Origin of the sequence: Corynebacterium poyangense (genome assembly GCF_014522205.1) — a bacterium.
In the GTDB taxonomy this organism is placed as follows: Bacteria; Actinomycetota; Actinomycetes; order Mycobacteriales; family Mycobacteriaceae; genus Corynebacterium; species Corynebacterium poyangense.
Map to the genome: position 1 here is coordinate 171,982 of NZ_CP046884.1, position 230,686 is coordinate 402,667.

At 53.0% G+C, this 230,686-nt stretch carries 210 protein-coding genes, 7 tRNA genes, 1 other RNA gene and 1 pseudogene (2 of these 219 running past the window's edge); 128 read left to right on the forward strand and 91 right to left on the reverse strand.

Annotated elements, in window-relative coordinates; genetic code table 11:
- Positions 1 to 573, reverse strand: partial view of a M13 family metallopeptidase gene (locus GP475_RS00815; RefSeq protein ID WP_187974791.1) — the 5' end (the start) only. It extends 1,356 nt beyond the left edge of the window; 573 of the gene's 1,929 nt are visible here — the first part of the coding sequence; its start codon is at positions 571 to 573; its stop codon lies off the left edge, out of view.
- Positions 574 to 843: 270 nt separating this feature from the next.
- Here GP475_RS00815 and GP475_RS00820 point away from each other — a divergent pair, with 270 nt between their 5' ends.
- Positions 844 to 2,103 carry an HNH endonuclease signature motif containing protein gene (locus tag GP475_RS00820; RefSeq protein ID WP_187974792.1) on the forward strand — a complete coding sequence of 420 codons (1,260 nt, stop codon included), beginning with the start codon at positions 844 to 846 and terminating at the stop codon, positions 2,101 to 2,103.
- A 617-nt stretch (positions 2,104 to 2,720) separates the two neighbouring features.
- Entirely contained in the window at positions 2,721 to 4,322 is a 1,602-nt protein-coding gene (locus tag GP475_RS00825) for an inorganic phosphate transporter (RefSeq protein ID WP_187974793.1), read from the forward strand.
- A gap of 23 nt (positions 4,323 to 4,345) precedes the next feature.
- On the opposite strand, the gene GP475_RS00830 is transcribed toward GP475_RS00825, so the two are convergent.
- Complete coding sequence (locus tag GP475_RS00830; RefSeq protein ID WP_187974794.1) at positions 4,346 to 4,963, reverse strand: hypothetical protein; 618 nt, start codon at positions 4,961 to 4,963, stop codon at positions 4,346 to 4,348.
- A 50-nt stretch (positions 4,964 to 5,013) separates the two neighbouring features.
- Between GP475_RS00830 and GP475_RS00835 the strand changes: the two genes are divergently transcribed.
- On the forward strand, positions 5,014 to 5,277 hold the full coding sequence (locus GP475_RS00835; protein WP_187974795.1) for a hypothetical protein: 264 nt from the start codon (positions 5,014 to 5,016) through the stop codon (positions 5,275 to 5,277).
- Between the two features lie 40 nt (positions 5,278 to 5,317).
- Here GP475_RS00835 and GP475_RS00840 read toward each other — a convergent pair whose 3' ends face one another.
- Positions 5,318 to 5,701 carry a hypothetical protein gene (locus GP475_RS00840; RefSeq protein WP_187974796.1) on the reverse strand — a complete coding sequence of 128 codons (384 nt, stop codon included), beginning with the start codon at positions 5,699 to 5,701 and terminating at the stop codon, positions 5,318 to 5,320.
- Positions 5,702 to 5,806: 105 nt separating this feature from the next.
- Here GP475_RS00840 and GP475_RS00845 point away from each other — a divergent pair, with 105 nt between their 5' ends.
- The 4 genes from GP475_RS00845 (at position 5,807) to GP475_RS00860 (ending at position 13,658) form a co-directional block, all read left to right on the forward strand.
- On the forward strand, positions 5,807 to 6,439 hold the full coding sequence (locus GP475_RS00845) for a hypothetical protein (protein WP_187974797.1): 633 nt from the start codon (positions 5,807 to 5,809) through the stop codon (positions 6,437 to 6,439).
- A gap of 75 nt (positions 6,440 to 6,514) precedes the next feature.
- Positions 6,515 to 7,447, forward strand: coding sequence for a PrsW family intramembrane metalloprotease (locus GP475_RS00850; protein WP_187974798.1), 933 nt, complete (start codon positions 6,515 to 6,517; stop codon positions 7,445 to 7,447).
- 107 nt (positions 7,448 to 7,554) lie between these two features.
- Positions 7,555 to 12,123, forward strand: coding sequence for a glutamate synthase large subunit (gene gltB / locus GP475_RS00855; protein ID WP_187974799.1), 4,569 nt, complete (start codon positions 7,555 to 7,557; stop codon positions 12,121 to 12,123).
- Complete coding sequence (locus GP475_RS00860; protein ID WP_187974800.1) at positions 12,123 to 13,658, forward strand: glutamate synthase subunit beta; 1,536 nt, start codon at positions 12,123 to 12,125, stop codon at positions 13,656 to 13,658. The genes gltB and GP475_RS00860 overlap by 1 nt, the downstream gene beginning before the upstream one ends.
- A 48-nt stretch (positions 13,659 to 13,706) precedes the next feature.
- Here GP475_RS00860 and GP475_RS00865 read toward each other — a convergent pair whose 3' ends face one another.
- The 4 genes from GP475_RS00865 to GP475_RS00880 form a co-directional block, all read right to left on the reverse strand.
- The gene (locus tag GP475_RS00865; RefSeq protein ID WP_262485210.1) at positions 13,707 to 17,045 is read right to left on the reverse strand and encodes an arabinosyltransferase domain-containing protein; all 3,339 of its coding nucleotides are present in this window, start codon (positions 17,043 to 17,045) and stop codon (positions 13,707 to 13,709) included.
- A 29-nt stretch (positions 17,046 to 17,074) separates the two neighbouring features.
- Positions 17,075 to 19,117 (reverse strand): galactan 5-O-arabinofuranosyltransferase, encoded by a 2,043-nt coding sequence (locus tag GP475_RS00870; protein WP_187974802.1) that lies wholly within the window; start codon positions 19,115 to 19,117, stop codon positions 17,075 to 17,077.
- Positions 19,118 to 19,203: 86 nt separating this feature from the next.
- On the reverse strand, positions 19,204 to 19,965 hold the full coding sequence (locus GP475_RS00875; RefSeq protein WP_187974803.1) for a decaprenylphospho-beta-D-erythro-pentofuranosid-2-ulose 2-reductase: 762 nt from the start codon (positions 19,963 to 19,965) through the stop codon (positions 19,204 to 19,206).
- Between the two features lie 78 nt (positions 19,966 to 20,043).
- A complete protein-coding gene (locus GP475_RS00880; protein ID WP_187974804.1) occupies positions 20,044 to 21,459 on the reverse strand; it encodes an FAD-binding oxidoreductase in 1,416 nt (471 codons plus the stop codon).
- Positions 21,460 to 22,047: 588 nt separating this feature from the next.
- Here GP475_RS00880 and GP475_RS00885 point away from each other — a divergent pair.
- Complete coding sequence (locus GP475_RS00885; RefSeq protein WP_187974805.1) at positions 22,048 to 22,191, forward strand: hypothetical protein; 144 nt, start codon at positions 22,048 to 22,050, stop codon at positions 22,189 to 22,191.
- 416 nt (positions 22,192 to 22,607) lie between these two features.
- Positions 22,608 to 23,867 (forward strand): MFS transporter, encoded by a 1,260-nt coding sequence (locus GP475_RS00890; protein ID WP_187974806.1) that lies wholly within the window; start codon positions 22,608 to 22,610, stop codon positions 23,865 to 23,867.
- Positions 23,868 to 24,286: 419 nt separating this feature from the next.
- On the opposite strand, the gene GP475_RS00895 is transcribed toward GP475_RS00890, so the two are convergent.
- Positions 24,287 to 24,517, reverse strand: a complete 231-nt coding sequence (locus GP475_RS00895) for a hypothetical protein (RefSeq protein ID WP_187974807.1) — start codon at positions 24,515 to 24,517, stop codon at positions 24,287 to 24,289.
- Between the two features lie 31 nt (positions 24,518 to 24,548).
- Between GP475_RS00895 and GP475_RS00900 the strand changes: the two genes are divergently transcribed.
- The 3 genes from GP475_RS00900 (at position 24,549) to GP475_RS00910 (ending at position 26,498) form a co-directional block, all read left to right on the forward strand.
- Positions 24,549 to 25,091 carry a hypothetical protein gene (locus GP475_RS00900; protein ID WP_187974808.1) on the forward strand — a complete coding sequence of 181 codons (543 nt, stop codon included), beginning with the start codon at positions 24,549 to 24,551 and terminating at the stop codon, positions 25,089 to 25,091.
- Positions 25,092 to 25,107: 16 nt separating this feature from the next.
- A complete protein-coding gene (locus tag GP475_RS00905) occupies positions 25,108 to 26,013 on the forward strand; it encodes a hypothetical protein (RefSeq protein WP_187974809.1) in 906 nt (301 codons plus the stop codon).
- Between the two features lie 107 nt (positions 26,014 to 26,120).
- Complete coding sequence (locus GP475_RS00910) at positions 26,121 to 26,498, forward strand: GtrA family protein (RefSeq protein WP_187975730.1); 378 nt, start codon at positions 26,121 to 26,123, stop codon at positions 26,496 to 26,498.
- 65 nt (positions 26,499 to 26,563) lie between these two features.
- Here the strand turns inward: GP475_RS00910 and glfT1 are convergent, their stop codons facing one another.
- Genes glfT1 through wzm form a run of 4 tightly spaced genes read right to left on the reverse strand, consistent with a single transcriptional unit; the run spans position 26,564 to position 30,159 of the window.
- Positions 26,564 to 27,499, reverse strand: a complete 936-nt coding sequence (gene glfT1, locus GP475_RS00915; RefSeq protein ID WP_394367396.1) for a galactofuranosyltransferase GlfT1 — start codon at positions 27,497 to 27,499, stop codon at positions 26,564 to 26,566.
- A gap of 10 nt (positions 27,500 to 27,509) precedes the next feature.
- On the reverse strand, positions 27,510 to 28,304 hold the full coding sequence (wzt, locus tag GP475_RS00920) for a galactan export ABC transporter ATP-binding subunit Wzt/RfbE (RefSeq protein WP_187974811.1): 795 nt from the start codon (positions 28,302 to 28,304) through the stop codon (positions 27,510 to 27,512).
- A 58-nt stretch (positions 28,305 to 28,362) separates the two neighbouring features.
- Positions 28,363 to 29,301: a hypothetical protein gene (locus tag GP475_RS00925; protein WP_187974812.1), complete on the reverse strand. Its 939-nt coding sequence runs from the start codon at positions 29,299 to 29,301 to the stop codon at positions 28,363 to 28,365.
- A gap of 9 nt (positions 29,302 to 29,310) precedes the next feature.
- On the reverse strand, positions 29,311 to 30,159 hold the full coding sequence (gene wzm / locus GP475_RS00930; protein ID WP_187975731.1) for a galactan export ABC transporter permease subunit Wzm/RfbD: 849 nt from the start codon (positions 30,157 to 30,159) through the stop codon (positions 29,311 to 29,313).
- 206 nt (positions 30,160 to 30,365) lie between these two features.
- On the opposite strand from wzm, the gene GP475_RS00935 reads away from it, so the two are divergent.
- The gene (locus tag GP475_RS00935) at positions 30,366 to 31,604 is read left to right on the forward strand and encodes an aminotransferase class V-fold PLP-dependent enzyme (protein WP_187974813.1); all 1,239 of its coding nucleotides are present in this window, start codon (positions 30,366 to 30,368) and stop codon (positions 31,602 to 31,604) included.
- On the opposite strand, the gene GP475_RS00940 is transcribed toward GP475_RS00935, so the two are convergent.
- The gene (locus GP475_RS00940; RefSeq protein ID WP_187975732.1) at positions 31,601 to 32,557 is read right to left on the reverse strand and encodes an NAD(P)H-quinone oxidoreductase; all 957 of its coding nucleotides are present in this window, start codon (positions 32,555 to 32,557) and stop codon (positions 31,601 to 31,603) included. The two genes, GP475_RS00935 and GP475_RS00940, sit on opposite strands and share 4 nt — an antisense overlap.
- A gap of 78 nt (positions 32,558 to 32,635) precedes the next feature.
- Complete coding sequence (locus GP475_RS00945) at positions 32,636 to 33,022, reverse strand: phage holin family protein (protein WP_187974814.1); 387 nt, start codon at positions 33,020 to 33,022, stop codon at positions 32,636 to 32,638.
- A gap of 138 nt (positions 33,023 to 33,160) precedes the next feature.
- On the opposite strand from GP475_RS00945, the gene GP475_RS00950 reads away from it, so the two are divergent.
- Positions 33,161 to 33,248: transfer RNA gene (locus tag GP475_RS00950), tRNA-Ser, on the forward strand.
- A 53-nt stretch (positions 33,249 to 33,301) separates the two neighbouring features.
- Here the strand turns inward: GP475_RS00950 and hisC (GP475_RS00955) are convergent.
- Together hisC (GP475_RS00955) and hutG are read right to left on the reverse strand one after the other, a co-directional pair.
- Positions 33,302 to 34,333: a histidinol-phosphate transaminase gene (gene hisC / locus GP475_RS00955; RefSeq protein WP_187974815.1), complete on the reverse strand. Its 1,032-nt coding sequence runs from the start codon at positions 34,331 to 34,333 to the stop codon at positions 33,302 to 33,304.
- Between the two features lie 59 nt (positions 34,334 to 34,392).
- A complete protein-coding gene (hutG, locus tag GP475_RS00960; protein ID WP_187974816.1) occupies positions 34,393 to 35,292 on the reverse strand; it encodes a formimidoylglutamase in 900 nt (299 codons plus the stop codon).
- Between the two features lie 89 nt (positions 35,293 to 35,381).
- Here hutG and GP475_RS00965 point away from each other — a divergent pair, with 89 nt between their 5' ends.
- The 5 genes from GP475_RS00965 (at position 35,382) to hutH (ending at position 42,573) form a co-directional block, all read left to right on the forward strand.
- Complete coding sequence (locus GP475_RS00965; protein ID WP_187974817.1) at positions 35,382 to 36,149, forward strand: IclR family transcriptional regulator; 768 nt, start codon at positions 35,382 to 35,384, stop codon at positions 36,147 to 36,149.
- 125 nt (positions 36,150 to 36,274) lie between these two features.
- Positions 36,275 to 37,966 (forward strand): urocanate hydratase, encoded by a 1,692-nt coding sequence (locus GP475_RS00970; RefSeq protein WP_187974818.1) that lies wholly within the window; start codon positions 36,275 to 36,277, stop codon positions 37,964 to 37,966.
- 257 nt (positions 37,967 to 38,223) lie between these two features.
- Positions 38,224 to 39,669, forward strand: a complete 1,446-nt coding sequence (locus GP475_RS00975) for a purine-cytosine permease family protein (RefSeq protein WP_187974819.1) — start codon at positions 38,224 to 38,226, stop codon at positions 39,667 to 39,669.
- Positions 39,670 to 39,802: 133 nt separating this feature from the next.
- Positions 39,803 to 40,999, forward strand: coding sequence for an imidazolonepropionase (hutI, locus tag GP475_RS00980; RefSeq protein WP_187974820.1), 1,197 nt, complete (start codon positions 39,803 to 39,805; stop codon positions 40,997 to 40,999).
- Positions 41,000 to 41,022: 23 nt separating this feature from the next.
- A complete protein-coding gene (gene hutH, locus GP475_RS00985; RefSeq protein ID WP_394367397.1) occupies positions 41,023 to 42,573 on the forward strand; it encodes a histidine ammonia-lyase in 1,551 nt (516 codons plus the stop codon).
- Here the strand turns inward: hutH and GP475_RS00990 are convergent.
- Genes GP475_RS00990 through GP475_RS01000 form a run of 3 tightly spaced genes read right to left on the reverse strand, consistent with a single transcriptional unit; the run spans position 42,560 to position 45,794 of the window.
- Complete coding sequence (locus tag GP475_RS00990) at positions 42,560 to 43,645, reverse strand: ThiF family adenylyltransferase (protein ID WP_187974822.1); 1,086 nt, start codon at positions 43,643 to 43,645, stop codon at positions 42,560 to 42,562. The two genes, hutH and GP475_RS00990, sit on opposite strands and share 14 nt — an antisense overlap.
- Entirely contained in the window at positions 43,642 to 44,580 is a 939-nt protein-coding gene (locus GP475_RS00995; RefSeq protein ID WP_262485211.1) for a molybdenum cofactor biosynthesis protein MoaE, read from the reverse strand. The genes GP475_RS00990 and GP475_RS00995 overlap by 4 nt, the downstream gene beginning before the upstream one ends.
- A complete protein-coding gene (locus GP475_RS01000; RefSeq protein ID WP_187974823.1) occupies positions 44,577 to 45,794 on the reverse strand; it encodes a molybdopterin molybdotransferase MoeA in 1,218 nt (405 codons plus the stop codon). Before GP475_RS01000 ends, GP475_RS00995 begins: the two co-directional genes overlap by 4 nt.
- 27 nt (positions 45,795 to 45,821) lie before the next feature.
- On the opposite strand from GP475_RS01000, the gene GP475_RS01005 reads away from it, so the two are divergent.
- Positions 45,822 to 46,082, forward strand: coding sequence for a MoaD/ThiS family protein (locus GP475_RS01005; protein WP_187974824.1), 261 nt, complete (start codon positions 45,822 to 45,824; stop codon positions 46,080 to 46,082).
- Here GP475_RS01005 and hisC (GP475_RS01010) read toward each other — a convergent pair.
- Positions 46,079 to 47,107: a histidinol-phosphate transaminase gene (gene hisC, locus GP475_RS01010; RefSeq protein ID WP_187974825.1), complete on the reverse strand. Its 1,029-nt coding sequence runs from the start codon at positions 47,105 to 47,107 to the stop codon at positions 46,079 to 46,081. The two genes, GP475_RS01005 and hisC (GP475_RS01010), sit on opposite strands and share 4 nt — an antisense overlap.
- A 31-nt stretch (positions 47,108 to 47,138) precedes the next feature.
- Positions 47,139 to 47,279: a hypothetical protein gene (locus GP475_RS01015; RefSeq protein WP_187974826.1), complete on the reverse strand. Its 141-nt coding sequence runs from the start codon at positions 47,277 to 47,279 to the stop codon at positions 47,139 to 47,141.
- A gap of 188 nt (positions 47,280 to 47,467) precedes the next feature.
- On the opposite strand from GP475_RS01015, the gene GP475_RS01020 reads away from it, so the two are divergent.
- From GP475_RS01020 to GP475_RS01040, 5 genes are all read left to right on the forward strand, one after another.
- Positions 47,468 to 47,556: transfer RNA gene (locus GP475_RS01020), tRNA-Ser, on the forward strand.
- A 222-nt stretch (positions 47,557 to 47,778) separates the two neighbouring features.
- A tRNA-Arg gene (locus GP475_RS01025) sits at positions 47,779 to 47,851 on the forward strand.
- Between the two features lie 207 nt (positions 47,852 to 48,058).
- A complete protein-coding gene (locus GP475_RS01030; RefSeq protein WP_187974827.1) occupies positions 48,059 to 49,585 on the forward strand; it encodes a hypothetical protein in 1,527 nt (508 codons plus the stop codon).
- Positions 49,585 to 50,454 carry a DNA adenine methylase gene (locus GP475_RS01035; protein WP_187974828.1) on the forward strand — a complete coding sequence of 290 codons (870 nt, stop codon included), beginning with the start codon at positions 49,585 to 49,587 and terminating at the stop codon, positions 50,452 to 50,454. Before GP475_RS01030 ends, GP475_RS01035 begins: the two co-directional genes overlap by 1 nt.
- Positions 50,455 to 50,967: 513 nt before the next feature.
- Entirely contained in the window at positions 50,968 to 51,264 is a 297-nt protein-coding gene (locus GP475_RS01040; protein ID WP_187974829.1) for a hypothetical protein, read from the forward strand.
- Between the two features lie 292 nt (positions 51,265 to 51,556).
- Here the strand turns inward: GP475_RS01040 and GP475_RS01045 are convergent, their stop codons facing one another.
- The gene (locus GP475_RS01045) at positions 51,557 to 52,519 is read right to left on the reverse strand and encodes a DUF3800 domain-containing protein (protein WP_224400203.1); all 963 of its coding nucleotides are present in this window, start codon (positions 52,517 to 52,519) and stop codon (positions 51,557 to 51,559) included.
- A gap of 422 nt (positions 52,520 to 52,941) precedes the next feature.
- On the opposite strand from GP475_RS01045, the gene GP475_RS01050 reads away from it, so the two are divergent.
- The 6 genes from GP475_RS01050 (at position 52,942) to GP475_RS01075 (ending at position 59,040) form a co-directional block, all read left to right on the forward strand.
- On the forward strand, positions 52,942 to 53,361 hold the full coding sequence (locus GP475_RS01050) for a hypothetical protein (protein ID WP_187974830.1): 420 nt from the start codon (positions 52,942 to 52,944) through the stop codon (positions 53,359 to 53,361).
- Positions 53,362 to 54,054: 693 nt separating this feature from the next.
- Positions 54,055 to 55,425, forward strand: a complete 1,371-nt coding sequence (locus GP475_RS01055; protein WP_187974831.1) for an anaerobic C4-dicarboxylate transporter — start codon at positions 54,055 to 54,057, stop codon at positions 55,423 to 55,425.
- Positions 55,426 to 55,598: 173 nt separating this feature from the next.
- Positions 55,599 to 56,174, forward strand: coding sequence for a GIY-YIG nuclease family protein (locus GP475_RS01060; RefSeq protein ID WP_187974832.1), 576 nt, complete (start codon positions 55,599 to 55,601; stop codon positions 56,172 to 56,174).
- A 149-nt stretch (positions 56,175 to 56,323) separates the two neighbouring features.
- Positions 56,324 to 57,598 (forward strand): hypothetical protein, encoded by a 1,275-nt coding sequence (locus tag GP475_RS01065; RefSeq protein WP_187974833.1) that lies wholly within the window; start codon positions 56,324 to 56,326, stop codon positions 57,596 to 57,598.
- A gap of 300 nt (positions 57,599 to 57,898) precedes the next feature.
- Positions 57,899 to 58,549, forward strand: coding sequence for a Panacea domain-containing protein (locus GP475_RS01070; RefSeq protein WP_187974834.1), 651 nt, complete (start codon positions 57,899 to 57,901; stop codon positions 58,547 to 58,549).
- A gap of 116 nt (positions 58,550 to 58,665) precedes the next feature.
- Positions 58,666 to 59,040 carry a hypothetical protein gene (locus GP475_RS01075; RefSeq protein ID WP_187974835.1) on the forward strand — a complete coding sequence of 125 codons (375 nt, stop codon included), beginning with the start codon at positions 58,666 to 58,668 and terminating at the stop codon, positions 59,038 to 59,040.
- A gap of 296 nt (positions 59,041 to 59,336) precedes the next feature.
- Here GP475_RS01075 and GP475_RS01080 read toward each other — a convergent pair whose 3' ends face one another.
- Complete coding sequence (locus GP475_RS01080) at positions 59,337 to 59,630, reverse strand: hypothetical protein (protein ID WP_187974836.1); 294 nt, start codon at positions 59,628 to 59,630, stop codon at positions 59,337 to 59,339.
- A 907-nt stretch (positions 59,631 to 60,537) separates the two neighbouring features.
- On the opposite strand from GP475_RS01080, the gene GP475_RS01085 reads away from it, so the two are divergent.
- The gene (locus tag GP475_RS01085) at positions 60,538 to 60,804 is read left to right on the forward strand and encodes a DUF4357 domain-containing protein (protein ID WP_187974837.1); all 267 of its coding nucleotides are present in this window, start codon (positions 60,538 to 60,540) and stop codon (positions 60,802 to 60,804) included.
- Between the two features lie 340 nt (positions 60,805 to 61,144).
- On the opposite strand, the gene GP475_RS01090 is transcribed toward GP475_RS01085, so the two are convergent.
- Both GP475_RS01090 and GP475_RS01095 read right to left on the reverse strand, forming a co-directional pair.
- A complete protein-coding gene (locus GP475_RS01090; protein WP_187974838.1) occupies positions 61,145 to 61,777 on the reverse strand; it encodes a GNAT family N-acetyltransferase in 633 nt (210 codons plus the stop codon).
- A 3-nt stretch (positions 61,778 to 61,780) separates the two neighbouring features.
- Positions 61,781 to 62,812, reverse strand: coding sequence for a prephenate dehydrogenase (locus GP475_RS01095; protein WP_262485212.1), 1,032 nt, complete (start codon positions 62,810 to 62,812; stop codon positions 61,781 to 61,783).
- A 38-nt stretch (positions 62,813 to 62,850) separates the two neighbouring features.
- Here GP475_RS01095 and GP475_RS01100 point away from each other — a divergent pair, with 38 nt between their 5' ends.
- The 6 genes from GP475_RS01100 to GP475_RS01125 all read left to right on the forward strand — a co-directional run bounded on the left by GP475_RS01100 (position 62,851) and on the right by GP475_RS01125 (position 66,273).
- The gene (locus tag GP475_RS01100) at positions 62,851 to 63,417 is read left to right on the forward strand and encodes a tRNA adenosine deaminase-associated protein (protein WP_187974840.1); all 567 of its coding nucleotides are present in this window, start codon (positions 62,851 to 62,853) and stop codon (positions 63,415 to 63,417) included.
- Positions 63,411 to 63,929: a nucleoside deaminase gene (locus tag GP475_RS01105; protein WP_394367398.1), complete on the forward strand. Its 519-nt coding sequence runs from the start codon at positions 63,411 to 63,413 to the stop codon at positions 63,927 to 63,929. Before GP475_RS01100 ends, GP475_RS01105 begins: the two co-directional genes overlap by 7 nt.
- A 36-nt stretch (positions 63,930 to 63,965) precedes the next feature.
- A complete protein-coding gene (locus tag GP475_RS01110) occupies positions 63,966 to 64,169 on the forward strand; it encodes a CsbD family protein (RefSeq protein ID WP_187974841.1) in 204 nt (67 codons plus the stop codon).
- A 55-nt stretch (positions 64,170 to 64,224) separates the two neighbouring features.
- Positions 64,225 to 64,312: transfer RNA gene (locus GP475_RS01115), tRNA-Ser, on the forward strand.
- Between the two features lie 80 nt (positions 64,313 to 64,392).
- The gene (locus tag GP475_RS01120) at positions 64,393 to 65,454 is read left to right on the forward strand and encodes a S66 family peptidase (protein ID WP_187974842.1); all 1,062 of its coding nucleotides are present in this window, start codon (positions 64,393 to 64,395) and stop codon (positions 65,452 to 65,454) included.
- A 63-nt stretch (positions 65,455 to 65,517) separates the two neighbouring features.
- Positions 65,518 to 66,273, forward strand: coding sequence for an SDR family oxidoreductase (locus tag GP475_RS01125; RefSeq protein ID WP_187974843.1), 756 nt, complete (start codon positions 65,518 to 65,520; stop codon positions 66,271 to 66,273).
- 2 nt (positions 66,274 to 66,275) lie between these two features.
- On the opposite strand, the gene GP475_RS01130 is transcribed toward GP475_RS01125, so the two are convergent.
- Entirely contained in the window at positions 66,276 to 68,702 is a 2,427-nt protein-coding gene (locus tag GP475_RS01130; RefSeq protein ID WP_187974844.1) for an MMPL family transporter, read from the reverse strand.
- A 135-nt stretch (positions 68,703 to 68,837) separates the two neighbouring features.
- Here GP475_RS01130 and tgt point away from each other — a divergent pair, with 135 nt between their 5' ends.
- From tgt to GP475_RS01145, 3 genes are all read left to right on the forward strand, one after another.
- Positions 68,838 to 70,046 carry a tRNA guanosine(34) transglycosylase Tgt gene (tgt, locus tag GP475_RS01135; protein WP_187975735.1) on the forward strand — a complete coding sequence of 403 codons (1,209 nt, stop codon included), beginning with the start codon at positions 68,838 to 68,840 and terminating at the stop codon, positions 70,044 to 70,046.
- Positions 70,047 to 70,052: 6 nt separating this feature from the next.
- Entirely contained in the window at positions 70,053 to 71,609 is a 1,557-nt protein-coding gene (locus GP475_RS01140; RefSeq protein ID WP_262485213.1) for an MFS transporter, read from the forward strand.
- A 99-nt stretch (positions 71,610 to 71,708) separates the two neighbouring features.
- Positions 71,709 to 71,930 (forward strand): hypothetical protein, encoded by a 222-nt coding sequence (locus tag GP475_RS01145; protein WP_187974845.1) that lies wholly within the window; start codon positions 71,709 to 71,711, stop codon positions 71,928 to 71,930.
- Between the two features lie 55 nt (positions 71,931 to 71,985).
- Here the strand turns inward: GP475_RS01145 and GP475_RS01150 are convergent, their stop codons facing one another.
- Complete coding sequence (locus tag GP475_RS01150) at positions 71,986 to 72,657, reverse strand: queuosine precursor transporter (protein WP_262485214.1); 672 nt, start codon at positions 72,655 to 72,657, stop codon at positions 71,986 to 71,988.
- Positions 72,658 to 72,719: 62 nt separating this feature from the next.
- On the opposite strand from GP475_RS01150, the gene gluQRS reads away from it, so the two are divergent.
- Positions 72,720 to 73,697 carry a tRNA glutamyl-Q(34) synthetase GluQRS gene (gene gluQRS / locus GP475_RS01155; RefSeq protein WP_187974847.1) on the forward strand — a complete coding sequence of 326 codons (978 nt, stop codon included), beginning with the start codon at positions 72,720 to 72,722 and terminating at the stop codon, positions 73,695 to 73,697.
- Between the two features lie 576 nt (positions 73,698 to 74,273).
- On the opposite strand, the gene GP475_RS01160 is transcribed toward gluQRS, so the two are convergent.
- The 3 genes from GP475_RS01160 to GP475_RS01170 are packed head-to-tail and all read right to left on the reverse strand — an operon-like array spanning position 74,274 to position 77,558.
- On the reverse strand, positions 74,274 to 76,871 hold the full coding sequence (locus tag GP475_RS01160; protein WP_187975946.1) for an alpha-(1->3)-arabinofuranosyltransferase domain-containing protein: 2,598 nt from the start codon (positions 76,869 to 76,871) through the stop codon (positions 74,274 to 74,276).
- The gene (locus GP475_RS01165) at positions 76,843 to 77,040 is read right to left on the reverse strand and encodes a DUF2613 domain-containing protein (RefSeq protein WP_187974848.1); all 198 of its coding nucleotides are present in this window, start codon (positions 77,038 to 77,040) and stop codon (positions 76,843 to 76,845) included. The genes GP475_RS01160 and GP475_RS01165 overlap by 29 nt, the downstream gene beginning before the upstream one ends.
- 35 nt (positions 77,041 to 77,075) lie before the next feature.
- Positions 77,076 to 77,558, reverse strand: a complete 483-nt coding sequence (locus tag GP475_RS01170) for a universal stress protein (protein WP_187975737.1) — start codon at positions 77,556 to 77,558, stop codon at positions 77,076 to 77,078.
- Between the two features lie 52 nt (positions 77,559 to 77,610).
- On the opposite strand from GP475_RS01170, the gene GP475_RS01175 reads away from it, so the two are divergent.
- On the forward strand, positions 77,611 to 79,287 hold the full coding sequence (locus tag GP475_RS01175; protein WP_394367421.1) for a VanW family protein: 1,677 nt from the start codon (positions 77,611 to 77,613) through the stop codon (positions 79,285 to 79,287).
- A gap of 10 nt (positions 79,288 to 79,297) precedes the next feature.
- Positions 79,298 to 79,435, forward strand: coding sequence for a hypothetical protein (locus tag GP475_RS01180; RefSeq protein WP_187974849.1), 138 nt, complete (start codon positions 79,298 to 79,300; stop codon positions 79,433 to 79,435).
- A 2-nt stretch (positions 79,436 to 79,437) separates the two neighbouring features.
- Here the strand turns inward: GP475_RS01180 and GP475_RS01185 are convergent, their stop codons facing one another.
- Entirely contained in the window at positions 79,438 to 81,180 is a 1,743-nt protein-coding gene (locus GP475_RS01185; protein ID WP_187974850.1) for an ATP-binding cassette domain-containing protein, read from the reverse strand.
- Positions 81,167 to 82,267 carry a radical SAM protein gene (locus GP475_RS01190; RefSeq protein ID WP_187974851.1) on the reverse strand — a complete coding sequence of 367 codons (1,101 nt, stop codon included), beginning with the start codon at positions 82,265 to 82,267 and terminating at the stop codon, positions 81,167 to 81,169. The genes GP475_RS01185 and GP475_RS01190 overlap by 14 nt, the downstream gene beginning before the upstream one ends.
- A gap of 548 nt (positions 82,268 to 82,815) precedes the next feature.
- Between GP475_RS01190 and GP475_RS01195 the strand changes: the two genes are divergently transcribed.
- From GP475_RS01195 to GP475_RS01215, 5 genes and pseudogenes are all read left to right on the forward strand, one after another.
- Positions 82,816 to 83,841 carry a nucleoside hydrolase gene (locus GP475_RS01195; protein ID WP_187974852.1) on the forward strand — a complete coding sequence of 342 codons (1,026 nt, stop codon included), beginning with the start codon at positions 82,816 to 82,818 and terminating at the stop codon, positions 83,839 to 83,841.
- 69 nt (positions 83,842 to 83,910) lie between these two features.
- Positions 83,911 to 84,678, forward strand: coding sequence for an ECF transporter S component (locus tag GP475_RS01200; RefSeq protein ID WP_187974853.1), 768 nt, complete (start codon positions 83,911 to 83,913; stop codon positions 84,676 to 84,678).
- A complete protein-coding gene (locus GP475_RS01205) occupies positions 84,678 to 85,412 on the forward strand; it encodes an energy-coupling factor transporter transmembrane component T family protein (protein WP_187974854.1) in 735 nt (244 codons plus the stop codon). The genes GP475_RS01200 and GP475_RS01205 overlap by 1 nt, the downstream gene beginning before the upstream one ends.
- Complete coding sequence (locus GP475_RS01210; protein ID WP_187974855.1) at positions 85,406 to 86,629, forward strand: ATP-binding cassette domain-containing protein; 1,224 nt, start codon at positions 85,406 to 85,408, stop codon at positions 86,627 to 86,629. Before GP475_RS01205 ends, GP475_RS01210 begins: the two co-directional genes overlap by 7 nt.
- A 14-nt stretch (positions 86,630 to 86,643) precedes the next feature.
- A pseudogene (locus tag GP475_RS01215) lies at positions 86,644 to 87,868 on the forward strand (MFS transporter).
- A gap of 24 nt (positions 87,869 to 87,892) precedes the next feature.
- Here GP475_RS01215 and GP475_RS01220 read toward each other — a convergent pair.
- Positions 87,893 to 88,243 carry a hypothetical protein gene (locus GP475_RS01220; RefSeq protein WP_187974856.1) on the reverse strand — a complete coding sequence of 117 codons (351 nt, stop codon included), beginning with the start codon at positions 88,241 to 88,243 and terminating at the stop codon, positions 87,893 to 87,895.
- Between the two features lie 15 nt (positions 88,244 to 88,258).
- Positions 88,259 to 88,747, reverse strand: a complete 489-nt coding sequence (locus GP475_RS01225; protein WP_394367422.1) for an L-tyrosine/L-tryptophan isonitrile synthase family protein — start codon at positions 88,745 to 88,747, stop codon at positions 88,259 to 88,261.
- A gap of 203 nt (positions 88,748 to 88,950) precedes the next feature.
- On the opposite strand from GP475_RS01225, the gene GP475_RS01230 reads away from it, so the two are divergent.
- Positions 88,951 to 89,472, forward strand: coding sequence for a DNA translocase FtsK 4TM domain-containing protein (locus GP475_RS01230; RefSeq protein WP_187974858.1), 522 nt, complete (start codon positions 88,951 to 88,953; stop codon positions 89,470 to 89,472).
- Between the two features lie 149 nt (positions 89,473 to 89,621).
- Here the strand turns inward: GP475_RS01230 and GP475_RS01235 are convergent, their stop codons facing one another.
- Positions 89,622 to 90,065 (reverse strand): cytochrome P450, encoded by a 444-nt coding sequence (locus GP475_RS01235; protein WP_223144672.1) that lies wholly within the window; start codon positions 90,063 to 90,065, stop codon positions 89,622 to 89,624.
- A gap of 89 nt (positions 90,066 to 90,154) precedes the next feature.
- The gene (locus tag GP475_RS01240; RefSeq protein ID WP_187974860.1) at positions 90,155 to 90,529 is read right to left on the reverse strand and encodes a cytochrome P450 family protein; all 375 of its coding nucleotides are present in this window, start codon (positions 90,527 to 90,529) and stop codon (positions 90,155 to 90,157) included.
- A gap of 370 nt (positions 90,530 to 90,899) precedes the next feature.
- Here GP475_RS01240 and GP475_RS01245 point away from each other — a divergent pair, with 370 nt between their 5' ends.
- Genes GP475_RS01245 through GP475_RS01255 form a run of 3 tightly spaced genes read left to right on the forward strand, consistent with a single transcriptional unit; the run spans position 90,900 to position 93,804 of the window.
- Entirely contained in the window at positions 90,900 to 91,949 is a 1,050-nt protein-coding gene (locus GP475_RS01245) for an ABC transporter substrate-binding protein (protein WP_187974861.1), read from the forward strand.
- The gene (locus GP475_RS01250) at positions 91,949 to 93,025 is read left to right on the forward strand and encodes a FecCD family ABC transporter permease (protein WP_187974862.1); all 1,077 of its coding nucleotides are present in this window, start codon (positions 91,949 to 91,951) and stop codon (positions 93,023 to 93,025) included. The genes GP475_RS01245 and GP475_RS01250 overlap by 1 nt, the downstream gene beginning before the upstream one ends.
- Complete coding sequence (locus tag GP475_RS01255; protein ID WP_187974863.1) at positions 93,022 to 93,804, forward strand: ABC transporter ATP-binding protein; 783 nt, start codon at positions 93,022 to 93,024, stop codon at positions 93,802 to 93,804. The genes GP475_RS01250 and GP475_RS01255 overlap by 4 nt, the downstream gene beginning before the upstream one ends.
- Before the next feature lie 18 nt (positions 93,805 to 93,822).
- Here GP475_RS01255 and GP475_RS01260 read toward each other — a convergent pair whose 3' ends face one another.
- On the reverse strand, positions 93,823 to 96,834 hold the full coding sequence (locus GP475_RS01260) for an FAD/NAD(P)-binding protein (protein ID WP_187974864.1): 3,012 nt from the start codon (positions 96,832 to 96,834) through the stop codon (positions 93,823 to 93,825).
- Positions 96,834 to 97,850 carry a pyridoxal-phosphate dependent enzyme gene (locus tag GP475_RS01265; RefSeq protein ID WP_224400224.1) on the reverse strand — a complete coding sequence of 339 codons (1,017 nt, stop codon included), beginning with the start codon at positions 97,848 to 97,850 and terminating at the stop codon, positions 96,834 to 96,836. The genes GP475_RS01260 and GP475_RS01265 overlap by 1 nt, the downstream gene beginning before the upstream one ends.
- 246 nt (positions 97,851 to 98,096) lie before the next feature.
- Between GP475_RS01265 and GP475_RS01270 the strand changes: the two genes are divergently transcribed.
- Entirely contained in the window at positions 98,097 to 98,600 is a 504-nt protein-coding gene (locus GP475_RS01270) for a hypothetical protein (RefSeq protein ID WP_187974865.1), read from the forward strand.
- A 64-nt stretch (positions 98,601 to 98,664) separates the two neighbouring features.
- Here GP475_RS01270 and GP475_RS01275 read toward each other — a convergent pair.
- Positions 98,665 to 98,753, reverse strand: a tRNA-Ser gene (locus GP475_RS01275).
- A gap of 199 nt (positions 98,754 to 98,952) precedes the next feature.
- Between GP475_RS01275 and ffs the strand changes: the two genes are divergently transcribed.
- The 8 genes from ffs to recR all read left to right on the forward strand — a co-directional run bounded on the left by ffs (position 98,953) and on the right by recR (position 105,530).
- An RNA gene (gene ffs, locus GP475_RS01280) (signal recognition particle sRNA small type) lies at positions 98,953 to 99,049 on the forward strand.
- Between the two features lie 65 nt (positions 99,050 to 99,114).
- The gene (locus GP475_RS01285; protein WP_187974866.1) at positions 99,115 to 100,386 is read left to right on the forward strand and encodes an aminotransferase class I/II-fold pyridoxal phosphate-dependent enzyme; all 1,272 of its coding nucleotides are present in this window, start codon (positions 99,115 to 99,117) and stop codon (positions 100,384 to 100,386) included.
- 8 nt (positions 100,387 to 100,394) lie between these two features.
- Positions 100,395 to 100,994 carry a suppressor of fused domain protein gene (locus GP475_RS01290; protein WP_187974867.1) on the forward strand — a complete coding sequence of 200 codons (600 nt, stop codon included), beginning with the start codon at positions 100,395 to 100,397 and terminating at the stop codon, positions 100,992 to 100,994.
- Positions 100,991 to 101,581, forward strand: coding sequence for a DUF421 domain-containing protein (locus tag GP475_RS01295; protein ID WP_187974868.1), 591 nt, complete (start codon positions 100,991 to 100,993; stop codon positions 101,579 to 101,581). The genes GP475_RS01290 and GP475_RS01295 overlap by 4 nt, the downstream gene beginning before the upstream one ends.
- Positions 101,582 to 101,601: 20 nt before the next feature.
- Positions 101,602 to 103,761 carry a DNA polymerase III subunits gamma/tau gene (locus GP475_RS01300; protein WP_187974869.1) on the forward strand — a complete coding sequence of 720 codons (2,160 nt, stop codon included), beginning with the start codon at positions 101,602 to 101,604 and terminating at the stop codon, positions 103,759 to 103,761.
- Positions 103,762 to 103,948: 187 nt separating this feature from the next.
- Positions 103,949 to 104,356, forward strand: coding sequence for an NUDIX hydrolase (locus GP475_RS01305; RefSeq protein ID WP_187974870.1), 408 nt, complete (start codon positions 103,949 to 103,951; stop codon positions 104,354 to 104,356).
- A gap of 73 nt (positions 104,357 to 104,429) precedes the next feature.
- A complete protein-coding gene (locus GP475_RS01310; protein WP_187974871.1) occupies positions 104,430 to 104,759 on the forward strand; it encodes a YbaB/EbfC family nucleoid-associated protein in 330 nt (109 codons plus the stop codon).
- 114 nt (positions 104,760 to 104,873) lie between these two features.
- Positions 104,874 to 105,530: a recombination mediator RecR gene (gene recR, locus GP475_RS01315; RefSeq protein WP_187974872.1), complete on the forward strand. Its 657-nt coding sequence runs from the start codon at positions 104,874 to 104,876 to the stop codon at positions 105,528 to 105,530.
- Between the two features lie 19 nt (positions 105,531 to 105,549).
- On the opposite strand, the gene GP475_RS01320 is transcribed toward recR, so the two are convergent.
- From GP475_RS01320 to GP475_RS01330, 3 genes are read right to left on the reverse strand one after another with little or no spacing between them, the layout of a single operon-like run.
- On the reverse strand, positions 105,550 to 106,302 hold the full coding sequence (locus GP475_RS01320) for a type 1 glutamine amidotransferase (RefSeq protein WP_187974873.1): 753 nt from the start codon (positions 106,300 to 106,302) through the stop codon (positions 105,550 to 105,552).
- Positions 106,295 to 107,602, reverse strand: a complete 1,308-nt coding sequence (locus GP475_RS01325) for a Mur ligase family protein (protein WP_187974874.1) — start codon at positions 107,600 to 107,602, stop codon at positions 106,295 to 106,297. The genes GP475_RS01320 and GP475_RS01325 overlap by 8 nt, the downstream gene beginning before the upstream one ends.
- A gap of 10 nt (positions 107,603 to 107,612) precedes the next feature.
- Positions 107,613 to 108,641 (reverse strand): DNA polymerase III subunit epsilon, encoded by a 1,029-nt coding sequence (locus GP475_RS01330; protein ID WP_187974875.1) that lies wholly within the window; start codon positions 108,639 to 108,641, stop codon positions 107,613 to 107,615.
- A 118-nt stretch (positions 108,642 to 108,759) separates the two neighbouring features.
- Here GP475_RS01330 and GP475_RS01335 point away from each other — a divergent pair, with 118 nt between their 5' ends.
- The 5 genes from GP475_RS01335 to GP475_RS01355 all read left to right on the forward strand — a co-directional run bounded on the left by GP475_RS01335 (position 108,760) and on the right by GP475_RS01355 (position 117,389).
- Positions 108,760 to 110,079 carry an LGFP repeat-containing protein gene (locus tag GP475_RS01335; protein WP_187974876.1) on the forward strand — a complete coding sequence of 440 codons (1,320 nt, stop codon included), beginning with the start codon at positions 108,760 to 108,762 and terminating at the stop codon, positions 110,077 to 110,079.
- On the forward strand, positions 110,079 to 110,939 hold the full coding sequence (locus GP475_RS01340; RefSeq protein WP_187974877.1) for a hypothetical protein: 861 nt from the start codon (positions 110,079 to 110,081) through the stop codon (positions 110,937 to 110,939). The genes GP475_RS01335 and GP475_RS01340 overlap by 1 nt, the downstream gene beginning before the upstream one ends.
- Before the next feature lie 12 nt (positions 110,940 to 110,951).
- Positions 110,952 to 114,833: an HNH endonuclease gene (locus GP475_RS01345; RefSeq protein ID WP_187974878.1), complete on the forward strand. Its 3,882-nt coding sequence runs from the start codon at positions 110,952 to 110,954 to the stop codon at positions 114,831 to 114,833.
- An 80-nt stretch (positions 114,834 to 114,913) separates the two neighbouring features.
- The gene (locus GP475_RS01350; RefSeq protein WP_187974879.1) at positions 114,914 to 116,110 is read left to right on the forward strand and encodes an SMI1/KNR4 family protein; all 1,197 of its coding nucleotides are present in this window, start codon (positions 114,914 to 114,916) and stop codon (positions 116,108 to 116,110) included.
- Between the two features lie 58 nt (positions 116,111 to 116,168).
- A complete protein-coding gene (locus tag GP475_RS01355; protein WP_187974880.1) occupies positions 116,169 to 117,389 on the forward strand; it encodes an SMI1/KNR4 family protein in 1,221 nt (406 codons plus the stop codon).
- Positions 117,390 to 117,448: 59 nt separating this feature from the next.
- Here GP475_RS01355 and leuA read toward each other — a convergent pair whose 3' ends face one another.
- Both leuA and GP475_RS01365 read right to left on the reverse strand, forming a co-directional pair.
- Positions 117,449 to 119,266 (reverse strand): 2-isopropylmalate synthase, encoded by a 1,818-nt coding sequence (gene leuA / locus GP475_RS01360; RefSeq protein WP_187974881.1) that lies wholly within the window; start codon positions 119,264 to 119,266, stop codon positions 117,449 to 117,451.
- A gap of 200 nt (positions 119,267 to 119,466) precedes the next feature.
- On the reverse strand, positions 119,467 to 120,309 hold the full coding sequence (locus tag GP475_RS01365; RefSeq protein WP_187974882.1) for a DMT family transporter: 843 nt from the start codon (positions 120,307 to 120,309) through the stop codon (positions 119,467 to 119,469).
- Between the two features lie 168 nt (positions 120,310 to 120,477).
- Between GP475_RS01365 and GP475_RS01370 the strand changes: the two genes are divergently transcribed.
- Entirely contained in the window at positions 120,478 to 121,743 is a 1,266-nt protein-coding gene (locus tag GP475_RS01370; RefSeq protein WP_187974883.1) for an aspartate kinase, read from the forward strand.
- Positions 121,744 to 121,817: 74 nt separating this feature from the next.
- A complete protein-coding gene (locus tag GP475_RS01375; protein ID WP_187974884.1) occupies positions 121,818 to 122,852 on the forward strand; it encodes an aspartate-semialdehyde dehydrogenase in 1,035 nt (344 codons plus the stop codon).
- A 33-nt stretch (positions 122,853 to 122,885) separates the two neighbouring features.
- Here GP475_RS01375 and GP475_RS01380 read toward each other — a convergent pair whose 3' ends face one another.
- Positions 122,886 to 124,184 carry a YkvI family membrane protein gene (locus GP475_RS01380; protein ID WP_187974885.1) on the reverse strand — a complete coding sequence of 433 codons (1,299 nt, stop codon included), beginning with the start codon at positions 124,182 to 124,184 and terminating at the stop codon, positions 122,886 to 122,888.
- Between the two features lie 153 nt (positions 124,185 to 124,337).
- Entirely contained in the window at positions 124,338 to 124,907 is a 570-nt protein-coding gene (locus GP475_RS01385; RefSeq protein ID WP_187974886.1) for an RNA polymerase sigma factor, read from the reverse strand.
- A gap of 180 nt (positions 124,908 to 125,087) precedes the next feature.
- On the opposite strand from GP475_RS01385, the gene GP475_RS01390 reads away from it, so the two are divergent.
- The gene (locus GP475_RS01390) at positions 125,088 to 126,656 is read left to right on the forward strand and encodes a catalase (RefSeq protein WP_187974887.1); all 1,569 of its coding nucleotides are present in this window, start codon (positions 125,088 to 125,090) and stop codon (positions 126,654 to 126,656) included.
- Positions 126,657 to 126,719: 63 nt separating this feature from the next.
- Here GP475_RS01390 and GP475_RS01395 read toward each other — a convergent pair whose 3' ends face one another.
- From GP475_RS01395 to GP475_RS01420, 6 genes are read right to left on the reverse strand one after another with little or no spacing between them, the layout of a single operon-like run.
- Positions 126,720 to 127,097 (reverse strand): Na+/H+ antiporter subunit G, encoded by a 378-nt coding sequence (locus GP475_RS01395; protein ID WP_187974888.1) that lies wholly within the window; start codon positions 127,095 to 127,097, stop codon positions 126,720 to 126,722.
- Positions 127,098 to 127,099: 2 nt separating this feature from the next.
- Complete coding sequence (locus GP475_RS01400) at positions 127,100 to 127,372, reverse strand: cation:proton antiporter (protein ID WP_187974889.1); 273 nt, start codon at positions 127,370 to 127,372, stop codon at positions 127,100 to 127,102.
- Positions 127,372 to 127,812 carry a monovalent cation/H+ antiporter subunit E gene (locus GP475_RS01405; RefSeq protein ID WP_187974890.1) on the reverse strand — a complete coding sequence of 147 codons (441 nt, stop codon included), beginning with the start codon at positions 127,810 to 127,812 and terminating at the stop codon, positions 127,372 to 127,374. Before GP475_RS01405 ends, GP475_RS01400 begins: the two co-directional genes overlap by 1 nt.
- A 4-nt stretch (positions 127,813 to 127,816) precedes the next feature.
- A complete protein-coding gene (locus GP475_RS01410; RefSeq protein ID WP_187974891.1) occupies positions 127,817 to 129,340 on the reverse strand; it encodes a monovalent cation/H+ antiporter subunit D family protein in 1,524 nt (507 codons plus the stop codon).
- Positions 129,340 to 129,756, reverse strand: coding sequence for a cation:proton antiporter subunit C (locus GP475_RS01415; RefSeq protein ID WP_187974892.1), 417 nt, complete (start codon positions 129,754 to 129,756; stop codon positions 129,340 to 129,342). The genes GP475_RS01410 and GP475_RS01415 overlap by 1 nt, the downstream gene beginning before the upstream one ends.
- A complete protein-coding gene (locus GP475_RS01420) occupies positions 129,753 to 132,650 on the reverse strand; it encodes a DUF4040 family protein (RefSeq protein WP_187974893.1) in 2,898 nt (965 codons plus the stop codon). Before GP475_RS01420 ends, GP475_RS01415 begins: the two co-directional genes overlap by 4 nt.
- A gap of 125 nt (positions 132,651 to 132,775) precedes the next feature.
- On the opposite strand from GP475_RS01420, the gene GP475_RS01425 reads away from it, so the two are divergent.
- A complete protein-coding gene (locus GP475_RS01425; RefSeq protein WP_187974894.1) occupies positions 132,776 to 134,275 on the forward strand; it encodes a hypothetical protein in 1,500 nt (499 codons plus the stop codon).
- Positions 134,276 to 134,341: 66 nt separating this feature from the next.
- On the opposite strand, the gene GP475_RS01430 is transcribed toward GP475_RS01425, so the two are convergent.
- From GP475_RS01430 to GP475_RS01440, 3 genes are all read right to left on the reverse strand, one after another.
- A complete protein-coding gene (locus tag GP475_RS01430) occupies positions 134,342 to 134,731 on the reverse strand; it encodes a hypothetical protein (RefSeq protein WP_187974895.1) in 390 nt (129 codons plus the stop codon).
- 87 nt (positions 134,732 to 134,818) lie between these two features.
- Positions 134,819 to 134,895: transfer RNA gene (locus tag GP475_RS01435), tRNA-Pro, on the reverse strand.
- A gap of 52 nt (positions 134,896 to 134,947) precedes the next feature.
- Complete coding sequence (locus GP475_RS01440) at positions 134,948 to 135,910, reverse strand: metallophosphoesterase (RefSeq protein ID WP_187974896.1); 963 nt, start codon at positions 135,908 to 135,910, stop codon at positions 134,948 to 134,950.
- A 77-nt stretch (positions 135,911 to 135,987) separates the two neighbouring features.
- Between GP475_RS01440 and GP475_RS01445 the strand changes: the two genes are divergently transcribed.
- Complete coding sequence (locus GP475_RS01445) at positions 135,988 to 136,446, forward strand: GatB/YqeY domain-containing protein (RefSeq protein WP_187974897.1); 459 nt, start codon at positions 135,988 to 135,990, stop codon at positions 136,444 to 136,446.
- 12 nt (positions 136,447 to 136,458) lie between these two features.
- On the opposite strand, the gene GP475_RS01450 is transcribed toward GP475_RS01445, so the two are convergent.
- Positions 136,459 to 138,819: a transglycosylase domain-containing protein gene (locus GP475_RS01450; RefSeq protein WP_262485215.1), complete on the reverse strand. Its 2,361-nt coding sequence runs from the start codon at positions 138,817 to 138,819 to the stop codon at positions 136,459 to 136,461.
- A 149-nt stretch (positions 138,820 to 138,968) separates the two neighbouring features.
- On the opposite strand from GP475_RS01450, the gene GP475_RS01455 reads away from it, so the two are divergent.
- The 4 genes from GP475_RS01455 (at position 138,969) to GP475_RS01470 (ending at position 140,808) form a co-directional block, all read left to right on the forward strand.
- The gene (locus tag GP475_RS01455; RefSeq protein ID WP_187974898.1) at positions 138,969 to 139,277 is read left to right on the forward strand and encodes a WhiB family transcriptional regulator; all 309 of its coding nucleotides are present in this window, start codon (positions 138,969 to 138,971) and stop codon (positions 139,275 to 139,277) included.
- A gap of 10 nt (positions 139,278 to 139,287) precedes the next feature.
- Positions 139,288 to 139,443 carry a DUF4177 domain-containing protein gene (locus GP475_RS01460; RefSeq protein WP_187974899.1) on the forward strand — a complete coding sequence of 52 codons (156 nt, stop codon included), beginning with the start codon at positions 139,288 to 139,290 and terminating at the stop codon, positions 139,441 to 139,443.
- A 1-nt stretch (position 139,444) separates the two neighbouring features.
- Complete coding sequence (locus GP475_RS01465) at positions 139,445 to 139,912, forward strand: RidA family protein (RefSeq protein WP_224400253.1); 468 nt, start codon at positions 139,445 to 139,447, stop codon at positions 139,910 to 139,912.
- A gap of 71 nt (positions 139,913 to 139,983) precedes the next feature.
- The gene (locus tag GP475_RS01470) at positions 139,984 to 140,808 is read left to right on the forward strand and encodes an MBL fold metallo-hydrolase (protein WP_187974900.1); all 825 of its coding nucleotides are present in this window, start codon (positions 139,984 to 139,986) and stop codon (positions 140,806 to 140,808) included.
- Between the two features lie 110 nt (positions 140,809 to 140,918).
- Here the strand turns inward: GP475_RS01470 and glxR are convergent, their stop codons facing one another.
- The gene (glxR, locus tag GP475_RS01475; protein ID WP_187974901.1) at positions 140,919 to 141,602 is read right to left on the reverse strand and encodes a CRP-like cAMP-activated global transcriptional regulator GlxR; all 684 of its coding nucleotides are present in this window, start codon (positions 141,600 to 141,602) and stop codon (positions 140,919 to 140,921) included.
- Positions 141,603 to 141,933: 331 nt separating this feature from the next.
- Between glxR and nth the strand changes: the two genes are divergently transcribed.
- The 4 genes from nth to GP475_RS01495 are packed head-to-tail and all read left to right on the forward strand — an operon-like array spanning position 141,934 to position 145,347.
- Entirely contained in the window at positions 141,934 to 142,788 is an 855-nt protein-coding gene (gene nth, locus GP475_RS01480) for an endonuclease III (protein WP_187974902.1), read from the forward strand.
- Complete coding sequence (locus GP475_RS01485; protein WP_187974903.1) at positions 142,789 to 143,385, forward strand: TlpA family protein disulfide reductase; 597 nt, start codon at positions 142,789 to 142,791, stop codon at positions 143,383 to 143,385.
- A gap of 10 nt (positions 143,386 to 143,395) precedes the next feature.
- Positions 143,396 to 144,148, forward strand: coding sequence for an NUDIX hydrolase (locus GP475_RS01490; RefSeq protein ID WP_224400255.1), 753 nt, complete (start codon positions 143,396 to 143,398; stop codon positions 144,146 to 144,148).
- Positions 144,145 to 145,347 carry a MarP family serine protease gene (locus GP475_RS01495; RefSeq protein WP_187974904.1) on the forward strand — a complete coding sequence of 401 codons (1,203 nt, stop codon included), beginning with the start codon at positions 144,145 to 144,147 and terminating at the stop codon, positions 145,345 to 145,347. Before GP475_RS01490 ends, GP475_RS01495 begins: the two co-directional genes overlap by 4 nt.
- A gap of 110 nt (positions 145,348 to 145,457) precedes the next feature.
- On the opposite strand, the gene GP475_RS01500 is transcribed toward GP475_RS01495, so the two are convergent.
- The 4 genes from GP475_RS01500 to GP475_RS01515 form a co-directional block, all read right to left on the reverse strand.
- Positions 145,458 to 146,183 (reverse strand): trypsin-like serine protease, encoded by a 726-nt coding sequence (locus tag GP475_RS01500; protein WP_187974905.1) that lies wholly within the window; start codon positions 146,181 to 146,183, stop codon positions 145,458 to 145,460.
- Between the two features lie 160 nt (positions 146,184 to 146,343).
- On the reverse strand, positions 146,344 to 147,156 hold the full coding sequence (locus GP475_RS01505) for an alpha/beta fold hydrolase (protein ID WP_187974906.1): 813 nt from the start codon (positions 147,154 to 147,156) through the stop codon (positions 146,344 to 146,346).
- Positions 147,157 to 147,203: 47 nt separating this feature from the next.
- Positions 147,204 to 147,710 carry a phage holin family protein gene (locus tag GP475_RS01510; protein ID WP_187974907.1) on the reverse strand — a complete coding sequence of 169 codons (507 nt, stop codon included), beginning with the start codon at positions 147,708 to 147,710 and terminating at the stop codon, positions 147,204 to 147,206.
- Between the two features lie 236 nt (positions 147,711 to 147,946).
- Positions 147,947 to 148,735, reverse strand: coding sequence for an HAD family hydrolase (locus GP475_RS01515; RefSeq protein WP_187974908.1), 789 nt, complete (start codon positions 148,733 to 148,735; stop codon positions 147,947 to 147,949).
- A 398-nt stretch (positions 148,736 to 149,133) separates the two neighbouring features.
- Here GP475_RS01515 and ssd point away from each other — a divergent pair, with 398 nt between their 5' ends.
- From ssd to GP475_RS01550, 7 genes are read left to right on the forward strand one after another with little or no spacing between them, the layout of a single operon-like run.
- Positions 149,134 to 150,228 carry a septum site-determining protein Ssd gene (gene ssd, locus GP475_RS01520; RefSeq protein ID WP_187974909.1) on the forward strand — a complete coding sequence of 365 codons (1,095 nt, stop codon included), beginning with the start codon at positions 149,134 to 149,136 and terminating at the stop codon, positions 150,226 to 150,228.
- Positions 150,225 to 151,373: a TadA family conjugal transfer-associated ATPase gene (locus GP475_RS01525; RefSeq protein WP_187974910.1), complete on the forward strand. Its 1,149-nt coding sequence runs from the start codon at positions 150,225 to 150,227 to the stop codon at positions 151,371 to 151,373. Before ssd ends, GP475_RS01525 begins: the two co-directional genes overlap by 4 nt.
- A complete protein-coding gene (locus GP475_RS01530) occupies positions 151,370 to 152,185 on the forward strand; it encodes a type II secretion system F family protein (RefSeq protein ID WP_187974911.1) in 816 nt (271 codons plus the stop codon). The genes GP475_RS01525 and GP475_RS01530 overlap by 4 nt, the downstream gene beginning before the upstream one ends.
- On the forward strand, positions 152,182 to 152,784 hold the full coding sequence (locus tag GP475_RS01535; protein WP_262485216.1) for a type II secretion system F family protein: 603 nt from the start codon (positions 152,182 to 152,184) through the stop codon (positions 152,782 to 152,784). Before GP475_RS01530 ends, GP475_RS01535 begins: the two co-directional genes overlap by 4 nt.
- Before the next feature lie 53 nt (positions 152,785 to 152,837).
- Positions 152,838 to 153,041: a DUF4244 domain-containing protein gene (locus GP475_RS01540; RefSeq protein ID WP_394367399.1), complete on the forward strand. Its 204-nt coding sequence runs from the start codon at positions 152,838 to 152,840 to the stop codon at positions 153,039 to 153,041.
- Complete coding sequence (locus GP475_RS01545; RefSeq protein WP_187974912.1) at positions 153,041 to 153,382, forward strand: hypothetical protein; 342 nt, start codon at positions 153,041 to 153,043, stop codon at positions 153,380 to 153,382. The genes GP475_RS01540 and GP475_RS01545 overlap by 1 nt, the downstream gene beginning before the upstream one ends.
- The gene (locus GP475_RS01550; RefSeq protein WP_187974913.1) at positions 153,379 to 153,702 is read left to right on the forward strand and encodes an Rv3654c family TadE-like protein; all 324 of its coding nucleotides are present in this window, start codon (positions 153,379 to 153,381) and stop codon (positions 153,700 to 153,702) included. Before GP475_RS01545 ends, GP475_RS01550 begins: the two co-directional genes overlap by 4 nt.
- Here the strand turns inward: GP475_RS01550 and GP475_RS01555 are convergent.
- Positions 153,699 to 156,104, reverse strand: coding sequence for a DEAD/DEAH box helicase (locus tag GP475_RS01555; RefSeq protein ID WP_262485217.1), 2,406 nt, complete (start codon positions 156,102 to 156,104; stop codon positions 153,699 to 153,701). The two genes, GP475_RS01550 and GP475_RS01555, sit on opposite strands and share 4 nt — an antisense overlap.
- 115 nt (positions 156,105 to 156,219) lie before the next feature.
- On the opposite strand from GP475_RS01555, the gene GP475_RS01560 reads away from it, so the two are divergent.
- The 3 genes from GP475_RS01560 to GP475_RS01570 all read left to right on the forward strand — a co-directional run bounded on the left by GP475_RS01560 (position 156,220) and on the right by GP475_RS01570 (position 160,832).
- Positions 156,220 to 156,429 (forward strand): cold-shock protein, encoded by a 210-nt coding sequence (locus GP475_RS01560; protein ID WP_187974914.1) that lies wholly within the window; start codon positions 156,220 to 156,222, stop codon positions 156,427 to 156,429.
- A gap of 75 nt (positions 156,430 to 156,504) precedes the next feature.
- Positions 156,505 to 159,420 (forward strand): type I DNA topoisomerase, encoded by a 2,916-nt coding sequence (topA, locus tag GP475_RS01565; protein WP_187974915.1) that lies wholly within the window; start codon positions 156,505 to 156,507, stop codon positions 159,418 to 159,420.
- Positions 159,421 to 159,482: 62 nt separating this feature from the next.
- Positions 159,483 to 160,832, forward strand: coding sequence for a GntP family transporter (locus GP475_RS01570; protein ID WP_187974916.1), 1,350 nt, complete (start codon positions 159,483 to 159,485; stop codon positions 160,830 to 160,832).
- On the opposite strand, the gene GP475_RS01575 is transcribed toward GP475_RS01570, so the two are convergent.
- On the reverse strand, positions 160,829 to 162,355 hold the full coding sequence (locus GP475_RS01575; RefSeq protein ID WP_187974917.1) for an adenylate/guanylate cyclase domain-containing protein: 1,527 nt from the start codon (positions 162,353 to 162,355) through the stop codon (positions 160,829 to 160,831). The two genes, GP475_RS01570 and GP475_RS01575, sit on opposite strands and share 4 nt — an antisense overlap.
- Positions 162,356 to 162,411: 56 nt before the next feature.
- Between GP475_RS01575 and GP475_RS01580 the strand changes: the two genes are divergently transcribed.
- From GP475_RS01580 to GP475_RS01590, 3 genes are all read left to right on the forward strand, one after another.
- On the forward strand, positions 162,412 to 163,629 hold the full coding sequence (locus tag GP475_RS01580) for a DNA polymerase III subunit delta' (RefSeq protein ID WP_224400262.1): 1,218 nt from the start codon (positions 162,412 to 162,414) through the stop codon (positions 163,627 to 163,629).
- A 71-nt stretch (positions 163,630 to 163,700) separates the two neighbouring features.
- A tRNA-Thr gene (locus GP475_RS01585) sits at positions 163,701 to 163,776 on the forward strand.
- A 255-nt stretch (positions 163,777 to 164,031) separates the two neighbouring features.
- Entirely contained in the window at positions 164,032 to 164,400 is a 369-nt protein-coding gene (locus GP475_RS01590; RefSeq protein WP_187974918.1) for a PH domain-containing protein, read from the forward strand.
- A 1,751-nt stretch (positions 164,401 to 166,151) separates the two neighbouring features.
- Here GP475_RS01590 and GP475_RS01595 read toward each other — a convergent pair.
- The 4 genes from GP475_RS01595 to GP475_RS01610 all read right to left on the reverse strand — a co-directional run bounded on the left by GP475_RS01595 (position 166,152) and on the right by GP475_RS01610 (position 169,893).
- Positions 166,152 to 166,556, reverse strand: coding sequence for a cyclophilin-like fold protein (locus GP475_RS01595; RefSeq protein WP_187974919.1), 405 nt, complete (start codon positions 166,554 to 166,556; stop codon positions 166,152 to 166,154).
- Between the two features lie 107 nt (positions 166,557 to 166,663).
- Entirely contained in the window at positions 166,664 to 167,638 is a 975-nt protein-coding gene (locus GP475_RS01600) for an alpha/beta hydrolase (protein ID WP_187974920.1), read from the reverse strand.
- Between the two features lie 23 nt (positions 167,639 to 167,661).
- The gene (locus tag GP475_RS01605; RefSeq protein WP_187974921.1) at positions 167,662 to 168,681 is read right to left on the reverse strand and encodes an aldo/keto reductase; all 1,020 of its coding nucleotides are present in this window, start codon (positions 168,679 to 168,681) and stop codon (positions 167,662 to 167,664) included.
- Between the two features lie 465 nt (positions 168,682 to 169,146).
- The gene (locus GP475_RS01610; RefSeq protein ID WP_187974922.1) at positions 169,147 to 169,893 is read right to left on the reverse strand and encodes a carboxymuconolactone decarboxylase family protein; all 747 of its coding nucleotides are present in this window, start codon (positions 169,891 to 169,893) and stop codon (positions 169,147 to 169,149) included.
- Positions 169,894 to 169,999: 106 nt separating this feature from the next.
- On the opposite strand from GP475_RS01610, the gene GP475_RS01615 reads away from it, so the two are divergent.
- Positions 170,000 to 170,449: a MerR family transcriptional regulator gene (locus GP475_RS01615; RefSeq protein ID WP_187974923.1), complete on the forward strand. Its 450-nt coding sequence runs from the start codon at positions 170,000 to 170,002 to the stop codon at positions 170,447 to 170,449.
- A gap of 209 nt (positions 170,450 to 170,658) precedes the next feature.
- Here GP475_RS01615 and GP475_RS01620 read toward each other — a convergent pair whose 3' ends face one another.
- Positions 170,659 to 171,312, reverse strand: coding sequence for a DJ-1/PfpI family protein (locus tag GP475_RS01620; protein WP_187974924.1), 654 nt, complete (start codon positions 171,310 to 171,312; stop codon positions 170,659 to 170,661).
- 163 nt (positions 171,313 to 171,475) lie between these two features.
- Between GP475_RS01620 and GP475_RS01625 the strand changes: the two genes are divergently transcribed.
- Positions 171,476 to 172,654, forward strand: a complete 1,179-nt coding sequence (locus GP475_RS01625) for a winged helix DNA-binding domain-containing protein (RefSeq protein ID WP_187974925.1) — start codon at positions 171,476 to 171,478, stop codon at positions 172,652 to 172,654.
- Positions 172,655 to 172,892: 238 nt separating this feature from the next.
- A complete protein-coding gene (locus GP475_RS01630) occupies positions 172,893 to 173,489 on the forward strand; it encodes an Ltp family lipoprotein (RefSeq protein ID WP_187974926.1) in 597 nt (198 codons plus the stop codon).
- Positions 173,490 to 173,564: 75 nt separating this feature from the next.
- Here GP475_RS01630 and GP475_RS01635 read toward each other — a convergent pair whose 3' ends face one another.
- The 6 genes from GP475_RS01635 to GP475_RS01660 form a co-directional block, all read right to left on the reverse strand.
- Complete coding sequence (locus GP475_RS01635; protein WP_187974927.1) at positions 173,565 to 175,520, reverse strand: beta-galactosidase; 1,956 nt, start codon at positions 175,518 to 175,520, stop codon at positions 173,565 to 173,567.
- Complete coding sequence (gene melB, locus GP475_RS01640; protein WP_187974928.1) at positions 175,520 to 176,890, reverse strand: melibiose:sodium transporter MelB; 1,371 nt, start codon at positions 176,888 to 176,890, stop codon at positions 175,520 to 175,522. The genes GP475_RS01635 and melB overlap by 1 nt, the downstream gene beginning before the upstream one ends.
- A gap of 180 nt (positions 176,891 to 177,070) precedes the next feature.
- On the reverse strand, positions 177,071 to 178,402 hold the full coding sequence (locus GP475_RS01645) for a CotH kinase family protein (protein ID WP_187974929.1): 1,332 nt from the start codon (positions 178,400 to 178,402) through the stop codon (positions 177,071 to 177,073).
- A gap of 5 nt (positions 178,403 to 178,407) precedes the next feature.
- Entirely contained in the window at positions 178,408 to 178,710 is a 303-nt protein-coding gene (locus GP475_RS01650) for a hypothetical protein (protein WP_187974930.1), read from the reverse strand.
- 12 nt (positions 178,711 to 178,722) lie between these two features.
- On the reverse strand, positions 178,723 to 179,409 hold the full coding sequence (locus tag GP475_RS01655) for a DUF4956 domain-containing protein (RefSeq protein WP_187974931.1): 687 nt from the start codon (positions 179,407 to 179,409) through the stop codon (positions 178,723 to 178,725).
- A gap of 17 nt (positions 179,410 to 179,426) precedes the next feature.
- A complete protein-coding gene (locus tag GP475_RS01660) occupies positions 179,427 to 180,233 on the reverse strand; it encodes a polyphosphate polymerase domain-containing protein (RefSeq protein WP_187974932.1) in 807 nt (268 codons plus the stop codon).
- A 1,034-nt stretch (positions 180,234 to 181,267) separates the two neighbouring features.
- On the opposite strand from GP475_RS01660, the gene GP475_RS01665 reads away from it, so the two are divergent.
- The 10 genes from GP475_RS01665 to GP475_RS01710 all read left to right on the forward strand — a co-directional run bounded on the left by GP475_RS01665 (position 181,268) and on the right by GP475_RS01710 (position 194,076).
- Positions 181,268 to 184,573: a DUF6923 family protein gene (locus GP475_RS01665; RefSeq protein WP_187974933.1), complete on the forward strand. Its 3,306-nt coding sequence runs from the start codon at positions 181,268 to 181,270 to the stop codon at positions 184,571 to 184,573.
- Positions 184,574 to 184,693: 120 nt separating this feature from the next.
- Complete coding sequence (locus tag GP475_RS01670) at positions 184,694 to 186,217, forward strand: SpaH/EbpB family LPXTG-anchored major pilin (RefSeq protein ID WP_187974934.1); 1,524 nt, start codon at positions 184,694 to 184,696, stop codon at positions 186,215 to 186,217.
- A gap of 91 nt (positions 186,218 to 186,308) precedes the next feature.
- A complete protein-coding gene (locus GP475_RS01675) occupies positions 186,309 to 187,214 on the forward strand; it encodes a class C sortase (RefSeq protein WP_187974935.1) in 906 nt (301 codons plus the stop codon).
- Positions 187,215 to 187,226: 12 nt separating this feature from the next.
- Positions 187,227 to 188,135, forward strand: a complete 909-nt coding sequence (locus GP475_RS01680; RefSeq protein ID WP_187974936.1) for a class C sortase — start codon at positions 187,227 to 187,229, stop codon at positions 188,133 to 188,135.
- Between the two features lie 143 nt (positions 188,136 to 188,278).
- Positions 188,279 to 189,790, forward strand: coding sequence for a sodium:solute symporter (locus tag GP475_RS01685; protein ID WP_187974937.1), 1,512 nt, complete (start codon positions 188,279 to 188,281; stop codon positions 189,788 to 189,790).
- A gap of 74 nt (positions 189,791 to 189,864) precedes the next feature.
- Positions 189,865 to 190,425, forward strand: coding sequence for a nucleosidase (locus GP475_RS01690; RefSeq protein WP_187974938.1), 561 nt, complete (start codon positions 189,865 to 189,867; stop codon positions 190,423 to 190,425).
- Positions 190,422 to 191,042 (forward strand): DNA-3-methyladenine glycosylase I, encoded by a 621-nt coding sequence (locus GP475_RS01695; RefSeq protein ID WP_187974939.1) that lies wholly within the window; start codon positions 190,422 to 190,424, stop codon positions 191,040 to 191,042. The genes GP475_RS01690 and GP475_RS01695 overlap by 4 nt, the downstream gene beginning before the upstream one ends.
- 38 nt (positions 191,043 to 191,080) lie before the next feature.
- Entirely contained in the window at positions 191,081 to 192,271 is a 1,191-nt protein-coding gene (locus GP475_RS01700) for a Gfo/Idh/MocA family protein (RefSeq protein WP_223144673.1), read from the forward strand.
- 75 nt (positions 192,272 to 192,346) lie between these two features.
- On the forward strand, positions 192,347 to 193,441 hold the full coding sequence (locus GP475_RS01705) for an S-(hydroxymethyl)mycothiol dehydrogenase (RefSeq protein WP_187974940.1): 1,095 nt from the start codon (positions 192,347 to 192,349) through the stop codon (positions 193,439 to 193,441).
- Between the two features lie 2 nt (positions 193,442 to 193,443).
- The gene (locus GP475_RS01710) at positions 193,444 to 194,076 is read left to right on the forward strand and encodes an MBL fold metallo-hydrolase (protein WP_187974941.1); all 633 of its coding nucleotides are present in this window, start codon (positions 193,444 to 193,446) and stop codon (positions 194,074 to 194,076) included.
- Positions 194,077 to 194,131: 55 nt separating this feature from the next.
- Here the strand turns inward: GP475_RS01710 and GP475_RS01715 are convergent, their stop codons facing one another.
- The 9 genes from GP475_RS01715 to GP475_RS01755 all read right to left on the reverse strand — a co-directional run bounded on the left by GP475_RS01715 (position 194,132) and on the right by GP475_RS01755 (position 203,385).
- Positions 194,132 to 195,061 (reverse strand): DsbA family protein, encoded by a 930-nt coding sequence (locus tag GP475_RS01715; protein ID WP_187974942.1) that lies wholly within the window; start codon positions 195,059 to 195,061, stop codon positions 194,132 to 194,134.
- 6 nt (positions 195,062 to 195,067) lie between these two features.
- Positions 195,068 to 195,970: a glucose-1-phosphate thymidylyltransferase RfbA gene (gene rfbA / locus GP475_RS01720; RefSeq protein ID WP_187974943.1), complete on the reverse strand. Its 903-nt coding sequence runs from the start codon at positions 195,968 to 195,970 to the stop codon at positions 195,068 to 195,070.
- A gap of 3 nt (positions 195,971 to 195,973) precedes the next feature.
- Entirely contained in the window at positions 195,974 to 197,392 is a 1,419-nt protein-coding gene (gene rfbD / locus GP475_RS01725; protein WP_394367400.1) for a dTDP-4-dehydrorhamnose reductase, read from the reverse strand.
- Positions 197,393 to 198,391, reverse strand: a complete 999-nt coding sequence (gene rfbB / locus GP475_RS01730; protein ID WP_187974945.1) for a dTDP-glucose 4,6-dehydratase — start codon at positions 198,389 to 198,391, stop codon at positions 197,393 to 197,395.
- A 2-nt stretch (positions 198,392 to 198,393) separates the two neighbouring features.
- Positions 198,394 to 198,768, reverse strand: coding sequence for a DUF2304 domain-containing protein (locus GP475_RS01735; protein ID WP_187974946.1), 375 nt, complete (start codon positions 198,766 to 198,768; stop codon positions 198,394 to 198,396).
- Positions 198,765 to 199,481, reverse strand: coding sequence for a glycosyltransferase family 2 protein (locus tag GP475_RS01740; RefSeq protein ID WP_187974947.1), 717 nt, complete (start codon positions 199,479 to 199,481; stop codon positions 198,765 to 198,767). The genes GP475_RS01735 and GP475_RS01740 overlap by 4 nt, the downstream gene beginning before the upstream one ends.
- 58 nt (positions 199,482 to 199,539) lie before the next feature.
- Complete coding sequence (locus tag GP475_RS01745; RefSeq protein WP_187974948.1) at positions 199,540 to 200,739, reverse strand: MATE family efflux transporter; 1,200 nt, start codon at positions 200,737 to 200,739, stop codon at positions 199,540 to 199,542.
- A gap of 7 nt (positions 200,740 to 200,746) precedes the next feature.
- Positions 200,747 to 202,162: a M1 family metallopeptidase gene (locus GP475_RS01750; RefSeq protein WP_187974949.1), complete on the reverse strand. Its 1,416-nt coding sequence runs from the start codon at positions 202,160 to 202,162 to the stop codon at positions 200,747 to 200,749.
- 122 nt (positions 202,163 to 202,284) lie between these two features.
- Entirely contained in the window at positions 202,285 to 203,385 is a 1,101-nt protein-coding gene (locus GP475_RS01755) for an alpha/beta hydrolase (RefSeq protein ID WP_187974950.1), read from the reverse strand.
- A gap of 402 nt (positions 203,386 to 203,787) precedes the next feature.
- Here GP475_RS01755 and lpdA point away from each other — a divergent pair, with 402 nt between their 5' ends.
- Positions 203,788 to 205,197 (forward strand): dihydrolipoyl dehydrogenase, encoded by a 1,410-nt coding sequence (lpdA, locus tag GP475_RS01760; RefSeq protein WP_187974951.1) that lies wholly within the window; start codon positions 203,788 to 203,790, stop codon positions 205,195 to 205,197.
- A 45-nt stretch (positions 205,198 to 205,242) separates the two neighbouring features.
- Here the strand turns inward: lpdA and ramB are convergent, their stop codons facing one another.
- Complete coding sequence (ramB, locus tag GP475_RS01765; RefSeq protein WP_187974952.1) at positions 205,243 to 206,646, reverse strand: acetate metabolism transcriptional regulator RamB; 1,404 nt, start codon at positions 206,644 to 206,646, stop codon at positions 205,243 to 205,245.
- A 370-nt stretch (positions 206,647 to 207,016) separates the two neighbouring features.
- Between ramB and GP475_RS01770 the strand changes: the two genes are divergently transcribed.
- The 8 genes from GP475_RS01770 (at position 207,017) to GP475_RS01805 (ending at position 213,780) form a co-directional block, all read left to right on the forward strand.
- Positions 207,017 to 207,775, forward strand: a complete 759-nt coding sequence (locus tag GP475_RS01770; protein ID WP_187974953.1) for a succinate dehydrogenase cytochrome b subunit — start codon at positions 207,017 to 207,019, stop codon at positions 207,773 to 207,775.
- 24 nt (positions 207,776 to 207,799) lie between these two features.
- Entirely contained in the window at positions 207,800 to 209,812 is a 2,013-nt protein-coding gene (locus tag GP475_RS01775) for a fumarate reductase/succinate dehydrogenase flavoprotein subunit (protein ID WP_187974954.1), read from the forward strand.
- The gene (locus GP475_RS01780; RefSeq protein WP_187974955.1) at positions 209,812 to 210,561 is read left to right on the forward strand and encodes a succinate dehydrogenase/fumarate reductase iron-sulfur subunit; all 750 of its coding nucleotides are present in this window, start codon (positions 209,812 to 209,814) and stop codon (positions 210,559 to 210,561) included. Before GP475_RS01775 ends, GP475_RS01780 begins: the two co-directional genes overlap by 1 nt.
- A 60-nt stretch (positions 210,562 to 210,621) precedes the next feature.
- On the forward strand, positions 210,622 to 210,969 hold the full coding sequence (locus GP475_RS01785) for a hypothetical protein (protein WP_187974956.1): 348 nt from the start codon (positions 210,622 to 210,624) through the stop codon (positions 210,967 to 210,969).
- Between the two features lie 102 nt (positions 210,970 to 211,071).
- Positions 211,072 to 212,385: a DUF445 domain-containing protein gene (locus tag GP475_RS01790; protein WP_187974957.1), complete on the forward strand. Its 1,314-nt coding sequence runs from the start codon at positions 211,072 to 211,074 to the stop codon at positions 212,383 to 212,385.
- Between the two features lie 17 nt (positions 212,386 to 212,402).
- Entirely contained in the window at positions 212,403 to 212,867 is a 465-nt protein-coding gene (locus GP475_RS01795) for a CGLAU_01105 family protein (protein WP_187974958.1), read from the forward strand.
- A gap of 5 nt (positions 212,868 to 212,872) precedes the next feature.
- A complete protein-coding gene (locus GP475_RS01800; RefSeq protein WP_224400332.1) occupies positions 212,873 to 213,187 on the forward strand; it encodes a DUF2516 family protein in 315 nt (104 codons plus the stop codon).
- Between the two features lie 2 nt (positions 213,188 to 213,189).
- Positions 213,190 to 213,780 carry a hypothetical protein gene (locus GP475_RS01805; RefSeq protein WP_187974959.1) on the forward strand — a complete coding sequence of 197 codons (591 nt, stop codon included), beginning with the start codon at positions 213,190 to 213,192 and terminating at the stop codon, positions 213,778 to 213,780.
- Here the strand turns inward: GP475_RS01805 and GP475_RS01810 are convergent.
- From GP475_RS01810 to GP475_RS01820, 3 genes are read right to left on the reverse strand one after another with little or no spacing between them, the layout of a single operon-like run.
- The gene (locus tag GP475_RS01810) at positions 213,746 to 214,552 is read right to left on the reverse strand and encodes an LmeA family phospholipid-binding protein (RefSeq protein ID WP_187974960.1); all 807 of its coding nucleotides are present in this window, start codon (positions 214,550 to 214,552) and stop codon (positions 213,746 to 213,748) included. The genes GP475_RS01805 and GP475_RS01810 overlap by 35 nt on opposite strands.
- Positions 214,553 to 214,579: 27 nt before the next feature.
- Positions 214,580 to 215,413, reverse strand: coding sequence for a class I SAM-dependent methyltransferase (locus GP475_RS01815; protein ID WP_187974961.1), 834 nt, complete (start codon positions 215,411 to 215,413; stop codon positions 214,580 to 214,582).
- 14 nt (positions 215,414 to 215,427) lie between these two features.
- The gene (locus tag GP475_RS01820) at positions 215,428 to 215,931 is read right to left on the reverse strand and encodes a DUF2505 domain-containing protein (RefSeq protein ID WP_187974962.1); all 504 of its coding nucleotides are present in this window, start codon (positions 215,929 to 215,931) and stop codon (positions 215,428 to 215,430) included.
- A gap of 24 nt (positions 215,932 to 215,955) precedes the next feature.
- Between GP475_RS01820 and GP475_RS01825 the strand changes: the two genes are divergently transcribed.
- Entirely contained in the window at positions 215,956 to 217,074 is a 1,119-nt protein-coding gene (locus GP475_RS01825) for a UDP-N-acetylmuramate dehydrogenase (protein ID WP_262485218.1), read from the forward strand.
- Between the two features lie 10 nt (positions 217,075 to 217,084).
- Here GP475_RS01825 and GP475_RS01830 read toward each other — a convergent pair whose 3' ends face one another.
- On the reverse strand, positions 217,085 to 218,791 hold the full coding sequence (locus GP475_RS01830) for a long-chain-fatty-acid--CoA ligase (protein ID WP_187974964.1): 1,707 nt from the start codon (positions 218,789 to 218,791) through the stop codon (positions 217,085 to 217,087).
- 59 nt (positions 218,792 to 218,850) lie between these two features.
- Positions 218,851 to 219,630 (reverse strand): SDR family NAD(P)-dependent oxidoreductase, encoded by a 780-nt coding sequence (locus GP475_RS01835; RefSeq protein WP_187974965.1) that lies wholly within the window; start codon positions 219,628 to 219,630, stop codon positions 218,851 to 218,853.
- A gap of 57 nt (positions 219,631 to 219,687) precedes the next feature.
- On the opposite strand from GP475_RS01835, the gene mshA reads away from it, so the two are divergent.
- The 4 genes from mshA to GP475_RS01855 are packed head-to-tail and all read left to right on the forward strand — an operon-like array spanning position 219,688 to position 223,695.
- Positions 219,688 to 220,953 carry a D-inositol-3-phosphate glycosyltransferase gene (gene mshA, locus GP475_RS01840; RefSeq protein ID WP_187974966.1) on the forward strand — a complete coding sequence of 422 codons (1,266 nt, stop codon included), beginning with the start codon at positions 219,688 to 219,690 and terminating at the stop codon, positions 220,951 to 220,953.
- Positions 220,954 to 221,007: 54 nt separating this feature from the next.
- Positions 221,008 to 221,754, forward strand: a complete 747-nt coding sequence (locus tag GP475_RS01845; protein ID WP_187974967.1) for a phosphoglyceromutase — start codon at positions 221,008 to 221,010, stop codon at positions 221,752 to 221,754.
- 10 nt (positions 221,755 to 221,764) lie between these two features.
- The gene (locus GP475_RS01850; protein ID WP_187974968.1) at positions 221,765 to 223,006 is read left to right on the forward strand and encodes a sensor histidine kinase; all 1,242 of its coding nucleotides are present in this window, start codon (positions 221,765 to 221,767) and stop codon (positions 223,004 to 223,006) included.
- Positions 223,003 to 223,695: a response regulator transcription factor gene (locus tag GP475_RS01855; protein WP_187974969.1), complete on the forward strand. Its 693-nt coding sequence runs from the start codon at positions 223,003 to 223,005 to the stop codon at positions 223,693 to 223,695. The genes GP475_RS01850 and GP475_RS01855 overlap by 4 nt, the downstream gene beginning before the upstream one ends.
- An 8-nt stretch (positions 223,696 to 223,703) precedes the next feature.
- On the opposite strand, the gene GP475_RS01860 is transcribed toward GP475_RS01855, so the two are convergent.
- Positions 223,704 to 224,609, reverse strand: coding sequence for a hypothetical protein (locus GP475_RS01860; protein WP_187974970.1), 906 nt, complete (start codon positions 224,607 to 224,609; stop codon positions 223,704 to 223,706).
- A gap of 33 nt (positions 224,610 to 224,642) precedes the next feature.
- On the opposite strand from GP475_RS01860, the gene GP475_RS01865 reads away from it, so the two are divergent.
- From GP475_RS01865 to GP475_RS01890, 6 genes are all read left to right on the forward strand, one after another.
- A complete protein-coding gene (locus GP475_RS01865; protein ID WP_187974971.1) occupies positions 224,643 to 225,593 on the forward strand; it encodes a Ppx/GppA phosphatase family protein in 951 nt (316 codons plus the stop codon).
- On the forward strand, positions 225,586 to 226,470 hold the full coding sequence (locus tag GP475_RS01870) for a hypothetical protein (protein WP_187974972.1): 885 nt from the start codon (positions 225,586 to 225,588) through the stop codon (positions 226,468 to 226,470). The genes GP475_RS01865 and GP475_RS01870 overlap by 8 nt, the downstream gene beginning before the upstream one ends.
- Positions 226,471 to 226,538: 68 nt before the next feature.
- Positions 226,539 to 227,351 (forward strand): pyrroline-5-carboxylate reductase, encoded by an 813-nt coding sequence (gene proC, locus GP475_RS01875; RefSeq protein WP_187974973.1) that lies wholly within the window; start codon positions 226,539 to 226,541, stop codon positions 227,349 to 227,351.
- Positions 227,352 to 227,547: 196 nt separating this feature from the next.
- Entirely contained in the window at positions 227,548 to 227,739 is a 192-nt protein-coding gene (locus GP475_RS01880) for a helix-turn-helix domain-containing protein (RefSeq protein ID WP_187974974.1), read from the forward strand.
- 247 nt (positions 227,740 to 227,986) lie between these two features.
- Positions 227,987 to 228,088, forward strand: coding sequence for a 30S ribosomal protein bS22 (locus GP475_RS01885; RefSeq protein ID WP_003855542.1), 102 nt, complete (start codon positions 227,987 to 227,989; stop codon positions 228,086 to 228,088).
- Positions 228,089 to 228,214: 126 nt separating this feature from the next.
- Entirely contained in the window at positions 228,215 to 228,391 is a 177-nt protein-coding gene (locus tag GP475_RS01890) for a hypothetical protein (RefSeq protein ID WP_187974975.1), read from the forward strand.
- Positions 228,392 to 228,412: 21 nt separating this feature from the next.
- On the opposite strand, the gene GP475_RS01895 is transcribed toward GP475_RS01890, so the two are convergent.
- Entirely contained in the window at positions 228,413 to 229,477 is a 1,065-nt protein-coding gene (locus GP475_RS01895; protein ID WP_187974976.1) for an HAD-IB family hydrolase, read from the reverse strand.
- Positions 229,478 to 229,624: 147 nt separating this feature from the next.
- On the opposite strand from GP475_RS01895, the gene GP475_RS01900 reads away from it, so the two are divergent.
- Both GP475_RS01900 and GP475_RS01905 read left to right on the forward strand, forming a co-directional pair.
- Positions 229,625 to 229,912, forward strand: a complete 288-nt coding sequence (locus GP475_RS01900) for a glutaredoxin family protein (protein WP_187974977.1) — start codon at positions 229,625 to 229,627, stop codon at positions 229,910 to 229,912.
- Positions 229,913 to 229,999: 87 nt separating this feature from the next.
- Positions 230,000 to 230,686, forward strand: partial view of a glutamyl-tRNA reductase gene (locus tag GP475_RS01905; RefSeq protein ID WP_187974978.1) — the start only. The gene runs 756 nt beyond the window's last position; 687 of the gene's 1,443 nt are visible here — the first part of the coding sequence; it begins with the start codon at positions 230,000 to 230,002; the stop codon falls past the right edge of the window.

A 230,686-nucleotide genomic window follows, 5' to 3' on the forward strand; every position in this document is an offset into this window, starting at 1 on the left:
ATCGCGCGTGGAAACTACATCCCAGTGATAGGACGCGATTTCCTTTTCTAAAGAGAAAATTCGATCCGCCGCAGTTTTCGCATCCAAGCCAAAGAGTTCCTCTTCGCTTAAGAACTCCAGCATATGTCCGATGTGCTGATGGTATTTCTCCAAGGTCTCGGCATGTGCCTCTTCGCGGTAATAGGCTTCGTCTGGAAGCCCTAGTCCGCTCTGAATCAAGTAGGCAATGGCGTTTTCACCAATAGAGTCTTTTTCAATCCAAAAGGTCAGAGGAGATGGTATTCCTGCTCTGTCTAAGCGCCCCAGATTTTCAGCAAATTCATCGATGTTTTTGCAGGTGAGAAGCTCAAGATCTGGGCGTAATGGGGCCATCCCAGCGGCATCAATAGCCTCGGTGTCCATGAAACCGGAATAGAAGATTCCGGCTCTGCCCTGGTCTTTCTTTACTAGTTCATGCACATCTTGTTCAGCCTGGTCGCGAAGTTGATGGAAAGTGCCATCGACAGCCCGATCATCCGGAATGGTGTGTGACTTCAGCCAAGGGCCATTGACGTAGTAATAAAGATCCTTCATAGCGACTACTTTAAACATCTCAGTGGACATGGGCAGATAGTGCAGCTCAGACTGTATATTTGGACCTTCTATAGAAGTAGAAAAAGTGTGCTAAATTGTGCGATGATGGAAGTTTAATGTGCAGGAAAAAGCGGGTAGAGATGGTTGTGAAAAATTTTTCTCGAAAAGGCTTGCTAAATAGTGTGTGTTTGTTTTAGGATGAGAACAATTCACCAAGGAGTGCGGTAGGGAGGGTGCCTATTGCGGACGGTAAGGGGGTGAGAGGTGAATATGTCTGAAAAGTCAGATATTAAGGAATGTGTGGAAACACTCCGATCTTGTTTGGATCAGATTTTCCATGTATTTTCTCCGCCTACATCGGAAGCTTTCCAGCGAAATGCTGAGGATATCCGAGTCTTAGAGCATATTCTCAACTTCAAAGCGGATGTGGACAACGCTATAACTAAGTCGGCAATTCTTGCCGAAGCTGGCGATCGGGTGGGATCACGCACTGTAATAGATTATTTCGTGGAAGAACTGGGTTTGTCTCGTCGAACCGCTCAGCGACGTATTGATAATGCGCTTCTGGCATATCCGGATCATAACGGTCAGCCGGACGAGCCCTCTCCGACAGATCAGCAATCACCTAAGGAGACGCAGCCGCCAAGACCCCAGCCTTCTAGAGCATCGACAAATGATGAGGGTAAAAAGCGACACCGCATTTCAGAGGAAAAGCAAAGCATCATCGCGTCGGAATTACGCCATCTGAGCAAAGCTGCTCAAGACTGTAGGCAAGAGATCTATCACGACGCTATGAAAGAGGCTCGGCTTCGCGCTCCACAGGATTTGCAGCGATGGGTCCGACGTCGGGTTGAGCTGGCAAATCAGAAGGTTGATCACAATCATGCACATCGTGATACGGAGCGACGCTTCCTTATGATTCATGATCCTGACCATGATGGCGGAGCAAGAATTAGTGGCTATTTACCACGAGCGCAATTGGCATTACTTCAAGCCCTTATAGCCCCGGCGAAAAATCTTGGGCATTTGCTTCCCGAATCTGAAGCGGCAAAAGATAGTAGAACCATTTCTCAACGTAGGTTCGATGCCCTCTTCTATATTCTTCAGCATAAGGCGAGCGCTCGTGATTCTAGTAGGGGAGTAGGAAGTGTCATTATCTCGCTGACAGCTTCAGATATTGTTCATCTTTCTCAAGGTCAAGGGATGACTGAACAACGTTTTCCCACCAACACTAACGTCGTGTTAACAGGGTTGGATCTTCTTAAACTTGGACAACACCGCTATCACTACATCGTGCTACATGATGAAGACACTGGTAATCCTTTGTATTTAGGAAGAACTAGCCGGCTAGCAAATCTTTACCAACGTATCGCTCTTTTTGCGCGGGACTTGGTTTGTCAACATCCCGGCTGTGATCAAGCATTTGCGCATTGCCAAGCTCATCACCTTCAACCTTGGAATAAAGGTGGAGAAACGGGATATCTCCAATCTCATTACTGTCTGCCATCATCACCACCGAAACAACAATGATCGAAAAGATCATTACCGTAATCGAGGTTTTTATGATCGAAACAGAGAGTCGGGAGAGTTTGGTTACCGTCCGGCGGCTTCACCGGCCTGGCCGAAACCAAAGCTCAAGACAAATGACTCCATGAGAGCAAAACAATCAGCGAAGCAAAGATTGCTAGCTCAATACCGGCGAAGTCAGTCACAGCATTCCCCGCCCCAACCGGAACAGAGAACTATGTTTGAGTCTGCTTTCTTTTAAAGCCGTACCCAAGAAACACTGTCAATTCAAGCTGCCAGGTTAGACAGCTAGGCAACAAAGAATTGTGCCTGCCCGCTGGCATTAAGGAAACTGTGCTACGGAAAGCTTTTTAAGGTCCCGTCTGTCCGGAGACGGCGCTGAACATGTCTCGGGTAGGGGGCCGAGGGGACTTTTTTGACAGTCGAACTTTAAGAAGGAATCTTATTAGAAAACTTTAAATTTCCTCGGACTAAGAAGATAGCAATGTTTCCTGATTGTTTACCTTGAAGGCTCGTAGATGTTACCTGTTTGTCATGTTGAAACGTGAAAGTACTGTCGGATCTTGGCTGTTTGAGATACCGACATCTGCTCGCGTTTTAATGAAAGGACCCGATCAACCGTGGTGCAGAAAACTCTCGTGCCGTCGAAAGCCCCTGGCGGTCTTGGAGATATATTGTGGCATCTAACCTTCGGTAGCATCCTCGCCGTTACTCTCATCAGCTTTATTTTCTGGTCGCGTGGGTATGTCGGGAACGGAACGGGAGGAGCAATCCTCATCGTCACCATCCTGTTCGCCATGTTCATGGCTTTCAACATTGGTGGAAACGATGTCGCAAACTCCTTTGGAACATCAGTGGGTGCCGGTACGTTAAGCATGAAGCAAGCCCTACTGGTGGCGGCTGTCTTCGAAGTCGGCGGCGCGGTGCTGGCGGGAGGCGAAGTAACCGAAACTGTGCGATCCGGGATCGTTGACTTAAACTCCATCCACCTGCAACCAATGGACTTCGCTTTTATCATGATGTCCTCCCTCTTAGGCGCAGCCATTTGGTTACTCGTAGCTACTCGAATGGGATGGCCAGTATCGACAACTCATTCCATCATCGGTGGCATTGTTGGCGCAGCGCTCACCATTGGCTTCATGGATGGAACTGGTGGTTGGAGCATGATCCAATGGGGAGAAATTGGTCGGATCGTCATTTCCTGGGTGCTGTCTCCGCTCCTGGGCGGTATCGTGGCATATCTGCTATTTAGCATGGTCAAGCGCTATATCCTCGTCTATAACGAACAAGCAGATGTTGCTCTTCGAGAGTTGAAAACAAAACGTGCGCGGCTGAAAGAAGAACAAAAGTCCAGTTTTGAGCGCCTCACGGAATTGCAGCAAATCTCATATACCAATGCTATGGCGCGAGATTCTGTGACTGTTGCTCAGGGAGAATATTCCCGCGAAGATCTTGAATCTGACTATTATCGCCAGCTCCATGATCTCAACGCTGAGGCTGAGAAAGTTAATGCCACGAGGGCTTTAGAGACGTGGGTTCCGCTGCTAGCAGCTCTCGGCGCAATCATCATCGGTTCGATGATGCTGTTCAAAGGACTAAAAAACCTGCACTTAGCGCACGATAATGTGGGGAACATGATCATCCTAGGGATGATCGGCGCAGCAGTGTGGATGGCTGTTTTCATCTTCGCTAAAACTTTGCGTCGCCACGCCTTAGAGCGTTCGACGTTCCTACTCTTTTCGTGGATGCAGGTTTTTACCGCTTCCGCCTTCGCCTTCTCACACGGCTCCAATGACATCGCCAACGCTATTGGTCCTTTCGCCGCTATCCTCGATGTCCTGAAAACCGGCGAAATCGGCGAAAAGGCAACTGTCCCCCCGGCAGTCATGCTTGCTATGGGCTTAGCCTTGGTGTGCGGACTCTGGTTTATTGGCCGTTACGTCATCCAGACTGTCGGGTCTGGATTAACTGAGATGCACCCAGCATCCGGATTCAGCGCGGAGCTTGCTGCTGCCGGCGTTGTCATGGGTGCATCGGTTCTTGGTTTGCCCGTTTCCTCTACTCACATCCTCATCGGAGCTGTATTAGGTGTCGGTATCGTGAACAAAGCCGCCAACTGGGGATTGATGAAACCAATCGCCTTGGCGTGGATCATCACTCTCCCAGCGGCGGCAGTCGTCTCCGCAATCGGAGTCGTTGCTCTCCGGGCAATTTTTGGTTAGCTTCCCCCCCCCACACCCCTAGGCTAAAACGAATTATTCGTTGGGTTTCCGGAAGCGCTTCCAGGAGCGCTTCCGGGGGCAGAGTTAGGGTTTGCCTTAAAGCCCTGGTCGGCGGCATTCCCGGCATTCCCAGCATTCCCGGTTCCTCCCTGAGGGTAGGCGCCACCCAGGCCATTATTCTGCGGGAAATCAGTGTAAAAACCTTGGTCGTGAGAAGTCTGCTGACCTGCCTGGCCTGAGCTCGGAGCATCCATCCCGGCGTACCACTGCCGGGTAGAGGTAAGAAGCGCTAAAATCATCGCGACTAAGCACCCCAGCAAGTACAGCACCATAAGGATCACGCCCAAACCCGATGCGAAGGGGAAGTACAGCTCACTGAATCCTTCCATTGCTGCCCCGAAGACAAAGAGAAGCATGGTGAACTGAAGAAATGCGACGATGATCGGTGATCCCGGGCTGCGCTGAGAGCCAAGGAAGAATAAAGAAATCGCCGGGATGACTGCGTGAACGACGGCAAATAATGGAGCCAAGGAGAAAAAGAGGTACTCCATCCCGCTCAGTATGCAGAAGACCATGACTAATAGACCAAGACCCGACAGTCCGGTCAACAGCCATATCAAATTTTTGGCTGGTTTAGGCATGGTTTTAGTCTCTGGGAAGAAGGGGAGGGCTGGTTTCTCGCTCGAATTGGATGGGAATTGGTGCTGAGATTGAGCTGTCGTCGGAGCATAAAAATCCTGGTTGGCAAATTGATTGTGGGGGACACTCCCCCCTCCCTGAACGCCGTGCGCTGGAGGGAAGGAAGGCTGGGGGTTCCCGGGTATTGTCCATTCGCCATCCCGGGGGCGGAGAAATTGTGGCTGGGATTTGTCTGGGAGTTATCTGGGAAAGCCGGACTGCCCTGCAATGGAGCGGACGGGGATCCGGGAGAACTCTCATTGAGGTCTTCCGGTAAGGCGTGATGTTTTCCGCTATCGTGAGGGGCTGATGAGTCGTTAAGCGGGAAGCCCTGTGTTCTTCCCCTGGTCAGCTGCATCCTCATGATGAGGCCGCGGGCTTGCTCCCACAGTGCCTTCTGCAGGCTGTTGAGCGGTAGGGAATTGATCGGGGAAAGAACCGGTTTGAGCCAGGCAACGCAATGCATTGATATCTATTGTTTCTGCCTTCTCATCATGCAGCCGGGCGTCGTACTTCTGACGGCGCTGCTGGTCTCCCAAAATCGTGAGAGCAGTTTGGAGCTCCTGATACTGCGGAGACCCGAACGGAACATTGTCTTCCTGCATCCGCTGAAGACGTGCATGAAGCTCTTCCTGCAATTCAGGGGTGCTGGAATCTTCATTGAGCTGCAGAGTTTGATAGAAGTTGTAATGAGTTGCCACGAGCAATCCTCCTAAAGACAAATCAAATGTGGTGTATAGGATAGCGCAGGGTATTCGCAGCTTCCTCCGAGTGTTGTGGCAGTTTCCCCAGTTAAGCTGTTTTTTGTGATCCCGAAGAATCAATGTGCTCCAGCGGCTCGGCCTCAGCCACGAGCTATTCAGTTAGCGCTTCTGGCTTTGTTCACCGCAGCTGTGCTTCCCTTTGTGCTAGCTGCTGTAGTGCGAGTAGCGGGGGCTTCTCCAGCTCGACATCCGGTGCCGCTTGACCTGGGTAATGATGAGTGGACGGTGTCTGTGCCGACCTCTGTGAGCTGTCTATCTAAGGATTCCTCTCAACCGGATGTGCGGACGTGGGAGTGCGGTAGTACCAATGTGACAAGTTCAGTTGCTGAGAATCCAGAGAACTCTGATCGGACGTTGCGCCGCGCGCTTCGGGCTGCCACAAATCGGAATGTGAGCGAGCCGAGTGTATCGGAGGTTTATTCCAGTGGAAATGTCAGCCTGTTAGCTCCGTCTCAATCCGGGGCGGTGGCCATGCAGCTGAAAGTGGAGGCATCGGGGGAATCGGAGGTTAACCGGAGTGAGACTGAAAACCCGGCCAAGGTTTTGAATGTCGTGCTGTATAAGACGGGGAATCCTGAAGAAATGAAGACATTGGCGGGCGCTATCTGGCAGGCTCTCAGCGGCGCGGCGCCCGATGAATCGGTGAATGATGTTATTAATCAAGCTTTTAGTTGACCCGACGCCCACCGGCGTCCGTAGTTTTCGTGTTCCGTGTTCGTTATTTCTCCCTCACTTTCCCCGAGTACCGTCATGAAGAGATTCTTATTTTTAGCGATTATCGGCGGCATGGCCGGTGTTTTCTTCCAACTCGGCATGGAGTCATTCCTCACCTGGCAAGCCGTGTTCTTTAGTATCCCCTTTGCGATCCTACAAATAGGATTGCTGTGGTTGCTATGGCAATGCACCCCATTGAAGAAGGTCGACTACCTGTGGGCTGGCTTGCTTTGGGGTGGCGGATTAGCCATTGCGCTGGCTCCAGTTTTAGCTAAGCCTATTCAGCAGATAGTGGAAAGCCTTGATTGGCCATTCCTCCTTGCGCCACTAGCTGGGACATGGCCGGAGGAGTTACTCAAAGCCATGGGCGTTGTCATCATCCTTGGGTGTTGTTCGCGCGGGAAACCGTGGTGGGGGTTAATTATCGGTGCCTCTATTGGGATGGGTTTTGAAGCAGTAGAAAATATTTACTACGCAATCCAGGGGGCTTTAGATCATCCAGATGCCGATGCCACCGGTATGGTTTCTACCTGGCTAGGTCGGATGATTATGGGCCCTTACCTCCATGTATGTTGCACCGCTTTGTCCGGTTGGGGCATTGGGCAGGCTTTCTTCCGGACAGATCTCACTAAGCGCGGCAGGTGGGCTATCGCCCTAGGGTGGTTCTTTATTGCGTGTGCCATTCACTTCGTCTGGAATTGGGATGGTGGTTCCTTCGCCTCGCTCAGGCTCGTCCTTGATGCCGTGGTGATGTACGGCCTTACAGGTTATGTGTTCTTGAGCCAAATTCGGAAGGTATCTCGGCACAGGGTTATCCGGCAAGCTATTGCTCAGCGCCCGGATTCCGCCCGCTCATTCTCCGCCCAAACCAGGCCACCAGCACCAGTGTCCCTGGGCTCCTTAACTACTGCTTCCCCTTCCTCATCCATGTCTGAGGTGTCTAGTGATATATCATCAACATCTTCCTAACACCCCCGTTACCCCTGTTCAACGGGTGTCAGTTTGCGAGAAACCCACTTTATAGGGTTTTCTATAGGTTGACCGGAAGTGGAAAACCGGAAGAGGTGACCGAACTGATGACTCGCAGCGTCCGCACTGGGCTTTATGACCCGCGTTATGAAAGTGATGCGTGTGGCGTCGCTTTTGTGGCAGACATCCACGGCCGACCTTCTCGACGCATTGTCGACCAAGGTATCCAGGCCTTAATCAATATTGACCACCGTGGCGCCGCTGGAGCAGAACCCACCACTGGTGATGGCGCCGGTATCTTACTCCAAATCCCGGATTCTTTTTATCGTCAGCACCTGGATTTACCTCCTGCTGGTTCTTATGCCACCGGTATAGCTTTCTTGCCGCGTCGACGCATGGCCATGCTTGACGCCCGCCGCCAATTTGAAGACATCGTCAAAGAAGAAGGAGCAGAGATCCTCGGTTGGCGTGAGGTGCCTGTTGACCCTTCCGGACTGGGCTCCATGGCCCGCGACGCTATGCCTACTTTTGCTCAGGTGTTCTTAAGCGCCCCCGGCAAAAGCGGCATTGACCTGGACCGGGTAATGTTTTTTATCCGCAAGCGTTGTTCTCATGAGCTGGGTTATACCGATGGGGAACCCACCATCTATTTCCCTTCCCTATCTTCTCGAACCATTGTCTATAAGGGGATGCTCACCACCCCGCAGTTGGCGGAATTCTACAAAGATCTCACACACCCGGACTTCACCTCTGCCATAGCTTTGGTGCACTCTCGTTTTTCCACCAACACGTTCCCATCATGGCCCCTTGCTCATCCTTATCGCCTCGTTGCACACAACGGTGAAATCAATACCGTCAAGGGAAATGAAAACTGGATGCGTGCTCGCGAAGGGGTCATGCGTTCTGAGCAATTGGGTTCTTTGGACCGAGTCCTTCCCATCTGCGATCCTCATGGCAGTGATACCGCGCGTTTTGATGAAGCCCTTGAGTTGCTTCATTTAGGTGGGCGTTCGCTCCCCCACGCCATAGCAATGATGGTGCCTCAGGCATGGGAGCATAACCCTGCTATAGATAATGAGTTACGGGATTTCTATGAATACCACTCTTGTTTCATGGAGCCCTGGGACGGGCCAGCGGCAATCGCTTTTACCGACGGAACCCTCATCGGTGCAATACTAGACCGCAACGGGCTGCGGCCCGGTCGGGTGTGGATCACAGATGAAGGTACCGTGGTCATGGCTTCAGAAGCCGGGGTACTGGATGTTGATCCCGCTCATGTAGTGAAAAGAACTCGGGTTCAACCAGGGAAGATGTTCTTGGTAGATACCGCCCAGGGCCGCATCATCCCCGACGCGGAAATCAAGCGGGAGTTAGCTCAGTCCCAACCTTATGGCCAGTGGATTAGAGAAAACTTTGTGCCGCTCGATGGGTTACCCCAAACTCGTTATCACTGGATGCCACATGAGCGAGCAGTCTTACGCCAACGAGTCTTCGGCGTCACGGAAGAAGACGTCGACCTTATTATCCGACCCATGGCTTTAGACGGAGCCGAGGCCATTGGCTCGATGGGGTCAGATACGCCCATTGCGGCGTTGTCGCAGCGTCCCCGGATGTTGTTTGATTTCTTCTCTCAACGGTTTGCCCAGGTCACTAACCCGCCGCTGGATTCAATCAGGGAAAAACCAGTGACCAGTATGTTTACCTTATTAGGGGCACAGTCCGACGTCCTTAACCCGACGGCTGAGGCGGCTCGGAGAATCCGACTGGACTCTCCGGTGATTGATAATCACGCTCTCGCGACGTTGATCCACGCTAATGACCAAGAAGAGTGGGGATCATTCTCCGCCAAGGTGATCAATGGGCTCTACCCGGTGGCCCACCATGGTGCGGGAATGAAAGATGCCATTGCCAGGGTCCGGCGGGAAGTATCCCAAGCTATTGCCGAAGGCCACAGCCTCATTGTGATTTCTGATCGCGAGTCTGATGAGCGTTTTGCCCCCATCCCCTCGCTGCTTCTCACCTCAGCGGTCCACCAACATTTGGTGGCTGAGCGTACTCGTACCCGCGCGTCCCTGATTATTGAGGCCGGGGATGCTCGTGAGGTTCATCATCTGGCCATGCTCATTAGTTTCGGCGCGGACGCCATCAACCCATATATGGCCTTTGAAACCATTGATGAGCTGCGGATGAAGGGTCAGCTCGGAGATTTAAGCCTGGATGAGGCGTGTTCCAATTACGTCTCCGCGGCCACCAGTGGCGTGTTGAAGGTGATGTCCAAGATGGGTATTGCTACGGTCGCCAGTTACCGAGGCGCCCAGCTCGCCGACGTCACAGGCTTGCATCAACAGCTTCTGGATGACTATTTCGGCGGCGTGAATTCCCCGATTAGCGGGGTAGGGTTGGCCGAAATCGCTGAGGATGTGGAGGCCCGCCACCGCAGCGCTTTCCTACCACGTCCGGAAGAAAACGCTCACCGAGAGTTGGATTTAGGTGGAGAATATAAGTGGCGCCGGGAGGGGGAGTACCACCTCTTTAACCCGGAGACTATTTTCCGTCTCCAACATGCCACCCGTACCGGCCAATACGCCGTGTTCCGGGATTACACCCGCGCCGTGGATGATCAGTCTAAACGTCTTGCCACTCTCCGCGGCTTATTTGAACTTACCCCAGATCGTGATCCCGTCCCCCTTGACGAAGTAGAGCCGGTTAGCGAGATCGTGAAACGTTTCTCCACCGGAGCTATGAGCTATGGCTCAATCTCGGCTGAAGCCCACGAGGTCCTTGCTATTGCCATGAACCGACTGGGAGGCATGTCGAACTCCGGCGAGGGCGGCGAAGACGCGCAACGCTTCACCCCGGAAGCCAACGGGGACTGGCGACGCTCAGCTATCAAGCAGGTCGCCTCTGGGCGGTTTGGTGTTACCAGTCATTACCTCAACAACTGCACGGATATTCAAATCAAGATGGCTCAGGGTGCTAAGCCTGGGGAGGGCGGACAGCTACCGCCTAATAAGGTGTATCCGTGGATTGCTGAGGTGCGGATTACCACGCCTGGGGTAGGACTAATTTCACCACCGCCGCACCATGATATTTATTCCATCGAGGATCTAGCGCAGCTCATTTATGACCTGAAAAACGCTAATCCTGAGGCACGTATTCACGTCAAACTGGTGGCTGAACAAGGGGTTGGAACTGTTGCTGCCGGGGTGTCAAAAGCTCATGCGGATGTAGTGTTAATTTCTGGTCATGATGGAGGCACCGGAGCATCCCCGCTGACCTCCCTCAAACATGCTGGTGGCCCGTGGGAGTTAGGCCTTGCTGAAACCCAGCAAACCCTGCTTCTTAATGGGCTGCGGGACCGGATCCGAGTGCAATGCGATGGCCAGCTCAAAACTGGCCGCGACGTCATTATCGCTGCCCTTCTCGGGGCGGAGGAATTCGGGTTCGCCACGGCACCGCTGGTGGTAGAAGGCTGCATCATGATGCGGGTATGTCACTTGGATACCTGCCCGGTTGGTATCGCCACCCAAAATCCTGACCTGCGTCGACGCTTTAATGGTCGGGCTGACCACGTGGTGAATTTCTTTACTTTCATCGCTGAGGAAGTTCGCGAATATCTGGCTCAGCTCGGGTTCCGGAGTATTGATGAGGCAGTCGGGCAATGCCAGGTGCTAGGCATGACGAAAGAATTAGAGCACCACGCCCGGGCTGCCAAATTGGATTTGAGCCCTATATTCCACCGTCCGGAGACCCGCTTCCCGGCTCAGGCGTCGCGCTGTACCAAGGAGCAAAAGCACGGTTTGGAGTTCGCGCTGGATCACCAGATCATCGCGGATACTCAGCTGACTATCGATGCTGCCGCAGCCGCGAGCTCCAAGAATGCTCCAGCGTGGATGTCGGCGGGGCAGGCCCCCACTGTTAATCTCAGCTATCCCATCAGTAACGTCAACCGTTCGGTGGGCACCATGACTGGTTCGCGGATTACCCGGGCCGCGGGTGCCGAGGGGCTACCTGATGGCAGCATTAACCTCACCTTCCAAGGTTCTGCTGGCAACTCCTTTGGGGCGTTTATCCCAGCCGGCATGACCATGACGTTGGTTGGAGACGCTAATGACTTCCTCGGGAAGGGGCTATCTGGCGGGCGCATTGTAGTTCGACCTAACCCCGAAGCCCCAGCGCAAATTCATAACCTCCCCGATATCATCGCCGGCAACGTCGTTGGATTCGGGGCGACGAGCGGGGAAATCTTCCTCCGCGGCGTTGTGGGTGAACGCTTCTGTGTTCGCAACTCTGGCGCCACCGTGGTTGCCGAGGGTATTGGCAACCACGGATGCGAATACATGACCGGTGGACGAGTTGTGATTCTCGGTGAAATCGGAGAGAACTTCGCTGCCGGAATGTCCGGTGGCATCGCCTATATTCCAGCTGAGCTGGATGTGGACAGATTGGTAAATCCAGGCCTGGTGGACGTCGAAGCAATATCCGAGGAAGAGGAGCAGTGGCTAGCTGACATTATTGAGCGGCACCGCACCCTGACGGAATCCACGACGCCCTACCAGGCGAAAGATCTGGTGCGGGTAATGCCGCGCGACTACAAGCGAGTATTAGAGGTGATGGCTCGCGCCGAAGAATCGGGTGAGGACGTCAACGCTGCGATCATGGAGGCTGCGAAATAATGGCTGACCCAAGAGGATTTTTACAGCACCCGCGACGGGAGCCGGAGCATCGGCCCGTGCCCTTAAGACTCATGGACTGGAAAGAGGTCTATGAACCATCGTCGCCAGAACAGATCCAAGAACAAGCAACTCGGTGTATGGATTGCGGTGTACCGTTTTGCCATCAGGGTTGCCCGCTCGGAAATATCATTCCGGAATGGAATGACCTGGTCCGGCAGGATCGCTGGCGGGAGGCTTTTGATCGCTTGCACGCTACCAATAATTTCCCGGACTTTACCGGTAGGCTCTGCCCAGCGCCCTGCGAAGGTGCATGTGTCTTAGCTATTAATAGTGATGCGGTAGCTATTAAAAACGTTGAGCAAGCCATTGCGGATTATGGCTTTGATCAGGATTGGGTTCAACCTATTAGCCCTAGTTTCGACACTGGCCAAAAGGTCGCTGTGGTTGGTTCTGGTCCGGCAGGGTTGGCAGCGGCTCAACAATTAACCCGAGCCGGACATAAGGTCACGGTGTATGAGCGGGATGACCGGTTCGGCGGGTTGATGCGCTATGGGGTTCCGGAATACAAGATGGAAAAGCGTCATATTGATCGACGTCTTGAACAAATGGAACAAGAGGGAACTGAGTTTCGACCCAACACTGCTCCCACCGCTCGAGACCTCCGGGCTTTTGATGTGGTAGTGCTTGCTACCGGGACTCCAGTTCCTCGTGATCTTCCTGTTGAGGGTAGAGAGCTAGAGGGCGTCTACTTCGCGATGGAGTATCTCACTGAGCAAAACCGCGTGTGCGAAGGTGATGCAGAAGAACCGACGATCACCGCTAAGGGCAAGAAAGTAGTGATTATTGGTGGTGGTGACACCGGTACAGATTGCTTTGGCACCGCGCTGCGTCAGGGTGCTGCCAGTGTCACCCAGCTTGATATCCGCCCCCGAGCGCCACGAACCCGCGCGGCGTCTACCCCCTGGCCTATGTATCCGCTGGTTCACCGAGTCGCTACGGCCCACGAAGAAGGCGAATATGTGGTGACTGGTTCTGAGGTTGAAGCAGAGATCCCCGGAATCACTCTCCGACATAGCGGACAGTCCCTTGGTGAGCGGATCTACAACGCCAACACGGTCTCTTTCTTCGGGGACCAAGGTCGCGTGACAGGACTGTGCGGCAATGAGGTCAAAGTAGTTGATGGTCGCCGCGTTCCCATGGAAGACACCGATTTTGAAATCGACGCCGACCTGGTGCTCATCGCCCTCGGCTTCACCGGTGCTGAACGTGGAGGCCTCATCCACGAGTTAGGTGTGAAGTTCGACGAACGCGGTCGCATGATGCGCGATGACCACTACCGCGCCAGCATCTCTCCCCGCTTCCCCGGCTTCGACACTCCCGTCTACGTGGCCGGCGATAACGGGCGCGGACAGTCCCTCATCGTGTGGGCCATAGCAGAAGGACGAGCCTGCGCCGCCGCCGTGGATGCTGACCTGATGGGAGAAACAGCCTTACCGGCTAATCTCAGCCCATCCTCCCAGCCGCTCGGCGCCTAACTACCGCATAATGCTGCGGGCATCTCCCTCCGGGGGATGCCCGCTTTTTTATCGGGCCGCCAACTTATAATCCGGGGCGTTAAGCTTCATCTTTCCGGGATTCCACCATCCGGCACGTCGAATGACCTCATGATCAATCTCTGCGGTATCAGGGGTTTTCCCTTGGGAATCAGTCCTTAAGGAATAGATTTCGAGGGAACCCCAGTCGCGTTGCCAATCCCCCTTCAAATAGGCGGGTTTTTCCCAGGAGGTCAGCACGGATTCCACCGATCCCATTGCGCCGCCGCCGTTATAGTCCTGGAAGGGGCTAAGCCATACCTTGCCGTCGTAGTCCGGGGAAATCCGATACTCGGGAAGTTCCGCCACTCCAGCAAAATGGTCATAACTGCGTTGACACGGGAACTGCAGTCCTACCGACCAGTCCAAGAGCCCGGCTTTCTCGGAGCCAATATAGTCATTGAGATTTTCTAAGTGAGGAACCCGAGGTGGAGTAATAGCCACCCACTGCTCTGGGTCTAATGAGGAGTCTTCGACCTTAAGCCGAACGACGTTCGTTCCCTCGGGGAGTCGATCCAAGGGGAAGCGTACATTGCGCCACGACGGGGTGGGGCCGGCGTCGAGCATTTCCACCTGACCGGAGTCGTGGATATGTCCGTCACTGTCGCGAGTGGCATACTGGAGGAAGAATTTCTGCCCACCTTGTTTAATGCCATTAATGTCATGGTGCTGGGTACGCCCGGCAATAGAAACCACTACCAGCGGAGTGTCCTCACTAGCTTGAGGAAGCGCATACCATTCGCTGGTGAGCTTAGCGGCTTGCTGGGGTTCGTCCTCGGGGACATAAGATCCCAACACAGGCACCTTGGTGTAATCAATGTCAAAGGGCAGAGTGGCTTTGGAACCATTAACCCCTTCATGCTTCCGGAACCCGCCGGTTGTGCTGCTTTGTTGCTGCTCATCGGTGGATTCACTGGTGGTGTCTCCGGTGGTGCTATTTTCACCAATTGAGCCGACGCTGCTGGTGTCGGCATTATCTGGTTCCAAATCTTTGGGCACCCCGTTGGGGCTAAATCCATAGGAATCCTTAGTCTCTAAGGATTGTCCCAAGGGCGTACCGTTAACCGGGGTTAAGAAAGAATCATTGGTGTTGGTTTCTACCAAAACGTCTTGAGCCATACCGCAGGTTTCGCCTTTAAGGGTGCGTAAATTTCCCAGCCCCACGGAATAATTGGGGTATTGGCTAATAAAGCCTTTAGCGAAGCTAGCGCAGGAAAACAGCACAATAAAACATCCCAGTACGGCAAAGGGTGCTCGGCTAAAGCGGGCGTAGCGAGAGAACGTTACTGGCCGTGGTTGGCCACCTTCAGCAATGCGGTGGCGCTCCACAAATAGTTGCACCACGCCAACTGAGATGACGACGAGTGAAATGAATAAGACAATGTCGGCGGCTTGGACACCGTGATATTGGATAGTCCGATCCCACCAGGGGATGCCGTAGTGCGCAACATACCACCAACCATTGGTGCCGCCCAGGGCCTGAGCGAAAAGGAAAATAAAGGCGCCGATGGTGAGGGTTCGGGCCCATACCGCTTTCATCACGATGCGGCCTAACACCACTGCGGCTACTCCCGCTAGAACCGCACCCACTCCGGCGTAGATACCGAAGTGGTGAGTCCACTTGGTGGGGGTGAACGACAATAAGGCGGTTCCGAGGAAATAGATGATGAGTCCGCGCTGGATAGGGCCTTGGGCCACACCGGGGATCCGCCCGCGGTGGCGAAGTAACCACGCCGTGATCAGAATGACGGCGGTGACCATCAGCAACATGGGGACGCGTCGGGCTACTGAACCATCGGCAAGTTGTTCAAAGAGCGTGGTGTAGCGTAGACCTTCATCGTGCCACCGCAAGGAGGGGCCAACTTCGGAGCGAACCCGGATGGATTCCAACACGGAACCAAGGGGTTGATCCCCAAATACCGCAATCAGCACCGAGGTTCCGGCCGCTAAGAAGGGGGCTATGAGAAGCACAGTGCCCCGCCACCCCGGGACCCCAAGGAGAGAAATCCGTCGCCGCAACACGGTAATGAGGGACGGCAGATAAACCAGCAAGATACCCGGACCGAACATACCGGTTGGGCCACCGGCCAAGGTGAGGGTAGCGAAAATAGTGCCTACTGCGGCGGGGAGGAGGCGATTGGTAGCGATGGCTCGCTCAAAAGATGACCAGGTGAGCATCAACATGGCGGCGATATACGGTTCTGGGCGGGTGCCGTTGTCATAGGGCAACCAAAACGCCAGGAATACGCCGGCAGCGGACCAGTGGACGACGCGGCGGCCATCGACCCGGGGGCCCATGCGTGGAATGAGTTCCCGGCTGGCGATGAACCAGATGATCAAGGCGAAAATAAGCGCCGGGAGACGCATCCACACGGAGTTAGGGGATACTTGGGCGAAGAGCGCCAGGAGGTCATAGTAGGGAGAACCAAAAGGCGACTCGGGGACACCGTACCAGCGATAGTAGTTAGCCATGTATCCGGCGTTATGAGAAACCCGGGCCATGGTGAGCAAGAAACCGTCATCGGAGGTGTTGGCGCCGAAGATGTGCCACCACCCTAATACCAGGACAACAACGGCGTCGACCAGCCGGAAGCGACGCCAGTTTTGAGGAATACCGCGGAAGGGTTTGCCGTCTAGCCGGTCGAGACGATGCAGACCCCATAGGGATAGCAGGAGGAGAATAACTCCGCCCCACATGGCGGCTGCCTTGAGCAGGGTGGGGGATGAGGTGAAGCGGGAATTGATGTCCACGGTGACGGATAAGCCAGAGTTCTTGAGAGTTCCGGCGGTGGCGTCGTCGGACTTTAACTCCGTGAAAATCCCAGACACCTGGGGGCGGACGTCGCGCTCCACGGAGGCTTCGGCCAAGTCCTCGTGTCCCGGGGCGGTGATGGTGGCAGAGGTTTCCGACTCGCTGGAGGAGATGATTAAGACGGCATCGCGAGGAAGGGCGCGAACTTGATCGGGCCGGAGCTGAAGCACCACGGATTCTTCAGAAACCACATCCACGGATCCGTCGATACTGCGTACGAAGAGTCCGCGGCTGGTTGCTTCCTCCGAGTTTTCCGGCAGCGTGCCTAACACCAGGTTTTGACCATCGCGCAAGTCATCAAAGGACGACACGGGGATGGTGGCGTTGATTTCTTGCGGGGCATAAGAAACCAGCGGGGCAACCACACTATCTAGTTTCTGCTGCGGCCAACGCAAAGTGGATTGGGTTTGGTTAACCGGCAAAAACGGGATGGCGATAAACAACAAGAATCCGGCGAGCCCTGATAGCAGCGTTAATAGACGAAGCCATCGGGAGGCAATACTTTTTGGCGTCCTCACGGGCAATGAGTCTAATTGCCGGGTAGTTCTCACTTGCGGACCACCACCACGAAGGGGCCAATTTCTTTGATTTCCCATGAACCACCGCTAAAGGAGTGAGGGTTAAAACGCACCGCGGTAAATCGGACATTGGGGTTATTGGGGTAAATATCCTCAGAAATATGAGTCTTCCAACCGTCCTGATCATTTTCCAGCGAACCGCGGAAGATAAAAACCTCCGGAGCTCGCCACGGCGCGCTATCCAGCGCAGTCTTAAAGCTTTCCGGATCAGCTAGATCCTTCCAGGAACGCTCCGCCCAGTTTTCAATTTGCGTATTTCGGCGGGAAAACTCACCCAGCGGGTTGGCATAGTGGCTGGTTGCAGCCTGGAAACCGTAGTAGGGGAAGAGCGAGAGGAAATTGCGTTCATCAGTGAGCACAACGGTGTTGTCTGGATCTTTGCCCGCGCTAATAAGGAAATCATTGATTTGGCCGTAGTATTGGCCGGCGTCGCCGCTAAAGCGGTCTGCTCGCTCCCCATAACCATCGGTATCGGTATAAGCGTGATCAATGGAGCTCTGGTTGCGCTCAGGAATGGATTGGGCGTACTTTACGCCCCCAAAAATGAGGACCACCATCATGATGAGAGTGATGGTGCGGGATAGCTTCGGTGTCATCCGGTCTGGGTAAAGCCGTTCAATGCCCACCAACCGGAATTCTGCTATCGCTAACACGCCGGCGGTAGCAAGCTGAAGCACAATGACGGTGTCAATGCGGAAACCTAAGAGAGTGCTTCCCGCCAGGGTCATCACCATGGAGGCCACCGCCCACAGATAGAACACGATGAGTCCAAGGCCGAGAGCGCGAACATCATGATCGAGGGCGCGAGCTACTAGATAGATAAGGCCGATAAAACAGAGCAAGCCCAGCATGGAGGGGGCGAGGAAAGGAATCGGGATTTCGGTTCCTGCTTGGGGAAGGTAGTGGTTGGCAGTGGAGTGGGCGTGGGCATCACCGCGGAGGAGGGCCAGGAGGTATGGTCCCCAAACCGTTGCTGCGATGAGCATGGAACCCACCCCAATGATGAGGAGACGGAGTAGGGGCCACCAGGAACGGGTTTCAAGCAATGCGGCGGCGGCCGCACAAGCTACTACGGAAAGCGCAATTAACGCGGTGAAAAGGGTGTACATGGTGGCGGAAATACCCAGATAAATGAGGACCGCCAGGATGCACCACCGAGATCCTAAAAGGGCTCGGCGCGCCAGCACTGTCGCTGCTGGTGCACCGAGGGCAACAATTGCCGCATAGGGTTCTTCCGCTGCCATCACCAGCACGACACAGGTATTCACTAAAGCAATGGCGGTGGCAACGGTTAAAGAGCCAGTAATTCTTTGCCAAACTGGAACTAAGATACTTGCGGCAATCCCCAGGGAGACTAATGCCCAGGGTTGGTAGACTTCCCAACCCGGCATACCGAGTAAGTTCGCTAGCCGACCACCCAGCCAAAACCACCCGCTGGGATAAAAGCTGGGGAGGTCAACATAGTTCATATCCTTCAGCGCTAGAGTTTCTGCCATTCTGGTTAAGAATTGGGTGCGGAAACCCTGATCTACTTGAAGTCCCTCTAAATAAAGACGGGTAGCGCTGAGCGGGATACCGGTGCTACTAAAGACTAACCCTGCTGGGGCTATATAGCAGGCTACGTGGGTGAGCCATATGCGCCAGCGCGGCCGATGTAGTTCCAGCAGCGGGGTGGAGGTTTCCCCCATTTTTTTCCGGCGGGCAGCATCTGCGGATTGCTCATCCCATAGCCACCACAGCAATAACCCGCCCACAACCAGTAATAATCCAATAGTGCAGGCGGTAGCGAGGGCGCGCAGCACCATGGACGTGGAAAATGCTGGAAGATCTACGCGCTTGAGGACGGCCCAGCAACCAAGAACGAAACCCCCGCCGCCAAGACCTGCCCCGAGGATCCCGAGCAATGTTGCGCGTTGGGAGGGAAGATCAGTGGCATAGGATTCATTGACCGGGGGGTCAAAAAGATCCGGATCCGCGGGAACGGACCCGGAACTAGATTCGATGGTTGTCATGCGTCCTAGTGTGACACATGAGATTAAGAAACCGAATTAGGTTGGGGCGAAGTTCCCCTCCTTAAGAACGCGATGAGGCGGAAATCTTAGAATGGCAGGCGCCGGAAAATAGGCTTGGGAATGAACTGAAATGCCGTGGTCACCCACTTAAAGAGAGGGTGAACAAAGATTTCTTCTTTACCATCCAACACGGCCTTTACAGTGTCTTTCGCCACTCGTTCAGGATCAACAGTCAAGGGTGCCTCTGCCAAACCCTCGGTCATCTTGGTGCGCACCTGCCCTGGTCTAACAACAAGGACGTTTGCACCGCTTCCGCGAAGAGCTTCACCTAATTGGGTATAGAACCCATCCAGGCCAGCTTTGGAGGCGCCATAGACAAAATTCGAGCGGCGAACCTTCATTCCCGCCACCGACGACATAGCGACAATGGTGCCGTGCCCTTGAGCTCGGAATTTCTGCCCCAATAAGACCCCTACCGAAAGTGGCCCGGTGTAATTCAGTTGAGCTGACGCCACCGCTTTTTCCTGATCTTGCCATAGTTCTTCCTGGTCACCCAGGCTGCCAAAGGCAACGATGGCAATATCTACATCACCGTGTTCCCAGGCTTGATCAATAACCTGAGGATGAGATTCCATATCCGTGGCATCAAAATCAATGACCTCCACGGAGCTGGCTCCGGCCTTGGTGAGTTGCTCAACGGCGCCGGCTAGGCGGGGAGAATTTTCCCGCGCAGCCAAGAGCACTCGGGCGGGGCCGCGTCGCAAAAACTCTTCAACAATGGCTAACCCAATCTCGGAGGTCCCGCCAAGGAGCAAAATATTTTGCGCCTGACCCACAGCGTTCAGCATGAGTAGTGTCCTTTCTTTAGCAACTTCTGGAGAAACTTCTAGGTTCCAATAATGTTCGACGTAGGGCTGTTCGCAGTTTTAGTGCAATTCGAGACGTCGGGACATATCGGAGGCAAAGACCCCATGGGGATCAATGCTATTGCGAGTTTTCAGCCAGCCGTCCATTCCTGGGTACATTGCATGGAACATCTCAGCAGAGGTTCGGGATTCTTTGGCCAGGTACAACCGGCCGCCAAATTCCAGGACTCGCCGGTCAAGGTCATCGAGGAATTCACCAAGACCTGGGCGGATGGGGAAATCGACGCACACATTCCAGCCCGGCATGGGGTAGGACAAGGGTGCTTTATTGCCGGGTCCGAAGAGCTTGAAAACGTTGAGTGCTGAGTAGTGGCCTGAAGCCTGCATATCCCGAATAATCTCTTTAAAGGGTTCTACTGCTTCGGTGGGAACCACGAATTGGTACTGCAAAAAGCCCTTTTTGCCGTAGCCGCGGTTCCACTCGCCAATCAAGTCCAGCGGCTGATAGAACTGAGTTAAGTTCTTGATCTTATTGCGCGCCGGTGCGCCCATCAGGTAGTACGCTTCCCCGACGGCCATGAGAGAGAGCTTGTTCATGGTCCAGGATGGGAAAATATCCGGCACCGTCATGAGTTGCGGGGCATTAAACTTCAGCGGGTCTTTAGCCAGCTTAGGAGCATATTTCTTGAGCTGCTGCAGGGTAGCAAGGGAGCCACGAGAGATGGTGGCGCGCCCGAGTTTCGGCGCCGGGGAGATGACGTCGAACCACGCAGAGGAGTAGGTGTAATTCACCTCAGAACCATCAGAGTGCACAGCGATGGTTTCATCAAGAGTGTCGGTACGATCTGTGTCCGAGATGAAGTACGCGGTTTCCGTCTTGGTCATCCGGATAGTGGCTCTCAGGATAATTCCGGTGAGGCCCATTCCACCGACGGTGGCCCAAAAAAGCTCGCCGTTGGGATCATCGCTGCTCCCTTCCGGAGTGAGATGTAGAACCCGACCATCCGCCACGAGGAGCTCCATGGAGACCACGTGGTTGCCAAAAGACCCAGCTGAATGATGGTTTTTGCCGTGAATATCCGGCCCGATGGCTCCACCTATGGTCACCTGCCTTGTGCCCGGCAAAACGGGAACCCACAACCCATACGGGAGAGCTGCTTTCATGAGTTGATCAAGAGTGACTCCACCATCCACGTCAACCAGGGCGCTATCCGGGTCAATGGAGTGGATTTTGTTCAGTGCGGTCATGTCTATGACCAACCCGCCACCATTTTGAGCCGGGTCGCCATAGGAGCGTCCCATTCCTCGGGGAATGACTCCCCGACGCAGGTGCTCGGGTTTGTCGCTGTTTTTATCAGCAACGTGGGTGACTGCAGCGATGATGGTTTCCACATCCGGGGTGGACAAAACATGCGCTGTTGAGGGGGCAGTCCGCCCCCAGCCGGTCAGAGACTGTTCTGTGGTATGCAGTTCCATCTTCCGATTTTCTCTAGACTCTTAAGTTACGTTCTTTTACCCTACCCGGAGAATCTGACTGTTCTCTGTGGGACTAGCGTGATTTCCATGACTAGCTCCGGGTCTGGTCAGGTTTGTCGGCGGTCAGTGCGGATGACTTAAACCGATAGGTGTCTAGGCCTTTCGCAGCTCTGAGGGTGAAGAAGAGTGTAAAAAATATGCCCGCTAACTGGGATGTGAAACGAATTAGGGGTGTAGAGCGATAAGCGACCGCAGTGCATAATATGCGGATATACTTTTGATGGAAAATAAAAAACTATTGATTAAGAACAGCGGAAACGTCAGGCGGTTGGGCGTTACTACCCCTAAAATGGTGTAGTAGTACAAGCCCGTGATTTTACTAAAATGCATGCTCTCAGCGTTACATTTTGCAGCTAGCGATGAAAAATAGGGATTATCTGCAATAAATGATTTTAGATAGATAATATGCAAAATTGGTGAAAGGGGTTTTCTCTGGGCAAATAGCGCGCTAGGGTTCAAGTTGCTACGGAAAAGTTCTACACAGCTTCTCCTCGCAGTGCAGTTAGAAATCTCCGAAAGGAAACTCTCATGATTGATTCCATCCACAACCTTTTCAACGCTGGTCTCGATGGTGCTGGCTCCGTTTTCCAGGCAATCATCGGCGGCATTGCTAGCCTGGGTGGCGCTCTGGGCACCTCCATCAAGGGGGTCGTTGACGCTATCTTCGGCTAAACTCACGTTCCTCGGTGGCGCCAACAGGCCACTGTTGTGAGAATCCACAAGTCCTGCTGTGATCTCTACAGATCCAGCGGGGCTTCATTTTTTTGTCAAGAGTCTCAAGACTCCGTGGAGGACAGATGCTCAAGGGGTTGGCATCAGATAGGGGGCGGTGGGCGCAAAGAATCCCACGAATCATCAGCATAAGATGCTCTCGACAATAGATGTTCCTGTGTGCATTGAAAGCGTACTTGATAGAAAATTTGTCGGCCATGAGATGCCTCAAGAGCGGTTCTAGCACAATACAGTTTCCACAAGTACGCCTATAGTTGGCGCCTTCGTTAAAAACCGACGAGCGCATTTATGATTTGATAACCAGATAAAAATCTCGGTAATTCTATGGGCATTGTGGAAAGGTCGTTTTAGCCCCAATGAAAGTGTCGTATCTTCGTCGATACCGCCTTGCCTATTATTTGAAGTCCACTGCCCTTACGATGCCGGTACTGCCGATTTGGTGCAGTGAACAGGCGGGAGTGGGAGTATCGATTTACCTTGCAGGTATGGCAATTCAAGGAATAGCATCCTTGGCTATTGACTTTCCGCTGTCAATATGGAGTGACAAGACCCAACCGCGGATTCCTTATGCACTAGGACTGGGGATCTTTGCTTTAGCGTTTATTGCCACAGTCATCGGTGGTTTAGGTGGATTCGTGGGTTATCTTGTCTCAATCTGTCTTGCAGGTGCTTTGATGTCAGGATCTGACACTGCCCTGTTGATGAATATTACGAAAGAGCATTTCCAAGCTGAGATCTATGAGCTAAATCGTCGCTTTTATCTCTTGACTAGTGGTTTATTTCTAGTGGGAGTAGGTCTGTATTTAGTATCGCCCAAGCTATTGTTTGGTGTTCAGGCATTTGTTCTAGTTGTCGCCGCTTGCCTCATCGCGACGATCCACACTGCTGATCATAAGCATCTAGAAACCGGCATGTCTCAAAGAGCTACTTCCGAAAGCGATTGGCGGATTAGACCGACGCTTGTTTGGACTGTAGTTGTTATGGCCATTTGTTTGGCTGGGGGAGAATTCGAGGCTGCCAATCAATTACTTAACCGCAGTCTCCAAATTTTGGTCGCTGTTGTAAGCCTTCCGGAGATCAACAGTCTATGGACTGTGGCTGGTGTACTTGTCCTCACGAATATGTTATCTTCGCTGGGTTTAGGTGCTCGCGCTCGGCAATTGAGCGAGAAGCATGGGCTACGTGCCACGCTTGGCGTTATTACGACGGGGACAGTATCTGCTCTTATTTTTATTAACAGTGGCCTGCTCCCCGTGATCGTGCTGGGGGCTGTCCTCATGGGAATGACGAAAGGCATTTACCGACCGCTTTTTACTACGCTTGCTGTGCAAACTTTACCTTCCGCACGCTGGAAAGCCCGGTGGTTGTCAGTAACAGGCATGTTGTCTAGCCTGGCTTCTTCTCTCATAAATGTGGCGATTGTGCTTGGTGATCCTCCTGAGTCGGAGATCATCTGGCATATGGTGATTCAGATGCTGTGTGTTGTGGTACCCACGGTGGTTGTAATAAGCACATGGCAGCGGTTAGAGGTGCCTTTGGCTCATACAACAGGCACAAGCAACACTTCCCGACGCGTTACACAACTCGGAGAGGATCGTCCTGCCTGGTTCGAATAGAGGTAGTTCTTCCGCTCACCAGGGTTTTTCTACGATAATGGGATCTTCCTCCGGGATCCGCATACCCACCGCTGATGACAATAAACGTAGTGAATTCATAGTTATTGGCGGAACCGTACTAACAAATATGGGCCTAAAGCGCGTTCGGATAACTCAACGATCAGCCCTGTGGCTGAACGTGCACCGCAGTGGTTCTTGACCCATAGTCTGCTCTATGCGCAGGTGGCTAAGCGAGTGCTGGCCAAAGTGATAGGCATCGTGATGACTACATTGAGAGACGAGGAGTCGTTAGCTTCAAGCCTGGGAATGAGGTACAGAAGTCTTTGTGGTGCGTCGAGTAAATCTTCTGCACATATATCACTGAGGCGTCGGAACACCTATCCTTCCCCCACCCCTCTAGCTGAAAACGGCAGATTGACCTAGAGATCCATCAATTCGCGAATCCGCTCCGGTAGCTGGTCTTGTTGGCAAATCTGCTCTCCTTCGTAGTCGCGAAGAATTTGATACACCTCGCCCCGTGAAACGCTATCTAATAGTGGCAACTCTTGGGCCATAAGCCGGGTCATGAAATCATTGAGCGGAAGGTCAGTTCGTTGTGCCGCGATATGTTCTTCGGGCGCAGTGTCCTTCTTCTTAAAGAGACCAAACATGCTTGCCACCCTACCTTCTAAGATATGATGCATGACCTTGCAGTACCCCGTCATCGCTGTTGTTGATCAGGAACCGTTCGCTGAGTCTCAAGAGACTACGGTGATTTGGCATGTTCAAACAGCTCCGGATGTTGCAGAAAGCTCTGGAAAACTCTCTGGGGCCTGGGTAGTGAGCCCGAAGCAGGGCGACGTCCCTGTCGATCAGCTCCAGAACCTGCTGCACAACACCTATCACGTGGATGCCCACAATCCTCACTTGGAGAGCTTCGTTGCCGCCCTGAATGATGAGGTTTCTCGAATTAAGGCTTTTCAGCCATCGTCGGATTCCGGAAAGAAAAGTTCGCTCACAGTTCCTTGTCTTATGGTTCCGGCTGCTCCGGATCTCACTGAGATTGCCGAGGCTTATCATGGTGAGACGCAGGGGCGTCGCGCCTGGACAGTGGCCATGGCTTTGGGGGAATTAATCAGCGCCTGGCATGAGATTGAGCGGGCGCGCCGGGGTCGGAAATATCTTCGAGAGGGTTTTGGCGCAGAGATTCGTCCTTTCCCTCTTCCTGAAGCTTCCACCAAATAAAGCTACGCTGGGGGGTATGTCTTCCAGTTCCGGTCGAGCCGCCATCTTGCCTTTTCCCCGGCAGGGTCGGGTTCAGGGATGCCCTCCTAAGGTGCTGCCACCGGAACGCACTGTGGTGCTCCAGGTTTGTCTGCGCGGTGAGGGGGTGTATCGGATCCTCGGCGTGAAATCCAGTCTTAGTTTGGCGGAACTGGGTGAAGTTCTCGCTATTGCTCTCGGGGTTGATGAGGTATCCGCCCCCCATACTCTCCGTGATCCGGTGTCCCCCCAGCCACTCTGTCCGCAACATCCGGTTTCTCAGCAACTCTTTTATCCGGGGGACAGGCTCCTTTATCAGTGGGGTTTGTGGTGTTTTGAACTAAATGTGGTGGATAGCCATCCTCGGGACACAGCTACCCCAGAGCGTCTATGCATTGGTGGTGCCGGGGAATTCATTGGCCGGAATTTTAACCTGGCGCATATAAATTCCCGGCTTAGTGGGGAAAGTCACTCCGCCAAAGTTCTGGCTACTGCTCACCCTGATCTCCAAGACTGGGTAATCAGGGCCGGAAGCGCTAATTTCATTCCGCTGTTACAGGCCTTGGATCTTTCACGTCCCACCACCTTAAGCACTAGAACTCAGCGGGCGTTGGAGTTATTACCCCTGGAAACTTCGGCTTTATCCAGGGATTCTTGGTGGGCAACACTGATCTCCTTGAGTTGTTTATGTGGGCGACGTGAGCAGGCACGGATTACCGAGGAATTGATGGACTCGCTGGGGTGGTCTAGTGGTGGAGCGCCGCTTTGTGCTGAAGATATTGCCCACCAATGTCGGGATTCTTTGGCGGTGCTGTACCAGTTGGGGGCCTATTGCCCAGCAGGAGAGGCCAGATTATCTCCGGTTGAGCGATTAGAAATTTACCGATTCCTCCTAGCAGGGTAGTAGGCTGTGGGATCGTGTCTGATCTATCCGGAAATTCTGCAGCAATAAGTGCCCAGCCTCTTCCTACTCCGCCGAGTGCTCAGGAGCACGGGTTTGGGGTACAAGCTATGCGTTTCCTGGTATCGGGAGTTATTGCTGCTGTCGTAGATCTTGGATTAACCTGGACGCTGCGATTAGGTTTGGGTTTCGATGTAGTTCCCTCCCGATCTACTGGTTTTATTTTCGGAACACTGACCGCCTATCTCATTAATCGACGCTGGACCTTCCGTGCCGAACCATCATGGCGTCGTTTCCTCGCCGTAGCGGTGCTCTACGGAATCACTTTTGGTATCAATGTCGGTGGTCAGAAACTTGGCGAACATCTCTTCCTGTCCTGGGGGTGGGCGCCTGTTTTTGCCTTAGTGGTGGCCTTTGTTATTAGCCAGGGTATTGCCACGGTCATCAACTTCATTGTTCAGCGAACCGTGATTTTTAAGGTCTCCTAATAAACGTTCGTACTTCTCGGTCGTAAAGCAGCTTCCTGGTCCGGTTAGGTGATGCGCCGATTAGGCTAGTCGCCAGGTTTCGGGAAACGTTCTTTCCGGCCCATACGATGAAGCCTAAGCCATTCTCGGAAACCGGCGGGATCTTTACGATTGATCAGGAAGAACCAGGCAAAGCGAGCATATTCCTGTGGGAGGAGACGTCGCATCCCCGGTTGATTCATAAGGTACCCCCGGTTGCGGTAGGTGAAAAATCTCTTTCCCTCATGCTCGGGGTATTGGGTGTGCATTCGGCCACCAAGGATGGGTTTGAATTCCTCAGACCCGTCGGGGTGGAGGTAGGCGGTGGTTAGGCAAGTACCAAAGCGCTGCCCGGAGCGTACCAGCCTGCGGTGATATTCCACCTCATCACCGCGGATAAAGAGCCTTAAGTCTGGAACTCCAATTCGGTCAATGGTATCGGTGGAAAAAAGCGCTCCATTGAAAAGGGATGCTATACCCTCAAGGAGATCATCGGAGAGGTTATCTGGGTCCAGTAATTCCTCGCGGTAGCGTCGCCACTGCACACCGCGTCGTAGCGGAAAGGCCAGTTTAGTTGGATCAGCCAAGTCACATACCACGGGTGACACCGCATCTAAACCGTGGCGTTGAGCGCATTCCATCAATGTGGCGAGGACGTGTGTGTCTTCGGGGTGCCCGTCATCATCAGCACACCACACGGCATCAGCACCTAGGGCTAGGGCGGTGAGAAAACCGTAGGCAAAACCCCCGCCCCCGCCTAAATTGTGGCGCGAAGGAAGATACACTCCGCGGTCTCCGGCAATTTCGGCAAGGAGTTCTCGCACGGCGGTTTCATGACCGTTGTCAACAACAATGATGTGCTGGGGCGCTAGGGTTTGGTGAGCAACTTGGGTTAAGGATGCGCGAAGCAGATCGGCTCGATGATGAGTAACGATGACTGCAGCAATATTTTGGGCACCGGATAGAGAACCAGGGGTGGACATAGGTGTCATTTTAACGACGGTTCTCGGCGATATCGGACATGAGTCGACGAACGTGCTCACCAGCGGCTTTGCCCTCATAGGCTTCTACTACGTCATCGACATAACCGGCTTTCCGGATTTCTCCATGGTCGATCCACAACCCCGTGGTACATAGCTGGGCCAAAAAGTCATTGGAGTGGGAAGCGAAAACGAGGATGCCGGAGCGTTGCACCATGTCTTGGAGCCGAGTGCGGGCCTTAGCCATAAAAGCAGCATCGACGGCGCCGATGCCTTCATCGAGCAGGAGGATCTCCGGCTCGATGGAGGTCACGACTCCCAGGGCAAGTCGGATTCTCATACCTGTGGAGTAGGTGCGCAGCGGCATAGCCAGATAATCACCCAATTCAGAAAATTCGGCGATCTCGTCCATCTTCTTTTTCATTTGACGTCGAGTCTGACCTAAGAACAACCCCCGAATGATGATGTTCTCATAACCGGAAATCTCTGGGTCCATGCCCACTCCGAGGTCAAAGACGGGGGCCACTCGGCCGCGAATATCGGCCGAGCCGCGCGTCGGTTCATAAATCCCGGATAAAAGCCTTAAGAGCGTGGATTTGCCGGCACCGTTATGGCCCACCAAACCAACTCGGTCTCCTTCTCGGAGATGTAGGTTGATATTCTTCAAGGCTTCTACCACGACGACGTTATTGGAGTTTCGGCCAATAGCGCCGCCGGCGGCCCCGAGAAAGGCTTTTTTCATCGAGCGGGACTTGGCGTCAAAGATCGGGAAGTCCACGCAGGCGTTGTAGGTATCGACGGAAACCACGTGCTGTCCTCTGCTAGTTGGGGAAAGTTAATGATAACGGGATAGAGAGATACCGCAGCTACTGGGAAGCTTCCTTAATCCAGCGAGCTAAGGCATCGACGGTGGCATTATCACCGGGTCCTGGTTTTAAGAAGTAATTAGCGTGGGCGCCGCCTCCATTATTCATAGCTGTGCTTGCAGAGTTAAGTCCGCCGTCGCAGGCGAAATCCTGAGCTAAGCAATAATTGACTCGATGGGATGGGTCAGTGGCCGCTAAGGTGCGAGAGTTGACGGGTAAATCCCCGAGCACCCCATGCCCGGTTCCTGGCTGACCTATAAGCGAGGGATCACCAGGGGCCAGAAGAGGGTTGCCAAGATAAACAGCACCGCGTAATCGGCCCCCAGTATTATTCTGAACCTCTTTTTCAGTTGCTTCTAAAATCACCGCACCTTGGGAATAACCCAGGAAAATATACTGCGGGTGGCATCCCAACGCTGCGTCATTAGCCGCCACGACCCGTGGTACGCCAGTCACCCCGCGGTAGACAGAATCACTCAGGCCATTAATGGCAGTAGCCGCAATTTCTTGGGGCGGGGTATGAGAGAGCAACGTGGCGACGCGTCGGAGCGTTTCTTGCGGAGTCACATCCTCATCCACCTCGGCGATGCGGGGAATATACAGTGAGGCCGGATAAACTTCCGCATCCAGGGGAAGAACTTGCACATTCTTCATCACCCCAGGGTGTCTTGCCTCTACCGCCTGCAGTAGGGCGCGGAGGTTTTCTTCCTCATAACCGTTGCTCACCCAAGGGGAGTCAGGATGATAACGAGTAGGTTCGAGGTTTTCGTTCTGCTCTGAGCCACGAGCTGCGATGATGGTAACCGCAGGGCATTGCTCAGGGGCGCGGCTGGGGGACATGCTTTCAGCGACAGCCGGGCTTGATGCCAGTCCCACCCAGCAGCTGAGAAATGTGCCAGCCGCGGCGGCGAGGGTCAAGAGTTTGTGGGGAGTTGCCATCAAGTTCTCCTAGACCCAGTAGCTAACCCGGAACCGCCACTGGCGCATAGCGAGCAGCGCAATGATGAGGCCGACGACGGTGCAGGCGATGACTACCCACCAGTGATAAGCGGCGACGGGTTGGCCGATCATGGGAGCTCGGACTACTTCAAGGTAGTGGAATAGAGGATTGAGCTCAGCGATTTTCGCGCGTGAGGACACCCCGCCGCCTTGTTGGTGGAGGGTGCTGGTCATCCACACGATCGGGGTGACGTAGAACAGAAGTTGGGTTAGCGAATCAAGGAGAGGGGAGACATCGCGGTAACGGGTGGCGATGATGCCGAAGAACATTGAGACCCAGACTCCGTTAATGATGAGGAGAGCTAGCCCTGGGACAGCGAGCAGGATCTCCCAGCCGAGGTTTCGCGGGAAGATGATGAGCAGTAATACCCAAATAACTAGATTGTGGAGCAGGAATAAGGTTTGGCGCCACACCAGGCGGTAGACGTGGACGGATAGTGCCGATGGGAGTTGTTTAATGAGACCCTCATTGTCGATGAAGATATCTGATCCCTCTTTAATACAGCCAGAGATAAAGCCCCACATGATTAGTCCCACGGTGACGTGGGGGAGGAATTCTGATACTGAGATGCCGAAGAGTAAAGAATAAAGCAGTCCTAGGGCAAGAGCCATGACACCGGTGGCGATGGTGATCCAGAGGGGACCTAAGACTGATCGACGGTATCGTTGCTTGATGTCTTGGATACCCAGTTGCCACCACAATTCCCGTTGATGAAACCCGCGGACCAGATCCTGCCAGGCGGTGGCAAAAGTCTGTGAGCGCGATGGCGGAATGACCCGGTCATCCGTTGTTGTCATCCGGGATAAATCATCGGCCAACTCAGAGGTATGCAGAGCTGCTACATCATTTTCTTTATCCTGCACGAAATTTACCCTAGCGTGTCCGGGTAGCCCCGTTCACCTTGGCTCTCGCATTCTGAGCTTAAACAGGGCATAATTCAGGGGAGACTAAGCCGGGTAATCCACCGATCGTGAATGGACATTAAGTGAAGGAGGCAACCTACATGAGTTATGACGTTGCTCGTGTACGCGGGTTGTACGTCTCTATTACAGCAGGTTGGACCTATCTTAATGCTCATCAGCGTCCGCAGATTCCTGAGCGAGTAAGTAGTGCCGTGGCTCGAGCGTTTAGAACGGCTCCTCAAGTGACGGAAAATAGTGGGGGATATGGGTCACATTCGCGCCATTCCCAGCCTGGGCACATTGATGCCTTGCGTTCTTTGCACGCTGCTCGGATGGCGATAGCGGATTTATGCGGAGCCACTGCAGACCGGGTCTTGCTGGGAACTGGCTTAGCGGAACTGTATCGCCAATTAGCTGCTGCCATGCAACCGCTGCTAGGGAACTCCTCGTCAGTGGTGCTGAGTCAGTTGGATCCGCCGGAGCTTAATGCGGCTTTTACGCAAAATTCGGTCGCTGAGGTTCGTTGCGCCCAACCTGATCTGGGCACCGGGGAGTTACCAGCCTGGCAGTATCGAACAGTGGTTGATGGCAGTACCCGATTGGTGTCAGTAGGTGCGGCTCACTCCTCTTTAGGTCCAGTGGCTCCAGTTCGACGAATTGCGGAAATCACCCATCAACGTTCCCGCGCCTGGGTCCTCGTCGACGCCACGGCCTACGCTATGTATCGCCCTATCTCGCCGGATTACTGGGACGCTGACATTATTGCCATTGATGTGGCGAAATTAGGTGGACCAGAAGTCGCAGCCCTGGTATTCCGAGATACCGCGATGCTAAAACGGCTACGAGCACTCAACCCTCATTGCCCGGAGGACTCCACCGCAAAATTGGAATACCCGGTATCGGCAGGTTTAGCCGGCGGGGTGCCTGCGTTAGTAGATCATTTAGCTAATTTGGTGGATTCCCCCGGAACCCGACGCACTCGACTACTGCACTCTATGCGGGCTTTGGCCCGCTATGCCGAGGACTTGGGCTATTACCTGCTGCGTTCCTTAGAATCGCTTCCGGCGGTCCATATTTTAGGGGTATCCGGTGAAGCCGCCGGCGGCGGAGTTCATGACCGTATCCCCTGTGCCAGCTTCTTAGTCCACGGGGTTCCCGCGGCGACTGTCTATCAGCGTTTAATTGACAACGGTTTGGTATCTACAGTGGCGCAACCTACCGAACTCATGGAGAGTATGGGTGCCGTTGACGCCGGCGGGGCCGTGACTGTGTCGCTGTCTCCCTTTTCCACCACTCACGATATTGATCAGCTCATCCGGGCTATGGCTTCGCTGGCTTAAACCTCAAGGACGAGTTTTCCGCTCACCTCCCCGGAATCGAGAAGTTCGTGAGCCCGAGCAGCTTCAGCAAGCGGCAGCGTGGCATGGATGTGGTTTTTGATACTGCCATTCGCTAGGAGCGGCCACACATGCTCAAGAGTAGATGCGACGATGGCGGCTTTATCTTTCCGAGGTCGTGACCTTAAGGTAGTTCCTCGAATGGTCAGCCGTTTCATCATCAACAAACCCAGGTTGACTTCTGCTTTACGGCCACCCTGGACAGCAATAGTAATCAGATTCCCCTCTGGTGCGAGAGCCCGGATATTGCCTTCCAGATAAGGGCCACCTACGACATCCAAAATGGTGTCAACAGAGTTCTTGAGCTCCTTAGACCAGTCATCCTGACGGTAATTGAAGAGCATATCCGCGCCGAGTTTCCGGCAATACTCTAGCTTTTCAGCACTGCCTGCGGTGACTGCTACCTCGCAGCCCTGGGCTTTGGCTAATTGGATAGCGAATGAGCCGATCCCGCCTGCCCCGCCGTGAATAAGGACTCGCTGCCCGGCGGATATTTTGGCTATTTGCCCTAGGTTATTCCACACCGTGCACGCTACTTCTACCACGGCGGCGGCTTCGGTGAGGGAATAACCATCGGGAATGGGAAGCAACTGCCCCTCCGGAACCGCTGCATATTCGGCATAAGCGCCGCCGGCTAGCAAACAGCATACTTCTTCACCGGTGGTGCGCTGGGTGTCGCCGGGATCAGCGATAACTCCGGCGCATTCTAAGCCAATGATGTCGGATTCACCGGGGGGTGGTGGATAGTTTCCTGCTGCCTGGTTGAGATCAGCCCGGTTTACCCCGGCAGCGTGGATCTTGACGAGGACTTCTCCTGGTTTAAGCTGCGGTACGTCGACCTTCTGAAGTTCTAATGCCCGGTTGTTGTGGGGATCGGTTTGCACGATGGCGTGCATTGATGAGGAATTATTCTGCTGAATCATGCTAACCCAGGGTAGCGTCCCGTGGCGTTATGCGCTTGGAATGGTTTCCGGTTAAATCCTCAGTGGCCGGATAAAAATCTGGCAAATAGAACTGACGATGCTGAGGACGGCTAGGCCTATTGCGGCGGAGAGCCAGGATTGCACCACCAGAACAATCCCCACCTGTTCCAGGGCGTAATAGCTCAGCCCCAGCAGAGCTAGGCTCAAAAGCACGGAGAATAGTCCCAAGGTGAGGATGCGAAGAGGTAGGCTTGCGCGTCGGACTATTGTGGCGAGCACGGAATTAATGAGGGTCCAAACGGCTGCGGCTACCAGTAGCGTGGTCCACGGGTTGTGGTATTGACTGCGAAGACTAATCCCTGGAACGTACGCCAGCACCACATACATGCCGATGGCAATGACGAGCGTATGAAGTAGGAAGTTCCATAAGAATCTCACCCTAAAGATTCTACTGTTTTTGGTTCGACGTCTAATCAGCTTGGAATAACCACTCTGCGCCGGTTATTTCCGCTTTGGTGCATGGTCCGCTAAAGTAGGGACGTCTCATGGTTCGGGGATTACCGGGCAGTGAGTAAGGGAGGCGTGGCAGAGCGGCCGAATGCACTGGTCTTGAAAACCAGCGATGGGAAACCATCCGCGGGTTCAAATCCCGCCGCCTCCGCCAAAGTCACCAGTCAACACGGTAATTAGTTGAGTGGTGACTCTTTTTTGTAAGAGCTAGAGGGACAGCCGTTTCCACGCCTCTAAAAAGGCGGTGGTTTCTTCCTCATTGGTGATGCTAATTCTTAACCCCTCGGGGAATGGGCGCAGGATAATTCCTTCTTCAGCCATAGCGTTAGCTATTTTCTTCGCGCGTGAGGGATCATCCATGGGCAACCAAATAAAATTTCCTTGAGAGGGTTGGGCTCCAACAGCGACTGCGGCTCGATCCCGTTGTTGGATAGTTTCCGCGGTTGCGGACAAGATTTCTGCCTTGTGTTCGAGGCAAAATTTGGCTGCGGCCTGGGCAATAGTGCTCACCGAAAACACCGGGGCAACCTTATAAATCGCTTCAATAATGCGTGGATTACCGAAGGCATACCCTACTCTCAACCCAGCAAGCCCCCATGCCTTAGAGAACGTACGCAAACCAATGAGGTTCTCGTAATTCTTGATCTCTTCTACCGCATTGGGGGTATCCTCTGCCTGGTTGTACTCAAAATAGGCTTCATCCAAGGCAACGACAATATCCTTAGGGACTTTTCCCATAAACTCAGCGAACTGAGCTTGGGTGATGGTTGTTCCGGAAGGGTTATTGGGGTTGCACACAAAAATCAACCGTGTGCGATCAGTGACGGCGTTGGCCATGGCATCAAGGTCTAAGGACTGATCGGGTTGAAGGGGTACCGCGACGTCTACTGCACCATGGACCCGGGCGAAAAGGGGATAGGCTTCAAAGCTGCGCCAGGGGAAGATGACTTCATCGCCATCTGTGCAGGTGACTTGAACTAACTGTTGGCATAATGCCGAAGATCCCGTACCGACCGCGATCTGGTTGACGTCAAGCCCCAAGTGCTGCGCTAAGGCCTTCTTCAAGGCAACAGCATCATTATCGGGATAGCGGTGTGGATTCTTAAGCTCCCCCATAATCATGGTGCTGAGTTCCGGGAGCGGGAAACGAGCGAGTTCATTGGATGAGAGCTTCACTGCTTCCGGTGCATCTTCCCCCGGTAGGTAGAGGGGAAGCTGAGCGATGTCTGGTCTGATCATGACCACAGTCTATATTTGATCTAGATCACATTTTTGCTCATATCTGCAGGAAACATGGATTATTGCACCGGTAGAGAATTGACCACCTCCCAGAGCAGCCTGGCAGCTACCTTGGCAGTACGATCATCAATATCAAAGCGGGGATTAAGTTCCACTACATCAACCAGACGCAGCTTTCCACTGGCCGCCACAGAGGTAATGATGTGGCGGACCTTGTGCAGGTCAAGCCCGATTGTGGCTGGGGCGCTTACCCCGGGAGCAACAGCAGCGGAAAGAACATCCAAGTCAATGGACAAATGCAGGGAATCAACGTCGTTAATTCGTTCGCGGAGAATATCTGTTATTTCTTTCAGGCTTGAATTATTAAGGTGGTCCTCTTCCCAATAGCTTGCGCCTAGAGAGTCTGCGATGGCAAATAACTCTGAGGTGTTATTGGGCCGAGAAATTCCGAGGACGGTGTAGTCTGCGCCGCAATGAAATTCCTGGCAGATCTGATAAAAGGGTGTTCCCGAGGTAGCTTCCTGGGCCTGGCGTAGATCAAAATGAGCATCCACGTTTATGATCCCCACCGGGTGTTGTGAGGGAAGTCCTCTTCTTAATCCGCAGTGAGAGCCATAGGCAGTTTCGTGGCCTCCGCCAAGAACCAACGTGAGGGGATGGTGGTGAACTGTGGAAGCTACCAGCGTGGCTAGTCTCGTCTGTCCAGCTTCAAGATCTTGATCTGACACCACGACGTCGCCATAATCCTTCAAGGATCGAGGCGTGCCATGGACTGCCAAGGCCCCCAAAGCCGCACGGAGTTTATCGGGGGCGCAGGCTGCTCCTGGACGGCCTAAGTTACGTCGAACCCCTTCGTCGCTGGCGAAACCGATGACAGCAAGCTCTCCGGTTTCCTTGACCAAGTGGTGCCACCGCTGCCCATCATTGCGCCCATCCCAGGCCTGTGAAGGTTGATACATGTGGCAATAATAAATGAAAATCCAGGTCATCCGGCATGAGCTAGGTCAAGACTTGTCTGAAACTCCGGAACTCTGATTAATCTGAGGTTATGACCCAGAACACTTCACGCAGTAGCAAGGTGCCAGCTGCACAGCATACTTTGGCAATCTTAAAGCTGCTCACTGCGGTAGATGCGCCCATGTCTGCTGCGCGTATTGTTCAGGAAACTAGGATTCCGCGATCTACGGTTTATCATCTTCTGGCAGTGATGGAAGAAGCTGGATTTGTGGTTCATCTTCACCAAGAAAAGGCCTATGGTTTAGGGCTAGCAGCGTATGAGATGGCGAACGCTTATTCTCGGCAGCAACCTTTAGCGCGGGTGGGGCTGCGTTTTGCTCGGCAATTGGCATTGCAGGTGCAAGGTAGTGCACATATTAGTTGTTTATCCGGATCGGAAGTGCTGTATTTGCTTGAGGAACGCGCACCAAACGGGGTGCGATTACTCACCGATGCAGGCGTTCGTCTCGAAGCGCTGCGGACAGCGAGCGGCAAAGCCATGCTTGCTTTTCGAAGCTCCGCTGAGATCAAGGCGGCAGTCGGGGTGTGTGGGGTTGGAGGGCAGAAATATCGGGATGTGGAGCGCGAGTTAGAAGAAATTCGGGATCGCGGGTGGGCGACGGAATACGCGCAGGTCAGCCCCGGCCAGGAATCAATCGCGGTTCCTATTTTCGATCATCTTGGCCGGGCTGCCTCTGCCTTAGCAGTGACCTTTTCAATCGGATCATTAGATAGGCGGAACATTGCGGAATTGATAGAGGAGGTGAGGGAATCAGCCGCAAAAATAGCGATTGCGGTGTATCGTACTAGGCCAAAATAACTGCTATCACCTGCGAAGTCTTGGATACCGGATAGCTAGTCAACTAAAACTCTCCACTGCCTCTAGTGATCTGAAATACATTAAAGACTGATAGCTCCGATGCTCAAAGAAAGGTAGCGGTGATCATGTCAACTTCCCATCCCCGAGTCATCAAGGCTCCCCGCGGAACTCAGCTCACGGCTAAATCATGGCAAACCGAAGCGCCTATGCGAATGCTCATGAATAACTTGGACCCTGAGGTGGCTGAACGTCCAGAGGATCTTATTGTCTATGGTGGGACCGGGCAAGCAGCTCGCAACTGGGAAGCATTCGACGCCATTATTGACGTGCTTAAAAGCCTCGAAGAAGATGAAACTTTGCTTGTTCAATCAGGCAAGCCGGTGGGGGTTTTCCGCACGAATGTTTGGGCGCCTCGGGTTCTTATTGCTAATTCAAACCTCGTGGGCGATTGGGCAAATTGGCCAGAATTTCGGAAGCTCCAGGCTGAAGGTTTAATGATGTACGGCCAAATGACTGCCGGTTCGTGGATCTACATTGCTACTCAAGGAATTTTGCAAGGCACCTTTGAAACTTTTGCTGCTATTGCGAAGAAAAAGTTCGACGGCTCTTTGCGCGGAACTATCACCTTGACCGGGGGATGTGGCGGTATGGGTGGTGCTCAACCTTTAGCTGTGACACTTAATGGTGGGGTGTGTGTAATTGTGGACGCGGATCGGAGTCGACTGGAACGGCGAAAAGCAAAGCGCTACCTTGACGTCATAGCTGAATCCGTTGATGATGCCGTTACTCAAGCACGAGAAGCACAGTCTGCTAGCAGGGCTTTGTCTATTGGGGTGGAAGCCAATGCCGCTGATGTATTCCCAGACATGCTTGCGCGGCATCGTTCCGGAGAGATCCGGATAGACATTGTGACTGACCAAACAAGTGCCCATGATCCTTTGTCCTATCTGCCGCGGGATGTGCTTTTTGAGGACTGGCACCGTGAAGCAGAAGAGGATCCAACTACTTTCACTAAAAAGTCACGTGAGTCAATGGCTATTCAAGTTCAGGCCATGGTGGAATTTATGGATGAAGGGGCAGAGGTCTTTGATTACGGAAACTCTATTCGGGATGAGGCGCGGTTAGCGGGCTATAGCCGAGCTTTTGACTTCCCCGGTTTTGTTCCGGCCTATATCCGGCCGCTGTTCTGCGAGGGGAATGGACCGTTCCGTTGGGTGGCTCTATCCGGTGACCCGGAAGATATCCGGATCACGGATCAGGCGCTTAAGGAATTATTCCCCGATAACGAACACCTTCATCGTTGGTTGGACGCCGCAGAAGAATTTGTTGAATTTGAAGGTTTGCCGGCGCGGATTTGTTGGCTCGGTTATGGTGAACGCCATAAAGCCGGGTTGCTATTTAATCAATTAGTCCGGGAGGGCAAGCTCAAGGCCCCGATTGTTATTGGGCGCGATCATCTAGATTCTGGATCCGTTGCGTCGCCTTACCGAGAAACTGAGTCCATGCTCGACGGATCCGACGCTATCGCTGATTGGCCGCTCCTGAACGCCTTAACGTCGACGTCGTCGGGAGCTACCTGGGTATCAATTCACCATGGTGGCGGTGTGGGCATGGGTCGCTCTATTCACGCCGGTCAGGTCATAGTAGCTGATGGGACGGAGTTGGCTGCGCAAAAACTGGAGCGGGTTTTGAGTAACGACCCTGGGATGGGGGTTATTCGACATGTTGATGCTGGTTATGAGCGTGCGAATGAGGTCGCCAAGGAACGCGGTGTGCGAATTCCGATGCCGTTTACGTCACGGGAGTCCGGGGAGTAGGAAATAGCAAGGAAGACTATCGGTCACCGACTTAAGGGTGATTGCTTTGCTCGCGAGGAGATCTTCCTTCCCTGCAGACGACGTCTGAGAAAAACTATTGACACTCAATGGGAAATGAGCGAAATTTTTTGTGATGCAGATGCGATTAATGCCGAAGAAGAAATAACAGGCATTAGTTAGCTGAGTGCGGCCTGGGCTATCACAGGTTCTTGGCTTGTGGTAACTGCCCCACCTTATAGAACAGAAGGAGAACAGCGATGACTGACTCATTGCGGGAGAACTCACCAGGAGTAATCCGGGTAGAGCGCCGGTCTGTTGGTTTTATTCCTCAACAAGAGCGGTACGGTAACGCCTGGAATCAATTTACTCTGTGGTTCGGGGCAAATCTGCAAATCACCACGGTGGTCACTGGGGCACTCGCCTATGTGTTAGGTGGAGATGTCTTTTGGTCACTTATCGGACTATTCATCGGTCAAGTAGCTGGTGGCGTGGTGATGGCACTGCATTCCGCTCAAGGGCCTCGGCTCGGTCTTCCCCAGATGATCTCTTCCAGAGCACAATTTGGGGTCTATGGCGCAGCAATACCGCTGATCCTCATCATCTTCATGTACCTTGGTTTCGCCGCTTCAGGGACAGTGCTCGCCGGGCAAGCAATCACCAACCTTTATCACGGCTCTACCTGGAGCGGGATCCTTATTTTTGGTGCAGCCAGTGCAGTTTTCGCCATCATCGGCTACAACATCATCCACCGACTAAGCCGCTGGGTCAGCGTAATAAGCATCATCGCATTTGCCTACTTATTCTTTCGTTTCTTCATCATCGCCGATGTTGGGGACCTACTTAGCATCAAAGAATTTACCTGGCCATCATTCTTACTAGCTATGGCGTTATCTGCGTCATGGCAAATAGCCTATGGTCCCTATGTTGCTGATTACAGCCGCTATCTTCCAGAAAATACGAAATCAAATTCTGTTTTTATTTTAACCTTAGCCGGAACAGTAATCAGCTCAACAATAGCTATGAGCTTTGGTGTTTTTATTGCCGCCTGGGCGGGCGATGCATTTAAAGGTGATGAGGTTGGCACCGTAGTTCGTCTCGGTACAGGAGGTGTGGTCGCCGGTCTGATATATCTTTCTATCGCAATCGGAAAACTATCTATCAATGTTTTAAATACGTACGGTGGATTTATGTCCATGATGACCACATATAGTGGTTTTCGCGGGAAAGCTGAGATACCTCAGAGCCTTCGCATCATATCGATATTAATCATGACTACTATTAGTTGTTTAATTGCGCTATTGGGACGAGATGAATTTCTTCCAGCTTTTAGCTCTTTCCTTCTTTTCCTACTAACATTCTTTATCCCTTGGTCGGCTATTAATCTAGCTGACTTTTATTGGATATCTAAAGAAAAATATGATGTCCCCGCCTTAGCTGATCCAGATGGACGTTATGGGCGGTGGAATGTTTCGGCACTTATTGCTTTTATCGGCGGCATCCTCATCCAGCTTCCTTTTGTTGCTACCCACTTTTACACCGGACCGCTAGTGGCAAAGCTAGGTGGGGCGGATATTTCGTGGATTGTCGGACTGGTTGCCACTACTGTTCTCTATCTAGCACTTCGCCCCTTAGACCGTCGCACTTTTCCAGACCACACCATTCTTCCTGAAGAAAATCCAGTCAGGCACGTTGACGGAAGCTAACTATGGGTGAGGATCTGAGGAAAACACCCGTGCTTGATGGTTCAGCAGTAACCGGGGTCAGTAATGAGAAGCCATTGACCTCAGTGACACCGGGTGCAGGTACGTTGCGAGGCTTGTCGAACAGGAAAGAATCATGAATAATTCTCATTCCCACGCAAAGATTTTTTATGGCATATCGGAACTTCATACTGTTTCTCACCAGGGAGTCATCAACGATGCTGCCATCGTTATCGACGATGGCATAGTGCAATGGGTGGGGGAACAGCGCTTAGCTCCAGACGTCGACAATAGTGTGAATCTCCAGGGCAAAGCGGTTCTCCCAGGATGGGTGGACAGCCACACCCATATGGTTTTTGCGGGGGACCGTTCTGCGGAATTTGAAGCTCGTATGGCGGGGGAAGATTATGTTGCCGGTGGAATTGCTCTCACTATGGAAGCGACTCGACACACCGGCGAACAAGAACATATCCGGCTCCTTGAGGAACGTGTTCAGGCGGCCTATGAAGGCGGAACCACGACTCTGGAAACGAAAACAGGATATGGGTTGGATGTTGCTTCCGAGGAATTAGCTGCGCGAATTGCTGGTCAATACGTTGATGACGTGACATTTTTGGGTGCTCATTTAGTACCGCCAGGCATGGACAGTGAGGACTACACCGATCTGGTGTGCGGGCCGATGTTAGAGGCGGTGAGCCCTTATGTGCAATGGATCGACGTGTTTTGCGAGCGCGGAGCGTTTAGCGAGGAGCAGTCGCGTCGAGTGTTGCAGGCCGGGCTGGAACGCGGTTTGCAACCTCGGGTACATGGCAATCAATTAGGCCTTGGGCCGGGAGTAAAGGTGGCGGTTGATCTTGGGGCAGCAAGCGTCGACCATGTCAATTACGTCTCCGATGAGGATATTGCGCTTTTGGCTGCCTCAGACACCGTAGCCACAGTTCTTCCAGCATGTGATTTATCCACCCGGCAAACCCTAGCACCGGCACGAAAATTGCTTGATGCCGGGATCAACCTCGCAATTGCCACCAACCTTAACCCCGGCACCTCGTACACCTCCTCAATGAATTTTTGTATCAGCACAGCAGTACTGCAGATGCGGTTGAGTTTGGCAGAAGCTATCCATGCTGGGACAGCGGGTGGGGCTCGGGCATTGAATCGACACGACGTGGGCGAAGGCAAAGATTCTCAAGGAAGACCAGCTAAAGGTTGTTTAACCCCTGGTTCTGCGGCGGATTTCCAGGTCTTGAACAGCGCTCACGCCATTGATTTGGCGTATCGGCCAGGAATGCCCATGACCTACCAAGTTTATCGAGCCGGTCACCAAGTGAACTAACACCAGATATCAACGTGGAAAGGATGAATATGGCTGAAAACCTTGTCACCGTGGGCATTCACGCACTCAGCGTGAGCGAGGTTGTCAACGTGGCGCGTCATGGCTGGAAAATTGAATTAGCGGAGGACAGCCTCAAGGTCATGTCTGAAACCAGGGCCCGAATTGATGAGCTAGCAGGCCACAATGACCCGGTCTACGGGGTTTCGACGGGTTTCGGAGCTTTAGCCAGAAAACATATCCCGGAAGAAAAGCGCACTCATCTGCAGTGCAGTCTAGTTCGAAGCCACGCAGCCGGATCGGGTCCGGAGGTCGAAACAGAGGTTATTCGGGCGTTAATGTTGCTGCGGCTCTCAACGTTGGCTACCGGACGAACCGGAGTGCGTGTTGAGGTAGCGGATAGTTATCTACGGTTGCTCAACGCCGGGCTCACCCCATGTGTCCATGAATACGGATCATTGGGATGCTCAGGGGATTTGGCACCATTGTCTCATTGCGCCTTGGCCCTCATGGGGGAGGGGAATGTTCGGAATCGCGAGGGGCATCTTCTTCCCGCGGCGGAGGCATTAGAACACGCCGGGATTTCCCCAGTTATTCTGCGGGAGAAAGAGGGGCTGGCGCTGATCAACGGGACCGACGGGATGTTAGGCCAACTCTGTTTAGCGCTGACTGACTTACAAGAGCTAGCAAAACTTGCCGATCTGGCTGCCGCCATGTCGGTTCAAGGTCTACGCGGAACCACTGGTGTTTTTGAACCTCACCTTCAGGCCTTACGTCCACAGCCAGGTCAAGCGCTATCCGCCGCAAATATCTTGGCGCTATGTCAAGAATCAGAGATCCTGGATTCTGCCTTTGAGGAATTTAAAGTTTCCCATGTTCAGGATGCATATTCTATCCGTTGTGCACCCCAAGTGGCGGGCGGATTCCGAGACACGTTAGCCCATGCGGAGAAGGTTGCAGACAATGAATTAGCAGCCGCTATAGATAATCCAGTGGTGACCCCGGAGGGCGATGTTCGTTCCAACGGGAATTTTCATGGCGCCCCCATCGCGTATGTCTTAGATTTCTTAGCCATTGTGGTTGCGGATTTAGCCAGCATTTCCGAACGACGTACTGACCGTTTCCTGGATCCGGCTCGAAATCGAGGGCTGCATCCTTTCTTAGCAGATGATCCCGGAGTGGACTCTGGGCACATGATTGCGCAGTACACCCAAGCAGCAATTGTTTCTGAACTTAAGCGTCTAGCGAACCCTGCGTCGGTTGACTCCATTCCCTCCTCAGCCATGCAAGAAGATCATGTCTCGATGGGGTGGTCTGCGGCGCGGAAGTTAAGGAAAGCGGTGGATGGATTACGACGGGTTTTGGCTATTGAAATTCTCACTGCTGCACGGGCTATTGATATGCGCGGGGAAAAACCGTCTGCGCCGGTGGCTGCGGTTATTTCTCGGCTGCGTCTAAGGGTGCCCGGGGTGGGGCCGGACCGTTTTCTCGCTCCGGAAATTGAAGAGACGGTGACTCTTTTGTCCAATGGTGAACTCCTGTCTGCTCTTGCTGATACCGGTATTACCTTGCGCTAGAGTCTCCTTCTTTCCAGCGCTCTATCCCGCCGCGGAAGCTGCTCAGCGCCGGGGCGAGCGTCGAATTCTCCGGCAGATGCCGGCGCAAAATCCGGATCGCCTCCTCGGAGCGGGCTCCGCTGCGGCAGTACAGCACCACAGGGGTGTCCGCAAGAGTGCGGATATATTCAGCGCATTGTTCGGGGTGGTCGTGGATTGTACTGAGCGGGAGGTTGATGGCTGAAGGGATATGTTCTTCGTGAAATTCTCCGGGTTCTCGGACATCAATGAGCTGCGCATCGGCGGGCAGCTGGTAGGTGATCGGAACCGAGGGGCCAATGGCTGGCCCGAACGTCACCAAACGTTCTGTGACCTGGGGGTTAGCTGTAAGCGGGAGGTATTCCCATTCTCCGGTGAGGGAGTCAAAATACCCGATTTTCCCGATGAGGCATTCTCCGCAGCCACTGAGGAATTTTAAAGTTTCCATTGCCATGGTTGCTCCGACAACTCCGACCACTGGCCCGAGAACACCGGCTTCAGCGCAGTTAGGGATAGTGCCGGGTGCGGGTGGGTGCGGGAAAAGGTCTTCGTAGACTGGGCCGTGTCCGGCATGGAATACCGAAAGCTGGGCGTGCCAGCCTAAAACAGCTGCCCAGACGTGGGGAATGTGTAGCTGCGCGCAGGTGGCTGAAATGATATGCCGGGTATCAAAATTATCGCTTCCATCGAGGACAATATCTGCGCCGTGGAGAACGGCGGGGGCTTCGGGCCAGGTGAGGCGCCCTCGAATGATATCGACGTCGGTGAAGGGGTTGAGCTCCTGGATCCGATCCCGCGCAGATTCTACTTTCGGCACTCCCACATTCGCGGTGGGGTGGATGATTTGGCGGTGCAAGTTAGATAGTTCTACGACATCATCATCGATGACGCTGATATGTCCGACGCCGGCCGCTGCCAGGTAGAGCAGAGCCGGGGACCCTAAACCTCCGGCCCCAACCACCGCCACCCGACTATCCTCTAATTTTTGTTGCATCTTCTCATCAAAGCCAGGCAGGTTGAGCTGTCGGACATAGCGTTCATATCGCTTCGTCATTGCAAACCTACCCATTCCGTGCTGCCGTCGACGAAGAGCTGTTCTTTCCAGATCGGGACTTCTGTTTTCACCCGGTCGCATATCTCAGCTAACGCTGCAAAGGCTTCGGTGCGATGCGGCGCAGCCACCACCACCAGAAACGCTAAATCACCAATCCGAAGATCACCCGTGCGGTGTGCCACCCAGGCTCGAACCGGCGGGTAGTGATGAAGCACCTCAGAAACAACGCGGGCTAGTTCTCTATCTGCAGAGGGGTGGGCGCTGTAGCTGAGTGCTTTCACGGCGTGCCCACCATCGTGGTTGCGAACCACCCCTTCGAAACAGACCACAGCTCCGGCTTCTGGTGTGGTGGTCTGGGTTTTAGCCTGAGCAATAAGCTGTTCTAGGGGTTGGGCGGAAATCTGAGAAGTAACCAACGTCCCTGCCTTGGTGTCGGTGGTGTCCTGGCCCCTATTAAGTAACTGGGTGAGGTGCGGCAATAGCGGGCGCAGCACCTCGCAACCGTCGCGCACCCCGCCGGTGGAGCCGGGAAGGGTCATGCAAAAAGTTCTTCCGCTAATGCCGGCCACGGCGCGTGATGCTACTGCTAAGGGGGTGTTTTCAAGCCCGCGGAGGAAAAATGCTTGCACTATGCCGGGCATGGGGCGTTGGATGTGGCGGCTTACCACTTCGACAGTCAGGTCATCAAGGGTGACCCCGGTTCCGCCGGAGGTTAAAAGCACATCCGGGAGTGCGCGTGGATTGCGGAAAAGTTCATCAATCACGTTGCTAATCTGGGAATCTTCCACAACGCGCGCCGGCGGGGTGTGGTAACCCAACTCATTAAGAAACTCTACGGCTATAGGGCCCGAACGGTCTTCATAGGTGCCGCGGGCTGCTCGGGTGGAGGCCACAATTACTAGGCCGGTGCGCATGTTCTTAGCTCCTTGAGTCACAATGGATAGATCCTAACCTGGTCTCCGCCATGAAGAGTTGCCCCCGCTGGAATTCTCACGAGAGAATCGGCGTGGGCGGCGGAAATAAGAAGGTGAGATCCCGGACCGCTAAGGATCTCCACTTCTGTTCCTGCTTTGGAGTGGTGTAGGTGGGCGCGTCGGAATTGTTCCTTTCCAACAATCCCAGTGATTTCAGGGGAACTAGTTATTAGACGTGCCCATTGGGGAGGCGGACAGTGCTGCGGGGATAGCGCCGGGGCTACGAACAGCCGGAAACTTACCAGCGTTGAGATGGGATTGCCGGGTAGAGAAATGACGGGTATCCCGTGGTACTCGGCAAGTCCTTGGGGGCCGCCAGGCTGCTGAGCTACATGACCGAACCAGGCTGAAGGACACTGCCCGAAAACTTGTTTAAACACCTCGTACTTTCCGTGGCTAATTCCACCGGAGGTGATAATGGCGTCAACCGTGGTGGTACTCAGTGCAGTGGCTAGGGCTTGATCACATTCCTCGGGTTGATCTCCGCTATGGATCCGGCCAGCTACCTCCATCCCAAAGCGTTGGGCTAAAGCGGCAAGCAAAGGCCCATTTGCGTCGGGGAGGCTTGCTGAGACATCGCCGCGCATATCGTGAGGTTCGACGCCTACCGGGTGGATTTCTTCTCCTGCGGTGCACAGCAATAGTCGTGGGCGTCGAACGACCTCGACTTCTGTGATGTCTTGGCTTGCTAAGGCCCCCACCATTACCGGGCTAATGACTGTTCCTGCCGGTGCGAGGATATCACCTTGCCGGCAGTCACTTCCTTGGAAACGGATGAACTGGTTGGCGGCGGTCGCTGGGATACGAATGTCAGGGGCATCGAACTGCGGCGGATGGCAGTGCTCTACGGGCACAATCGCAGCGGTTCCGGCAGGGACTTTCGCTCCCGTCATAATCGGAGCAACGCAGTCTTTTAACCCCTCCGGGTAGAGGGTGTGGGGATCAGTGCCGGCCGGAATGATCGGTCCGACTGGCCAGGTGCTTTCTTGGTTGAGGGCGGTGCGTGGAAGCGCGAAGCCGTCCATCTGGGAATTGTCAAAGCGCGGGGAATCTGTTGAGGCGTGAACATCGTAGGCGAGTACCTGGTTCATGGCTTGGTGGAGTGGCAACCGTTGGTGCGGAAGCTGAGGAATCCGCGTGCGGATAGCGTTCAGGTGCTCTTCGGGGGTGCGCATGTCACTACGGTACGGCATTGTGGAGGTATGGAGATTCATTATTTTGCGGCGGCCCGGGCTGCGCGGGGAAAAAGCATGGAGCAGCGGGATCGTGTTCCTGAAACGTTGGAGGAGTTATTAGCCGAGTTGCGTGCTGAAGCGCCCCAGGAGAACTCCTCTGAGGAGATGGGGTTAGCGGATGTGTTGGAGCAGTGCAGTTTTTTGCTTGATGGAGAAAAAGCCCAGCTCCATGCTGGGCTTGCCGGGGTAAAGCGGGTCGATATTTTGCCGCCCTTTGCCGGGGGTTAAGTGATTTTTTCCCAGGCCGCCAAGAAAAGATCTGTTTCTGCTCTGTTCGTGACGGTGATGCGAAGCCCCTCCGGGAAGGCGCGAACCAGAACCCCGTGTTCGGCTAGACGCTCGGCAAGCTCCGGGGCGGTTGCGGGATCATCGCAGGGTAGCCACACGTAGTTGGCTTGTGATCGCTGCACGCCTAAGGCGTCGGCTACTCGATCCCGCTGGATGACGGTTTCTTCGGTGCTGGCCATGACTCGGTCTGCGTAGTCGAGGCAGGTTAATGCTGCGGCTTGAGCAACCGCATTGACGCTGAAAGGCAAGCAGACTTTATTTAATGCGCTGATGATCTCTGGAGCACCAAAAGCATAGCCCACGCGAATACCGGCCAACCCCCACGCCTTAGAGAAGGTTCTTAACCCCACAACGTTGGGGTGGCGGGCGATTTCTTCGGTGGCCACTGGGGTGTCAGCGGCGCGATTATATTCGAAATAGGCCTCGTCAAGAGCTACTACGACGTCTTCTGGGACTTTATCCATAAACTCCGCAAATTGGGAGGTAGTGATGGTGGAGCCCGAAGGATTGTTGGGGTTGCAGACAAAAATGAGCCGGGTGCGGTCATTGATGGCGGCGATCATGGCGTCTAGGTCAAGACCGTTGTCTGCGGTGAGCGGCACCATGACCGGCTGAGCGCCGTGGACCTCTGCGAAAATGGGGTAGGCCTCAAAACTACGCCAGGGGAAGATGACTTCATCTCCGTCGTGGCAGGTGATTTGAACCAGCTCTTGGCAGATAGCTGATGATCCACACCCCACGGAGATTTGGTTACTTTCTAGACCTAAAAACTCCGCGATTTTTGCTCTGAGTTTATCCACCCCCATATCCGGATAACGGTTTGGATTGTCCAGCACCTCCATCACAGCTTCTTTTACCTCTGGAACGGGTGCTGTGGTGACCTCGTTGGAGGATAGTTTGATAGCTCCGGGGTAGTCTTTTCCGGGAACATATTCTGGCATGTCAGCGATTTCGGCACGGATCATGTTCGTCAGTCTATACCGCGCGCTTAAATCTTCATGCTCGACCTTTGTGCTCGGCGCGGGGAGAATAGTGTTGTGAATCCCACGCGGGGCGATGGAGGGCGACGCAGGCCGCCGTGGAGTGACGTGGGGGCGTGGTGCGACGTGGGGCGTCGCCTACCTGGCGGGTTTTCACCGTTCCAGCGCCTAAAACGAGGTAGGGGTTCAATCAGCGCGTAGGAGGGTCCTGGCGTGGAGCAGTTAGCGGAGGTCAATGTGGCCTATCCTTGCCTCCTGGTAGACAAAAGGAAAAGGAGCAGGGGGTTTGCGCCAGGGGGAGGGTGCGCACTACACTCTCAAGCGGTTATTCAAGTCAATAACCGTGGAGACGTGCCAGAGCGGCCGAATGGGGCTCACTGCTAATGAGTTGTCCTCTTGACGGGGGACCGGAGGTTCAAATCCTCTCGTCTCCGCTCTCAAAAGTCCGGTGCTTAAGCGCCGGACTTTTCCTATGTCTCCCCGTGTTCTATTTCCCTCGTCGTTGTTGCATTCCGGATGGCCCTCTTACGTGGAATCATTCTGAGCAATGGAAAACCGGAGAATCTGGGATTGACCTGCTGATTTTGCCAACTTCTCCTAGGGGTGTACTATCTATTCACGTTGCAGCGAGTAGCGTTAGCTATTTAAAGCACAGTGCGCCCGTGGCTCAACGGATAGAGCATCTGACTACGGATCAGAAGGTTGGGGGTTCGAATCCCTCCGGGCGCGCAGTACAATCCCAGGTAAACTACGTGTTTATCTGGGATTTTTCACATTTCTAGGCCTGGGGCATTGTTGTGAGATATGCAGGTAGTTAGCGCCCGGATGGAGTGTGGAGGGGCTGAGGGAACGCTGCATATCCAATAGGCTGTCTCCGTCGGTAATGTGGGTTAGCATTAGTGAAGGTTTACGTTGACAAGCAAAGGACTGAGCTGCATGTCTAATAGTGGAAAACGACCATTCGGTCAGGACATGGTCAAGCCCATCCAGGTTCCATTGAGTAAGTTGGATTTGGATCTGAAGAACGCTCGATTTCGATCGGATGCTCAAACACAAGAATCCGCCGTTGTGCTTATGCTTAATTCAACAGGTGAAAAATGCATGGAACTGCTTAAAGACCTTTGTCAGCAAGGAAATCTAAGCAGCTCGGATGTTCCTATAGTTGTCAAAGAAGACAATCGATATAGAGTCCTTGAGGGTAACCGGCGACTAATATGTCTGAAGCTCTGGAAGAATCCATCCCTCTTACAAAAAATTTCTCCTGAGCTGGCGGAAAAATATCAGAGGCGAATTGAGAAACTAGCAGATAGCTCTCGTTACGCTCCACCAGAGACGATGCAGGTGGTTGTTGCGGGCTCATTAGATGAGGCTAATGTATGGATTGACAAGAAGCATGGACTCGGTAAAGACGGATCTGCAACGGTTGAGTGGGGTGCATTTGAGAAGGATCGTCGTTCCGCGAGGCAAACTGGAAAAACTGGTCGTGCGCTCAGCTTTATTGAGTTCTTGACGGCGGAATTTGCTGATGACGATGACATCAGCAGGACGCTCGGTAACCTACTGAATAAGCAGTATTCGATTCTCAATCGTGTATTGGCTAACGAGGTTTTGCGAGATGAAATTGGAATTACGTACGATAACCTCTCGGGAGTTACCAGTTCAAAGCGTTCTTCGAAGACAATGCGACCATTGCTGCTAGCAATGTTGTTTGATTTTGCTGAGAAGCGGCAAACAGCGAAGACTCTGCATACTGCCGATCAAATTTCTAAGTACTTCCATGACTTGTACTTGAAGTACTTGGATGCAGATGCAGAAGAGGAGAAGCCTGGCGGTGGTCGACCTGGTGGAGATAGCTCTGGTGATCTGCAGTTCGGTCACGATAAATCTTCCAGAAACACTTCTGAGGTTGGTCGTACGGAAGACGGTGCTTTAAATGCTAAGCCCAATCAGAATGCTGATGAAAACAATGAAGGCCGGGCAAAGCAGAAAAACCAGAAATCAGCAAACAATATTTTCGCTGATCTTAATACTCTTAATACGGACGGTTTCACCCCGAAGATTCAACGCCTGATTCGCCAAACGGCGGATCTTTCAGTCTATCGGCAACCGGAGCTAATTGCTGTCTCGCTTCGTGTGATTCTGGATTTGACCTGCGCCCAATACCTTCAAGAATTTCATCCTTGCGTCGAACAGGTCAAGCGAGATCTCGATCAACGGATTATCGAGGTTCTGAAGCTCCTCGATCCGAAGTGTACACAGGGGGCGAAACAAGCGGAAAATACTTCTGAGTGGGCAAAACTTTTTACCTTCACTAAGGATACTAAAGACGCTCTTCGTCTGGTCCAGTACGCATTGCATGATATTAAACATGTGAACACCGCATCTGACACGATGATTATGGCTGAGCGTTACCAAGAAATGTTGGTAGCTATGAACGAAAAATTAAGGAAAAATAAGTCTTGATGAGGCATTTGTCGCCATTGCGCTACCCCGGAGGTAAAACGCGTCTTGCTCCGTTTCTTGAGCGGATTATTCGTGCGCAGGCTCCCGCTCCTACGCAGTATGCGGAGCCATTTGCTGGCGGTGCCGGCGCAGCATTGTACCTGCTTCATGACAGGGTAGTTGAGCACATTCATCTCAATGACCTTAACCCAGGTATTGCGGGCATGTGGCGAGCAATGCTGCATGAGACAGATGCATTCTTAGAGCTCATTGCGACAACACCAATTGATCTCTCGGAGTGGAAGCATCAGCGTGAGATATACCAAACTCCGATTGGCCGAGAGGATTTGGAACTCGGCTTTTCCACTTTCTACCTCAATAGAACCAATCGATCCGGAATCTTGAATGCTGGACCCATTGGAGGATTAGAGCAGCGCGGAAAATGGAAGATCGACGCCAGGTATAACCGGACCGGGTTGATCAATCGAGTGAAAACTGTCGCCGCAATGAAAGATAACATCTCGGTAACAGAGATGGATGGACTCGACTTTCTAGATTCCTTGAATCACCTTGGAGATGACCTCTTTGTGTATGCCGATCCGCCATATATCGTGCAAGGTGGAGGGCTTTACCTTCACGCTTTTGATGAGATCGCGCATCTTCGGCTCGCTGAGAAACTCGCCGAGATTGAAAGCCCTTGGCTACTTACTTATGACGACGATCCACGTATTACCGATGTACTGTACCGAGGCGGGCGATGCGCCACGTTCCCAATTGCGCACACCGCGCACAAACAGCATATCGGATCTGAGGCCGTGATCTTTTCGAAGAAGCTGGAGCTACCAGATATGGAGATCACAGCAGGCTGCATCGCTCGATGGTCTACATAGAGTTTTACCCAAGTTGATTCAGGAAGCCAGCTGATCAATCACTTTGAACCCCACCCGCTAGCGTTCCGCCCCTGACACCTCCTAGGCTCGTTCTTCCGCACCAGGCGTTCCGTTCCCTCCCGATCGAGTCCATCGCGCCGGGAAGGGGGTCTCGAGTCCTTCTTTTCCAGAGGCGTTCGTATACGTCGAGCATCGTGGTGGTGGACGGGCGTCCGGGCATGAGCTGCACACAGTTTTGGCGTCTGCTCCGGTGGTGATCTCGAGAGATGAAGCGGTATGTTGGAGATCGTAGATGTCGAGGTCCCCCCCCATCCCGGAATGGATCAGGGTGGTAGCCAAGATCTTCCGCGACCGGACGGTGGTCCGCACTTTGCCGTGTTCGTCGAAGATGAGTCATGCGTCATCGTCATGCGAATAGCCAGATGCCCGCGCACGACATCGAGGTCGCACATCTTCAGTCCCTTATCCTTGCCGGAGATGTAGACCGGACATAAATAAGACGCATAGAAGTAGGTGAGCGGTGTTAGTCAGTGGGGTTTTGAGAATCGCGTCAACCTCCCATATCTTGAGATACCGACGCTCCGCCTTGGCCTTCCACAGCACATTACTAGATTTTACTGGGTTCTTATTGATCGCACCGAACTCCTCCGTCATATTCAACAGGCTTTTGATATCATCTGCCCAGTCTTCGATACCTGCGACGAATCCAACGCTCGCAGGGGGCTAGCCCTCAGGCGCACCCTTTCTCGTCGCGAGCGTTGGCAACCACGCGGGCACACCGCCGGACGACTAATTCCCCACAGTGCATAGCGCTCCGTACCGGTTTTACGTGTATCTTTCACAGTGACTCATAGTCGCGCCGGGTCGCCACCGACGCCCACCGTGGGTTCGAGATCCGCTTTTGTGGACGTTTTGTTGGAGTTTAGGCTTGTCCAGAGGTCGCGAATGTGTGCCATGGGATTGTGCAAGGGGCGGGACATTACCCTCCACCTGGTCTTACTTGTCGGCTGTCAAGTGGAGGGTTTCTAATTTGTCGTACCGTTCCTAATTTGCTCTAGCTTTGCCTGTAATTCTGGTGTCCCAGCTGAAATGAGGCGTTGGATCATTCCTTCGTTTTTGAGGCGCTTTCGTTCACGTTGGACTCTCGTCTTTGCTCGATTTCCCAGAATCGGGTTGCATTGACGAGTTGTTGAGGAAGGCATTTTGAATTTTTAGTTTTAGCGTTCGACCAGATGATAGAGTTGGGAGTTGGCTTCGACACTTGGAAGACGTCACGACCTAGGTCCACTGCCCATGAGAATTCGGATTGTTCTGCAAAGTGGTGGTCGGTGAGTCTGCCTAGAAGTGCACATGTCCAGTCTGCCATTTGGACAGTGTTGTACAGGTGGCTTTCGGTCTGAAGTGGAATTTCGATGATGCTTCGGTTCTCTTTGTTGTTTCGCGAGTAGATTGTGGCGCCAAGTGTGGCGACGGCGCGTTCTCGGTTGTCGGTGTCTGTAGCATCCATAATGACCAGGAGCTGTTCGTCGTTGTCGGAGGCGAATGATCCGAGTCGATTGATAGCCTGGATGAGGCAGTGGTTTTCACGATCCTGGGAGGTTTTTTTCGTCAGACTTACGGGGCCGATGGGCTTTTGTTGATCATAGAAGAAAATAGGTCCATCGAGGTTTCCAAGTTTTCGGTAGATGCGTTGGAGCGCCGGCAATATCTCATCACTGTATTGATCAATGTTTGTGGTAGTCAGAAGCGCCGAGCCCTTCTTTTCCCATTGGTCAGACGGTTTTCCAGAGTGCTCGATTTCCCAAGCGAGTAGCTTTTCTTTGATGTATTTGACGTACCCGCCCATTCGTCTGACATTGTCGGCGGGTAACACGAACCCCGCGTAGCCAAAGCAGGGATGTGTGTTGTATTTGCGGTGGTCGTGTCGGATATAGGGACCTTGGTGTCCGAACTCATCGAGGTAGGCGATAAGCATATAGTTTCCTTTAAAAAGCTCAGCGGCCAGATCATAAGAAGTGTTCCAGCCGCCGGAATTAGCGCGGTACGTGTGTTTCAACGCCGCCACTGTGGTTATGAGTATAGGTGCGAGAGCTTGATTAGGTCAATCCCGGAACAGGGGTGAGGAGTGAATTAAGAGATTAGTGTCAAGCTGTGTACAAAATCTCCGGTGGCGACCAATCGGACTCGTGACAGAGCCACTCACACATCGTCTCCACGTGAACCTCAACCACAGACATGACATCTCCCCCAGCTAAACACTTTCCTCACTCGGAGGCATCCGCCTGTGAACAGCGCGAAAGCTACTGAGTTTCAGATTCTGGGGCATCAGTAACTACGGCACGCTTCGCGGCGCGCTGGGCATGGCTGCCAAGGTTGTTGACAAGCAAATAGGGGGAGGAAACCATGGACGTGAGGTTTGTTGAACGCAGAATTCACGGTGAACGGCGGAGAAGCTTTTCTAAACATCCGATATCCAGTCTGATCTAGGTGCTGGAAAAGATATCTCTTGAAGATCTCGAGAGCTTGCAGGAGATGCAATTCAATGTTCCTCATACGATTGTCGAGGCTCCACGAACCGTAGCTCCGGACGCCATTTTGAAACCACTCGGGCACATCGAACTGGGCTGTCCACCAAATATTTACACCATCGTTGGCATCCAGTTCGGTTCCGGGAACCGGGTATATGGTTGCGATTTCCAGTTCCTCGTTGTCCCGGAGGAGAGCGTTGCATTGGTGGCATACGCGAGTGCTTGTGGTATCGATGACGGCAGAGTCCGACTCGAGTTGGATCTTGATAATGCACCAAACGAGAGCATGTCGATGGCGACGCCGATCGATTCGAGCGAGTTCGTGAATCCACCACAAAGCGCTGCCAGCGTAGCGGCCAGTTGCGTGGTAGGGCTGTAAGCGTTCGATCTTCGTGCGCGTCCGCTCCGTCAGGCCTTTTAGTAGGAAATCAGCTCGCCATCATCTAAGCTCAGCAAAGGAAAGACCAGGTGGTGCAACACCAGACGGACTAATCAAACCGTCCTCGATCCTAAGGCTCGTTTGAGCACATTTGCCGCCCCAACACTTGAAGCTCCTTTTCGTGAAAGGGCAAGATTTGGTCAGCAGTGACACAAAGATCTCCCGCTGCAACTGCTTTTGAAGCACACTTGTTGGAAGTGGACGGGATGTTCTGGCTGAATATGGAAGGAAGGGGTAGCGAAAAGGCCTGAATTAGGACCGTTCCAATCCGGCTGCGGATCAGAAGGTTGGGGGTTCGAATCCTTCCGGGCATGCCACCTTCACCGGAACTCTCCAGGGTGCCGGTTTTCATGTATTTCTTCACTTTGTATCTCCTCCTGATAGGTACCGAATGGTCTCAAGGGGCACCTCACACACAAATTACTTGTGTAATACATCTAGTAATTGCTCCCATTAGAGAGAGTAATGTGATAACCATTCCTTAAACCAATAAGCATTAAGCAATATGTGATCTTGATTATTATGTCCAAAATCATACTTTACCGATTTACTATAAGGGCTTAGGAAAGTATTACGATCAATTTTTGGAATGAATATTTCCTTTCATCCGCCCATTGATCTTTAAGGAGCGTCATGCTTCAAACATTCGCCTTTATAGCGCAGCTAGTTTTAGTCCTAGTATGCCTTTTGATCGGCACCCGTAAAGGCGGTATAGGGCTAGGACTCATCTCTGGAATCGGACTAGTAATTCTGGTTTTCGGTTTCCATCTAAAGCCAGGTGAACCCCCCGTCCAGGTCATGCTTACCATCCTGGCAGTCATTGGATGCGCATCCACTCTGCAACAAGCAGGTGGCTTAGACGTCATGATGAGTTACGCCGAACGATTACTTCGTTCCAAACCTCATAGGGTCACTCTTCTAGCGCCCTTATGCACCTGGTTTCTCACGGTCTTATGCGGCACAGGCCACGTCGTTTACACCATGTTCCCAATCATCGCGGATATTGCGCTACAAAAGAATATCCGCCCAGAACGACCAATGGCGGTTTCCTCTGTTGCCGCTCAGATGGGGATTGTCGCTTCTCCGGTGTCCGTAGCCACCGTTACCCTGGCCGCACTGCTCAGTTCCCACGCCGCTGAAACCGGTGATCCGGCTTTCTCCATCGTGCAAATCCTCATGATCTCTATTCCGGCTTCGCTCTGCGGAGTTATCGTCGCAGCGCTGTGGTCCCTGAAACGCGGAAAAGACTTAGATAAAGACCCCGAGTTTCAAAAGAAAATAGCGGATCCAGAGCAAAAGGCGTATATCTACGGCGGCGGTTCTACGTTATTAAATCAAGAATTTCCTAAAACCGCGTATTATTCGGTGTATTTATTCTTCGCCGGGGTAGCAACAGTGGTCATTCTCGGTGCTTTCCCAGGGCTTCGCCCCTCTTTCTTAAGTGATAAAGGTGAACTCGCACGGTTATCTATGAACCTTGTTATCCAGATGGTCATGCTCGTAGTCGGCGCCCTCATCATGTTCATCTCTCGGGTTGACATGGCAAAAGTCCCTAGCACCGCGGTTTTCAAAGCTGGAACCACAGCAGTGTTTTCTGTTTTCGGCGTCGCCTGGATGACGGAAACCTTCTTCGGTGACCACCTCGATCAGCTCACCCACGGTCTGACATCAGTGGTCCAAACCGCCCCCTGGGCTTTCGCCATCGCGCTTTTCTTGGTCTCTAAGCTGGTCAATTCCCAGGCAGCGGCCCTTACCGCCCTCGCTCCGGTCGGCTTAGCTATTGGGCTTAGCCCAGTCGCCCTCATCGGTTTCTTCGGCGCATCCTACGGCTACTTCGTCCTCCCCACCTACCCCTCCGATCTCGCCTGTATCAACTTTGACCGCTCAGGCACCACCCGGATAGGTAAATACGTGATTAACCACTCCTTCATTATTCCGGGTCTAATCGGGGTATTCATCAGCTGCGTAGTAGGAACCTTCCTCGCTCACCTCATTCTGGCTTAGATGTTATCCGTCCGGCCCCGCTGATCTTTCCAGGGGGGCGGCTTAATTTTTATGCCCGACGGTCAGCTCTGTAACCATGACCCGGAGCACTTTCCTGGAAACCGGTGGCTATCAGGCTACATAGAAGAAGCTGAGCCGGAGCATCGCAAGGACAGTGCATATCTATCCTCTTTGTGGACAACCCTGAATCCTTCGGGGCTACCGAGCTCAAGTGGCTGGAACACACTTTTATCAACCTGGCCAAGAAATCCGGTTTCACCAAGTTGGTTAACGCGCCGACTCCATTCGAGGGTGTTATCGAGTCTGCATTGCTCAACGACTTCAAATCTACGGTCGCAGATGCCCGACTGATGATGGCCACCATGCGCTATCCGGTCCTAGAACCCGCCCTTCCCACTGTCCCTAAGCAGACACCGACACCGGGGGAAGAGCTAGAGCAGGGCACCGAACCTAAACGCGGAGCAACCAGCCAAGAGCTCTTCATACACCTAGGTGGAATATCCAAACCAGCGGGGAGGTTTGCTAAACCTCGCACCCAGCATCTAAGCCGCTCCCGGGTCCGGCACTGTCGCACGCTGTTGCGCTTACTGTCGCATGGAATGCGCACCCGCAGGTCATCGCAGGCAAACGTGCAGGCGGTAAAACCACCCCGAGGCGACCCCAAGGTAGACGGAGGAATCCCGAACACGCGCTGTAGGTCTGCTAGGTTCGACCTCGTCGACCTGCGGATTAAAGAAGCGAGGAAGTGATGATAATCGACCTGCTGAAATGTTGTGCCGAGAGCAGCACTTTCCTCGGCTCGGAGCGTTACTTTCTTTGGAGGGCATGGCGCTAGAGAACGAGAGTCGTCGTGAGGAGACAGCGCCGGAAGATCGTCACGCTCGGTAAAATTGACACCATGGGTGGCTTTGATATGTCGAGACTTCCGTTAGGCAGCGAGGAACGGCAGCAGCTAGCAAGACATTTGGCCGGAAAGTCTGATCTTCGGGAGACGTATTACCTCGAAGTGAAGTCAGAGTTTGACCTAGGGAATAAGAACGATCAGGCCAAAGTTGCCAAGTTTATTCTCGGCGCTGCAAATCGTGATCCCGAAATAGCATCCCAGTATTTTGACGGGCACGCAATTATGGTGGCCGGCATCGGGGACAACGACATTAAGGGCGTGACAGGCACAGAAACGAAGGACCTTGACAAAAAGGTCCGCAGCATCGTCGGAGCCTCTGGTGACGGACCTCGCTACGATATCGTTTCGGAGGAGATCGACGGCAAAAATGTCGTCTTCTTCATTGTCGGTCGTCCAATGAACGACATTTTCCCGGCATTAGCAAACGCTGGCTTCAATAATTTAGTCAAAGACGGCCACATCTACCACCGAACCTCAGGCGAAACCAATGAGATGACCGGTCAAGAGCTACGTCAGCGCATCCGGGCGCTCAAGACAGCTGGGGAAGTAACAGATGTGGCTTTGAGCAAGCTTGGGCCGATTACTTGCGGAGTTGTCGCGGAACCGCTCGTCCGCCGTCGCTGGAACCAAGCTATCAGCCAGCTTCGTTCGTCGGCACCGGCAAGGTCGGAAGTGGACGGCTCGCTTATCGACTTGGCAATTAGAGATAGTCTGGTTTTCGCAAAGGACTACTATCAAAGAACTCCAGATGAGTTTCACAACAGATTGGATTTACTGGAGCAACAAGACGAGCAGTACCTTCGTTCTCTCCGGAATGCTATGTCGGTTGAGCGACTGACCCCACTGACGATTGCCCTGACTCTGAAATCCAAAACGCACCTAAAAGACGTTCAGATGGCGATTGACATTCCGAAGCCGGTTGTGATTTTGGATCCTAATGATTTTTCTGTCGAGCAAACTCTAAGGAAGTTACTACCGTCCAAGTGGACACCCATCTATGACCATGGAGCGCATCTTGCTGACCTTTCAGCATCCTCCATCTTCAATCATGTAGGTCTTCCCTGGTCCGAAATTGATCAAGGAAGGCGACGGTTAACCGTACATATTCCTGACGTGCGGTACGGCGAAGAACGGGTATTCCAGTTCGAGGATGTCGTCCTCTGGGCGCCAGACGGGCTGGACTGTGAAATAGAGTTCAAGTGGCGGTTGACAGCCGGCAACGTACCAGGAGCAGTAGAGGGAGTGTATGTCATCCAGCCGCCGGCCTAAGGTGTTACCTCGGTCAGAGTCGCCTTACGAAGAGTAGTTCGAGGTTAGTTACGGTTTCTGCCGACAGTCCCGTCACGTCGCTGTGTACCGCGACAACCACACTGTGATTGGTAATGAGACACAATCCTTCAGGTTTGGCGCTACTTTCCTTGTTATTGTCTCCGGAAAACGGCCTATCCTTTTCGAATGTGGGGTATGGACTTGTCAGGCCAACACGCTACAATTACACCTCACCATTAACCCCGTGTAGACTTGAACTTGAACTTGAACCACCAATGATCCCCCCAGAAAGGAGTCCGTATGTCAGTCCAAGCAAGTCTCTCTGCAATCAAGGCTGCCCAGGCAGTGAACTTCTTTCTACAGCAGAGCGCTACGGACCCCCGAAGTGTTGACGGAGATATGTATCTCAAACTCATCAAGCTTCTGTGGGCGGCTGACCGCTTCAGTCTGCGTAACTTCGGTAGCGAAGTGACTGAGGATCATTACTCTGCAATGCCTTACGGCCCTGTTGCTTCAGAGACGTACAACCTCATGAAAGCATGCGAGCCCGGCGCCGAGGTGGACACTCTCTGGACATCAGAGTCAGATGCCGCGTGGTGGAAGGAACACTTCGAGACTCGAGGGTACGCACTTGAGGTTATCTCAGACCCAGGCAGTGACTATCTGTCGCGGGCGGACATTCTGATGCTGGAGACGGCCTATGAGCAGTTCCGTGGGACTGGCCGCTTCGCGGCGGCACACAACATCAGTCACATTTATCCAGAGTGGACGCGGGCCTTTGTGCCTAATGTAGCCGTGAGGTCTTTTGAGATAGACCCTGTCAACTTCTTCGATGACCCCGATAGTGAGAGTGATCCGTACTTTCAGGTAGATCCTGAGACTCTCGAATCAGCACGCTACTTCTTTAACGAGCGGCAGGATTTGTCCATGTCGATCGGAATTGCGCTGTAGCGGTCGTGCGTTCTCTTGATGTGGGTCAGCGACGCTTGTGGATCCAGTACTCATGCGTGGAAGGTGCGTCTCTCTGGTTTAAGGGCGACCCTCCCTTCTACTCACAAACCAGACACATGTTTTTTGTGCTTGGAAAGCCAGACGATGATCACTTCCTCATGGTCAACGCAACATCGAAGGTGGAGGTTCGACTCCATCACCTTGGAAAGACGGTCGACCGTTTTGGACTCACAGCTCAAGACGTGTCGGTACATCTGCAACCTGGATCACACAGCTTCATTACGAAAGACACCCTAATTGACTGCTCGAAACCGTTCCGGCTAAGTACAGAAGACCTAATTAAGGCGGAAGTTTTTGCACTCTTTGATGATCCGCCGTCACTTGAATTTTTCGTTCCTCTTCTGAAGGCATGGGCAGCCAGCCCCTGGGCTGAGAGAGCACATCTGGAAAAAGTACGCCTCCGGTGGTCCGAGCGCGGTATAACCTTCTAGCGAACCACCTCAGCCTCAGCTTCGGTGTCTCATGCAGAACACCACGCATCGCCCACACACCAATCTCCGGCCGCCAGTCTCGAACCAACGCCTGCCAGCTACGTTCATCCGTAAGACCTGCAACTTGGCGCACCCACCACTCCGGCACACCTTCGGCAATCCGATTGATGATCCAGGTATCTCGTAGCCGGACAACGACGGTTTGATCCCTTCGTCCTATGACGCCACAACAGAACTCGAGGCGACGGTGTAGCGGCGCTTACACCTCGGATACAGAAGGTACTGGACCTCGTTGTCTACCTCTGCCCCTGCTTCTCAAGGACGTCCGCCCACTCGCGGTGCATAGCCATGTCTCGCCCATCGACATCGCGAAACATGACACCGCAGTCATCAACCTCGACCCACTTCCAGGTGAGGTGATCCATCTCGACACCGCGTAGCCCAGCACCGAGTCCCACTGCAAGGATCAGCCACTTGTGTTGCTCCAGTGCCCCTAATTGCTTAGCGTTCGCCCAGTCTGTGATCTGAATCAGTTCCGCGAGGGAGTGGGGTTGGCGCTTCGCTTGTCGGAGGCCAAGGTGACGTGACACTCGGGCAGGGGATCGGGGTGCTCGAGGTGTATGAGATCGCGCAGATATGTTCGTGGCTCCTGCAAAGTGATACCCAGCTGTGAGCACACAGTATCCAGGGATTCAAGAGAGTCGGGTAGCGAGCCACTACAGGTCAAGAGAACCTGCGCGATTGTCTTGGTGGCTGTTTGTTCCCGAAATGAGGAGCTCGAGCGAAACAACTCAACCAACCGCGTAGTCTCGTTTACAACCTCGGCCCAGTCTTCCTCGGACAGGTGGCAGGGCTTGTTTGTCATAGAGTGGCAACCACCCCCTCCAAATACCGCGCGCAGTGTCTGCTCGTCAGATCGATATTTCCCAGCCCAGGGCGCTACGAAGTCCACCTCGACCGCCATACAGAGGACCGTCTTTGGAAAACCTACGTCAAGGAAGTGTCGAATCCATGTCACCCGCAGCCGAGACGCAAACGGTGCCAACCCACCCTCTGGGTAGAGCACACGGATCTGGGAAGCCATGCTGTCAGGGCGTGAATCACGTTGGCTGGGTAGAAGGATGTAGTCGCTAGGGTCTCGGCCAGGTGCAGCCCGGCGATCCCTCAATCTCCCAAAGGACGTCACAGTACTGCGCCCGAAGCCTCCAAAGTGTGAACGCTTCACCTCACTGGAGACGATGGGAGAAATGAGAGACACTGACCCACCATTCAAGGCAGCGTAATCGCCTAATCCCCACACGGAACTCCGACTCGGACTACAGGCGCTGAGGTACCCTCAATTTTTGGCCAAAGTCCATAAGCCAGGCCACACTCGCAGCGACTCCAAAACTATCAAAACAGCAAAATATCCCCATTTCACATTTGAAACGGGGATATTTTCTTTGGGGACTAGTTTCGTAAATAACTGCAGGTCACTTACGAAGAGCCCCAGCAGTAATGGTGAAATCCGCTGATCGTTGGGTAATTAAAGCCGGATCCCCAATTAAGCAACGCGAAAACGTCCCCGACCAACAAGCAGCTAGTCTGCGTGAAATCTATGCAGATAAGATCGAAAGCGGCGTGACCACAAAAGACCTGGTGTTTAGCTCACCCAGCGCGGCTGCCAGATTCGTGGTCGGTAGATCCAGCAATGGCCGTGCTGCATGGAAAAACGCGAAGGGGACCCCTCTGGGCGAACTCCAGGATCAAGGCCACCCGTTCTAATTGGACTTGCTCCGATCTGGAAGATTTCTCGATTTAGCGTTGAGACGTGTAAACCACGCCATCGTGGGGAACTCACCGCTATTCTGCTGGTCAACAATTAGCGAATGGCAGTCATCAAAATCTGAAATTCCCCAGCGTGGATGCACTTAGTGGAGGAACGTATACAGCGAGGTCGACAAGTACATCGCTGTATAAGATTTGTGACTCCTTTTTGTGAGCTTTCCACTGGGTAATAGGCCGCATTGGTTGACAGGGTGTAGGCGTGTTATTCCGTGCACGAGGGCATCACAATGTGTATGTTCAACATCAGGAGAATCGGCAATTCTTGACTCTAAAACCCCTACAACCAACACACCAGCGCATCATGCTCGGGGATGGTAGCCCGTCCCACCACCTCAAAACCTGCTCGGAGATATGCTTTCTTGGCGCGGTCATTGCCATCTTCCACGCTGAGGCACACGCCCCGGCACCCAATTCGCCGGGCTTCCGCCAAAGCGCCGCGCAAGAGGATTTGGGACAATCCCTTACTCACCGCTGCGGGTCTAATGGCCACCGCCATTTCGGGGATGTCATCAGCGATATACGCATAGCCAGGGGCGTCGGACTTAAAGAGGCGCAACCAGGCAGCGCCGATGGGGATCTCTAAAAGGCCACGGGCGTGGCGGGCTGCGGCACCGAAGGCGTGGGTTCTGTCGAAGCCGGGGTCAAAGGGGTCAGCCCGGCCGATGTCGGTGCTCAATGCGGTGAAAAGCGGATCAGTGGGGGAGAGGTGCTGCGTGGTGGTAAATAGCAGGGCGCCGCCTTCTTCGGGCAGCCAGTTTTCCACATAGCGTTCGCGGGTGTTGCGGTAGGTGTCAGATAGTGGTGCGGTCTCATCTCCCCACGTTTCGGTGAGCTCATCCATCCACCGCAGGAAGGGGCGGTCACTGTCCTGGAGGGCGCGGGTGGAAAAGCGCTCAAGGAAAGCACTCATGTCCTAGAACACCTCAATTCGGGCTCCTAGGGATTCCGCGTGAATAAGCTGCTTCACCCAGCCGGGGGCGCCGGGCAGCAGCCGCAGGACGGGCCGGCCGGACACACTGGTGGTCGCCACGTGGGCATCCTGTTGGGCGGCACCCAGCCCGGAGCGGGCTTCATAGCGGATCCGGGAGCGGTATCCGGCGTCGGCTAGCTCCGCAATACTGGGCCGTTTGGCGGTTAATCCGGTGCGGGCTTCGGCTAATAATTCAATAGCTTCATCTAAAGCTTTGACGAGAGCTTCGGAGTTCGTCTCGCACATGCCTTGAACCAGTGCGGGGGCGGTGCCAGCCACCCGGGTTCCGTCTCGGAAACTGCCCGCAGCCAGGGATAAGGATAGGGCTCCGCCGTTATCGCCCACCACGGCGAGGGTCTCGGCCAGCAGGTGCGGCAAGTGGGATACGCGTGCGACGGCAGCATCATGGTGATCCACCCGGGAGGGGATAATTTCTGCGCCGGTGAGTTTAATCATCCGGGCAACTTCGTACCACAGTTCCACCCAGCTGCTGCTTACTGCACCATGAGTGTCTAGCGCGTGGTCAAAGGTAATGACCCACGCGGCTCCTTGGAACAGCCCCTCTTGGGAGGCTTTCCAGCCGCTGTCTGCCGTGCCCGCCATGGGGTGTCCGCCCACATAGCGATCAGCTAAGCCGTGGGATCCCACCAGGTCATAGACTTGGGATTTCACGGACACGACATCGGTGATCCCGCAGCTAGGTGCTAATTCCTTGATCTTGTCTAGCATTCCGTCAACAGCGCCGATGGGGGTGGCAATAACTATCAGAGCCTCGTCTGTTTCAGCTCTAGATAAGGTGGATTCCAGATCATCGCTAACATCGAACCCTTCACTGGCGGCATGTCGGGCACCGGAGGCGGATCGATTATACCCGTAGGCTAATTGTCCTGCGGCTTTAAGGTCACGCAGAAGCGAACCACCAATGAGGCCCAGGCCGAGGATGCAGATAGGCTTAGTTAGGAATCTATTGATCACCTGACAAGTGTGACATATCCCGACTACGCTTACCGGGTATGAGTGCGGCATCGGCGCGTGGAAGTTCAGCGCAACAGGCTAAAAAGTCTCGGCAAGTCCCCGGCAAGGCTTCTTTTGCCCTGGTAGCGGCCTATAACCAGGGGGAGTGGGAGGTTCGTCGGTTCCGGGATGATTTTCGACGTTTGTCTACGGCTGAACAGGCGGTGAGGAAACTCCGTAGTGAGGGACCCACTCTAGCCATGTTGTGTGTTGAAGATGACTACTACGTTTTGTTGCGGCCAGTGCCTGGCGGTCTGAAGATTTTGCTCAGCGATCTCACCATGGCGGTGGAGGATGACTACGCTGCTGAAATCGCTGATGAGCTGGGGGTAGATATTCCCGATATTGACCCCGCTGACCTGGAAACTGCAGACCCCTGGCCCGAAGGGGATTTTGATCTCCTCGCGGATCTGGGGGTCAGCGAGGAAATCCTCGGCGTCATCGTCGATGATGATGACGTGTGGCCAAGCGAATCTCTAGCGCGCATTGCTCAGGAACTGGGCTGTGGCGAGGAATTTACCGAGGTCACCGGGATTGAACCGCTTATGGATGACGAAGAGTGGTAGCTCTTCCCACCCCCCGCGGAGTTTCTGAGGCTGAGCGTTTGATGCGTCGAGCTCTGGACGTCGCCCGCACCACCCCTCCTGCCGACATCCCCGTAGGAGCCGTGGTTTTTGGACCCGACGGCAGCGAGCTAGCCGCCGCAACTAACCGCCGAGAAACTGATCTTGACCCCACCGCTCACGCCGAGGTGCTCGCTATCCGGGAGGCAGTAAAACACCACGGCGATGGCTGGCGGCTAAGCGGCTGCACCTTAGTTGTCACCTTGGAGCCGTGCGCGATGTGCGCCGGAGCACTTGTCGGAGCACGCCTTGACCATCTTATTTTCGGCGCTGCTGAACCGAGAACCGGTGCCTGCGGATCAGTCCTGGATATTGTTCGAGACCGCGCAGTCATGCACCAGATGACGGTGCGCGGCGGGGTCCTGGCCGAAGAATGTGCGCAACTTTTGAGTAACTTTTTTGAAACGCATCGTGCTCAGAACCGTCCCCGAGATCATTTTGGCGGTACTCTATGAGTCGTACATCAAAAACTCACTATAGGAGGTGCCCAGATGGGCGATTTCGAGAACAAGGCTGAGGAATTCGGCGGCAAAGCCAAGGAAGCTTTCGGCGACGCTACCGGTAATGATGAGCTGAAGAACGAAGGCAAGGCTGATCAGGTCAAGTCCAACGTTAAGGACGCTGTTTCCGACGCCGGCGACAAGATCAAGGAAGGCGCAGACAAGGTTCTGGGCGCTTTCAAGAAAGACAACTAAGTAACTTTAGAGGCGGATTTGGTTGCCCGTAGGCATTCCATTAGGCTTGCTTAGCGGTGGCGTGTCCGAGCGGCCGAAGGTGATCGCCTCGAAAGCGATTGTTGGGTAACCCCCAACCGCGGGTTCAAATCCCGCCGCCACCGCTTTCACAATAACCGGCGTTCATGCAGATGGGCGCCGGTTTTTTAGGTTTCAGCACACACCCCAGTGTTAGAGTGACGCCATGTCTCATTCCCCCAGTATTCCGCCGCGAATCCATCCCGGGCAGAAGATCGCGGTTTTGTCTCCTTCGATGGCGGGGCCTGCGTACGGGGAAGCTATCCATGACCAGGCGATGAAAAGGCTGGCCCAGCTCAGTGGGCATGAGGTTGTGGAATTTCCGACGACGAGAAAACTTGGCGCTACTTCCCAAGAACGCGCTGCTGACCTTAATGCCGCTTTTGCTGATCCCAGTATCGGGGTCATTATGGCCACCGTGGGCGGGAATGATCAGATTACGGTGCTTCCTTATCTGGATACTCAGGCCATCCGCGCCCATCCCACTGCGTTCGTGGGATATTCGGACAATACTCACCTTCATAATTGGCTGTGGAGACAGGGGATAGCCTCTTTTTATGGGGGATCTACCCAGGTGCAATTAGGCCCTGGGCCCAAAGTTGATGAGATCCATCGCCTCAGCTTGTTGAGTATTTTCCGTGGTGAGGAAGTGGAATTATTCAACCCTGGTGAAAGTGAGGATCACGGGCTGGAGTGGTCTGACCCCCGGGCCCTCACCGAGTATGGGCAACGTGTGCCGGTTGATTCCTGGCAGTGGTTCGGGCCGCAGCGAAAAATCCAGGGCCCTACCTGGGGTGGATGTGTGCAGGTGCTCTGGCAAGTCCTCGTCGCCGGACATACTCTTCCCGATGAAGCCTATGATGGTGGAATCTTGTTACTGGAGTTTTCGGATAACCCAGTAGAACCTTTGGATTTCGCTAATTTTCTCCGTGCACTTGGGGAACGAGGTCTATTGCGGCGCTTCGCCGGGGTGGTGTTGGCGCGGATCCCAGCATCTTCTCTAGGGTGGGAACCTCCGGTTGAAGTTCGGCACCATTACCGCGACACTCTTGTTGACCTGCTCTCCTTAGCTTTGGAGCGCTACGCCCCGGAGGCGGTGTTTTGTTCGGGAATCCCCTTTGGTCACACCCGGCCACAATGGATTATTCCCTACGGCGGATCACTCACCCTCGACGGTGAAACCCGCCGAGTTTTTGCGCACTACGGCTCAATTGAGGAGCGCCACTAGCTCTGCGAGGAAAACTATGCCGCGGGATACAAAACCTATGGCGCATGTCATATACTGCTCTTCATGCAAAATATATTCATCTCTGGTGGTGCTTCAGGTTTGGGGCTGTCCACCGCGAAGAAATTCCTTGCGGAAGGTTGGCGAGTGGGGGTTTATGACCTCGTTGATTGTGATCTTCAGCATGAGAATCTGGTGGTTGGGCGTTTAGATGTCACCCAGCCAGACAGCTGGGAGGCCGCTCTTGCTGACTTCACGGCAGTAACTGGTGGTCAACTCGATATTCTGGACAATAATGCGGGGGTTATCCGGGACGGAAATGTTGCTGATCTCAAGCCCGCCGATATCTCCCTCCAGGTCCAGGTCAACGCTTATGGGGTGACTTTGGGTGCGCGGGCTGCCTATCCCTATCTGAAGAAGACCCCTGGTTCTCATTTAGTCAGCATGGCTTCGGCGTCGGGGATCTACGGGCAACCAGAAATTGCCACTTATAGTGCTACTAAAGCCTATGTGGGAGCGATGACTGAGGCTCTGGGTCTGGAGTGGCGCAAGGATGATATCCGAGTCATTGATATCTGGCCGCTGTGGGCAAAAACCTCGTTGGCAGAAACTTCAGCAACGTCGGCTCGACGCCTCGGGGTGCATATCACCCCGGAACAGGTGGCGGAGCGGATTTGGGAGGCAACTCATCCAAAAAACGCGTGGCAGCGTGGGCGTATTCACTACGGAGTGTCTCCCTTAGATGAAGTGCTTTACCGGGCGCGCCATATGGCGCCGGACCGGGTTGCTCGCATCATCAATAAGGCCCTATCCGCCGGATAGCACTAGCGTTTTTTAGCGGAGGTCTCGTGGGTTTTGTCGGCTAGGAATTTCTCTAAGGAGCTGCCTTCCACGTCAAAATGAGGCAGGATGCGGTCTAGCCACCTTGGCATCCACCAGGTGGCTCGGCCCAGGAGGAACATAGATGCCGGCACTAACGTCATTCGGATGAAGAAGGCATCAAAAAGTACGCCGGCAGCGAGGGCAAAACCAAAGACCTTGATGAAGGGCAGCGGCTGACCGATAAAGGCCACGAATACCGCGATCATGATGATGGCGGCTGCGGTAACGACTCTGGCGGCGCGGGTGAAACCGAAAATGATGGATTCTTCTACCGCGTTGTAGCGGGATTCTCCGCTGGCTACACCGTGAGACTCAATCCACTGTTCGCGCATTCGGGTAACCAGGAATACCTGATAGTCCATGGCTAAGCCGAAGGTCACGCCGATGAGGAAGATGGGGATAAAAGATACGAGGGGGGCGGGGGTAGGCACCAATCCCCATAAACCTTCTTGCCAAAACAGTACTGTGGTTCCAAACGCTGCTCCCACGGAGAGGAGGAAGCCTAGGCCCGCCACCACCGGGATGAGGAGTGAGCGGAAAATAATGAGCAAGAGAATAATCGCCAAACCGACCACAATGCCTAGGTAAATAGGCATGGCCTTAGACAGCTCCTCGGTGATATCAAGTTGCACGGCGGTAAGCCCAGTAGTCCCGAGCTTCACCCCGGTTGCCTGCTCTATTTCTTCTTGTCGGTCCCGGATAGTGTGGGAAATTTTCATCGTCGCTGGATCAGCGGGACCAGTATTCGGAGTTATCAGGATCTGAGCTGCCGTCGAGTCGTTGTTCACCCCGCTGAGCTGCGCATTTTTGATGGTGAACATACTGTCCAAAGAATCAACGGTGTATAAGAAGCTGCTGAACCTGGCAGCTTGTTCTTCATCAAAGGGTTGATTCTCAGCCTTCGCCTTAGCTTCCTGAGCTGACATGTACGGTGCTAAGGCCGGGGCGTGAGGATTAGCGTCCTTGGCGTCTATCACCATCAACAAGGGGGCGTTAATTCCGGCCCCAAAGCCTTCAGTTAACAAATCGGCAGCTTGTCTTTGAGTAGTCCCAATCTCGCTGGTGGTGTCATTGGGGAGCGCCATCTCTAGGCGTTGAATGGGAAGGGATAGTGTCCCTAGCGCTACCAGGACTATCGCGATAGCTGTTCCGGGAATTTTATGAACAAACCTGACCCAGTGGCTGCCCAGGGTGGGCCGAGAGATTCGACGCTTCCCTTTGCGCTGATTATGGGCGAGGAAGGGGACTCGCCCGGAGAAAACTTTGTCTCCTACTACGCCTAAGAGGGCGGGGGTAAAAGTCAAGGTCACGAGGACTGTGATGAACACGGTAAGGGCGGCGAGTAACCCCATGGCGCTGAGGAAACCGATGCCGGCAACGGACAAGGCTGCGAGGGCCACAATGACAGTGATTCCTGCAAACACCACTGCTGAGCCTGCGGTGCCTACGGCGACGCCAGCGGCTTCTGCATTGCTTCGGTGCTGCCTTTCGGCGCGGTAGCGTGATAGGACGAAAAGTGAGTAGTCAATACCTACAGCCAAACCGATCATCACTGCCAAGGTAGGCGTGACGTTATTGAGGTCAACAAAGTGGGTAGTAAAGACAATAGATAAAACGCCAATGCCTACTCCGATGATGGCGGTAAGCAAGGGTAATCCTGAAGCCACCAGGGAACCGAAGGTGAATAAGAGGACGAGGAAAGCTACCCCAAGGCCAATGATTTCACTCATCGGTTCAATTTCGATGGGTGCCCCGAAGCCCTGCCCGCCGGCTTCTACCTGCAATCCAGCGCTTCGACCTAGGTCCATGGCCTCATTAATGATTTTCCGCTGATCGGTGGAGACCACGGGGGATTCGCCGGCGTCAAGAGTAAAAGACGTAAACCCGATAGTCTCATCGGACGAGAGAGTGCGAACAGTCTCGGCGTCCTTTTCTGCGCTGGCATCGGGTAAACCATATCTTCCATAGAGTTGATGGATTTGCCCGGTGAGTTTCTCATTGACCTCCACCGGATCTCCAAAGCGCACGGTGTCGGTGAACTGTCCGTCGAGCTTGTCTTGAAGAAAGCTCACGGTCTTATCCATGGCTTCCCGATTAGCCGAGTCAGTGAGTTTCTCACCCTCCGGTGCTTTAAACACCATAGTTACGCTTGCCGCAGTAACGGGGTTATTGATCTCCGGGAATTTTTCCATGAGCATGTGGGTAGCCTCAATGGAGGGGGTGTTGGAGATGGAGAACTGACTGGTAAAAGGCTTATGGAAGAAGCCGGCAACCCCTCCCAGAATGGCAAAAATCAGTACCCACGTGCTTAAGACCCACCATTTCCGTTGAAAAGACCAACGGCCCAGTCGGTACAACAGTTGTGCCACGGAGAAACTCCCTTGACTCCTTGCAAAGTGAACCTATCCCAGCCGGACGCGGATTGGGATGATGATTAACAAGCCTATAGTGCCTTAAACTCAAGCGATGTGAAGAAAGATCTTTCCTTTTGCGTCCACACATGTATGCCTGATTCTTTGGGTCGTAGCGGAATCATCCATACTCCTCATGGGGATATTCAGACACCCGCTTTTATTCCGGTAGCTACGAAGGCTACGGTGAAAACTTTAACCCCGGAGCAAATCCATGCCACGGGGGCTCAAGCTATTTTAGCGAATGCCTATCATCTCTATTTACAGCCAGGTCCGGAGATTGTGGATGAGGCTGGCGGCTGGGGGAAGTTTGCCAATTGGGATGGCCCAACTTACACCGATTCTGGTGGGTTTCAGGTGATGAGCCTTGGGGTGGGGTTTAAAAAAGTCTTGGCTATGGATACTTCGCAGTATTCTGCGGCTGATGTTCGTGCAGCGCGACGGGAACGGCTAGCCCAGGTAGATGATGACGGTGTTAATTTCCGCAGTGTTATTGATGGCTCTAAGCATCGGTTCACTCCGGAGGTGAGTATGCAGATCCAGCACCATCTGGGTGCGGATATTATGTTCGCCTTTGATGAGCTCACCACGTTGATAGACACGCGGTCCTACCAAGAAGAATCGGTTGCTCGGACGCATCGGTGGGCGCAGCGGTGTCTGCTGGAGCACGACAGGTTAACCAGGCAGCGCGCAGATCGGCCACTGCAATCGCTGTGGGGGGTGGTGCAGGGTGCACAGTATGAGGATTTGCGGCGCCAAGCGACGCGCGGTTTGTTAGAGCTCGACGCCCAGGCGCGCGCTGAAGGGCGGCGTGGTTTTGGTGGATTCGGAATCGGGGGAGCGCTAGAAAAAGAAAACCTGGGCACTATTGTGGGGTGGGTTAGTGAGGAACTGCCGGTGGATCGCCCTCGTCACCTGCTCGGAATCTCTGAGCCGGATGATCTTTTCAACGCTATTGAAAATGGTGCCGATACTTTTGATTGCGTCGCCCCCACGCGCTTGGGACGTCGCGGTGGAGTCTATACCCTCGATGGGCGGCTGAGCTTGAAGTCCGCAAAATTCAAGCGGGATTTCCGTGGCGTGGATGAAGAGTTCGGCGGATACGTCACCGAAAACTACTCCCGCGCCTATTTGCACCATCTGGTGCGAGCGAAGGAATACCTAGCCGGAACTCTATGCACTCTTCATAATTTAGAATTCATGGTTAAGTTGGTAGATAATATTCGTACCGCTATCAATAACGGTGATTTCTACGCCTATAAAGAAGAATTTTTGGGCCGTTATTATGCTGGAAGGATTTAATAACCCATGTCGTGGCTAAATTCCGCGCCCGCTGGTGGTCGGCATCGAGCTGTTCCCCGAGCTAAAGGCTGGTCCACAGCGGTTTCTACGGTCTCTGCCATCATGATGACCTTAGATATCACGGTGGTTTTGGTGGCGCTACCCTCCATCGCGGAAGATTTAGGTCTAAGCCTTTCTGGCGGTCAATGGATTATTAACGCCTATTCCTTAGCTTTCGCCTCCTTATTGCTCAGCGTCGGAAGTTTATCCGACATTATCGGGCGTCGAACCCTCTTTTTGATTGGCCACACAATTTTTCTTCTAGCCTCAATCGGGTGTCTATTATCTGATACGGAATCCATGTTGGTGGGGATGCGCGCGGTCCAAGGCGCCGGCGGAGCCATCGTGTTCGGAACGTGCGTTCCGCTGCTAGGCGACGCCTTCGGCCCCCACGAACGCGCTCAACGAACCAAATCTATCGGTATCCTCATGGGGCTTTCCGGCGCGGCTAGCGCCCTCGGCCCGCTCATCGGCGGGGCACTCGTGGAGTACGGGCAATGGCAGTGGATTTTCGCCATCAACATTCCCATCGGCATTTTTGCGCTTCTGACCACCATCATCAAAATCCCCGACCTCCACCGTCAGCAACGCCTAGCCGGGGTAAGAGACATGCCCCCCATCGACATCCCCTCTACGCTGATCGCCGCCGGCGCTTTCTTCACCCTCAACTACGCCATGATCGAAGGGGCCGAAGACAATGACTGGTGGAACCCGCGGATAGTCCTTCTCTTTGCACTAGCTCTCCAGCTGCTGGTCATCCTGGTGTGGATCCAATCCGCCAAAAGGGATCGGGCGATGATTGATGTCCGCCTCTTCACTATCCCCTCCTTCGCCGTGGTGAGTTTCTCTGCCTTCGCAGCCCGGCTCTTCAGCTTCGGAATGATGCCCTTCTTGGTGATGTGGCTTACCGGCCAGGCGGGATTATCTGCGTTGCAAGTAGGGTACGTATCCATGGCCCTAGCCGGACCCATTGTTGTGTTCTCCGCGGTCGGTCTCGCCCTCGAAAAGGTCATGTCCAGGGGTTTTATCCAGGCTCTCGGAATGTTTATTGTTGCCATCGGGCTGTTGCTGGGGTTGCTTTTGCACTGGGATTCTTCCTGGCCAGACCTCATCCCCAGCTATCTGGTTATCGGTATCGGCACCGGTATTATGATGCCGCACCTGATGGATCTGGCGGTCTCGGTTGTGCCCCCGCACCGAACCGGAACGGCAACGGGTATCGCGAACACCTCTATGCCATTGGGGACGAGCTTTGGGGTGGCTTTGTATGGCGCCATCTTGTCTCACCACATTCACGATCAACTTGGCGATGTGCCTGATGGGCGGATTATTGATGCTGCGGAAGCGGCGTTATTTGATGTTATTGGGCAATTCTCTCCGCAGTTAGCGGACACGGCTCGTCACGCATTTATGGATGGGTTGCACCTCATTTTCATTATTGCCGCTGGTTTAGCGCTTATTGGTGCCGCGGCGTGTGCACTGTATATCCGCGAGAAAGATGTGTACGCAAATGAAAATAGTTAATAGATTTCATTAACTCTAGACAGAGCAAAACTTTAGGATTATTCTCCATTAGTGACCAACCAAGACAGATAGGTTTTGTTGAAACTATAGGGAGAAAACATGAGCCCTGATCAGATTATTGAGTTTTATCACTCCGCGGCGGATTTCATCCAGAATATGGCCCATACTCTGCCGTTTGTTCCCTCTCAGTCTGCTGGCGACGTCGATAATTTTGTCTGCGGTTGGCATATTGGTGTCGATGCTGGCTATCACCATGCCGATAACCTCCAGCAGGCTATGAATGGAGCAGTTCAACAATCGCTTCAGCAATGTAAGGGCTAATGCGCACCAGCGCTAAAGAAAAGCCAGCCGAGTTTATCTTGGGCTGGTTTTTCTTTTATAGCACCTCATAGTTTTCGGTTTTCTTTACCCAGCCAATAACGGTATATGTGATGGGGAGAATCATCACTTCAACGAGGGTTTTCCAGAAGAATCCCACCACGACGTAGTTGAGGAAATCCCCTCCGCTAGAAACCCCGATGACTGGTGCAGCGATGAGGCAAAAAATGAGAGTATCGGCAAACTCTCCGATGACGGTGGAGCCAATGAGTCTGGCCCAGAGGATTTTTTCTCCGGTTCGTTGCTTGATCCACACCAGGAACCAGGCGTTGAGTAGTTGCCCCGCGACGTAGCCGGCTAAGCTTGCCGCCACTATTTGTGGCACCAGTCCTAGGGTGTCTGAGAAAGCGGCTTGACCTTCGTAGAAGTCCGCAGCGGGGAGATAGATGGCGGTATAAAAAGACACCACCGCCAGGAACATGGCGCCGAATCCGGTGAAGATAGCTCGACGCGCAGCTTTAAACCCATAACACTCGGAGAGAACATCACCGAGGACGTAGGCCAAGGGGAATAGGAAGAAAGCACCGTCGGTGATGAGAGGCCCGAGTGCTACGCCTTTGGTGGCGGTGATGTTGGAGATGAGGAATACCGCGACAAACAGCGCCACAAACACGGGGTAGTAGCTTTGTTGCACCGGGATGAAGCGAGTCTGGTGGGGAAGTGAGTCCATGAAGGATAACTTTGCCATACTCGTGGCTGCGGCTTCCTCGGGGTGGCTTAGGCTAAGAGATTATGGTTTCCCCTTGCTGTTCGCCGCCCGCTGGGTCTCCCGCGGGACGATACGCACCCTCACCCAGTGGTGATTTACATTTTGGGAATTTAAGAACCGCCATGGTGGCGTGGTTAATGGCTAGGAGCACCCATCGCCGTTTTCTTATCCGGATAGAAGATATTGATTCCCAGCGGTCTTCCGCAGCGTCGGCAACATCCCAGATCCGCGATCTTGCCGCCATCGGGTTGGATTGGGACGGCGACATCGAATACCAAAGCCAACGCCAGGACCACTATCACCAAGCATTGAGGTTCTTGAAAGAACAGGGGAAAGTCTATGAATGCTACTGTTCGCGTCGGGACATCCAGGAAGCTTCGCGAGCACCTCACGCCCGCCCAGGAACCTACCCAGGAACCTGCCGGAACCTCTCTGAACCGGAGCGGGCTCAGCGGCGTCGTGCCCTTCAGGAGGAAGGAAGGGTTCCAGCGTTAAGGCTTCGTGCTGAGACTGACACCTGGGGCATTAGTGATGCCTTGTACGGGCAGGTGCGCGGCGATGTGGATGACATCATTTTGCGGCGGGGTGGGAAACTTCCCCCTGGCCAGCGGGAACCAGACTGGGCATATCATTTAGCGGTGGTTGTCGATGATGCGCTCCAAGGCGTAGACCAGGTAGTTCGGGGGGATGATTTGTTGTATTCGGCTCCACCTCAAGCTGCACTAGCTCACCAGTTATGGGTTCCCCAGCCCACATATGTTCATATTCCTTTGGTAATGAATGAGGCGGGAAAGCGTCTCGCTAAACGAGATGGCGCAGGAACGCTGCGGCAGTGGCAAGAATCTGGACTCAGTACCACGCACGCCGTCGAATGGATTGCTAGCTCTCTGGGTTTCCCCGGGGTGTCTTGTTCCCAGGATCTGTTGGAATGCTGGCAGCATCATCCGGATCCGGCGGCGCTGATTCCGAAGCATCCGGTGGTGTGGCAGGATCCCCGCTGAGCAAAACCGCAGCAAGAGCGATAGCGCACATCGCCGTCATGAGTGGGTGATCACCAGCGTAGGGGGTGCTGGGCCAGGGGGCGCGAGCTAGCCACACCGCAGAAACCAGGGTGGCTAGGCTGGCGAGGATTTCGGTGCTGATCAGTGTGTAACGCTTAATCACCCAGGCAGCGACCCCGGCTACTATCGCCCACACACCTCCAATGCTGATGAGGACCAGTGTGCCATAACTGCTCACGGCCCATCGGCCACTTCTGCCTAAGCGCGTGGGCAAGGGGGTACGTTGAGGGCGCGAGCGCGATGTGCTGATGATGACGAGAAGGATAATAACCCCCACACACCCTAGAGCCAGCCCTCCGCCCCAGATGAGGCTTCGTTGATAAAGCTGGTCAGCCTCGTGATAAATATGAATTTCTCCGCCCAGCCCGGCGGGAATGATAAAACCTTGAGTAGCTGCATCAATGCTGATGGGTTGAAGTTCTTGTCCTGCTAGCTCTGCCTTTAAACCACTATTAAACGCGCGCGTGGTCACTAGAACTTGGTCTTGTGATGATGCTGGAATATCGTGCCCCCGACTCAGTGCCTGTACTGGGGGTTAAGCGCCGGTGCTGCACTGGCATATACCCAGGTGGAGTGGGATGTTACGTAGTGGGTTCCAGGTTCCAGATGAACTACTTGCCCATCCCGGAAAGATTCCCCGTCAAAGGTGGCTTCATCACCAGGATTGGGGAGCCGGAGACGAAAATCCTGCGCCTTCTGTAGCTGAAAACTCCTCTGGATATTCCCGGTGTGGGGCCAGAGGCGTTGGAAAAGTATGGTGTCTGCCTCCGGTGAACTGGTAGGCAGCTGGGCAATGCGGGTGATCGGATGTCCTTGGATCGAAAACTCAGCAATACCTACTCGTTTGGAGATCACCACGCGGATCCGTTGGGCCCTACCCCCTGGCACAGGGATAGTGCGCATCTGGTGGGCGCGGAGTTTCTCGGTACTGTGGGCAGATCCGTTAATAATCTCAACGTCGGTATCTTCGGTAGTCTCTAGCTGAATAACTGGCTGGGAAATCTCCTGGTCAGGGTGGAGCTCTATCCATTGTCCGGAGCCTTTACCGGGAGCGGGGAACCAGGCGGTAGCCGGGTCCTGATCCACCGCGGCAGAGATGGATTGTTCTGCCCGCGCGCCACCAAAACTATCAACATCAGAGGCCTGGGAAGACGCCAAGACCTCACCCCCGTCTTCCGCAATACATGTCTTAGGTCCGACGGAGGGATAGTCTTTCACTTTATTTCTGGATCCGCCCGGCTCACCCGGTGCTAAGGGGGCGGATTGGGCGCCATCGAGGGTTCCGTAGTTTCGCTCCGTGAGCATCGGGGTGTCTGTGAGAACCTGGGCATTGCCGGAAACTAACTGACGTGGACGATACCCCTCAGTGCTATTAAGAAGACTCAACGACTCCCCAGCGCCGGATACCGTTTCTACCTGGTCTAGGGGGCTTAGCAGCATGTCTTGCTGGGGGTTGAGAAGAAACACCGAGAGTGCCCCAAAATCTACCCGTTGACCGGGAAGATGAGTTATTGCTTTTTGGGCTACTCCTTGGGCTTTGTCAGAATCAAGGTCCCCGCGAACCACCACGGCCCCTATTCCGAGCCGCTGGAGGTCCGCAACAGCGGTGGCCGGGTCTTGGTTGAGCATCGTATCTAAACCATCAAGGCCTCGGATAGCCTCAGGGGGAACGAGTGGGATTGCGTCGCGCACCACCCACGGAACATCCAGGAGAGGTTGGGCGGGTTCATCTCTAGTCCACCCCCAGGTTTGGCGGGCGAAGCTGCTTGGGGGATAGATCAACGTGCGGGTTCCCGCAGCATGGGTGTTGAGGTACGTGGCGGCGGCTACCCAATCTGGGGTAAGTTCCTGCCAGGCTCCGCGGTGGGCTAATCGCCCAGTCCAGGCGGGAGCTGTGGCGGTCAAAGACAGCAGCAAGATACCGGCGGCGGCAAGAAGTTGAGGGGTGGGGTAGAGGAGATCGCGGAACCGGGAAAGGTGAGGTGAAGGAAGAGTGGCGATCCCTACGCAGAGGGGGATGCGGATCAGAAGATCGCATTTATGGAGATTGCGGAGTGCTGCCCCGGGGCCATCTAGGAAATGAAGCCACCAGGCTGCGGATAACCCAAGAATGAGTACCCCAGTGAAAAGCAAAACTAACCACAGGTCGGGGCGCGGAAGTTGACGGCGACGCAGCGCTGAACTTAACCCATACAACCCCAGGGCGGCGATCGTCAACGTAGCAAATACAAATACCGGCTGAGTGCTGAGCAGCGTGCCGGGGATGCGCTCATTATCCGCAAAGGGTGACCAACTTGTTGTACCGCGCAGAATCTCAGCTAGGTTAAGCCAGCGAGTAGTTACCGCAGCTGATTCGATGAAATCCGTAAACGGTGGGGAGTAACGTCCCAGCAGGAGCAAGGGGCCAATCCACCAGGAAGAAACAAGGATACAGCCAAGAATCCAGGGGATGAGGAGACGTCGAGCATACAACAGGAGGACAATGCCGGCGGGGATGCAGGCGGCAAGAGTAGCGGTGGCGTTGACTGCACCCATGGCTGCGATGGGGAGTAAGGAGAGGGTAAGGTGACGCCAACCTGGCCGAGGGGAGGAAAGCAATGCCAGGAGCACCCAGGGAGCGAGCATCACCGGCCAGGATTCCGAGGAGATTGCGGTGAGGGTGGACAGAGTTCGAGGAGAAAGGGTAAATAGTGCGGCAGCGAGAACTCGGGCGGGGAGACTGCTATAAGGATGACCGTAGAAAACCCGGTTGAGGAGAGCGAACATCCCGGAAAACCCCAGGCCGAGGAGGAGCCACCACCACAGCCGTTCGGTGATCCACGGGGGCAGAAAATCACCGAGAAGGAAGAATAACCCTTGGGGGAAGAAATAACCGTAGGCCTGGTTTTGGATTTGACCAAGGGGGAAGATATCACTCCAGATATGGCGGGCTCCCGCCAGGAAACCCCGCGGGTTAATGAGGAGATCTAACTTAGTGTCTGTGGTGGTTAGACCGGGAGAGTTCAGGAATACTAGGACGCCGCACAGGGCCCAGGCCGCAAAGTGAATGACGCCGGGGGAGTTGATGCGGCGGCGGGGAAAGACGCTACTGCCGGCTACCGTATTCTGGACCACCTAATAACGCATCCTCTGCGTGAGTGCTGTGGCTAGCGGGGGCTTGATCTTCCCCGGAAAACATTGCTAAGCCCAGTACGGTCACAACGCCAAAAGCAATGCCCACGACGGCGCTGGCTAAAGCCGGGCCGATGGTGCGGCGAGGAAGAGAATCAGAATCAAAGGCCATAACACCGTAGAGCCTAGCAGTTGGTGAGCGGGTGGCTAATTCTCTGGGTGTTCGGTGCTGGAGGGGACAACAGCTGGGGGAACCACGAAGACGGGGATCCCTCCGTTATTAATGACGTTTTCCGAGGTGGAGGTTTGCCAAAAACTCCGAAAGCCGGTTTGGGCGCGGGTGCCGGACACAATGAGGTCAACCTGGAGCTCTTGGGCGGCATCTACGATGGCGGACCAGACAGATGTTGCGCATTCCACTAGATGAGCGCGAGGCAGAAGCCCGAGAGATTCGGCTAGTTCTACTCCTTGGCGACACATATCGCGGGCCTCACGATAAGCCGGATCAGTGTCTTCCCCGGTGGGGGACCACTCTGCTTGGCGAAGCCCAGAGACACCGACTGCCCGGGCAGCTTGGCGGTGCACCGGCTCCCACACGGTGAGAATCTCCACGTGGCGTGGCTTTAGTAGGTGGGCAGCGCAGGTCATAGCCCGGCATGACTCCTCCGAACCGTCATAGGCAATGAGCATTGTTCGTTGTACTTCAGTCACGGGCTTTCAGTGTAGTGGGTTAACCTAAGATATTGTGAGCAAACAATATCTGCTGCGCGCACTCTGGGTACTCCTTGCAGTTTTCACCTTGCTCTTATTGGTGTGGATAGGGCTCTGGTTAGCGAATAAGGACCGCGTTCCACGGGGAGTCAGCATTGCCGGAGTAGAAATCGGTGGGATGAGGCCTACGGCTGCAGAGGACACTCTCAAAGCAGAACTCGGCCCTAGAGTGAATGATCCCGTTCAGGTGCGCGCCGGGGAGAAAACCGCCACGGTAGTGGCCTCAGATGCGGGAGTGCAACCGGATTGGGGAGCGTCGGTAGAATCCGCCGGGCAGGTGTCTATTAACCCCTTCCGGTTGATCTACGGCTATTTTGCCGATATTGATTTGCCGATGAGTAGCACTATTGATGAGCCTAAAATGGCGGCTGAGTTAGAACGGCTGTCCCAGGAGCTCAGGATTGATCCGGTTAATGGTGGGGTAGAAATCCAGGGGGGTCACGTTATCACCCATGATGCTCACGAGGGTCAGGATATTGATCGTGAGGATCTGGGCATAGAGCTGAGTACCCGGTGGCTTCAACCCGGCGGTATTGAGGCGAGCCTTCTGGATACTGAGCCGATGATTACCCAAAAAGAAGTAGAGCGAGTAGCTCAAGGACCTGCGGCGAAGGCGGTGTCGGCGCCGCTGACTGCGGTAGGACGAGATGATGTCCGCGGTGTTCTTCCGGCAGAGCGGATGGGTGAGGTGATCAGTTTTACGCCCGACGAACCTAGCAAAGAACTGAAAACCCAGGTCAATGCCGATAATCTCCGTGGGATTTTAGCTGAAGGGTTGAAAGCTAGCGAACAGCCTAAGAAAAACGCCAGCATCGATTTCAGCGATGGGGGGCGTCGAATAATTCCTCACCAGGATGGGGTGGTTGTTGATTGGGAGGAAAGCCTGAAGGATGTAGAGCAAAGAATTACCGCGAATAAAGATCGAGAATTCGCGGTCCAATACAAGGATGAACCGGCCACTTTTACCACGGAGATGGCAGAAAACGCCACCTTTGATGATGTCGTTGGAGAATTCACCACCGGAGGTTTTTCAGGACCCTCCGGACAAAACATTGCGCTCGTTGCCCGCACCGTGAACGGGGCCATGGTAGCGCCGGGAGATACGTTCTCCTTAAACTCCTATACCGGGCCGCGCGGAGCCGCCCAGGGTTATGTGAAAAGCGGAATCATCCTCAACGGCCGGGCCGATAACGCGGTAGGGGGAGGGATTAGTCAATTTGCCACCACCTTATTTAACGCCGCCTACTTCGCCGGAATGGAAGATGTGGCGCACACCCCGCACAGCTACTACATCAGTCGATACCCGGCCGGACGCGAAGCCACCGTTTTTGAAGGGGCCATTGATCTGCAATTTAAAAATACCAGCCCCTACCCGGTGCGGATTGACACCTCCGTTGATTCTGGCTCTGTGACGGTGCGGCTGATGGGGGTAAAAACCGTCAACGTGGAATCCATTAACGGAGGACGATGGGCTCCTACCCAGCCGAAGGAAATGAGAATCAGCGGAGAAGGGTGCGTCGCCTCCTCCGGGGCGCCGGGATTTACCACCTCCGATACCCGTATTGTGCGTGATCTGGCAGGTAATGAAATCGGCCGAAACACCACCACCACCGTGTATGACCCTGAACCTATTGTTCGGTGCTCTTAAGCGAGGGCTAATGTCTGAGAAAGAACTATCGGGTTGGGGGATAGTCCTGAAACCCGCCACAACTGATGATGCTCGACGCCTCCAACCGCACCTTCACCCGGAATGGCCGGCGGTACGGGAAAAGTTGTTGGCCAGGATAGACCACTGATGTCACTTTTCTTGGGGTTTGTGGGGAGATATTTGTTGCCCTCGGAAGAGGGAAGCAAAGTAGCTTGGGGAATGAAGAAGATGGTGCGGGTTGCCGCTTTCAATGATTCTTCCCTCTTTGAGAACAACCACTTTATCTACTAGTAACAGCGTGGATAGGCGGTGAGAAACCACCACGATGGCTTTATTGTTTTTGTGCTGTTGCAGGGTACGGAAGATCTTTAACTCCGCATCGGCATCCACCGCGCTGGTGGGTTCATCAAGCAGCCAATAGCTGTCATCGTGAAGAAATAACCTGGCGAGGGCGAGTCTTTGCCATTGTCCGCCGGATAAGTCGTGCCCGCCTTTCCATTGGTGGCCTAATTGTGTGTTGATGCCCTGAGGAAGAGCAGAGACAAAACCCCAGCACCGGGCCTCATGGAGCGCATTGATGATCTCCTCCTCAGAGGTCTCAGGTTTACCGAGGGAAACAAAATCCTTGACGCTTAGCTCATAGCGCCCGAAGTCTTGGGTGACGATCCCGGGGAAGGAAGCCGGTACGCGGATCTGACCGCGGAAGGGAATATTTCCGAGGATTGCCGAGAAAATAGTGGTTTTTCCTGCGCCGTTGGCCCCTACGAGCGCGGTGATTTCGCCACACCGCGCGCGAAACGATGCATGAGAAACCGCGGGTGTCTCTGCTTCCGGGTAGTAGACAGTGACATCCTCAAGCACGATATCCCCGCTTTGTTGATCCTTTTGAAGCGCCGGAGACCTAAGGTTCGCGGCCTTTTTCAGAGCCATCAAGGATTTAATTCCGGGGCGGGTGTGAGCAAATTCCCCGATTTGATAGCCCAAACCTGACAGCGCACTAATCCCAGACATAATGCCGACGACCCCGGAAAGCACTAACACCATATCTTGCTCAGACGCCCAGATGCTATAGATGCTCCACGCAGAAAGCAGAAGTGTGGCAAGCGAAAAGAGGAGATAAATCCCCATGGATCGCACTTCCAGTTTTTCTCTATGCCGGGCTGAGATTCTCCGGGATTCCAGTGAGAAAGAGGAAATTTTCTCAGCTCCGCGAAGTTTAGTGAGTTCCTCCAAGGAGGAGAGGTAGGTCAAGTGATCGAGCAGATAATTGGAACGACGTTTGTGATAGGAGATAGGGTCCCAGGTTTTTGCTTCTAACCTGCCGACCACCGTATAGGACAAGGCGGTAGGAAGAGCCGCGAAGACTGCCAAGATAGCGGCTGTTGGGCTGATACTCCAGAGCGAAAACCCAAGGAAAACAGCAGTAATGCAGCCGAAGAAGGTTTGGAGAAGTGCTTGGAGCATAGCTCCTGGGTAGCCATTGTCTATGGCTTCACGGGCGGAGAAAATAAGCGGGGAAATGTCTCTTATCTGACTGTGAGCTGAGTCTGGGTTGGTGAGAGAATCCCCGAAGTCTCGGGTGATAGCAATATCAAACCTCGCCACCATAATTCTTGATAAGGCGTAGGAGCTTTGGGTGATGACATTGGTGGCGGCGATTAAAACAGCAAAGATGATGACGAGGGGCGGGATAACGCCGCCGCTGAAGAAACCGGCAGCATTGTCCGAGACCGCTGGTGCAGGATGAGATGAGAAACATTTGATGGCTAGAACGTTAAGGCCAGGTAGGGTGGCGAGAATAATTCCGGCTATGGTGACTAGCAGCAAATACCGCGCGTTATAGCGAAGGCAGATTGATAAAACCCACAAAGCTGGGGACTTAGGTTCTTTCATAACTACCTCGTTCTACTCCGGTCTTGAATTCTGCTGAAAGCCGATCCCAAAAAGGCTGATTAAAAGAGGAGTAAGACCCGCAGGTCTTCCATCGAGAACTTGTACAATCATGCGAAAGCCCATTAGAGAGGGTTCCGATTTCAAAACCGGAGGCTCCGGCTGTGTCCCAGCAACTGTATAGCTTAGAATTGGGGCCTAACACAATTCCATGTTTCAGTTCTTCTCCCTTTTTGACATCACAGATGGCACATCCACGGTGATTTAGCGGTGCGACACATTGTAAATCCCGGGCAGATGCATTTTCGTAAAAATTCCTGATGGCTGAGATCAGGGTGTTCTCGTTGAGACCTTGATATTTAAATGATAGGGTTTGGTCTACGGGAACAAATGAAATTATGAGGTTGTTTTTTTCCGGAAGGGAGCCGAGATCCTCAATAAGATTATGAATGTCCTGTTTCTCAGGGGAAAAAATGTTTACCCGAATATGGACCTGAAAATTCTTTGCTAGAAGCCGCCGAATTCCGGCCAAGACATCCTGATAGGAATTTCTATGATTTCGATATTTACGAAAGAGATCTTGTCCGCGAGGTCCGCCATCGATTGAAACCTGAACGGTTCTGCAGTTTATGCTCTTCAGCCAGTCTATAGAATTTTCATTAAGAAGAGTTCCATTAGTAATTAATGTTACCCTTATAGCAAGGCTTTCCTTAAGCTTCCTATATAAAATATCAATTTGTCTTTTATAAACTAGAGGTTCTCCTCCTAAGACTATGAGATTGCAGCTTCCCGGACATCTTTCTTTAACGATTCGGGTTAGTTGCAGCGCCTTTTCATTACTCCAAACATCCCGGCCGCTTGGCCGGGTTCCTTGGTTATCTAATTGGAAACAGTATTCGCAAGAAAGATTGCAAGAGAATCCTGGGATGTATGTGATGGTATAGGACTGTTCTGGAGGTGATTTGTATTTACTTAGATTCTGAATAATTAGGAATGCAAAGATCTTTCCTATTAAGTTGAGTTTACCAGGAGATTTTACAAGCCAGCGTGAGAATTTAATCTGTTCTTCTTTTAAGAATATAATCGGCATAATTTACTCCCTGAAAAGATGGCGGGCTTTCAGCCCGCCATCCATTTAGCGCATCCTGGCTGGACACTTGTCGTCAGAAACATGTAAGTTTCGCTGACCTAATTGAATCAAGCGGACTTTTTGCATTAGTGCTATGAACATCGAATCACCTCATCTCTTTGTGTTGATCATATGGATTGAGTGATTGTAATAAAAGGATTTTAATAAAATTGTTAGATTTTTCACATATTAAGGATATTTGCCGGGTGCTGGTCTTCGCTATTTTGTGTGTTATAGATCTGGTTGATTTCGTAGTTAGATTTAGGTTAATTTAATACTAATCCCATAACCAAGCTATTATTAGGAGTCATTACTATAAGGCGAGTTTGGCGATGTGCTATGGGCCGGTGATAATCTTTAGGGTAGAAATCTTTTGAAGGTGAGACAGGTGGAAGGTGATTTCCAGAAATGGTTACGGCTATAATATTTTCTGATCTAATAGAAATTATTAATTTTCCTTAAGTCCTATTAGGCTATAAAATAGTTTTATTAAGGATGGGAATGCTGTAATGCTAGCACTTCATCAACAACGCTCACCTACCCCTGTTCTCTTGGATTGTGACACTGGTATTGATGATGCCTTGGCGTTGATCTACTTAGCCGGTTTACACCGCGCGGGCAGAATCACACTTGTGGGGGTGAGCTGTAGCGCCGGCAACACTACCGCTAAGCAAAGCGCCATCAACACCGCTTTTATTCTCCGGAGCTGCGGTCTAGCGGAGGAAGAAATTCCCATTCGGATTGGCCCCCGGCAACCGTTGGCAGTGCCGCTATGCACAACCCCGGAAACCCACGGTCCTACCGGGTTAGGCTATTGCCACGCACCCGAACCCCAACCTGGGGTTATCCCTGAAGATCCCGACACATGGCAACACTTATGGGACGAGACGTGGGGCACCTATGGGCAAGATCTCCGTTTGATTATCACTGGGCCGGCCACCGCGTTGGCTCAATACCTCAAGCGGAAACCCACGGTTATGCCACGCACCACGATGATGGGTGGAGCGTATCTTTACCGGGGCAACACCACCCCCACGGCGGAGTGGAATAGTTGGGTAGATCCCCACGCAGCCAAGGAGATTTTCGCCCCTACCAGCCCCTTTGGCTCACAGAGGGAAAACTCTTTAATCACGGTGTGCTCTTTGGAAGTCACTGAGCAATTTTGTTGCCACCCTCATCACCTAGAGCACCTATGCCAGCTTTTAGGCTCAACCCCCATAGCCCGCGATCTCCCGGACATTCTGCGTTTTTATTTCGAATTCCACCGCGCACAAGGTGAAGGCTACCTGGCGCAAATCCATGATCTCCTCACCTGCATGGTGGCCTTAGATGCTATCCCGGTCAGCAGTATTGACACCACGGTTGACGTCGAGGCTGATTCTCCTTTACTCCGCGGCACCACGGTTGCTGATTATCGACATCATTGGGGTCGTCCGGCTAATGCCCGCCTCATCACCGACGTCAACCTGGAGCAAGCTTATACACACTGGTGGGAATCAGCGAGCATGTTAGGATCACAAGTGTTTTTTCGCTGAGGTGACATAGGCGAGGGAACCTTCCTTAACTGAGTTTTCACAACAATCCTGGGAGTGTGTCTTTTCGCTATGCCTCAACCAACCGCTGTCACCCGCATCTCCTTAAACCGGGGTCAACAAATCCTGGTCGGCGTGGGGGCTCTTCTTATCGCCGCTACCTGGCTCTTTTTAGTACTCACCCGGCCAGATACCTGGGAGGACGGGCTTAGCTCAACCCCCGCGTTGATCACGCTACTTGGCTATGTGGGCGGAGCTATCGCTCTGCTTATCGCCACAGTTCCGGCTTTACCCACCCGCATCATCGCCATCATCCCGGTGGCCTTGGTCTTGAACATCGTCATCGGGGAAATTGTCGGTTCGGTAGGTATCCCGCTGTATCTAGACACCATCGGAACTGTTTTTATTGCAGCTCTTGCCGGCCCCATCACCGGCACCGCCACCGGGGTGCTCACCAGCGTGGTGTGGAGTTTCCTCAACCCTGCCGCCTTGCCCTTCGCCGCTGGAAATGCTCTCATTGGTTTTCTGTCTGGCTGGGCGATTAAAAAAGGATCCTTCAAAAACATTGTGTGGGTGATTATCACCGGCGTTCTTCTCGGAGCAATCGCCGGAGTCATCTCAGCCCCCGTAGCAGCTTTCGTCTACGGCGGAACTGCAGGTGTCGGCACCGGAGCGGTGGTTTCTCTCTTCCGAGAAATGGGGCAATCCTTACTCAGCGCAGTGACGCTGCAATCTTTCTTATCAGACCCCCTCGACAAAGCAATCGTCATGGTTTTGGTCTGGGCGTCATTGAAGTATCTTCCGGGCCGGGTGCGCCGCAACCTGGGAGTCCAGGACTAGTGACGTCGCGCCGGGTTGGCGTCGAGCCTTCATCTCGTCCCCACGGATGGAACCCCCTTACGGGTTTTTCGCTGGCCGCTTCAGCCTGGATCCTCGCCCTCGGAATCAATCAATGGTGGTGTTCGTGCCTTCTCATCGCCCTGGGTTTAGCCGCCTCCTTCTGCGGGCCGCGCGGAGGAGCCACGGTGCTGGGGGCCGTGGGGCTAAGTATCCCCATTTTCGCCTCGATGGTCATTGTGCATAGTCCGCACGGGCATATTCCCTGGTGGGGGCCGCTCACTCGGGACGGCATGTGGCTGGCAACCGAACTAGGGCTTCGTTACTTTGCCCTCATGATTACTTTCCTCGCTGCGGCCGCCGCCACCACGGTGCCGCAATTAGCTAAGGCCCTGCAACAGGCTGGGGTGAACCCGCGGATCACCTATGTAGTGTGCGCTGCGCTGCAACTTTTCCCGGAAGGTCAAGCTACTGTGCAACGGGTGCGGGAGGCTCATATTCTTGCTGGGCGTCAGGTTCGGGGGATACGGAGTATTCCGCGAATAGCGCTTCCTACCATGAGTCAGCTTATTGCCAGAGGTAGTGAACGCGGCATTGCTTTAGAAATGACTGGCTTGCAACGTCCAGGCCCGCGCACTCTTCTTGTGCCGGTGCCTGATTCTCCCCTCCAGAAGTATGTCCGACGCCTACTGCCCGCCTTTGCGCTGGCTCTGGTTTTAGGGGTAGCGCTGTGGTGAACCTTGAAGAAATTCCAGGTCAGGTGACTCAGATTGTCGGCGCCTCCGGATCTGGGCTAACACGCTTAGCGCACCAGTGGTATCAGTCTCCTCCGCAACAGTGGGCTGAGGCTGGGGAGGTGGCGTTGGTGCTTCAAGAAGCCAGTGCCCATATCTCAGGACTAAGAGCTACCGTCTATGAGGAGCTGGTATTCCCCCTGGAACAACGCGGACTTGCCCCTTCCCTTATGCGGGAGAAGGTCAACCAGATGCTTCAGACCATCGGTTTAACGACGTATGCTCAGCACCACCCGGCGCAGCTGTCTGGCGGGCAAACCCGCAGGTTAGCGTTGGGGGTAACAATGATTACTGAGCCAGGAACGTTGATTGTTGATAACGCTTTTGCGGGTTTGGATACGGATTCTCGGCACACCCTTGCCACGGCCTTGCGCGAGTTGGCAAACCAAGGAACCGGAGTTGTTGTTTTAGGGCACAGCGTGAACGCTGACCTGGGCGGGGTAGTTGTCTATCACGGGGATAGCCAAGAAACTCCGGTAGTTCTTCCAGCGAAGATAGAGCCGACGTCAAGCTACGTGCTGCTTTCTGGGGTGCACGCTATCCGCGGGGTGAACCGAAAACCACGGTGGCGCCTAGGGCGTCGGGTCAACAACAACCCATCGGTTTTTCAGGTTGGCCCAGTGGATCTCCGGGTGCCGCGCGGTGGGGTGTTGTGGTTGCGTGGCGACAACGGCAGCGGGAAAACCTCGTTGCTGCGGGCGGCAGCCGGTGTGGATCAAGCTAGCCGAGTTAGTGCTGCTGAACCTTCCCCCACCGTGTCTTTGGCGGTGCAGCACGCTGCCGATCAAGTGGTGGAACCCACTGTCGCTGCGATGTTGCAATCTGGTTCGGGGGCAGGGCTGTGTGCTGGCCCAGCCTCTGGGGTTGCTAGGGGCTTGGGTGTTGATCCGCAAGCGCACCCATTGGATTTGAGCCAATCTGATCTGCGCATTATTCAAGTGGTGGCGGCAGCCCGGCGACATGCCGACGTGTTGGCTCTGGATGAACCGGACGTTGGGGTAGACCGGGCTGGTCGCAATACCTTGCACCGGATCATCGCCGCTGAGTTAGCGGCGCACAGAGCTGTGGTGATGACCTGCCATGATGAAAGTTTCTTTGCCGAAGTAGCCGAATATGCGCAGGTTAAGGAGCAGTGGCTACCGGGAGTTTCGGGTTCATGACCTAGCATAGAAAGATATGCGAAAGGGAGCCTGTGACTAACGTGACCAAGAAAATTCCGCCGGAAATATGGGTATTAATATCGGCGGCTTTTATTATTGCCTTGGGTTATGGGCTCATCGCCCCCATCATTCCGCAATTTGCCCGCAGCTTCGATGTCAGCATGGCAGCCGCCAGCGCCGTGGTTTCAATCTTTTCTTTCTCTCGCCTGGTCTTTGCCCCACTAAGCGGCAAACTCATAGATTTCCTAGGCACCCGAAAAGTCTATGTAACCGGGTTAATCACGGTAGGCACCACCACCGCCGGTGTTTCCCTTGTCCAACACTACGGGCAGATCATCCTTCTCCGAGGCATCGCCGGAATCGGCTCCACGATGTTCACCGTGTCCGCCATGGCGTTGATTATCCGCCTAGCCCCCACCGACATTCGCGGCCGGTGCTCCTCGATGTACGCCTCGGCTTTCCTCATCGGCAACATTATTGGTCCGCTCCTGGGAGCTGCGCTATCTGGTCTAGGAATGCGTTGGCCTTTCTTTATCTACGGCGTAGGGGTGCTGTGCGCGGCTTTGGTAGTGACACTGAAAATGCCGCGCCGCATAGGCGCTAAACCAGTCACAAACACCCCACAACCTCCGATGCGTTTCCGCGAGGCTTTCCGCGATCCCGCCTACCGCTGTGCCCTGCTCAGTGCGTTTTCAACAGGTTGGTCTAATTTTGGGTACGCGTTGCTATCCTTCCGCTGTTCGCCGCTGCCATCTTCCGCCACGATGGCGCCATAGCGGGTTTAGCAATGGCTGCTTTCGCTCTAGGAAATGCTGTCTGCCTGCAATTTTCTGGAAGATTATCCGACAACATAGGCCGACGACCACTACTTATTGCAGGTTTAGCAATGAACGCGCTGTTCACCGGGGTCCTTGGTTTAGCGCACCACGTGTGGAGTGTTCTTCTCTTATCCGCTCTATCCGGGGCCGGTTCAGGAATCTACAATCCAGCCCAACAAGCCGTCATCGCCGATGTTGTGGGGGCGGATCGGTCCGGCGGTAAGGTGTTAGCGAACTTCCAGATGGCGCAGGATTTCGGTTTCCATCCGCCATTGCTGAGTGGGTTGGCTTTGGCTGGGGTTTTGGTATCTGCGGAATGGTGTCTCTCTTTTCCCTGAGTTGCTGGATCCTAGGTGGCAGAGAAACACTACCGGCGTTGACACAACAGTCTTCTTGCGCCGGATTTTCCTGCCGGCGCTAAGAGATAAGGAAAAGAAGCGTGCTGTTAGTCAGCGTTTTCGGCGACCGTTTGATACCCCACCTTCGCTGCTTGCCCTAACGTCACCGGTCCTAGGTCTTGGTTCTTTTCCCATAACGTATCCGGAGAGCCTGGGGTGTAGGTTTTAATCTCCCCCGCGGCGTCTAAGGTCACCAAAGCCAGAAGATCAGGGGAGGTTTGTTCGCACACCGCCCAGCTATAAAGCTTGTCTTCCATCCAGCCGGATTCGGCATCATTTAAATCCTGCAATGGGGATGCGGGGATGAGTGCGCTAAAGGTAGCTGTGTCATCAAAAGTAGATTGACCATGCAAGGCTCTAAGATAAAACCGGCCGGCGTTGATGTCATAGGGTTCCATACTGACCATTTTAGGTTAGTACGCGTTGACCAATGCTGGTTCTTGGTAATACATTACGTGAGCAATGGAGTTACCACTGTGGTCTTCATCCACTTTCACTACCGCTTCACCGACATGTTGAGCTTGATCGTGGCGAACGAGTTCCGGGGTTCCATCTCGGTGATATAAGACCACCGAATGCCAAGGCGTTGTCCACGTTCCGGCACAGCGAATAAGCTGAATCCCAAACTTTTCCGCCCCTACGGGCTGCGGGTGAATACTGAGCCGAAGAGCGCGAGGAAAATGCGACTGAACAACAGTACCCCAGGCTCTGCTTCTGCTTAATACCCGATAGGCTCGACGCTTAGCTTCCCGACGTCGAGCCGACGGTGTAAGCGCAGCTAATTCTTCTTCCTGGTCCGCACACATAAACCTCGTCATGCCGCAGAGTACCCGAGCAATCTCTTCATCCTCTTTCACTTTCGCTCGCAACTGGCTCACAGATTCACTCCACCCCTCATCCAGCCAGAAGAACTATCGGCTCAACCGCCTCACTCAGAATCCTTTTTCTCCTGGATCGATGAGCACTCCGATGGCCTAGGTCTTAGCCTCATTGGAATAGCCGTTGTCTTAGGCGCATCCGTATGGTTCGACGTCGCAGGGCCAGTAGGCGAAGCCATTGACACCGGAGCTCATTTCCTCATCGGGGCAGGCGCCTGATTCTTCCGGTGGCGCTCGTGGTCTTTGCTATCGCCCTCATGCTCAACAAACTTCGCGATATTCCGCATCGCGCCCAAGGCACCCTCGGTGTCGCCATTATTGTGTTGGCCATGCTGGCACTTATTCACGTTTTTGCTGGCAATCCAATTGACAGCACTGGCCGCGGCCGCGCCGGAGGCATAATCGGGGCGGTCATAGGCGGTCCCCTGTCTCTAGGATTTAGCACCTATTTGGCGGTCCCGATTCTGGCTTTGGTATTAGTCTATGGCGCACTCAAAGCCACAGGCATTACCACCCGAGAATTTGTCAACGTCATCAAAGAACTGATCCAAGGTTCCTCCTCAGAAGAGGAATCAGATGACGATGACCGTTACGGCCACGTGGATTTCGAATTAGAGGAACGTGCCGCTGGTAAGGATCCCTCCCACACCACCGCGCCCACAGTAGCTATACCGCGTCGAGCTCCCAGGCGTCGCTCCACCTCAAAAAGCGGGGTTTTTCAGCCGCATCTGCCCAGGAGCAGACACTGAAACTGGATTATTCGGGGCGACGCCAGCTGCCGCGGTTTATCCCGAAACAATAATTCTGCAGGTGGTGGGGAAGATCCCACAGTAGAGCTATCATCGGACGATCCCGTTGCCCAAACGCATCAACGCTGGGTGGCAAGCGCTCGTGCTTATCAGCAAAGTGAGCACTCGGATCCGGTGGAACACAGAGATCCGAGGGAGGATTCTGAGCAGACTACGACTCCGCCAACAACTCCTGTAGCTGCCCCAGTCTCGACACCCCAGCCGACACTGGCAAAGACTGTTGGCTGGAAGATCATAGAGTTGCGTTCTTCGGGAGTAATAACTCCGTGAGAAGCTGCAAACACAATATTTTCTACAATGCTGTGCTCTGGACCAGGTTCTTGGGTGGGATCTTCCAGTGCAGTTACCAGGTCGAAGATAAATTCTTGCAGTTGCTGGAGGCGTCGCTCATAGATGTGTCGCTCTGGGTGCTCTGGCCCAACCGGGGCAACGACACTGCACCATTCAGCGCGGAAAGCGTCGCGGAATTGAGCAGGAAGACCAATAGCGTCTGCCAGCACCAGGAGAGGGAGTTTAGCGGCGAAGTGCGACACGAGGTCTACGGGGTTGCGATGAGTGGCGTGGGAGGGCAGCTGCTCAATAAGTGTTTGAATATGTGCTGTGATCTGGGGGCGAAGTTTTTCTACCGCCGAGCAGATAGCGGTTCAGCAACAAGTGGCCTCATGACGTCATGGCGTTCATCATCCACGTGAAGAAGATGAACCTGCAGTTCCGAGTGCTGCGGTTCAGGCATGATCGAAGCATGGTGGAGGAAGTATTCGCTGGCGTAGCGGTGATCCTTAGAAATACGCGGGTCCCGCATAATGCCTCGGGCAACGTCATAGTTAGTGATAAGCCAGGCGTGAACGGCAGGAAAATCTACTGGATGCACTGCGCCGGCGTCTTGTAGTTTTTGGAAAAGGTGATAGGGGCAGGCGTGATAGCTTTCATCACCTAAGAAAGTTCGGGGCAAGCTGGGGTCTGGTTGACCGTGTGGGCGTTGTGCGCTAGACGTCATACCCGAACTGTCGGGAAGTTATAAAGAAAAGTTCCGTAGGGTCACAGATTTCTTAGCAGAATCCTAAAATTGATCATTATCCCAGGTCAATGCGGTTATATTGACAAGTATCGAGAGAGTAGTCGGATACTGAAGGCATTTAGTTCCCTGCTAACCCCAGATGGTGACACCGCGATGAGGGTAACCTTTTTCTTGATATTCCTTAACTACATGCCAGAACTCACTGTGAAAAAACTTTGCTGCGTAGGGGATAAAAAATTCTTTGGCCGTGCATAGTGGCGGACGTTTGTTAGGGTCAGGGCTCGTAACTACACCAGCACGTGATGTTGTGCCTCGTGGTGAGTGGACTGGCAACAATGAGGAGTAACTTGTGTCCCGCCGTTTCTCGACGAAATATTGCGCGTTAAGCCTGAGCTTCGTGCTAGCCCTGACTGCTTGTACAAACAATTCCTCTCCGCAGGAAGAAAGTGGTGCCCCGCAGCAGGATAACACTGGGTTTCCTATGACGGTGAAGGATTGTGAAGGCCACCCCAGCATCATTGACCAGGCCCCACAAAAGACAGTGACAGCTAATAGCGCTGCTGCGGAACTGGGGATAAGGTTGGGTGCGCAAGACCGGATTATCGGTACCGGTTGGTCGCGGGGTTTATCTTCTCTGCCCGAGGATATTCGCCACGAGGCAGAAAGCATTCCCAGTTTGGGGGAGGGTGGAATCCCCAAGGAAACACTTCTTACCAGCGGTGCTGAGGTGTACGTCGACGCCTTTGGGCAGATGAAGAATATGCAAGGTGACACCCCCACCGGTCAAGATTTCCAACGAGCCAACATGGTTCAGGTGTTATTGCACTCTTCAGCCTGTGCGCGTGTTCTTCCAGGGCCGCGGGAAAATCTGGATCAGGTGTATGAGGATATAGCGCTGTTGGGGAACATGTATGAACAACATTCTCGGGCTGAGGAGCTTATTGACCAGATGAAGAAGGAGATAACGGCTACCCAAGAAGAATTTGGGTTGGAACATCAGGATTCACCTCGGCCACGAGTTTTCTACTTCTCGCCGGATACCACCGCGCGGGGGATGGTCACTATCGGCAATAAACAGATTGCCAATGCTGTTTATCAATTAGCCGGGGTAGAGAATGTTTTCGCTGACCATGACCAAGATATGTTCCCGGTCACCTGGGAAGACGTCGTTGCCGCTGACCCTGACTATATTCAGGTAGCTTTGCGTCGTAAGCCTTCTACAGAAGCACAAGACGAAGACTGGAAATCAGCGCTAGATTTTCTCCATAACGATCCGCGGACCAAAGATCTTCGAGCCGTTAAGAACAGCCACATCATCCGGCTGTCTGCCGAAGACACCACTCTGCCTGGGGTGGAGAATTCCCACGCCATCCGAACGCTGGCGAAAGCTACTCACTAATGCGATCCCGGGTTTCTGGTGTCGGACTTATAGCCGGACTCTGCCTCTTGCTGCTCTCCGGAATCGCGGCGGGGGCGGTGTGGGGAACCACTGATCTCCCCCTGACCTCGGTTTGGCGTGCCCTTTACCTTGGGCTCAGTGGACACGACTTGCATCCAGGCAGCGCAGAAATCATTATCTGGCACATCCGCCTTCCCCGGCCAATCCTGGCTGCCGTCGTCGGAGCTGGACTGGGACTTGTCGGGGTAGCTGTCCAAGCACTCGTCAGAAACCCCCTGGCAGATCCCTACCTCCTGGGAACCTCAGCCGGCGCGAGTCTAGGAACAACCTGTCTTCTAGTTTTTGGTGGCTCCGCCCTAGCCACAGCCACCTCCTCAACACTAACCTTTAGCCTGCTCCCCGCCCTCGCCGCCTTCCTCGGTGCGCTCCTAGCGCTTATCCTCGTGTGGCTCTGCACCAGCGCTCTCGGAGGTTTTAATACCGTCGCCGCACCCGCCGGAGACCCACTCACCCTCATCCTCGCCGGGGTAGCTGTAGGACAACTTTTCTCTGCCGCCACGAGTTTCTTAGTCTTACGAACCGACCAGCAAGAACAAACCCGAAGTGTGCTCTATTGGCTCATGGGATCATTAGCGGGTGCAACGTGGCCGCAGATCCCCATTACTTTAGGGGTAACTCTCCTCGGCGGCATCATCTTGTTCGGATTAGCGAAGAAACTCAACGCCTTGCTTCTAGGTGATGAAACAGCGTTGGCAGTCGGGGTGCATCCGGGCTCGGTGAGAACATCGGTGTTCCTTGTTACCAGCCTGATGACCGGAGCCATTGTTGCCGTATCTGGAGCCATCGGCTTTGTTGGCCTCCTTATCCCACACCTCGGTCGGTTCTTAGTGGGCGCAAATCACCGAGTGCTCTTGCCTATATCTGCTGCGCTAGGAGCTACTCTCCTGGTGTGGGTTGACGTGCTCTGCCGGGTTGCCGCCCAGACGGTTGGGCAAGAACTTCCCATCAATGTCCTCACCGCGGTCTTAGGTGCACCTCTGTTACTGCTGCTACTCGCTAGGAAAAGGAAACCATGACCAAGCACGAAGGAGATACCGGGGTTGACGTCCGTGAGGTATCGGTAAAATTTTCTGGCGGCGCTGGGGTAGCGGACGTTAGTCTTTATGCGGCGCCAGGTGCGGTAACCGGAATTATTGGGCCCAACGGTTCCGGGAAAACCACTCTCCTACGGGCCATGTATCGACACCTCAAGCTAGATCGCGGCACAGTTGTGGTAGCGGAGCAGGATATAGCGAGATTAAGAAGCTCCGCAATGGCGCGCCTTATTGCTGCTGTTCCTCAAGAACGCCACAGCGCCTTTGGGCTGCGAGTCTATGACATCGTGGCTATGGCACGGATACCGCATCACGGTTCCTTCGCGTCGGAAACCATAAAGGACAAAGAGATCATCACCTCTGCGTTACACACCGTAGGAATAGCAGATCTGCGCAACCGGGTTTTTGAGGAACTATCAGGTGGCGAGCGGCAGCGGGTGTTACTTGCCCGGGCGTTGGCTCAGCAAGCAGAGGTATTGATTTTAGATGAGCCCACTAACCATCTAGATCTGCGCCACCAAGTTGATCTGGTTCGCATCATTCGGCAATGTCGCCAAACTACTGTGCTCAGTATCCATGATCTCAACGTGGCTGTGGCACTGTGTGACTATTTGTATGTCCTTGACTCCGGACAGGTGGCCGCTCACGGCCGCCCTATAGAAGTGTTGACTCCAGAGCTCATTGAGCGAGTCTTTGGGGTCCGTGCGCATGTGTTGGGCGAGGAAGGCGGACAACGCACCATTGCTCTTAAGTATTCGTAGCCGTCTTGAGTTCCTCATCTAATCTGACGGGGTATCTATGGCATCAAGTCGGACTTCCCAGGGATTCTTGCGAGGATCCACAATAAGATTTTTTGCCAGCGGGATCTGGTGAGAAGCACTTTCTAAAATATGCATCAAATAGCCTCCGGTATTGGGGATGGCTAAGAAATCTCCAACCTGAACACCCTGGGGAAACCGCAGAGCACGTTTAAAGATCAACTCATCTTCAATGCAGTACGCCCCTACCATAAAACCCTCTACCGCAGCGGTGGGAGCAGGTGTTTTCTGGTGACGAATAAGTATCGGGTCAACCAGGAAGTCTGCCGAGGTAGAACGACACTGAGTACGGTTCATTCCGACGCCGATGAGCGGAACACCGTCGGAACGGTGCTTGAGAAACATCACTTCAGCGATAGTGAGGCCGCAGCCATCGAGCAGGCTACGCCCCGGTTCAAGGTGAAGACGTAGATTCAGTTGGTTTAACCATTGGGCAATGGTGTGAGCGTGATAGCGACCATGAGGTGGACGATAGCTAAGAATCTCCTGGAGCCACTGGCCACGCACGGGCTGTTGATAGTAGGGATAGGTTTCGGTGAGGATTTCACCCTTCCACGTAAACGGTGCAATATGCCGTTGTGCCATGGCCTGTTGAGCCTGAAGCCAATGCTGCCATTGATGCTGGTTTTCTAGATAACACATCGGGGCACCTCCACCGATGTCAATAAACTCCAGGGCGGAAGAATCAACGCCTGGATCAGTGATGATATCTAGGCATTCAAGTATGGCGACGGCACGATCCTGGGCCGCATAGCCGTGGAGATGAACATGGAAGCCACAGAGCTGTAGTTCTGGGGCTAGGGGAGCAGCAAGTTGGCGACGCCATACGGTACTGCGCTCTCCAAAGCGGGTTGGCGGCACCTTCTGCGGAGAAACGGCCACCCTCGGAGCGATCCTTGCTGGCACCCCTAGGCTTCGTGCGGTATCGGCAATGCGGTGGAGCTCGCTGGTTGAATCCACTGAAATTGCGCATGCGTTGGATATTGCTAGATGTAACAGCTCGTGAGTTTTAATAGCTGCGCTAACAATAATCCGTTCGCCGGGAACACCCACGCGAAGGACTTGCTCTAGTTCTCGGAGGCTGGCGACGTCAATGCCATGTCCGCTTCGGAGAGCTTCTTCAACTAGGCCCAGCGCTTTGTTGGCTTTACGGGCAAAAAACACGCGAACATCTATACCTAGCTCAGCGCCGGCACGCTGGAATTCTGCGGCGTTGATGCTCAGCGGGGCTGGATTAATGAGGTTAACTGGGGACCCATATTCTTCGATGAGACGGGAACACAACTCTCCGGCGTCGGGGATCTTCCTCATCCACTCCGCTAACCGCGGCTCAAGGGGTGGAATCCCCTCCACCTGATATTGTTGCACCCACGTTGGGGAGTCAGCGGAGCTGAGATTGCGTTTCTGCTCAGCCCGGGTAAACACGGCTTTCGACCATCGGGGAATAACTTGGTGCAACGTGCGCGAGAGGGTGTCATTGCCCAAGATATACAGTTCCGTCGCCCGTCCAATCACCGCTAGAGATTCCGCGCCGGGGAGACTGCCGTCATCATTGGTGATGAGTGCGGAGGTGGCTGAGTCCACCTGGGCTAAACCCACCTCGCAGAGCTGGTGCTCAAGGGTGCCGGGATTGACTCCCGGAGGAGCAATCACTGCGTCGATGATCCCATCAACCGGCAACGAGGAGACGTCGAACTCTTCGGAAAGGAGTTCGTCTGCTCGCCCCAAGAACGAACACTGGATAATCCCAACGTCAATCAGTGCCAAGATTTTCTTAGCGCTATCTAGTGGGGGGCCAAACGCTAATGGCTCTAATTCCCTTGCATAGTCTTTTAGCCCCGCGAGCAGGTGGTGCTGGGTGGGAAGATCTCCGGCGTGAATCGATCTTATGCGGGCTACCCACTGAATCACCGCGGGGTAGACCTCGCGCCAGCTTAAGCCGCGCAGCCATTGGACGGTAGGAGGCGCGGTGCCTTCAGCAACGGCAATAGATAGTCGAAATTGCTCTTCCGCAGTAGCAGGCCACGGGGATGGTGTGTGTCCTGTCCTTGCGCCTAGTTGTTGCGCAGTGTTTTCAATAATGTCAATGACCTGGCTGAAGTCATGCGCCTGAGAGACCTGGAATTGTGCCTCGGACATAATATCTTCGCGATCAAGACGCGCCCATGAGCTATTGACGTCGGCTTTTACTTCCATCAATCGGTCATGGCGGCTACACGGGATCAAAGAGGCGGGTTCATTCCCACTGGCTTGGTAGCGCAGGGTGTTATCTGGTTGGGGAATAAACTTCCCGCCGCGACCTTCGGTTAATGACAACGCTACGTCAATAAAACTCAAGGCAGCACCGCGTACTGCTAGGTGCGAATGAGGTTCGACGCAGGCATAGGTGTTTTGGTCATGGGCGGTCCCCAACAGTGGGATGGGGCCGTGATAGCTAGCCGCTAGCGCGCCAGGCCAGGTGTCCGCGTGGCCGGTGCATAACAAAACCTCATCAAAAGCTGCGGTGATGGTGTGATCGGAAGTTTCTAAAGTCCAGGTGTTGTCTTCTCTAGAGTGGTGAACAGAGGCAATACGGTGGGGATGGAAAACCAGCGTCGATCCCGACGGCAATGTCTTGTCGAGCCTCATCCAGGAGTCTCGCAGGAAAGCGCCCACCAGATAGCGAGGTGGGAAAGGATCCGAAGGTGAATCAATCTCCGGGTGATGGGTCTTTCGCCACTGGTCAAAGCTAGAAAGCCGGGACTGTATCACGCTGGAGATGACGTTGAGGCGCCAGCTCTGGGGTTGCGCTACGCGGTACGCCCCTCGTGCGCCTATCGCCCACTGATGGGGAGCATCGGGGGAGGGTAAACCGGGGTCAAAAACCTCGATCTTCACCGGCACTCCGCGCTCATAGGATTGTTGGGTGGCTTCTTCTGCTGCCCATAATCCGCGCGGTCCAGCTCCCACAATGGCAATACGAATAGCCGACATTAGTGCTCCCATTTTTCCATTAGCTTCTCTAGGTCCTCGACGCTGGCGCCAAGATGATGTTCAACCCAGGCGTCATCAAAAATAGTGTCCATATAGGGTGTTCCTCCATCGTGGAAAATAGCTACCACCTGCTCTTGTTCTTGAAAGTGGGAGCGGTCTTCGAGGATCGCTGCGGTCACTGCTCCTGCTGAAGCTCCTACCACTATTCCTTCCTTTCGAGCCAGGAATCGGGCACCAGCGACGGAGTAGATGTCAGGGATTCTTTGGAGAGTATCTGGGGTCACGAATCTGGATAACTCAGGGGTAACTCCGGCACCAAAACCGGGAAGATGTCGTTGTCCCCGGCAGCCACCATAGAGGACAGAGCCCTCGGCATCTACCGCAACAACCTTGGTTTTTGCTTGGGCTTGCTCAAGTCTGCGTCGGCACCCTCCGAGAGTCCCGGTGGTGCTGATAGCCACGTAGAGTGCGTCTGGGGTAGTTCCTAAGGAAGAAAGGATCTCAGACATTGTGCCTGAGGCGTGAGCCTCAAAGGCGGCTTGGTTGCCATATTGATCCATTGTGACGGCGCCAGGTATGGCTGCCAATAGTTCGGCGACTTTAGCTCGACGTGCAGCTAGACGGTCAAACTCTGGATCTGGCTGGGTAGCCACCTGGTGAATGTGGGCACCTAGAGCGGAAAGGTATTTCAAGGTTGTCGTATTGATCCGATCATCAACGACGCAATGGAATTCCCATCCGCCGAGGAGAGCTTCCCGGGCAAGGGCGATGCCGAGGTTTCCGGAACTTGATTCCACGATGGGCGTGCCGGGATGAAGTATCCCGTTTTCTTGGGCGTTTTTGATGAGTGCGGCGGCGGTTCTATCTTTTGCGCTACCGCCAGGATTGAAATATTCCAGTTTTGCGTAGAGCGATACACCGTGAGCTAAGGGGATGCGCTGAAGTTTGACGAGAGGGGTATGTCCGATAGTTGCCGATATATTTTCTGCAAGGTCCGCCATAAGGGGAGAAGGCATAAGCATCATCATAGGTTAAGAGTTAAAAGAATGCTTATAAGTACAGGTTAAGCTAAAATTCTGAAGTCCAAGAAGGGGTTTCTTGGGGTTTTAAGGCTAGGAAGCCACGTTTTCTATGGTGCCCCATAGGAAAAATTCACGAAGGGGAGTAGCAGAGGGAAACCGGGTTTTTAGTATCTCGCTGAGAACAGGGGGAGAAGTCACCTAGCGCAATGTCAATTTTGTTTTAGAATCTTGGCAAATTCTATGGTTTTGATTCTTGGTGGAATTGTCGCCATTTTGGTTATTGCCGTCGGGATATTGGCTGCGATTTTGTCAACCAAAAATAATTCTTCGTATGATTCTGCCGCTTCTGCACGCAGTAGCGAAGTCACCAGTTCAACGTCGAAAGTGACGACTAGTAGTGAAAGTTCCTCCGTTCCGGAGCCTACTACTGCTCGGGTGACTGTTACCGAAACTGAACGGGTGGAAGAACCGCAAGAAGCTCAATTGCAGATTCCTCCGCGTGGTAATCACTCCAACATTATGGTGTGGATCGGCGCGTATAACCGAGAGGCTGGTGCTAATAAGGTTGCGCAGGATAACCCGGGGACCACGGTTATTCCTGGAGGTAATTTTTCGCCCGGACAATGTAATGCGAACTACTGTGTGGGATACCTCGTCAGCGACGCCGGCACTGCGTCGAATTTTTGCCAGCAGCTCACAAGCCAGGGAACCGATTGCGTCATCTCGCATCTCAACGCCGGATAGATTGCAGATCCGAAACTCCTGCTAAAAAATAAAGTCCCCACTCCAGAGGTGGGGACTTTTCCGATGGCGGAGGATGTGGGATTTGAACCCACGAGGGGCGTGAACCCCGCACGCGTTCCAGGCGTGTGACATAGGCCGCTAGTCGAATCCTCCTGTCGCGCAACAGCATTCACCGCTGCGTACTCATGAGAGGGTACACAGTATGTCATGCTCCTCGCAAATTAGCCGGTCAACCCCAACCGAGGCGGGAGTTGGCAGGAAGGTAGCGAAGATCGTGTGCCTAAAAATAGTGGAAAATAGGCGTGCCGGGAGAGAAGTTTTGGTGGAGGCGCCGAAGACGGGTAAGGTAGCGGACAGGATCTCGCGCGGCGTGTATCTTGTGAACTCCCCCAGGGCAGGAATGCAGCAAGGGTCAACGAGCTCTACCGGGTGCGCGAGGTCCCCTTTTTGGGTCTAGGGGTCTATGGTTGTAGTGAGCAATCAAAATGAGGAACCGTCCGGAAGGTGCCCCTGAATGTCACTACGTGATCTGACCCCAGAGCAGCTCAAAGATTTAGCTGCTGATGTTCGCTCCCACTATCAGGAGCTCAAAGCTAAAAACTTGAACTTAGATTTAACCCGTGGCAAGCCTTCTTCTGAGCAACTTGATTTTGCTCAATCTCTCCTGTCGCTCCCGGGAGAGGATGACTATTTAGCAGCCGACGGCACTGATTGTCGGAATTACGGAAACTTAAAAGGAATAACAGACATCCGTTCCCTCTGGGCGGAGCTTCTGGGAGTTCCCGTTGAACTGGTGTATGCGCAGGATTCTTCCAGCCTGAATATCATGTTTGACCTTATTTCCTGGTCCTTCCTCTTCGGTAATAATGACTCCACTCGCCCGTGGAAAGATGAGGAGAAAGTCCGCTGGATTTGCCCGGTCCCTGGGTATGATCGCCACTTCACCATCACCGAAACCCTTGGGGTAGAGATGGTCACTGTTCCCATGACTAAGGACGGCCCAGACATGGAGGCGGTCCGGGAACTAGCTCTTGACCCCCAGGTCAAAGGAATGTGGTGCGTGCCGGTTTTCGGCAACCCCACCGGAATCACCTTCTCTGAGCAGGTGTGCCGGGAATTAGCCAGCATGGAAACCGGTGCCGAAGACTTCCGGATTGTGTGGGACAACGCCTATGCTGTTCACACTCTGACCGACACCTTCCCGCCGATTTATAACGTCATCCGGATGGCGGAGGAAGCCGGTAACCCCAACCGCTTTTGGTGCATGTCCTCCACGTCGAAAATTACCTTCGCCGGAGCTGGGGTGGCGTTTTTTGCCTCCTCGCCGGAGAACCTGGCCTGGTACTCCAGCCTCGCCGGAGTCCGAGGAATTGGCCCCAATAAGATCAATCAATTAGCCCACGCCCGATATTTTGGCAGTGCGGATGGGGTCCGCGCCGTCATGCTTAAACACGCCGGGTCTCTGGCTCCGAAGTTTGAGCGGGTTCTGCAAATCTTGGATGATCGCCTAGGAGAATATGAGTTTGCGACCTGGACCAAACCGGAGGGTGGATACTTCATCTCTCTGGATGTTCTCGACGGCACTGCGGCTCGTACTGTCCAGCTAGCGAAAGACGCCGGCATTGCGCTAACCGGGGCGGGTTCTTCTTTCCCGTTGCACCATGATCCGCATGACCGGAATATCCGGCTGGCACCATCTTTGCCCCCGGAGGAGGAAATCGCCACCGCTATGGATGGCGTGGCTACCTGTGCCTTGCTTGCCGCTGTAGAAAAACTCGGAGCTTAGTTGTAGCCATGGATCTTGAAGCCACGACATACTGGATCAACAGTTTGTTCCCGGCCGAATTATCCATCGGTGAGGTCGCCGGTTTTCAGCTGGCTGTTGGTGATCTTGGGCAACAGCAATTTGTGGCTTGTACCAGGAACTTCGCAGAGGTGAACACTGGTTTGGTAGCCACCGACGGCCCTCATTCCGGCACTCCGGTGCGCAGCGAAATCTTTACCCTTGCTCGGCTCAACGGGGCCACCGGTTCTGGGACCACAGATTCGTCAACGATGCCTCCTGAGGAGCTCATTGTAGAGCCGCTGACCCAAACCGCCGTGATGTTGCGTCGTGCCCAAGAACACCGCACCCCCATTCCGGCACAACCTGGGCAGCTTCTTCCGGAGCCGGTCGATGTTCCGGGCTGCACAGTCCGGCATGTTCTTTTAGCCGTGCCCTATGTGTGGGGGCCTCAGATTCCGCAGCTGGTAGAAAAGGATCGCTTAACGGTGATGCTGCAGCTAATCATGCTGACGGACGCAGAAGCACAATACGCTCGCACCTATGGTGTTGGCGAGTTGCAAACAGAGCTGCAACATTCTGGCGTTGATCTTTTGGACTGGACACGATGACTCCGGAACAAGGGTGGGGCGCAGCCCTGGTGCACGGATTAGGGATTGAACCGTGGCGAATCCCTATTGTCATGGTGTCTGCTATCTCTATCTACCTCGTCTTCCTTCTCCTTACCAGGCTCTTTGGTCAGCGCATCTTGACCGCCACGACGTCCTTAGAAGCCGTAGTGGTGGTGATGTTCGGTGCGGTGGCTGGCCGTGTCATTATCGGCGAGCCGCCAAGCCTTGCCGCCGGAGCTATTGGCCTGTGCACCCTCGTCATCATGGAACTAGTTTTCGGCCGGATCAGGCGCTATGCCCGACGCCGCAGCGACCACGGAATTTTCCGGGTAGATCCAGTACTCATCGTTGCCCACGGCAAAGCTATCCCTCAATTACAGCGCAAAGCGCGGGTTTCCCGAGAAGACATCGCGGTGTTTTTGAGGCGCAATGGTTTAACTCAGCTTTCTCAAGTGCGCTACATGATCCTTGAATCCAGCGGCACCCTCTCTATTATTCGAGCTGACCAGCCCTATGACCCGGCTATCCTCGCTGGAGTGGTGGGAGCGGCGGAATATGCTCATGAAGCGCCTGAAGCTCAACACTGATCACCAGGTAGGCTCAAGGCGTGGCTCTTTATCGGAAATATCGCCCCTCTACTTTTGCGGAAGTTGTTGGACAGGAGCAGGTCACCCGACCCCTCTCGGTGGCTTTGGACTCTGGGCGGATTAATCACGCCTATTTATTTTCCGGTCCTCGCGGGTGCGGGAAAACCTCATCAGCACGGATTTTGGCCCGTTCGTTGAACTGTGAACACGGTCCGACCTCCACGCCGTGTGGTCAGTGCGCTTCGTGCCGAGCCCTCGCCCCGGGCGGACCCGGAAATCTGGATGTGACGGAGCTTGATGCCGCCAGCCACAACGGGGTGGAGGACATGCGAGAGCTCAGAGACCGAGCCTATTATGCACCGGCGGAGTCTCGCTACCGGGTGTTCATCATTGACGAGGCGCACATGATCTCCAACGCGGGATCAAATGCCCTATTAAAGGTGGTGGAAGAACCACCAGAGCACCTCATTTTTATTTTTGCGACCACAGAACCAGAAAAAGTGATCGGGACTATTCGCTCCCGAACCCATCACTATCCGTTTCGGTTGCTCACCCCCCAAGCGATGCGCGGGTTACTTCAACGCACCGTTGAATCAGAGGGGGTTCATGTTGAAGACTCGGTGTATCCGCTCATTATTCAAGCCGGAGGGGGCTCACCACGAGATTCTCTTTCCATCCTTGACCAGCTCTTAGCCGGTTCCGGCCCAGAGGGTTTGAGCTATGAGATGGCCCTTCCGCTGCTCGGAGTCACCGATCTATCTCTTATTGACGCGGCTATAGATGCCTTGGCAACCCAGGATGCTGCGGCCATGTTCACCACAGTGGATGAGGTGATTGAGGCGGGACATGATCCTCGACGTTTTGTGACCGACTTGCTAAATAGGCTTCGGGATTTGATGGTGTTGCAGACAGTCCCAGAGGCATTTTCCTTAGGCCTGGTTGACGCCCCTGCCGCTCGGCAAACAATTCTTCAGGAGCAAGCCCACAAGTTTGCTCCAGGGCAGTTAGCTCAGCTGGCTAATACCGTCAATGGGCGGATCTCTGATATGCGCGGAGCTACAGCGCCACGATTGCTCTTGGAAATTCTGTGCGCTCATTTGTTAATGCCGGTGGTTTCCAGCGGCTCGACGTCCACCCCGGCGTTGTTAGCCCCTGCCTCACCAGCACCTCAGGGGGATAAGGCCGCGGAGCAGAAACCTCGTTATGAGCGCCCGTCTCAGCGTCGAGCCAGAGAAACAGCAGAAGCCGCTGCCAGGCAGGCAGAACAACCTCAGGAACAGCAATCGCCGAGTACTAGGGACCAGAAGAAAGACTCTGCACCGCAGCCAGAGAAACAGCCTGAACCGGCGAAACCGCCGCAGGAGCAGGCGTCGAGCCGTAATGCTGAGGACGTTGCGGAACAGATTCGCCAGCAGTGGAATAAGATCCGGGCAGAAGTGGGGCGACGCGAGCGGGTCGTGGAGATCATGCTCACCGAGGCAAAAGTGCTGGGGATTAACGATGACACCTTAGTGCTGGGGCATAATACCGGGGCGCTGGCAGCGCGTTTAAATGATCCGGTGAAAAGCGACGTTATTTCTGGTGTGTTGAAAGATACGCTGGGAATTGAGGTGAAAGTCCATTGCCAGGTGGGCACTGGAGCGCCTCAAACCAGACCGGAAGCTCGACCGCGGGAGCATCAGACCCGGAGTCAGCCAGCACAGGAGTCTGAGAGACCCATAGCTAGGCGAACCATGGCCCAACGAGCAGCAGAGGGGTGGGGCCAGCCGGCGAAGCTGGGAGGATCAGAACCAGATTCCGTAGAAAAAGCGCCGACCTCGCAGCGTGGTGAACACCAGGGCGAGGCGGAAAAGAAACCAGATCAACGGGATGCTAGACCTCGGTGGCAACAAATAGGTGAACGAGCTAGAGCCCATGCGCAGCAACAAGGACAGTTCAATAACGGTGTTCCGCTGCCCCCTGAACCGGTTGATGATGAAAGCATTCCACCGGAAGGGGAGGAGTTAGAGAATACTCACGACACTCAATCCGCTGAGCCTCAGGCTGAATATGGTGAAGCTGACCAGGAAGAAGAGATGATTCGAGAGGCGGCGGAAGGCCGCGGGGAATTGGATCATCGAGATTCTATGGAAATAGCGATGGAGTTGCTGGAAAAGGAGCTTGGCGCTAAACCCTTATGATGAATGCGCCAGATATAAAAGGTGCTGGATGATATTGACCACCATTCCCGGCTTACCTTAACGGTTATGTCATCCTCAGTGGTCTGACCAGCAGCGAATTGTTATCCGGGGAGTTTTATTCCTTTTATATTCTTGGGAGGACCGCTAGCCGCTAGCCTTAGCTTTGCTCGTGCTTTAAGTTAGGGTTGTGGCTATTCATGTCCATTGTTTGATTTATGAACAAGATGAGCATGTTCTGTTGGTGCGGAAAAGAAATACACAGAAATTCATGTTTCCCGGCGGCAAGCCGGAACCCGGTGAGTCTTCTTCTGACACTATTATCCGGGAGTGCGCGGAGGAGCTCCAGGTAGAGCTTGATCCGCAGCGTTTAACTTTCCTGGGGGAGTTCAATGCTCAGGCGGCTAATGAACCGGATCAAACCGTAGTGGCTCAGGCCTGGAGCACGACTGAGCATATTCACCCTCACATAGCCGCTGAGATTGCAGAGCTTATTTGGTGGCCGGTCAGTAACGGTCCGGATCCTCATATTGCCGACTTGAGTAATAGATACCTGGTGGGTGGAGCACTGTGGCAATCCTCCGGCGGTCATGAGTAGAATCGCCGGAGACAAGATAAATGATCGACGATTCACTGTGATCTATACGTGATCTCATGAGGGGAAGTACAACATGACTCAGCCAGATATGAATCAGTTGCTGCAGCAGGCCCAGCAGATGCAGGCTCAGCTCCAGGCAGCCCAGCAGGAAATTCTAGCTTCACAGGTGGAAGGCACTGCCGGAAATGGTTTGGTCAGTGTCACCATGTCTGGCAATGGTGAAGTATCTGAAGTCAAGATTGATCCTCAAGTAGTTGATCCTGAAGACGTAGATACGTTGCAGGATTTGGTTCAGGGTGCTTTTGCTGATGCTCACCGTAAAGTGGCGCAGCTTGCGGAGGAAAAGATGGGGCCGTTGTCCCAGGGCTTCGGCGATGACGCCATGGGTTCCCTGTTCCAATAAGGTGGCGCTAGGCGGTTTATACTGCTAGTTATTCACGGATGCCCCCGGTGCTTATTTTGGGCACGGGGGTCTTTTGACGCCATGAGTAAGCACTGAAGGAAGTTGATAGAGCACATGTTTGAAGGGCCGCTTCAAGACCTCATTGATGAGCTTTCCCGTTTGCCCGGGGTGGGGCCTAAGAGTGCTCAACGTATTGCTTTCCATTTGATGAATACTGATCCAGATGACGTAGAGCGACTAGCTCACTCGTTGCTTGATGTTCGCCACGGCGTGAATTTTTGCCGGATCTGCGGCAATGTGTCCCAAGGCAAGGTGTGCCGAATTTGTGCGGATTCTCAGCGGGACCCCAGCACTATTTGCGTGGTGGAAGAGCCTAAAGACATTCAGGTCATTGAGCGGACCGGTGAGTTTCATGGTCGCTATCACGTCTTAGGTGGCGCCTTAGATCCACTTTCTAATATTGGCCCCAAGGATCTTAATATCAGCACCTTGATGCAGCGCATTGCCGGGGTGTTGCCGGACCGCGAGTTGCCGGCGTCTACTCCGGATAACCCGCTTTATGACTCGCCCCCAACTATTAAGGAAGTCATTTTAGCTACTGACCCGAATACTGAGGGAGAGGCCACGGCAGCGTATTTAGTCCGGCTCATGCGGGAGTTTCCTGATCTGGACATTACCCGTCTAGCTTCGGGTATGCCGTTGGGCGGAGACTTAGAGTTTGTCGATGAGCTGACCTTATCCAGGGCTCTTTCCGGCCGTTTGAAGCTATAGCTGCCGTGGTTGGGTGTTGTTATCCCAATCGTTCTTTCCGTAGCTGCTCAATGGCGGGAATTTCCAGCGGCTCTAACTCAGCTAGTTTCATCCCGAGTGCTTTAGCTAGCAGGAGGTCCGCTAATTGCGGGTTACGGGCCAGCGCCGGACCATGCATATAGGTGGCAATGACGCTACCTTGAACTACCCCTTCGGCGTAGCGTTGTTGAGTGTCACCAGCTATTTCTGAGGCCCCGTGCTCATCAGTATTACCAACCCCACGGATCAGTGTCCCGAGTGGCCGTGCCTCCCCGCTGAGAAGAGTAGCGCCCATGTGGTTTTCAAACCCGGTGAGGGTGTCAGTTAATTCCTCAGTAAGTCCGACGCCCGTAGGCCGGGATGCAACTTCGCCAATGGCTCTTTTATCCAAGGTGACGGTGGTGGCATCAATGAGCCCCACCCCGTCCACGATCCTGCCACCGGCACGGAAAGATTGACCCAGCACCTGGAAGCCAGCACAAATAGCAAAGATGGGCCGACCAGCTGAAGCGGCGCGGGTGAGGCCTCCGTCGGACAATAAATGTTTTGCAGCCAGGATTTGGGCGGTGTCTTCACCACCACCCAAGGTGTACAAGTCAAGGTCATCGGGGATGGGTTCGCCTAGGTGAATAGGGTGAATATGGGCTTGTATTCCACGCATTTGGGCGCGTTGGCGAAGCACCAGGGCGTTGCCGTCATCACCATAGGTTCCTAGGACATCGGGGAGAATGAGACCAATACTGAGTTTAGGCATGAGGGTTCTCCTTGTGCTGGGCGGCTTTGTCGAGGGCTTTCTTAAGATCTCTAAACGCGGTGTAGTTGGCTAACACTTCAACTTGTCCCGGGGGGCAGGCGCGAATAGCGGCGAGGGGATCTTTAATAAGCTCGTGGGAAATACCTGCGTAGACTAAGCGCACGGCAAGATCGGTGCCTCGTTCTCCGGCGGCTTTGACGGCCAGGTTTCCGAAGTCCTCAAAGCGGACGTCCCAGAGCCAGGACAGATCTTCACCGTCCGCAACTTGTCCATTAACCGCAATAACTAGACCATCGGCGCTTCTATCAACCATGGATAGTGCTTCTTGCCAGCCTGCGGGATTTTTCGCCAGCAGTAAATGGACATCTCGTTCGCCAAGTCGGATTGTGGAGTACCGCCCAGCAACATTATCCACGCTAGATACCGCAGTCACGGCTTCCTGGGGATCAATCCTGAGACTTTCAACTGCGGCTGCTACCGCTTGTGCGGCGTTGCCTTGATTGGCGCGCCCGGGGATGCGAAGCTCCAGCGGAAAATCACCATAGGGTGTGGTCAATGTGTTGTCATCTACCCACCAGGTTGGTTGGGGGCGTCGGAATTCTCTACCATCCGGGAGCGGATTGACCGCCCACCAGTCGTGTCCTCGGTGAATGATGTGCCCCTCGGTGCGGGGGCAGGAGACACTATCACCAGTCCAGCCGCCTCCGGCAGAGACCCACACCACGTGGCGGGCATCATAGGCGACGGAGGTCATTAAGACGTCATCACAATTAGCAACCACTAGCATGTCTGGGTTGTTTTCCACGCATGTCCGGAGGGCTTGCTCCACCTTATTGATTTCGCCTACCCGGTCTAGCTGATCCCGGCTGAGATTCAGAAGAACTAAAGCCTGGGGTTTGAGGAGTTCAGCGACGTGAGGGACGTGGAGTTCATCGCATTCAATAACAATATGGCTTGCGGATTCCCCGGCTAGTAACGCGGAGACAATGCCGGCATCCATGTTATCCCCGCCTTCGTTGCTGGCCACGCTAAACGCGGTGCGGGCAGCGGCGGTGAGCATTCGGGTGGTTGTTGATTTACCGTTGGTTCCGGTGACGAGGATGGCTGGGCGTCCGCGGCCCAGTGATCCCAAGATTTGCGGGTCAATAGCGCGTGCCACCAGACCACCGATCATCCCACCGGCACCCCGTCCGGTGGCGCGGGAAGTGGTGGTAGCTAGCTGGGCGGCCCCACGGGCAACGGAAGTCCGTAGGCGTTGCAGTGCCGGCGGGAGCGGGAGGCGTGGAGGCTTAAAATTCATGCCCACTAGATTAGCTGGCTGAGTGTGATTCCGGTGGGGGCATCCGGTGAAGAGCGGCAAGAAAAGCGGTGTCTCCCATGAGGGGAATGTCTTTACGCTGGGCGTGCATGGCTTTGCCGCGTAAATCGCGTGTTTTATTACACACCACTAAAGAGGTGCTCCGGGTCAGCTTTTCGGAATAGGTTAAGCCTTTGTTGAGGAGTTCTGAGATCAGTTCATCTGGATTAAGCTCAATTTCCGGAGCGATCACCACTTCCATACCGGGCGCTAATTCCCCGCCAGGCTGGTAGGAGCCAGGGTTGTCGACAGATGTTTCAGCGTTGGCTGCTTCTACTCTCATGATGCTGCGTTGCAATCCGAATTGATCGGCACACAGATCCTCTGGGGGGGTCACCCTAAGGGGGCGATTCATGGAGAGTGCCTCAAAAACTTGCCACGTCAAGGTGGTGAGGTCTCGGGCGGTGTCGATCGGAGACTGCGTGGAGCGTTCCGCTGTGGCAGAAACCGGGCCGGTCTGTATCCCCAACTCTGCGGCTAAGGCGCGCAGACGTGCATCAGCAAGGTGGATGCCTTGGCGGTGGGCGTTTTCCCCTAAATCCACGAGTCCTTGGATGCGAGGAATGTGCCCCACTTTCCTGCGATGGCGGTTTCGGTGACGCCGACGGCTGCGGTTGGCGCGGGCAGCAGCAGACATTGCCCGACGTGCCTCTGTGCAGATAAAACCCCAGGTACTGGCGCTGTCATGGCAAATGATGACTCGACCGTCAAGGATCTGGTCAATGTCGCGAAGTACGCGTGAAAACCCTGGTGCTTGGGCAACATCTGAGGGGGTGAGTCCGTGGAGATGGGTGGGTCCTGGATCATCGCCCTGGGCGGGGTTAACGACCTGATGATACTCCTGGACTAGGTGGTATTTTTCGGAGGAATCCGGACGGAAAATGAGTGCGTCCAGGCCTACTACCCGTGAAGAGCAAGGGTGAATCCCGGTGGTTTGCAGATTAAGGGCAACCACCTCGGCGGCAGGGTCAAGTACGGGCATGGTGTTTATGTTAAAACACGGAGCTAGAGGGGTGGTTGGGAGGTGTGCTTGAGGAATTTACTGAAGAGAACCCGAGAAAACACTTGCGTGATAAAAAGTATTAATGTAAATAGTGTTTATGGGAAAATCATTCCAAGCACTAAGGATAGTCCTAGCTAGTCTTACTGTTTTTCTTAGCTTCGGATCTGTATCTTTAGCGCGAGCCGACGTCTTCCACGGTCGATGGATCTATGGGCGAATTGCCGAGACCTATGAACGGTTAGGTGGCTGGGGTCACTTTGGAGACGCACTTATTGATGAGTCCATAGCTGCCCGAGACGGACGGTATCAGCATTTTCAACGAGATTCCTCCATTTTTTGGCACCCGCAGGTATCTGATGGGGTTGCCCGGCAAGTGGGCGGCAAGATCCGCGAAAAATGGGCTGATAAATCCTGGGAGCGTGGTGACTTAGGTTTTCCCGTGACTGATGAGCTACCTACCCCCGGCGGGCTAGGGCGGTTTAATCACTTCGAAGGCGGCAGCATTTACTGGACCTCTACCACAGACGCCCATGTGGTGTGGGGTGCAATAAGGCAGCGCTGGGCTGATCTGGGATGGGAACAAAGTCCCCTGGGGTTCCCAACCACCGATGAAGTTTTCACCCCGGATCTTCGTGCCCGCTTCAACCATTTCCAGCACGGAAGTATCTACTGGCACCCGGAGTACGGAGCGGTGGAGGTTCCCGGTGGAATCCGTAATATCTGGCACAATAATCAATGGGAACGCGGCACGCTGGGGTATCCCATCGCCGTACCGCAGACAGTTTCCGGGGGAGCAGTCCAGCAATTTCAAGGTGGGGAAATAGGCGTTTTCCGCGCTAGTTACGTGCGTTTACCGGAAACGGGAGATTACCCCGGCGGTGGGCTGAGTGATTGGCGTAAAGTCTTCCCTCTTTTTGCAGCCGATACCGCGCCCGAATGGTCAGGAGCAGCAACCCACCGTGAAGTGACTGGTCACTGGGATATCTACTTCAAAGAATATGCGGGTTGTCCCAAGCGAATAGAAAAAGGAATGGTGTGTTCTTTCCCGTCCAGCGGCGGAAGAGTTTATCCCCTTGAGGTGCGAGGTGTGTCCGATGACGGGGTCTGGTTTGTTACCGGCCAAGAGCACCCTGAAGGGGCAGGCCGGAACGTGGTTGTTCGGTTCCGGGAACTGAAGCCGGGGCAGACGGACAAACGGCTTTTAGCAGGCAGTCATTCCTCGGAATTTAGCGCGCAAGCTAGGCCCTGGGTGGTCATGGACATTAGTGCATTTTCCGGAGGGCAAAGTGCTGCTATCTCCGGACCACTATCTAGTGAGGCTGTTGCTGATGAGGTGTTTGGTCCAGCGGCAGAACGCATAGCAACTACCGTTCCGCACAGTACAAATCGCTACGCACTCGGGGAGGTGTGGGGCTAATGACAAGATTCCGGAAGGTCTTCATTCCCTTCATTATTGCTGCGGCAACCTTATTGTTGGCGCGCCAAGCCGCAGCAGCACCATTAGCAGTAGAGCATGGTGATGGCGGTTTAGTTTCGGCCTCCTGTGATAACAGCCACGCCCAGGTGCGTATTGACGCCAAAGATGCTCCCGGCATGGCCTGGTGTTTTGAGCTGGTCAGAGTATCTGGGTGGGTGAGCTTAGAAGCCACCGGTTCCTATGGGGTCACAAATACCTTGTCTCAGCCAGTCCGAGTGGCGGTTAAACACCCCACCGGTCAGGTGTATTGGCAAGTTGTCGTTCCTCCTGGAGGGGTAGCCCCGGTGCTGGTGTCAGGCCAAACGTCCGTGGTGGTGGAGTTAGCTAGTGGACCACTAGGGGGCCCTACGGGGCCATCGACAAGTACCTTTGCGGAAGGCCGGCAAGTAAGTTTGCGGAATACGGCCACCCAAAAAGTATTGATGTCCACGTGGTCTGGGGTGTCTGTAGGGCAGGTAAACCGGGATAGCTCATTTACAACTAGAGTGCAGGCAACCTGGTTAGTTACTAGGGCCCGTGACGTATCGGGGTGTTTTATGCTCACAAAGCCTGAAGACCCTCAGATTAGTCTGCGAGTAGAAGGTGCTGAAGTAGTAGCAAAGGTCGGGGACTCTCAAGGCGGAAACGGTACGTGGTGTGTGGTCAGCGGTGAAACACCCAGTTCTATTCGTCTGATCAATCAGGCTCATCCAACTATGGCTTTGGGGGTAGATAAAAACGGCTCACCAGGGTTGGTAGGGGTGCAAGATGGTGGGTCAGAGTGGTTTGTTGATGATGCTTTAGCGTGGGTTATGGCGTAGGGCGGAATGGGGATGTTGAGAAGAAAAATAAGGGTAACCGCCGTCGCCGTGGTGACCGTGCTCGCAGTTATTTTTAGCGATTCCTATGCCGCGCTGGTAGCCCGGGCGGACGAAGAAAATCATCAACTTAGTGAGCTTCAGGCGCAGGAGAGGCGCGAGGCTTTGGTTGCGTTATTGCAATCAGGGCTTCCGGTGTCAGCGGCGGTGGCTAGAGAAACCTTGCTTGGGGGTGAGGAGGCAGTTAAGCGCTTTGCTGAAGAGGGGACGAAAGATGACGTCTTGGCTGAAGATCTGCGTGAATTGTTGACCCTGTTGGGGCAGGTAGTTGGGGAAGAAACAAACCAGGAGATCGCCCGGCTCATTAGTCAAGGTGATGTGAATTCGATGGTTCAATTCTTGGAGGGAGGGTGGCAGGAATTCCAGGCCAAGGATGACCGAAAAACTGCGTGGTTAGCTACACAGGCGCCAGAGGGGAGCGTTGAAAAGCAGCGCGCAGAGGAGGCGTTAAGGAACGGCTCTTCGGAGGCGGTGCAGGAATTCGCAGCTCAAGGCCTATATGAGGCGAAAGCTCATGATCAGCGGATTCGAGTATGGAAACTCATTCAAGATGGTCCTCCTGAGGTGCAGAGTGCAGCGACGGTAGCTGTGCAACAAGGTTCGCAAGAGGCAATTGAGGATTTTCTACGGTTTGGTTACCCCGCAGCGCTGCTTCATGCCGAAGAAAGCTTGACGATGGGCCAGCTGGTGGAAGAAGCTAATGTGCAATCTGAATTGGCTTGGGAAGGCGCTAGCATGGCGCAACAACAGGCGGAACGCGCAGCCCGAGCCGTAGAGGCAGCTCGAATTGCCACTGAGCGGGCGCGCGATGAGGCTCTCCGGGCTCAAGAAGCCGAGCGGCGGGGAGCTGAAGCGGCCGAACAAGCTGGACGGTTAGCTCGACGTACTGGATTCTTAGCTGATCAGGCGGTGGCTGCTGCTAGGGAAGCTAGATCTGCCTTGCAGATGACTGTTAGTGCGTTGATGAGGGCTCAAGCTGCAGCAACTCGCGCGCAACAGGCAGCATCAAGTGCCGCATATTATGCTTCGGCAGCCGGGCGAGATGCATCCTTTGCTGCTCAGGCAAGGCAAGCGGCTGAGGCTGCTCGCTCAGCCCAGGACGCGGTAAAAGGTGCAGCCTATAACATGGATCTAGCTAACCAGGCATTAAATGCTGCGAGGAGTGCAGGACAGTCAGCGGGATCAGCGGCGGCTAATGCTGACCAAGCAGCAGGAGCTGCCTCCCAGGCAGCCTCAGCTGCGGGAGAAGCGGGCCAAGCGGCGGCGGAAGCACAGGCCGGTGCCGCACAGGCTCAAGCTGCAGCGGGGAGGGCCCGGTCAGCGGCTAATGAGATTGATCACCTGGTGTCTCAGATTGCGGGGTTAGTAGAAGAAACCAAGAAAGCCGCCGAAGAAGCTGGGATTCATGCGGAAAGAGCGGCAGAGGCAGCGGAGGAAGCAGCGCGTCAGGCAGGCAATGCGGAATGGTTTGCCACAGTTGCCGGTGATTATGCTGCGCAGGCTGACAAGGCAGCTGAACGCTTAGATGAGTTAGTTCAGCTAGGGCAAACAACTAGAGATACCGCGGAGGCAGCCTATAACGGGCTGGTTGAGGCGGAACGTGACGTGCAGCTAGCAAGAAGTGAAGCTGCACGGCAGCAGGAAGAACAAAAGAAAGGCATTGAGGACGAGAAGAAAAGAAAACTGGATGAAGTAGAGCAGGATATTAAGCGGCTTCGTACAGGGGAATTAAAAGCAGATGATGCTCAGGCCGTAGAGATTATGGTGAATGCCGCTGAGTTTGGGAAACCAACTATGAAAGAGGCTGCGGGTGTGGCGCTGAGCGGCGGTAGTGAAGACATCCAGAAGTTCATCGATGAAGACCTCAGTGATGTCTACTATCAACAGCGGGTTGGGGAATTAGCATCCCTGATGGAGTCCGCACCTGAAGAAGACATCAGATTAAAAGCTGAGGGGATGTGGTATGAGGACCTTGAAACTATTGAAGAATTCCTTGATGTAGAAGTTCCGGGACTTCAGATTCCCAGGCTAAGGCAGGAAGCATTTGAACTTCGTGATCGAGGAGGCGAAGAAGTCCGAGTTGCCGCTGACCAAGCACTAGTTAAAGGCAGCTTTGAAGAATTAGATGGGTTTATTAACGGAGGTGGATTTGAAGAGGCATTAAGGAAGGATCAACTAAAAAATGCCTATGAGGTGCTGGACACCGGAACCCCGTTGGTGAAGGTGTATGCCGAAGCCGCTATCCGAGGCGATAGTAATGCTCTTAACCGCTTCTACTATGTGGGACGCCACGAAGCGCAGCGGCTAGATGATGTGCATAGTTCACACGTGGCCCGGATGCAAGCTAATTTGGACAGGATGGAGGCCCAGGCTGCCAAAGCCCATGAGGATGCCTCACGCGCGCAAGAAGCCTATCAACATGCGCGAGGATCCGCTGAGCAAGCCAGAAACTATGCCCACAAGGCTGAAGAGTATGCAGGCGTAGCGCGGCAGGCGTATGAACGCGCCCAGGAACATGTGACTACCGCGAGTCAAGCGTATGACGTAGCTAGGGGACATCAGAAACGAGCGCATGACGCAGCTGCACAGGCGGAGGCGGACGCTAGGCAGGCTGCAAGTAATGCGGATCAGGCGGTTGCGCAGAAGGCCGTGGCGGAGCAAGCTGCAAGTCAGGCGGCTGCTAGTGCTCAGGAAGCGCGCGGTTATGCTCTTCAAGCTGAAAATGATGCAGCGGTGGCAGGAGAAGTGGCGCAAGAAGCGTATATATTTGCGCAGAACCTTGAGTTGGAGGAAAGACAGCAAGCTGCCTTAGCGGCAGCAGAAGAAGGAGACTCTACCGCAGAAGCCTCAGTGCTGGAGGTGGTGAGAAATGAAATAGGGCCGGAAGCGCTTGATCTGATCTTAGAACTCGTTGGTATCAACGATTTACGGCGATGTGTGGGCGGAGATGTTGGGGCGTGCCTCATGAGCGTGGTGGGATTAATTCCTGTCGGCAAAATCGGAAATCTCTTGATGAAGTCTTCAAAAATAGCCAGAGCAGTGAGCCGGTTAACTTCAGCTGCCGGAAGAATAGCTAGCAAATGGAAAGAATCAAGGATAGCCCGAGCAGCGGCTAAACATGCAAAACATTCGCCTGCATGTAGTGTGCCAATAGCCCAAGGCTCAAAAGAAGAATCAGTCTTAAAATTTGAGGTAGTAGCGAAGCCCGGTGCGTCCCTAGTTGAGGACAGAAGCGGTCCTCCCGCCTGGAATAGTTCTTTTAATATACAGCTAGCAGCTGACTGCATTCCTGCAACGGTGGTGCGGACTAGAAAAGGGCATGCCGTTATTAACGGAAAATATGCTGGAAGGCATTTAGTTAAAGTAGTGCCTAATTGGGAGCCGCCACATGTAGGGAAACTAAGAGAAGTGAAAACATTTTATTCCAAGTTCGGCTTTCCTGATGTGAAAGACATGATATTTCGTCCTGAGAAACATGGTGTTGAAGCGAAAAATATTGTGAGGATTGAGCCATCAAAAACTCGGTTTACTGATAATAAACGAGCCGATGAACTGGCTGGAATTGATAGAGCTTTCAGGAAAAAACATAACTTGGTGTGGCACCATACAGAAGAAGAAGGAGTATTGGTTCTTGTACATAAGGAGCCTCATGATGCATTTCGGCACACCGGAGGTTTTTATTTATGGGGAGGAAAGTATAGACGGCTGCCGAAAGAAGTGCAGAAAAAGCATCAGTTTGACTGCCCTATAAATCCAGCCGGGACATTCTTAGGGGATGCGGTGCGTCAACTTCCGCGACCAACAACATTAGTGGCATGTAGGAGCTGGAATCCCTAAAGGGTTTGCTCTTAAGTGATAGTAATGGACACGATGAAGAAATTCGTTAGTGATTAAAAAATTAAAGTCGAGGAAAAGAAATGAATGATTACAATGACCCACTATTGGATGATGTTGCTTATTGGAAAAATAGGGTGATTGAAGAGAAAGAGCCTTTTATCTGGATGCTTAAAGGGATCGAGCAAGGTCCGATTTGTCCTGAGGTTCAGGAGTGTCTTGATTATTGGGAGGAAGAATTTCCGGATATAGAGCGTATCTTCCGGATAGTGAATTGTCTGCCCTTTGCAAACGAAAGATTAATTCCTGGGTATGACCACTTTGGAGACTATGAGGAGTTAGATTTTATAGCATGGTGTTTATGGTTTCTCCACCCGTTTAGAACCTATACTAGTTTTGAAGAATTTTTTGAAAAACCAGGCCTTTACCCAAGTAAAACTCTATTTACCAAGATAACTGGGTCCTGTTGTCGGCCCCCGCAGGAACATGCCCGGTACATTGTTACTTGGCCTGTAGCTGAGCGATGGTGGGAGAAGGGTGTTGATCGGGGTGTTATTCGTTGTGTGGATGGGGTGTATCTGCCTGATGATGGGTATGTGCGGAAATTGATTGAAACCCTGCGGGAGGTTGGTTTTCCGTGGGACGGGGTGGATTTGGATTGGTTGTTGGGTGAGGTTCGTCAGGGTCGTAGAGTTGAGGCGGTAGGGATTGATGCGTCAAAGATTGAGGCACCACGGAAGAGTAAGAAACAGTTGGTGAACGAGTGTATTGAGAAGAATGAGCAGTGGTGTGGGCATGAGTTGCCGAAGGGGTTAAAGAAGTTTTGGCGTTCGGGTAAGGAGTTGGGGGAGGATCGTGAGTGGGTTTCGGGTCCGTGGCATCCGTTGAATGGGATGTCTGTTGAGATTTTTGAGTGTGATCGTTTTATTGATAATGCGAAGGTAGCGAGTGAGTGGGTGGGGCGTCATGGTGTTGTGGTGTTTGCTGGTGGTGAGGAAGGGTTTCATGAGTGTTTAGGGATTAATGTTGAGCGTCCTGGGGTGCCGGTGGGTGCGGTGGTGTATTTGGATAATGAGGGTGATCATCCTGTTACCCAGGTAGCGAAGGATTTTGATGAGTTTATGAAGATGTTGTCTTCGTGTCCTTTGGAGGATATAGATCCTTATGATGAGGATGTGGAAGATCGTTTGATTTATGTGGATCCTGATGAGGCTGCGAGGGTGCCGGTAGCGTTGCCTATTCCTGGCAGACCAGACCCACGTGATGATCCTGAATGGTGATATAACGATGTTTATTTCTAGAATTCCTTGGCGGCGTTTTTTACAGAAGGTGGGTTTAATGAAGAACTCTTTGAGTGATGACAAGGTGTTTAATGATGAAGAACTAAGGAAGATGGCAACATGGAAGCGTGGGGTTATCTTGATTGGTGAGCCCTGGGTGTGGAACCTTAAAGGGGTTCAACAAGGACCGATTGATCCTAAGATGATGGAGGTGCTTGATTACTGGGAGAAAGAATTCCCAGATATTGAGCGTATCTACCGAGTTGGGTATTCGCTGACGATTCAAAACTCAACTCCATATTTGAAGGAGGATCATTTTGGTCCTTATAATGAGGACGACTTTGTTGCTTTGTGTTTGTGGTTGATTAAACCTTTTAAAACCTATTCTTCTTTTGATGAAGTTTATGATTCGCTTGATACTACTGCTGCGGAAAAAAGTTATTTTGTAGCCGGAACCCGGGATTCCTTTAGACCGATAGAGGGGCATGACTATGGGCCCGAACTTCCGCATCTCTGGCGTACCCTTTGGAGTGATGGTATTAAGCGGGGTGTTATTCGTTGTGTGGATGGGGTGTATCTGCCTGATGATGGGTATGTGCGGAAATTGATTGAAACCCTGCGGGAGGTTGGTTTTCCGTGGGACGGGGTGGATTTGGATTGGTTGTTGGGTGAGGTTCGTCAGGGTCGTAGAGTTGAGGCGGTAGGGATTGATGCGTCAAAGATTGAGGCACCACGGAAGAGTAAGAAACAGTTGGTGAACGAGTGTATTGAGAAGAATGAGCAGTGGTGTGGGCATGAGTTGCCGAAGGGGTTAAAGAAGTTTTGGCGTTCGGGTAAGGAGTTGGGGGAGGATCGTGAGTGGGTTTCGGGTCCGTGGCATCCGTTGAATGGGATGTCTGTTGAGATTTTTGAGTGTGATCGTTTTATTGATAATGCGAAGGTAGCGAGTGAGTGGGTGGGGCGTCATGGTGTTGTGGTGTTTGCTGGTGGTGAGGAAGGGTTTCATGAGTGTTTAGGGATTAATGTTGAGCGTCCTGGGGTGCCGGTGGGTGCGGTGGTGTATTTGGATAATGAGGGTGATCATCCTGTTACCCAGGTAGCGAAGGATTTTGATGAGTTTATGAAGATGTTGTCTTCGTGTCCTTTGGAGGATATAGATCCTTATGATGAGGATGTGGAAGATCGTTTGATTTATGTGGATCCTGATGAGGCTGCGAGGGTGCCGGTAGCGTTGCCTATTCCTGGCAGACCAGACCCACGTGATGATCCTGAGTATTAAAAAAGAGAAAGAGAAGAGAGGATAGAACCCCTCTTCTCTTTCTCTTTTTTATGAGATCGCTAGCTCAAAGCCCTATTAACTGCAGACGTAACAGCTTTGAGAGAGGCGTAAGTAATAGAGCTAGCAATACCCACTCCCCAGACTTGCTTGCCATTGACTTCAGCTAAAACATAGGCGGCAGCCTCAGCGTCATCACCAGCGGAGCGTGCGTGCTGTGAGTAATCTATTACTTCAACATTAATTCCTTGGGTTTCTAGCGCATTAGCATAAGCCGCAACCGGGCCGTTCCCAGTACCTTTGATGGTGATTTCCTCACCATCAAGAATCATTTCAGCCCTCACCTCAGCGTCTTCATCTTCAGTGTGAGCGTTATCTACTCGGATAGAGCGCAGCTCCGCAGGAGAGTCTAGATCTAAGTACTCGGTGGCGAAAATATCCCACATATTCTTGGAATTTACTTCTCCGCCTTCGGCGTCAGTGACTTGCTGAATTACGGAGGAGAAAGACACTTGCATAGCGCGGGGAAGATTGAGGCCGTGATCTGTCTTCATGATATAAGCCACCCCGCCTTTACCGGATTGGCTATTAACGCGGATTACAGCTTCATAGTCACGCCCAACATCCTTGGGGTCAATAGGTAGATAGGGTACTTCCCACGTTGAGTCGCGTAATTCCTCCCACGAGACATCAGTGTTGGTTGCTCCGGGATGCACTTTTTGAGCCATCGCATCCAGCCCTTTGTTAACAGCGTCTTGGTGAGAACCAGAAAAAGCAGTAAATACTAGGTCTCCGCCGTAGGGGTGGCGTTCAGGGACGCGGAGCTGATTGCAGTATTCGACTGTGCGTCGAACCCGTTGAATGTCTGAGAAATCCAACTGTGGGTCTACACCCTGCGTCAGCATGTTTAAACCTAGGGTTACTAGGCACACATTTCCGGTGCGCTCACCGTTGCCAAAGAGACACCCCTCAATGCGATCTGCCCCCGCTAAATAACCCAACTCCGCTGCTGCAACACCAGTTCCGCGGTCATTGTGAGGATGCAGCGATAAAATAATGGATTCTCGGTTATTCAAGTGCCGGTGCATCCACTCGATGCTATCTGCATAAACATTCGGGGTAATCATTTCTACCGTGGAAGGAAGATTAATGATCATGGGATTATCCGGAGTAGGTTCCATGACTGCCGTCACAGCATCACAGACTTCCTTGGCGTACTCCAGCTCAGTACCGGTAAAAGACTCCGGCGAATACTCCCAGCGCCAATGAGTATCCGGATAATCCTGAGCAATGTCTTTAATGAGAGTGGCGGCATCCGTAGCTAACTTTTTAATAGCTTCTTTATCTTTACGGAACACTACGGCGCGCTGCAACACAGAAGTAGAGTTATAGAAGTGAACGATTACGTTCTTAGCTCCCTCACACGCCTCAAAAGTGCGCCGAATGAGATGCTCCCGAGCCTGAACCAGAACCTGAATAGTGACATCATCAGGAATCATGTCCTTCTCTATGATCTCCCGAACGAAGTCAAAATCTGTTTGTGAAGCAGAAGGAAAACCTACCTCAATTTCCTTGAACCCCATGGTGACTAGAAGCTCAAACATCCGACGTTTACGCTCGGGGCTCATCGGATCAATCAGTGCTTGGTTGCCATCCCGAAGATCAACCGCGCACCACTGAGGGGCAGTGGTGATTTTCCGGTCCGGCCAGGTCCGATCCGGCAGAGTAATGTCCTCAACTTCCTCAGAAAAAGGCAGGTACCGGCTCACTGGCATGTGAGAATTACGCTGCTTATTCCAGGAGGGTTGTCTCTCCGGGATGGGGCCATCCGGGGTGTGCATATCAGCAGGAGCGGAGATAAAAGAATCATTAGGAGCCATGATGTTAAGGATTTTCCTTCCGGGTTAGCTTAAGGCTAGTGGGGTACGGCCGGCGACACTCAACTCCGCGACGGGGTGCCGGCCGTGTAGTTAAGCCTGAAACCCGCCGCGGCTAAGAAGGAGAAGAAGCGCGCGATAAGTCACGGTGAATACTGTAACCTACGCCACCGGAGTTGTCGACACAGGGGTCAACTTAGGGATCAGTTTCCCAAGCCTTTTCGGGAGAGTGTCACAGTGGAGACGATGATGATAAGAAACGCAAAGCTGAGCCACCAATAGTCCTGGCCAGACACTTGGAAACTTTCCCCGAGGACGCTGAATCCGAGGACGAAAGCCACAATAGGTTCACCGATTTTCATAGCCGGCAGAGAATTCTTGAGCGCTCCAGCATCAAAAGCAATCTGTTGAATTGCCGTCCCAAGAAGAGCCGAGGCAATCAGAGCATAAAGCTCCCACTGAGTAAGCAGATAAATGAAACCGCCGCGCCCAATAGCATCAGCCACCGCTTTAGAAAACACGGCAACATAGCCAAAGATTGCGCCAGTCACTAGCCCAAGAAGAAGAGCTTTTTCGCGCCGAATAAGGCGTCCGGCAAGGCGGTAAATGGTGGCTATGGCGATAGCACCTACCAGCAACGCTGGAATCCAGTGATGGATGCCGATAGATTGACGACCCCCCACCGGACGGCCGAGTAACACCACCACTGCCACCGCAATACTTAGTACCCCGGACCAGAAGATTTCGTCGACTGGGATGCGTCGCCCATCATAGAGCGCGGAGATGGGGAGGGTGAACATTAAAGACATCACCAAGATGGGTTGAACTATAAGCAGTGGGCCGAAACCGAGGGCTAGAATTTGAAGTCCGTAGGCGATGAGAGAGGTGGATAGACCGGCCCACCAGAGGGGTTGCTGGACGGCGCTAAGAAGTGCTGAGTCTTCTGAAGGGCCGGCCTCAGCAATACGGTGGCGTACTGCGGTCCCCCAAGCGATAGTTAAAGCCGAGGCGAGGGCAAAAAATATCGCTAAAAAATTATTTGTCACAGGTTTAGTGTAGTGGAGGGCAGAGGTAGGGTTGGGGTGAGATGGGGGCGGAAGAAAGCATGGCGAAAATCTCACTATAAGGAACGCTATCCCATTATTAGAGACACGGTGGGGCGCGCTAAAATATGAGACTCGTAAGGACATACCCGAAAGGAAAGGCGGCCTCAGGTGGCTCTGGTCGTACAAAAATATGGTGGCTCCTCTTTGGAGAGTGCCGAACGGATCCGGAATGTAGCTGAACGGATTGTAGCCACCAAGAAGCAGGGGAATGATGTTGTGGTGGTGTGCTCCGCGATGGGAGATACCACCGATGACCTCTTAGATTTAGCGGCTCAAGTCAACCCTGTGCCCCCTGCTCGAGAACTTGATATGCTCTTGACCGCAGGAGAGCGGATCTCTAACGCACTGGTGGCCATGGCTATTGAATCACTGGGAGCGCAGGCACAATCATTTACCGGATCCCAGGCCGGGGTGCTCACCACTGAACGTCACGGCAATGCTCGCATTGTTGATGTCACCCCAGGAAGAGTGCAAGAGGCCCTAGATCAAGGAAAGATCTGCATCGTTGCCGGGTTCCAAGGAGTAAATAAGGAATCGCGCGATGTCACAACCTTAGGGCGGGGAGGATCAGATACCACCGCCGTCGCACTTGCCGCAGCGCTGAAAGCAGACGTCTGTGAGATTTATTCTGATGTTGATGGTGTGTACACCGCTGATCCGCGGATAGTGTCTAATGCCAAGAAGCTGGAAAAACTTAGTTTTGAGGAAATGCTGGAACTAGCTGCCGTCGGATCTAAAATTCTGGTACTTCGCAGCGTTGAGTACGCACGAGCCTTTGATGTGCCGCTGCGCGTCCGATCATCTTATAGTAACGACCCCGGAACACTCGTTGCCGGATCAATGGAGGATATTCCTGTGGAAGAAGCAGTACTGACCGGAGTGGCAACCGATAAATCCGAAGCCAAAATCACCGTTTTAGGGATTCCTGATACCCCAGGTGAGGCAGCTAAGGTATTCCGCGCCCTAGCCGACGCGGAGATCAATATTGACATGGTGCTGCAAAATGTCTCTTCGCTGGAAGATAATACGACAGACATCACGTTTACCTGCCCCCGTGCCGACGGGCCGCGGGCAATGGAATTACTCAAGAAACTTCAAGCCGAAGGTCATTGGTCCAACGTGCTTTATGATGACCAGGTAGGAAAGGTTTCCCTCGTGGGGGCAGGAATGAAATCCCACCCTGGGGTGACGGCAGATTTCACCGAAGCTCTGCGTGATGCCGGGGTCAACATTGAGTTGATATCTACCTCAGAAATCCGTATCTCGGTGCTTATTCGGGAAGATTCGCTAGATACTGCCGCCCGCGCACTTCATGAGAAATTCCAACTCGGTGGGGATGAGGAAGCCATTGTCTACGCTGGGACTGGCCGTTAGACTGAAGAAAATACGCCCCGACCCCGCCCCTATCAGCAGACCTCTGCACCCTTTGTGGAAGGATACCTGACATTATGACCACCCTCGCAGTCGTTGGAGCTACCGGCCAGGTAGGCCGAGTTATGCGTAACATCCTCGAGGAACGAGATTTTCCGTGCGACAAAATTCGGTTCTTCGCTTCTTCGCGGTCCGCAGGAAGCACCCTGAACTTCCGGGGTGAAGAAATTACCGTGGAAGACCTCGCTGAGGTCACCGAAGAAAACGTCTCTGATGTTGACATTGCTCTCTTCTCTGCTGGGGGTTCAACGTCGAAGCAATGGGCGCCGGTATTTGCCGCAGCCGGAGCCACAGTGGTAGACAACTCCTCTGCTTGGCGTAAAGATGATGACGTTCCGCTCATTGTGTCCGAGGTGAACCCGGAGCAGAGCAAGAACTTAGCTAAAGGGATTATTGCTAACCCGAACTGCACCACCATGGCTGCGATGCCGGTGCTGAAGGTGCTTCATGATGAAGCCGGCTTAGTAAGCCTGCACGTGTCCTCTTATCAGGCAGTTTCAGGATCTGGGATGGCGGGGGTGGAAGCCCTCGCTAAACAAATCCAGGCGGTAGGGGACCGAAATGTTGAGCTCACCACCGACACCTCTGCTCACCAGCCAGAAGAATACGGACCCTATGTGGCACCCATTGCCTATAATGCCTTGCCCATGGCCGGGAACTACGTTGATGATGGTAGTGGGGAAACGGATGAAGAACAGAAGTTGCGGAATGAATCCCGGAAGATCCTCGGTATCCCGGAGCTGAGAGTATCTGGAACGTGCGTGCGGATCCCGGTGTTTACCGGCCACACCTTGACTATTCATGCGGAGTTTGAACGGCCGATTAGCCCGGAGCGGGCACAGGAATTGTTGTCCGACGCACCAGGCGTGAAGGTGGTGGATGTTCCTACTTCGTTGGCGGCTACCGGGATTGATGAATCACTGGTGGGCCGGATCCGTCAAGATTCCACGGTGGCGGATAATAAAGGTCTAGTTTTGGTGGTGTCCGGGGATAACCTGCGCAAAGGGGCGGCGCTGAACACCGTCCAGATAGCGGAGCTGTTAGTGAATTAAAGATTCAACCTCAACATAGCCCACTCCTGCCGCTTAGGGGTGGGCTATGCCAGTTTCCTTGTCAATGTATTGAGGCTCGTAGTCAATGTTCTTATCCTCAATCAGCTCCGCTTCAATTTCCGCTGCCATGGAATCATGAAGCTGTTTGACGTCAATATTGGATTCATCCCCGATGCGGCGGATCTCGGCGGCGTTATGGCGTGAAAAGGAATGCCGAGGGTCAAGTTTGCGTCGGACCAAATCTCGGAGACGTTCGCGGCGAGCAGACTCTTCGGTTATGCGGGTGCGTCCGCGCAGCCACGCCCAGCTCATGACCCCCATGAGAAGAATGCCGAAGTAGCCGAGAGTGGGGAAGACATAGGCGACGAGGTCCTTGAAGCCGAAGAACGATAGGCAGAAACCGACGGCGACGGTGAGGACATAGGCGTGGTGGAATTTCTCTGGGAAACGAGTGGTGAGGCGTTTAGCCAGAGCGTAGAACATAGAGATGCAGGTATTAAAGATCATCAAGTAGATCACTACTGACATGGCTAGACCTAGCCACGGGTGGATCTCTGTGACGATGGTGAGCATGGGGACGTTGTCTTGCCCGACCTTGTCTACCTTGAGGAATAACGCGATACAGGTCAAGGTGAGGAGGAGAGCGAAAAGAAGACCGCCGAGCAGGCCGCCGAAACCGGCTGCGCGGGTATCAAGATTAGCGCCGCCAATGACGATGGCCATGGACACACCGACAATGAAGTTAAAGCCAACATAATTTAGCGCCGAAATGGTCCAATGGGGGAGGGTGGAGGAAACCGTTTCAACGGCAACGTGGTCATAATGCTCAATATCCCAGGGGGTAGTGAACATAGCGTAGACCGCCGCGATACAGATGAAAATAATGATAAATGGGCTGATGGCGGCGATGATGGTGGCTACTTTGTCAACATCGAGAAAACCGCAGACCAGGGTCATGGCCACCAATAAAATAGCGCCAACCCAGGTGGGGAGGCCGAATTGTTGGTTGAGGTTTGCTCCGGCGCCAGCGAACATGATGAAACCGAGGCAGAAAAGAGTCGCGAGAGTTGCCAGGTCAAGAACCCAACCTAGGGCCTTGGGGCGGCAGATTCTAGCAAAGACGGTAGTGTGATCTCGGGCTTGAAAATAAGACCCCAGTTGGAGGACTGCGGCTGCCGGGATGAGCATGAGAAGAGAAGACAGAATAGCTCCCGCGATTCCCCATTTCCCGAAGGAGATAAAGAACTGGAGCATTTCTTGGCCACTGGCAAAACCAGCTCCAACCACGACGCCAATAAATGCTAAGGCAATAGCGATTGTTCTTTTAAACATTGGTGATAACGCCCCTTTCAGAGGGATATTCAACCGAAAAACCATGAAAGGCGGAAATAAAAAGGAGATGAGGCGGGGACTTTTTCCTTGTCAGTGAACAAAGAAAATAGTCGCTGGCTTTGGAAATAACAGTGCGATAACAATTTTGTGATTTTAGTGGGGGAGGTCTTCTATCTGAGTAGCTTCCACGAGATCCTTGCGGGCGCGGGCAACCCGGGAACGAATTGTTCCTACCCGCACCCCGGCGATACGAGCGGCTTCTTCATAGGTGTATCCGAGCACTTGGGTCAGGATCAAAGCTTCTCGACGCTCAGCGGGTAGCTGATTGATCACGGTGCGGGCATCAATCCAAGCGGACCAGGTGGCGGAGTCCGTTCCTTCATCCGGCGTGGCGGAGGCGATATCTTCATAATCGGTGGCGGATTTACGCGGGCGGGCCATGTCATGGCGAATATTGTCTACCCACACCCGACGGGCAAGAGAGAGGAGCCAGGTGCGGGCGGAACTTCGGGCAGCGAACCGAGGGAGGGCGCTTAAGACCCGAAGATACGTCTCTTGGGTGAGGTCATCTGCACACTCTCGGCCGCCTAAGTGCGCGAGGAGGCGCCATACGTCATCTTGGGTAGCGCGGATGAACTGTGCTAGAGCTTCGCGGTCCCCGCGCCCGGCAGCTAAAGCAAGGCGCGTGACCTGCTCATCATCATCGCGCGCGGAGGAGTTCACAAGCTAAGACAATACCAGTCTCGTTGTTCGGGGTGAGCACACTGAACCAAGGATAACCTATTAAAAGGAGAAGATTAAAAAGTTTTACCTTGCGCCGCCGGGGTGGGCGGGGTAGGCTATCAATGGAACTCGAAAGATAAGCACAACCTGTAAAAGATTTGATAGAGAAAGAGGTTTCTCATGGCTGATCAGCCCAATCAGCAATCCTCTGCTGCAGATGAGATTCTGGAAAAAGGACTCTCTCCCAGTCAGAGCACTCCTACTCGTCGCTTGGCCGGAGCCCCGGTGGCGAGCGAGAACATTTCTATTACCGCTGGCCCGCAAGGCCCCAATGTGCTCAATGATATTCATCTCATTGAAAAATTGGCGCACTTTAACCGGGAGCGGGTTCCGGAGCGTAACCCTCACGCCAAGGGCCACGGCGCTTTTGGTGAGTTGCATATCACTCATGACGTGTCCCAGTACACCAAAGCCGCGCTCTTCCAGAAAGGGACCGTGACTCCGATGGTGGCTCGGTTCTCGACCGTCGCTGGTGAGCAAGGTTCTCCGGATACCTGGCGCGACGTCCACGGCTTTGCGTTGCGTTTCTATACCACCGAAGGAAACTACGACATTGTGGGGAATAACACCCCAACGTTCTTCCTTCGTGACGGGATTAAATTCCCGGACTTCATTCACTCACAGAAACGCACCCAGGGTTCGCACCTCCGTGATGCGGATATGCAGTGGGATTTCTGGACCCGCACGCCGGAATCTGCTCATCAGGTGACGTATTTGATGGGAGACCGAGGTACCCCGAAGACCAGCCGTCACCAAGATGGCTTTGGCTCCCACACCTTCCAGTGGATCAACGCCGAAGGAACCCCGGTGTGGGTGAAATACCACTTCAAGACCCGTCAGGGGTGGGAGTGCTTCACCGATGCTGAGGCCGAGGAGATGGTGGGTAAGAACACTGACTACCACCGCCAAGATCTCTATGAGGCTATTGAGCGAGGCGACTACCCCGTCTGGGATGTCAAGGTGCAGATAATGCCGGTGGAGGAGGCGGAAAGCTACCGTTTCAACCCCTTTGACCTCACGAAGACGTGGTCCCAGAAGGACTACCCGCTGCATGATGTCGGATACTTTGTGCTCAACCGCAACCCGCGGAACTTCTTTGCTCAAATTGAGCAACTGGCCCTCGACCCCAGCAACATTGTTCCCGGGGTGGGGCTATCACCGGACCGGATGCTTCAAGCCCGCGTCTTTGCCTACGCTGACGCCCACCGTTACCGCATTGGGCCTAACTACCACCAATTGCCGGTTAATCAGCCCCTGGTGGCTCGTAACACCTACAGCCATGAAGGTCCCATGAACTACCTCTTCCATGATGGGGACCAGCCGGTTTATAGCCCCAACCGGACCGAGCGAGTAGCCGGTTACCTTGATGATGGAGAAACCTCATCATCAGGGAAGACCTATGGGGTAGCTGAGGACCTCTATATTGCGGTGGATGCTCATGGCAATGACCTGACTCGTGCCGCTTATGTGCAGCACCCCGAGGATGATGACTTCATTCAACCGGGAATCCTCTACCGAGAAGTCATGGATGACGCTGCCAAAGAACGCCTGGCAGATAACATCACTGGTGCCATGCAGGGAGTCAGCGAACGAGTAGAACAGCAGTGCTACCACTACTGGGACCAGGTCGATGAAAACCTTGGCAAGCGAGTACGCGAGCTTTTTGCGGAGAAGAAACAGCAAAGCTAAGGTGACTCCGCCCGGCAACCCGGGCACCCTTTCCCCTATTCCCCCGAACCGAAGCCTGAAACCCTAGGCGTGGTGTTCGGGGGATTCGTCTTCTCCCTCTAATTCCTTTTCCTGGAGAGACATGGGGTCCGACCCCGGATCCACAATAGTGACACCATGAATAGAGCGGGCGATATAGAAACTTCCTACCGCGCAGATCACCCACACCCCCGCCACGGCAATGAGGGCACGAATCAGATGACTGGCATCAAAGCCGTGGAGATTAAAATCGCGGATCAATTTAGCGATCAACAAGGCAGGAATTGCCAGAGACGTCGTCGGACCTAAAACATTAACCCTGGTCAAGGCATCTGGAGCCCGCCACAATAAGGCGCAGGTAGTGACCACCAACAGAGTGGCGATAATCGCTAGCGCGGCAATAAGAACCTCATAACCAGCCAACTTTAACGCCTCCCCTGGGAAATAATACGGGCCATAGACAATGTAGGAAGCACCCCAGCGGAAACCGCGCCGAGCATGGCAATTTCATAGGACACAGAGGTGTCATTGTCTAAAGTCCACAGGAAATACAGACACAACATGCCGTAGAAGATCATGTCTGACAAGACAGCCCGAGACATCCAATCCTGGGTCCGCAGAACAAGAATTAAGGAAATCACTAAGGTCGTGGCAATAATGATCCCACAGCAGGTGAGGATAGTTTCTAATAAAGTCATTATTTCTCCTCAGCCTCGGTTGGTCTCGGTAACGTGGCATAGGGAGGATGGGCCCAGAAACGTTGGTCAAGGACCCGTTCACCCGGACCCTGGCCGGGGGCTCCATGGTCAATGGAACGGACATGAGGGGCCATCCGGGCTTCCATATCAGCCAATCCAGCCACCACGTCAGTGGGGTCTTCTCCCAGCACTGCGTGAACTAATAACTGGTGCGGCCCACCGGGGGATTCAGGCTCTCGCAAGCCGAGGGACAGCGTGGAGGGAGTCATGGTGATAGAAGAGGTAAACCAGAAAATCTCCCACGACGTAGTAACCCGGAGCGGATACACCACAATCACCGGTTGAATAGGGTTTCCTGGAGTTAAACCGCGCACAATAAGCTGGATGCCAGAAACCACGATTTCCTTGATTAGCCAGGGGATATAGAAAAGTACGTGCATGGTGTTACCGTCCTAGCTCACTGATATTGGGTACGCCGACGGGAGTATCACCCAGGACTGCATGTTGGTAATCTCCGACGTCGAGAAGCCCATCGGTTGCTGTCAACGTGTAGTTGATGAGTGGGCCGGCTAAGAAGAACATTGCTAGAGAGATGAGGATTAAGACCCCGCTAGGGGCGATGAGCGCGCCGGGGATGGATAAGGACTCCGGGTAGCGATCTGCACCTATGGCTTTGCCCCAGAAGACTTTTCGCCACACCCGGAGCATACTGAGCAGAGCGCCGAAGGAAGCAACGATGATCACTGAGATCACTAGCCATGCGGCGGAGCTTTCTTGGCGGACGACGCTGATGACGATATAGACCTTGCCCCACAGCCCGGAGAACGGTGGGAAGCCCACCACCGAAAATGCGCCGGCGGCAAAAATGGTGGCGAGGAGTTTGTCTCTGCGGGCCAAGCCGGAGAGCTTCTTGAGAAGACCAGTGCCGTAGGTTTCTTCGATGGCGCCGGAGGCGAGAACCAAGGACCCCACGGTCACCATGTGGTGAATGGTGTAAAGCAAACCGGCTGCCAGAGCTCGTTGGGGATGATCTGTACAGAAAGCGAGCACCACCAGGATCATGGGCATACCATTGACCATTTGATAAGCCAGGACCCGGCGAATGGAGTTTTCCGCTAACCCGGCGAAACCGCCAATGAGCATGGAGATCACCATGATGGTGATGATGAGCCAGTTCCAGCGTGGATCGAGCCCAAAAATCACCACGTAGATGCGGAACAACATGTAGACACCGACTTTGGTGTGGAGGCCAGAGAATAACCCCATCACCGCAGCAGAGGTACCGGGGTAGGTGCGAGGAAGCCAAGTGTGGAGCGGAAACACGCCAGCTTTGGCGGCGATGGCGGTAACAACCACGCCGAGGGCTAGGACTGCGGGGCCGTGGCCGGCGCCCACCCCGGCGAGCGCCGGGATGTTGACGGTGCCGACCACGCCGTAGAGCAAGCCCACACCAACCACGAGCACCGTGGAGGCGGAGAGATTGACGAGAACGAAGGTGCGGCCACCGGCTAGCCGGGACCAGGTTCCGGACATGGCGATTAACCCGTAGGAGGGAAGCAGCATAACCTCGATGAAGACGAAGAAGTTGAAAAGATCAGCGGTGAGGAGAGCACCGTTGACGCCGGTGACCAGCATGAGGGTGAGGGAAGCATAATAGCGAGAGGATGTTTCACCGGCTATGGTGGCAAACCAGTTAGCGCACACCGCTATGAGCCCGGTGCTGATGATCATGATGGCGGAAAACGTATCCGCTGCGAAGGGAATAGCTACTCCGCCTTCATATAGCCCAACATTATGGGCGATAGCGCCGTGGGTGGCGGTATAGGAAAAGAGGAAACCTCCAGCCACCATGCTGATGAGCGGGATGATGATGTGGATGCCGTCGCGGAGGAACCGCCACGGAAGAAGAAGTGCGATGGCACTGGAGATTAGGGGAATGGCAACAAAAAGCGGCAGGAATACACCCATTAGGAGCGCACCTCCCGGTGAGTACTAGCAGTCTGGTGCGCCAAACTGGCCTTTCTTTCTATCCGACGCCCAGCCGTGTCAATGGTAGAGGGGCCGTCCTCGGCTAAGCGTTCGGGAACTTGAGTGTCATCATTGGTGCCCAACGCAGACATAGTGAGCAAGATGGTGGTTACAGCCATGGAAATGACGATGGCCGTGAGAACAAACGCCTGGGGGAGAGGATCAGCTATTTCTGCTGCCGGGGTGCGGTCCATAAAAGGCTCCCCGCGCCAGGCCCCGACCCCCGTGGCAAGCAAGAGCAAATTTGCGGCATGGCTAATAAGGCCAATCCCAAGAATGAGACGAACCATGCCTCGGGTCAAAATCAAGTACACCCCGCCGGCGACGAGGATACTAATGCTTAACGCAATAATCACCGCGCTGCCTCCTGTTCTTCCGTCACCTCGTGAGCAGGATTAATTGCTTCTGGGAAGTCCGGATCCGCATCTGGATTCTGGGGAAGATCCGGGGTCGCTGGCAGCGGGCCGTAGGTGCGTCGATAATCCAATGCTGCTACGCCGTCAGCACCAGGACGGGTATAGCCGCCTAAACCATTAACAGCCATGGTGAGCATTCCCAGAACCGCTAGGTAAATGCCGCCGTCGAAAATTAACGACGTGGTGAGATGTTGGCCTAAGAAATGGCCGTGGATAGCAAAGAGAAAACCACCGCGCAGGAAGCCAATAAAGCCCGCTGATACCGCAGTGATAATTCCGATGCCGGTTAACCAGACTGGGGTGGTGCGTCGGAAAATCCCTGAATCTTTACCACCGGTGAGGTATGACAACATAATCGCCGCTCCGGCAACTAAGGCTGCGGTGAAACCCCCGCCGGGATCACTGTGACCGCGCCAGAAAATCAACACACTAGATACCAGGAGCACCGGGGTAACCAGGGTGAAAGCCTTTTGGAGTGGAATAGCGTTGAGTCGGGATTGACCGAAGGGGCGGGGGCGAGTGCCGCGGACAAATTGGCCTCGTGGAATGGACTGAATGATGGCGCCAATCACCACCGCCGCCATGCCTAATACCGATAGCTCGCCTAAGGTATCGAGAGCACGGAACTCAACCAGGATGACCGCGATGACGTTTTCACCGCCAGCGATGTCTTTAGTGTTGTGGACAAACCACATGCCCAGCTCAGAACGACCGTGGCGGGCTAGGAGCCCCCAAACCGCAGCGAAGGTGGCCACGCCTGCTAAGAGAGCGACGACGATAGCACCGCGCTTTTGCGAGGCGGTGACCTTTTGGAAAGTAGCGGGTTGATGCCGGATGACCAGCATCATGATGATGACAACTAACGCCTCAACGAGAAATTGCACCAAGGCGACATCGGGTGCGCCTAAGACCAACATTTGTAAGGTGACACCCACTCCGGCGGTGCCGAGGAAAACCACCCCAGAAAGCCGATTGCGAGTACGAACCAGCCCTACCACCGAGAGCGCGATGATAGCGAAGGCAGCTAAATCAATGGGTTGATCTAAGCCGCTTACCTTAGGTGCCGCGGGAACCCCATCGAGACCAGGAATAATGATGGCAACACCTGCCAAGGTGATAAGGCTAAGCCAAAGCCACAGCAAATGACGAGAGGGATTGAGTGAATCAGCCATCCAGCCTAAGGCGCGGCCCAGTTTGCTCAATGACTTTTGGAATTGAGCTAGGGCCTGGTTGCCGGAGCCGGGGAAGAGCTCTCGATCATCGAGGGCCTGCCAAATTCCTTGACGATGCAGCACCCCGAAAATACCGACGGCAAGAACCACGAGGGAAACGAACAGCGGCAGATTAATACCGTGCCAGAGTCCGAAGTGGAGATGCTCGGACATTCCGATGGCACCCACAATTGCTTCGATAGGGCGGTCTAAATAGGCGACGAGGAAAGCAACCGGGAGAGAGAGCACGCCAGGAAGTGCTGCCGGAAGCCAGAGCGAAACGGGAGCTTCGTGAACCTCGGACATATCCCGGGGGCCATCGAAAAATGCGCCGAAAACCAGGCGGGCAGAATAGGTGAAGGTGAGGATTGCGCCGACTGCTGCGGCGATGAGAAGCATGATGACCGCGGTGTTACCTAGCGGAGCCTGTAAGAAGGCAGTAAGCATCCCCTCTTTAGAGATAAAACCCAGAAGCGGAGGAACCGCTGCCATTGACGCTGCGCCAATACAGACCGAGACGAAGGTGAAAGGCATACGGCGAAACAGCGGCCCGAGGCGTCGGACATCCCGGGAGCCGGCTTCGTGGTCTATAACGCCAATCAACATGAATAAAGACGACTTGAAAAGCGCATGGGCTAGGGTGTGTAAAGCTGCGGCTGCCAGGGCGAAAGGAGTACCCACGCCGATGGTGGCGACAATCCACCCCAGATGGGAAACCGTAGAATACGCGGTGAGTTTCTTCAGGTCCGTTTTTTGAATAGCGAAATACGCACTCAAAAGAGCAGTGGACATACCCACCACAATGAGCAACCAATTCCACGCGGGAACATCGTGGAATACCGAGCTAAAACGCATAAGAAGGTAGATTCCGGCTTTCACCACAGCGGCGGCGTGAAGGAACGCAGACACCGGGGTGGCGGCAGCCATGGCCTCTGGCAACCAGAAATGGAACGGGAACTGGGCGGACTTAGTGAAAGCCGAGACAGCTAAGAGCACAGCGATAAACGCAGTCAACCCTGGTTTTTGGGCCCAGAAATCAGCGTTCAGGATGGTTTGGAGATTAGTGCTTCCGGCTTGGACAGCCATGATGCTTAAAGCCGCTAAAAGAGTTAACCCGCCAAAGAAGGTGAGAACCAAGGTGCGTTGAGAGCCAGCCTCGCCACCTGAACCGGAACGGGCAATGAGCAGGAAAGAAGCGATGGACACCAATTCCCAGGCGATGAAGAGCACAATAACGTCATTGGCGAGAACAAGCAGCAAAATCGACAGCGTGAACGCCGTCATGATCAAGTAAAAGCTGGTGTTTCCCTGTTTAGGTGGAAGATAGGCGGCGGAGTAAATGAAAACTACCGCGCCAATACCTAAGGCAAGCAAAACGAAGAAGAGACTGAGGGCATCGCCGCGGAGCGCGAAGGAGACATCGATACCTGGGCCGAGGATGTCTTTGACCCACACCTGCTCGAAAGAGAGCGGGACGTGGGGAAAGTCCCGAACCACAAGCACCGCCCCGGCGACGAATAAGCCTGCCAGGGGCCATCCGGCGTGCCGGTCCCAAAGACGAACAGCCGGAGTAGCTAGCACCACCGCCGCCGCGGCGAGGGCGATCACAATCAGTAGAGTCACGGGCGAATCACTCTCGACGGATGGGGTAGAAATTGCTCTAAATGACGTGAACGATGTTACCAGTGGGATATATTTATTCGGGGTGCCTGCTATCAAATTAATTCTTTTCAAGGTACGTTTTCTCTATGAACAGTGCGCGTTCCCGTCTATTTCCAGCTCTTCTAGCGCTGGCGTTAATCATCCCCCTAGCAGTGGGGGCTATTTTAGGTCTAAAACCAGCAAACTCATGGAGTGGTTCCGGAGCTCCCGTTGATGACTCCGCAACTCCTGCCATGAACGGTATAGATCCAGCCGCCCTGGTATCCGCACGGCAAGCTGCCGGAAGCGCAAACACCCAGGCTGGGTTGCTGAAAAAGGGTACCGATCAACTCAAAGATGGCACCCAGCAGCTTCGTGATAACGCTGGAAAACTCGGGGATGGGGTTAACCAGGCAGCTGATGGCAGCCAACGATTAAGCCAGGGAATGGTGGAAATCCAGGCTGGAACCGGACAATTAGGCCAAGGAGCAACAGAATTAGCAAATGGGATTGATCAAATAGTTAATCAGATTACTGGACTTGAGGCGTTGCGGGGGCAAATGCTTACCGCGGTAGATCAAGCGGATGAAGAGTTAAAAACCAGTATTGATCCGCGGTCAAAGAAAATGCGGGACGAATTAGCCGGATTCCGGGAGCAAATCCAAAATTTCCAGATTGATGACAACACCAAGGCCCAAATTAACCGTGCGCAGAGTGGATCTCGGGAATTAGCAAACCAACTGAATGTTCCTGGGTACGCCTATCATGATGGAATTTATTCCGCCACCAAAGGTGCGCAGCAGTTAGCTAGCGGGCTGGGGGAATTGCAAAATGGCGTGGGTCAAGCTGTTGATGGCGTGAATAAAATTGATGATGGGGCCGGACAAGTCCAAAACATGGCTGGGCAGAACCAGGGCCGAATTCAAGCAGTTCAGCGAGCCCTGCCCATAACCCCGACCGTGGCGGCAGAAGAAGCTGCGGCTGCCGGAGAAAAACCGGGCCCCATGCTTAACCCGGTTCATGCCTTGCTGATTGCGGTACTTATGGGTGTTGGTGGTGTAGGCCTGGCGTTTATCACGACCGCGGCAGAAGGGTTGAGTAAGCGCCAACAATGGGTGCGACGCGGACTCGGTGGAGTAGCTCTCGTCCTCATCGGGGTTGTCCTCTGCGCGATTTTGGGCGGCAATCTCGGTGTAGGGGAATTGCTTCTTGCCGGCGTCGGATGCGCCCTGGGGCTGAGCACGGCCATGCTGTTGACCCAGGTAGCTATTCGATTACTAGGGGCGCGCGGAGCAGCCGTGGGTGCAGCCCTGGTTCTCCTAGCTGAAGTAGCTGTAGTGGGCTATGTATGGGCGAACTCACTTAACTCAGAGGGACACGGAGTATGGAATGTCATCGCCAACCTCATGCCCATGAACTACACCACCATGGCTATTTCTAGCGCCGGGAATCAAGGCAGTGTGAACGCTATCGTGCTATCCCTTGGCCTATTAGTGGTGCTATCTATTATCGCCGGAGCGATTGTGTTCTTGAGCTCTAAAAAAGAGATTGAGGATTATCGGGAATGGGATAGCGCCTCGGTAGGGCGCCACGCCGCCGGAGCGTAAAAACTAGTTCATCTCCCCACCCGACGGAAACCATGACGCGCACCAGCCCCCCAGGGACATGGGGGGCTATTTTAATGCACGAACAATAAAGAACACCGCTGAACCCAAGAGAAATTGCACGGGCGCCAGAATGACAACCACGTACGCGTAGGCCATGGCTGTTTGACCATCAGGCGGAGAGTGATAGACCCACCAGGTTAAAGAAACGAGCATTACGAGGATGTAGCCCGCAACGGCAGCTACGGTGCTGAAGAACCAGCGACCACCGGGGAGGCTGGCGGCAAGCCCGACGAAAAGACTGCTTATGCCGAGGGAGATAAAAAAGGACACGACACCTGAGGTGTAGGCCAAGTTCGGTTCAGGAAGCAGCCACTCGCTGAGAGATTCCCACACAATTGCCGCGAGGGCAGCGGCAGTAAAAGAGAGCAGAGGTGCGGGGGCGGAAATGTGGCGCATAGCACCATGATAAGTTAAAGATATTCATGAGGAAGGAATAAGAAAACGGCGACAGGTAACTAAGACCTGCCGCCGTTTTTGAGTTCATGGTCGGGATAACAGGATTTGAACCTGCGACCTCCTCGTCCCGAACGAGGCGCGCTACCAAGCTGCGCCATATCCCGTGGCACTGGATAAACCTTAGTCCACCCCGCCTGGCTAACGCAAAACCGCAGCTCAACTGGGATAAGCCGGTTTTTCCACGATATGCAGCAAGGTCGCCGAGGGGCGGCAAAACAGCCGGAAAGGGACAAACCGAGAGGTTCCCAAACCATTAGAAACGTGCAGATACATGTTCTTCCAGCGATGCAAACCCGATGCCCGTTCCCGGTCAATACCACAATTGGTGACTATTGCCCTCCCGCCGGGTAGACACAGCTGCCCGCCGTGGGTGTGGCCACACAAGGTAAGGTGGTAACCATCTGCGGCAAATTGATCAAGAACGCGTGGTTCTGGCGCGTGGCTCAGGGCAAGAGCAAGGTCAGCGCGTTCATTCGGAGGGCCAGCAACCCTGGAATAGTCATCAAGATCATGGTGTGGATCATCCACGCCGGTCACCGCCAACTTCACCGGTCCCACTTTTATCTCACGGCGGGTATGCGTGGCATCCAACCAGCCGTGTTCCAGAAAAGCGGCGCGCATCCCTTGCCACGGCAACTCCACCTTGCTGACTTTCCGTTTCTTGGCAAGAAGATAACCAAAAGGGTTCACGGGCCGGGGCGCAAAATAATCGTTAGTGCCGAATACAAAGAACCCCGGCACCCGGAGCAAAGGCCCAAGGGCACGCAGCACCTCCGGGACGGCCTTGAGATGCGAGAGGTTATCGCCAGTATTGATTACTAAATCGGGTTTCGTATCCGCCAACTGAGAAACCCACTCAATTTTAGTTTGCTGCCCCGGAATCATATGAAGATCACTGATATGCAAAATCCGGAAATCATTTTTTCGGCCCGACGCCCCGCCGCCCAGTTTTCCAATCCCCAACGTCCCTGGTTCTAGCAGCGGCACGGTGTATTCATGGAGTTGGAATTTACGAAGCTCAGACCACCCCCAGGCGGCTAGGGCTAGGCCACCGGCGGCGCCAACAGCACCCGTGGTGGAGGTGATAGCGAGAATTTTCCGGATCGTTGAATTCACCATTCCTACCCTACCTTCGGTGTGGAATGAGGACAGATTCTATAGAGAGTTGGGCAGCTAAAAGGGTAGTCTGAGGCACTATGAGTGAGGTCAAGAAGAGAATTCAAGCTGATCTAGCCCAAGCGATGAAAGCCCGGGAAGAAACCCGGACCGCTACTTTGCGGATGTTACTGTCCGCAATTATTTATGAGGAAACAAGCGGGGAACAACATGAACTCAGTGAGGCGGAGTTCCTGGCGGTTGTGGCTCGGGAGATAAAGAAACGTCGGGAGTCTGCGGAGGTGTATCGGAGCAACAACCGCGATGATCTTGCCGATCAGGAAGAGGCTGAAGCAGAGATCTTAGGCCAATACCAGCCCGAACAATTAACTGACAAAGAGGTAGAACAGCTAGTCGCTGAAGTAGTGGCCACCGAGTGTGGGGACAGCTACAGCATGAAAGACATGGGGAAGGTCATGAGGTCTGCCCAAGAAAAAGCCGCTGGGAGAGTTGATGGGAAACGACTCTCCGCAGCGGTTAAAGCTGCCTTGCAGGCTTAAGTAGACAGCAGATTAGAAGCCCAGGGTGTTTCGTAGATCCCGGGTGAGTTGATCAATTTGGGTTTGGATGTCTGGCACGGGCTGACCCAAGTTAGGGTCAGGGCGACGGCTGCGGCCGTCGGAGACTTCTAACACAACTGGGTTATCGCGGGTGAGGGGGCCACCATCGGCCGATGCTGCGTTCATGACCGTGCCGCGCGGGGTTCCATTCCCAAACACCATCCGGGTAGTGACGCGGAATCCCTGCTCCTGGAGGGTGCGGGTAGCATCTGCTTCGGACATCCCAACTACGGCGTTGATGCTGTTTTGGTTAGCGCCCAAGTTAAAGCTGGGATTATGCCCACCAATTCCACCGTTGACCGCAGCGGGCACTTGTTGCGCCATGGCAAACCAAGTGCGAGCCGGCTCCATTCCTCCGAACATGGTGCCGGAAGAACACTGCCGGGCGGGGCCGGTACACAGAGGAGCGGTGGATGTTCCGTCATTGTAGATATAGGTGGCGGCGGCGAAACCAGAGTTGTAGCCCAAGAACGCGGCCGATTGGTGTGATTCGGTGGTGCCGGTTTTAGAGGCTATGGGAGTTTTCCATCCTGCCGCTTGGGCAGCTTCCTTAGCGGTTCCCGTGGAGTAATCCTTACTCAACCCGGCGGTCAGGGCCTGGGCTACGTCCTCGCTGACTGCTTGTTCGCATTGTGGGCGGTCAAGAGCCACTTCTTGGCCGGAGGCGTCAGTAACTGACTCGATGGGGTTAGGCTCACACCATTTTCCGCCCGAGGCTAATGTGGCTCCCACATTGGAAAGCTCCAAGGGATTAACTGCGGTAGGGCCTAAGGTGTATGACCCTAAATTAGCTTTCTTCATATAGTCCGCGATGGAATAATCGGCATCCCAGGTGCCGGGGTTAGCATAGGAACGCAACCCCAGCTTGACGGAAAGATCCACCACCGCTGGCACCCCTACCTGCTGGATCATTTGCACGAAGGGGGTATTAGGGGATTGGGCCAATGCGTCGGTGAGAGTCATCCGGGATTTATAGCTGCCCGAGTTTTCCACGCAATAGGTATTTGCGGGGCAATTCTGAGCACCTCCGGATCCCATCCCCGTCGCCTCATAACGCGGCGGCACATTCAGCATGGTGTCTAACCCAATGCCTTTTTCCAGAGCAGCCGCAGCAGTAAACACCTTAAAGACAGAGCCAGCACCATTTCCTACCATCGAGGTAGGTTGCGGCAGAACCGTTTCTGCGTTATCGGGATTAAGCCCATAATTTCGAGACGACGCCATAGCGCGAATCTTCCGAGAATCTGAACCCGGCTCAATAACATTGGTAACCTCGGCAATACCTGGCTGAGTGGGGCTAACATTTTGGCTCACGGCTTGATGGGCCGCATCTTGGATATGCGGTTCCAAGGTGGTGCGAATGGTGTAGCCACCCTTGAGGAGTTGCTCTTTACTTAGGCCTTTTTGCTCCAAATAAGTCAGCGCATAATCACAGAAGAACCCCCGGTCACCCGCGCTAATACACCCATTAGGTAAGCCCTGAGGCTCCGGCAGCACCCCGAGTTCTTCAGCCTTAAACTCCTGGGCCTGGTCCTGGTCAAGGTATCCAGCATCCACCATGGCGTCGAGCACAGTGTTGCGACGCTGGGTAACACCCTCCGGGTTGGTATAAGGGTTAAGCGCGGAAGAAGATTGCACCATTCCGGCTAACATCGCCGACTGCGGAACGGTTAATTCCGCAGCGGACTTCCCAAAGTAGGTACGTGCCGCCGCCTCAATGCCAAAAGCCCCGTTTCCAAAGGGAACCAGGTTGAGGTAGCGCGTCACAATCTCATCTTTGCTGAGAATTTTGTCCAGGTCAGAAGCCATCCGCATTTCCCGCAATTTCCGCGGAATGGATGTCTCAACAGCCGCCGCTTGGGATTCCGGGTCATCGGCACTGACGAGAAGCAAATAATTCTTCACGTACTGCTGATCAAGAGTCGACGCCCCCTGCGCAATTCCTCCACTGACAATATTGGTGAGCATAGCTCTCGCCGTTCCTTGCAAATCCACGCCATCATGCTCATAGAATCGCCTGTCCTCAATGGCAACAATGGCGTCCTTGGCAGATTGGGGAATTTGATCCGCCTTCACCGGGTAACGACGCTGGGCATAAATCCAAGCAATCGGATTTCCATCGGTATCCGTAATAGTGCTTACCCCCGGTGCTGAACCATCCGTCATATCGGCAAGATTAGACTGCATGGTTTCGCTCGTACGGCTAATTGCCACCGCCGAGGCACCCGCAAACGGAACCAAGGCAAGGGTAAGAACCAACGTTGCGGCTAGCATCGCCAGCAGCAAATTTTTCAAGGAGGTTGCTACAGACACGCTAGTTAGCTTACAAACTTGACCGCCCTGAGGGAACTCCAACCTACCCCCATAATGTGATGTAGAATACTAAATGTGCTATTTGTGGTGTCGAGCATGAATTCCAAGAGCTCTATATTTTTTATGTCCGACGAGAACCTGGAGCGGGTATGACCACCCCAACAATATTTATCGAACACTGGGCTGATCAGGCGCGCTGTCGTCACACTAACCCTGATGCTCTTTTCGTCCGGGGGGCAGCGCAAAAAGGGGCGGCGCGTATTTGTGATAGCTGCCCGGTGATCCAAGAATGCCGAGCTGATGCCCTCGATAACCGGATTGAGTATGGAGTTTGGGGAGGATTGACGGAACGGCAACGCAGATTATTGCTTCGCCGGTATCCGAATATTTCTTCCTGGGCCGAGTTCTTTGCCCGCGGCGGCAAGATCTCCGAGGCTCTTTCTGCGACAGACACGTAAAGTAGTGCCCATGAAGAAATGGGAATATGCCACGGTGCCGTTATTAACCCACGCTACGAAGCAAATCCTGGACACCTGGGGAGAAGACGGTTGGGAACTGGTTACCGTCACCCCCGGACCTAACCCGGAAAACTTAGTGGCTTTTATGAAACGAGAGGTGGAATAGCGTGAGCCAACAGCACACTCCACTGCAACAACTAGCCGAGCTCGGGCTAGAACTGCCCGAGGTTGCCGCCCCGGTAGCCGCCTACGTGCCAGCTATCCACGTAGGTAACCAAGTGTGGACCTCCGGTCAGCTACCCTTTGCCTCTGGGGAGCTTCCCGCCACCGGAAAGGTAGGCCAGGACGTCACCCCCGATCATGCCTATGACCTTGCTAAACAAGCGGCACTTAACGCTCTTGCGGCGGTACATAGTTGCGTGGGACTAGACAACGTCACCCGAGTGCTCAAAATTGTCGGCTACGTCAACTCAGTCGACGGATTTAGCGGACAACCCGCTGTGGTGAACGGCGCCTCAGAACTGATGCGAGAAATTTTTGGTTCCGCTGGGGACCATGTTCGTAGTGCAGTAGGGGTTGCCGAGTTGCCGTTAAACTCTCCGGTGGAGATTGAGCTAGTAGTAGAGGTGTCCTAAAGGTGGGTACTGCCACCCCCGCACGGGAGAAAAATCCTTATCTTTAAGTCAGGAAGGCTAAAGTAGAGCTCATGGAGCATCCCGCCTATAGTCAACTCCGGCCAGTGACTGATTCCGTGGCCGTTGTTCTTTGCCCTAACCCTGGTTACGCCTCCTTAGAGGGCACAAATTCCTGGGTGGTCCGCGCGCCCGAGGATGAGTGCAGCATTGTTATTGATCCCGGCCCGGAAGATGAAGGTCACCTTAACGTCTTGAACTCCAAGGCTGAGAAGGTGGGGCTGATTCTACTGACTCACCGACATCATGATCATGCCGATGCGGCGCATCGTTTTCGGCAGCTCACCGGAGCACCGGTTCGAGCTTTTGACCCCACTCATTGCTATGGGGGAGAACCCCTGAAGGATGGGGAGATTATTCAGGTGGACGGGGTGACGCCGCAGATTGAAGTGGTCCACACCCCCGGACATACTCGTGATTGTGTGTGTTTCTTTATCTGGTCTGGAGTGCCAGGGGAATCCACCCTGGAAGGTATTGCTACTGGCGATACCATTGCGGGACGGCACACCACCATGATTTCTGAGACTGATGGAGACTTAGGGGATTATCTTCACTCCTTGCATATGTTGGAAGACCGGGGGCAAGGTATTCCACTATTGCCAGGTCATGGGCCAGACGGCAAAGACGTATCTGCCTTTGCCCGGAAATATATTGACCGACGGGAATATCGTCTGCAGCAAATCCAAGATGCTTGGGAAAAGCACGGCAAGGATATTGAGCTTCAAGAGCTCATTGACTTGATGTATGACGACGTAGATCCGGTTCTGCGTGGTGCTGCTGAGCAATCCACCAGAGTTGCTTTGCGCTATTTAGAGCATCAGGGAGAAGCTGCTTCCTAAAAAACAAAAAGGTGGCTTCATAGCACCGGCCCTGTCTCGCGAGGTAATCGAACGAGACAGGGCCGGTGTTGTAGTGCAGTTAAAAACTCTATTCCTCCCCCGATACCCGGCTAGCGGGCCCGGCGAGCTAAATGCTCGGTATCGACAATGAGAACGGATTTCCCTTCTAGGCGAATCCACCCGCGGTGGGCAAAAGTAGCCAAGGCCTTGTTCACAGTTTCGCGAGAAGCCCCCACCAGCTGAGCGATTTCCTCCTGGGTCAAGTCATGGTTAACCCGAAGCGCGGCTCCTTCCTGGGAACCAAAACGATTCGCTAATTGCAACAAGGTTTTCGCTACTCGGCCGGGGACGTCGGTGAAAATTAAGTCTGCAAGGTTAGCGTTGGTGCGGCGCAGGCGTCGAGCCAATACCCGAAGCAACTGTTGGGAAATCTCTGGATGCTGATCAATCCAATTACGCAGCATTTCCGAATTCATGGTTGCTGCATGGACCTCGGTGACGCAGATCGCGGAGGAGGTGCGCGGGCCTGGATCGAAAATAGACAATTCGCCAAACATGTCCGAGGGGCCCATGATAGACAACAGATTTTCCCGACCATCCGGGGCGTGGCGTGCTAGTTTCACCTTGCCCGAGGTGATGATGTAGAGCCGGTCTCCGGGTTCGCCTTCATCGAAAATGGTAGTACCACGTGGGAACCGAACCGTTTCCATCTCGGTGATGAGGTTATCTACCGCAACTGAGTCAACACCTTGGAAAATTCCTGCGCGGGAAAGGATCTCCTTCACACCTTCCACGAAAAACTCCTAACGTCGAGCACATCAGCATGTTACGAGATTCCGGTGGACTGAAAACTGGTAGTGATTTGAACCCGAACCCCCCAAGGGAGGTTGTACCGGTATGTCGCACATGCACGTAGCTTATATCACTGTGTCCACGACCACTGTAGCGTGTAATTGATCACTTCCGCATCTCAAAAGTGAAATTGTCACTCAAAGTCCGGTTGGTGAGGGGGTGGGGGTATTTCCCGACACCCCTTAGGTAGTTTTTCAGACACTTTAGGGTGTAGTGAGATATATTCCTGCGCCATAGTATCTGCGGGAAATGCTGCGCGTTAGGATAGTGGCTATGCCCACATACCAGCCTGCGAGTTCTGTTAGTTCTGGTGCACTTGCTCACCGGGTGGGGACACTGACGCGTCGGACCACTCCAGCTACCCGCCCTACTCCAGGTAGCCACCCAGCAGCGCGAGCCAAGGAAACCCCCTTGGCCTTAAAGCGGCGGGCGCGAAGAATAAACCGCACCTTGCAGGTAGCCCATCCGGATGCTCATTGCGAGCTCAATTTCCGGACTCCCTTTGAGCTACTGGTTGCTACGGTGTTATCCGCCCAGTGCACTGACGTCCGGGTGAACCAGGTAACTCCGCACCTATTTCAGCGCTATCCGGATCCGGCGGCGATGGCTCAGGCGAACCCGGCTGAGGTGGCAGAAATTATCCGAAGCACAGGATTCTTTAAAACCAAGGCCGCCAACCTGGTGGCCCTTAGTGAACATCTCGTGGCTGAGCACGGGGGAGAGGTGCCGGCCGAGTTCTCAGCCTTGGTAGCGCTTCCTGGGGTGGGTGCAAAAACCGCTCATGTGGTGCGAGGAAACGCTTTTGGGATACCCGGATTAACAGTAGATACTCACTTCGGGAGGTTGGCGCGGCGACTAATGCTGAGCGATTCCCACGATCCTCGCCGGGTCGAGGAGGACGTGGCGGCGCTCATCGACAAATCCGAGTGGACCATGTTTTCCCATCGGCTGATTTTTCACGGCAGGCGAGTCTGTCATTCTCGGCGAGCTGCTTGCGGGGCGTGCCTCTTAGCTGCAGATTGTCCTAGCTTTGGGGCAGCTGGCCCCACTGACCCCGCCGCTGCCGAAGCTCTGCTGAAAGGCGACAATATCGAAACCTTGGCGCAATTAGCGGGACTGGAGGAGTAAATGAGACCAGAAATCCGATGGTCCATTCTGGGGGTCATAGTGATCAGCGTTGTGGTTTTGCTCACCGTACCGATGATGTTGCGTAGCTCGGATGACTCTACCCCCACTCCCACCGCGAACCCGGACGACAGCTCGACATCACCCACTACGCATAGTGAGATAGCTGCACCACCAGGATCTCGCCCTGACTGCCCGGATATTGACCTAGCCGGAACGTCTTTGGAGTGCTTAGGAGGACACCGCCAGCCGGTAGCGCAGAAACACATGGTAGTGGTGAATCTCTGGGCGTGGTGGTGTGCGCCATGTCGAGAAGAGATCCCCCTTCTTAGTAGTTATGCCGACCACCACCCGGAGTACACGGTCGTAGGTGTTCATGTTGATAGTGCGGGCGACGCAGGTGCGGATATGCTAAATGACTTAGGCACCTCCTTAGCAAGCTTCCAAGACGGAGCCCAACAGTTAGCCCTCAAACTGGGATTACCTAAAGTTGTTCCCATCACCCTAGTTTTTCGCGACGGCCACCAAGTGGGGATGTTTCCACAGGTGTTTCACTCCGAGGAAGAACTAGATAAGGCAATAGACTCCGTGCTGTCTTAAGGATGGTCCAATGAAAGATGAATTTCGGTTAGTGTGGGACCACATGCCGGGGTGGGTGCATGAGCTTAAGAGGAGAATAGAAGACTCTGCACCGCCGACGCCTGGATTGATTTCTCAAGAAGAGGCTCGACGCCGGGCCGAGCATCGACCCCGGCAACGTTCAGCCATATTGATTCTGCTTAATGGCCAAGAGCACCGCGACGCTAGTGTTCTTTTGACTCACCGCTCCCCGCGAATGCGCACCCATCCAGGTCAAGTAGCTTTCCCCGGGGGGCGCATGGATCCCGAAGATCGAGATGAAATTGATACCGCTTTGCGAGAGGCATGGGAGGAAACCGGGGTTCATCGTCACGGTATTACTCCTTTCGCCCAACTCCCCGACGCGCATACCCACGTCGGGGCTGCCGTCAGCCCCATCATGGCCTGGTGGCACGCCCCCAGCCCGGTGTGGGCGGCGAGCCCAGCAGAAACCGATGAGGTGTTCCACGCCGGCTTTGCTGACCTCGTAGACCCCAGTAACCGCGTGATGGTTGGGCGTCGGATGCCGTCGACCGGGGATCCATGGATAGGTCCTGCCTTTTGGTCGCACGGCTACCTGGTGTGGGGATTTACTGGCGCGCTATTAGCTGGTTTAATAGCCAGCGGCGGCTGGGAAGAGGAATGGGATCGCGACACGATCTATGATCTCAATGAGCTTCTCGCAGTTTCGCGCAATAATGAGGAATCGCAACCACAAACTCGAGGCGGAGAGACACAGGCGTGACAGCTAGCCTAATTATTGACTTGATACTCCTCATTGCGGTGATCATCACCCTTTTCGCAGGATGGCGGATGGGGGCGGTGACGTCGATCTTCTCCACAGTAGGGGTAATCAGCGGGCTGGTAGGTGCGGCGATGCTTGCACCTTTTGTCATGGAAAAAGTAGCCTCAACGAGTTTGCGAATACTTTTTGCCCTGGGTCTGATTGTGCTGCTAGTAGCGCTAGGGAACCTGATTGGCACGACCCTTGGGGCATGGCTGCGAAATGCTCTCGGGAAAACCCCGGTGCGTTCGATAGATTCTCTTGTTGGCGGTATTTTGCAGCCAGTAGCCACCCTGCTTGTGGCGTGGTTGGTGGCTCATCCCTTAGCAATGAGCGCTGGCGGGGACATCTCCTCGGGGATCCAGGGATCAAAGATTCTAGCTGCAACAGACAAAGCAGTGCCGGAACGTTTTCATAATCTTCCGGATCGGATTTCTGCGATGCTGAGTGAATCTGGTTTGCCGCCAATTATGGGGGTATATCAGCAGCATGCCGGAGCAGAAGTAGATCCCCCAGATCAGCAAATTGTGCACTCCCCGGTCGTCAATACTGTTCGCCCGAGCGTGATTCACGTGATGGGTGATGCCGAGATGTGTTCGCGACGCCTGATGGGTTCTGGTTTTGTAGCTAGCCCTCATCACGTCATTACCAATGCTCACGTCGTTGCCGGAACGAACCGGGTGAACCTGGATACTGTGCATGGGGTGGAACAAGCCCAGGTAGTGTATTACAACCCTGAGGTGGATTTAGCGGTACTCTATGCGCCGAATTTAGATTTGCCCGCCTTACCCTGGGCTGAAGAACCCGCACAGACAGGGGATGATGCTTTGGTTCTAGGGTTCCCGGAATCTGGGCCGTTCTCTGTGTCTCCTGCTCGGGTTCGGGAAAAACTCATGATTGCTGGGCCGGATATTTACGCCCAAGGAAGAGTAGAGCGTGAAGCATATACCCTGCGTGGATCTGTGCGCCAAGGAAACTCAGGCGGGCCGGTCATTAATAGCGATGGAGAAGTAATTGGGGTGGTCTTTGGGGCTGCGGTTGATAACAGCGATACCGGGTACGCCATCACCCGGGCGGAAGTACTCCGCCAAATAGGGGATCTTAATGCCCTCACCGCTCCCGTGGCTACCGGACAGTGCGTCCTGAGCGCTCAACACTAGGTACGGTGTTGTCGGACCGTGCTACAAGAACTGTGGCACCTACCCTACCCGACTGAGAAAACAGGGGTTAGCTACCGTGAGTAGCTAACCCCAACCTTGATGTTGGTGGTTTAGGGCTGAGGATAGGTCAGCGGGGAATCGAAACCGTTGTAGAGCACCGGAGTACCACCGGACAGGGTTCCGATGATGTGACGCTTGCCGTCACCACCTAAGAGATGCAACGGTCCGCCAGAATCGCCCTCAATGGCTGGAATAAGAGCATAAACCTCTCCAGACTGCACATTAACCCCGGTGATAATTCCGCAGGTTCGTCCGGTGGCTGAGCCCTCTTTGCAGACAAATTGTCCCACCATGTTCTGATTCAACATCAATGGTTCACCCAGAGCTAAGGGATTGTTAAGAGCGTTGACCAGTGGGGTGTTCGCGATCAGGGGAGCGATGCTGTTATTTTCCAGACGAGAATAGATGGAGGAGCTATCTACCTCTACTCCTGGTTTGATTGGGAACATAGCAACATCGGTGAGAACCGGTTGGAAAGAGTCATAAACCGTAGGCTCGGAATAGAGCTTCATCCGGGATAACTCGGCCTGATCGGCTAGCACAGTTCCATCGCTAGTGCGCACCTGAGTGATATTGCTATCGCCAAAACAATGCGCGGCGGTAACTCCCCAGGTCTCACCGGTGTTTGTGGTAGTGGTGTACGCCAAAGTGCAGGCGTAACCGCTGCCGTTTCCGGTGTCGAGGAGTAAAGAGTCGCCAGCGTGGGTGGCGGCATGAGCTGAAATGGGCATACTGAGGACCACCGCCGCAGCGCCAAGGCTTAAGAGTTTCTTCATTAGCTCTTCCCTTCGTAGGAGCATTCAAGAACACGTACTTTAAGCCACGCTAATAAGAAAAAATCTGATGTTCAAATGAAGATATCTTGAGAAAAAGATAGGTGTACCAGGGCTAAAAAACAGTCCTTTTTTCTTTGGCAGATGATCAGCGGAGAAAGAGTTAGTTCAGCGCAGGGAGAGTGGCGTCTAAAAAGGCTCCCGGATCTTCAAGGTGGGGTAGAAGTTTGGTGCCAGGAATCTGGACCGCCTGGAAACGATTGCGCACTCGACGTCGGCTTCGTGCTTCCATATCAGCCCAAGCAGCCCCGCCAGGGTGAATAAGCACTGTCGGGGAGGTGACAGCGGCTCGGTATTTTTCATTGGGAACCGAGTTACTGAGTAGTTGGAGACTCTGGCGAGTAGCCGGTTTAGGGCGGGACGGAGCAATCTCAGATACCCGCAGCTGGAGGCACTCCTCAAACCGGTAACTGTTATGAAACTGGGGGTGGGTACAGGCGGCAAGGTTGCGTCGATACGCCTTTTCTGACGGTGAACCATGACGCCACAAAGTAGGACAAAGGGAACCAGGGACGGGGCGATAAGACCACGGTCGGCTGAACAGATGACGTCGAAAATCAGTGGGGTGGACCGCGCCAATGGCAATGAGATTATTGACTAGCTGGGGAGATTTAGCAGCCAAACCCCAGGCCACAGCGGCACCAGAGCCTTCTCCGATGATGGTGGCGGAACTATGCCCCAGGCTGCGAATAACCCCGGTGATGTCACCAACCGCGCCGCGAAGATCATAGCCAAAGGTGCCGGCCGGGTGGTCTGAATAGCCAAAGCCGCGCATATCCACGGCAGCTACCTGGTAGCCAGAATCAGCAAGCGGCGAAATGACGTCTCGCCAGTCAAACCAGCCTCCGAATGCTCCGTGGAGGAGCAGGATCAGGGGTTGATCGGCACTACCTGCGGTAGCAGCATGAAGGCGCACACCGCGGGTGTGCACCATATCATGGCGAAAGGGATCCGGAGAGAGACTCAGGAGTACAAGCCTTGATTCTTAGCTTCTAACTTCTTTTGAGCTTTACCTGGAACGAGGTTTTTGAGCTCAGAGACAGATTCCACGGTCTTTTCCGGTTTACCCATCTTCTTCACTTTGCGGTAGCCGAAGAGCGCCAGGCACGCAGCGAGGGCGATCATCACTGCGAAAACGATGAGGAAGCTGGCCCATAGGGGTAGCCACAAGTGCAGTAAAGCGGCGATGAAGAAGAAAAAGAAGAAGGTGGAATACAGGGCAATGACTCCGGCGACGCCGAAGAGACCGCCGCCGACGGCGCCTTTCTTCGCTTCTTGAGCTAACTCAGTTTTCGCGAGTTCCAGCTCAGAACGGAAAAGAGTGGACATTTGGCTGGTGGCGTTGCTGATGAGCGTGCCAATGGAACCCTCACCCGGGGTTGTAGTGTCGACGTCGCTGAGCGGGATCGAGTTCACTTGGGCGGAGAAATCCCCGCTTCCGTCAGTGAAGAGACCGTTTTGATTATTCACGTTTGCTCATTCCTCCGAAGGCGTTCAGATAGTCCCAATGTTGCCATAGATGGGGTGAGCGTGACTCAGTGACCCATAGCAGCAAAATTATCCTAGTAAACATGCTGAGTCTAAGGGATGACTGAGGGGGAGTCTATGCGGGGGGAGGAAGAAAATGAGGAGGACCGGTATATCAATGAGGCGCAGGGCTGAGTTTGTCGTAAGTTCCCCGCATCTGGGGGTAGTCATAGCGATACTTAACTGGGGATATTGCGGCTGCGCTGATACCACCAAACTCCGGCAGCCAAACTCGCGAGGGAGAGCGCTATCCCGGTAGTAATTCCAACGTCGCGAGAGGAGGGAGGGGTAATAAGCGGTACTGGATTACGAAAGGAGAGAATCTCCCAGTCGCGTTCGCTAGCAACTCGACGTAAACCTCGGTCTGGGTTCACCGCTACAGGGTGAGAAACCAGCTCCAACATGGGAAGATCTGCCAGTGCATCTGAATAGGCGTAGCTGCGGGATAAGTCATAGCCGCGCTCAAGGGCAAGATTGGTGATAGCCATCGCCTTGTGTGGTCCGGTGCAATAAAAAGGAACGTTGCCGGTATAGCAACCATCTTTGACTTCTAGTTTGCTGCCAATGACATCGACCACGCCTAATTCACTGGCTATCACTGACACCAGATCAGGGATGGAGGCGGAGACAATAATGACATCTTCTCCCCGGTCTTGATGCTCTTTAATTAATTGCCTGGCTTCGGCATAGATACGAGGGGTTAAGACGCTATGCATTGTCTCTTCGGCAACTCTGTGAACTTCGGAAACTTCAAGCCCAGAGATAATAGTGGATAGTCTTTCTTTCGCGGATTCCATTTGCTCTGCGCTGTGGGTGGAAAAAAGATAGGAAAGCTGGGCGAAGGCAAGGTGTAAGGCAGAACCGCGCGAGAGTAAGCCATTGTTAAGTAACTCGCGACCCAAGGTGTGTGCGGAAGATGTCGCGATAATGGTTTTATCCAGGTCAAAAAATGCGGCTCCGGAAGTCACCTCTCAAAGTTTAGTGAAAATTTCCTTCAGTTTTTAGGGAGGAGACTTGTAATTTTCCGGGGCGCTATGCCATAATCGCAACCGCAGGGCCCCGATATTCTATCGTGTGTGGCCCGCCCCGGCTCGCCCCCCGAGGCCGGGTTACCGACGGCCCGCGCGCACCCCCCCCGAGGCGCGGGCCGTCACCTATATTTTCTGCATTTCTCCTGGGTTTCAGGCCACTCACGGTGCGCTGTGCGAGGTAAGCCGCGGGAGGGATTGGTTCCCCTGGCTGAGGAACTATCAGAGGTAGCGACGTTTTCCCCAGCATTTCGTTGACAGCGCAACAAAAAGTCGGCTTTTCCACAGTGTTAAGAAAAAGGGCCAGAATTTTTTCGCCACGCGGCGATACTAAGCCCATGAATAGCATTCTTGTTGCAGTGACCGACCCGACGCTTCACCCCGAAGCTGTCCACATTGCTGCTGCTACCGGCAGGAATGTTATTGACACCACTGATCCCCGGGAGATTTCCCGATATTTCAACAAGGTCGACGCGGTCTTAGTTGACGAAACCCCGGCGCGCCATGTGGGAAGTTTGCCTCGCCGAGCTGGTGTTTATTTTCTTGCCGCTGATCCAGGGCCCATGAACTGGCGCAGTGTGGTAGATTCCCAGGCCCAACATGCCTTTGTGATCCCCGCTCAAGCAACCGAGCTTTTAGCTGAATTAGGACGGGCGGACCTTCCTCAGGGAGGAACGGGTTTAGCTCCTGGGCGAAGTCGGGGTCACGTATTAGCAATCACCGGGGCGTGTGGTGGGGCCGGGGCCAGCACCTTAGCTGTGGGATGTGCTTTGAGGGCTGCTGGCACCTATGAGGAACCGGTGACCTTGGTTGATGGTGATGTTAATTCCGGCGGTATCGATCTACTGTGCGGGATTGAACAAGAACCAGGTGTGCGCTGGCCAGACATCAATTTCGGGTATGGGAGACTCAGCGCTGAGGAATTGCGTCGCGCATTACCTCATACCGGCAGTGGCGTGGCTGTGTTGTCAGCAACCCGCAGCACTCTTGCCCAGGAACCGGAGCTTTCAGCAGAGGTCATCGCGGCGGCGTTGCGAGATTTATCGGTAGGCCCTGGTCTTAGCATTGTGGATTTACCTGGGCACATGCTTTTCCAGGCAGCCGAGATTTCGGAGTTCTCCGGGGTATGTGATCGTTTACTGATGGTGGTGCCAGCTGAAATACGGGCAGTATCGGCAGCCGCTCGACGTGTAAACCGGTTGCGCACCCACGGTTGGAATTCCCCCATCGAAGTGGTGGTACGGCATCGCGGGTGGTCTGGCCTTGACATCGGTGAGATCGAAACGATTCTGCAATGTTCAGTGCTTGGGGAAGTAGGCACTATCCCGAGGATGGCGAAGTGCGCCGAACTTCAGGGATTAGAGGGGCGACGGTGGAAAAGCTTCGACAACATTACTCGCCAGATCATTGCTGAACCGGGGAGGACAGCATGACGAGGGGCAACACTATCGAGGCGATTGTAGAACGAGTGCATCGCAGGCTGGCAGAAAACGTGCAACCGCTCAAGCCGGAGGAGCTTGCTCAACTGGTGCGAGAGGAAGCCGGGCTGATTAGTGATGCAGAAGTCCTTAATCTACTGAGAAGACTCCGCCATGACTCGACCGGGATCGGTGCTCTAGAACCACTATTGGGGATACCAGGAATTACGGACATCGTAGTCAACGGGCCGAAAGATGTGTTTTTTGACCGAGGGCAGGGGTTGGAACGCTCTCGAATAGCTTTCAAGAATGATGCCGAAGTGCGTCAACTCGCTGTTCGACTCACCTTGGCGTGTGGGAGGCGATTAGACGACGCGCAACCTTTCGCCGATGGCCGGCTTCATCGAGATGACGGCACCCATATTCGCGTTCATGCGTTGCTTTCACCTCCGGCTGAGAACTACACCTGTTTGAGTTTAAGGGTTTTACATCAAGCCACCGACACACTGTCGCGGTTGGTTGAGAGCGGAACAATGCCCACCGAAGTGGCAGAGATTCTGCGCCAGATCGTGAGACAACGTCGGGCGTTTCTGGTCACCGGTGGGACGGGAAGTGGGAAAACTACGCTTCTTTCGGCTTTACTTTCCGAAGTTTCGGAACGGGAAAGAATCATTTGTATTGAGGATACGGCGGAATTACAACCGCACCATCCTCACGTTGTGTCCTTGGTATCTCGGGCAAAGAACATTGAGGGTCGAGGAGAAATCACGCTGTCTGACCTTCTCCGTCAGTCTTTAAGGATGCGACCTGATCGGATTGTGATTGGAGAAATCAGAGGGGCTGAGGTCGTTGATCTCCTCGCGGCTTTAAATACCGGGCACGATGGCGGGGCTGGGACGGTACATGCTAATTCATTGGCGGAAATTCCTGCTCGGATGGAAGCTCTCGCCGCGCTGGGAGGCATGGACAGAACTGCCTTGCACTCTCAAATGGCGGCTGCGCTGCAGATTGTCTTGGTCATGCGGAAAGGGCCAGAGGGTCGACGTCTCCATCAAATTGGCCAGCTCTCGGGCAATCCAATCACGGCAACTGTGTTATGGGATGACCGGCACGGAGAACGATCAGGATTCGCAGAATTTATCAGGGGGTTGACGGGGTGAGTGCGGCAATTATCAGTGCATTAGTGATGGGGGCGGTTCTGCTACACATTCCCGCAGCACCGTTAAACAGGTTAGCGTTGGCTAGTCATCAGCGACGCACGAGAATATTTACCGGGGTTCAATTAATTCTCGTGGGGTTAGCGGTAAGTGCAGTCCTCTTGAGCGGACATATCACCACTGTCGTGGCTATGGCGGTACTCATACTTAGTGTTGGGTGGCTAGTGACTCAACGCCGAGAACTCAATCAATCCCGGCGGCGCAGGCAACTAGTAGCACTATTACTCAGCCACGTGGTCGCAGACCTCAAAGCCGGAACACCAATTGACCAGGCTCTTTTTGATGTTCTGCGATCCGGAGTGATTCCAGAATCTGGGGTGGGTGCTCAACTTCATTCTGTCATCCAGGTAGCAGCGGCACGGGCGCAGGCGGGTGGATCTGGCAGTACAGTTCTACAAGACAGTGGGACAACCTTCCCAGAATTGGCACACCTCGGTCAACTATGGGCTAGTGCTCAACAGCATGGGATCCCGTTGGGTGCCATCTTGGAACAAGCACAGCGCAGAATAGATGCCCAAGAACAACATCACCGGTCTACAAGCGCATCACTTCAAGGTCCCCAGGCTACTGCGGTGATCCTAAGTCTGCTGCCCCTTGCCGGAATAGCTCTGGGGGCCACGATGGGGGCACATCCCGTGGAGTTTCTCTTCGGCGGAGGACTAGGAGGACTGCTCCTGCTTTCTGGTGTGACGTTGGTATCCGCAGGATTGTGCTGGTCACACTTGATAATCACAAAAGCAAGGGGCGGATTGTGAATAGTTACTATATTGCGTGTGCGCTTTTAGCCGCAGGGTTAGCTGTGATTATTCCGCTTCCTCCACCACGGCAGCGGATTCACCCAGATAACTGGCCCCGTGATGGACCAAAATCCAGAAATTGGTCATGGCGGTGGAGGCGAAAGAAAAACACAGCTACTAGTGGACTCTTACTCGCTGGTGCCGCAGATATTGACCTGTTCGCTGCGTGCACACGGGCTGGGCTATCTACGGCCAATGCGGCTGCAATTGTTGCTGCAGCTGCCGGCGAGGATACCAAGAAATACTGGTCAACAATTGCTTCCCTATTGGAGATCGGAGTGAGTCCAGATAAGGCGTGGGCAGGTATGCAGGATCTTCCCGGACTCGGGGAATTGGCTGGACTTAGCCGCACGTCGCATCGATCCGGTGCGGGAGTAGCCGAAGGATGTGAACGAATAGCTAGCAACGTCCGCTCGGAAACTTCAAGCCGTGCCACGGCCGCTGCTGAACGAGCCGGGGTCTTTATCGCTCTACCCCTAGCGTTGTGTTTTCTCCCGGCCTTTTTATTGCTTGGGCTGGCGCCAGTAGTAATTAGCCTGGCGAGCAGCATTTTTTAACAGAAACGATACCCAGTACAACACTAACCACATGGTTTAAGGAGTGAAGAATCATGAATCCGACACCGATGAAAAAGATGACGCAGTGGAAGACTGTTCTGCATGATGACCAAGGAATGAGCACTATCGAATATGCGATGGGCAGTCTAGCTGCGGCTGCACTGGCTGGTGTGCTTTATCTTGTCATTAAAGGTGGGGCGGTGGTGGATGCAATCGAATCCATCATCACTGATGCGCTCTCTAATACCCCAGGCTAATGTGGCGAAATGATCGAGGATCCGTCACTATTGAGGCGGCCTTAGCCTTAAGCAGTCTGGTGATGGTGGCAGCCGCTTTTCTTGCAGGTCTAGCCACCATGGGCGCATACCTTGCAGCCACCGATATTGCCGCCGCCGCAGCACGGGCTCACGCCATTGGAATGAACTATGAGCCACATCGAGGGACGGTAGAAATCAGTAACTCAGGTGGTCTCATCACAGTTCAAGCCTCGGTCCCTTCTCCCTTAGGAAAGATGAAAGCTCAAGCGGTTTTCCCGGAAGAGATAGCTCAAGGAAAAGAGCCTCAATCTTCTACCGTAGTTCGAGGGATAGAACCATGAGTTCGCGCCAGCCCCATGATGAGGGCTATGCCACGATCACGGCAGTCGGAATAATCACTGCTTTGATCAGCGTGGGCCTAGTCCTTATGGCCGCCGGAGCATGGGTCATCTCAGCACATCAGTCCCAAAGCGCTGCGGAAATGGCTGCGATCTCAGCGGCCTATGCCCACTATCAGGGGAAGTCCGCGTGCTCTGAGGCTGCAGAGATCAGCCTACAAAACAAAGCAACACTGCAGTCTTGTCGGGTGGAAGAAAGCGATGTGATCGTGGAAACCAGTGTTCGAGGAAGGAGAGCACAAGCACGCGCCGGGCCTATTTAACAACTGTCTGTGCTGGGGGAGGCAGCGTCGAGCATGATCACCATAGCTTCGAGGAGTTTTAAGGCGCCTTCCTTATCCAAAGGGTCGTTTCCATTTCCGCATTTCGGCGATTGGACACACGAGGGACAACCATGTTCACACTCGCAGGTGTGTACGGTTTCGAAGGTGGCGGTAATCCATTCCTGGAATCGTTGAAAACCACAGTCGGCAAAACCTGCCCCACCAGGGTTGCCGTCATAGACAAACACTGTGGGTAAGTCGGTATCAGGATGGTGAGCTGTTGACACGCCGCCGATATCCCATCGATCACAGGTAGCTAGGAGGGGAAGCATTCCGATGGCTGCGTGTTCTGCTGCATGGAGAGTGCCAGGGATACGCTCCGCCGTGATCCCTAAAGCATCAAAGACAGTGGGATCAACGGTGTAAGCGACGGCTCTGGTCTGCAGGGTGTGTGCTGGTAGGTCAAGAGGAGTGACGCCGAGCATTTCGCCGTCGAGTCGGCGAGTAGCAAAGCCGAGGACTCGCTGGGTAACTTCCACATCCACGTTGGCTATTGATAATCCAGGATGGGGGCTAAGAATATCGTTTGGTTCCGGTTCCTCAAGAATGGAGATATCAGTAACGCGTCTAGCACTGGTCGTGTAGTCCGGAGTTTCTGGCCTCAAGAAAGCGAGGTGATCTTCTAATAGCAACTCTTCAACGACAAAGCTTTCTCCCCGGTGCAAGTACACCGCCCCTGGGTGAACCTGAGAGCACGCCCGCTGAGAGTCGATAGTTCCGATGACCCGGCCATCGCTTCGGTCAACCAAGGTGACTTCATGTCCACATCCACCCCGGATATTCACCCGGGAATGGGCAATATCCGGATACAACTCAGCGTTTTCGTGAGCGGTGATGGGGGTGGGAAACCATCCCTGGGGACGCTGTCTCAACAGCCCCTCGGCTACCAGCTCGGTGACTACGCGCTCTGCGCGGAAATTCTCGATATCAGCGACAGAGAGCGGTTTTTCCACGGCTGCACAGTAAATATGAGCCTTCACTATCGCTGGATTGTAGGGGTTGAAAATAGCGCGCTCTACCGGTTTCCCCAATAAGGCTTCAGGATGATGAACCACATAGGAATCCAAGGGATCATCGCGGGCGATGAACACCACCATCGATCCTTGACCACGTCGCCCAGCTCGTCCGGCTTGCTGCCAAAAAGAGGCAATAGTGCCAGGGTAGCCAGCAGTGATGACTGCGTCTAAGCCACCCACGTCGATCCCTAATTCCAAGGCGTTGGTGGTCGCTACCCCAAGAAGTTCCCCATTATCTAGGGCTTTTTCTATGGCACGACGATCCTCTGCCAGGTAGCCGGCTCGATAGGAGTCAATCCGTTGAGCATCATAGGCACGACCAGCAAGAACCAGGGTTTCAGCACACCGCAAGGCCACGGTTTCTGCTTGCCGACGAGAAGGAACAAACGTGAGTGTCCGAGCTCCTTCGCTAACCAGAGCGGCCATCATGAGGGCGGCTTCTGAACTAGCGGGGTGCCGAACCGGGGCACCATGATCTCCAGTCACACCCTCTAGATAACCTGGCTCCCACAACACCACGCTGCGTTGCCCCCGCGGGGCACCATCAACGCTGATCTCTTGCGCTGGTCGTCCGGTGAGAAGTTCTAGATGGTCAGCTGGAGAATTGGCGGTGGCTGACGCTGCAATGATGACCGGGTGAGAACCGTAGCGGCTAGCAAGCCGCAGGAGGCGGCGTAGAACAAGTGCAACATTGGCGCCGAACACACCCCGGTAGGTATGAGCTTCATCGATGATGATGAAGTGGAGATGCCGGAGGATTCTTGCCCAGCGTTGATGGTGAGCAAGCAGTGAAAGGTGCAGCATATCCGGGTTGGTGATGATGAAGCGCGAATGGTCCCTGATGGGGTTTCGGGCTTCAGGAGGGGTATCGCCGTCATAGCTCGCCGGGTGAACATTCTTCAGTTCCGGGATGCCATCAATCAACGAATTGAGGTTTATTACCTGGTCATTCCCCAGCGCTTTCGTCGGTGAAAGATAAAGGGCGCAGGCGGTTGAGTCTTCGGCTAAGCGGGTCAGCGTCGGAAGTAAATACCCCAAGGACTTTCCCGAGGAGGTCCCGGTAGCTACTATCGTGTCCTCACCCCTCCACGCGGAGTCAGCTGTTTTTTCTTGATGGAGATACAGCTTCGTTATCCCTTGATCCACCAATGCTGCCCGAAGCTTCGGGTGTACCCAGTGGGGGTAGTCCCCCCACTGTGCGGGGCGGCTAGGTTGAATGCTGTGATGAGTACACGTGGAGGTGGGGAAGCGACGGATTAAGACGTCGAGTAGGTCCTCCCCCAGACTTGGGGGAGATGTACTCGGGCGGGCGGGATCGATAGCCACCGACGTTCACCTCACTGCGGTTTTCAGATTCAGACTACGAGGTAGGTAGTCAACGTTCTTCACGAATTCAGGACTGTTATTTCCCTGAGTTGATTCCGCATGTCAGACTAGTCTCATGCAACAGGGCATCGTGAAATGGTTCAACGCGGAAAAAGGCTTCGGGTTTATTTCTCCCGACGACGGCTCCGCCGATATTTTTGTTCACTACACCGAGATCGTCGGAAGTGGGTTCCGGACGTTGGAAGAAGACCAGCGTGTGGAATTCGAAGTAGGTCGTTCAGCTAAGGGGCTTCAGGCGCAGCGAGTTACGTTGCTGGGAGCCTGATACAGCAATCCGGTAGAAACTGTGTACGGTATGGAGAGTTAGCACTAGTGACCGCGAAGAGAAAGATGTGATCCCGTGGCAGAAAAGCAGGGCAACGGTGTGAAGCGCCTCGTGATCGTCGAGTCGGCGACGAAGGCCCGAAAGATTCAGCCGTACCTAGGGGATAATTACCTCGTTGAAGCCTCGGTGGGTCATATCCGTGATTTACCTCGCGGTGCTGCAGATATTCCAGCTAAGTACAAGAAAGAGCCGTGGGCGCGGCTAGGGGTGGATACCGAGCACGGGTTCCTTCCCCTGTATGTGGTTAGCCCGGATAAGAAGAAAAAAGTCAGTGAGCTGAAGAAGCTGCTGAAGGAAGTTGATGAGCTGTATCTGGCTACCGACCCTGACCGTGAGGGGGAGGCTATTGCCTGGCATCTTTTGGAAGTGCTTAAGCCGAAAATCCCGGTTCGGCGGATGGTGTTTAATGAGATCACTAAATCCGCAATTCAGGAAGCGGCAGCTCATACCCGGGAGCTCGACACCAACTTAGTTGATGCACAAGAAACCCGGCGGATCCTAGACCGGCTTTATGGCTATGAGATTTCTCCTGTGCTGTGGAAGAAAGTCATGCCTCGACTATCAGCTGGTCGAGTTCAGTCGGTGGCCACCAGGGTCATCGTTGAACGCGAACGCGAACGCATGGCGTTTATTTCAGCGGAGTATTGGGATGTCAGCGCGGAGTTTGATGCGCAGTCCACGGACACTGCTGCCAATAACCCCTCCCGGTTTAGCGCCAGATTAAGCAGCATCGATGGGGTGCGCGTGGCTCAGGGTCGAGATTTTGGGTCCGACGGTGAACTCAACGGTCAAGCAACGGTTGTGAGCCAACAACAAGCCGAGGCTTTGGCGGAAGGATTACAAGGCCAGCAATTAAGTGTCGCTGCCGTGGAAGAGAAACCCTATACGCGTCGGCCTTATGCGCCTTTTATGACGTCCACCTTGCAGCAGGAGGCAGGGCGGAAGCTGCACTACACCTCGGAACGTACTATGCGTATTGCGCAGCGGCTGTATGAAAACGGCCATATCACCTATATGCGTACGGATTCCACGTCATTATCTGCTTCTGGAGTTGCAGCAGCCCGAGCCCAGGCTAAGGAGCTTTATGGGGCCAACTATGTAGCTGAGGCGCCGCGTCGCTATGACCGGAAAGTGAAGAATTCTCAGGAAGCCCATGAAGCTATTCGCCCGGCGGGGGAGATCTTTGCTACTCCGGAGCAGTTAAAGAAGCGCTTAGATGCTGAGGAATTCAAGCTCTACCAGCTGATTTGGCAGCGCACTGTGGCGAGTCAGATGGCAGACGCGCAAGGAACCTCCATGAAGGTGACGGTAGCTGGTAAATCAAAAAGCGGTGAAGAATGTCACTTCACTGCTTCTGGGCGGACGGTGACTTTCCCTGGCTTCTTACGCGCCTATGTGGAATCCAGCAGCGGCGTCGCCGACGATGCGGAAAAGCACCTGCCTCGGCTATCTGAGGGCGATGCCTTGGATGTGGTCAACATCAGCGCAGATGGTCATTCCACGAACCCGCCGGCCCGCTACACCGAAGCGTCCCTGGTCAAGAAAATGGAAGACCTTGGTATTGGCCGGCCTTCCACCTACGCCGCGATTATTAAAACCATTCAAGATCGAGGCTATGTTTTTCCGCGGGGTAATGCTCTAGTCCCTAGCTGGGTGGCCTTCGCCGTGGTGGGACTACTCGAGCACAATTTCGCGGATTTAGTGGATTATGACTTTACGTCGTCGATGGAAGATGAACTCGATGACATTGCTCGTGGTGAAGAAGACCGCACCAATTGGCTCACTGGTTTTTACTTCGGCAACGATCAAGCGAGTGATGCCATTGCAGAATCGGTGGCTCGGCAGGGTGGACTAAAAACGCTAGTAGGGCAAAACCTGGAGCATATTGATGCTCGGTCGGTAAACTCCTTGCATCTTTTCGATGATGAGGAAGGTCGTGCAGTAGTAGTTCGTGTCGGACGATACGGTCCCTATATTGAGCGCCAAGTGGGAGTAACCGCCGATGGGGAGCCGGAATACCAACGCGCAAACTTGCCGGAATCTACCACGCCAGATGAATTAACTCCACAAGCCGCAGAACGGTTATTTGCCACCCCGCAAGGAGGGCGTGAACTGGGAATTAACCCCGCGAATGGCCGCATGATCGTGGCTAAAGAAGGCCGCTATGGCCCTTATATCATCGAGATCGTAAAAGATGACGAGCGAGCCAAAGCAGAAGCCGAAGCGGAAAAGATTGTGGCTCAGGAGCGAGCGGAAGAAGACGCGGCTCGAGAAGCAGAAGGGAAACGAAAGAAGAACTGGGACACCAAGACTGCGGCTAAACAAAAGGAGAAGCGGATTGCGCAGTACGTGGAGGACACCTTAAAACCGGCAACGGCTTCTTTGTTTTCCACCATGGAGCCGGCGACGGTGACGCTTGATGATGCGCTGAAGCTGTTGACCTTGCCGCGAGAGGTAGGCGTAGATCCCAGTGATGGGGAAATGATCACTGCCCAGAACGGTCGCTATGGTCCCTACCTGAAGAAGGGGAATGATTCTCGTTCTCTTGGCAGTGAAGAGCAGATTTTTGAGATCACCTTAGAAGAAGCTCGACGCATCTACGCTGAACCTAAGCGCCGCGGACGCACCCCAGGGCAAGCACCGCTGAAGGTGTTGGGTGATAATGATGTCTCTGGAAAACCCATGACAGTCAAGGATGGGCGCTTTGGCCCCTATGTCACCGATGGAGAGACGAACGCCTCTTTACGTAAAGGGGATCGCCCAGAAACCATGACTGATGCTCGCGCTAACCAGTTGTTAAGTGAGCGGCGCGCCAAGGTCGCTGACAGTGCCGGGGCGGTGAAGAAGAGCACCCGGAAGAAAACGGCGAAGAAAGCGTCAGCGAAGAAAACCACGAGGAAGAAGACAGCGAAGAAGAGCGCTAAGAGCTAAAAACCGGAGAAAATATGGCTATGGGCTAGCTCATAGTTGGCGACGTATGTGATACTCGACGCATGACGGGTATGATGCTTCTAGTTCTTGGCGCCGTAGCTATTGCGTTTTTACTGGCACTGGTGATCTATTTCCGAGTGCCAGCTTTCCTTGCCCTGATCATTGTTTCTTTACTGACCGGGCTTGCTGCTGGCATACCGGCTGCGAAACTCATGGACATTATCACCGAAGGGGTAAGTAAAACCATGAGTTCGGTGCTCCTGGTGGTCGGGCTCGGGGCGATACTAGGACGGCTCATTGAAGTCTCCGGCGGGGCAGATTCTCTGGCCCGATATTTCACTTCCTTGATGGGGAGCCGACGCATCATCGCCGCCGTCACAACCGCGTCCTTCATCCTAGGTATCCCGGTGTTTTTCGACGTCGGCTATATCATCTTGGCACCCATTATCTTTGGTTTCGCGCGGACCGCGAAACTCAACCCTCTTTTGCTTGGATTACCGGTGGCCGGGGTCCTCATGGTGGTACACGTCATTATGCCTCCCCATCCTGGGCCGGTGGCGGTGGCCGGTTTGCTCAACCTCGATGCCGGGCTGTTGACGTCGGTAGGGGTGGCAATCAGTATTCTTGCTGCCATTCTGGGATATGTCATCAGCCGTCGTCTCCCAGTAAGCGGCATCCACGCCACAGAGGACATTCCCGGCGTTGGGCAAGAAAATAGTGTGTCAACCGGAGGAAACCCTCCTTCACCCTGGACGGTCGCGGGATTAGTAGTACTTCCCATTGCTCAGATTATGGTGGGAACTCTTGGGGCTATGATTGCGCCAAAAGATTCACCTACCGCTCATGTGGTGGGTCTGATTGGTTACCCCGCGGTTGCACTCCTCGTCGCCGTGATCCTCGCCGCCACCGTGATTGGGCGAGGTCAACAGTGGTCGTGGAAAGAACGAGCGGAGGTCTTAGAATCCGCTCTTCCTGCCGTGGCGGTGATTATCTTCGTCACCGGTGCCGGAGGTGCGTTTGCTCGGGTTCTGGTGGAATCAGGAATCGGAAAAGTGCTGTCTGATTTCCTAGTCGCCGCGCATCTGCCATTAATCCTTACCGCCTACGTGGTGGCACTAGCTATCCGGGTATCGCAGGGGTCAGCAACGGTAGCCATGCTCACTGCCGCGGGAATTATTGCCGAGCCAGTATCATCCGCAGTGTTATCTCCCGTCGCCACCACAGTCGTGGCCTGTGCGGTGGGTTTCGGGGCGCTCGCTGCCTCTCACATCAATGATTCCGGGTTTTGGATTGTCACCCGCTATCTAGGACTCAACGTCAAAGACGGCCTAAAAACCTGGACCGTGGTATCCACCATATTTTCGCTCAGTGGTTTCCTGGTGTGCATATTGGCCTGGTTGGCGCTCGTTTAGGAGCGATCCGCCATCGTTGCCCTAATGGGGCGGGCTAGCTGGGTCATTATTCCCCGGCCCCGCAATTCCACGGACTTCATTAACGTCCAACGGGCTTGTTCTGCTTCGTTGGCCCCTCGAAGAGTAGCGGCGTTAGTCAGCACCCGTCCGGGAGTATCTTTGGCTAGTTCAGTAAGACGAGCCGCTTGGTTAACTGCGTCCCCGATGACGGTGTATTCAAAGCGTTCGTGCCCACCGATATGGCCGGCAACAACATGTCCAGCGGCTACTCCTATCCCCGCTTGCAGTTTCATGTCTTTGAGTTCTTGACGCAGTTCGCGGGCCGCAGTCATGGCGTGGGAGGTGGCGTCAGACACCATAAGTGGCGCGCCGAAGACTGCGAGGGCAGCATCCCCCTGGAACTTATTGATTGTGCCACGGTTGCGATGAACTACTTCGACTACGTGTTCAAAAAACTTGTTGAGTTCATCTACTACTTCTTCGGGCGGATGATTGACCGCGAATTGCGTGGAACCGATGACGTCAACAAATAACACCGCGACTTTCCGGTCTTCACCACCCAGGGTGGGACGTTCTTCAAGGGCTCGACGCGCAACCTCGGTGCCAACATACTGTCCGAAAATATCGCGCACCCGTTGGCGTTCCCTCAACCCCCGCAACATCTCATTAAAACCCGCTTGGAGTACCCCGATTTCTGAGCCGTCGTAGATATCTACTTCTGCGTTCGTGTCTCCATGTCGAACGCGGTTGATTGCGTCTTGGAGTTCCCTGATGGGATCAACAACGCTCATGACGGCGAAGGTAGTTCCGATGAATCCGGTGATTAATGCGGTCACTACCAAAGCAGTGATGGCGGGGATCAGGTCGGCGGCGTCGCCGGTAAAAACACCGTAATGGTGTCCGATGAGCAAGATAATAACGCCGGTGATAGGGGCTGCTGAGGTCATAGCCCAGGTCATCCGCAGGCGCTGTTGAATAGGAGGCTCCAGGGTGGAATCTTCGAACCGGCGGGCTAAGGCAGCAGCGGCCACCGGCCGGACGAGGCGTTCGGCGAAAAGATAGGTGATGAGCATACTGACCAAGGCGGCGAGTGCTGCGAATAACGAAATGACGAAAGTTAGCCGAAGGGACTCGCGGCTGGTGATTATCGCCGCGATGATGATGCCGATGAACCACACCACAGCGCATACCCCGGCCTGGTAGATCGGAATTCTCATGACGAGGTGCCGGACCATATTGGGGTCGTGGTTGTCCGGGCTGCGCTGCCAGTCTAGGACCGGGCGGAAGAGGAACAGCGTCACGATGATTCCGACGATGACGGAAAAAACCAGGTAGGTGAGGGAAAGAGCGGGGAGAAAACTGACCTCTTTAGCTAGTTGCTCCATCTCCGGCATGGGGACTAGGTAGCGGATGAACAGCATAAGAGCTAACGCGCCGGCCACATTGGAGCTTAAAACTAATGCAGCATAGAGGGGCCATGACGTACCCCAGAGCCATTTTATGGCGCGCAGCAAACGAGTCATGTTTCTTACTCTAACGGCTTTATTGGACACGCTACCCCCGGCTACAGTTAATCTTTGTGAGCAGCCCGATTTCTTCTCCTCGATCTATTGCGGATCGACTCAGCGATACCCCTGCTGTGCAGCGAATTATCCTCGAAGCCGCGCAGGCTGCCCGGCAAACCGGGACATCAACGAGTGCTATGACTCACGCATGGGTTTTTACCGGCCCGCCTGGGTCAGGCCGATCTGTAGCGGCCTTGTGTTTAGCTGCAGCTTTGGTATGCGAGGCTTCTGATCTTGAGCACTTAGGAACCTCCGAAGCCGCCCATAAAGTGTTTCATGACAGTCATACCGATGTTGTTCACGTTGTCCCTGAAGAACTCTCTATTGGAGTGGACCGGGTGCGTGGGATCATCCGGGACGCAGCAAAAATGCCTACCGTGGCGCCGTGGCGAGTTTTGATTATGGAAGACGCAGATCGTCTTACCGAATCAGCAGCTAATACCTTGCTGAAAACCGTAGAAGAGCCCCCAGAGCGCACAGTGATTATTTTATGTGCTCCCTCCATAGACCCGGAGGACTTTTCGGTAACACTGCGTTCTCGATGCCGTCATGTGTATGTTCCGACGCCATCGCGTGCCGAGATCACGCGCATTCTGGTAGAAGAAGAGGGTGCGAGCCACGCTGATGCAGAACTTGCTGCCGCGGCGTCGGCACGGCATATCGGGAGAGCCCGCAGGTTGGTGCGATCACCAGAAGCGCAGCAACGTCGAGCCCAAATTCTAGGGTTGGCGGAATTAATTAACCACGGTGACCAGGCATTTCGCACCGTAACGGCGATAGTGAAAGCGGTACAAAAGGAAACCGAGGAGTCCTATGCCCAGGCCAATGCCGAAGAGATTCAAAAACTCAAAGATGCCTTGGGGATGGGGGCGAAAGGAAAGGGGGCGCACAAAGCCCTGAGAGGAGCAACCGGGCAGATTCGAGACTTGGAAAAGCAACATAAAAAACAGCACACTCGACGCGTCCGTGACGTCCTGGACTTGGCGCTTTTTGATTTAGCTGGATTGTATCGAGACGCCCTTATGTTAAAGACCGGAGCGAATGTGGAACTTACCCATCCGGATTTTGAAGGGCTGGCCCGAGAAATCGCGGAAGGGACCGATGCGTCGCGAATAGTAGCCTGCGTAGATGCAGTTCGGACCTGCCGCGAACAGCTAGGACAGAATGTCACCCCGGCGGTAGCAATGGACGCTATGGTGGGCCGAATAAGGATTGCTAGTGGCGTGCGATGACGCAATTTTCTTTCCCGGTTGGGCTTAGGGTAATATGAGCCAGCGCGCGAACAATACACTTGGACGCGCAGGCCACCTTAGCTCAGTCGGTAGAGCGCTTCACTCGTAATGAAAAGGTCGCGAGTTCGATTCTCGCAGGTGGCTCCACTTCACTGCCCATAATGATGTAGTACTATCCGGGTTGGCACATCCGTTGCGTGACTGATCAACAGTGCAGTTACGGACATTGAACTTAGCCGCATACTAATTAATCATATTTCGGGGAATGGGCTGGATCTGACAAGTTGTCTCTAGGAAATATTCATTCCCAAAGAAAGATTGCTTTACCGGATATTGTTTCTGTTTTAGAGGGAAACTATATTGATATAGTGAAGCACCATACTGGCGATATAAGGAGTGAAAATGGAAGCTGCGGCGGTTATGTCATGGACATTGATATCAGAAGTACCGATTCCTCATGATGTTGCCGAACTGCTCGTTCAAGGTGAACAGCCCTATGCAGCGTTCAAAACGCTCCGCGATTCAGCGATTTTCACAACGAAGCGCCTTATCGTTCGTGATGCACAAGGACTCAGCGGCAAAAAAGCAGAGATCTACTCATTGCCTTATTCATCAATTAACATGTGGTCTACCGAAAACGCCGGAACTTTCGACTTCAATGCCGAAGTGGAACTGTGGTCCAAAGCTGGACGCATCAAGATCAAATTAGGAAAAGGTATCGACGTACGTCGCATTGACCAACTTATCGCTAACTGCGTACTGGGCAGCTAGTTATCGGCCGGAAGAGAGATTCTTAACAGTCCGCTCTGGGGTGGGGGCTGCGTACGAAAAATAGAAATTACATTCTCGGCCTCTATCAGGTGCCTGGTTATGATTCTCGGTGTATTCCTTAGAGAAAACCAGGGAGACCAAACAAATCCCGCCACGATCCATACCGGTGGAAATACCACATTCATGCACAAAGACCTACGTTTTTAACACTGCCGACATGGCACTGCTGGGATTCAGGCAGGATGCCCCTGTTTTTGGAAACTATTGAAATGGGTGCGTCTGGTGGAGAACACGAAAACTTTTGCCACGGGGCACCCGAACAATAACTGATCCAACAGAGAAGTCTCACCCTGTCAGGTGTGACCCTAAACCATTTCTCTTTTCATGTTTGAACACAGAGTCACATGTTTCTATCTCGTTTCCTCAAGATTCTGGCCTCCTGAACCCCACTGCGCTTAGCCGGTTACTCTCCACCTGGCGCATGTAGTATCTACACCTGGCGGGTGAGTGGTGGCGGCATCGCAAGTTTGACTATGTGTCCGCATTGCCCTTACTATCTGGTCTAGATCAAACACGCCATGGTGAAGCCGCTCATCGACATCCTAGAGCGCAAGGATGAGGTCACAGATGCTCCATCAATAAATTGTTCTCCAACGCTTCTTAGCGGCTAGGTAAAAACGGCACATCGGATACCAATATCCCGACATCCAGTAATAGTTAAGACAAGCTAACAACTGTTCAGCTTTCGCAAAGTTTTATTGTCATTGTGGGGGTGTAAAGCAATTCCACCTGCTTGGCGTAGATCCTTGTATAACGTCACCGGTTTCAAGACTGTCTATCATCAGCATAACAACGATTGGTCCTGGACTCCTGCAAGTGTAGGCGGCGGAACCAGTTATGGCATTTCTCAAATAACGTGCTATATAACCCACATTCCATCTAGCTCTCATAACAGCAGTTTGCTGAGGAACTGGTAGGTCAAGATCTTGACACCCTCCGCCGTATTGACCGAACCGAAAAAGCATTCGAATCTAAAAACATTGCTCTCGGCCGGTTGGGTGAGGAAAATGGTGGAGCTGGAGAATTCTCAAAGACCTAGTCCTGTGCAGATAATTTGGTGTAATCTCTACGACTAAAATTTTCCTCATTGCTGACTGTTTGTACCTTACGCTCAGATAAAAGAGGTGCTAGATATTTACTGGAGCACCTCTTGTGATGCGTTAATCAGTTTAGATAAGGAGTATATAAGGATTTGCTTATTTGGTAGCTTCAGGGTCGAATCAAGTTCATTGTACGAGTTGGGGTATGCTTTACTCCTGTTGATATGGCACATCTTATTCCGTACTACTTTTTTTGAGAAGCGAAGGGGAGATAAGCCGGACCTGCTTTACTGATATTGAACGATTGTCTAGCTTTCTGAATCAAAGAATTCTTTTATGGTTTCTCAGGAAATCCGTAGCTACTGGACAGAATATTTTTTTGGTCTGAGAAACCATGAAAGGGCGGAAAGTGTCCCTTAAGCATCTCGAAAACTAGACCGCCTACTTACCAAATTTGCCCTCACTCTTTTCCCTGCGCAATGGTTGCACGCGTCAATGTACACGCCAAAAAATAGTATAAAAGTAATATTTAAAAAGCGAGTAGAGATTTATATCGAGATATATATTATCAGTATTAATCCTGCATTAACTAACCATGGGACATCTTGCAGTCTGTAGGAATAGGGAAATCTGATTGATATTTCTTAATTATCATTCTTTAGCTATTATCTCAATTTGAGTGTTAGTTTTATTAAGTAGTTCGTTAACCTCACTTGGGCTAAGTCTTTGAATAGATCCCAGTTTGGTATAAGACCAGGAGTGCTTGCCATAGAAAATTACAATGTAATCTCCTTGATAGAGCATAATATCTCCGGGCTGGGCGGTTTGTTTTATATCTTCTCGAAAGAGGGAAAATGGTAATTTGCCGACCTGCTCAAACTGAGCATAGCGCTCCGTGTGTACACGGATAGGTTCGTTTGTTGTCCGTTGCCGTAATTCTTGAGTCGCAACGTTGTTTTCCCAGATCACAGGAATCTCAATGTTGTCAATCTCTAGCTTCATGTTGATACTTTGTTTATTCGGTACTTCAGTTTCAGATGATTTAGAAGATATCACGTGAAAAGTATCGTTATGATATTCTCGCGATCTTCCCAAGGGATCTGCCTGTGTGTATCCGGTTATGAAAACCAGGCAGATCCCTAATAATATGGTGAAATATTTGATTATACTAACGCCAGCGAGAAAAATGCTTCGATTTCATCGAAAGGGATTTTATTAGTATTATCATACAGATCGCAGTGACTTGCGTTAGGCACGGTGAGGAGTTTTTTGTTCTTCCCCTGAAGAAGTTTATAGGCATCTTCACTGAAATAATAGGAGTGAGCTTGATCTCCATGAACCAACATTACTGCTGAACGAATTTCCTCAATATAGGTTAGGATCGGAAGATTTAAGAACGGAAGTGTAGAAGTGGTATTCCAGCCTTCGTTTGAGTTAAGAGAGCGAGGATGGTACCCGCGGTCAGTCTTGTAATAGGCGTAGTAGTCTTTTACAAATTGAGGAGCATCCTTGGGAAGCGGATCAATTACGCCACCAGCAAGCTCATATTTTCCTTTGAGGTACTCGACAGTGCGTTGCTTGGCAAGCGCTTGGCGCTTTTGGTGACGCTGCTCTGGGCTATCCTCACCATCGAAATATCCTTTGGCGTTGACCCGGGACATATCGTACATGGTTGCAGTTACCGTGGCTTTGATTCGCGGATCATTGGTGGCTGCACTAAGTGCAAATCCACCCCAACCGCAAATACCAAGGATCCCAATCCGATGTTTATCAGTACTGTCTTGAGTGGAAAGAAAATCTACTGCTGCACTGAAGTCTTCAACATTGATGTCTGGAGACGCCACAAACCGGGGTTGTCCGCCACTTTCTCCGGTAAAAGATGGATCAAAAGCGAGCGTAATAAATCCACGTTCAGCCAAGGTTTGAGCATATAGACCAGAGACTTGTTCCTTGACTGCACCGAACGGGCCGCAAACGGCGATTGCTGGCAGTTGCGTATTCGGTACTTCTCTTGGCGTATACAAATCGCCGGTTAATGTAATACCGTAACGATTATGAAATTGAACCTTTTGATGGGTAGCTCTTGTGCTTTCAGGAAATGTTTTGTCCCAGAAATTTGAGATGTCAGTGTTGCTCATTAGATCGCTCCTGTTAAACGGCTTTATTTGGTTTCAGTATTTTTGTGTGAGCCAGCATTTGGTTTCTCACCGGGACGGCTGGCTGGCCCTACTACGTTGTGAGCCTGGTAGGGTTCTTCGAGATAGGTGATATCTTCTTTACTCAGGTTCAGGTTTAACGCCGCTACAGCTTGGTCTACTCTCTCCGGTTTAGAACAGCCCACGATCGGGCTTGCAGCTCGGTGGGACCACTGCCAAGCTAACGCAACTTGGGACATCGGAATACCGTATCGGTCAGAGAGTATTTTTACTCGTTCGATGACCGGTTGATCTAGATTTTTACCGGCATCGTACTTGTTTTTCATGGTGTTGTCAGTTTTCGAGCGAACAGATCCGCTGTTCCATTGGGGTCTAGTTAGATGGCCGGATGCTAGTGGTGAATAGGGAGTCGGCAAGATGCCGTACTCATCACAGAGAGGTAAGAGCTCTCGTTCGTCTTCGCGATAGAGTAGATTGTAGTGACATTGCATGGTAGAAAATGGTGTCCAACCGTTTTGTTCTAAGGCGTGAATCATGTGATGAAACTGATAGGCGTACATTTCACTCGCCCCGATTGCTCGTACTTTGCCGCTCTTAACCAGCTGGTGCAGTGCTGCTAAGGTTTCTTCGATGGGCGTGTTGTAGTCGAAACGATGCAATATGTAGAGGTCTAGATAATCTACCCCTAAGCGTTTGAGGCTTCCTTCAATCTCACGATGAATCGCGTTGGCAGAGCTGCCGCCTTCATTGAAGAAAACTTTGCTGGCTAGGACTATTTTTTCGCGATTAATGCCAAGTTCTTTAATGGCCTGACCAATCAGTTTTTCACTAGTTCCATGAGCATAAACATTGGCTGTATCGATAAAGTTAATACCTAATTCGAATGCGCGCTCGATGACAGTGGTGGTTTCTTTTTGACCGATTATCCATTGATGCCAATCTGAAACTTTTTCCCCAAAGCTCATGCCGCCCAAACAGATTTTTGATACTTCAATATCAGTGTTTGGGAGTCTTGTATATAACATATTACTTTCCTTTCTGGGCAAGAAAAATTAACTATTCAGCTCGATTGTGGTTATTGGCACTGGTACCGAAACGTTTTGCATTTTGTTTATTAATCTATAGGTACTTCATCTTCATATGATTAATCGGAAACTCAACTGGCGAACAGTAGATACTCTAAAAAGCGTATAAGTTTTCTGCTGAGTTTTCCTTGGTAAAGATTATCTAGATAATTCTTAATATTTTCTAGTCATAGTGGATAACCCAAAAATTTTGTGTCAACTGTTGCTACGATCGGCATTTTACTAGTACTCTCTGTACGGGCAACAGAATATTTTGTTCAAGGTTTTTGACCGAAATCATCATAGAGTTTAGATCATTGATATTGTGAGTGACTTTCGGGCAAATTGGGTTGATACTTATCTGAAATTGTTCTTGAAGTTTCTTTTGTGATTAACTCCCTATTGATTTTAACGGAAAATGGTCAATTATCTTATTGGATTTTCTTCGATTGGCTCTAGCCATTCGGTATGTGAATTTTCGCCAGGGATTTCAATGGCCAAATGGCTAAACCATCTATCGTCAGTTGCACCATGCCAATGCTTGACTCCTGCTGGTATGATGACTGCATCACCGGGGGCTAATCCAATTGGCTCTTCACCCCAGGCCTGATAGAGTCCCTGCCCAGCCACACAGATCAGTACTTGACCTCCACCTTGATCTGCATGATGAATATGCCAGTTATTTTTACAACCTGGTTCAAAAGTCACATTAAAGATTGGAAGCGGACCGCTGCAGATATTCGCCAGGTAGCTTTTCCCAGAGAAATACTTAGAAAATTCATTGTTGGGTTCACCAATAGGGAAGAGCATATTGGCTGCGTGGGCGTGCATAGCGTTGTCCGGATTGCTGTCAGGGCCCCACACTTCTTTGGCCTGATGAAACGCTGCCCAAGCTTTTGGCCAGCCCACGTAAAAAGCTATATGGGTAAGCGCCCCAGCGATCTCTGTATGGTTTATTCCCGATTGTTTAGCGTTGCGCAAATGGTAGGAGAGGGAGCTGTCAGTAACTCCAGAAGATACCAAGGCGGCTACCGTTAGTAGACAGCGTTGCTTATGTGTTAAAGCTGGGTCATTCCAGTTTTCTCCAAAAAGCACATCGTCGTTGTAATGGGCAAACGAAGGAGCGAAGGAACCAAGAACATCGTGCCCAGTAGTTTGAATAATTTTTTCCATAGTCTTTTCTTTCAGAAAGCGTGTTGACGTGCGGTTTGCTCGTCTATAAACTACTCTAGTACCTAAACCTAGCTTTAGGTCAACTACCTTTGGGATGGGGAGAAAAATGACGTACTCAATTGGAGAGGTAGCGGAACGGTTCTCGTTAAGTGTTTCCACCTTGCGTTACTATGACAAAGAAGGGTTGTTCCCTGAGTTGGAGCGTGTCTCCGGTGTTCGTAGATTCAGTGAAAGAGATATTGAAGGACTAAAAGTAATCGAGTGCTTGAAAAAGTCTGGATTAGAAATAAAAGAGATACGCCAATTTATGGAATGGTGCAAAGAAGGGAGGGAAACGTATAGGCAACGTTATGAATTATTTCAGAAACAGAAAATGAAGGTAGCGGAAGAGCTAAAACGTATAAGGCGTGTCCAAGATATGCTTATTTTTAAATGCTGGTTCTATGAAAATCTACTATCTGGCGCACAGGAAGAGGAGTTAAACAGATTAGAGAGCGGAGAAATTCCCCTCAAAATTAGAAAAGCTTATATAAATGCTTTTTCTGAAGAGGGATAACTTCTGAAAATGAGATCGTGCTATCGATTAGTTTAGATTTATATTGCTCTCTTAGCATTTTAGGCTTGTTATAGAGCTTAGGAACCCTGGGTTCTATATCAGCACATCGAACTTTATTCGCATGGTGAGAACTAGATTTCTTAGAAGAAATTAGGAATTATTAAAAAGGCGTTCTTGCTCATGTCTAACTGGTTGAGTTTTTGAAAAACTTAGCTAGTTGAGGAATCGAGATGGACGGAAAAGGGATCCCAATCTGAATTCTCATGTAGCTCTAGTTCAATTAACTTCGCTGCATGGTGTGCAGCTTCTTCGCCTTTGAGGTGTGCAATCAGGGCTGCGGTCATGTCCATTCCGGCGGCCACGCCGGAGGAGGTCCAAATATTTTTGTCGGTGACCCATCGCGCGTGGGGTACCCAGGTGACGTTATCTCCATGCTGTGACACCCAGCAAAAAGCCGCTTTGTTTGACGTGGCCCGGTGCCCTTCAAGAATCCCGGCAGCGGCCAGGAGTGCGGATCCGGTACAAACGGAGCTCACAATTTCTGTGCGCTGAGCCCACTCAGTCAGAGCCGTCAGAAAATCCTGGTCGGTGACGAGGCGTCGAGTCCCTATTCCTCCGGGAACTAGCATAATTTCCGGCGGTTCTGAAGCGGCTAGACTCCCAGTAGCGATGACCTCTATTCCTTGGCTACTGCGTACTTTCCCTGGGGTTTCGGCCACATAGGTGATGGGAAAGTCGTTGGGGTATTGGCTGAGTAGTTCCGCGGGGCCAAAGACATCTAGAAGCTCAAAGCCGTCAAACAGTACAATGCCTACTGAATGAACCCGGTGGGATGGCGGGGCGGGATGATTTTCTGCGTCCATCGATCCTCCATAATTTGTAGTCTGTTTGGCCGAGAATATGCGTGAATCGCACAGAAAATAGCGTGGTTATTATTTTAGATAGAAAATAGTTAGGGTGTGTGCTATCTGGCGAGGCCTATGTGGTTGGAGCTAAGGGTTCGGGGGTTCAATTATCATTCAGACTATGGGAAAACAACGCATGGTGTTGCCTCTTGACGTGGGGTTGCTGCGGATCTGCGCTCAGGGTTTAGTCAGCGCCACAGCTTCATCGACTGTAGAGGATGCAGTTTCCCGGTTGTTGGCTGTCCAAGGGCAACAGGTTTCTGCACTCCCACATGCCTTGATTGCTCGAGTTCCGGGGGCGCGGGGTAGTGATGTCAAAGAAGCTTTTGATTTCCGCACGCTAGTACGGCATCGGCCTATGCGAGGGACAGTTCATATTACTCATGCTCGGGATTACCACTGGATGCGCGTCGCACTGAAACCGGGTTTGTCGTCGTGGGAGAAACGTCATTACCCAGCCAGTGGCATTACTGAAAAAGTGGTTACCCAGGCAAACCACCTCGCGTGGGAGATTATTGCTGATCAGGGTGGAGCAGCTACCAGGGCGCAGCTTTTTGCAGCGTGGGATAACCGTCTAAACACCGGGCACCTGAGTGATAAGGCATCCCGCCGACGATGGTGCCAGCTCCTCATGTATGCCACGATGAATACGGGGGCACTGGTGGAAGGCCCTACCGCTAAGAATCAACATCTGTTTATTGATGCTCGAGCTTTGCCGAGTGAAAATAGCGCTGAGTCCGGTTTTCAGTTAACAGAACAGCGACGTCAGGAAGGCGTCGTAGAGATTGCTCGGCGTTATATCACCGGTCATGGTCCAGTGACTGTTGAAGATTTTGCGTGGTGGGCAGGCCTAAAGAAAAGCACCGCGACATCGGCTCTGGAGAGTGCTCTTGATCAAGACTCTAGCCTGGGGAGATTTTCGGTTTTTCATGATGAGCTCAAGCCCGCTGAAAAGACGCCAGTTGCCCCCAAGGGGTCTGAGACGCTGTACATGTCCAAGGAACTCCCCGACATTTTAGCGTCGTGTTATAGCGAAGCTGCGCAACTTTTCTTTTTGCCGTTCTTTGATGAAATGTACGTGGGCTACGCTAATCGCACCTGCACCACAGATACAGAGGGTGCGCGCCTGATCTGTCCGGCAAGCAATGGGATGTTTCGACCCCTCCTTATCCATCAGGGAAGGGTTATAGGGGTGCGTCCGGCACGCACTCCGATTGAATGGTTAGAACAGCCAACTGCAGAAGTAGTATCCGCCACCGAGCGGTTGGTGAGCGAAACACTAAAGAGATTAGCTAGCTAGCGCCTCAACATCCCGGCATTCATTATGGCCACGACCGGCGCCACAAACATGCCAGTCATTTTTGTGAGCAACGTAGCGATATAGCTCTCTGAGCTGGGGTGGAATAAGAAGAGATCGAAAAAGATTTCGGAATTCAAACTTTTTCACGTCCCATGTCCACTCTCATTCCTAGAGTCAACAGTGTTCTTCAAATGAAGAAACTAATACTGTATGTCGTTCTCCTAGAAATGAGGTCAACATGACACACCCTGGCCAGGTTTCAGATGGCTATCCTGAGCAGAATCCGCAGGCACCTGCCGTTGGAACTCGGGTGGAACCTCCGGCGAAGAAACCCTTTTATAAACGATGGTGGTTTATTGCCATTGTGGCAGTCGTGGTGCTGGGAACTTTTGCGAATTTAGTAGGGAATAATTCAAGCCAGCAGGGAAGTACGACGGCCCTAGCTACTCGAGCGTCAGAGGCTATGAACAGTGGTGAAGCTGAGGGAACCAATGTCAATCCTGAGTCTCAAAGCCACGGCGAAGATGTTCCGAAGGAATATACCAACGCTTTGCGTAAAGCAAAGACCTATGTAGAGATGATGCATATGTCTAAGGCGGGGGTGTACCGGCAACTGACGTCGGAGGCTGGAGAGTCTTTCAGTCTTGAAGCTGCCCAATATGCCGTTGATAATCTGGACGCTGATTACAACAAGGCAGCCTTAGAAAAGGCGAAGACATATCAAGATCAAATGTCAATGTCTCGGGACAGGATTTATGAACAACTCACCTCTGAATTTGGTGAGAAATTTACGCCAGAGGAGGCGCAATACGCTATAGATAATCTGCCGCAATAAGCACGTCAAGCCGGTAACGCAAACTTTCCTTTCTTTCCTGATCTGCGTTATACCGGCTTGTTACACGTCGAATATTCATTCCTCCATAATCTGAAAACCATAGGGGGGAATACTTATTCCTAGCACTTCCTGAGTTACTGGACAGTGGTTAATAATAACTTGGTGGGTTCCTCGTTTTATAATTTCCACTCCGTCCGGGGAGTCAATTCCAGTGAACCCAATACTATTCAACAAGGTGTCAATTATTACGCTCCGAAGTTGAGGGCCGGGGATCGTACCTAGATACCATGTTGCGCCTTTACCCAAAGGTCTGTGGGTAAAAGCAGCATACTCAGGAAAGAATGGATCATCATATTCATAGAGCACCTGAGTTCCAGGTTCGACGGAAAGCATATCCCGCAACACTCCTGCGGACACCGGAGACGGTAGGAGGAGATTTGTGAGACTGTTATTGCCAACCGGGGTACGCAGACAAAAGGCATTGGTCTCTGCCACTGATTCCGTCTCTTCCACCCTGATCCCCAACCAATCTTGGGAGTGGAGCGGAAGAGATTGAGCAAACACAAGATTGTTGTCCTGGTCTTTGACCAAGGAACGACAAGTGACGAGCACGTGTGCACCAGCCTGCGCTGCGCGTTGAAGTCGGTGACATACCGTCGGTGAATAGATGATGTGGTGGGGGACGATGATGAGCTGGTAGCCAGAAAAGTCAGCATCAGAAGCGATGACGTCGGTCATGATGTTGCGGGAATGGCATTCTCGGTGCCACTTCATCATTTCCTGGACCACATCCAAATGCTTGGCTTGCTGTTGAATCTGAAAGGCCATCCGGGAATCAAAGTCAGCGATAATAGCGACAGGTGCACTAATTTTTTCCGAAAAGACCTTCTCGTTTTTCTTAAAAAAGGAAAACACATCGCGGACTTCGAGGAATCGGCGTCCCTCGATATTGTCGGGATTAATAATTCCGTAGCAGAATTGTTCGGCTCCTTTGGTTGCGCCACGATAGCGGAAATAACTTAAGCCATCGGCGCCGCGGGCGAGAGCTTGGACGGACCACATGGCTGCTTGACCGGGTCGGGGTAAATAGCCGGTAATGTCGTGGCCCTGAGCACCCATAATGGCTTCCGTGATCCAAAAACTAGATTTTTTGAGTCCACGTATATAGTCTAGGTCAAAGGCAATTTTATGAGGAGGGATAGGCGTCATTTGCCCGCCCCATACTGGGTAATTGTTATATCCCACCTTGTCTATATGCTTAGCGGTGCGGGAATAATCAACTGTCTTATATAGACCCCCACCGGGGAAGTCATGCATGCAGATGGCGTTGGGGATATAGTCTTTGATCCATTGGGTTTGTAGCCGGCAAAATTCTTCAATTCGCCAGGAACAAAACCTTGCCCATTCCAGCCTTAAGGTCGGATTATGAGTGGTGATAGTTGGTGCTGGTAGTGGGATTTCCTGGAAGTTGTTATATGTTTGGGACCAGAATATCGTTCCCCATCGTTGATTAAGTTCTTCGATGCTGTTATAGCGCTGTTCCAGCCAGTGCTGGAAAGCTTTCTTGCTGTGGTGTGACCAGCAAACATCGGCACCTTCGTGACCTAATTCATTATCTATCTGCCAGGCGATAATCGCTGACTCCCTGGCATAGTGCTGCGCTAAGTTCCGAACAATTTTTTTCGCGGCCTTAAGGTAATCTGGAGAGCTTAATGAAGCGGTATGTCGCCCACCGAAACTTCGTTGCTGACCATTAATAGATACTGAAGCAATGTTGTAGTTGTGCGCTAACCAGGCTGGCGGCGTTGCTGTAGGGGTGCCAAAAATAATCGTGAGACCACGTTTTTTTGCCGCCTCAATAACCCGATCAAAGAAATCAAAATGGTATTCCCCTTCGGTGGGTTCCATGAGGTGCCAGGCAAATTCCCCAATCCTTATGGTGTTCGCTCCCATTCGACAAATGCGATCTAAGTCTTCGTCGAGTAATTCTTCAGGCCAATGCTCGGGATAATAGTCAACCCCACGCAACATTAGTTTGTCACTCCTTTCCGGGAATGCAGCTCGGTAATAATTCGGTGGTAGTTGTTTTCATCAAGTCGATAGCCACGGCGGTAAACCACCAAGCACAGCAAAGACAACACGGCAGGTATAGCGATCATAATGATCTGCATTCCCGCCACAGTTCCTGCGCTTTGCTCAGCATTTGGGACAAAGCCAATAATTTTTAGTCCGACGCCTGAGATCAGTCCAGAAAAAGCGCCAGCAAATTTCACCACAAAGGTTTGCGTGGAAAATACCACCGACTCATTACGGGTTCCTAGCGTATATTCGCCATAATCAACTGCCTCGGCCAGAATAACTGTAATGGCAACCAGCATGAAACCAATGCCGATATTGATAATTGCGGAGCAGAATCCCACGGCGACAAGTGATTGGGGAGTGATGAATCCTACTAGCATGAGCAGGAGGAAACCACAGGTGGGAAGCAATGAAGCCATAGTAAAAAGGGTCTTTTTAGAGAAGATGCGAGATAACAAGGGGAAAGCAATAAGTGCACCCATTTGGGCAAAGCCGGCGACCGCCGTGTAAGTAGCAAAAAGAGCTTCTTTTACTCCGGCAACATATTCGAAATAGTAAAGGGCAAAACTTGTGGAAAGCTGGTAGGCCATATTGAAAAAGAGAGCAATTCCCAAGACGGTGAGTACTTGGTCATTCTTGGTCAACACTCTGAGCATATGCTTCACTGAGGTCTTGGTGCCGTCGCCGTGATGGGCAACAACTCTTTCTCTAACTTTCCACACTGTCAGTGCAGCAGTGATGATAAAGATGAGCGCTACGCCGATAGCGAAACGGGAATATCCCAGGATTTGGTCTCCGTCGCCTAAATATTTCACGATATACAACCCGCCGGAACCTACCGCTAGCCAGGCAGTAGACGCGAAGAATCGGGGTATCGCTGAGACTATTGAGCGCTCCTGAGGATCATCAGTGATGGCGGGGACGAGTGACCAGTAGGGAATGTCCATGATGGTGTAGGTCATGCCCCAGAGGATGTACATGACGGCCACCCAAATAGCGTAGGCACCAGGAGAAAGGTCCACATCAAGGAAGAGGAGGATGAGCACTCCGGCATTGAGCAGAGTGCCAATCATGATCCATGGTCGGAACTTTCCCCACCGAGACCGGGTGTTGTCTACCACCATGCCCATCACCGGGTCATTAACCGCATCCCAGAGGCGTGCGGCCATAAATAAAACACCGACGAAAGCGGGATCAACCAGCCTTACGTCGGTGAGATATTTCATGAGGTAGGTGCCTACCAGGGCGTAGACGAGATCTTTGCCGAAAGCCCCCATGCCGAAACTAAGTTTTGAAGACCAAGAAAGACGCGGAGCACTCATACCACACCTCTAATGAGTTAGTTATTAAACGCAACATCCCAATTCTATGGCACTTTTATGTGATTTTTCTCGTTTTCTTATCTGTGATGTATGACGTCACACCAAGATAAAAGAAGCGGTCCGTGCCGTGACTTCCTCTAGGTTTGTGACGTCCTTAAATAACCTTGGAACTCGGAGACCCTACACTGCTTCAGCAGGTTGCTGAGCTGGTTCGGAATTTTCAGAGGTGCGATCTCTCATCTGACCACCCAATGCACCCTGATTATCTGTTTGAATCTGAGGTGTTTCAGCGGAGATCGAATTTAACTGCTGAGCCAGTTTTGCCTGAACATCAGTGGCAGCTGTATCGCCCGCGTCCACAGCATTCTGTGTGATGGAATCCAAAGCTTGTTGGGCATATCCGCTGGCAATCAATTCCTGATAGAGGCTCTGATATGCCTGGGAATAGAGTTCAGCAAAGGAGGAATCAGTGAGGAATCTCTGCTTGAGGATAGAGCTGCCCTTGGTGTGTCGACCCCCGCCCTTGGCGTCGTCCGGATTCTTAGTCTGTGGCCCGACGCCCTCAGGCTTTTCCCCCTGCATCTGATCCGGGGGTGTGGCACCGTTATCGCCGCCCGGAGGGGAAGGAGCGTCCCCCTGAGTGCCAGGAATACCTGGTTGTCCCGGGAGGTTCGGGGCATTGTCCTGGCCTTGGTTGTTGCCGTTTTGTGGGGACCCGGCATCGCCTGCTGTACTTGGTCCGCCGCCACCCGGGCCACCTTGACCGCCCCCCATAAAGGTCATATTCAGATCCCAGGATAAGACTTGCATGGTCCCTTGGTGAACGTCATACCACAAATAGTAATTATTACCTGGACCATCCATGGCGTCATCATTTGATAAGAGAGTCTGGGTAGCTAGATATGTGGCAAATTCATCAACGTCCAGATATTCGCTTAGGTGGTCATGGAAATCCTCATCACTGGAGTTATTCACAAAGTCCAAGAACCGCATAATTGGTTCAAGGTCATAGGTTCCCTCGGCGTTTATTTGTGAATAACCGTCCTCATAGTCGGTAGGGTCTTCACCTTGATAATCCATTCCGCCAGAGGCATCGGCTTTATATAGCACGCCATCGCCTAACTCATTAGCCCACTGGGCATCGGGTAAGTCAATAACTAACCTCGGTGCACTAGTCCCCCCATTTACAGACACCGAAGCTAAAGAATAATCTTGGGTAACTTGTCCAGATTGGGAGGTTAAATCCAAGGACAGAGCCTCGTTCATGGCAGTTAGAGAACCATTACTAGCAGGACGCAACGAGATTTCCTTATGACCCTGATATCCGCGGCCCTCCTGATACTCATCGAAACTAATCAACCAAGGCAAAGAAGCCGGGTCATCGAAAGAAAGCTGAGTTGCGCCAGCACCACCAGGAGGATTGCCTGGACCATTCTGGGGTCCGGCCTGCCCGGAACCACTATTGTTCTTTAAAGACTGAAGCGTCGAGTTTCCTTTGAGCCTGAGTCCCACATTTTCTATAGTTGTTCCGTCAATAGTGACCGTCGCGGAGATAAAGTTTTTTCTCCACTATTTTGAAATTCTGAAACCATATTCTGGTATTCAGTTTCATCATAAGTTATAGCTATATTATGAATCCCTGAATCAAATAGGGGAGTAGAAGAAAGAATATTTTCATTCAAATCTTCCTTGGTGCTCAGTGCCGAGGTAATGATAGGACGAATCATCGTTCCACCAAAACCCACTGCTAACACCACGAGGAAAACAATGAGCGCGGCGAGGGGCTTCCAATGGAGTCTTAAGGACGTGGGGAGGCGCATTGTTGTGGTTCCTTACAGATCAGTCTGATCATATCCGGTCAATACGGTGGCCTTTTGTCCGTAATTCATCGCCCGGAATTGAGTTATCAGATCACTGGGGCGAACGGTATTTTTTAGCTGTGCTGTGTAGGCAAATTCCAATAATGAGCCACCTCGGATACTTTCCGTACTAATCAATTCAAATTCAGTGGCATTGTTCACCAGGATGTCTTCAATAGCAGGTAGATAGTCCTGATCATCGGCAGGTACCTGGACTTTAATCACTTGGCGTTGAACATTCAGAGCAAACCAGTTGAACCGAGACATCACAATGATGACACCGCAGATGATGATGGTGGCAATGACGGCCAAAACATAGAAGCGGGTGCCACATGCCATGCCGAGAGCCATAACGAGGAAGATGAAACCGACATCACGTGTTTCCTTAATTGCGTTGCGGAAGCGTACGACAGATAAGGCGCCAACTAGTGCGAAGGCTCTGGCGATATTTGATCCCACTACCAGCATGATGAGTGAAATGAGCATACCCAGAATGATGAGGGTATGGACATAGCTCTGGGAGTAGCTGACATTGCGGTGGGTGTTGCGGTACGTCCACGCAACCACGAGGCTGCAAGCGAAGGAAAGAAGGAGGGTAACTAGTACGTCCGCGACGCTGAAAGTCCCGGACAGATCATTGATGGAAAAATCGAAGTTCATGGTTCAATGGGTCCCCTCTAGTTGTTTTCAGCACGGCTGGCGGCAAGTTGGTGGGCCTGAACGCTCTGGCAGTATTTGGAGATTCTTTTAATCTGAAGGCCATGCCGAGCACAGAGATCAGTAATCCAATAGGGTGCTCGTTCATTGACCTTGATTTCCATGACGGAGATTTCGGGACTCAGAATGTTTTTGTTGTTCGTTTCTTTTCGAAGGTCAAAATCACAGTCGCGGCCGCGAAGTCGATGATCAAAAGTCACTCTCAGTCCTAAATCCGACCCTTGGCCGATGAATGGTTCCCGGAAATACCCGGTTATCGCAGTGGCGCGGAGGTCGAGTCGGATGATGAGGTCCAATACCTCAGAGATGAAAGCCTGGTCAGCGACGGAGGCATTGCTGCTTAATGAGATTTCTTCCCGTTCGTCACAAAGTTTCAGGGCATCGCGGTAGGGGAGCATAATTCTTCGTTTCTGAGTGACCCGATTTACTCGTTGCTTAACCTCAACCGAAACAGGGGCATCATCTGCGGCGGAATTATCAAAATCTCCGTATCGACGTATTCTGAGCTTTCGTCGAAATTTCAGGCCCTCCATTTTTTCCCAATAGAACCTCAACCCCGGAGTGTCATAGTAAACGCTCCACACGGGATAGCCACGTTCACCTGCGTAGGGATCGTGCTCCATTCGGGCACAGAGTTCCTCCTTGATAGCTGGGAGTTTCTCTATTGGCACGAGGTATTTCAGTTCAAAGCGATTGAAAGCATGAAGTTTCCCTGGACTTCTCAATCGGGGATCTAACACTTGAGGCCGAATAACTGTATTCGACATTGTTCACCCTGCCTTCCTATCCACCCGCCATGACGGGATTGTTGTCTTGACATACTTCATTAAAACGTCTCTACCTGGAGTTTCGCCCGGCTTTAGGTATTACCTAGCGGGGGATTTGCTGGGAATGTCCTGGCAAGGGGAGGGTTTATTTCACTGCATAATTGGGTGGAACCGACAGAGGTGAAAAATTAAAAAGACAGGAGCTGGGAATTCCAGGATCATGAGGAAGAGAAAATATCAGACAGGGGTGCAAATATTTTTGGAACACTTTGGTGAGCCGAGAGTGGCTGAAGGTTATGGCGTTCTCCCGAGAATATAGTTAAGACTCCTGTCTCCGCGGTTTCATTCACGTGTCCGTATTAAGAAAAGCTGATGGTGAGGATGTCGCCACCAACTGGTGTGGGGCCGTATAAGGATTGTGCTGAGCGGATCTCATCATCTGAGGTGGAGTGCTTTCGTGATTCAGCGTTCGGTAGGCGGCACTGTGTGAGTGGATGATGCTGATCTACAACAGCATTAAATTGACCAGATCATGACAAGTTTTCGTTTTCATATTGCTGTAGGGGGAAGTTGATGGGCACTATTCTCCTATGGCCAAAACAGGGGTAGCTACTGGGGGTTATCTCAACGCAATAGGGGACAAAAAGGAATGCTGGAAAACTGCATTCAACTTTCCTTGTAGAGATCACTTTCCTTGTAGAGATCAACAGGGTGGGAATTTACCTAGGTTGAGACCTTAGAGTCAGAAAACTACCAGGTTGGAGCATTGTGAGCCCAGTTAGGAAATATGCTTTCAAGATAGTACCAAATTACTTATGACGCACAGTTGTTTCGTCAGCGAATATATGTTATATACATATAAGGGTTAGCCAAAGGTTATGTCTGACATAAAATTTTGCCGAAAAGCTTTAAGGAAGCTAAGTTTATTTATGGATGTCTTAAGGACTATTCCTTATGTAAGGGTGTGGTGTCGATGAGATAGCTGGAAAATCTGCCTGGCGCTCATCGGCAAAGGAGTAAGAGGGTGATGGCTTGTGGAGCATCGTCAATTGGCTGCTAGCTGGCGATTTGGGCTAATTCTCAGTGTCGTGTTGGCATACTTAGCTGCAGTCACCCTACTTGTTCTGCCGGTGCAGGCACAGGAAAACCCTCGATACTTCAAGCCTGGAGAGATAAAAGCGAACGTCGTGGGGGATGGGGCAAACTATCGCCAGCTTAAGCTTCAGCTACGGGGTGAGATGGGCAGTCTCCTCACTGTAGGAAAGGAAGTAATAGACCGAGAAGAATCAGGGAAAATTCTCCAGATCCTTGCTGATCAAACTAAAATCGGAAATTCACATGAAGACGCGGAAAATATTCGCGTAGAGTTCAAAAATAATCCCAGTGGTGGCCAAATAGTCATTGACGGGAGAAATAAGTCATATCCAGCAGGAGAAACGCTCTCCATAGTTTTTGAAGTGGAGCCTTCAGCCTCTCTAGGGCGCTATTCGTTCAGTACAGATCTTGACCAAGATCAAGCAACTATTGATCCTGGAAATGAGGAAAATTCAGTTGAGAAAAGCAGTGAGCAAAGAACGAGTGAGTCTACGAAGCTGACCCCACTGGAACAACCAGTAAGCAGTAGTGCTACCCCAACAGCTCAATCATCGGAAGTTAGTACTACTAAAGATGAAAAAGAAAAACCTGAATCTATAGCCACTAAGGAAAAGGACCCTGGTAACCGAGGGATAAATAAAGATCAACCCAAGGATAACGTCTCGCCTTCCGTTCGAGAGCTAAACGAAGAACGGGCTAAGATGAGTTTTCGCGCTGCGCCTGATTCCAAACAATACGGTGACTTCAGAGCAAGAATAATTTCATGGTCGGAGGGAAATTATAAGCCACTCGTACAGGATGAGTGGGATCGAACCCTAAGATTTGTCGTTGAAGACCGTGGAACGCTTAGAACTATTAAATTTACTGGGAAAAATAACTTTAGCCAAAGTAAAGTTTATTATTCTGTCACAATCAATGGAAAGCTTGTCGATTTTAACATCAAGGACATCAGTCTTTTGGGTGATAGAACACATCCGACTATTGCCTTGACCTACCCAATAAACATAGTTCCGGGTGACGAAATTACGGTTAAATACCGTCAAGATGGAGAAAACGGATGGGCAAGTAACTCGCTAGAGCTGAAAGGTCTACGTAATCCGATTAATGACGCATTAGATCCTCTTCCGCCGTTGTCCTGCGAACAAGGGCAACGCGTATGGATAGCACAATCGGCAGGCCAAGCCGAAAGAAATAGCGTCATTCTTTCACAGGCACGGTTTGATATCAACAATTTTCGGGAGATTTCGTCCACTGCTGGTCCGGACGGTTTCGGTTGGGTGTACAACGCTCTGGGTTATAACCCTAGGGATCGCTGGTTATATGCGGTGAGCCAAGATGTACGGGACCAAAGTGGTCAATTGGTGGAAGACTTCCCACCGGGACATTTGTTGCAAATTCACCCAGAGACGGGGAAAGTTCATGACCGCGGAGAAATTACTGGTTTTAAGACAAATGGTGATCGAGAAAAAATAAGTACCGGATTCTTCGGAAATAACGGGACTTATTATATTGCCAACGGATCCCAAAGCGGTACCGCAACACTATATTCAGTGAATTTTAATACCCTAATGGCCACGCCTCTTGGCTCCAGTGATCAACAGATAAAAGCTAATGATCACGCACCATTAAGTACAGATGCTACCTATGCATGGGGGATCCGATCATCGTCGCCCACTAGTACCACACCAATGTATATGGAACGGGTTAATCTGTTAAATGGTAAGGTAGATTTATTTGATATCACCAATTTAAGACTGCCAAGAACCGTTTGGGGCTCCGCTTGGCGTAACTCTAACGGGACCATAAGTTTTAGCGGGAATAATGGTGAGGGCGTGTATCAGTTTGAAATTACTAATCCTTATTCTCAACGCCCCGAATTCAAAATAAAAACCGTATCCAAGATACCAGTTTCATATAACAATGATGGGGCAAGTAATGGTGCGGAACCATATGCGGCGGATCTTAGCGTTCAAAAGAAATTCACTGGATTCGGTGATGACGGACGTGCACGCTGGAAAATCACCCTGAAAAATGATGGTCCCTGTGGTAGTTCGGGTTCAACAGTTACAGACACATTTCCTGCTCGATATAGTGGTATGAAAGTGGAGGGCCAGGGTGGTGCTTCATCAGTAACGCTCGACGAAAAAAATCATCAAATTAAAATTAATTTTAACGAGCTAGAGCCTGGAGTCTCTAGAGATATAATTGTTTCAGCGAATGTTGGCGATAAAAATCAATGCATTGATAACGGCGTTAAGGTAGTGGGTGTTGAAGATGATCCCAACTCCAACAATAACACTGCTTCGGTATCCGGATGCACAGTGAACGTTATAAAAACTGTCCAGGAAACTACGGAGAAGTGGTCTACAACAGAAAACAGACGGTTATACACGGCGCATTACACTGTCGAAGTAAAGAATAACGATCCTAAAAACTCCCAGAAATTCGGTCCAATGACTGATAAGCTGGGGTATCCAGCCGGCGTGAAGCCTACGTCGGTGAGGGCAACGGATGAAAATGGTGTAACTAAAAACCTCAAGCTAGATTCGAATAGCTTCGTTATCGCCGAACAAGATACTATTATCGGCCCAGGAAAAATTAGCCGGTTTAGTATTGAGGTTGACTATGTTTTCGATGCCTCTGAGTTTAAACCAGAGACTAAGGATTGTAACGGAACTCAAGGATTTGGTCTATATAATAAAGTTAGCTTGCCTTCAGGCCAAGAGGTAGAGTTTAGTGATAATTCCGCATGTACGCCCGTATTACTTCCACAGAATCCGCAGGTAATTATCCGTAAAGCTGACGCTAATAATGGTAACCGCCTCCTGACTGGTTCTGAATTTACCCTCCACCAGTTGACTAGATCAGGAGATGATGCGAGAGATCCTTGGTATTTTTCGGGCGAGAATCTTAGTGAATTTATTCTGAATGATGTTCCTTATGGGGATTATATGCTGGTCGAGGAAAAAGCACCGCATAACTATTTCCTGTTATCTGAACCTTATAGGTTTGCTTTGGTTCCTGGTGAAAACGGTGCGGTAGTTATTCCAAAAGATTCGAATAGTTCGGGATTGATCGCCTCAGAATCAGATTCACAACGCAATGCGGTCATCATAACGGTGGCGGACTTGACAGTTGCTGAGCTTCCCTTGACAGGTGGTCGTGGATATCTATACTTCCTGACCTTTGGTTCCCTGATTGTTGTGTGTGGTATCGGAATGGCACGTAACAGAATCCGTGAATGAAATGTGATTTGGTGAAGATCAATGAATCAGCAAAGAGATTTTAACTATGAGGACCTCAACCTATTTAGATTGACATTTAAAAATGCAGGCAAGGAAGAACTATCTAATAAAGGATGAAAAATGTTTAACAATGGAAAAGTTGCCTCCTTAAAGGCAATAACAATGGCACTCATCTCGCTATTAACCTGCTGCATTTTGCAGCTTCAGTCCGCCCATGCCATAAGTGGGGATCCCTATTATGATCCGGCTAATATAGATCCAAACAGTAGCCGAAGTTTGACGATTCATAAATTCTTAAGAGATGCTCCAGCGTCTAGCTCCAATAGTGGAGGTGAACCCGTAGCAAATCCAGGCGATCTTGGAAAACCTCTGCAAAATGTCAAGTTCCAGATTAAGCAAGTTGACGCAGATCTGTTAACGAATGATGGTTTCGCAAAAGCGCGAGAACTTGCTAAGACTAGGCCTTCACAGAATTCGACTATCCCTTATAAAGGTTTTGACAAGCAGGTGACGACTGGCGCGGATGGAACGGTCAAGGTTTCAGATGCTGATGGTATTCCCGTCGGTCTGTTTGTAGTTAGCGAGCTTGCAAGTCCTGATGCGGCAACCACTGATGGCAAGAAAGTGACAATTAATCCGGCTGAACCATTCTTCGTTTTCATACCTATGACGAATAGTGCCGGTAATGGTTGGAACTATGATATTCATGTATATCCGAAAAACTCTTCATCAAGCATTGAGAAAACAGTAAGTGATGCTGCAAAGAATGTTGGTGATAAAATTACCTACGATATTAACTCCGACATTCCCGTTGTTGAAAAGAACGGCACTCTTAATAAATACGCGGTTTATGATAATCTCGATGCCCGATTAATAGATCCCGTGGTGGAAGTTTCTATCCTCAATGGACAAAAATTTTCGGAGGGAACTGATTATACTCTGACCAAAAATAATAACAAGTTAATTGTGGAGTTTAATCAGACCGGTTTGAAAAAGTTGGCTGAGATTAAAACGAATGATAATAAAGCTAAGGTATTGGTCAAGATCACAGCAACTATCGGTAGTGTTGGAGAAACAGATGGGATAATTAGGAACCAGGCTTCACTCATTCCAAACAATGGAGTGGTCGAAGGGCAGATCCCATCCAACGAGGTTGAAAGCAAATTCGGAAAAGTAAAGGTCAATAAAACCTTTGATGGTGAAAAGAAGGGTGATCTGAAGGCATCCTTTGAAGTATATCGTTGTTCAGAGGATCGTCAACTTTATGACGGACCATTGGTTATTAATGGTGTGAGTAGGTTCGATACCGTAGATGGGGCTGTCACTATTGATGGGCTTCAGTATAATGATTTTGTCAATGGTGTGCCGGTGGAGTTGAACTGGTCTTCCTACTACTGTTTAGTTGAAAAGCAAACTGCGAAAGGCTACGAACTTTTGCCTGAGCCGCATAGGTTCCAAATTACCGAAGCTACACTGAAGAATTCCACCTATGAGGTGACTCTCGATAATAAGAAAGAATCAGGTACTACACTGCCATTAACTGGTGGTAAAGGTGTAGGCCTACTTCTAGGGTTAGGAATCTTACTTCTTGGATTCGGTACATTTTTGGCCCTACGTAATTCAAGAAATAGGAATGAGCGCTAATCATTGTTAATACCCTTGCTGCATGCGCAGGGGTGTTAATTATATTGTGGGGAGTTTGTGAACTGTGGATTTTTTGAGTAAGAACAGGTCAATGCATTCCGCTAAATCTAAAAAGATTTCGGTGAAAAATAAGAAAAACTCTTTAATTCCGGCTCTGATTGTTGTTTTATCTGGACTGCTGCTCGTTATTTATCCAGTTGTTGCAACTCTTCACAATAATTATAGACAAGCTGAGGCTGCTAAGAATTATTCCGATGTTGTCCAGCAAATGGATGACTCAACAAGGTTAGCTAAACTTCGTGAGGCATCCGAGTATAATCGGTTATTTCCTCAAGGTCCCTTACTTGATCCCTGGTTAGCGCGCGTTACCCCGGATAATGAAAATTATCAGCTATATCTACAAAAATTAGATTCCCCGGAGGCGATGGCGAGGTTAAAAATCCCCAAGATCAAACTGGATCTTCCTATCTATCACGGTAGTGATGAAAAGGTATTGTCAAAGGGGATCGGTCATCTGTATGGTAGTTCGCTTCCTGTGGGTGGGGAACATTCTCATGCTGTGTTAACCGGGCATACCGGTCTTTCTAACGCCACCCTATTTGATGACTTGACTGAGATTCATGAAGGGGACTCCTTCTACATTGAAGTACTCGGAGAGCGCTTGAAATATGAAGTGCATCAAATTGATGTAGTTCTCCCGAACGAGACTGAAGGGCTAGCGCCAGTAGCTGGGGAAGACCTGGTCACATTGATTACGTGTACTCCTTATGGTCAAAATACTCATCGCTTGTTAGTCACTGGGCATCGGGTGCCTCTCGATGATACTGAAGCCGATGAAGTCTTCAACCAACGTTCTGGTTTATGGACTTGGTGGATGACGGTGGTTACTGTGATGATTGTTGGATTTGTGATCGTTATGGCTTGGTGGTTGTGGAGATACACTAAACAACAGAGACGTATTTCAGATGTCTCGCCGGATAGTTCCAGTGGAAGTTAATCGCCATACCTTATGAAAGGAACTTTTTCAAAAAGGCTACTTATCCCAGCTTTATTACTAATTGCCGGTATCTCAGTTATTTTATATCCGGTGGTAAAAAATATTTGTGGAGATTATCGGCTTGCGGCTTTGTCCTACAAATTTTATCGGGAATTTAGCTACTCATCTCTGGAAAAGGACAGTTTATTTAATGAAGCCTTAAAGGATAACCGGGAAGAGGATTTTGAAATAGCAAATGATCCTTGGCAGGGTTCAGGGCGCGAAACTGTTAATCACTCCACCTCGATAGAAAAATATGTAAACTCGCAGCAGGGGCTTTTATCGGTAGTCAACGTACCAGCTTTAGGGATAGCTCTTCCCGTTTATGAAGGGACCGGTGAGACGGTCTTAGCTCGAGGGGCAGGGCATTTGGTGGGAACAGCTTTACCTGTTGGCGGAGTTGGAACTCGAAGTGTTATTGCTGCGCACACAGCTTATTCTGGCGCCAGTATGTTCGATAACCTGATTAACGCCGAAAATGGAATGATAATTATCATCCATACTTTAGGGCATGACCTGTATTACAAAATTGATAGTATTGAAGTGATTGATCCAAATGATGTGGATAAGATTCGTCCAGTATCAGGCCAAGATATAGTGACGTTGTTGACATGCACACCTTTTGGTAAAAATACGCATCGACTTTTGGTATCGGGTTCGAGGTTCTTCCCGTCTGGTAATTCCTCAGAAATTAATCCCTACAATAATTCGGAAACAGCATTTATCCCCGGATATAGATTGATGATTCAAAGTTGGATGTGGATTCCGCTTGCCCTATCTGGGTTAACGATTCTGATCTTAGTAGTAGTCGGCATGAAGTCTATTTTAGGTTCATCCGCTAAACGGCGCATTGTGAATGCGGGAGAGTCCTGCGGGCTCTAGCATTCACAGAGAGTGTCCCGTCGCAAGTATGGCACGCCCCACATTCGGGGGAGTTTCCCGCTGCGCGCCACACTAGTTGTCTGATGTCTGACTAGGCTGGGGAGAGTTCCTACTTCTTCCTGTATCTCGAGGAGATCCATCACATGGCACCCCAAGGTTTTGGCACTTTCAACTGGATCGTTGTCATCGTGTATCTGCTCGCCATGCTCGGTGTGGGGCTGTGGTTCGCCCAACGAGCCGGTCGCAGCCAAGATGATTACTTCAAAGCCGGTGGCAGAATCCCGGCGTGGGCAGCAGGTTTTTCGATCTACGCCACCACGCTCTCCGCCATAACATTCATGTCTACCCCGGAAAAAGCCTTCCTCACTGACTGGGCCTACGCCGCAGGTAACCTGGCGATTTTTGCCATCGTCCCGATCCTCATCGGCTACTACGTTCCGTTTTTCAGAAAGCTCGACGTCACCACGGCCTATGAATATCTTGAGGAACGCTTTGGCCCCTCCTTGAGAATAATTGGCTCCTTGCTTTTCGTGTTCTACCACCTCGGGCGTATAGCCATTGTTATTTATCTCCCTACTCTGGCTTTGACATCGGTTACTGACATCAACCCCATGCTGGTCGCCGCAGCTGTGGGTATTCTATGTGTTATCTACACCTTCCTCGGCGGAATGGAAGGGGTGATTTGGTCCGATGTTATTCAAGGGATCATTTTGTTGGGAGGGGCAGCAACGATTGTTGTGTGGGCCATGGCAATAACTCCCGATGGTTTCTCCACCGCTATTTCCCATGCAGCAGCAGAAGGAAAATTCTTCTCCGCCCAGAATCTTTCGATGAGTAACCTTGCTGCCGCAATGCCGATTATCTTCATCGGAAGTGCCTTAAATTCGCTCCACCAATACACTGCAAGCCAAGATGTAGTGCAGCGTTACCAGACCACCCCCTCGGTCGAAGCAACCAAGCGTTCACTCATCGTGAACGGCATTTTAGCTCTCATTACTATCCCGTTGTTCTATGGAATGGGAACGGCACTCTATAACTACTACAACGCTCACGGTGGTTTGCCGGAAGGTGTGAACACCTCCGCTGTGGTTCCGTACTTCATCGTCACCACGCTCCCAGCGGGTATGGCTGGTTTATTAGTGGGCGCCATCTTCGCTGCAGCTCAATCCACTATTTCCTCTAGCCTCAACTCTATTTCAGCTTGTGTGGTGGTGGACCTCCGCAACCGCTTTATGCCCCATCGCGGAGAAGCGTCGGTAATGTTCTCCCGAGTAGTTATCATCGTCGCCGGAGCGTTCTCAGTGGCTGCAGCCTTATATCTAGTCGCCACGGATAAATCCGATCTTTGGGATCTCTTCCTGGCAATGACCGGACTATTTGGTGTTCCTCTTGCCGGTGTCTTCGCCCTCGGTATTTTCACCACTCGCGCTACCACTCCAGGCGTAACTGCGGGGCTAATCCTCGGGGCTTTTGCCGCCTGGGAAGCTGGACAACTTAAAGCAGGACCCTTCCTAGTCTCTATAGCCGCATTCGTGGTGGCCATAGTTGGAGGATATCTGTGTTCGCTCCTGCTGCGCGGACATCATGATCCTGAGCGAGTCATTCCGCTCACCATCCGGGGACGTGACGCGGCATATGAGCGACGCCGCAGCTAGCGTACAAGCAATCGACTTGTGCTGCCGATGACCCTAGGTAGCACGGGGCTATCGTCCCGTTTAGGCTGTCAGCTATGAGTTCTTCGCGGCAATCACCGCTATGTGTTGTGGCCACCGAGGTCGAAGCCTCTCACCTTGACCCAGAGCTACCTACTCTCATCACCGGTATCGGACGCCTCAACGCCGCCACCGCCTTAACGGATTACCTCGCTCACCATAGCGCTCCCAGTCACATCATTAATGTCGGCACCGCCGGAGCGCTATCGAAGGCTGCAACCCCAGGAATAGTTCACCCCATTGGCACCGTATATCTTCATGATTTTTCGCACGAAGCCATAGAAGCTATTTGCGGTGATTCTCCCTACCCTCCACTACACCTCAATTCCACGGGTCTGCGTCTCGCCACCGGTGATCAATTTATCGACACTGCCTCGGCTCGCCAGGCGTTGGCTAAACATGCTGAGCTAGTTGACATGGAAGGTTATGCCATCGCCTGGGTAGCACAGCGTTATTCCATCCCGGTGCACCTACTCAAAATTGTGTCCGATGACGCTAACTCAGATTCGCGACGGCTATGGCATGACGCGGCACGCCAATGTTCACGTCTTCTCGGGGAGTGGGTACGTAGCCAGTGACGCACCAGGCAGACGGGGTACGCAAGGGTAAAGATGGTAGACCGAGGTCTCCCTGGGCGCTCAATGATCCGCTCCTGACCGTCTACTACGACACGGAATGGGGAATGCCTATCCGCGATGAACGTGGTCTTTTTGAGCGCCTAAGCTTAGAGGTCTTCCAATCGGGTCTCTCCTGGTTGACGATCCTTCGGAAACGTCCGAACTTCCGCACGGCTTTCGCAGATTTTGACCCTGACTGTGTTGCGCGTTTTAAGGCTACCGATCTTGACCGGTTAATGGCTGATCCGGGAATTATTCGACACCGAGCAAAGATTACCGCCACAATTAATAATGCTCAGGCGACAATTCGGCTCCGGGCAAGCGGAGGGTTAGTAGACTTGATATGGTCCTATCAGCCTTCTACGACGCCTTATCCGCACACCATGGCGGAAGTGCCCACCTGTTCCGTGGAGTCGGCGGCTTTGGCAGCGAGGCTTCGCCAAGAGGGGTTTCGTTTCGTGGGGCCCACCACCATGTTCGCTCTCATGGAAGCAATTGGCATGGTGGACACTCATCTGGTGGGATCCTATCGGCGGGGAAGTTCAGGATTATGGGGAACGTCCTCCCCATACAGTTGATATGCAAATAAGTTTATAACTGGCTAGGGTAGTGAGTTGTGAGCATTCAACACAATTCAGGCTATGGGCCGGCCGTTGACATGGCCCGCAAAGCTGCTAGCGCTACGGGGGAGAATCCCTTTCGATTTGCTGTGGTTGGTTTTGGGCAAATTTCCCAACAAGCCTTCGTGCCGGGCCTGGCACAGCTTCCTGGGGCTCAGCTAAAAGCGGTTGTCACTGGTTCAGTTGAGAAAGAAACGGCACTGAGTAAAGCAGGGATTGATACCTATAGCTATGAGGAATACCTAGCATTGCTGCAGCGCGATGACATTGACGGGGTATATATTGCTACCCCAATTTTCCACCACCGGGACCACAGTATTGCCGCCCTCGAAGCCGGGAAACCAGTGCTTTTAGAAAAGCCGATGGCAGACAGTGTGTCAGCGGCAGAAGATATTCTTTCTGCCGTGCAGCGAACCGGCACGCCCCTCATGGTGGCTTATCGCATGCATCAGGATGCGTTCATGGTGGAATTGGTTCAGCTAATAAAATCCGGCAAAATCGGAGAGCCACGCATTTTTAGCTCAGTTTTTAGCCACGACATCAAAGAAGAAAACCATCGAGGGCATTCTGGATTCTGGGGTGGGCCAGTCCCAGACTTTGGCGCCTACCCCTTAAACCTGGTGCGTCACCTCTTCCGGGCAGAGCCTTGTAAAGTCCAAGCGCTAGGAATCACCTCTGATGATCGCAACTTCAATTTCGAGGATGGGGTTGCGGTGAACCTGGAATTTCCTGAAGGGAAACTAGCCCAATATATCCTGAGCTACAACGCCGCTGATCACGACTATTTTTCAATAGTCGGATCACGAGGGGTCCTAAGCTCTGATAGCTGCTTTAGCTATTCCCCCGACTCGCCACGACGCTACCACCTAGAATCTGAAGAGCAACCTGAAAAGAGCGTGGATTATCAGGCTCAGGTGGTGGATCAATTTGCTGGGGAAACGCAGTACTTTATTGATTGCGTCCGGGGTGCAGCAGAGATTGAGCCTAATGCAGAAGAAGGCTTGGCTGATATTAGGGTGTGTGCTGCCATTGAACAATCCCTCCGCAGTGGAGAGACTATTTCTCTTCCGCGGCGAGAGTTTCGACGTGAGCTTGAACCGGATCAGGTTCGTTGTATTGAACCCCTGTCGGAAGATCAAGTCCCTGAGGATGAGGATTTAGTGGACCAGGTTGCCCAGGACCGGTGAGGTGGGCGTCGAACCTATCTGATAACAGTTTTCATTAACGGCATGTTAGTGAAAACCTCCGTATCCTTGGAGCGTATGAGTATGACGGTTCAAGGAATAATAGCTCGGTCCCAAGGAGCACCAGTAGAACAAGTTGACGTTGTGATCCCGGATCCCGGACCTCATGATGTGATTGTTCGGATTCAAGCTTGCGGGGTGTGTCACACTGACTTGGCTTATCGAGATGGGGATATTGAAGATGCTTTTCCGTTCTTGCTTGGGCATGAAGCAGCAGGGATCGTGGAACGTATCGGTGATGAGGTCACTCACGTAGCCGAAGGGGACTTCGTCGTCCTCAACTGGCGGGCCGTTTGTGGGGAATGTCGGGCCTGCAGAAAAGGCCAGTCCCATTACTGCTTTAATACCCACAATGCTTCTCAGCGCATGACGCTTAGCGATGGCACCGAACTTACCCCGGCTTTGGGAATTGGCGCTTTTGCTGAAAAAACCCTCGTTCATGAGGGGCAATGCACCAAAGTTAATCCTGATGAGGATCCCGCCGCCGCCGGGCTTTTGGGGTGCGGGATTATGGCTGGTTTAGGTGCAGCCGTTAATACCGCTCGGATTGCGCGGGGTGAGTCAGTCGCGGTGTTTGGCTGTGGAGGTGTTGGGATGGCCGCTATTGCCGGCGCGGTTCTTAACGGGGCGTCCACGGTTATTGCGGTTGATATTGATGACCGAAAACTAGCGCGAGCCCAGGAGTTTGGGGCTACCCACACCCTGAATAACAAGGGGTTAAGTACTGAGGAGGTAGCGTCCCGTATCGCGGATATGAACGGCGGAGTAGGAACCGACGTCACTATCGATGCGGTAGGGATTATGCCCACCTGGCAACAAGCTTTTTATTCTCGAGACTTCGCCGGCCGCATGGTGATGGTCGGAGTCCCTAACCTCACCGATCACGTTGATGTTCCAGCCATCGACTTATATTCCCGCGGTGGTTCAGTAAGCCCTGCGTGGTATGGGGATTGTCTTCCTGAGCGTGATTTCCCGGCCTATGTGGATTTACATCTTCAAGGACGTTTTCCGCTGGGGGATTTTGTGTCAGAAAAGATCGGCCTCGGTGATATTGAACAGGCTTTTAAGACTATGAAAGCCGGAGACGTACTGCGTTCAGTGGTGGTGATCTAAAAATGCCTGGACTCAAGATTGACCATGTGTTAACTCATGGTGTTTTTGCGCTCGACGGCGGCGAATGGGAAGTAGATAACAATATCTGGATTGTTGGTGATGACACCGAAGTCTTTATTATCGACGCCGCACACGACGCAGCCCCTATCCTCGACGCCGTAGGGGAGCGGAAGGTCAAAGGCATCTTGTGTACCCATGCGCATAATGACCACATCACGGTTGCGCCGGAATTGTCGAAACGTCTAGATGCGCCGATCTGGGTTCATCCGGGGGATGAGATGTTATGGGTAGAAACCCATCCGGAGGAAAAATTCCAGTCTCTAGCAGACGGGCAGGAGTTGAGTATCACCGGCGCGGAACTTCGAGTTCTTAACACCCCGGGGCACTCACCCGGTTCCTGTTGTTTCTATTTCCCGGAAGCTGGCGAGCTATTTTCTGGAGATACTCTGTTCCAGGGTGGACCGGGTGCTACCGGCGGGCGATCCTATACATCGTTTCCTACCATCATCGAATCAATTCGCGGATCTTTGCTCACGCTGCCTCCGGAAACTATCGTCCACACCGGGCATGGAGATCACACCACCATTGGCGCCGAGGCACCTCATCTTGAGGAGTGGATTCGACGCGGATACTAGGGGGTTTATCTCCCCGATCCCCTAGAGTCAGCCAGATGTTCCCATCTTCCCGGGGTTATTTGACCTCGGGAACTTTGACCTCGCCGGAAGCCACCTTTGCTAGTTCCTGGGTGATAACAGCTTGGAATTGCTCATATGGTTGAGCACCACCAATGAATTTTGTCCCCACATAAAAGCTCGGGGTGCCGGTAACGCCAATGCTGGCGGCTTGTTGCTGGGCGTTAGCCAACACATCATCAAACTCTTTACTGGTGGCATCGGCCCTGAATTTCTCTAAGTTTGGCACCCTGACTTCTTTTGCGATTTCCACAAAGTCATCAATACTGAGCTCCCGTTGATTGCCCTCCTCATCAGAAGTCTTCTTAAAGAGCGCATTTTTATACTCAAAGAACTTATTCTGCGCAGCAGCAGCGCGGGCAGCCTTAGCAGCAGCAATGGAATTATCCCCGTGAGCCGGAACATCATTCCATTCCAAGCGCACTAACCCCTTATTAACGTAGTCCTTGATAATGAGAGGTTCTGTTTCCTCATTGAAATGCTGGCAGTAGGGGCAATAAAAATCCGAATACTCGCTAATAACTACCGGGGCATCGAGAGCGCCGATGCTCAACGGGTCTGCGGAGTTGCGACGATGCACAGAGAGAACATCGGAGCTATCTTCTGGTTCTCGCCCAGGCCCCGAAATCGTGGCATCATAACTGCCATCACTCTGCGGCCGCGGAACATTGGTGATTTTTCCGGCATGCGCTCGAGCGGCGAGCTCCTGGGTGGTAGGGGTGGCGGTTTGATGCCCAAGGACATAACCACCCACCGCCGCAACTGCAATGAGGACCGCAGCGCAAAGCCACGCTATGGCCGGAATAGCCTTCCAACTACGGGAAGATGGCGGTGCGGAAACCCCAGCCGTAGGTGACTGATCTGCAGTGGCAAGACCATGAGTGTCGGATACGTTATTGAGGTCCGGGGAATCATCTCTGTGACTCATGGTTTCTTAGCGTAGTACGTGTTCCCCCGAAGATTCTTCATGGCATGGCAAGGTCGCTGCTTCAAGAAGATACTGCCCGTAACCAGACTTAAGGAGCTGGGATCCTAATTTCCTTAGTTGAGCTGCATCGATAAACCCTGAGCGGTAGGCCGCAACCTCGGGGCTGCCGATAATTTGCCCCGTGCGCTTTTGAAGGACTTCGACGTATGCGGAAGCTTCACTCATCGAATCAATAGTCCCGGTATCTAGCCACACATCACCGTGATGCATTCGTCGAACCTGAAGTTGTTGGCGCCGAAGATATTCTTCGTTGACGCTGGTGATTTCTAATTCCCCGCGGGCCGACGGGGTAATGGTACGCGCTATATTTACGACCTGATTGTCATAAAAGTACAACCCCACCACTGCATAGTGAGACTTCGGGTGCTCCGGTTTTTCTTCAATGCTGTGCGCCTGTCCGTACTGGTCAAACTCCACCACCCCATAGCGCTGGGGTTGGGCTACCTTATAGGCGAAAATGGTGCCGCCGCTATTGTCCACGGAATCTCTGAGTGAGCTGCTAAAACCTCGACCATCAAAGATATTATCGCCCAGAACTAAAGCGACGTTGTCGTTGCCAATGAAATCTTCACCGATGAGGAATGCTTGGGCTAGCCCCTCGGGCCGGGCCTGGACAGCGTAGCTTAAAGAGACTCCCCATTGACTCCCATCGGACAGAAGGCGACGGAAAGCAGGTGCATCTTCCGGGGTGGTGATAATGAGGATCTCGCGGATTCCCGCCTGGATGAGGGTAGTTAGCGGGTAGTACACCATCGGCTTGTCATAGATGGGCATGAGCTGCTTGGAAATCCCTTGGGTAATAGGGTAGAGCCGGGTTCCTGATCCCCCCGCGAGGATTATTCCTTTCATTGCTTAACTCACCTCAGCTACATACGTTGGCAAAACGTCACGCCAATCTCGCGGATAAAAGCCGGTTTCTTGAATCTTATCGAGCTTGAGCGTGGAATGAGCTGGGCGAGGTGCTAAAGACACACCTTGAGCGGCTGAGTATTCCTCGGTGCTGACGACGGTGATTTCTTCGGGGCGGCGCCCCCTGAGCTGAAAAACGTGTTGCGCTAATTCCGCGAAGCTCAGCTGTGGTCCGCTATTGGATAGGTGATAAATTCCGCTAGGGGCCTGGTTGTCCAGCAGATGTATGATGCCGCGCGCTAAGTCTTGGCTAAAAGTGGGGCGACCGTGCTGGTCGCCGACTACCGAGGGAGATGCGCCGGCATCGGCGAGAGAAACCATGGTGCGGATAAAATTACGTCCAGCGCCTATCACCCACGAGGTACGGATGATGTAGTGCCGGGGGCAGCCTAAGGCAGCTAACTCCCCGGCAGCTTTGCTGCAACCGTAGACATTAAGGGGAGAAGGGAAGTCTTGTTCTTCCCACTCCAGCCGGGTGCCATCAAATACGTAGTCTGTGGACACCTGGACAAAGGGGATGTGATAGCGCTGGGCTACTTGGGCTAGAAGGCCAGGCCCTGCCGCATTAATCTGCCACGCATCTCGACGCCCCTCAGCGCTTTCAGCCTGATCGACGCTAGTAAACGCTGCTGCATTAATGATGGCTCGGTAACGTCGCCAATCCAGATTCGCAAGAGTTTCGGGGGCAGTGAGGTCAAGGTGGGGAGACGACCCGGGGCGTCGGGAACTAAACTCAACCTCTGCTTCCCGATTCTGGCTACAGAACTCCTCCCGGAGAGCCTGGGCCAACTGCCCCTCGGAACCGACCACCAGAATTTTTTGCTGTGGCACCGGAGTGGCTTGAGCCAGCGGCGGATGATGGCGGTCCTTCTCGGAGATGACGGCATCACTGAGCGGTATAGGCCAGGCAATATCTAAGGCCGGGTCAGCCAGATTCACCGCAGAATAATGTGCCTCTGGACTCCAGTGATCGGTCACCAAGTAGCTATAAACAGTTTCTTCGCTGAGGGTTTGAAAGCCATTAGCTACCCCGCGCGGAACAAAAACAGCTGTTTCTGGGCCTATCACTCGGCTAACCACTTTGCCAAAGGTGGGGGAGTTCTCTCTGACATCGCACCATGCGCAAAATACATTGCCGTGGGCCACGGAAATGAATTTGTCCCAAGGTTCTGCATGAAGTCCCCGAGTCACGCCACGTCGAGAGTTAAAAGAAAGGTTGTGTTGAACCGGACGGAAATCCGGCAACCCGGCCGCCACCATCTTTTCTCGCTGCCAGTTTTCCTTGAACCACCCACGCTGATCCCCATGCAGGGTAAGGTCACACACCACTAAACCTGCAATACCTGTGCGATGAATCATCACTTATTGTCCTTGTTCTGCATAGGATTGCTCAACTTGGGCTTTATCCGCCAGCCAAAATTCTTCATGCTCTCGATACCAGGCAATAGTATGTTCTAAACCTTCGCGCATTCCCGTATCGGTATCGGTGTAGCGGGGTTTCCACCCAAGCTCACGTCGGATCTTTGAAGAATCCATGGCGTAGCGTTGATCGTGCCCAGGGCGGTCAGCCACATGCTCATAAGCGTCGGGGGAAAGCCCCATCAATTCGCAGATCAGGGAAATGACGCGACGATTATTCACGTGGTCATTATCAGCGCCAATGACGTAGGTTTCCCCCAGGGTCCCGCTGGATAAAATCGCGTGAACTGCCGCGGAGTGGTCATCAACATGAATCCAGTCCCTGACTTGCTCGCCGGTGCCATAGAGCTTGGGGGTGCGTCCACTTAAAATATTCGTGATTTGCCGCGGAATGAATTTCTCAATGTGCTGGTAGGGGCCGTAGTTATTGGAGCAATGAGAAATAGTGGCCGCAATTCCAAAAGATCGTACCCAGGCTCGTACCAGGTGATCTGATCCAGCTTTGGTGGCGGAATAAGGGGAGGACGGTCGATAAGGAGTTGTTTCACTGAAGCGAGAGGGGTCATCCAGGGCTAAATCCCCAAAAACCTCATCGGTGGAGATGTGGTGAAAACGGACCTCGTGGCGTCGCACTGCTTCTAAAAGACTATAAGTGCCCACCAAATTGGTGTAGATAAAAGGGGACGGATCCCTTAAAGAATTATCATTATGAGACTCGGCAGCGAAGTGGACGACGATATCCGCTTGAGAAACCAGCGAATCTACCACGTTAGTATCGCAAATATCCCCCTGAGTGAAGCGGATATCTAGCCCTCGGAGATTATTAAAGTTACCGGCATAGGTCAGTTTATCAAGAACACTAATCTCATAATGTGGAAAATTCTTGAGAGTGTAACGGATAAAATTTGTTCCAATAAATCCGGCACCGCCGGTCACAAGCATTCTCAGGGTTTGTCACCTTCTTGGGGGTTAGTATCCGGATGGGGTGGAATAGCGTTTTGGAGAGCTACTGCCCGAGCAAGCCGCGCATAGCGCAACTCCAATTCTCTAAACCTCAGATACGAGGAAATGATAACGAAGAAGAAAGCCAGGATAGTGGCATAAAGAAGCAGGTCTGTTCCGCGATCTACCCCCAGCCAATTAGCGATAACGGTTAAGTCGTCTGGCCGTAAAATGGCCCAAACACTGGCGCAAAGAAAAATGATGAAACCTAATTTCACCCCCGCTTTGGCGCGGGCCTTTCTGCGGTTAGAAATAAAGTAGACCGCCAGTACAATGATAGCTAAAAGAAGAAGAATTTGAATTAATGTTGCGGTCACGGCAGCCTCTTCGCTAATAGTACGTCAGCTAAAATATTTACTCCGTTAATAAGAGGCTGTCCTTTACTCATGGAATACTCGGTATAAAGGATATCTACCGGTTCTTCTGATACTCTCCACTTCATGTGATCCATCAATGCCACAAATTCTGAGGCGTGAGACATACCGTTCATTCGCAAATTAAGTTCCGTCGCTACTTTTTTATTAAAAACTCGAAGCCCATTATGAGAGTCAGTTAAACCTAAGCGGCGAATGCGCGGGGATAGAGCCACAACAGTACGAAGCACAAGTCTTTTTATCAGGGGAACCTGGTCATCATCTTTTCGAGGGCGGCCAAACCGAGTCCCGACGATGATGTCGAGCGGTTCGTTCCGCAGACGTTCCACCATAGTTACCACGTCTTTTACTTGGTGTTGCCCATCAGCATCAAAGGTGACAAAGTAGCGCGCACCGGGTTGGGAGCGGGCATATTCCACCCCAGTTTGGATGGCTGCCCCTTGTCCTAGATTCACCGGATGGTTTACCAAATGAGCGCCTGCTGCCTGAATTTCAGTAGCGGAGTTATCTGCCGAACCATCATTAACAGCCACGATATTGGGGAAAGTCTGGCGAGCGTTGCTGAGCACGTCACGGATGACGCTGCCTTCATTGAAGCAGGGGACAATTAGCCACGTGTCGGAAAAATCCGAAGCGGCTGAATTAGCGTTTTCCATGAAAAATCCTCATGCTTCCCCGCCGGTGGCAAGATACAAAAGCGATACTAAGGGGATATTAGCGCATCCCCGCGAGGTGTACAGCGGTGCCACTAAGAGGGCCGATGACTAACGCTGCGCAAACGCCCCAACTTAGGGGGAATGGTAGGAGTAGCACTCCAAAGGCCACCACGGAGGCGATGATCCAGCCACCCACGTAGCGAGAATGCTTTTCGATGGCCAAGCTCGCTGCGCCAGTAATAATGAGTGTTCCGGTGCAGGCTGAAGCAAAGGTGAAGATTGCTAAGACTAGTCCCGGCACCCAAAAATCCTCGCCGTAGAGCAGGGTGAGTAGCCACGGTCCCACCGCCCAGGCCGCTAGTGCGCCAAGCAGTCCGACGCTTAACACCGCCGCTACCGGCATAAGGAGCGTGTGAGTTAAGCGCTCTTTGTTGTCTACAAATCGCACAATGAGTGCGGATTGGAACCGCGTCAGCGGAACCAGAATAGGGGCTCGGGTGAGGCTCACTGCCAAAATAACTCCCGCCACGGTAACTCCAGATGAAGCGGTTGTGGGATGTAACCCCTGGCTGACTTGCACAAACACCGGGAATCCTGTGATGAGTGCTGCCGATGCGCCGGTAGCTGCCATTGCTGATAATGTTCGACGCCTTAACGTAGCTGCATTGACATCAGTAAGTGCGCTAAAGATGAGCTTCCGATGGGGACTACCTGCTAACACCACGAGCCAGGCGGCAGCGCCGATAACCGTGATGAGCATGAATGATCCTAAGCCCCACTCACAGAACCATGCGAGGAAAGATAAGACTAAGCGCAAGGTGGCGTCGAGGGCCAATAAACTGGCGTAGTGATGCCACAGGGCGAGGCCAGACAGCACTCCGGATAAAACCGCCTGGAAGATGTATCCGGCTAAACCTAAAGCCAAGATTGCGGTTCCTACGTATTGATGGGAATCAACGATAAGTGGCATCCAGATACCCGAGGTGAAAGTGACTCCGAGTACAGCTATCAGCGCTATCCACCCACCTAGTTTCCAGGGTTGTGCATTATTTCCTGGGGAAGACTGATGTTGGGCATTGGATACCCCTCGGGTGGTTTCTTGCATGAGGCCATCGGCGCAACCGCCAAGGGCGAAAAATAGCCCCCAGTAGGCTTGGAATTGGTCTGCGCCTGAGGCGCCGAGCGCCCAGGCGGCAATTGACATGATGATGAAGCCAGAAAGCGCCGAATAAATGGTGGCGTAGCTGAGCCAACGCATAAGAAAATTAGTCAGCCTTTCCAGGGATGAGCGGAAGCGGGGTCGAGGATTCGGGGAAGGGTGGGAGGGTGGTGGTCCATAGCCATTCGTGGAATAACTGCGTGAGGGTAGTTTCAGGGATATTGCAGGTTTGGCAGGCGCGCCGAGCTTCTCGGAGTAGATCGTGTGGTTCTACGACGCTGTGGCGCCCAGCTGCTACATAGCGTTGGAGCATGGCGAAAAATTCTTGGTTGCCTAGCAAGACTCGAAGGGCATGAAGACATAGCGCACCGCGTTTGTAGAGGCGGTCATCGAACATCAACTTTGGGCCGGGGTCACCAATGATGATGTCTTGAGGTTGGGAAGCCAACCGCTGGTAGTGGGTTCGGGCGTTATCTGCTGCGGGGATGCGGTGGGCATGTTCAGCCCATAGCCACTCCGAGTAGCAGGCAAAACCCTCATTGAGCCAAATGTCATTCCACTGGGCCAAGCCTAAGGAGTTGCCAAACCATTGGTGGGATAACTCATGGGCAACGAGTCTTTCCCACTTGTTGTGCCCTTGGCAATGGTTAGCGCCAAAAATACTTAAGCCTTGGGCTTCGAGGGGGATTTCTAACGGGTCTGAGCAAACGACAACGCGGTAGTCCGAGAATGGGTAGGGACCGTATAGCTCAGAGAAAAGATTGAGCATGGCTGTTTGATCGCCGAAATCATGGAGGAATTCCTGGCGAAGATGGCGTGGAACCCAACCGAGGACGGGGACTCCTTGAGCTGAGGTGGCGAGGGGAATGGAGATAAATTCTCCGACTAACACCGTGGCAAGGTAGGTTGCCATCGGATGTTCGGTGCGATATTCCCAGGTGGTTGCGGAAGCTGATTTTTTTGTGCTGTGTAGGACACCATTGGAAACTACTTGGAAAGGAGAATCGGCGCGCAAAGAAATCTCGAAGATAGCCTTTTCATCTGGGGTGTCATCACAGGGGAACCAACTTGAAGCTCCGCAGGGTTGAGCGGCGACCAAAGATCCGCTTTCTAATTCCTCCCAACCAATTTTCCCCCAGGCAGACCGGATGGGACGGGGATTCCCGCCGTAGTGGATGCGTAAACGGAATTCGCTATCCACGGGGATGGGGTGCTCAAAAGTCATCCATAGCTTGTTAGCTGAATGTTTAAAGCGAGCCGGGCTACTGGAACGGCGTTGGTTGGGCCCTAGAACTTCTACCCGACGCACCTTTAGCGATGAGGATAAATCCAGGCTCAGCCGGGTTAGTGGCTGGTAATTATCCACTACTAGCTCTGCTACTCCGCTGAGGTGATTGGGGATAACTCGATAATGCAGGTCGAGCCGGTAGCGTCGCACATGAAAACCCAGGTTGAAATCCACGCCGGTGTAGGAATCTCGGGTACCAGGGATGGGAGTGGAGCGAAGCCGTTTGCTAGTCATCGGGGCTTAACTTTAGCAAGGAGTGGGACAGCAAAAAATCTCCCGCTCTCTGAGGAAGATTACCTTCAACAATTGAGAGGGGAGACGGGTGTGAAGCTATTCCAGCACCGGGAAGAACTGTTTTATGCCAATCCTAAACCACGGGTGAGAACAGGGAGGAAGTTGCGCAAATCATCGTTCCAATAACCCCAGGAGTGGGTGCCGGTGTTGTTGAATTGGAACTGCGCGGGGATACCGAGGCTATTGAGCTTTGCTTGGAGGTTATGGGTGCAATTGTTGGTTGCGCCTTCAATAACACCACCAACCCCGATCGTTTCCGCCATAGCAACGCCTTTGAGTGCTTCGGGAACATTGGCTAGCCGGGGGCTGGAAGGAAGATCCCAGGCGCCAGCGGTACCGGAACCGTTGGATACATAAATCTCATGACCACGTAGTTTTTCTGCGTTCACCAGGGCATCGTTATAGACGTTGTATTCACCGCCCATGGGGCCCCACATTTGCTCCGGGGTGGCTTTTCCGCGTTGCAGAGTCTGCTGCAAGTAGAACCACGGCAACGGGGTGGAGGTTGCTGCACAACCAGAGAAGGATCCGATGGCTCCGTAGAACCCAGGATGGTGCTCAGCCAACAGCAGGGAGGATGTGGCAGACATGGACATGCCGGCTATCGCGCGGTTGCCATTAGCGTGCAGATAATTTTCCAGTGGTCCTGGAAGTTCTTTGGTGAGGAAAGTCTCCCATTTCTGCGGACCGCCAAGGTTCTCATTGTCTTCGACCCAGTCGGTGTAATAAGAGAATTTTCCGGCCATGGGAATGACCACGTTAAATCCCTTATCCCGATAAAAACTCAGCACATCGGATTGTTGGATCCAGTTAGCGCCGCCTTCGCCGCCGTCGCCTCCATTAAGCAAATAGAGGGTGGGGGCGTTAGGCTTTTCGGCCTTGAGGATAGCTAACGGAACCTGCCGGTTCATAGCTGGAGAATAGGCCAGTACTTCCTCAGTGCGAGGGTCGTCATCATTAACGACCTTGCGCCAGAAGGGGGAGTCATCCGTAATCGGCGCATCATTTTTTGTAATCGTCGACAACGCAGTAGCGCCAGCGACTTGCTGTACGCTGACGGTGGATACAGCGGCGGCAGGTGCCACACCCATGGCACCAAGCACGGCTGCCGCGGTGACCACAACGGTGGCTGCTGGCGCCGCGAATCGGGAGACAAAGCTCATGAGGGTACTTCCTTTGATGTGCTGGAGTAGCGTGACAAAGTAGCTATGGCGGAAAGCTACCAACTCAGGATAGTCTTATCACGCACGCAGAGCGAGATCTAGGGTCTTAAGAATAATCTTGAGAGTTGTGTGATCTTGCTCGATAGCGATAATTCCAATGTTATTTCACTAATTCCCCCAGGAGCGCAACATATTATGAACCCGGTCGAGCAGTTCATTCTCATGATCTCTAATCAACTCGGAGCTAGCATCCATAGCGGTTCTACCAGCTTGGCTGAGATTGCCCTCGCCCTGGGCTGGATCTAGTCTACCCCTGGATAGGGGTACTACGGCGGGGTGATTCACTACCCTCGTGCAGTCCCTTGGGCGACAGTTCGAGGTGGAATCAGTATCGTTACGGGTGTGAGTGAACATTATGATGTCGTAGTCCTTGGTGCCGGCCCTGGTGGGTACGTTGCCGCAATTCGTGCCGCACAGCTTGGGAAAAAAGTAGCTGTAGTGGAAAAGAAGTACTGGGGTGGGGTGTGCCTCAACGTCGGGTGTATCCCCTCTAAGTCGCTACTGAAGAACGCCGAAGTAGCCCATATCTTCAACCATGAGGCAAAAACCTTTGGGATTTCCGGAGAAGTCTCTTTTGATTGGGGGGCGGCTCATTCGCGCTCCCGGAAAGTGTCTTCGGACATTGTTAAGGGTGTTCATTACCTCATGAAGAAAAACAAGATCACCGAGGTCAATGGCCTGGGATCTTTTGAGGATGCTCACACCATCACCATTACCGAGGGTGAAGATAAAGGTAAGACCCTGACCTTTGATGATTGCATTATCGCTACTGGATCAGTGGTTCGCTCCCTACCGGGAGTGGAAATCGGTGGGAATGTCGTGTCCTTTGAGGAACAGATCCTTAGTGAAGAGATACCGGAATCCATGGTGATTGTGGGAGCCGGTGCCATCGGTATGGAATTTGCTTATGTCTTAGCGAATTATGGCGTGAAGCTTACTGTCGTGGAGTTTATGGACCGGGTGTTGCCTAACGAGGAAGCTGAAACCTCCAAGGCTATTGCCAAGGAATATAAGAAGCTCGGCGTTAAGCTGTTGACCGGGTATAAGACCACCGCCGTTCGAGATAACGGTGATTCCGTCGAGGTGGATGTCGAAAGCAAGGACGGGAAGAAGTCTGACACCCTGACTGTTGATCGGGTAATGGTCTCTATCGGTTTTGCGCCGCGAGTAGAGGGCTATGGCCTGGAAAATACCGGGGTGAAACTGACTGATCGTGGTGCCATTGAGATTGATGAGTTCATGCGCACCAGCGTGGATCATATCTATGCCATTGGAGATGTCACAGCTAAGCTCCAATTAGCCCACGTTGCTGAAGCCCAAGGTGTTGTGGCTGCGGAAACCATCGCAGGTGCAGAAACCATGGAGCTTGGTGATTACATGATGATGCCAAGGGCTACGTTCTGTAATCCTCAGGTGGGCTCCTTTGGTTATACCGAGGAAGCTGCAAAGAAGGCTTTCCCAGACCGAGAAATTGTTTCGGCGACCTTCCCCTTCTCAGCTAATGGTAAGGCAAAGGGGCTAGCGGAAACCGCTGGTTTTGTCAAGGTGATTGTGGATAAGGAGTTCGGTGAACTCATTGGCGGACACATGGTGGGGGCTAATGTGTCGGAATTGCTGCCGGAGCTAACCTTGGCTCAGCGTTTTGACCTGACTGCCGAGGAAATTGGCCGCAATGTTCATACTCACCCCACCCTGTCTGAGGCTATTAAAGAAGCCGCAGAGGGAACGATGGGGCACATGATTAACCTCTAGAGGAAAGTCCGCCCGACGCCCACCTGATCCATCCGGTCTCCTTCATTAATAGGGAGCAATAGTGGAGCGGTGGGCATTAATGCTGAGATGCTCATTGATAGAGGGGAAAGCCCGCTGAGTGCAATGGCGCCGGGAACACATACGGCATCCAGTTCCAATGGGTGTTGCTGCTTCGGGGTCATGAAGGTTAAGACCACGGCTATAGACCGTACGTTCGGCGTGGCGAGCTTCACAGCCTAAGCCGATGGCAAAAACTTTGCCGGTAGCCCCGAAATTGGGGCGTTGGTGATGGACTGTTCGGGCAGTCCAGAGGTAATGCCTGCCGTCGGGCATCTCGACATGTTGGCGATGGATTTTTCCGGGGGTAGTGAAGGCTTCGTAGAGAACCCAGAGGGGGCAGGTTCCGCCGGCATTGCTGAAGTGAACGCCAGTGGCGGATTGGCGTTTGGACATATTTCCCGCGCGGTCTACCCGCACAAATGTAAAGGGAATGCCGCGTAATTTAGGCCGTTGAAGGGTGGAAAGTCGGCTTGCGATGGTTTCATAACCGAGGCCAAAAACTTGACTGAGGTAGTCAATGTCATAGCCGTGTTGTTCTGATTTTCGATGGAATTGCTGATAGGGCATGAGCATTGCGGCGGCACAATAGGAGGCGACTCCTCGTCGGGCTAAGTCGAGAGACGCCTGTGACCGGAAATCTTCTTCTCTCAGAACCGCGTCAAGTTCTTCTGCAAACTCTAGAAAAGCTAATTCGGTAGCCATTCTGAAAGCTCGTTGACCAAGGGAAAGGTGAGCGTGAAGCTCAAGAATGCGGGTATCGGGGTGGAAGTGATGAACTAGGCCGTCTTGGTTGCTAATTGTTCGAATGTCGACGCCATGTTGGTTTCGGAGATACTGTTGAATTTCTTGTTCTACCTGGGCAATTGGGGCAGAACCACCCCCTAAAAATTGACCGAGATTTTCTGATTGTTGGTCCAGTCCATGAAGGTAATTTTGTCGGGCATAAAAGAAGTCACGGACTTCTTCATGCGGCATAGCTAAAACCTGGGCGTCGTGATGTCGGGAGTCGGTCGCCAAAGATAATTTGTCTCGGATATTGCAATAGCGCCGGTGCATTTCCACCAGAGCGCGCGCTATTTCCGGGTGGTTGTACACCAGATCAGATAGCTCGTGCATATCGACCGGGACTTTATTGATTTCCACATCGCCGACAACGGTTTCTAGCTCGGCGAGGAGCCGGGAATCATCATCGAGAGAAAAGAAAGTAGCGTCGACGCCGAAGGTTTCGGTGATCTTTAATAGCACCGGCACCGTTAACGGGCGAACATCGTGTTCAATTTGATTTACGTAGCTCGGGGAAAGGTCGAGGGTGGCGGCCAATTCTGCTTGGCTGAGGTCTCGCTCCCGACGGAGTTGGCGGAGCCGGGACCCAACAAATGTTTTAGCCATGCCAAGGAGTGTAATGCCGATTGTGGGGAAGTTTGCATCAGACTTAGCAAGACTTCACAAGTGTGATCTGGAGAGCATTTTGGGTTCCATCGAAAGATTGATCCCGAACGGGGTAGAAAAACCTCATCAAAAGTCTGAAGTGAGGAAAGTCACATATAGTCACCATTTTACTATCTAACCCTCAAGTTTTTCCTAAGAAGCCAGGAACGGGGCCTAATGAGATTCCTTCTCACCTTCTCTCCGAAGGAAAGGCATACCTAAAAAATAGGCCTACCGGCGAGGATGCCGAAGCGATAGCGCGGCACTGAGAGGTTGCTGAGTAGTTGTTTCCGGGGGTGGGTCCTAAAATTAAAGAGACTATGGAGGTGTCATGACTACGAAAAACCCGGATCCCGTGGCCATTGTCCACGGTAAAATTACCGAGGAGCCGCTTCGGGAGCGGCCAAAGTATCCCAGCTGGGCACTGAAGCTCACGATGGCCATCACCGGTCTCATTTTTGGGCTCTTCGTCCTCGTCCACATGGTAGGTAACCTCAAGATTTACCTGCCGTTTGGTAGGGATGGACATGCCCCGATCGATCACTACGGTGAGTGGCTGCGTACCCTTGGTGACCCGTTGCTTCCGCGTGAGGGAGCGCTGTGGATTTTCCGCATCGTTTTGCTTGTCGCTATCGCGCTTCATATTTATGGGGCATTTGCGCTTACCAAACGAGCACACGAATCCCGCGGTAAATTCCGTCGCACCAACCTTATTGGTGGACTGAACTCATTTACCAGCCGCACCATGCTGGTTACTGGCCTCATCTTGTTGGCTTTCATTATTTTCCACATCTTGGACCTCACCGTTGGTGTGGGACCCGCCGCCAGCGCAGAATTTGCTCACGGCGCCATCCGGGACAATATGATTCATAGCTTCTCCCGGATCTGGGTGTCAGTCTTTTACATCATTGCGATGGTGATGCTCTTCCTGCATCTAACTCACGGTGTTTGGTTAGCTGCAAGTGACTTAGGTATCACTGGCCGTCGCTGGCGTCAGGCGATCCTTGTGATTGCCTATCTCGTTCCAGCCGTGGTCATGATCGGCAATATTTCCATGCCCTTGGCAATCCTCTTCGGATGGATTAGTTGAGAGACCGGTTAAGGAAGAGGAATCATGAGCAATAACACTGATACCGCCGCTCGTAAGGAGTTCCGTCAGCCGGGCTCGATTGTTAGCGAAGTTCGTCCGGGAAGCATCCTTGACTCCCACGAGCCCAAAGGTATTCCCATGAAGGATATGTGGGAGTACCAAAAGGACCACATGAACCTGGTTTCCCCGCTCAACCGCCGGAAGTTCACCATTCTCGTGGTGGGTACCGGCCTTAGTGGTGGCGCTGCTGCCGCTGCTTTAGGTGAGTTGGGATACAACGTTAAGTCCTTTACCTATCACGACGCCCCGCGCCGTGCTCACTCCATCGCTGCACAGGGTGGTGTGAACTCCGCTCGCGGTAAGAAGGTTGATAACGACGGAGCTTATCGGCACGTCAAAGACACCGTTAAGGGTGGAGACTATCGCTGCCGTGAATCTGATTGTTGGCGTCTGGCGTATGAATCGGTTCGCGTCATCGACCACATGAATGCCATCGGAGCACCTTTTGCTCGGGAATATGGCGGCACGTTGGCCACCCGTTCTTTCGGTGGTGTGCAGGTGTCTCGTACCTACTACACCCGTGGTCAAACAGGACAGCAGCTGCAGCTATCCACGGCTTCTGCTTTGCAACGCCAAATCCACCTAGGGGCAGTAGAAATCTTCACCCACAATGATTTGGTGGACTTTATTGTCACTGAAAAAGAGGGTGAGAAGCGCTGCGAAGGCATTATTACTCGCAACCTCATTACTGGTGAACTCAGTGCTCACACCGGTCATGCGGTGGTGCTAGCGACGGGTGGATACGGCAACGTTTATCACATGTCGACGCTGGCGAAGAACTCCAATGCTTCAGCGATGATGCGTGCCTATGAGCATGGTGCCTACTTGGCGTCACCTTCTTTCATTCAGTTCCACCCCACCGGTCTTCCGGTGAACTCCACCTGGCAGTCGAAGACCATTTTGATGTCTGAGTCGCTGCGTAATGATGGTCGGATCTGGTCCCCGAAGAAGGCAAAGGATGATCGGGATCCCAACTCAATTCCTGAGGAAGAGCGGGATTATTTCCTTGAGCGTCGTTACCCCGCATTCGGTAACTTGGTTCCGCGTGACGTTGCCTCTCGTGCAATCTCACAGCAAATCAATGCCGGTCTAGGTGTTGGTCCCATGCATAACTCCGCGTATCTGGACTTCCGGGACGCTATTGAGCGGCTTGGAAAAGAAACAGTACGTGAGCGTTACTCAAACCTCTTCCAAATGTATGAAGAGGCTATTGGTGAAGACCCCTACACCACCCCGATGCGGATTGCCCCTACCTGTCACTTCACGATGGGCGGGTTGTGGACCGACTTCAACGAAATGACCTCCATTAATGGTCTGTTCGCCGCTGGTGAGTGTTCCTGGACCTATCACGGTGCTAACCGTCTAGGTGCGAACTCCCTGCTTTCTGCTTCCGTTGATGGATGGTTCACCCTACCGTTTACTGTTCCTAATTACCTGGCTCCGCTGCTGGGTACGGAGAAATTGGCGGAGGATTCCCCGGAAGCCCAGGCGGCTATTGAGAAAGCCCAGGCCAGGGTTGATCGCCTGATGAATATCAAGGGCGATAATCCTCATGGTCCGGAGTACTACCACCGCCAGCTTGGTGAAATTCTCTACTTCTCTTGCGGTGTGTCCCGTAATAAGAAGGATCTGGCAGACGGTATTGAGAAGATCCGTGCTCTCCGTGATGATTTCTGGGCTAATCTGCGCATCACCGGCGAACAGCATGAAATGAATCAGGTGCTGGAATATGCCAACCGGGTTGCTGACTACATTGACCTCGGTGAACTGATGTGTATCGACGCCTTAGACCGTGATGAATCATGCGGTGCTCACTACCGTGATGATCACCTTTCTGAGGACGGCGAAGCCGAGCGTGATGATGAGAACTGGTGCTTCGTTTCTGCCTGGGAACCGGGCCACGACGGCACCTTCATCCGCCACGCTGAACCCCTGTACTTCGATTCGATCCCGCTGCAGACAAGGAACTACAAGTAATGAAACTGACACTGGAAATCTGGCGTCAGGCTGGACCTACGCAGGAGGGCCGTTTCGAGACCATCGAGGTCCCGGATGCAGTGCCGCAGATGTCCATCCTGGAATTGCTCGATCACGTCAATAATGGCCTTATTGAGCAAGGTAAAGAACCTTTCGCTTTTGCCTCTGACTGCCGTGAAGGTATTTGCGGTACTTGTGGCTTGACCGTTAACGGTCGCCCCCACGGTGCGGATAAAAACAAGCCGGCTTGTCAGCAGCGTTTGGTCAGCTACAACGAAGGCGATCACCTGCGCATTGAACCGCTGCGTTCTAATGCTTATCCGGTGATTAAGGATATGGTGGTTGATCGTTCGGCCCTGGATCGGGTTATGCAGCAAGGTGGCTATGTGTCCATCAATGCTGGTACCGCACCAGATGCAGATACCCTCCACGTCAACCATGACACCGCTGAGCGAGCTTTGGATCACGCAGCCTGTATTGGTTGTGGCGCTTGCGTTGCCGCTTGCCCCAATGGTGCAGCACATCTATTTACTGGCGCCAAGCTGGTACACCTCAAGATGTTGCCGCTCGGCAAGGAAGAGCGTGGCAAGCGTGCTCGGAAGATGATTGATGAGTTGGAAACAAACTTCGGCCCTTGCTCTCTCTATGGGGAGTGCGCCGACGTATGTCCGGCTGGCATTCCGCTAACCGCTGTTGCCGCTATCAATAAGGAACGCGTGCGGGCTGCACTTCGCACCAAGGACGACTGAGGTAACATGAAGATCAGCTGTGTCATGCTGATCAATTCTTAAGAAAGGTGAGTGATGGTGATGGCATCTACCGCGGCCAACGCCTCTCAAGAATCATTTCCGGCCTATGAGGGCCGTATGCACTACATCGAAGGCTATGTCCCTTCTAGCCTTGCTGCTCCTCACTCCTCTCTGGAGCGTAGTTCCACGTGGATGGGGATGGGCTTGGTCCTTACTTCCCTCGCCGGGTTCGGCACCTTGGTCTTTGGATTAGCGTCTCTGCTGTGGAATCCGCTGCAAGCAGGTCTGTTCTTTACCATTCTCGGTGCTGTTATTGCCGTGGTCTGTCTGGTCGGTGGCTTCGGGCTGATCCACTTCGGACGGCGCAACTATCGCCGCTACGTCGCAGAAACCGGGCGTCACGTCTAGTTCTTTAGCCATCACTGCCTGAAACTCACCCAGGCACATCTCCATAAGCAACAGGGCACCCTTTCCGTCAGGAGGGTGCCCTGTTGGTTCATAATGGACATTATGGCCAAGCATGAACTGCGTTCCCCGGAAACACGTCCGTTACCTGGTCCCTCGCCAGAAGTAGAAGCGGAACGTCGTCGCACTCTCCGCCGACATAAGGCTTTTGTTACTGGACTTCTTATCATTGCCGCCCTCATTTTCTTAAGCTGCAGTTGGTGGCAGTCGCAGCATGAAGATGCGGCGGCGTGGGTGGGGTATGTTCGAGCCGCGGCTGAAGCCGGCATGGTTGGTGGATTGGCTGATTGGTTTGCAGTCACCGCGTTGTTTCGTCATCCCATGGGGATACCTATTCCACATACCGCGTTGATTCCGAAGAAAAAAGACCAGTTAGGGGATCAACTATCCGGATTTGTGGGTGAGAACTTTCTGAACGCAGAGCTGATTACGGAGAAGGTGGAGCAAGCTCATCTTCCGGAACGAGCAGCGCAGTGGTTACGCCAACCAACGAACGTGGACAAGGTATCCGCCCAGGTTGGTAAGTTCACTGCGCGCGTGGTTGCGGCCATTGATCCGCACGAAGCAGAAACCCTGTTGCGCACCATGGTGGTAGATAAACTCGCCGAACCTGAGTGGGGACCGCCAGCTGGACGAGTCTTAGAACAACTCATTGCGGATGGACGCACTGAGCCGCTGATTGAAGAATTAGCACATTGGGCGCATAAGAAGGCTCTCGGTGCTGAAGAACTGATCATTCGGATCATTGATGAGCGCAAACCGGTGTGGGCTCCCCGTTTTGTTAATAATCTCATCGGGGAGAAAGTGTACCGGGAACTCATTAAATTCACTGAAGCTGTATCTGCGGACCCCAATCATGAAGCCCGTCATGCGGCGCGACGTTGGCTTAGCCGCTTGGCTCATGATTTGCAGTATGACCCGGCCATGATTGACCGGGTAGAGCGATGGAAAGGCGATGTTATGGGCTCTCAGGCCCTCGCCGGAGCAGCGGGATCACTATGGCGCTCCACCTCAGCAAGCCTAATAGAGCAAGCAGAAGACCCGAACTCCTTATTGCGAACCCGGATCAGCAAACTAGCACGGGAATGGGGGCAACGGCTAAGCGAAGATAAGCAATTACGGTTGAGCCTAGATGACCGGGTACGAAGCGCGGCGCGTTTCTTGGCAGATAACTATGCTGAGGAGATCACCGCGATTATCTCCGATACGGTGAGGCGTTGGGATGCTGAAGAGGCCAGTGAAAAAATCGAGCTCATGGTGGGGAAGGACCTCCAGTTTATTCGCCTCAATGGAACCATTGTGGGTGCATTAGCTGGCCTGGCCATTTACACTGTTAATCAGTTACTCTTTGGAGCATAATTTTTAGGGGAGAGACAATGTCAGAGGAAAATAAGCCGTCGAAGGTATGGTCAGAAGCCGCTCAGCAGCTAAAGAACGTGGTTGGGGAGTTCAAAGATCACTACCAGAAAGAATCCCCCGGACATGCCGAGGATTCTGCGTTAGAAAAGCTAAAAAGCGCTGGGAAGGAAGCGCGGAATCGCCTTATTGATGCCAGGAGTGCAGAAGAATTAAAAAGCGCTGTGAAGGATTTTATGGAGCACTCCGGTGACGCGGTGAAACAATTGGGGGATACGGTGCAACGCGCAGCTAGAGAAACAAAGGATAGTCCAGCGGTGGACCAGGCGCGGGCGTCGTTAAGTGATGCTTTTGCTACGTCCAAGAACACGGTTCAAGAAAAGGTTAAAGAGTATCGGGAGCGCCGACACTCTCAAGGCGATAACCCTCCACCCACCGTGGATGGGGAAGTGATTTCGGATCACACCGTGGAGGACCAAGAATAGTGGGTATCGAGTTCTATAACTATCTCTTTCTAGCCTTGGGTTATGGCCAGCGTGCCTTCTCAGTACTGTTGGCGATAGCCGGCCTTGTCGGCGCAGCATTAGCGGCGTCCACCCGGGATGATGCCTTCCCCGCCGCGGACCGGATGTCAAAATTAGCCTGGGTGGGTATGCTACTGGCTAGCTCTGCGGTGCTTTTCCTCAACTTCACTATTCACCTTCCGCTTTTGACGTGGATTGCCATAGTCATTATCGGAATTTATTGGTTTGATGTGCGGCCACAGATAAAAAGCCTCATCGACGGCACGTATGGTTACTCATAACCATGTCTCAGTTTCCTACCGCATTCACGCACCCTGAGGCTTGCCGAGAGGACCTAAAAAATGTCCTCGACGCCCATCTCAGCGAGCTCATCTCTAGTCCTAGTCCTCAGCTGTGGGTGCCGCCGGATCTTCTCCCGGTAACAGCTCAAGCTCAGGAATCTGGCCTAGTGCCGGGTAGTTTCGCCGGCTTTCCTCATGGACACCATGACACTCTTGTAAAAGCGGCGGAAGCTCGGCTGGCTGTGCAACACGGTGCGGGGGCAATCGCAGTGGTCTTACCCCCGGATCTACGCCAAGATCCGAATGCTGCGCTCTCTGAGTTGGTCATGCTCCGTGAAGCTGTCCCTCAACCCGTGCGGCTTTCTCTTCTTTTAACCGGAACCGGCTCCGGATCCCAGGAATTGTTGCGCATGTCAGCACGAGCAGGCGTAGATTCCGTCATTCTTCAGGTGGAACACGCTCAACCCCCGACGCTAGAGCTCAAGGTGCTCCAGGAGACGGCGCTAGGGCTGGAGCTTTTCGCCCCACTTTCTCAGGCCCTGGAAGTCTCCTCCTGGCCTAATGTGCAGAGGTGCTGGTGGCAATCTGATTAAGGTTCACATTGTCCCCGGTAATTAGGAGCTCCAAACCGCCATCAGTGATTTTGGCGTCTTGAATAGTGAGGTTGCGATCCTTTGATTTCGTCCCCTGGGACAGCACCCGGCTAATGGCTTGGTTGATGTTGTCAGAAAGATTAATCCCAAAGAATGAGCTGTTCACAGTCTCTAGATTAAGGTCCCCATTTACTGCACTTGGCCGCAGAGTCAGCGAAGCAGCTCCATCGGTAAATTCAATGTTCATGGTGTTGTCCTGGGCGTTAGTTGTTACCGCAGTGACGTGGATAATGGAACGCAGGACTGCCGTTGCGTAGTCTTCTTGGGAGGTTTCCCCGGCCATATTCTTTTGAAGCACGGCACGGAGATAGTCTCCACTAAGCGTGGTGTTGGTTTCCATGTGTTGGGCCACGGGTTGCTGGCTATCGCTAATATCCACGTCGCTCAAAATGACGTGGGCCTCCGGTTGTCCCTTAATATTTGGGGCGTCACCGGGGCTTCCCGGCCAGCTGATATTCAACGTATCCGGGGTGGTCAGGTCTACGTGGCTGACATTCTTCGTGATCACCGACAACAACAATGGATGCCACCCAAAAGATATTTTCGGATCCGCAGGCTCACTAATTCCAGATTCCTGAGCCTGCTGGGCAACGGAGTGCTCAAATTGTCGACCAACAATAAACCGAAGTGCTATTTCTGCGGCTAGCAGCAATACCACCAGGATAATAAGGAGGGTCCAGATTACTTTTCCAACATGAGTTCTTTTAGCCACGGCTCTATCATTCCCTAGCGCTAGGGGTCATTGCCAATCATCGTCCCCAGTACTCACCAGATCCCAGGGCACAGTCACCAGGTTATCGCGAATCGGTCGCCGTTGAGGTTCAATTGCTAAACCCTCTGCCCGTAGCATCTCCACAGTTTTGCGCCACCGTATTCGAGGCCCATGCGGGGACCACCCGGCGCAGCGTTGCCAAGCAGAATCAAGGCGCTGGAGAACGTGATAGATTTTTTCACCCGGGGTATTTCGGTGAATCAAGGCTTTAGGTAAACGCTCAGCTAATTGGGAAGGGCAGTCCACATGGTGCGGATCCCAGGCTAATGTCAGGCTTTGAGGGCCGTCTGAGGTAAGAGTCACCCAGCTGCACCGTCGCCCCAATTCATCACAGGTGCCTTCAATATATCGGCCGCCGGGAGCCAGGCTAGAACACACCATTTTCCAGGTGGCAGGAACTTGAGAAACATCATATTGGCGAAGCACATTAAAAGCGCGCACAAGGTGAGGGCGGTAGCCAGCTAGCTCAAATCCGCCAAGTTCAAATCTCACTCCATCTCTGGGCGGAAGAACTCGTTCGGGGGCTATCTCTAGCCCTACAACGTCAATGTCTGGTCGAATTCTCCGTAGCCACCTAGCCCATTCCACGGTGGTGGTATGGCTAGCTCCATAGCCCAAGTCAATGGCCAGAGGGTGGTCTGCAGCTAAGAGTGGGCGTCGGATTTGGTCCTGATACACCATCCACCGGTCACAGCGCCTCAAACGGTTTTCCCCCGTTGTCCCCCGAGTAATCACGCCCACTGCGCCGGGTTGGTGCGCAGTGTCTAGCCGTGCGCGGAGATTGTGGGCGTGATTAGCCATGGATAGCAGGCTGTTTAGAGGTTGTTGTTGATCCATTCATCGGTGAGAGCACCCTCGTTCTCAAAGAGTTCGCCGAGAGCTTCAGCCACTTTTGGCTCAATGGCTGGACCCATGAAGGGGATGTTGACGTTGACCTCATTTTCATAGCCCAAGGTGGTAGAGGTGTCATCACCATGTAGTGTGATAGCGCCTTTGAAATCTACTGGGGTGCCCTTAACGTCGGCGGTGTAGGTGATGTCTGCTTTGCCGTCGTTGAGCGGCTTGACGGTGACCACACGCTTGACCTTGAGTGCCTGAGAGATCATCGCACGGACAGCTTCCGGCAGAATCTCCAGTGGCAGAACTTCAAAAAGGGTAGCGACGGCACCGCCGTTTTCCTCGGTGAATTCATGAACCTCGCCGGGTTCGGGGGAGAGGTGGGCCGCATTGTAGGCCCAGTAATCCGCGTTTGTCAGTGCTTGATGCACCTTTTCCACGGGTTGATTAATAGTTACGGTGTTTTCACTGCGTGTAGTCATGTCCCACAGACTACCGTTAGGGGCGTGGCTGATTCATCTCTGACCCCTTTACTAGAAGACATTGCAGATATCTCAGTGGATTCTGAGGTTTCCTTAGCACAGTTAACTACCCTTCATGTGGGTGCTCAACCACGACTCACAGTGCGCTGCACCACTCCCCAAGCGGTGGTGGACACCGTCACCCGTTTAGATGCTGCTGGGGTTCCTCTTCTCATTCTCGGTGGCGGATCCAATCTACTAGTTGCTGATGACGAACCCCTAGACCTCGTGGTTGTGCGGATAGAGTGCGCCGAGGTTAGTCTTGATCCCCACAGCGGGGTGCTGCGCGCCCAAGCCGGGGCGGTGTGGGACGACGTCGTGGATACTGCCGTCGCGGCTGGTTTGGGAGGAATCGAGTGCCTGTCTGGAATTCCCGGTTCTGCAGGTGCCACCCCGGTGCAAAACGTAGGGGCCTATGGGGTAGAAATTGCGGATGTTTTGCTCCGTGTCGAGCTGCTAGACCGTGCTACGGGTCAGGTGAGCTGGGTTCCGGCTAGTGATCTTGACCTGGCCTACCGCTACTCCAACCTTAAATTCACCTCTCGCGGCGTTGTTTTAGCCATTGAACTACAACTTACCCCGGAAGGTCTCTCCGCCCCCTTACGCTTCGGTGAGCTGGCCCGTCGTTTAGAGGCCCAAGGCCCGGGAGAGCGTCGCCCAGTTGCTGCAGTCAGACAGGCCGTCCTAGAGTTACGCCAAGCCAAAGGTATGGTGCTCATCCCCGGCGATCATGACACCTGGTCAGCGGGTTCATTTTTCACCAACCCGGTTGTTGACCCCCAGCATGCCTCAGACATCCAAGATAAGGTTCGACGCCTGCGTGGCGATGAAGATGCTGAACGCATGCCGCAATTCCCGGCGGGAGAAAACCAACTAAAGCTTTCTGCTGCTTGGCTGATTGATCGAGCCGGGTTTGCTAAGGGATACCCGGGAGAAGGAGCACCGGCACGGTTATCCACCAGGCATACCTTGGCGCTAACCAACCGAGGTTCGGCACACACCGCAGATATTGTGGCTTTAGCTCGAACCATCCGGGATGGGGTGAAAACCGAATTTGGGGTGGTATTAGAACCAGAACCGATATGGCTGGGAGTACATATCTAGGGTCAAAAAACTACTTCTGAAGGATCTCCATGAGCTGCTGGTGGACTTCTCGGCGTCGAATTTTCCCCAGCTGGTCGTGAGCTAGTTCCTCAAAATGATAAAACGTGCGCGGTACCTTATACCGGGTGAGTCGTTCACGGGAGAATTCTTTCAAACCTTCCGGATCCAGGGCGGCGCCCTCATTTAAGGTGATGCAAGCTACGACGTCCTCAGAACCATCGGGCCGGGGTCGCCCCACCACCGCTACTTCACGAACATCTGGATGTGTTGCAATGACTTGTTCCACTTCCGCTGGGTACACGTTAAAACCACCGGTAATAATGACTTCTTTGATACGTGCCACTAGGCGGATAAAACCATCAGGTTCCATGACACCGACATCTCCGGTCCGATACCACCCATCCACAAAGGATTTTTCTGTCGCCTCCGGATTATTAAGGTATCCAGAAAAAACCTGGGGTCCTCGGATGAGAATTTCGCCTTCTGTGCCATCGGGCAAGATCTCTGAGGGGTCATCTGGGTTCACGATCTTGACTTCCGTATCTGGGAAGGGGATACCCACATATCCGGGTCGACGATCAGTGTTCATGGGGTTACCAACAATAATGGGAGAACATTCAGTAAGCCCATAGCCTTCAACCAATAATCCATTGGTGGCTTTTTCCCAGCGCCTAACCGTGGCAGTGGGTAGAGTCGACGCCCCGCAGAAAGAGTTTCTGATTCCGCGGATCTGGATATTCTGCTGTTCTGCTGCATCTAGAATCTTCTCATAAAGGGTGGGGACTCCTGGAACCCAGGTGGGGGTTTCTTTCTTGAGCGCGCTGACAATCAAATCAATGCGCGGGGTCGGTAGCAGCACTAATTCGCCACCAATACACATGCTTAAGGTACACAGCATGGTCATTCCATAGGCATGGAACAACGGAAGAGCCGCCAAAAGTTTTTCGCGTTCATCTCCGAGTCCACGCACCCAGGCTTTGCCCTGCAATAAATTAGCGTAGAGGTTGCCGTGGCTCAACTGTGCGCCTTTGGGGTCCCCAGTGGTTCCCGAGGTGTACAAAATCAGCGCAATGCTGTCTTTACTCACCGTGGGAGCGGGGTCAAGATTATCGCCATCCCCACCAATAGCCGCGGAAAGTAAGACCTCCCACGGCACTGTATTTGGTGCGGGTTCACTCAGTGCTTCACGAGTCTTTTTGATGCCCGGTAGCGGAAGTTTCAACGCTAACTGTTTCACCCGCGGCATCGCGTCAATCATATTGACCGAAACAATCGTTTCCAATGGCGTGGTATCGCGCAAAGAATCCAACATGGTGGCGGACTTATCCCAGGAAATTGCCACTCTGGCACCATGATCAGCATAGAGTCCGCGCAGCTCGTGGGCAGTATATAAGGGGTTGTGTTCAACTACTGTTCCGCCTAGTCGCAAAATCGCCCAGAAAGCCACAATGTGTTGTGGGCAGTTGGGCAGCATAATGGCAACGGGATCGCCCGGGCGGACTCCAAATGCCCGCAACCCGGCAGCGCAGCGTCGAACTTGTTTATCTAACTCCGCGTAGGTCATGGGGCGACCGAAGAAACTCAGCGCCGGACGGTTAGGGTGCTTGGCGATGGTTTCCTCATACATGTCCAGCAATGTGGTTTCGCCATAATCCAAGTGGTGCGGGGTGTGCTCGGCATACAGCTGCAGCCATGCCTTGGTTTCATAGGCGGACATGGGTTCCTTCCCTCGGTTACGCTTACGTAGGTTATCGGGAGAAAGCATACCATCTTCGCTTAGCCGCTCACCTCAATTTGCCCGCCGTCTACCACTAAAGTGTGTCCGGAGATAAAACTGGCGTCATCGGAAAGTAAAAAGGCCGCGGCTGCTGCAACCTCATGGGGACGAGCCATGCGGCCGAGTGGCACCCGTTGAGAAAATCGTCGTTCAGCTTTGTTAGGGTCCTCAGGGCATACTCGTCGCATGGCGGCTTCCGTCATGGCTGTGCGTACCCCGCCAGGAGCTAGGGTGTTGACTCGAACCCCGTGGGGTCCGCCTTCGGCAGCAGCGGCTTTACTAAGCCCCACCACGGCGTGTTTGGTAGCGGTGTAGGCATATTGCCTAGGCCAGCCGCGAAGACCTCCGATGGATGCGGTTGACACAATTGACCCGTAGCCGCGCTGGGCCATGCGCGGCAGCATGTGCTTGATCCCAAAAAACACTCCGTTGAGGTTGACGTCTATGACCGAGCGGAAGGTATCAGCGTTATAGCTCTGTATCTCAGTCAGGGGGCCTTCTATTCCGGCGTTATTAAACAGCCCATCAACGGCGCCTAATTCTTTTTCTGCCGTGTCAATGAATGCCTTCACCTCCTCTTCTTTGCTGACATCGGCAGCCACGCACAGAACGTCGCTAGCTAGATATTGTGCAGCCTGGTCAAGCGCCTCTTCGTTGAGATCCACCAGGCACACCCGTGCTCCTTCGGCGAGGAGCCGCTCTGCAGTGGCTAAACCAATGCCGGCTGCTGCGCCAGTGACGATGATATTTTTTCCAGAAAAACGTGCAGTGCTTGTCATAGCTCTATCATGGCGCAGTTTCTTCGCAGTGTCATGGAAAACCTTAGGATAGTGAACATGCGGCTAGCTATGATTTCTTTGCACACCTCCCCGCTGCAACAACCCGGTAGTGGGGATGCCGGCGGCATGAATGTCTATGTGTTGTCTACCGCCACCCATCTGGCTCGACGCGGGGTAGAGGTGGACATTTTCACCAGAGCTACCCGAAAAGGACAAGGTGAAATAGTAGAAGTAGACCCTGGTCTTCGGGTGATCAACATTGTCGCTGGCCCCTATGAAGGGGTAAGTAAGGAAGCTCTTCCTACCCAGTTAGCGGCATTTGCCGGGGGGATGTTGCAATGGGCACATTGCCACAACGAACGCTATGATCTCATCCACTCCCACTATTGGCTTTCTGGTCAAGTTGGGTGGCTGATTCGAGATTTATGGCGAGTCCCTCTAGTTCATACTGCGCACACTTTAGCCGCGGTGAAGAATGCTCATCGCAGCGCTGAGGATTCTCCAGAATCAGAAGCTCGAAGGATTTGCGAACAGCAACTTGTTGATAATGCCGATGTTCTAGTGGTGAATACCGAACAAGAAGAGGCCGACCTAATTCACCACTACGACGCGGAAGAATCACGCATCCGGGTGATTCCCCCAGGAGCTGACACCGAGCTATTTACGCCGGGAAGTGATCGAGCTACCGAACGCGCACGTCGGGAATTAGGAATTCCACTTCACACCAAAGTCATCGCTTTTGTCGGCCGGCTCCAAACCTTCAAAGGGCCTCAAGTATTGATCAAAGCCGCCGCAGAGTTATTCCGACGAGACCCCCACCAAGCCCTACGAATTGTGATGTGTGGTGGCCCCTCTGGGCAACACGCCACCCCAGAAGAATATCGACAACTTGCCAGTTCCCTGGGAATAGAGCGAAAAGTGCGATTTTTAGATCCCCGTCCGCCAGCTGAGCTCGTCGCACTATATCAAGCTGCCGATATTGTGGCGGTGCCCAGCTACAACGAGTCCTTTGGGCTAGTAGCTGTGGAGGCCCAAGCCAGTGGAACCCCAGTTGTAGCGGCGAGGGTTGGTGGTTTGCCCTTGGCGGTTGCCGATGGGGAAACCGGCATTCTCGTTGCCGGCCATGACCCCCATGATTGGGCAGATGCGTTAGCGGAGCTTCTTGACAATGATGAGAAAAGAATCGCCATGGGTGAGGCAGCGCAACGATGGGCAAGGAAATTCTCTTGGCAGGCAAGCGCGGAGAAACTCGCGGCACTGTATGACGAGGCACTGGCAATGGATGTCGAGGATTGTCCGCAACGCCACGCCCGGGGAGATTAGTGGGACATGCCATATCCGCCCGCGCTGTCACCCTAAAAATGGCATGCTAGAAGTATGAGTAACGGACAACTGATTCTTCTGCGTCATGGACAAAGTGAATGGAATGCCTCGAACCAATTCACCGGATGGGTGGATGTGGACCTCACTGAGAAAGGCCGTGAGGAGGCCCGCCGGGGTGGGGAATTAATCAAGGAAGCGGGGATTCGCCCCAATATTTTGTACACGTCCTTGCTGCGTCGCGCCATCAAAACCGCAAATATTGCCTTGGATGTTGCGGATTTCCACTGGATCCCGGTGATTCGTGATTGGCGGCTTAATGAGCGTCACTACGGAGCTCTACAAGGCCTCAATAAAGCCGAAACCAAAGATAAGTACGGCGAAGAGCAGTTTATGGAGTGGCGCCGTTCCTACGGCACCCCGCCACCGGAACTCGATGATGACAATGAGTACAGCCAGGTTCATGATCCGCGCTACGCCAGCCTAGGCAGCGTCCCCAAGACTGAGTGCCTCAAAGATGTAGTAACCCGCCTGATCCCCTATTTCGAGGAAGAGATTCTACCACGCTTAAAGAACGGGGAAACTGTTTTAGTGGCAGCACATGGTAACTCCCTGCGGGCACTGGTCAAACACCTGGACCAAATCTCTGATGAGGACATTGCCGGGTTGAATATCCCCACCGGTATTCCGCTGCTCTATGAAATTGATGTGCAGGGTGCTGTTCTTAACCCGGGTGGGCGTTACCTCGATCCCGAAGCTGCCGCTGCCGGTGCCGCCGCAGTAGCCGCGCAAGGAAATAAGTAGGACGTAGGGTTTGACTCCACTGTTCGCCTTTATCCTGGGGATTTTGCTCACCGCCGTAGCAGCAAAAGGCTACCGGGTGGTGCGGAAGCGGCTCCAAAGATTCCGCTCCTCAGAAACCTTGGCGCGCAATGAAGTTACCACCGTAAGCCAGGTGCTCCACCTGGCTATCCAAGGATCACCGACCGGGATTACGGTCATTGATCGCTCCGGCGAAGTGATTCTTTCTAACCCCCATGCTCATGACATGGGGGTAGTTCATGAACGAAACCTCAACCCAGAGGTGTGGTCCTGCGCGGAGCACGTCTTTGAGGATCAAGAAACCCGATCCATTGATCTTCGGGTTCCCATGCGGCGGCCCGGTTCGCTAGTCACCGCAGTCAGTGCGGTGATTAAACCACTCACCTTGGTCGATAACCGCTTTGTCATCGTTTATGCGGCCGATGAGTCAGAAAATGTGCGGATGGAAGCGGCCCGACGAGATTTTGTGGCAAATGTGTCGCATGAGTTGAAAACCCCGGTGGGGGGAATGGCGTTATTGGCAGAAGCCGTCGTTGAAGGCTCGGATGACCCTGACCAAGTGGAGTATTTCGGCACCCGCTTGCATAAGGAGGCCCATCGCCTGGCAGACATGATCAACGAGTTAATTGCGCTGTCTAAGCTTCAAGGTGCTGAAGCTCTACCCGATATGGAACCTGTGCCAGTGAGTGAGATCATTGATGATGCATTTGCGCGGAATCAATTGTCTGCTGAAAACGCTGGGATCACCCTCATTAAGGGGCCAGATCAAGGAATCCTCGTGAACGGAGATAAGGCACTCTTAGTCACCGCCTTGGCTAATTTGATTAGTAACGCCATCAACTATTCACCCAACGCCATGCCGGTGTCGGTTTCTCAAAAAACCGCCCCTGATGACACAGTTTTGATTCGAGTCACTGACCGGGGGATTGGCATTAGCCCGGAAAACCAAAAGCGAGTTTTTGAACGTTTCTTCCGGGTGGATAAGGCACGTTCCCGCTCAACCGGTGGAACCGGGCTGGGATTAGCTATTGTCAAGCATGTGGTCGCTAACCACGGCGGAACTATTTCTTTGTGGTCTCGTGTGGGGACGGGATCAACTTTTACTATTAAGCTTCCGATTTATCACCCTGATACCCCAGCGGAGGCTGAGGATTCAGTGGAGGACACCCCATCGCCTATCCGGAAGGCGGTGTCAAAGGTGACTCCCCGGCGAAAGGATAGAAATTCATCATGACCACCATCTTGATTGTTGAAGATGAGGAGTCCTTAGCTGATCCGCTAGCATTCTTGCTACGTAAAGAGGGTTTTGACACCATCATTGCCGGTGACGGTGCGCAGGCTTTAGTGGAATTTTCACGACATAACGTGGATATTGTTCTGCTGGATTTAATGCTCCCCGGAATGTCCGGGACCGACGTCTGCAAGCGTCTGCGGGAAATCTCTTCGGTCCCCGTCATCATGGTCACTGCTCGGGACTCGGAAATTGATAAGGTTGTGGGTTTGGAATTAGGGGCGGATGATTACGTCACGAAACCTTATTCTTCCCGTGAACTTATTGCCCGAATAAGGGCGGTGCTGCGCCGAGGGGCCGATAATGACGCTGCCGATAGTTTTACGGATAATAATGTCTTAAACGCTGGTCCCGTGAGTATGGACGTGGAGCGCCACATCGTCACGGTGGACGGGCAACCGGTGGCTTTACCCTTGAAGGAATTCAGTCTCCTGGAGTATTTGCTGCTGAATGCTGGACGAGTCCTTACTCGTGGCCAACTCATAGATCGGGTGTGGGGTGCGGATTATGTTGGCGACACGAAAACTCTTGATGTGCATGTGAAACGTTTGCGGTCAAAGATCGAACCTAATCCCTCAAAACCGCAATTCTTAGTGACAGTTCGGGGCTTAGGCTACAAGTTTGAAGCCTAAGCTGGAGTTTATTTCTGGTGCTGAGGTTGCGGGTGAGCACTAGATGCCGCCGCCGTGGCTGGATGTTGCTGCCGTTGGGGGAAGTGCTCTGCCCGCTGGGCTAAATGAGCGGCGAGGACATCAAAAGCCGGATCTCCCATCAGGAGGCGTAGTTCAGCTTCTTGGCTTTGCCACACCGGGATGGTGTTGTCGTGGCAGCGCGGATCTGCAGAGCAGTACCAGTCAAAATCTTCGCCGCCTTCGCCCCAGTGGCGGCGATCATACTCGCTAATGGTCGTGCGGAGAATTTCCGAACCATCGGAGCGTTCTTCCCATTCTTCGTGGTGCCGTAGCGGCACTTGCCAGCACACCTCAGGTTTCACGATCCGGAGATCTTCTCCCTCAGCTAACGCCCACTGATGAAGTGCGCACCCCGCCCCGGTAGGCCAGTCGCTGCGATTAGCGAAAATACATGCGCCCTCAATCACGCGAGTTTTTAGAGCCGGTTCAGGGTTTCCCTCGTCGTCATCTAATTCATCCCATTCCAACCACGGTTCCTCTGGCACACCCTGCTTGGGGGTAGCAAAGGCAAAGTGGCGAAATTGCCAATACTTCGCGGGGAGGCGTCGAACAGCCTCAGACAATTGGTCATGGTCTTCTTCATCGGCGAGGAAAGCTCCATGAACGCAGCACCCCACATCCGGGTGGGTTGAGTCAATTCCAGGACAGGTGGGGGAACCAAAATGGCAGCGCCAGTGGGATTCCAACCAGGTCAGGTCAATGCTGAAAATGTGTTCTGGATCCGCAGGATCAATAAACTCAAACCATTCTCGGGGGTGGTCCGGGGGCAGTTCGCGCCCGTGCAGAATAGCTTGGGCGGCAGGGGAGTGGGTTGGAAATCCCAACGGGATTAGTGTTGACGACGGGTGGTTCACACTTGCACACGCTAGACCGTCTACCCTGAGAGTGTGCGAATAGGTGTATTAGATGTGGGCAGTAATACTGTTCACCTCGTGGCAATTGATGCCCGACCAGGCGGACACCCCACGCCGATGAGTGATTGGAAAACTTCTCTGCGGCTGGTGGAACTTACTGATGCCCAAGGAGCTATTCATAATAAGGGATTACACAAACTCACCGATGCGGTGAAGGAAGCTGCTGAGTTGGCTTCTACCTTGGGCTGTGTCGAGATGATTCCCTTTGCGACCTCGGCGGTGCGTTCGGCAACGAACTCTGATGACGTGCTGCGCCATGTTGCCAAAGAAACCGGTATTCGCCTGGAAGTTCTTAGCGGGGAAGAGGAAGCGCGCCTGACGTTCTTGGCTGTTCGCCGTTGGTATGGCTGGTCTGCAGGACAAATCACCAATCTTGATATTGGTGGTGGTTCCCTAGAAATCTCCGCCGGAGCCGATGAAGAACCCGATATGGCGTTTTCCTTAGACCTTGGTGCGGGTCGCTTAACTCACCAGTGGTTTGATACTGATCCGCCGGAACGGAAGAAAATTAAACTTCTTCGCGACTATATTGATGCCGAACTAGCTGAACCAGCGAAAAAGCTGCGGACGTTAGGGGAATCTCGCTTGGCGGTGGGGACATCGAAGACGTTTAGGACGTTGGCGCGCCTCACGGGTGCCGCACCTTCTTCAGCAGGACCGCATGTCACACGGACATTAACTGCGCCGGGATTGCGCCAGCTGATAGCCTTCATTTCACGAATGACTGCCGCTGATCGAGCAGAACTTGAAGGGATCAGTAGTGACCGGTCCCATCAGATTGTGGCGGGTGCATTAGTAGCTGAGGCTAGTATGCGGGCACTAGGTATAGATAAGCTAGAGATCTGTCCGTGGGCTTTGCGCGAGGGAGTAATCCTACGGCGGATAGATAAAGGACTGGGACAGGAAGGATCCGACAATGAGTGATCGACAGCTCACCGTGGCAGAACTCCTCGCTCGGGCCGGGAAAACCGAGGGAACGAAAGATGCCCCTCGGCGGCGTCGGCGGAGCCTGGAAGAAGGCGGTATTTCGGTTGCCGAGCTCACCGGATCAATTCCCCGGGTGAAAGAAAAACCTCAGGAAGCGCGCCATAGTAGTAGCCCTATTGACGGCCCTGATGAACAGAAGGCCGAGGGGTCGACGCCCCCGGCAGTCGCGGAATCGCCGCCACAGTCTCAGGCTGAGGCCACTAAGGAGAAGGAAGCCACCGAGGTACAAGACAGCCGGAAAGCAGAAGCTAGTTCGGAAGTAGCTGAGGAAAAAGCTCATTCTCCGGTGGAGTCGACGGTTGCAGAAGCCTCTGAAGCGCAGGAACCTGCTGAGAAGGTCAACACAGATACTGTCGTGGATACTGCGCAGCCTGACAGCGATGACGTGCCGGCAGAGGAAAAAACCGGGGTTATCCCTACCGTGGCTGAGCCAGTAGCGGAAAAGACCGAGTCAGAACCGGAATATGCTTTCTTTGATGAGAACGGTGAGCAGGTTTCTCACCTCCCGGCTCACAAAGACGATGAGGTTGACTCTGTCGACGAGGAGGAAGAAGGCCAAGGTTCTTGGTTAGCTACCGTGGGTTTGGCCGTGGTGGGCATCGTCCTTGGCATTGTGGTTTTCCTGGGGTTCCAGCGGTTGTGGAATAGCAGCTTGAACCATATCTTGGTGGCGGTGATGGCTGTGGCTGTCACCGCGGTCATGGTAGCTATTGTTCATGCGCTAAGAACTGCACGTGATGGGTTGAGTATGGCGCTTGCCGCGATAGTGGGGTTGTTGATGACTTTCGGTCCGCTACTTATCACCCTGTTTTAGGCGAAAGCCCCTAAAAAACTTAGCCTACCGGGATTGATCCTGGTGGGCTTTTAGTTATGGTGTGTTCTATGAGCACAATTGCAGTTCTTGGATGCGGGAAAATCGGTGAGGCTTTGGTATCGGGGCTCGTGAAGTCCGGGACCGCAGCGTCGGATGTCATCGCTACTAATCGGAATGCGCAGCGAGGCGCGGAGCTCCATGAGCGCTACGGGGTGAAGGACGAACAAGACAACACCCGGGCCGTAGAACGGGCCAAGGTTATTTTTCTCTGCGTCAAACCACCGCAGATCGTGCCGCTTCTCAATGAGATTTCTAGAGCTTTAGATGACAATGATGAAGACAGCATTGTGGTGTCTATGGCTGCGGGAGTCCCCATCGCTGATATGGAGGAGGCATTACCGGCTGGAACCCCAGTAATTCGGTGTATGCCCAATACCCCCATGCTTCTGGGGGCTGGAATGAATGCTGTTGTCCGGGGTCGTTATGTCAATGATGACCACCTCGCCACTGTTACTGAGCTGCTCTCCGCAGTAGGGGAAGTCCTTGTGCTGAAAGAGTCTCAGATTGATGCGGCAGGGGCGTTATCGGGTTCTTCTCCGGCTTATGTGTTTCTTATGGCCGAAGCAATGATTGAAGCCGGGGTGGAACAAGGATTAGCTCGAGCTGAGGCAGAACAACTCACTATTAGTGCTCTTGCTGGGGCAGGAGCAATGCTCAAGGAGTCTGGAGAAGGTCCGGCGACGTTAAGGGCAAATGTGTCTTCCCCTGGAGGGACGACGATGGCTGCGCTCCGGGAATTTGAGGAGTCTGGTTTTCGGGGCATGTTCTTCCGAGCTATTGAAGCGTGCACTCGCAAAGCAGCTCAGTTATCTAAGAAATAGCTGGGACCCCCGATTCTGGGGGGATGAAAGAAGTGTGAGTGGCGCTTGTGATGCAGGCTAGCTCATGGGGAAGTAGTTACTCATGGGTAAGTCGCACCAGTCACAGCATTCACGCTAAGCTAGTTCCGGCACGTACGTGACACAACTGTAGGAGGGGAAGCCTACAGCGCGGGCGTCGCTGAAGGGTAAAGATAATATGCTGAATGAAAATAAAGGTAAATTCGTGACAGTAGCGGAAGTTGCGGAAGCCATGCGCGTATCCAAAATGACCGTTTACCGCTTAGTTCATTCTGGAACTTTGCCAGCTGTCCGAGTTGGTCGCTCATTCCGTGTCCCAGAACAAGCCGTCAATGACTATCTTGAGCGCTCTGTTTATGACGTCGGATAAAGGCCCAGGCATCCAGCTGGTCATACCGCCGAGAAAACCCGCACCCACTTCTTCCTTGATCTAATTCAGCAGAAGAAAGGCTGCGGGTTTTTCTCTTTCCCTCCTTGGGCGCTATGCTAAGGGGCATTCGTGTCGTTTGGTGCCCGCCGCCCCCGGAGGTGCGCACTCCGCCTGTGCTCGGCGGTGGAGAAATCAGCGGCAAGTTTGTACGTACAAAAAGAAACAAGGAAGTGAGCGAGGAAACCTTATGGGTTCTGTTATTAAGAAGCGTCGTAAGCGTATGTCGAAGAAGAAGCACCGCAAGATGCTGCGTCGCACCCGGGTACAGCGCCGCAAGCTCGGCAAATAATACGCAGCTTCATAGCGCGCTCACCGCGTCGTACACCCCACATAGGAGGGGAGACGGCGCGGTTTTCCCTACTCTATACTCAAATAGGGAGTGGATAATTCAGCTGGGTAGAAAGGTCATCAGTCGATGCACTGGACTCGACTTCAAAAGGCGGCTTTAGGCTTTAATCTTTTCCTTGGCCTGATCATCCTCCTGCTTGGCCTAACCCGGCTCATTAGCGTGGACACCACAGTCACCGGCATTCTCATTGTGGTGTTGTTGAGCATTGTGGGATTGGTTCGCGGTAAATTCTGGGGCCTATAGTCACGGCACCCAAGGCTCGGCTTATCTGCGAGCATAGGGCCGGATCAACTGATAAAGCCGCCAGCCACCGACACTGAAACCAGCGGTCATTAAGGCGGGTAAACCCCAGGTCCGAATGGCTTTTCGTAGACTACGATAATCATGAATTGCCCAACCCTGTTGACGAGCAGTTCGTTTTAGCGCCCGATCTGGATTCACCGCCACGGCAGTTCCCACCATGGTGAGCATCGGTAAGTCATTAATGGAATCCGAATAGGCCGTGCACCGAGACAGGTCCAACTTTTGTAAGGCAGCGAGGGCTGCCACTGCGTGACGTTTGCCGGAGCCGTGCAGAATATCTCCCACCAGGCGGCCGGTGAACACCCCATCTTCTACTTCGGCCACGGTGCCTAGCGCGCCGGTAAAACCAAAGCGGCTAGCTAGGATCTGGGCTATTTGAACCGGGGTGGCAGAGACCAACCACACTTGGTGTCCTGCAGCTAAATGCGCTTCTGCCAGTTCCCTGGTCCCCGGCCAGGCGCGCCCTTCCATATGGGTATCGACGATTTCTTCGCAGAGTTCCTCAAGGTCGCTGACTTTACGACCCTTGATAAATTCCAAGGCTTGGAGCCGGCCCTCAGCCATGTCTTCGGCGTTTTCTTTTCCGGTGAGGCGGAACCGTAGTTGTTTCCACACGATAGGCAGGATGGTGCGGGGACGGAGATAACGTTTTCGGGCTAGGCCGAGTGCGAAAACGATGAGTGAGGAACCTCTGACTAGGGTGTTATCGACATCGAAGAAGGCGGCTACGTGATTGTCCTGGGGGATGGTGGGATCTGGGTGGTTGAGGCGGAACCCGCCAGCGGCTTGGATTGAGCCGCTGACCGAATCAACCCCGGAAGAAAACTCATCGAGTTCCAGATCGAAAGTGTCTTTAATGGCTTGAGCAGCAGCAGCTTCTCCGGCTTGGCGCTGGGTAGATTCCGCCACCGGAGGCAAGGCAATATCCTCAATGAAGCGACGTAAATTGCCGCGACTCAGGCTCCAATGGGCCAGGAAATCTTCGGGGGTTCCACGGAACGGGGAACTGTTGTGTGGGAAGCTCAACCCAGGTACTCCTCAGCAGCTCGCTATGTCCTATGTCGAAGTAAAGCTGGTGACTTGTCTATCCTAAGCCTTGCAACTCGGCTTCGCCTGATGTGGATAATGTGCTGGGCAAAAGCTTGAAGGCTAATAAGAGTGTGAAGGATGGACATGAAAAGGGTGGATAAGGCGCCGTGCGTCGAACTAATGGTTCGTCCACAATGCGGATCCTGCCACAGGGTCGCGGAGCAAATTAAACCCGTGGTGGAAGAAGCCGGGGCGAGGTTGAGCATCCTTAATGTTGAGGATGATATTCAGCTCAACATGGAATACGGAGATCGGGTTCCGGTGGTGGTGATCGAGGGGGAAGAATTCGCTTGCTGGGAAGTAGACAACGATGAGTTAGCCCAGGCTTTGTTGAGCATACATTCTCCGGGCGCTAGCGTAGATAGAACATAAGAATGCCCCCATAGGGGGTATTCCTTTGGATGAAACCGGGCGATAGGGAGGCCCGGTGTTCTCGTGCGCAGAGCAGAGAGGTGCAATGTGAGTGTGCTCGTAGTCGGGATGTCGCATCGGTGTGCGCCGGTAGCGCTCCTGGAACAGTTGAGCATGGATCAACCACTCAGAGAAGAGGCTGCCGCCATGATGGTGGCGCGCCCTTCACTGAGCGAGGCGATGATCATTTCCACGTGTAACCGCTTAGAGGTTTATACGGTCACCGCCAGCTTCCACTTTGGAGTTCAGGAAGTTGTTGAGGTGCTTCATGACATCAGTGGGGTAGATGAGGAAACTCTTCGTAGCTACCTTTATGTCCGCTATGCTGATGCCGCAGCGGAACACTTGATGGTGGTGGCTGCCGGGCTTGACTCCATGGTGATCGGGGAGCAACAAATCATCGGGCAGGTGCGCACTGCTTATCAAGAAGCTTCAGAACTGGGCACCGTCGGGCCGGCTCTTCATTCTCTTGCTCAAACTGCGCTGCATACCGGAAAACGAATCCATAGTGAAACATCCATTGATGAAGCCGGTGGCTCCATGGTGTCTTTTGCTTTGGAAGAAGCACTTTCCCAGATGAATCTTCCAGCCACGGCAGATCTCAACCAACCTTTTCACGGTACTAGTGCCTTAGTTCTGGGTGCTGGAGCCATGGCCTCCTTAGCCGCCACGCATCTCGGGAAATTAGGGATAAAACGTCTCATCATTGCCAACCGCACCAGGGAACACGCAGAA

Excerpts from the sequence above, each read along its gene's own strand:
- GP475_RS00820 (WP_187974792.1), top strand. The coding sequence starts at position 844 with ATGTCTGAAAAGTCAGATATTAAGGAATGTGTGGAAACACTCCGATCT.
- GP475_RS00830 (WP_187974794.1), bottom strand. The coding sequence starts at position 4,963 with ATGCCTAAACCAGCCAAAAATTTGATATGGCTGTTGACCGGACTGTCG.
- GP475_RS00835 (WP_187974795.1), top strand. The coding sequence starts at position 5,014 with ATGGGAATTGGTGCTGAGATTGAGCTGTCGTCGGAGCATAAAAATCCT.
- GP475_RS00850 (WP_187974798.1), top strand. The coding sequence starts at position 6,515 with ATGAAGAGATTCTTATTTTTAGCGATTATCGGCGGCATGGCCGGTGTT.
- gltB (WP_187974799.1), top strand. The coding sequence starts at position 7,555 with ATGACTCGCAGCGTCCGCACTGGGCTTTATGACCCGCGTTATGAAAGT.
- GP475_RS00860 (WP_187974800.1), top strand. The coding sequence starts at position 12,123 with ATGGCTGACCCAAGAGGATTTTTACAGCACCCGCGACGGGAGCCGGAG.
- GP475_RS00870 (WP_187974802.1), bottom strand. The coding sequence starts at position 19,117 with ATGACAACCATCGAATCTAGTTCCGGGTCCGTTCCCGCGGATCCGGAT.
- GP475_RS00875 (WP_187974803.1), bottom strand. The coding sequence starts at position 19,965 with ATGCTGAACGCTGTGGGTCAGGCGCAAAATATTTTGCTCCTTGGCGGG.
- GP475_RS00880 (WP_187974804.1), bottom strand. The coding sequence starts at position 21,459 with ATGGAACTGCATACCACAGAACAGTCTCTGACCGGCTGGGGGCGGACT.
- GP475_RS00885 (WP_187974805.1), top strand. The coding sequence starts at position 22,048 with ATGATTGATTCCATCCACAACCTTTTCAACGCTGGTCTCGATGGTGCT.
- GP475_RS00890 (WP_187974806.1), top strand. The coding sequence starts at position 22,608 with ATGAAAGTGTCGTATCTTCGTCGATACCGCCTTGCCTATTATTTGAAG.
- GP475_RS00895 (WP_187974807.1), bottom strand. The coding sequence starts at position 24,517 with ATGTTTGGTCTCTTTAAGAAGAAGGACACTGCGCCCGAAGAACATATC.
- GP475_RS00900 (WP_187974808.1), top strand. The coding sequence starts at position 24,549 with ATGACCTTGCAGTACCCCGTCATCGCTGTTGTTGATCAGGAACCGTTC.
- GP475_RS00905 (WP_187974809.1), top strand. The coding sequence starts at position 25,108 with ATGTCTTCCAGTTCCGGTCGAGCCGCCATCTTGCCTTTTCCCCGGCAG.
- GP475_RS00910 (WP_187975730.1), top strand. The coding sequence starts at position 26,121 with ATGCGTTTCCTGGTATCGGGAGTTATTGCTGCTGTCGTAGATCTTGGA.
- glfT1 (WP_394367396.1), bottom strand. The coding sequence starts at position 27,499 with ATGTCCACCCCTGGTTCTCTATCCGGTGCCCAAAATATTGCTGCAGTC.
- GP475_RS00925 (WP_187974812.1), bottom strand. The coding sequence starts at position 29,301 with ATGGCAACTCCCCACAAACTCTTGACCCTCGCCGCCGCGGCTGGCACA.
- wzm (WP_187975731.1), bottom strand. The coding sequence starts at position 30,159 with ATGACAACAACGGATGACCGGGTCATTCCGCCATCGCGCTCACAGACT.
- GP475_RS00935 (WP_187974813.1), top strand. The coding sequence starts at position 30,366 with ATGAGTTATGACGTTGCTCGTGTACGCGGGTTGTACGTCTCTATTACA.
- GP475_RS00940 (WP_187975732.1), bottom strand. The coding sequence starts at position 32,557 with ATGCACGCCATCGTGCAAACCGATCCCCACAACAACCGGGCATTAGAA.
- hisC (WP_187974815.1), bottom strand. The coding sequence starts at position 34,333 with ATGATCAGACCAGACATCGCTCAGCTTCCCCTCTACCTACCGGGGGAA.
- hutG (WP_187974816.1), bottom strand. The coding sequence starts at position 35,292 with ATGTATCAACCTTCACAGGCCTGGGATGGGCGCAATGATGGGCAGCGG.
- GP475_RS00965 (WP_187974817.1), top strand. The coding sequence starts at position 35,382 with ATGACCCAGAACACTTCACGCAGTAGCAAGGTGCCAGCTGCACAGCAT.
- GP475_RS00970 (WP_187974818.1), top strand. The coding sequence starts at position 36,275 with ATGTCAACTTCCCATCCCCGAGTCATCAAGGCTCCCCGCGGAACTCAG.
- GP475_RS00975 (WP_187974819.1), top strand. The coding sequence starts at position 38,224 with ATGACTGACTCATTGCGGGAGAACTCACCAGGAGTAATCCGGGTAGAG.
- hutI (WP_187974820.1), top strand. The coding sequence starts at position 39,803 with ATGAATAATTCTCATTCCCACGCAAAGATTTTTTATGGCATATCGGAA.
- hutH (WP_394367397.1), top strand. The coding sequence starts at position 41,023 with ATGAATATGGCTGAAAACCTTGTCACCGTGGGCATTCACGCACTCAGC.
- GP475_RS00990 (WP_187974822.1), bottom strand. The coding sequence starts at position 43,645 with ATGACGAAGCGATATGAACGCTATGTCCGACAGCTCAACCTGCCTGGC.
- GP475_RS01000 (WP_187974823.1), bottom strand. The coding sequence starts at position 45,794 with ATGCGCACCCCCGAAGAGCACCTGAACGCTATCCGCACGCGGATTCCT.
- GP475_RS01005 (WP_187974824.1), top strand. The coding sequence starts at position 45,822 with ATGGAGATTCATTATTTTGCGGCGGCCCGGGCTGCGCGGGGAAAAAGC.
- hisC (WP_187974825.1), bottom strand. The coding sequence starts at position 47,107 with ATGATCCGTGCCGAAATCGCTGACATGCCAGAATATGTTCCCGGAAAA.
- GP475_RS01030 (WP_187974827.1), top strand. The coding sequence starts at position 48,059 with ATGTCTAATAGTGGAAAACGACCATTCGGTCAGGACATGGTCAAGCCC.
- GP475_RS01035 (WP_187974828.1), top strand. The coding sequence starts at position 49,585 with ATGAGGCATTTGTCGCCATTGCGCTACCCCGGAGGTAAAACGCGTCTT.
- GP475_RS01055 (WP_187974831.1), top strand. The coding sequence starts at position 54,055 with ATGCTTCAAACATTCGCCTTTATAGCGCAGCTAGTTTTAGTCCTAGTA.
- GP475_RS01065 (WP_187974833.1), top strand. The coding sequence starts at position 56,324 with ATGGGTGGCTTTGATATGTCGAGACTTCCGTTAGGCAGCGAGGAACGG.
- GP475_RS01070 (WP_187974834.1), top strand. The coding sequence starts at position 57,899 with ATGTCAGTCCAAGCAAGTCTCTCTGCAATCAAGGCTGCCCAGGCAGTG.
- GP475_RS01075 (WP_187974835.1), top strand. The coding sequence starts at position 58,666 with ATGTTTTTTGTGCTTGGAAAGCCAGACGATGATCACTTCCTCATGGTC.
- GP475_RS01085 (WP_187974837.1), top strand. The coding sequence starts at position 60,538 with ATGGTGAAATCCGCTGATCGTTGGGTAATTAAAGCCGGATCCCCAATT.
- GP475_RS01090 (WP_187974838.1), bottom strand. The coding sequence starts at position 61,777 with ATGAGTGCTTTCCTTGAGCGCTTTTCCACCCGCGCCCTCCAGGACAGT.
- GP475_RS01100 (WP_187974840.1), top strand. The coding sequence starts at position 62,851 with ATGAGTGCGGCATCGGCGCGTGGAAGTTCAGCGCAACAGGCTAAAAAG.
- GP475_RS01110 (WP_187974841.1), top strand. The coding sequence starts at position 63,966 with ATGGGCGATTTCGAGAACAAGGCTGAGGAATTCGGCGGCAAAGCCAAG.
- GP475_RS01120 (WP_187974842.1), top strand. The coding sequence starts at position 64,393 with ATGTCTCATTCCCCCAGTATTCCGCCGCGAATCCATCCCGGGCAGAAG.
- GP475_RS01125 (WP_187974843.1), top strand. The coding sequence starts at position 65,518 with ATGCAAAATATATTCATCTCTGGTGGTGCTTCAGGTTTGGGGCTGTCC.
- tgt (WP_187975735.1), top strand. The coding sequence starts at position 68,838 with ATGCCTGATTCTTTGGGTCGTAGCGGAATCATCCATACTCCTCATGGG.
- GP475_RS01140 (WP_262485213.1), top strand. The coding sequence starts at position 70,053 with ATGTCGTGGCTAAATTCCGCGCCCGCTGGTGGTCGGCATCGAGCTGTT.
- GP475_RS01145 (WP_187974845.1), top strand. The coding sequence starts at position 71,709 with ATGAGCCCTGATCAGATTATTGAGTTTTATCACTCCGCGGCGGATTTC.
- GP475_RS01150 (WP_262485214.1), bottom strand. The coding sequence starts at position 72,657 with ATGGACTCACTTCCCCACCAGACTCGCTTCATCCCGGTGCAACAAAGC.
- gluQRS (WP_187974847.1), top strand. The coding sequence starts at position 72,720 with ATGGTTTCCCCTTGCTGTTCGCCGCCCGCTGGGTCTCCCGCGGGACGA.
- GP475_RS01165 (WP_187974848.1), bottom strand. The coding sequence starts at position 77,040 with ATGGCCTTTGATTCTGATTCTCTTCCTCGCCGCACCATCGGCCCGGCT.
- GP475_RS01170 (WP_187975737.1), bottom strand. The coding sequence starts at position 77,558 with ATGCTCATTGCCTATGACGGTTCGGAGGAGTCATGCCGGGCTATGACC.
- GP475_RS01180 (WP_187974849.1), top strand. The coding sequence starts at position 79,298 with ATGTCTGAGAAAGAACTATCGGGTTGGGGGATAGTCCTGAAACCCGCC.
- GP475_RS01185 (WP_187974850.1), bottom strand. The coding sequence starts at position 81,180 with ATGAAAGAACCTAAGTCCCCAGCTTTGTGGGTTTTATCAATCTGCCTT.
- GP475_RS01190 (WP_187974851.1), bottom strand. The coding sequence starts at position 82,267 with ATGCCGATTATATTCTTAAAAGAAGAACAGATTAAATTCTCACGCTGG.
- GP475_RS01195 (WP_187974852.1), top strand. The coding sequence starts at position 82,816 with ATGCTAGCACTTCATCAACAACGCTCACCTACCCCTGTTCTCTTGGAT.
- GP475_RS01200 (WP_187974853.1), top strand. The coding sequence starts at position 83,911 with ATGCCTCAACCAACCGCTGTCACCCGCATCTCCTTAAACCGGGGTCAA.
- GP475_RS01220 (WP_187974856.1), bottom strand. The coding sequence starts at position 88,243 with ATGGAACCCTATGACATCAACGCCGGCCGGTTTTATCTTAGAGCCTTG.
- GP475_RS01240 (WP_187974860.1), bottom strand. The coding sequence starts at position 90,529 with ATGACGTCTAGCGCACAACGCCCACACGGTCAACCAGACCCCAGCTTG.
- GP475_RS01250 (WP_187974862.1), top strand. The coding sequence starts at position 91,949 with ATGCGATCCCGGGTTTCTGGTGTCGGACTTATAGCCGGACTCTGCCTC.
- GP475_RS01255 (WP_187974863.1), top strand. The coding sequence starts at position 93,022 with ATGACCAAGCACGAAGGAGATACCGGGGTTGACGTCCGTGAGGTATCG.
- GP475_RS01260 (WP_187974864.1), bottom strand. The coding sequence starts at position 96,834 with ATGTCGGCTATTCGTATTGCCATTGTGGGAGCTGGACCGCGCGGATTA.
- GP475_RS01265 (WP_224400224.1), bottom strand. The coding sequence starts at position 97,850 with ATGCCTTCTCCCCTTATGGCGGACCTTGCAGAAAATATATCGGCAACT.
- GP475_RS01270 (WP_187974865.1), top strand. The coding sequence starts at position 98,097 with ATGGTTTTGATTCTTGGTGGAATTGTCGCCATTTTGGTTATTGCCGTC.
- GP475_RS01285 (WP_187974866.1), top strand. The coding sequence starts at position 99,115 with ATGTCACTACGTGATCTGACCCCAGAGCAGCTCAAAGATTTAGCTGCT.
- GP475_RS01290 (WP_187974867.1), top strand. The coding sequence starts at position 100,395 with ATGGATCTTGAAGCCACGACATACTGGATCAACAGTTTGTTCCCGGCC.
- GP475_RS01295 (WP_187974868.1), top strand. The coding sequence starts at position 100,991 with ATGACTCCGGAACAAGGGTGGGGCGCAGCCCTGGTGCACGGATTAGGG.
- GP475_RS01310 (WP_187974871.1), top strand. The coding sequence starts at position 104,430 with ATGACTCAGCCAGATATGAATCAGTTGCTGCAGCAGGCCCAGCAGATG.
- recR (WP_187974872.1), top strand. The coding sequence starts at position 104,874 with ATGTTTGAAGGGCCGCTTCAAGACCTCATTGATGAGCTTTCCCGTTTG.
- GP475_RS01320 (WP_187974873.1), bottom strand. The coding sequence starts at position 106,302 with ATGCCTAAACTCAGTATTGGTCTCATTCTCCCCGATGTCCTAGGAACC.
- GP475_RS01325 (WP_187974874.1), bottom strand. The coding sequence starts at position 107,602 with ATGAATTTTAAGCCTCCACGCCTCCCGCTCCCGCCGGCACTGCAACGC.
- GP475_RS01330 (WP_187974875.1), bottom strand. The coding sequence starts at position 108,641 with ATGCCCGTACTTGACCCTGCCGCCGAGGTGGTTGCCCTTAATCTGCAA.
- GP475_RS01335 (WP_187974876.1), top strand. The coding sequence starts at position 108,760 with ATGGGAAAATCATTCCAAGCACTAAGGATAGTCCTAGCTAGTCTTACT.
- GP475_RS01340 (WP_187974877.1), top strand. The coding sequence starts at position 110,079 with ATGACAAGATTCCGGAAGGTCTTCATTCCCTTCATTATTGCTGCGGCA.
- GP475_RS01345 (WP_187974878.1), top strand. The coding sequence starts at position 110,952 with ATGTTGAGAAGAAAAATAAGGGTAACCGCCGTCGCCGTGGTGACCGTG.
- GP475_RS01350 (WP_187974879.1), top strand. The coding sequence starts at position 114,914 with ATGAATGATTACAATGACCCACTATTGGATGATGTTGCTTATTGGAAA.
- GP475_RS01355 (WP_187974880.1), top strand. The coding sequence starts at position 116,169 with ATGAAGAACTCTTTGAGTGATGACAAGGTGTTTAATGATGAAGAACTA.
- leuA (WP_187974881.1), bottom strand. The coding sequence starts at position 119,266 with ATGGCTCCTAATGATTCTTTTATCTCCGCTCCTGCTGATATGCACACC.
- GP475_RS01375 (WP_187974884.1), top strand. The coding sequence starts at position 121,818 with ATGACCACCCTCGCAGTCGTTGGAGCTACCGGCCAGGTAGGCCGAGTT.
- GP475_RS01380 (WP_187974885.1), bottom strand. The coding sequence starts at position 124,184 with ATGTTTAAAAGAACAATCGCTATTGCCTTAGCATTTATTGGCGTCGTG.
- GP475_RS01390 (WP_187974887.1), top strand. The coding sequence starts at position 125,088 with ATGGCTGATCAGCCCAATCAGCAATCCTCTGCTGCAGATGAGATTCTG.
- GP475_RS01400 (WP_187974889.1), bottom strand. The coding sequence starts at position 127,372 with ATGACTTTATTAGAAACTATCCTCACCTGCTGTGGGATCATTATTGCC.
- GP475_RS01405 (WP_187974890.1), bottom strand. The coding sequence starts at position 127,812 with ATGCACGTACTTTTCTATATCCCCTGGCTAATCAAGGAAATCGTGGTT.
- GP475_RS01410 (WP_187974891.1), bottom strand. The coding sequence starts at position 129,340 with ATGGGTGTATTCCTGCCGCTTTTTGTTGCCATTCCCCTAATCTCCAGT.
- GP475_RS01425 (WP_187974894.1), top strand. The coding sequence starts at position 132,776 with ATGAACAGTGCGCGTTCCCGTCTATTTCCAGCTCTTCTAGCGCTGGCG.
- GP475_RS01430 (WP_187974895.1), bottom strand. The coding sequence starts at position 134,731 with ATGCGCCACATTTCCGCCCCCGCACCTCTGCTCTCTTTTACTGCCGCT.
- GP475_RS01440 (WP_187974896.1), bottom strand. The coding sequence starts at position 135,910 with ATGGTGAATTCAACGATCCGGAAAATTCTCGCTATCACCTCCACCACG.
- GP475_RS01445 (WP_187974897.1), top strand. The coding sequence starts at position 135,988 with ATGAGTGAGGTCAAGAAGAGAATTCAAGCTGATCTAGCCCAAGCGATG.
- GP475_RS01455 (WP_187974898.1), top strand. The coding sequence starts at position 138,969 with ATGACCACCCCAACAATATTTATCGAACACTGGGCTGATCAGGCGCGC.
- GP475_RS01460 (WP_187974899.1), top strand. The coding sequence starts at position 139,288 with ATGAAGAAATGGGAATATGCCACGGTGCCGTTATTAACCCACGCTACG.
- GP475_RS01470 (WP_187974900.1), top strand. The coding sequence starts at position 139,984 with ATGGAGCATCCCGCCTATAGTCAACTCCGGCCAGTGACTGATTCCGTG.
- nth (WP_187974902.1), top strand. The coding sequence starts at position 141,934 with ATGCCCACATACCAGCCTGCGAGTTCTGTTAGTTCTGGTGCACTTGCT.
- GP475_RS01485 (WP_187974903.1), top strand. The coding sequence starts at position 142,789 with ATGAGACCAGAAATCCGATGGTCCATTCTGGGGGTCATAGTGATCAGC.
- GP475_RS01490 (WP_224400255.1), top strand. The coding sequence starts at position 143,396 with ATGAAAGATGAATTTCGGTTAGTGTGGGACCACATGCCGGGGTGGGTG.
- GP475_RS01500 (WP_187974905.1), bottom strand. The coding sequence starts at position 146,183 with ATGAAGAAACTCTTAAGCCTTGGCGCTGCGGCGGTGGTCCTCAGTATG.
- ssd (WP_187974909.1), top strand. The coding sequence starts at position 149,134 with ATGAATAGCATTCTTGTTGCAGTGACCGACCCGACGCTTCACCCCGAA.
- GP475_RS01525 (WP_187974910.1), top strand. The coding sequence starts at position 150,225 with ATGACGAGGGGCAACACTATCGAGGCGATTGTAGAACGAGTGCATCGC.
- GP475_RS01540 (WP_394367399.1), top strand. The coding sequence starts at position 152,838 with ATGAATCCGACACCGATGAAAAAGATGACGCAGTGGAAGACTGTTCTG.
- GP475_RS01545 (WP_187974912.1), top strand. The coding sequence starts at position 153,041 with ATGTGGCGAAATGATCGAGGATCCGTCACTATTGAGGCGGCCTTAGCC.
- GP475_RS01550 (WP_187974913.1), top strand. The coding sequence starts at position 153,379 with ATGAGTTCGCGCCAGCCCCATGATGAGGGCTATGCCACGATCACGGCA.
- GP475_RS01560 (WP_187974914.1), top strand. The coding sequence starts at position 156,220 with ATGCAACAGGGCATCGTGAAATGGTTCAACGCGGAAAAAGGCTTCGGG.
- GP475_RS01570 (WP_187974916.1), top strand. The coding sequence starts at position 159,483 with ATGACGGGTATGATGCTTCTAGTTCTTGGCGCCGTAGCTATTGCGTTT.
- GP475_RS01575 (WP_187974917.1), bottom strand. The coding sequence starts at position 162,355 with ATGACTCGTTTGCTGCGCGCCATAAAATGGCTCTGGGGTACGTCATGG.
- GP475_RS01590 (WP_187974918.1), top strand. The coding sequence starts at position 164,032 with ATGGAAGCTGCGGCGGTTATGTCATGGACATTGATATCAGAAGTACCG.
- GP475_RS01600 (WP_187974920.1), bottom strand. The coding sequence starts at position 167,638 with ATGAGCAACACTGACATCTCAAATTTCTGGGACAAAACATTTCCTGAA.
- GP475_RS01605 (WP_187974921.1), bottom strand. The coding sequence starts at position 168,681 with ATGTTATATACAAGACTCCCAAACACTGATATTGAAGTATCAAAAATC.
- GP475_RS01610 (WP_187974922.1), bottom strand. The coding sequence starts at position 169,893 with ATGGAAAAAATTATTCAAACTACTGGGCACGATGTTCTTGGTTCCTTC.
- GP475_RS01615 (WP_187974923.1), top strand. The coding sequence starts at position 170,000 with ATGACGTACTCAATTGGAGAGGTAGCGGAACGGTTCTCGTTAAGTGTT.
- GP475_RS01620 (WP_187974924.1), bottom strand. The coding sequence starts at position 171,312 with ATGGACGCAGAAAATCATCCCGCCCCGCCATCCCACCGGGTTCATTCA.
- GP475_RS01625 (WP_187974925.1), top strand. The coding sequence starts at position 171,476 with ATGGGAAAACAACGCATGGTGTTGCCTCTTGACGTGGGGTTGCTGCGG.
- GP475_RS01630 (WP_187974926.1), top strand. The coding sequence starts at position 172,893 with ATGACACACCCTGGCCAGGTTTCAGATGGCTATCCTGAGCAGAATCCG.
- GP475_RS01635 (WP_187974927.1), bottom strand. The coding sequence starts at position 175,520 with ATGTTGCGTGGGGTTGACTATTATCCCGAGCATTGGCCTGAAGAATTA.
- melB (WP_187974928.1), bottom strand. The coding sequence starts at position 176,890 with ATGAGTGCTCCGCGTCTTTCTTGGTCTTCAAAACTTAGTTTCGGCATG.
- GP475_RS01650 (WP_187974930.1), bottom strand. The coding sequence starts at position 178,710 with ATGCGCCTCCCCACGTCCTTAAGACTCCATTGGAAGCCCCTCGCCGCG.
- GP475_RS01655 (WP_187974931.1), bottom strand. The coding sequence starts at position 179,409 with ATGAACTTCGATTTTTCCATCAATGATCTGTCCGGGACTTTCAGCGTC.
- GP475_RS01660 (WP_187974932.1), bottom strand. The coding sequence starts at position 180,233 with ATGTCGAATACAGTTATTCGGCCTCAAGTGTTAGATCCCCGATTGAGA.
- GP475_RS01670 (WP_187974934.1), top strand. The coding sequence starts at position 184,694 with ATGTTTAACAATGGAAAAGTTGCCTCCTTAAAGGCAATAACAATGGCA.
- GP475_RS01675 (WP_187974935.1), top strand. The coding sequence starts at position 186,309 with ATGCATTCCGCTAAATCTAAAAAGATTTCGGTGAAAAATAAGAAAAAC.
- GP475_RS01680 (WP_187974936.1), top strand. The coding sequence starts at position 187,227 with ATGAAAGGAACTTTTTCAAAAAGGCTACTTATCCCAGCTTTATTACTA.
- GP475_RS01685 (WP_187974937.1), top strand. The coding sequence starts at position 188,279 with ATGGCACCCCAAGGTTTTGGCACTTTCAACTGGATCGTTGTCATCGTG.
- GP475_RS01690 (WP_187974938.1), top strand. The coding sequence starts at position 189,865 with ATGAGTTCTTCGCGGCAATCACCGCTATGTGTTGTGGCCACCGAGGTC.
- GP475_RS01705 (WP_187974940.1), top strand. The coding sequence starts at position 192,347 with ATGAGTATGACGGTTCAAGGAATAATAGCTCGGTCCCAAGGAGCACCA.
- GP475_RS01710 (WP_187974941.1), top strand. The coding sequence starts at position 193,444 with ATGCCTGGACTCAAGATTGACCATGTGTTAACTCATGGTGTTTTTGCG.
- GP475_RS01715 (WP_187974942.1), bottom strand. The coding sequence starts at position 195,061 with ATGAGTCACAGAGATGATTCCCCGGACCTCAATAACGTATCCGACACT.
- rfbA (WP_187974943.1), bottom strand. The coding sequence starts at position 195,970 with ATGAAAGGAATAATCCTCGCGGGGGGATCAGGAACCCGGCTCTACCCT.
- rfbB (WP_187974945.1), bottom strand. The coding sequence starts at position 198,391 with ATGCTTGTGACCGGCGGTGCCGGATTTATTGGAACAAATTTTATCCGT.
- GP475_RS01740 (WP_187974947.1), bottom strand. The coding sequence starts at position 199,481 with ATGGAAAACGCTAATTCAGCCGCTTCGGATTTTTCCGACACGTGGCTA.
- GP475_RS01745 (WP_187974948.1), bottom strand. The coding sequence starts at position 200,739 with ATGCGTTGGCTCAGCTACGCCACCATTTATTCGGCGCTTTCTGGCTTC.
- GP475_RS01750 (WP_187974949.1), bottom strand. The coding sequence starts at position 202,162 with ATGACTAGCAAACGGCTTCGCTCCACTCCCATCCCTGGTACCCGAGAT.
- GP475_RS01755 (WP_187974950.1), bottom strand. The coding sequence starts at position 203,385 with ATGAGCTTTGTCTCCCGATTCGCGGCGCCAGCAGCCACCGTTGTGGTC.
- ramB (WP_187974952.1), bottom strand. The coding sequence starts at position 206,646 with ATGGCTAAAACATTTGTTGGGTCCCGGCTCCGCCAACTCCGTCGGGAG.
- GP475_RS01770 (WP_187974953.1), top strand. The coding sequence starts at position 207,017 with ATGACTACGAAAAACCCGGATCCCGTGGCCATTGTCCACGGTAAAATT.
- GP475_RS01775 (WP_187974954.1), top strand. The coding sequence starts at position 207,800 with ATGAGCAATAACACTGATACCGCCGCTCGTAAGGAGTTCCGTCAGCCG.
- GP475_RS01780 (WP_187974955.1), top strand. The coding sequence starts at position 209,812 with ATGAAACTGACACTGGAAATCTGGCGTCAGGCTGGACCTACGCAGGAG.
- GP475_RS01785 (WP_187974956.1), top strand. The coding sequence starts at position 210,622 with ATGGCATCTACCGCGGCCAACGCCTCTCAAGAATCATTTCCGGCCTAT.
- GP475_RS01790 (WP_187974957.1), top strand. The coding sequence starts at position 211,072 with ATGGCCAAGCATGAACTGCGTTCCCCGGAAACACGTCCGTTACCTGGT.
- GP475_RS01795 (WP_187974958.1), top strand. The coding sequence starts at position 212,403 with ATGTCAGAGGAAAATAAGCCGTCGAAGGTATGGTCAGAAGCCGCTCAG.
- GP475_RS01805 (WP_187974959.1), top strand. The coding sequence starts at position 213,190 with ATGTCTCAGTTTCCTACCGCATTCACGCACCCTGAGGCTTGCCGAGAG.
- GP475_RS01815 (WP_187974961.1), bottom strand. The coding sequence starts at position 215,413 with ATGGCTAATCACGCCCACAATCTCCGCGCACGGCTAGACACTGCGCAC.
- GP475_RS01820 (WP_187974962.1), bottom strand. The coding sequence starts at position 215,931 with ATGACTACACGCAGTGAAAACACCGTAACTATTAATCAACCCGTGGAA.
- GP475_RS01830 (WP_187974964.1), bottom strand. The coding sequence starts at position 218,791 with ATGTCCGCCTATGAAACCAAGGCATGGCTGCAGCTGTATGCCGAGCAC.
- GP475_RS01835 (WP_187974965.1), bottom strand. The coding sequence starts at position 219,630 with ATGACAAGCACTGCACGTTTTTCTGGAAAAAATATCATCGTCACTGGC.
- mshA (WP_187974966.1), top strand. The coding sequence starts at position 219,688 with ATGCGGCTAGCTATGATTTCTTTGCACACCTCCCCGCTGCAACAACCC.
- GP475_RS01845 (WP_187974967.1), top strand. The coding sequence starts at position 221,008 with ATGAGTAACGGACAACTGATTCTTCTGCGTCATGGACAAAGTGAATGG.
- GP475_RS01855 (WP_187974969.1), top strand. The coding sequence starts at position 223,003 with ATGACCACCATCTTGATTGTTGAAGATGAGGAGTCCTTAGCTGATCCG.
- GP475_RS01870 (WP_187974972.1), top strand. The coding sequence starts at position 225,586 with ATGAGTGATCGACAGCTCACCGTGGCAGAACTCCTCGCTCGGGCCGGG.
- proC (WP_187974973.1), top strand. The coding sequence starts at position 226,539 with ATGAGCACAATTGCAGTTCTTGGATGCGGGAAAATCGGTGAGGCTTTG.
- GP475_RS01880 (WP_187974974.1), top strand. The coding sequence starts at position 227,548 with ATGCTGAATGAAAATAAAGGTAAATTCGTGACAGTAGCGGAAGTTGCG.
- GP475_RS01885 (WP_003855542.1), top strand. The coding sequence starts at position 227,987 with ATGGGTTCTGTTATTAAGAAGCGTCGTAAGCGTATGTCGAAGAAGAAG.
- GP475_RS01890 (WP_187974975.1), top strand. The coding sequence starts at position 228,215 with ATGCACTGGACTCGACTTCAAAAGGCGGCTTTAGGCTTTAATCTTTTC.
- GP475_RS01900 (WP_187974977.1), top strand. The coding sequence starts at position 229,625 with ATGAAAAGGGTGGATAAGGCGCCGTGCGTCGAACTAATGGTTCGTCCA.